The sequence below is a fragment of the Luteitalea sp. TBR-22 genome, from assembly GCF_016865485.1.
Taxonomy (GTDB): Bacteria; Acidobacteriota; Vicinamibacteria; order Vicinamibacterales; family Vicinamibacteraceae; genus Luteitalea.
Genome location: NZ_AP024452.1, coordinates 5,700,719 through 5,930,815, shown reverse-complemented (window position 1 = coordinate 5,930,815; position 230,097 = coordinate 5,700,719). Strand labels below are relative to the sequence as shown.

Genomic DNA, 230,097 nt, shown 5'->3' with positions numbered 1-230,097 from the left:
GACCCCGATCGCATGCGCCGCGCCGGAGGCTGCCGCGAACTCCGCCTCGAAGGCCTCGAGCTCGGGGCCCAGGATGAACCAGCCGCGGTCGATGACGCGGTTGACGGCGGCGCGCAGGGCGTCGGCGTCCTCGCCCGGGCGCAGCGACAGGAACGGGACGCGGACGTCGGGCGTGTGCATCAGAGGTAGCGGGGCAGGTGCTCGCGATAGAACGCGATCGTGCGCGTCAGGCCCTCGCGCAGCGTGACGGCCGGAGTCCAGCCGGTGGTGGTGCGGAAGCGGGTCGAGTCGGCGTAGAAGCTGCCGATGTCGATGGCCTTCTTCTCCGCGGGCCACTCGACGAAGCGGCGGCGCCCGGAATTGGCGACCTCGATCATCAGCTCGACCAGGTCCTTGTGCTTGATCGGCTCGGACCCGCCGACGTTGAACACCTGGCCGTTGCAGGTGTCCATCGCGCCGGCCCGCAGGAAGGCGTCGCACGCGTCGTCGACGTACACGAAGTCGCGCATCTGCATGCCGTCGCCGAAGATCTCGATTTCCTGGTCCTCGACGATGCGGCGGATGAACCAGCCGATGAAGCCCTGGCGGTTGTGCTTCACCAGCTGGCGCGGACCGTAGATGTTGGTCAGGCGCAGCGAGCAGGCGCGGACGCCGAACACGTTGTTGTAGACCAGGTGGTACTGCTCGCCGGCGGCCTTGTTGATGCCGTTGACGTCGGTCGGGCGCACCAGGTGGTTCTCGTCGACCGGGAGGTAGTCGGGCTTGCCGTAGATCTGGCGCGTGCCCGCGAACACGACCTTGACGCCGGGGTTGTTGCGGCGGCAGGCCTCGAGCACGGTCATCTGGCTGCGGCAGTTGATCTCGAGATCCGTGTACGGATCCCGCATCGAGTCGATGTGGCTGACCTGCCCGGCCAGGTTGAAGATCACCTCGCGCCCCTGCACGAGGTAGTTCATCGTCGTCTGCTGCCGGATGTCGGCGACGTTGACGCGGACGCGATCCTCGATGCCGCGGATGTTCTCGAGCGAACCGCCGTAGTCGGGAATCAGCGAGTCGACCAGCAGCACGTCGGCGCCGAGGTCGACGAGGGCGCGCGCCAGGTTGCTGCCGATGAAGCCGAGCCCGCCGGTGATCATCACGCGGCGGCCGCGGTACGACGCCTGATAGTCGGTCATGCCCGCGCCTGCGGAGCCGCCCGGTGCACCTTCTTGATGACCAGGTCGTGCCAGAGCCGCAGCACGTCGAGGCCGGTGCGGAAGATGCGGCGGAAGTTGAAGAACTGCGACTTGCCGTAGGCGCGGTGGTAGTGGTGCACGGGCACCTCCGCGATCCGGAAGCCGCCGTCGGTGATCTTCTTCATCATCTCGAGGCAGATGACGCCGCTGTCCTTGGTCAGCGTCACGGTGTCGAAGATGGAGCGGCGCATCAGCCGGAAGTCGCAGTCGACGTCGCGCACGCCCAGGCCGAACAGCGTCTTGACCGTGTGATGGTAGAGCCGGCCGATCACGATGCGGTGGAAGGGGTCCGATCGCGCGATCTTGTAGCCGTTCACCAGGTCCACGCCCGGCCCCATCCGCTCCCACAACAGGGCGACCTCCGACGGGTCGTACTGCGCGTCGCCGTCGGTGTAGAAGACGAACTCCTTGGTGGCCGCCTCGAACCCGCTGCGCAGGGCGCCGCCGTAGCCCCGGTTCTTCGGGTGGTGGACGATGCGCACCTGCGGGTACATCCGCGCCAGCTCGTCGAGGATCTGGGGCGTGCCGTCCTTGCTGCCGTCGTTGACGACGATCACCTCGTGGTCCGGCGTGAGCGCGCGCGCCGCCAGCAACGCCGACACCACCATGCTGGCGATGGTGCCGCTGTCGTTGTAGGCCGGGAAGAAGATGCTCAGGCCGGCAGGTGTTCTGGCAGGGGTCTCAGGCATACCCGAACAGGCAACACTAGCACACCTCAGCCACGCCGCCCGCGCCACGACGGGTGACGCAGGACCAGCCGCCAGGGCACGAACACCGACTCCAGGATGACGCCGCGCGACATCTTCGACTGCCCCTCGCGCCGCTCGACGTAGATGATCGGCACCTCGCCGATTCGTGCCCCCGTCCCCATCGCCTGGTAGAGCATCTCGACGAGGAACGCGTAGCCGTCGGACACGAAGGCCCGCAGCGGCAGCCGGGCCAGCGCCTCGCGCCGCCAGCACCGGTAGCCACTGGTGCAGTCGCACGCCGGCAGGGCCGTGATCGCCCGCACGTAGCGATTGGCGAAGGTACTGAGGATCAGCCGGCTCAGGGGCCAGTTCACCACGCTGACGCCGTACAGGTAGCGCGATCCGATCACCAGGTCGTGCGGTCCCGCCTCGATGGCCGCCACCAGGTCCGGCAGGTACTTCGGGTCGTGCGAGAAGTCGGCGTCCATCTGGCAGATCAGGTCGACCTCCATCGTGACCGCCTGCGACAGCGCATCGACGTAGGAGCGGCCGAGCCCGCGCTTGCCCGTCCGGTGCATCACGTGGACGCGCCCGGGGAACTCCGCGGCCAGGTCGTCGGCGATCCGTCCCGTGCCGTCGGGCGACGCGTCGTCCACCACGAGGATGGAGACGTGATCCCCCACCGCCAGCACCTCGCGGACGAGGATCGGCAGGTTGTCGCGCTCGTTGTAGGTCGGCGTGACGACGAGCACGCGAGGCAACGTGCTCATCCGCGCCCCTCGAAGCGGAGCGCCGAGATCTGTTCGGAGACCAGTCCGACCAGGAACACCAGCACCGAGAACATCAACAGCAGGACCGACCCGTTGGCGATGCGTCCGGAGGCGGCCACCGTCCACGCGCCGTAGAGCACGCCGAGCAGGAAGGCGCCGGCGCTGACCGGCAGGAAGATCCGCATGGGACTGTAGATCGTGACGATCTTCAGGATGATCAACAGGAACTTCGTGCCGTCGCGCGCCAGCCGGATCTTGGAGGTGCCCGTCCGCTGCCGCGCCTCGATCGGGTGGAAGCGGACGTTGTAGCCGGCCTTGATGCAGGCCAGCGTCGTGGTCGTCGGCGTCGAGAAGCCGTTCGGGATCAGGTGCAGGAACTCGCGCAGCACCGAGCGGCGTGCCCCCCGGAACCCCGACGTGAGGTCGGGGATCTCGCGCCCGGTCATGTACGCCGCAAACGCGTTCAGCAGCGAGTTGCCTGCCCGCCGCACGCCGGTCGCCTGCGTGTGCATGGCCCGCGCGCCGACCACCAGGTCGTACTCCCCCAGGTAGCCGACGATCGCCTGCGCGTCCTCGGGCTTGTGCTGGCCGTCGCCATCGATTACCAGCACGTACTCGCCGCTGGCCGCCCGCACGCCGGTCTTCACGGCGGCACCGTTGCCCTTGTTGTACGGGTGCCGAAGCACCGTCGCTCCGGCTTCCGCCGCGGCCGCCCCCGTGCCGTCGGTCGACCCATCGTCGATGAGCAGGACCTCGCGCCAGGGCGCGGCCGCGCGCAGCGCGCGGATCACGTCCCCGACGACGGGCCCCTCGTTGAAGGCGGGGATGAGGATGGAGACGCTGTCCGGGGCGGCCACGAGTGGTCAGGCGACGGGCGGTTCCTCGCGTCGCGCCAGGCCGGCGGTGAGCGCGGCGACGACTCCGTCCCAGGAGATCGCGCGGGTGCTATCGTACCCCGCCTCCCCGAGCGCAGCAGCCCGGCCGGGGTGTTGGGCAAGCTCGGCGAGGCAGGCGCCGACCGACGCCGCCTCCGGAGGGCACACGAGGCCGTTGACGCCGTGATCGACGAACTCGAGGACGCCACCGCTGTCGGTGGCCGTCACCACCGGCTTGCGCGCCTCGAAGGCTTCCAGCGTCACGTACCCGTAATCCTCGTCGAACGGGGCGAAGACCACCCCCCGCGCCCCCGCATACAGGTCGATCAACGTCCTCTCGTCAACCGCCCCGAGGAGGGCGACGCGATCCTGCAGGCCCAGCTGCTCGATTCGGGTCTCCAGGCCGTGACGGAACGTGCCTTCCCCCGCGATCAGGAGCCGCATCGGCGGCGGCACGTGCGCCATGGCCTCGATGGCCAGGTCGACGCGCTTGACGGTCTCGAGGCGCCCGACCGAAAGGAAATAGTCGCCATAAGGGCCCGAGCGCAACTTCGGGGCCAGCGGTGAGGGGTGGTACAGGGGCGTCGACGGCACCCCGTTGAAGCGGGTGAGCCGGTCAGAGGTCGTGCGCGAGATGGTGTAGACCGCCGCGCATTCGCCCAGCATCTCCCGGTCGAGGGCGCGAATACGCTCCCGGACCGCGGTGTCCTCTTCGCGGTGGTCGAAATCGGCGTACTCGGTGCCGCAGAGGTCGTAGGCCGCGCGGTACTGGTGCATCAGCCAGGTCACCTTGTGGGGGTGGCGGACGCAGTAGGTGGGGAACTTGGTGGGGATGACCAGGTCGATGGGCCGGCCGCAGCTCTCGCTCAGGTCCAACAGCCGCCAGGCGGCCGCGTGCGCCATCAACTCCTGCTTCGGGTACCACTTGAACGGCACGCTGACGCGCTCGACGAGGCAGCCGTGTCGCTCGAGCTGGGTGACCAGCTCACGCACCAGCGCCTCGGCCCCCCCGCGGACGAAGGGCACCTGCGCCTCGCAGACAAGCACCGTCGGGGCCAAGCGTCGAGCATCCTAACATGCGGCCTTCTGGCGAAGCGAAGGCGAAGTCCTTCGGGCTCAGAACTTTCCGTTGACACCCGTTTCGGCGATGCCTATTCTCGCCGTGGACCAAAGTGGACGAAAGTGGAGAGCTGTGGTGCTCCGCGGCCGCATTTCAACAAGGATTGATGACAAGGGGCGCCTCAAGGTGCCCAGCGCGTTCCGCGCGCACATCGAGCAGGAGTACGGGCCGGAGCTCTACCTGACCAGCCTGTCTCCCACTGGGGAATTCGTCCGCCTGTACCCCCTGAAGGTCTGGGAAGCGATCGAGGAGAAGCTCCGGTCGCTGCCACAACTCCATCCGGCCCGCAAATCCTTCGAAATGACCACTTCCTACTGGGGCCAGATGGCCGAATTCGACGCCCAGGGACGAGTGGTCCTCCCTCCCCCCCTCCGCGAAGCCGCCGGGGCGTCTGCCGATGTCGACGTCCTGGGCATGCAGACCTGCCTCGACATCTGGAACAGCGACCGCATCAGGTCCAGGGTCCTGTCCGACGGGCTCAATGACGCCCACCTCGCCGACCTCGCCGCCTTGGGGATCTGACCGCGTCATGCACGCCCCGGTACTCGTCGCGGAGGTCATCAGGCACCTGGCACCCGCACGCGGGGGCCTGTTCGTCGACTGCACCCTGGGTGCGGGCGGGCATACGCGCGCCCTGCTCGACGCCGGCGCCTCGCGGGTGCTCGCCTTCGATCGCGATCGCACGGCCTTTCCCCTGGCCTCGGCCGCCCTCGAGGGCTGCCTCGACCGCGTCGAGATGGTCCACGCCGACTATCGCAGACTCGGGGACGTGCTCGACGCCCGGGGTCTGACACACGTCGACGGCGGCATCCTGGCCGATCTCGGCGTCTCGTCCATGCAGTTGGACGACGCGGAGCGCGGGTTCAGCTTCCGGGCCGATGCGCCGCTGGACATGCGGATGGACCGCGACAGCGGCCCCACCGCGGCCACGCTCCTCCAGACGGTCGAGGAAACGGCGCTGGCCGACGTGATCTACCAGTACGGCGAGGAGCGCTTCTCGCGCCGCATCGCCCGCGCCATCGTCCGGGCCCGCGAGCTCGGTCCCCTCGAGACCACGGGACAGCTGGCGGCCATCGTCCGTCGCGCCGTGCCGACCAGGGGCTGGCAGCGGATCGATCCGGCGACGCGGACCTTCCAGGCCCTGCGTATCTGGGTCAACCGCGAGCTCGAGGGGCTGGATGTCTTCATCCGGCAGGCCGTGGCCCGGCTGGCTGCGGGCGCGCGCCTGGCGATCATCGCCTTCCACTCGCTCGAGGACCGGATCGTCAAGCACACGTTCCGGGCACTGGCGCAGGCGCCGGACCCGCTCGTCTCGCTCGTCACCCGGCGGCCGATCGAGGCCACCGAGGACGAAATCGCCCGCAACCCGCGCGCCCGGAGCGCCAAGCTGCGCGTCGCCGAAAGGCTGGCCTGACGTGGACAACGACTTCGTTCTCCGCAAGCAGGTACAGAACCACACGATCGTCCGCGAGGTGGACCACGCGCGGCAGCGCGACCTGGCCCGCACGGTGGTCGGCGGTGCCTGCGTGCTGGCTGCGGTCCTGTTCGCGGCGTGGCAGCACCTCGACGCGCGGCAGCTCTCGCGGCAACTGGTCGACCTGTCCCGCGAGCGCGCGACGCTGCTCGAGAAGCAGCGTCACCTCACCCTCGAGAAGGTCTCCCTCGAGCGGCCGTCCCGCATCGAGGCCATCGCGACGCGCCAGCTGCAGATGAAGGCGCCGACCCGCGAGACGTCCGCCGTGATCGAGCGGGTGGTGGCGACGCCGCCGCCGGCCAGCGCCGTGGTGGCCCAGCGGTGACCCTCCGTTCCCGCGACATCGCCGAGGCCAGCGCGGCCCTCAACAACCCGCGCCTGGTGCGCGCCGCCGTCCGCGCCGACGAGGCGGAGGCGGGCCAGCCTGCGCAGATCGACTGGCGCCTGACCGTGCGTCCGCGCCTGGCGTTCGCCGGCGCGTTGATGCTCTTCTGGGCCCTGGCAATCGTCGCCCGCCTCGCGTACCTGCAGGTGTACCAGCACAAGGCGCTGGTCGCGCGGGCCGAAAGCCAGCAGAGCCAGACGATCGAGCTGAACCCGCGGCGCGGCCGCATCCTCGACCGCTACGGACGTCTCCTGGCCTACAGCGTCGACGGCGACATGATCTACGCCGTCCCGAGCGACGTCGACGACCCGGCGGCGCTCGCCGCGAAGCTCTGCGCGGCCCTCGACGACTGCGACGCCGAGGAACGCGCGTCGCTGACGCAGCGACTCGACGCCCGGCGCGACAAGGCCCTCGTGCTCGGCACCCTCTCGGAGGCCGAAGCCGACGGCATCGCCTCGCTGGGCGAGCCCGGTCTGGTGGTCAACCGCGGCAAGGGTGGTCGCACCGGGACCCTCACGGTCAACACGGCGGAGGTCGAGGCCGGCCAGGCCGCGCGCCTCGCCCTGGCCGTGTGCGAAAAGCTGGTGACCTGCAGCGACGACACGCGCGAGACGATCGAGAAGCGCCTCGAGGGCAAGAAGTCCTTCGTGTACATCCGTCGTCGCGCCACGCCGGCCGAGGCCCAGCGCATCGCGGCCCTCAAGCTCGATGGCGTGGGCTTCATGAAGGAGAGCCGCCGCTACTACCCCAACCGCGAGCTCGCCTCCTCGCTCCTCGGCTTCGTCGACGCGAAGAACCACGGCGTCGGGGGCCTCGAGCTGGTGCACAACAAGGCAGTGTCGGGGACGGGCGGCACGCTGATCGTGCAGCACGACGCACAGCACAACGTGCTCTCGGCCGTCGTGCGGCAGGCGCCCACCGCCGGCATGAGCCTCGAGCTGACGATCGACGCGCGGTTGCAGTTCATCGCGGAGCGCGAGCTGCGCGCCGCCGTCGAGGCGCACGGCGCCGAGGGCGGCACCGTGGTGATGATGGACCCGAACACGGGCGAGATCCTCGCGCTCGTGAGCGAGCCGAACTTCAACCCGAACGACTCCAGCAAGGTGGACCGGCGCAACCGCGTCAATCGCGCCGTCGAGTCGATCTACGAGCCCGGCTCCACCTTCAAGACGATCACCGCGGCTGCCGCGCTCGAGGAAGGCGTCATCTCGCCCACCGACATCGTCGACGCGACGATGCCGTGCCGGTTCGGCAGCGCGAAGGCGATCACCGACGTGCACCAGGTCGGCGTCGTGCCGTTCGAGACCGTCTTCGCCAAGTCCAGCAACTGCGGCACCGCCCGCGTCGCGGTCCAGCGCCTCGGCACCGAGCGGATGATGCGGTACGTCAAGCGCTTCGGCTTCGGGACCCGCGCGACGCGCGACTTCCCGGCCGAGAGCGCCGGCATCACCAAGCGGCCGCAGGACGTGCGCGAGCACGACCTGGCGCGCATCGCGATCGGCTACACCGTGGCCGTGACCCCGCTGCAGATGGCGGCGGCGATGAGCGCCGTGGCCAACGGCGGCGAGCTGCTCAAGCCGCGCATCATCCGCGCGACGATCGAGGGCGGCGTGCGCACGGCGACGACCCGCGAGGTCGTGCGGCGCGCCATCAGCCCCCGCACCTCGGCGAGGCTGACCGCGATGATGGAGGCGGTCGTCGAGCAGGGCACCGCGAAGGCGGCGCGGATCGAGGGCTATACCCTCGCGGCCAAGACCGGGACGGCGCGCAAGCTCGGGCCGGATGGGCGCGGGTATCTGATGGAGTACATGGCGTCGACGGCCGGCTTCTTCCCGTCGCGCAACCCGGCAGTCGCGATGATCGTGGTCATCGACGCGCCGAAGAAGGGCAGCATCTACGGCGGCGCGGTCGCCGCGCCGGTCTTCCAGCGGATCGCCGACGCCACGCTGCGCCACCTGGCCATCCCGCCGACCATCAACCGTCAGCCGCCGCTGCTCATCGCCCGCAGCCAGGAAGGACCGCACCTGCAGCCGGCCGGCGTCGACGGTCGAGACGCGTCGCGCGTGACCATGACCGGCCGCTCCGTGCTGCCCGACCTCGCAGGGCAGAGCGCGCGAGCGGCGGTGCGGACGCTGATCGACCTGGGCTGGGAGCCGCGCCTGCGGGGCACCGGTGACTTCGTGGTGCGCCAGAGCGCGCCGGCCGGCACGCCCGTCGGCGAGGGCGGCGTGTGCCTGCTCGAGCTCGCCCGTTACCCGGCCGAGCCGGAGCCGGTGACGGAGGTCCAGCCCTGATGGCGCCGTGGACCCTCGAGGCGTTGCTGGCCGACGTCGTGCGGCTGACGCCGCTGCAGGTGCCCGATCTGGGCGCCTCGGCCGCGCAGGTCGTGACCGGCATCGCGTACGACTCGCGCGCCGTCGCGCCTGGCGCCCTGTTCGTGGCGTTGCGTGGCACGCAGCGCGACGGCACCGAGTACGCGGCGCAGGCGATCGCGCGCGGTGCGATCGCGATCGTGGCCGACAGGGCGGCGCCTGCGCCCGTGGACGTGCCGTGGGTCGTCGCCGAGCGGGGCCGCACCGCGCTCGCGGCGTGCGCGGCCACCTATCACCGGCACCCGAGCGACCACCTGCTGCTGGTGGGCGTCACCGGCACCAACGGCAAGACGACGTCGACGTACCTGCTCGAGGGCGTCTTCACGGCGGCCGGCTGGACGTCCGGCCGCATCGGCACGACCGGCACGCGCATCGGCGCCGAGGAGCGGCCGTCGGCGCGCACGACGCCAGAGGCGCCCGACCTGCAGGGCCTGCTGCGCGAGATGGTGGACGCCGGCTGCCGGGCGTGCGCGATGGAGGTCTCGTCGCACGCGCTCGACCTCGAGCGCGTCGCCTTCACGCGGTTCGGCGCGGCGATCTTCACCAACCTCACCCGCGATCATCTCGACTACCACGGCGACATGGAGGCGTACTTCCGGGCCAAGCGCCGCCTGTTCGAGATGCTGCCGCCCGAGGCGCCGGCCGCCATCAACCTCGACGACCCGCGTGGCGAGTCGCTCCTCGGCACAGTGCGGCGCCCGGTGACCTTCGCGCTGGCGCGCGAGGCCGACGTGATGCCGACCGCGCTGGCGCTGACGCTCGGGGGTATCGAGGCAACCCTGCGCACCCCGGCGGGCGAGTTGCGCCTGCGCACCCGTCTGCCGGGCCGTCCCAATGCCTACAACGCGCTCGGCGTCGTGGCGGCCTGCGTCGGGCTCGGCCTGCCGGTCGCCGACATCGAGCGGGGCCTGGCCGACATGCCGTCGGTGCCCGGCCGCTTCGAACTGGTGTCGTCGGCCCAGGACGAGGTCAGCGTCATCGTCGACTACGCGCACACCGACGACGCGCTCAAGAACCTGCTCGAGACGGCACGCGCGCTCGCGCCGCAGCGCATCGTCACCGTCTTCGGCTGCGGCGGCGATCGGGATCGGACCAAGCGGCCGCTGATGGGCGCGGTCGCCGCGCGGCTCAGCGACCTGGTGATCCTCACGTCCGACAACCCGCGGTCCGAGGATCCGGCGGCGATCATCGACGACATCAAGCGTGGGCTGGTGCAGCCCGAGCGGCCGGCTCGCCATGCAGGTCAGGCGGTGGCCGCGGTGCAGTCGACGCCCTGGCGGGCGATCGTCGACCGGGAGGAGGCGATCACGCGCGCCATCCTCGAGGCCAAGCCGGGCGACCTGGTGGTGATCGCCGGCAAGGGACACGAGTCCACCCAGACCATCGGCGATCGCGTGCTGCCGTTCGAGGACGGCAAGGTGGCGCGCGCGGCGCTCCGCCGGCGGGGGGGCGCGCGATGAGCGGGCAGTCCTTCACGCCGACGACGGGCGAGATGGCGCAGGCGTTCGGCGGGGCGCTGCGCGGCGACGCCGGCGTGGCGCTGCCGACCGTCTCGATCGACACGCGGACCGTCAAGGCGGGCGACCTGTTCGTCGCCATCAAGGGGCCGCGCTTCGACGGCCACGCCTTCGTCGGGGAAGCAATTGCCAGGGGCGCAGCCGCCGTGGTGGTGAGCGACGCGTCGGCGGTCGAGGGCGTCGCGGTGCCGGCCATCGTCGTCGACGACACGCTGCGCGGCCTGCAGGACGCGGCGCGCGTGATCCGTCGTCGTGCCGGCTCCACCGTGGTGGCGATCACCGGCAGCGCCGGCAAGACGACCACCAAGGAGATCACGGCGACGCTGCTGTCGCGGCGCTTCACCACGTTCCGCAACCGCGGCAACCTGAACAACCACATCGGCCTGCCGCTGTCGCTCTTCGAGCTCCACGACGCGCCGCAGTTCGCGGTGATGGAGCTCGGGATGAGCGGCTTCGGCGAGATCCGCCGCCTCGTCGAGATCTCGGAGCCGCAAGTCCGCGTGTGGACCAACGTCGGCGAGGCGCACCTCGGCTTCTTCACCAGCGTCGAGGACATCGCGGTCGCCAAGCAGGAGATCCTCGAGGGCGCCAGCGGGTCGGACGTGTTCGTGGCCAACGCCGGCGACCCGCGGGTGTCGGCGCGCATGGCCGGCTTCCCGGGCCGGGTGATCTCGTTCGGCGTCGACGTGCCCGCCGACGTGGCGGTGACCGACGTGCGGGCCCGCGGCTTCGACGGCAGCGCGGCGACGCTGTCGCTGCGCGGCGAGCGCCATCCGATCGAGACGCGGCTGATGGGCGCGGCCAACCTGGCCAACATCGCGGCTGGCGCGGCCGTGGCGCTCGGCGCCGGCCTGCCGGCCGCCGACATCGTCGCCGGCATCGCCGACCTCACGCCGGCGTCGCATCGCGGCGAGGTCGTGCGCGCGCCCGGCGGGTGGGTGGTCATCGACGACGCCTACAACTCCAGCCCCAGCGCGCTGACCACGGCCCTCCGGACGCTGGCGGCGACGCCGGGCCGCCACGTCGCCGTCCTCGGCGAGATGCTGGAACTCGGCGACTTCGCCGAGGGCTACCACGCGGCCTGCGGGCAGGTGGCGGCCGAGCTCGGACTCGCGGCCATCGTTGCCGTGGGCGGGGCGCCGGCGCGGGCGCTGGCCGACGCCGCGCGCGCGGCCGGGGCGCCGGTGGTGCACCACGTGGCCGACAGCACGGCTGCGGCCGACCTCGCGCGCACCCTCGTGCGCGAGGGCGACACGGTCCTGGTGAAGGGGTCACGCGGCATCCGCATGGAAGTCGTGGTCCAGGCCCTCGCGGGAGGCGGTCGCTGATGCTGTACCACCTCCTGTTCCGGTTCCACGAGACGTTCTCGATCCTCAACGTCACGCGGTACATCACGTTCCGCACGGCGGCGGCCAGCATCACGGCCCTGGTGATCAGCCTGGCGTTCGGCGGCCTGCTGATTCGCAAGCTGCGCGAGTTCCAGATCGGCCAGGTGATCCGCCACGAGGGCCCCGAGAGCCACCGGCCCAAGGCGGGCACGCCGACGATGGGCGGGCTGCTGATCCTGGCCGCGTCGATCGTCCCGACGCTGCTGTGGGCCGACCTCACCAACGCCTACATCTGGATCGCGGTGCTCGCGACGCTGGCCTTCGGCGGCATCGGGTTCGCCGACGACTACCTGAAGATCACGCGCCGCAACCACCACGGGCTGCTGCCCCGCTACAAGTCGGGCGGCCAGCTCGTCGTGGCGCTGCTGGTCGGGATCACGTTGATCGTGCTGGCCAACAAGGGCCTGTACAACACGCGCCTGATCTTCCCGTTCTTCAAGGACCTGATCCCCGACCTCGGGCTGCTCTACATCCCGTTTGCCGTGCTGGTCCTGGTGGGCTCGTCCAACGCGGTGAACCTCACCGACGGCCTCGACGGCCTCGCCATCAGCTGTTTTGCGGTCGCTGCGGCCACGTTCACCGCGCTGGCCTACGTCACCGGGCACCGCGTGCTCGCCGACTACCTGTTGCTGGTGCGCTTCGCGCCCGCCGCCGAGCTCACGGTGTTCTGCGGCGCGCTGGTCGGCGCCAGCCTGGGCTTCCTCTGGTTCAACTCGTACCCGGCCGAGATCTTCATGGGCGACGTAGGGTCGCTGGCGCTGGGCGGCGCGCTCGGCACGGTGGCGATCCTCATCAAGCAGGAGCTGCTGCTGGTCATCGTCGGCGGCGTGTTCGTGCTCGAGGCCGCGTCGGTCATCCTGCAGGTCGGCTCGTTCAAGCTGCGCGGCAAGCGCATCTTCCGGATGGCGCCGCTGCACCACCACTTCGAGCTCAGTGGCTGGAGCGAGCCGAAGGTCATCACCCGTTTCCTGATCATCGCGATCGTCTGCGCGTTGTTCAGCCTCACCACCCTCAAGCTCCGATGACGACGATGCCGTACGACGTCTCGGGGCGCCATGTGGCGGTGGTGGGCGGCGGGCGCAGCGGCCTGGCGGCCAGTCGCCTGGTCGTGCAGCGCGGCGGGCGCGTCACCCTGATCGACGCCAAGGACGCGCTTGCCGAGCGGGCCGAACTCGAGGCGCTCGGCGTGTCGCTGGCGCTGGGCGCGATGCCCGCCGACGTGCCGGTCGACGCGGCGCTGGTCGTGGTGAGTCCCGGCGTGCCGGCCGATGCGACGCCCCTCGAGGCGGCGCGGGCCCGCGGGGTGACCGTGATCGGCGAGCTCGAGTTCGCGGCGTCGTTCCTCGCCGGTCCGGTGATCGCGATCACCGGCTCCAAGGGCAAGAGCACGACGACGACGCTGGTCGGCCGGATGATCGAGGCCTCGGGCCAGAAGGTGCTCGTCGGCGGCAACATCGGCGTGCCGTTGTCGGCGCAGGTGGACGCCTCGACGCCCGACACCTGGCACGTCGTCGAGACGAGCAGCTTCCAGCTCGAGACGATCGTCCACTACCACCCGCACGTCGCGGCGTGGCTGAACTTCTCGCCCGACCACCTTGACCGGCATCGCACCGAGGCGGCCTACGAGCAGGCCAAGGCGCGGGTGTTCGAGAACCAGGGGCCGGAGGACTGGGCGGTGGTGCCGGCCAGCGACGCGCGCATCCGCGCGCACGCCGCGCGGCACGGCGCGCGTCTGGTCGCCTTCGGCGTCGACCTGTCGCAGGAGGACGGCGTCGGCCTGCAGGGCGACGTGATCGCGCGGCGCCGCGTCCGCGGCAGCCCCGAGCCGCTGGTGCCGGTGTCGGCGGTGCGCCTCACGGGGCGCCACATGCTCGGCAACGTGATGGCGGCCTGCGCGATGGCCGATCTCGCCGGCGTGTCAGGCGACGACATGGTACGGGCCGTCGAGGGGTTCACCGGCCTCGAGCACGCGCTCGAGTACGTGGCCACCATCGACGGCGCGCGGCTCTACAACGACTCGAAGGCCACCAACGTCGAGGCCGCCACCATGGCGATCGAGGCGTTCGACGTGCCGGTGACGGCGATCGTCGGTGGCGTGTACAAGGGCGGCGACTTCGCGCGCCTCGGCCCGCCCCTGCGGGCCCGTGGGGGCAGCGTCGTGGCGATTGGCGAGGCGGCGCCGCTCGTGGAGCAGGCCCTCGGGCCGCTGGTGCCGGTGACCCGCGCGTCGACGCTCGACGACGCGGTGTCGCAGGCGCTGGCGCAGCGGGCGTCGGGCGGCGTGGTGCTGCTGGCGCCGGCCTGCGCGAGTTTCGACATGTTCCGCGACTACGCCGATCGTGGTCGCGCATTCAAGGCCATCGTCGCCCGCCTCGCGGCGGCGCGCGGCGGCCAGGAGGTGCGGAACGGGTGAGTGGTGAGCAGTCATCAGCCGGCGTGACGCGGTCGGGAGCTGGCCGCTGGGAACGCAGGATGCCCCGTCTTGCGAGGTCTGTGTCCCGGCCCGTACGCCTGCTGATGACTGCTGACCGCTCACCATTCGTTCCGCACCCCATCGTTTCGGGCGCAGCGTGCTGCGCCTTTAGGGGGAGGGTGTCATGGCTCGCAAGCTGAAGTCGGACAAGTGGCTCTTCGGGGCCGCCTTCTTCCTCGTGTGCGTGAGCGTGGTGATGGTGTATTCGGCGCTGGCGGGCAAGGCCATGGACGCCACGTCGATCTCGATGCAGCTGATCGCCCGGCAGGCGACGTGGGTGGCGCTCGGGGCGTTCCTGATGGTCATCGTGATGCGGGTGCCCTATCACTCGTGGCAGCACCCCACCGTGATCAACACCGCCATGGGCGGCGTGTTCGCCGCGCTGTTCCTGCTCGCCGTGCTGAAGCTCGCCGGCGCCGGGCACAACGTCAAGGGGGCGGTCCGGTGGCTCGGGTTCGGCAGCGTCGGCATCCAGCCCTCCGAGTTCGCCAAGCTGGCGGTCATCCTCTTCGTGGCGCGCCTGCTCAGCGAGCGCATGGAGCGGATCAACGACGTGCGCAGCGTCCTCGTGCCCGTCGGCACGGTGCTGGCCACCATGGCGGCGCTGATCCTCTACCAGCCGGACCTCGGTACCACGGTGTCGATCGCGCTGATCGCGTTCTCGATGCTGTTTGCCGCCGGCCTCAGCCTCCAGTACATGGGCGGCGTGGCGATGATCGTCGCGCCCGCCCTGTACGTGCTGGTCTGGATGGTGCCGTTCCGTCGCGCGCGCGTCATGGCGTTCCTCGACCCGTGGGCCGACCCGCTCGGCAGCGGCTTCCAGATCATCCAGTCGCTGATCGCCGTCGGCACGGGCGGCTATACCGGGCGAGGCCTCATGGAGGGCCTGCAGAAGGTCCGCTTCCTGCCCGAGCCGCACACCGACTTCATCTACGCGGTCATCAGCGAGGAGCTGGGGATGGTCGGTTCGCTCGCCATCCTGTTGGCGCTGCTCGTCATCGGCTGGCGCGGCCTGCGCATCGCCGCCAACGCCCAGGACCGCTTCGGCACGTTCCTCGCCGTGGGACTCACCACGATGATGGCCGTCCAGGGGCTGATCAACATCAGCGTGGTGCTGGGGCTGCTGCCGACCAAGGGCCTGCCGCTCCCGTTCGTCAGTTCCGGCGGGTCGTCGATGCTGGTCAACCTGATCGGCCTCGGCATCCTGCTCAACGTGTCCCAGCACGCCTCGATCGATGCCTGAGGCGCCCCAGATGCAGACCCCGGGCACGCGGCCCCGCCACGTGGTGATCGCCGGCGGCGGCACCGGGGGACACCTGTACCCGGGCATCGCCGTGGCGCATGCGCTGCGCCGGCGCGACCCGCGCACGGTCGTGACCTTCGTCGGCACGGCGCGCGGCATCGAGGCACGCATCGTCCCGCAGGAGGGGTTCGACCTGGACGTGATCCGGAGCGCGGGCCTGAAGGGCAAGAGCGCCGGGGCCGTCGCCCGCGGCGTGGGCGTGCTGCCGCTCAGCGCGCTGGACGCCTGGCAGGTCATCTCGCGGCGTCGCCCGGATCTGGTGATCGGCGTCGGCGGCTACAGCTCCGGTCCCGTGGTGGCCCTCGCCGCGGCGCGCGGCATCCCGACGCTCCTGCTCGAGCAGAACGCGACTCCGGGCCTCACCAACCGGTGGCTGGCCCGTCTGGTGGACGCCGCCGGCGTCACCTACGAGTCGTCACTGCGGTTCTTCCACGGCCACGGGTTCGTGTCCGGCAACCCCGTGCGCGAGGCGTTCCTCGCGATCGGGCCGCGGCCGGCCACGGCGGTTGAACGGAGGGTGCTCGTCTTCGGAGGTTCCCAGGGTGCAAACGCGATCAATCAGGCGATGGTGGCGGCAGCGGCGCACGTTCGTGAACTGGCGGAGCAGGGTTGCAGCATCGTGCACCAGACGGGAGAGCGCGACCTCGAGGCGGTGAAGGCCGGGTACGCGGCTGCCGGCCTGACCGCCGACGTGCGGCCGTTCATCAGCGACATGCCACAGCAGATGGCCGCCGCCGACGTCGTGGTGTGCCGGGCCGGCGCCACCACGCTCGCCGAGCTCACGGCGGCCGGGCGGGTCGGGATCCTCATCCCGTTCCCGCAGGCCACCGACGATCACCAGCGGGCCAACGCGCGGACGCTCGAGGCAGCCGGCGCCGCCGTGATGCTCGACGAGGTCGGGCTCACCGGCGAACGGCTCGCCCAGGAGATCCGCGGGCTGCTGCTCGACGACGAGCGGCGGCAGGCGATGGCGACGCGGGCCCGCGGACTGGCGCGGCCCGACGCGGCCGACGTGATCGCGGCGAAGGCCGAGTCGCTCATGCAGGAGGGGCGCTGACATGTCGGGCCCCAGGCACGTGCACTTCGTCGGGATCGGCGGCATCGGCATGAGCGGCATCGCCGAGCTGCTGGTCAACCTCGGGTACGTGGTCAGCGGATCGGACGCGCGGTCCACCGACATCACGCGACGGCTCGCGTCGATGGGCGTGCGAGTGCACGAGGGACACGACGCCGCGCACGTCGGCGACGCCCACGTGGTGGTCGTCACGTCGGCGGCCCGGCAGGACAACCCCGAGATCGTCGAGGCACGGCGCCGCGGCGTGCCGGTCATCGCGCGGGCCGAGATGCTCGCCGAACTGATGCGCCTGCGCCGCATCGGCATCGCCATCGGCGGCGCGCACGGCAAGACGACGACCACGTCGATGGTGGCGCTCATGCTCGAGCGCGCCGGGCTCGACCCGACCGCGGTCATCGGCGGCCGGCTCAGCGCCTTCGGCAGCAACGCGCGCCTGGGGCAGGGCGACGTGATCGTCGCCGAGGCCGACGAGAGCGACGGCTCGTTCCTGAAGCTCTCGCCGGTGATCAGCGTGATCACCAACGTCGATCGCGAGCACCTCGATCACTACGGCACCTTCGAGCGGGCGCTCGACGCGTTCGTCGAGTTCGCCAACAAGGTGCCCTTCGACGGCGCGGTGGTCGTGTGCGCCGACGATCCCGTGCTGGCCGGCCTGCTCCCCCGCATGACGCGCACGGTGGTGACCTACGCCACCGACCACCAGGACGCGACGCTGGTGGCGCGCGACATCGAGAGCGGCAACGGGCAGTCGTCGTGCACCGTGTGGCGCCGTCCCTCCCGCGGCGACGCCGGCCAGGCGCACGAGTGCCTCGGGCGCCTGACGATCCACGTGCCCGGCCGGCACAACCTCCGCAACGCGTTGGCGGCGGTCGGCGTCGGGCTCGAGCTCGACGTGCCCTTCGACCGCATCGTCGCCGGCCTGGCGGAGTTCCGTGGCGCCGAGCGGCGGCTGCAGGTGGTCGGCGAGCGCGCCGGCGTCCTGGTGGTGGACGACTACGGTCATCACCCGACCGAGATCGCCGCCGTAGTCGCCGCGTGCCGCGAGGCCTGGAGCCGACGGCTGGTGCTGCTGTTCCAGCCGCACCGCTACACGCGCACCGCCGGTCTGATGGACGAGTTCGCCGACGTGCTCGCGCGCGCCGACCAGGTCTGCCTGCTGCCGATCTACGCCGCGAGCGAGGATCCGCTGCCGGGCATCTCCTCGGCCGCCCTCGCCGAGCGCATCACGGCCCGCCACGCCATGCCCGTCACGCTGATCGACGGCCTGGACGTCGCGCCCGACACCGTGGCGGCACTGGCCCGGCCCGGCGACCTGGTGGTGACGCTGGGCGCCGGATCGGTCGGCAGCCTCGGACCGCGCCTGCTGGACGCGCTCGGGGGAGGCGCCTGATGCCGCCGCGCACGCCCGTACGCGGCACCCGCCGGGTGCCCGGGACCGCGACCCGCGACCCGCGGTTGCTGCGTGCCCGTGACGGCGGCGCCCGCGGCGCGCAGGCCTGGCGCGCCCGTGCCTGGACCGTCGCGCGCATCGCCACGCTGGCCGTCGCGCTGGTCGGGTCGGGCTGGTACGTGCAGGACGTGATGACCAGCAGCGAGGCGTTCGCCGTGCAGCGACTGCACGTGATCGGCGTGTCGCGCCTGTCGCAGGGCGAGGTGCAGGGCCTGCTCGACGGACTGGTGGGGCGCAACATCGTCAGGACCAGCCTCGAGCCGTGGCGCCAGAAGCTGCTGGCCTCGCCGTGGGTGCGCGAGGCGAGCCTGCGCCGGGCGCTGCCGTCGACCATCGAGGTGCGCATCACCGAGCGCCTGCCGATGGCGGTGGCGCGGGCCGGCGACCTGCTGCTGTTGATCGACGAGCAGGGCGCGGTGGTCGACGAGTTCGGGCCCCGTTACGGGCGGCTGGACCTGCCGATCGTCGACGGCCTGATCGATCCGGCGGCGGCGCCCCAGACCCCGCCCGACGAGGCGCGCGTGGCGCTGGTCTCGTCGGTGCTCGTGTCGCTGCGCGACGCCAGCCTGCTCGGGCGGGTGTCGCAGATCGACGTCCGCAACCCGCGCAACGTCGTCGTCATGCTCTCGGGCGATGCCGCACAGCTGCAGGTCGGGCACGAGCGGTTCGCCGAGCGCGTGCAGGGCTACCTGGACATGCAGGAGCGGCTCGCCCGCATGGTCCAGCAGGTGGAATCGGTGGATTTGCGGTTCGACAACCGCGTGTACGTCCGCCCGCGCAAGGCGGGCGTGACCTTCGCGTCGATGCCACAGGTCCCCGACGGGGAAACCGTGGCGGAAGCGCTGGCGGAGCCAGAGGACGCTGATGAACAGCACTGAACTCATGAGGCAACCAGTGGGAGGGCACCGTGCCTCGGAATGAACGATACCTGGTCGGCCTCGACGTCGGGACGACCAAGGTCGCCGCGATCGTCGGCGAGGTCACCGACGACGGCGGGGTGGAGATCATCGGCATCGGCACCGCCGACGCGCGCGGCATCCGTCGCGGCGCGGTGGTGAACCTCGAGGAGGCCGTCGAGTCGATCAAGAAGGCGGTCGAGGAAGCCGAGCTCACGGCCGGCATCGAGATCGACTCGGCCTACCTGACGCTCTCGGGCGCGCACATCAAGGGCTTCAACAGCCGGGGCGTCGTCGCCGTCTCGGGCAAGACGCGCGAGATCACGCGCGAGGACGTCCGGCGCGCCATCGACGCCGCCAAGGCCTTCGCCCTGCCGAGCGGCCGCGAGATCCTGCACGTGCTGCCGCAGGACTTCGCCGTCGACGACGAGGAGGGCATCGCCGATCCCGTCGGGATGACCGGCTCGCGCCTCGACGTCAACGTCCACATCGTGACCGGCGGCGCGGCGTCGATGCAGAACCTGATCGCCTGCGTCAATCGCGCCGGCGTCAACGTCGTCGACACGGTGCTCGAGCAGATCGCGGCCGCCGAGGCCGTGCTCACGCCCGACGAGCGCGAGCTCGGCGTCGCCGTGGTCGACATCGGCGGCGGCACCACCGACTTCGCGATCTTCGAGCGCGGCAGCCTCTGGCACACGGGCGTCGTCGCGATCGGCGGCGACCACTTCACCAACGACATCGCCGTCGGGCTCCGCACGCCGGTGCCGGACGCCGAGAAGCTGAAGCGCCGCTGCGGCTGCGCGCTGAACTCGATGGTCGGCGAGGACGAGACGATGGAGGTGGCCAGCGTCGGTGGCCGTCGGCCGCGCGTCATGTCGCGCCGCATCCTGTCGCAGATCCTGCAGCCGCGCGCCGAGCAGGTGTTCCACATGCTGTGGGACGAAATCGACAAGGCCGGCTGCAGCAACTCGCTGCACTCGGGCATCGTGCTGACCGGCGGCGGCGCGGCCCTCGACGGCATGGCCGAGATCGCCGAGCAGATCTTCGACCTGCCGGTGCGCCGCGGCGTGCCGGCCGGAGCCGCCGGGCTCGGCGATCAGGCCAGCAGTCCGATCTATGCGACGGCCGTCGGCGCCGTCATGTACGCGAGCCGCAACCGGCCCACCGCGCCAGCCTCGTCGCCGATCGGCGTCCGACGGCTGCTCGAGGCCGTCAGCTCGCTGTTCAACAATTTCTTCATCGGGCGTTGAGACGTCGGTAACGGGAACGGGGACGGGGGAGAACGCATGTACATCAACGAACTTGACGGCACTGGCCGTCGACGCGGCGCCGGCAGCGCCGAGGATCAGGCACTGCGGCTGACGCTCGACACGGAGGTGCGCGCCGGCGCGCGGATCAAGGTGGTGGGCGTGGGCGGCGGCGGCAGCAACGCCGTCAACCGCATGGTGCGCTCCGGCGTCAGCGGCGTGGAGTTCATCGTCGCCAACACCGACCTGCAGGCACTGCAGCAGAGCCCCGCGTCGACCAAGATCCAGATCGGCGGGAAGCTGACCAAGGGCCTCGGCGCCGGCGCCGATCCCAACGTCGGCCGCAACGCCGCGCTCGAGGACACCGACCGCCTGATCGAGGTGCTCGACGGCGCCGACATGGTGTTTGTCACGACCGGCCTCGGCGGCGGCACCGGCACCGGGGCCGCGCCCGTCATCGCCAGCCTCGCCACCGAGCTCGGCGCGCTGACGATCGCGGTCGTCACCAAGCCCTTCAAGTTCGAGGGCAAGCGCCGGTCCGAGCAGGCCGAGCGCGGCCTGACCGACCTGCGCGAGTGCGTCGACACGGTGATCACCATCCCCAACGAGCGCCTGCTCGCGACGATCGACCGCCGCACGCCGCTGCCGGAAGCGTTCGCGGCCGCCGACGACATCCTGCGGCAGGCCATCCAGGGCATCTCGGACCTCATCCTCGTGCCCGGCCTGATCAACCTCGACTTCGCCGACGTGAAGACGATCATGTCGCACATGGGCCTGGCCATCATGGGCACCGGCGTCGCCGAGGGCGAGGACCGCGCCATGCAGGCCGCCAACCGCGCGATCTCCAGCCCGCTGCTCGAGGACGCGTCGGTCAAGGGCGCCCGCGGCGTGATCATCAACGTGACCGGCGGCACCGACATCTCGCTGACCGAGGTCGCCGAAGCCTCGGCCATCATCCAGGACGCCGCGCACGAGGATGCCAACATCATCTTCGGCGCCGTGGTCGACCCGACGATGGCCGGCACCATCAAGATCACGGTGATCGCCACCGGCTTCGACAAGCCCGGCACGTCGCAGCACACCCCGAGCCGCACCCCCGTCGGCCTGGCGGAGTACCAGACGCACGGGAACTGGACCCCGCCGGCGGCCACCGGCACCTCGGGCATCGCCTTCACCCCGGGGCGCCGCTCTCCGGTGGCGCCGCCCCCGATGCTGCTCGACGACGATCGGCACCTGGCCACCGGTACCGACGACGCCGCGCCTGTCGACTTCACGCCGTCGTTCCTGAACCGCGGGCACGACAGCTAGCACTCCAAGGCGTCCACCCGGGCGCCCGTCAGGGCCGGCGACCCCCGTCCGCCGGCCCCGTCGAACTTTCGTCCGTCCGGCGTCCGGCCCGTCGTCCGGGCGCCGGAACTCGTCAGCGCGACCCGCCTCGGCCGGCGGCCGCGTGCTAGATTGGGATGTTCCCCCCGTGCCCACGGACCCGTGTCGGGCTCCCCGGCCGGGCGGCATCCCCTCATGAAGGCGCAGGACCTCCGCGATCGTGCCCGGGCCACTCTGGCCCGCGAAGCTGGCGCACTCGTGAAACCGCACGGGCAGCGCCTCCGCGTCGCGCTCGCCTTCCCGAACACCTACAGCATCGGGATGTCGAACCTCGGCTTCCAGACCGTCTACCGTCTCTTCAACGAGATGGACGACGTGGTCTGCGAGCGGGTGTTCCTGCCGCCGCGGCAGGAACTGCAGGAGCAGCGCGCCGCCGGCCTCAAGCTCCTGACGATCGAGTCGCAGACCCCGGTCAAGGAGTTCGACGTCTTCGCGTTCTCGGTCTCCTTCGAATGGGACTACCCGAACGTGCTGACGATGCTGCGGCTGGCGGGGCTGCCCATCTACGCGTCGGAACGACAGCAGGGGCGCGACCCGCTGGTGGTGCTCGGCGGGGCGGTCACGTTCGTCAACCCCGAGCCCCTCGCGCTGTTTGCCGACGTCGTCGCCGCCGGCGAGGGCGAGGTGCTGGTGCCGACGCTCGTGCAGAAGATCCGCGAGGCCACCGGCCGCGCGTCGCTGCTCGAGTCGCTGGGCCACGAGCGGGGCTTCTACATCCCGTCGGCGTGGACCCCCGAGTACGCGCCCGACGGCACCCTGCGCGGCATGGTGGGCGATCCGGCACGCGGCGGCGCGGCACCGGTGCGGAAGGCGGCCGTCAAGGGCACCGACCTGCTCGATCCGCCCCACACGCAGGTGTTCACGCCCGACACCGAACTGGGATCGCGATTCCTCATCGAGGTGGTGCGCGGCTGCGCCAACCTGTGCCGGTTCTGCTGGGCAGGCTACAACTACCTGCCGGTGCGCGCGTTCGACACCGGCCGTATCCTCGCGCTGGCCGAGGCAGCCCGGCCCTACGCCAATCGCGTCGGCCTGGTGTCGATCGCCCTGTGCGACCACCCGGACATCGAGCTGATTCTCGAGCGGCTGGCCGGGATGGGGTACTCGATCAGCCCGGCGTCGCTGCGCCTCGACGACCTGAACGAACGCATCGTGCGTCGCCTGGTCGACAGTGGCGAGCGCGGCGTGACCATCGCGCCGGAGGCCGGATCGGACCGGCTGCGGCGGGTGATCAACAAGACGTTCACCAACGAGGAGATCCTCGACAAGGCCCAGCTGCTGTTTGCCAACGGCGTCGAGAACCTCAAGCTGTACTTCATGATCGGCCTGCCCACCGAGACCGACGAGGACCTGGTGGCGATGCGGGACCTGACCGCGCAACTGCGCGGCATCATGCTCGACCAGCAGCGCAGCCGCGGCCGCATCGGCCGGATCGTCGCCAGCGTGAACCCGCTGATCCCCAAGCCGGGCACGGCGTACCAGTGGCTGCCGATGGAGGATCCCGCCATCACCGACAGGAAGGCCAAGCGGCTGAAGAAGCTGGTGGCCGACCTCGACAACGTGTACTTCACGGTCAAGTCGGAGCGGCACTCGTACTACCAGGCACTGATGTCGCTCGGCGACCGGCGCGTCGCGCCGGTCATCGACATCGTGGAGCGCAACGGCGGCAACTGGCGCGAGGCCGTGGAGGCAGCGGGCGTCGACGCGGCCTTCTACATCTTCCGCGACCGCAGCCGTGACGCGTTCATGCCGTGGGACGTCATCGATGCCGGCATGAAGGACGCGTTCTTCCGCAGCGAGTTCGACAAGGGGATGCGCGGCGAATGGACGCTGCCCCCCAAGCGCCAGCAGGAGAACGCCAGGCTCCTGCCCGTGTTGCCCTGACACGAACCGCCCTGCCGTGGAGTCTCGCCGTCCCGCGGCCACCCTGCTGGCCTCGCTCGCCTGGTGTGCCGCGTGCATCGCCGCGATCGTCGTGGTCATGGGGCCGTTGTCGGTGCCCGCCATCCGTCTCTCCATCTCCGATCCCACCCGCCCGAGTGCGGTGGCGGCCCTGCTCCTGATTGCGGCCATCGCCCTGCGACGCAGCCTGGCCGGACTGCTCGACGACCTCTCCCGCAGCGTCGTCCCGTACGCTGCGACACTCGTGCTGGCCGGCGCGCTGATGGCCGCGCTCCTCGGTGTCAGGGGCGCCACCAACGTCGGCGGCGCCGACTCCGCCGGATACCTGCTGCAGGCGCGCCGCTGGCTGCACGGCCAGGTCAGGCAACCGCTGCCCCTCGTGGTGCCGGGCCTGCCGGGCGCGTGGCCGCAGAGCACGCTTGGCACGCGGCCCGATCCCCACGGCACCGGCACGGTGCCCACCTACCCACCGGGCCTGCCGTGGCTCGAAGCGCTGGCCCTCGCGGCCGGCGGCGAGGCGCTGGCCGTGCGCGGACTGCCGCTGGCGGCCGCCCTCGCCGCCCTGCTCGGCCTCTGGGCCCTCGCGCGCCCCCGCGTGGGGCCGGCAGGGGCGGCGTTCGCGGTGGTCACGCTCGCGTCCTTGCCGACCTTCCTCTACCAGGCACTGCAGCCGATGTCGGACGTGCCGGCGCTCGCGGGCTGGATCGTCGCGCTGGCGCTGGCCGGCCGTCGGTCAGGCGCGGCGCTGGCAGGCGCCAGCATCGCGACGCTGGTCACCATCCTCGTGCGGCCGAACCTCGCGCCCCTCGCCCTGCCGGTCGCCTGGCAGGCGTGGACCTCCTCCTCGCCCCGGCGGCCGGCCGCCCGCGCCCTGGCCATCGGCGCGTCGACCATCGCCGCCGTGGTCATCGTCGCGCTCGTGCAGTGGCGACTCTACGGGTCGCCGACGCAGTCGGGATACGGCAGTGCATCGGAGCTGTTCGCGCTCTCCAACGTCGCGTCGAACCTCCGCCTCTATCCCGGGTGGATCCTGGAGTCGTGCGGAGCAGCCACCGTACTCGCCCTGGTCGCCGGCCTCGCGTGGTGGAGCGTGCAGGCCGTGCGTCAGCCGCAGGCTCGTCCCCCGATCGCCATGGCCCTCCTCACGCTGGTGCTGTACCTCGTGTACGCGCCGTTCGACTCCTGGAGCTACCTGCGCTTCATCCTCGTGCCGCTCGCCATCCTGCCTGTCGGGGCGGGCGCACTGTTGGCCACGCGCGAGGACTGCCGCGCGCCGCGGTGGCGATTCCCCGTCTTCGCGGTGGCCGTGCTGGTCGTGGTGCTGCCCAACCTCGTGCAGGCCCGGAGACTGACCGTGTTCAGCGTGCGACAGCGCGAGTTCCGCTACCAGGCCGCCGGCGAGTTCGTCCGCTCGCAGTTGCCCGCGACGGCGATCGTCGTCGCCACGCAGCACAGCGCCTCGGCTGCCTACTACGGGCAACGCCCGGTGGTGCGCGCGGACCTGCTCACGCCCGATGCGTTTGCCGCGCTCGTGAACTGGGCCCGCGCCGCACGGCGACCGATCGCGTTCGTGCTCGACGAGGCCGAGCCGGCCATGCTGCGCCAGCGGTTCGGCGAGCAGGGCCCGGCGGCGCTCGACTGGCCGCCGAGGGCCGAGGTCGGGCGACCGGTGGCGACGCGCGTGTGGGTCGACGAGGACCGCGAGCCATATCGGGCCGGAGGCCGCGTGCGTACGACGAGGATCACCGGGCCCTGACGCTCCCGATCAGCGCGCCAGCGCGTTCTGCGACTCATGCTGCGTGTAAGCGGCCAGGATCTCCTCGCGCAGGCGGTCCTGCGAGTCGACATCGCCGATGGGCCGCAACAGCGAGAAGCTGCGTCGCTCGCCGTTGACCGAATAGGTCCGCGCCGGGAACGTCACGTTCCGCCGGCCGGAGGGCGACCGGCGCTCCCAGATGGCAAAGCCGATCAGCTTCAGGCCGACGAGCGGCCCGTCAGGGAAGTGGAGTTCGGCCTCGGCGAGCTTGCCGGCGGGGCTGGCCTGGTCGTTGGCGGCGACGATCTTGATGGTCATGGTGCGCTCCTCCGTATGGCGCCACCAGGGCCGGTGGCGGATTGGCGGACGGAGACCCGGCGTCGGCCGTCTGGCCGGAGTGGCGACATGGCGCCACATGATCGGGGTCCTCCGTCCACCCTCACCCGTTCCACGAACCGCGCCAACCGTCGCCCGTTCCCGGCCCATTCGCGTAAGTTCATGAATACCAGTCACTTGTGGCGACGGTCGCGCGACGCGCCCGGCCAGCGCTCGGCGTTCCCGCGCAGGTCGTGACAACCGCGGTTACCGGCGACGCCGCCACGCCGCGCCAGTTCTGGCCATTGGCGCGGACATCGCGGCGGTGGCCGCAGGTGACCGCAGTTGGCCGGGGGCAACCCGCGTTGCATGATGGAGTGATGCTCCCCGCGCCGATGCCGCCCTTCGAGTGGGTGGACACGCCATGGGGGACGGCGCTGCAGTGCGCTGCCCTCCGTCCGTACGCCCGCCACGTGTTCAGCGCGCGCGGCCTCGACGTGCCGCACGCCGATGCGGGCGAGGGATGGGGGCTGCTGGCCTCCTGGATCGGCGTGGCGACCGACGACGTCTGGAGACTCCGGCAGGTACATGGGGTGGAGGCGCACACCCATGGCGTGGCGCCGTGCGACGGCACCTGGCCGGCCGGCGACCTGCTGGCCACCGATCGCCATGACGTGGCCCTGGCGATCAGGACCGCCGACTGTGTGCCGCTGCTCTACGCCGACGCGCGCGGTGGGGCCGTGGCCGCCGTGCACGCCGGCTGGCGCGGCACGGTGGCCGGCGCCTCAGGCCGCATGGTCGAGATCATGCGGGCGCGATTCGGGACGGCTCCTGCCGATCTGGTCGTCGCGATCGGCCCGTGTGTGGGGCCCGACGCGTACGAGGTCGGTCAGGACGTGGTTGATGCCTTCGCCGCCACCTGGCCGGCCGAGGTGGCGCGAGGCACCTGGTGGCGTGCCGGAGCAACCGCAGGCAAGTACCTGCTCGACCTCTGGACGATCACCCGCGACCAGCTCGCACTGGCGGGCGTCGCGCCCGAGCGCATGCACCTTGCGGGGCTGTGCACGGTGACGCATCACGACGTGCTGCACTCCTATCGGGTCGATGGGGCAGCGGCCGGGCGCATGGTGGCGGCGATTCGGAGACGTTCGTAAACGCCGAACGCCGAACGCCGTTCGCTGTTCGGCGGTGGGCTCACTCCACGTCGAAGTCGAATCGCGGCGCGGCGGGACGCGCATGAGCGGGGCGTGGGGGGCGCGGGATGCTGATCGCGCGCGGGGCGAGCGGCTCCTCGGGCGCCGGCGCCTTCTTCAGTGGCGCCACTTCCTCCGCGACGGGCTTGCCCTCCACCATGTCCATCGCGCGGTTGGACAGCGCGTCGGCCACCTTGTTCTGCTCCCGCCGCACGTGCTCGAACGTCACCCGCCCGAGCCGGCCGATCAGCGCGCGCGCCTCGGCGTGCAGCACCTGCATCTGCGCGTGCTTCACCTTGTACTCGCCACGCATCTGCTTGATGACCAGCTCGGAGTCCATCTTCACGCGCACCTGGTCGTGGCCGTGTTCGACCGCCCACGTCAGCGCGGCGATCAGCCCCGAGTACTCGGCCACGTTGTTGGTTGCATGGCCCAGCGGCCCGACGAGCTCGGCAAGCGTCGCGCCCGCCTCATCGAGGATGTGCACTCCATAGCCTGCCGGCCCGGGATTGCCCCGCGCGCCCCCGTCCGTGTACGCCGTGATCATCGCGACGATCGTAGCCGATGCTCGCCCGTGGGTCGGCAGTGGGCATGCCGCAATCGACGCCACCGGCCCGGCTTTCCGGTACCCGGTACCCGGTACCCGGAACCCGGTGCCCGGCATCCGGCGCTCCGTGCCCGGTGCCCGGTAGCCGGTGCCCCGGTGCCCGGTGCCCGGTGCCCGGTGCCCGGTCAGTCCTTGTATGGATCCACCTCGTGGGCGCCGGCCATCACGACGATGAGGGGGCGGAGGGTATGGAGGACGCGGACGGTGCCGCGCTGGTGGGCGAGGACATCGGGCAGGCGGCGGTACACGTGCGGGCTCTCGTCGGTGCCCCCGCCACGCAGCACGACGCCCTTGCGCTCGACCCATTCGCGCATCATCTGCGGTGAGATGGCACCGGGCAGGCGGACACGTCCCGTGCGCCTGTCGACCTTGCCGGCCGCTTGCGTCCGCGACATCACCCGCCCGGCTCCGTGCACCGTCGAGAACAGCGCGCGGCGCTGCAGGTCGTGCACCTCCGGCGCCACGTGGCGCGCGGTGTCCACGCCTTCCACGATCACCGCGTCGTCTCCCATCGACCCGCCGACGAAGCCCCGCTGACCCGGGTAGGCCGGCGTGGCGCCCTTGCGCACCACGATCAGGTCGTCGCCCCAGTGCCGCTCCCGCCAGGCGAAGTTGTGGTGGTTGTGCACCAGGTCCTGCTCCCGCGCGCCGAGCAGCCCGACGACCTTTCGGGCGACCCATTCGCGCCCCGCGTACGCGTACCGCCCCGCGAGCGTCATCAACGCCCAGTAGTCGGCCCCGATGGACCTGTCGACGTCGAGCAGCACCTCACGCTCGGGGACGCGCGCGCCCCACCTGGCGCCCTGCGACAGCGCCAGGAACGCCGACGCGATCGTGTGACCGAAGCCCCGGCTGCCGAAGTGCACGCCGACCCAGAGCCGGTCGGCCTCGTCGGCGAAGACGTCGACGTAGTGGTTGCCGCTGCCCACCGTGCCGAGCTGCGAGCGGGCCTTGTCGCGCAGTGCCTGCCGCTGGCCGCGGGGCACCGCCTCCCACGCCGCGTCCTCGAACAGCGCGTCGTCGGTCGGGGCGTCGTCGGCGCGATTGCGCCGGCCGAGGCCGAAGCTCACCGTCGACGCGATGTCGTCGGCCAGGGTGGCCAGCGCCGCGTGCCGCTCGGCGGCCGTCGCGCCGAGGTCGTCGAGGTACGCGTCGGTCAGGATGGCGGCGTTGCCACAGGCGATGTCGAACCCGACGCCGACCACCGACACCTTGTTCCGGTAGGCGGCCACCCCACCGATCGGCATGACGTAACCGACGTGCCCGTCGGCCATCAGGGCGACGCGGTCGGCGCGCGAGGCCACGTCCCGCAACTGGCGCAGCGTGGCCTCGTCGTGCTCACCGAAGATCTGCATGGGATCAGGCTACACACTCGGAACACCGGACTCGCCGCGCGCCGTCAGGCGCCCATCGGCGGGTCTCGAACGCCGCACGCCGCACGCCGGGCGCCGACGCTCGACGGGTGAGCCGTTCAGGCGGGCGGGGCCGGGGGGGCGGCCGGCTTGACCGCGTACAGCAGGCGCGTGCAGTTCTCGCACTGCATGATCTGCTCGCCCTTGCGGACGGCCGATGCGAGCATGGGGCGGATCCTGACGTTGCAGGCGATGCAGAGGTCGCCTCTCAGTTCGCCGACCGCGCCGCGTGGATAACGCTTCGACACGCGGTCGTAGAGGGCGAGTGCTCCGGCGTCGATGGTGGGCCGGAGCGCGGTGATGCTGCCCTCGATGTTGGCCAGCTCGAGCTTGTGCCGCTGTGTCTCGTCGGCGAGGCTGGCCAGCGCCACCCCCGACGCGTCCTCGCGGCTGGCCAGCACCTGCCGGGCGTGCTCGGCTTGCGGAGTCAACTCGTCGAGCTCGAACAGCAGCGCGATGGTCTGGTCCTCGCGCGCCTTCAGGTCGGCCTCGGCGGTGGCGATTTCGTGCTGCGCGGCGTCGTACTCGCGCGAGTTGGTCACCGCCATCAACTGCTGCCGGTACTTGGTCAGCCGCTGCTGGATGGCGGCCACGTCGCGATCGCCGGTGCGGCGCTGCGCCTGGCGGTCGTCGATGGTGCGCGTGAGCGCCTCGAGGGCGGCCCGTGCTTCCAGGACCGGCACCTCGATGTCGCGGCGACGCTGGTCCACCATGTCGATGTCGGCGCGGAGCGCGGCGGCCTGCCGCTCGAGATCCTGGAGGCGGCGCAACTGGTCGAGGCTGGGATGCACGACAGGGACGGTATCACCGCCAGCGGGACGCGGGTACCGGTGCCGAGCCCACGGGCACGATCCTGCGCCCGGTTCCGAGGAGCAAGCTCTACCTTTTTGATGGCCTGACGATTATGCTGCCGGAGGGTGGCGGCGTGCGCGGGTTCACGGTCTGCCACAGGCCGACGCGTGATGCTCCCCCACGATGCGACGGACGTCGCCGACAAGGACGATACCGATCTGCTCGGGTTGCTGCAGTACGTTCCGGAACCTCACGCAGTGGTTTCGGCGCATGGGCGGATCCTTGCCTTGAACTCGGCGGCCCGGACCGAGTTCCCGCGACCGGCGGTGCTCGAGCAGGCCCTCGCCGGCGTGCCCATGGGGACGCACCATGTCGCGATCGTGGCGCGCGGCCCGGTGCGCCATGCCACGGTCACCCAGACGCCCGTGCGGCTGCCGGATGGCACGGCGGCGCGCCTCGTGCGGCTCCACGCGCCCCCGGCACCGGCCGAGGCACCCGCGGACCTGCTCGCCCAGCAATCGCTGCTCGACGCCCTGCCGGCGGAGGCCGTCATCCTGGACCCTGCCGGAGTGATCCAGGCCGCCAACGTCCGCTGGCGCATCGCTGCCCGCCAGCGCGGGCCGCTGCTGGCCGATGATGGGGTCGGCAGCCGGTACCTGGCCGCCTGCCGCAGCGTGATCGAATCGCGTGAGGGGCGCACCGCCGTCGAGGTCGCCACCGGCCTGCGCGACGTGTTGAGCCGTCGAGCCCTGGCCTTCGAACACACCTATCCGCACGTGGACCGCGATGGGGTGGCGCATTACCGCCTGATGGCGTCCGCCCTCGAGGAGACCCCCTGGACGCTGGTCACGCACACCAACGTGACCGAGGCCCACGAGGCCGCCGAGCGACAGCGCGAGCTCACCGCCCACTTCCGCGCCGTGTTCGACCATGCGATCGACGGCATCCTCATCGCCGACGACCAGGGGCGGTGCGTCGAGGCCAACAAGGCGGCCTCCGCCCTGCTCGGGCGCCCCGAGGAGGAGGTGCTGCGGCTGCACCTGCGCGAGGTGTTCCCGGACTTCGACACGGTGTGGCGCGACCTGCTTCGCCGCGGCGAGCAGCACGGCTCCCTGCGCATCGAGCGACCGGGCCGACCGCACGTGGACATCGACTTCTCGGCGCGGGCCGGGTTCTTCCCGGGGCGCCACCTGACGGTCCTGCGCGACGTGACGGCGGCCCGCCTCGTCGAGGAACAGTTGCGGCACGCGCAGAAGATGGAGGCCGTCGGGCAGCTGGCCAGCGGCATCGCCCACGACTTCAACAACCTGCTGACCGTCGTGATCGGCAACGTCTCGCACCTCGAGGACCTGCTGGCGGCCCCGTCAGGATCCGACGTGGTGCTGCCCGGGCTGCTCGCGGACGCGGCACGTCGGGACCTCGGCAAGGTGATGTGGTCGGCCGAGCGGGGCGCCGAACTGGTCAAGAAGCTGCTGGCATTCGGCCGCAAGCAGCGGTTCCAGCCCGCGCGCCTCTCGATCTCCGGGTTCGTGCGCGACCTGCATCAGGTGCTCCGACGGCTGGTGCCCGAGAACATCCGCGTGGAGGTCCTCGCCGAGGGCGACCTGGCCGTCATGGGTGACCTCGGGGCGCTCCACCAGGTCGTCTTCAACCTCACCACCAACGCCCGCGACGCCATCGGCAGACGCGACGGCGTCGTGCGCATCAGCGTGGCCTCGCTGGCCGGCGCCGATGTGGCGTGGCTGCCCGAGGCCGCCCAATCGCGGGCGTACGCGGCGCTGTCGTTCGAGGACAACGGGTGCGGCATGGACGCCGAAACCCTGAGGCGCATCGGCGAGCCGTTCTTCACCACCAAGGGCGTCGGGGAGGGCAGCGGGCTCGGCATGGCGATGGTCTACGGCCTGGTCCAGCAACATGGTGGGCACATGCACGTGGAAAGCCGCGTCGGCGAGGGGACGAGCGTCGTGGTGCTGCTCCCGCTCGTCGACGGGGCCACCGACGCCGAGCCGGCAGGCGCGCCGAAGTCGACTGTGGCCGCAGGGGGACGCGAGCAGGTGCTGGTGGTCGAGGACGAGCCCGCCGTCCGCGAGATCGCGGCGCGATCCCTCGAACTGGCGGGTTACCGCGTCCTCACGGCCGCCGACGGCGCCAGTGCGGCGGCCATCCTGGCCGAGCACGGCGACGCCATCGACCTGGTCGTGTCCGACCTGGTGATGCCGACCGGCGGCGGCGCGGCCGTGGTCGAGGCGGTGGCCCGCCTGGCGCCGCGTGCCCGTCTGCTGCTCACCTCGGGCTACCCGAGTCGTCCGTCGCAGGGCGTCAGTCCGGATCTGCCGGACGCGCCCCTGCTCCAGAAGCCCTGGACTCCCTCCCAACTCCAGATGACTGCACGGCGGATCCTCGATGAACGACGCGACTGATTTCCGTTCGACCGACATCGCCGGCGCCACGGACCGCATGCCTGTGTGCGCCGTCGGGGCGAGCGCCGGCGGCCTCGAGCCGCTCGAGCGGTTCTTCGCCCACGTCCATCCCCCCACCGGTATGGCGTTCCTGGTGGTGCAACACCTCTCGCCGGACCACAAGAGCCTCATGGCGGAGTTGCTGGCCCGTCATACGCGCTTGCGGGTGATCAGGGCCGCCGACGGCATGGCGCTCGAGCCCGACACGATCTACCTGAATCCCCCCAAGACCGACATGGTGCTCGAGGGGAACCGGCTGCGGCTCCACGAGCCGACGCTCAGCCCCGGCTCGCTGCACCTGCCCATCGACGTCTGCTTCCAGTCGCTCGCGGCCGCGCTTGGCGAACACGCCATCGGCGTCATCCTCTCGGGCTCCGGCAGCGACGGCACGCGGGGGGCACGGGCCATCAAGGAAAGCAACGGCCTGGTCCTGGTGCAGTCGCCCGACGAGGCGCAGTTCGACGGCATGCCGCAGTCGGCCGTGTCGACGGGCCTGGCCGACCAGGTGGCCGACGTCGCCGAGTTGCCCACCCTCGTCCAGCGGTACGCGGCGCTGCTCGCCAGGGCGACGAGCGCCTCACCGCAGCCGCGGACCGGGCTCGCGCCCGAGTCGCAGTACCAGCGCGTGCTCACGCTGCTCCGCGAGCGGCTCGGCGCCGACTTCTCCGGCTACAAGCCGCAGACGATGCTGCGCCGCATGGAGCGGCGCATGGGCTTGCTGCGCGGCCTCGACTGGGACCAGTACCTCGCCCTCCTCGAGGACTCGCCCACCGAGTTGCGGCAACTGCAGCGCGATCTCCTGATCGGCGTCACGCGCTTCATGCGCGACCCCGAAGCCTTCGCGGTCCTGCGCGACCGGGTCATCCCGGACCTGATGCGGCAGGCCGCCCGCGAGCGCGAGCTCCGCGTGTGGGTTCCTGCCTGCTCCACCGGCGAGGAGGCGTACTCCATCGCGATGCTGCTGCTGGAGCAACTGCCCAAGCAGGGGCCGGCGCCCCTGGTGAAGGTCTTCGCCACCGACATCGATCCCGACTCGGTCGAGTTCGCATCCAACGGGCTCTATCCGGAAAGCATCGCCGCCGACCTCGAGCCCGAGCGCCTGTCGCGGTTCTTCCTGCGCGACGGCGATCGCTTCCGCGCCGCGCGGGCCCTGCGCGAGCACGTCATCTTCGCCCGCCACAACCTGCTGCGGGATCCGCCGCTGACGCGCATGCACCTGGTGTCGTGCCGGAACATGCTGATCTACCTGCAGCCCGACGTGCAGCCGAGGGCAATCGCCCTGCTCGGCTACGCACTGCAGCCGCAGGGCATCCTCTTCCTCGGCCCGAGCGAGACGCTCGGTGGCCTGGCGCACCTGTTCGAGCCCGTCGACGCGCGTTGGCGGCTGTACCGCTCGCTGAGCCCGTCGCGGCAGCGGCTGCTCGAGGTCATGCCGATCGCCGGGCGGCGCATCACCCTGCCCGACGAGGGCAGCCGGCCGCGCGTCCGGGCCGGCCTGCACGATCCCGGCCTGCTGGAGCGCGTCTACCAGGAACTGGCCGACGTCCTGCAGTTGCGCTGCCTCGTGCTCGACGCCGACTTCAACCTGCTGCACACGTTCGGCGACGCCGGCGCTTTGCTCCAGGTGCCGCAGGGGCGCTCGACCCTCGAGATCGCCCGGTTGCTGCCGCGCCAGCTGGCCACGACCCTGCGCGCCGCGCTCGCGCGCACGATCAAGACCGGGATGGACGTCTCGTACGAGAACGTCGACCCCGGCGACGGCTCCACGCCGCTCCGCATCCAGGTGCGGCCGATCGATCTCGGCCCCGATCGCGGGCGCTGCTTCGTCGTGTTCTTCTCGCGCGGCACCAACCCGCTCGCCGACCTGCCGTCGGAGGCCATCCAGAGCGACAGCCGCGCCGAGTCGCGCATCGCCGTGCTCGAGCAGGAGCTCCAGTACTCGCGCGAGCACCTGCAGGCGACGATCGAGGAACTCGAGACCTCCAACGAGGAACTGCAGGCCACCAACGAGGAGCTGCTGGCCTCCAACGAGGAACTGCAGAGCACCAACGAGGAACTGCAGTCGGTCAACGAGGAACTGCACACCGTCAACGCCGAGTACCAGAACAAGATCGCCGAGCTGACCGGCCTCAACAACGACATCGACAACCTCCTCCGCACCAGCGGCGTCGGCGTCGTCTTCCTCGACCACGAGCTGCGGCTGCGCAAGTACACGACGGCCGCCACCCGCATCCTCAACCTGCTGCCGCACGACATCGGCCGGCCGATCGACCACGTCGTGCCGACCGCGCACGACATCGACCTGGTCGCGCCGGCCAGGCGGGTCCTCGGACACGGCGTGCCCGAGTCGATCGACGTCACGCTGCCGGACGGCTCCGAGGTCCTCGTGCGGGTGTTGCCGTACCTCGACGAGATGCAGCAGCGCAGCGGCCTCGTGGTGGTGATGCTGGAGGTCTCCGAACTGCGCGACCGGGAGCGGCAACTGCAGGCGATCATCGACGCCATCCCCGGCAACGTCGCGGTGCTCGGCCCCGACGGCGTCATCCTGCGGGCCAACCGCCACTGGGCCGAGTTCGCCTCGGCCAACCAGGCGCCCGCCGTCGTCGGCAGCGGCGTCGGGCTGAACTACCTCGAGGCGTGCCGCTCGCAGCCGGGCGATCCGATCGCGATCGCGGCGGCCGACGGGATCCGGGGCGTGCTGAGTCGGCAGCTCCCGGCGTTCGACCTCGAGTATCCCTGCCACGCTCCGCAGCAGCGCCGGTGGTACCGCATGGTGGTCTCGCCGCTGGCCACCGGTGGCGCCGTCGTGCAGCACTTCGACATCAGCCAACGGGTCCTCAGGGAGGAACACCTCAGGGACTGGGTCGCCGCGGTCCGGGCGCTCGACCTTCCGGGCCTGCGGGAGCGACTGCCGGCCGACGTGCCGCCCGCCTGAGGGAGGTTCACGGCCCTCCGGGCGGCCGGAGCGGCGACAATGGAGCCGTGCAGAACGGCGAGACGTCCGAACCGATCCTCGACCTGCTTGTCGTCGGCGCCGGCCCGGTGGGGCTGGCGTGCGCCATCGAGGCCCGGCGCCACGGCCTGCGGGCGCGCGTGCTCGACAAGGGCGCCCTGGTGAACTCCATCGTCGGCTACCCGGCGCGGATGGAGTTCTTCTCGACGCCGGACCTCATCGAGATCGGCGGCCACCCGTTCCCGGTGCAGGGATACAAGCCGACGCGCGAGGAGGGGCTCGAGTACTACCGGGGCGTGGCGGCGCGTGAAGGCCTCGACGTGCGGTTGTACGAGCGGGTGACCGCGCTGAAGGGCACGCGCGGCGATTTCCGCGTCGAGACCTCGCGCGCGACCCATCACGCCCGGCACGTCGTCCTGGCCACGGGCTTCTTCGACATCCCCAACCCGCTCGGCGTGCCCGGCGAGGACCTGCCCAAGGTCACCCACTACTACCGCGAGCCGTTCCCCTACGTGCAGCAGCGGGTCGCCGTCGTCGGTGCGCGCAACTCGGCGGCCAAGGCGGCACTCGACTGCTACCGCCACGGCGCCGAGGTGACGATGGTGGTGCGGGCGCCGGCGTTGTCGGAGACGGTCAAGTACTGGATCAGGCCCGACCTCGAGAACCGCATCAAGGAGGGAACCATCCGCGCGTACTTCTCGTCGACCATCGAGGTGATCCGCGAGGAGTCGCTCCTCCTGAGAACGCCGGAGGGCGCCGTGGAGATTCCCAACGACTTCGTGCTGGCAATGACCGGCTACCGTCCGGACTTCGCGTTCCTCGAGACGCTCGGCGTGACGTTCGCGGCCGACGAGTTCCGCACGCCGATCTTCGACGAGGCGACGTTCGAGACGGCGCGGGCCGGCCTGTTCGTGGCCGGCACCGTGTGCGGGGGCCTGAAGACCAACCGCTGGTTCATCGAGAACGGGCGCTTCCACGCGCAGCAGATCGTCAGGCACATCGCCGGGCAGCATCCGGAGGCGATCCGCTTCGGCGAGATGCACTGGAAGACGGAGGAGTGACGAGTGACGAGTGACGTTTGACGTTTGACGTCAAGCGACGCAAGGCTCGAGAGCCACCGGCCCCGGATCTGAATGCTTTCCGAGCCCTGAGCCCCTGAGCCCCTGAGCCGTAAGTCGTAAGCCGACAATGTTCTCCCGATCCGATCTCGTCCTTGACGCGCGCGCCCTCGGCATCAGGGAGGGCGACCTGCTGATGATCCATGCGTCTGTGCGTGCGGTGGGACCGGTCATCGGCGGCCCCGACCAGATTCACCTCGCGTTGAAGGATGCCGTGGGCGACGACGGATCGCTCTTCATGTACGCGTCGTGTCCGGCGTACTACGACGAGGTCGGGCGGGGCGACCACGCACCCGAGGTCGAGGCCCGATTGCTCGAGGCGTTGCCGGCCTTCGACCCGGCGACGGCCCGATCGGCGCGCGACAACGGCGCGCTGGTCGAGCTGCTGCGCACCTGGCCGGGCACGGTGGCCAACGACCACGTGGTGCGCTTCGTCTGCCGTGGCCCCCACGCGGCGCAGCTCTTCGCCCCACAGGCCTGGAACTACGCGTACGGGGACGACTCGCCGTTGGCCCGGTTCGCGGCCCTCGGCGGCCGCATCCTGCTGCTCGGCAGCGACCACGATCAGGTGACCTTCCTCCACCACGCCGAGCACCTCGTCGACGTGCCCGGCAAGCGGGTCGTCCGCTACGAAGTGCCCCGGCTGGTGGACGGGCAGCGGGTGTGGACGCCTTGCGAGGAGTTCGACACCTCCGAGCCGGCTCATCCCGCCTGGCCGGAGGACTTCTTCCGCCGCATCACGGACGCGTATCTGGCCAGGACGGGCAACGCCGGCGGCCGCATCGGCCTGGCCGACTGCTGGGTCATGGACGCCGAGCCCCTGAAGCGCTTCGCCCTCGAGGTGATGCGCGCCCTGGTCGAGGCCCCTGAGGACGCCGCCGCCCTGCTGGCCGGCGCCCGGCCCCGCTGACTGTCCCTCCCGCCTCCCCACTCCCGACTCCCGCCTCCCCACTCCCGACTCCCAACTCCCCACTCCCCACTCCCGACTCCCGCCGCCTTGCCGCCCGGGCCCGAAGCGGCTTACAGTCGCCACAGATCAGGATGTCCATCATGTCGATCACGCCCGTCCGCCGGGCGCGGTGGTTGGCGGCCTGCGTGCTGCTGGCCGCGGCCCCGCTCGCCGCCCAGCCGGCCTCCACCCCGCGACTCGAACTCCGCGCCGGTGACCGCATCGTCCTCGTCGGCAACACGCTGGCCGACCGGCAGCAGTACTTCAACAACTTCGAGACGCTGCTGCTCGCGCTGTATCCCCAGCTCGACCTGTCGATGCGCAACATGGGGCGGAGCGCCGACACGATCACGCTCCAGCCCCGACCGCTGAACTTCGGAGAGACGCCCACGCACCTGGCCCAGTACGAGGCCGACGTGGTGTTGCTGTTCTTCGGCGCCAACGAGTCGTTCGAGGGCGAGGCCGGCCTGCCGCAGTTCGAGAAGGACCTCGAGGACTACCTGCGCGGCCATCTCGCGAGGAAGTACAACGGCGTCGAGGCGCCGCGACTGGCGCTCGTGTCGCCGATCGCGCACGAGAAGCTCGAACGGCTCGTGCACGTGGACGTCGCCGGGCGCAACCGTGAACTCGCGCGCTACACCGACGCGATGCGACGGGTTGCGGCGAAGGTGGGCGTGCCGTTCGCCGACGTGTTCACGCCGATGCTGAAGGCGATGGGCGAGGCCAGGGCGCCGCTGACCATCAACGGCATGCACCTGAACGAGGAGGGCGACAAGGTGTTCGCCGTCGCGCTGCTGACGGCGCTCGGCCTCGCGCCGGAGCAGCTGCCGGCGTCGTCGAAGGGCTACACCGACCTGCGCGCGCTGATCAACGAGAAGAACCGCCTGTTCTTCCTCCGCTACCGGCCACTCAACGCCGAGTACGTCGTCGGGCGTCGCGTCGATCCCTTCGGGTCGGTGAGCTTCCCGCCGGAGATGAAGCGGCTCGACGAGTTGATCGCCCAGCAGGAGAAGAGGATCTGGAAGCAGGCGCGCTCGATCAAGCCGGCGACGCCGCCGCGCCCGACCGGGTCCGCCGTCTCGCCCGATCAGCAGGGGGCACAGCCGTGACCGCGATCGGGAGAGCACGAATGCGTGTCCCGTGTGTCGGTTCGCTTCTGCAACCGCGGGCCCTGGTGCTGCAGGCTGCAGGCTGCCTGCTCGCGTGGCTTGCGGGCGCGTCGGTGGCGCCCGCGCAGGTCGCCGATCGGCAGGAGCCCAATCGTGGCGCGGCGCTCGACCTGGCGTCGCAGGATCCGAAGGTGGCCCTCGAGCGCATCAAGGTCGCCGACGGCTATCAGGTGAACCTGTTTGCGTCCGAGGTCGAGTTCCCGGACCTCGCCAAGCCGCTGCAGATGACCTTCGACACCCGCGGCCGGTTGTGGGTGCTGACCTCGCCCACCTATCCGCACGCGCTGCCCGACGAGAAGCCGAACGACAAGCTGATCGTGCTCGAGGACACCAACCGCGATGGTCGCGCCGACCGGAGCACCGTCTTCGCCGACCAGCTGTACATCCCGACGGGGTTCGCGCTCGGCGACGGCGGCGTGTACATCGCGCAGCAGCCGAACCTGATGTTCCTCAAGGACACCAACGGGGACGGCAAGGCCGACGAGCGGCGCATCCTGCTGCACGGGTTCGGCACCGAGGACAGCCACCACTCGATTCACGCGTGGCAGTGGGGACCCGACGGCGCGCTGTACTTCCAGGAGGGCACGTTCCTGCACTCGCAGGTCGAGACGCCCTACGGTCCTCGCCGCATGGCGTACGCGGGGGTGTGGCGCTACGAGCCGCGGACCGAGAAGCTCGACGTGTTCGTGTCGTATCCCTTCGCCAACCCGTGGGGCCACGTCATCGACAAGTGGGGCCAGAACTTCATCTCCGACGCCTCCAACGGCTACAACTACTGGGGCACCCCGTTCTCGGGCCACGTCAACTACCCGCAGAAGCAGAAGCCGATGCAGGAGTGGACGCTGACGCGCGTGCGTCCGACCAGTGGCAGCGAGTTCGTCAGGAGCCGCCACTTCCCGGAGTCGGCGCAGGGCAACTTCCTCTACAACAACGTCATCGGGTTCCTCGGGATCAAGCAGTACAGGACCGTCGAGGAGGGGTCCGGCTTCGTCGGCGTCGAGGTCGAGCCGCTGCTCCAGTCCACCGACCCGAACTTCCGCCCGGTGGGCATGCAGTTCGGGCCCGACGGCGCGCTGTACGTGATCGACTGGTTCAACCCGCTGATCGGCCACATGCAGTACTCCATTCGCGACCCGCGGCGCGACAAGTCGCGCGGCCGGGTGTGGCGCATCACGGCGAAGGGCCGCCCGCTCCTGACGCCGCCGAAGATCGAGGGCGCGACGATTACCCAGCAACTCGATCTGCTGAAGGCCTACGAGGACCGCACCCGGTACCAGGCGCGACTCGCACTGCGCGAGCGCGATGCGGCGGAGCTGTTCCCGGCCGTGGAGCAGTGGATCGCCGGACTCGATCGCAACGACGCCGAGTACGAGCACCACCTGCTCGAGGCGCTGTGGGTGCACGAGCACCACGATCGCGTCAACCTGCCGCTGCTCGAGCAACTGCTCGGCGCGAAGGAGTTCCGGGCGCGTGCCGCGGCGGTCCGCGTGCTGCAGCACTGGTTCGATCGCGTGCCCGACGGCCTGGCGCTGCTGGCGGCCGCCGTCGACGATCCCGAGCCGCGCGTGCGCCTCGAGGCGGTGCGCGCCCTCAGCTTCGTGCCGACCGCCGAGTCGGCGAGCATCGCGCTGCGGGTGCTGCGTCACCCGATGGATTACTACCTGCACTACGTCCTCGACTCGACGATCACCACCCTCGAGCCCGCGTGGAAGCCGGTGCTGACCACGGGCGGGACGTTCGCGGAGGGGAACGCCCCCGGCCTCGCCTTCGTGCTCGACCGCCTGGCGCCGGCCGACCTCGTGCAGGTCAAGCGGAGCACGCCGGTGTACGAGGCCCTGCTGGCCCGCCCCGGCATCGCGGCGACCGCGCGACGGGAGGCCCTCGACGCGCTCGCGGCCCAGCACGGCACGACGCTGTTGCACGAGATCATCGCGGCCGTCGATCGCCTCGATGGCAAGCCCGGCAGCGGGTCGGCCGCGGCCGACCTCATGCAGGTGCTCGGCACGCTCTCTCCGGCGCAGCTTGCGCCCGAGCGGTCGGCCGTCGAGCGGCTGGCGCGCGAGGCCCGGACCGACAGCGTGCGCGAAGGGGCGTTCCTGGCCCTGATGCAGATCGACGGCAGTGCCGCAGCCTCTTGGGAACTCGCTGCCGCCTCGCCGCGCCTGCGCATCGACATGTTGCGTGGGGCCACGAAGCTGCCGGCCGGCCCGGCCCTCACCAGCCTGCAGGGCCTGCTGTTGCCGGCGCTGCGCACGGCGGCGACCGCCGGCGCACCGCGCCAGGTCGCCGCGCCGGTGACCGGTCGCTACGTGCGGCTGGTCCGTCCCGGGCGCGGGCAGGTGCTCAGCGTGACCGAGGTCGAGATCATGAGCCGCGGCGAGAACGTCGCGCGCAAGGGCACGGCCACCCAGTCGAGCGTGGTTGCCGGCGGCGCGACGGGCGGGCACGCGCCCCGCGCCATCGACGGCGGCGTCGACATGGCGGCGAGCGCCGGCAAGGACCCGCTCACCGGCACGCACGCGTTCACCAGCGCGGAGCAGGATCCGTGGTGGGAGGTCGACCTCGGCGCCGACCTGCCGCTCGACGAGGTCAGGCTGTGGCCCGCCGCCCAGGACACCCGATCGGGCCTCTACGTGGCGGTGCTGGACGCAAGTCGCAAGGTCGTGTTCATGCGCGACGGACTGCGCATCTCGAGGGCGCCAGAGACGGTGACGCTCGGCGGCGACCTGACCACGATGGTCAACGCGGCGGGCATCGCCGTGCTGCCGCAACTGAAGGGGCAGGAGGCGGAGGCCGTGAGCGTGCTGTCGGCCTTCATGCGCGACGCGACGCAGCGGCAGGCCGCGATGGCCGCGATTCGCCGCCTCCCCGCGACGGCGTGGCCGGCCAGCGAGGTGGCGCCCCTGGCCGACACCGTGCTCGCCCACGTGCGCGCGATCCCGCCGGCCGACCGCACCGGGCAGGCGTTCCTCGATGCGATGGGCTTCGGTCACGAACTCGCCCTGAAGCTCCCGGCCGACCAACGGCAGCGCTTCACCAGGGCGCTCGACGAACTCGTGGTCAGGATCATCCGGATCGAGGCCGTGGCCGCGCAGATGAAGTTCGACCTGTCGCGCATCACCGTCGTCGCCGGCGAGGAAGTCGTCATCGAGTTCGTCAACCGCGACGAGATGCCGCACAACTTCCTGGTCGCCAAGGAAGGGGCGCTCGAGACGGTGGGCCTGGCGGCCGAGGCGATGGTGTCCTCGCCGGACGCCTTCGGCAAGAGCTTCATCCCGAAGACGCCGGAAGTGCTGTTCGCCATCCGGCTCCTGCAGCCCGGCGAGACGCTGCAGGCGCGCTTCACCGCCCCGGCGCAGCCGGGCAACTACCCCTTCGTGTGCACGTTCCCGGGCCACTGGCGCACGATGAACGGCATCGTGCAGGTGGTGCGGGAGCCGTCCCAGGTGTCACCACAGTGAGGACCATGATCAGGCGGCAGTCGATGACGACGATGAGGCGGGCAGGTCGCCGGCAGGTGCTCCAGGCACTCGGCGTGGCTGGCGTGGCCGCAGGGCTGCTCACCGCGGGCGCCGGCGTGGCGCTGCGGGCGCAGGGGCGGGCGCCGCACGTCGTGTTCGTGACCGGAGACGACGAGTACCGGTCCGAGATCACCATGCCGATGATCGCGGCGATCCTCGAGAAGAAGCACGGCCTGCGGACCTCGGTCGCCTACGCCAGGCCGATCCCGCAGACCAAGGCCAACATCGAGGGCCTCGAGGCGCTCGAGAGCGCCGACCTCATGGTGATGTTCACGCGCTTCCGGGCGCTGCCCGACGACCAGCTCGCGCGGATCATGAAGTACGTGGACGCGGGCAAGCCGGTGGTCGGCCTGCGCACCAGCACGCACGCGTTCCTCTATCCCGAGGGCAGCCCCCACGCCGCGCTCAACGACGGCTTCGGGCGCGACGTGTTCGGGCAGAAGTGGATCACGCACCACGGCAACAAGTCGACGACCGCCGTCACCGTGAGCGCGGCACAGGCGCAGCACCCGATCCTGCGCGGCGTCGGCCCGTTCCCGGCGCGCTCGTGGCTCTATCACGTGGAGCCGCTGAACGGCCCGGCGACGATCCTGCTCGAGGGCGACAGCCTGAACTCTCAGCAGGCCATCAAGCCCGACAACAAGTACCCGACGCACCAGCCCGTCGCGTGGACGCGCGAGCACAAGGGCGGTCGCGTCTTCTTCACCACGCTGGGCCACCCGGCGGACTTCGAGCAGGAGTCGATGCGCCGCCTGGTGGTGAACGGCATCCTCTGGGCGCTCGGCCGCGACATCCCGAAGGGTGGCGCCGACGCGACGCCGGTCACCCCCTACGTCGCCCCCGAAAGCTTCGATCTGTCGAAGGTGCCGAAGGGTGAGTAACGTTTGACGTCTGACGTTTGACGTCAGACGTCAGACGTCAGACGTCAACCCCTGCCGGTACTTCTCGGCGTCCCAGTTGATCAGCTGATCGATCTGGGCGGCGTCGAGCTGGTTGAGCGCAGTGCCGGGCTCGACGCGGCGCAGGACGTCGGCAAGGCACCGGCCCATCGCTTCCGCGGCGGGCTTCGCATCGTCGCGCACCAGGACGCCGCCGCCGGGCACGGCGACGAGGGTGGCGTCGCTCGCCAGGTCGGTGGCGACACCCACTCCCAGGAACACCACATGGTCGGGATAGAGGACGTGCGCGCCGCCCATCGCCAGCGCGTGCTCGTCGGTCGCGAGCGCATGGGTGTCGTCGCTGACCGCCAGGCGGTAGCGCGTGCCTTCGCACATCGCTTCGAGCGCGTCGACGTCGGGCAGCGTGAGCTCTCGCGCGGGACGCTCCAGCGTGCCGACCACCCGTTCGAGCAGCGCCTCGGCGGCGCCCACCGAGTCGGCGGCCACGACCAGTCCATGGTTGCCGAGCACCAGCACGTCGACGCCCGGACGCAGGCGCGGCGCGATCGCGTCGGCAAGCGGCAGGCCCGGGCGCGCATACGGCACGAAGGCCCAGTCGAACCCGTCGAGGCGCGTCGCGAGCGCGGCTTCCGCGTCGGCGCGGATCGCCCAGGCAATCGTGTTCACGCAGTGCACGTGGACGACGACGCGCTGCGGCATGAGGGCGTGCACGCTGGTCTCGATGGAGGGCCGCAGGCCGGACGTGTTCAGGTCGGCGCGCACGAACGGCTGGCACGCGTCGGCCGCCGGATCGCGCTGCCGCAGCGCGTCTCGCAGGGCCGGGAGGTCGACCGGCACGAACACGTCGCGGCTGGCGGCGTCGCGCAGCCACGTGCCCGACGCCTTGATCCACAGCACGTCGCCGTCCTTCTGCGAGGTGTTGCCGCCGGCCGCCTGCACCAGCAGTGGGTCGGCGCCGACACGCGCCGAAAGGGTGCGCAACTGATCCAGGTTCACCATCGCAGTCGTTCCATCCAGTAATCGGGGCGTGGCTCCACGCGCTCGCCGTCGAGGCCCGCCGAGACCCCCGTCATCACCAGCATCGTGGCCAGGCCCGCGGCGCGCCCACCGGCGACGTCGTGCTCCGCGCTGTCGCCGATGCACAGCACGCGAGCGGCACCGCCGAGTTCCGAACAGGCGTTCAGGTAGATCTCGGGATAGGGCTTGCCCACCCACGTCACCTGACCGCCCATCTGTTCGTACAGTTCCGCGATCGCGCCTGCGCCGGGCTGCAGGCCCTCACGCGTGATGCGCCAGCGGTCGGGATTGCAGCAGATCGCCGGCGCGCGGACGCCGGCGAGACGGGCGCGATAGGCGTCGAGGGAGGTGCGCGGCGCGTCGGAACCCAGGAAGAGCAGCACGTCGGCCTCGCGCGGATCGTCGACCGTGGGCACGAGGTCGAAGCCGTAGTCCTCCCCAGGCGTGCCGACGATGAAGGCGTACGGGGCGCGGCCGGTCGTCTCGAAGCCGACCATCAGCGCGTGATACGCCAACTCGCCCGACGTGACGACGTCGGTGAACGTGTCGCGCGGGATACCCATCGCGAGCAGCCGTTCGCGGTTCGCGGCGGTGCGCTTGCCCGAGTTGGTGAGGATGGCGACGGGCGTGTCGGCGGCCTTCAGGCCCTCCAGCACCTCGAGCGCGCCCGGGTACAGGGCGCGGCCGTCGTGCAACACGCCGAACTGGTCGAGCAACACGCCATCGAACTGCGCCGCGATGGACGACAGGCGATCAACACGCATGGCCGATGCCCTGCCAGGCGAGCCTGGCGACGCCGACGGCGGCGTGCTCGCTGTCGACCGCCACCATGGGCACGCCGAGGTGCCGTGTCCTGATGCCCGTCCACGCGGCATTGCCCGCGCCGCCGCCCACCGTACGCATCGTCCGGAGCGGCGTCGAGCCGAGCGAGGCCAGCGCCTCGTAGCCTCGCGCCTCGATCGCCGCCATGCCCTCGAGCATCGCCTTCAGGAACGTCGCGTCGTCGGACGGTCGTGGCGACAGGCGCGGCGGCAGCGACGCGTCGTTGATGGGGAAGCGCTCGCCGGGGCGGCAGAGAGGGTAGTAGTCGAGGCCGGTGGGCGGATCGGGCGCCAGCAGCGCAGAGAGCTCCACGAGCCGCTCGCGGGTGAAGTGTGCGAGCAGCACGGCGCCGCCGCTGTTGGAGGCTCCCCCGGCGAGCCAGCGATCGCCGAGGCGATGGCTGTACACGCCCCGCGACGCATCGACCACGGGTCGGTCGGAGAGGAGCTTCAGCGTGAGCGTGGTGCCGAGCGAGGTGACGCCGTCGCCGGCGACCGACGCACCGCTGGCGAGGAACGCGGCGCAGCCGTCCGTCGTGCCGGTGACAATGACCACGTCGTCAGGAAAATCCAGTTGCGTCGCCAGGTCGGCGCGGACGTGGCCGACGGCTGTGCCGGCAGGGACGACCGCCGGCAACCGCGTCATGTCCAGGCCCGTGCCTGCGATCCAGTCGGGCCAGGCCCGGCGCACGGGGTCGTACCCGGTCTTGAGCGCGTTGTTCTCGTCGGTGAGACCGAGCCGACCGGTGAACTGCGCCGCGATCCAGTCGGCCTGGTGCAGCAGCCGCGCCTGGCGGTCGCCCCACGCGAGGGCTCGCGCCAGAGGCGACGCGCTGCTGCGCGCGGCCGTGTCGTCGGGAGCCACGGCGGCCACGGCCTCGACCGCGGCGCCCGGCGCCCGCTCGTCGTACATCGAGGCATCGTCCAGCGGCGTGCCATCGGCGGCGACGGGGAGGATGGTGCCCGACGTGCCGTCCACGGCGATCGCGCGCACGACGAGGCCGGACAGGTCGAGGCGCGCCAGGGCCTCGCGCGTCGCGGCCCACCACGTCGCCGGAGCCTGTCGGGAACGCCCGTCGGCCTGCGCGGGGGGCGGCATCGGCACGGCGGCCATCGCCCGCGCCTGCAGCGCGCGGTCCACGGCGGCGACGCGTACGCCCGACGTCCCCACGTCGATTCCGAGCACCACCTCACGCGACATGGCCTCAATCTTATCGATTGTGCGCATGCCGAGATGCCGGTTGCCCGCAGCACACGCGGACGGCAGGTGTCCGGACGTAGCCGTCGCGCCTGCGCGACGGTCAGGGGCACGTCAGTGAAGGACCCGAAGGCCGGTATGCTGTTCGTGTTCGCCGCGCCATGATCACCCTCGACGACATCCTCGCCGCGCGCCCACGCATCGCGCCCTACGTCCGACGGACTCCCCTCGAGCGCAGCCGCACGCTCAGCACCGAACTCGGGACGCACGTGTACCTGAAGTGCGAGCTCTTCCAGCGGACCGGATCGTTCAAGCCTCGCGGCGCCTTCAACCAGCTGCTCTCGCTGGCGCCGGACGAGCGGGCCGGCGGCGTGGTGGGCGTGAGCGGCGGCAACTACGCGCAGGCCCTTGCCGATGCCGGTCGCACCCTCGGCGCGCCGACGACGATCTGCATGCCCGACACGGCGCCACGGGCATCGGTCGAGGCCACACGGGCGTACGGGGCCACGGTGGAACTCTCGCCGACGTTCCCCGAGGTCTTCGCGCGCGCGGAGGCGTTGCGTGCCGCAGGCGCCCGGTTGCTGCACCCCTTCGACGACGCGCATCAGATGGCGGGTGTCGGCACGATCGGCCTCGAGATCCACGAAGCCGTCCCGCAGGTGACCGACGCGGTGATCAGCATCGGCGGAGGCGGGCTGATCACCGGCATCGCCGTCGCGCTCGAGGCGCTGGTGCCCGGGATTCGCGTGTGGGGCGTCGAGACCGAGGGCGCTCACGCGATGGGCGCCGCGCTCGCGGCCGGCCGCGTGGTGCCGTTCACGCCGACGTCGCTCGCGCGCACGCTCAGTGCCCCGTACGTGGCCGAGGATGCGCTCACGGTGATGCAGCGGCACGCGGAACGCCACGTGGTCGTGAGCGACCGCGAGGCCTTCGAGGCGGCGCGGTTCCTGCTCGAGCGAACAAAGCTGAACACCGAGCTCGCCGCGTCGTGCACCCTCGCCGCCGCACGGCGGATGCGCCACCGCTTCGGCCCGGACGACCACGTCGTCCTGGTCATCTGCGGTGGCAACGTGTCGCTGGACGACTGGATGACCTACGCGAGGACGTTCGCGGCCGCGGCGACGCCACGGTCGTAGGCGTCCGGCTTGCCGGACGCGCGATCCGAGAGACTCATCACTGACCGTCGCGCAAGCGCGACGGCTACACGCTCACGCGAGCACGGCGCGGACGTCTGTCACGGCTGGGCGCCGGTCGCGGCGGCCGCACGCGCCGGGCGCCCGGCGCGCGACGACGTCAGCGAGAGGTCGGCGCGTGCCCACGCCTTGTCGAAGCGCGCCTTCACGATCGCGGCCTGATCGTCCTTGCCTTGCGCGCGCAGGGCCTGGTGCAGCCCGAACAGCGCCCAGCCGCTGTCGCGGTTCCGCTTCAGGTCCTCCCAGTAGACGGTCTCGGCCTCGCTGGCGCGACCGGCCTCGAGCAGCACGGCGCCGAGCGCGAGTCGCGGCGGCGAGTGCCACTCGGCAGGCTCGGTGTACACGAGCGCGTCCTCGAGCCTGACGGCGTGTTCGAGGCGTGCGATGGCCGTCGGGTAGTCGCCGCGTGCGGCGGCAATCTCGCCACCGAGCATCGCGGGCGCAATCGACAGGATCGTGCGCCCGGTGTTGGGCGAGAACAGCGGCTGGTCGAGGCCCTTGTCCGGCAACAGGGCCTCGAGCATGCGCAGTTCGCGCTCCGCGGCGTCGGTCTGGCCGGTCGCGACGAGCGCCTGCCCGCGACCGTAGTGCCATGCGCCGCGCAGGAACGCGTTGGTCGCGGGCGGCGCGGGCTCGGCGAGCATGTCCGCCCAGCGGCCGAACCGGAGGTGCGCCCAGTAGGGGACCACTCGGAAGCCGGCCAGCATCGGCATCCCGGCCAACTGCGCGTCGTCGATGCGTGCGGCCACCTTGCGGGCGGCCTCGATGGCCACCCGACTCTGGCCATCTGCCGCGGCCGCGAACCAGAGGAAGTGCACGTTGTGGGGGTAATACCCCATGGGATAGAGCCCCTGGGCGCGACACTGCGTGATGTAGTCCTCGTCGGCGGCGATGGCGAGGCGGTTGCTCTCCATCGCGTCGGCGTAGCGCCCCACACGCTGGTAGATGTGCGAGGCCATGTGCACCATGTGGCCGGCGGCCGGCATCAGGGTCAGCAGGACGTCGGCGGCGCGCTCGGCGCGCTCGGGCGTGGCGGTCGGCTCGATCAGGTGGATGTACATGTGCAACGCGCCCGGATGCTTCGGGTGCGCGCGCATCACGCGCTCGGTCAGCGCGACGATCTCCGCGGTGCCCTCGTGCGGGCGTCCATCGGGCATCCAGTAGCCCCACGGGCGCAGGTCCATCATCGACTCGACATACAGCATGGCGATGTCGGGGTCGGCAGGGAAGCGCCGCTGCACCTGCCGCATCGCGTCGGCGTACGCCCGGTCGTTGGCAACGCGGTGATCCGGCGTCCCCGAGTAGCGGGCCGCGAGGGCATCGATCAGCGCGCGTTCACGCGGCGTCGCGCGACCCTTGCGTGCCTGGGCCTCCCTGACGAGTTCGAGGGCGTGCGGCTCGTCGTTGGGCTCCATCAGCGCGTTGATGTTGGGGCCGAGCACCAGCGCCTGGCCCCAGTAGGCCATCGCGAGGCCCGGGTCGAGGCGCGCGGCTTCACGGAACGCGCGTCGGGCTTCCGCATGATTGAACGCATAGGCCAGCCTCAGGCCCTGATCGAAGAAGCGCTGTGCGCTCGGGCGCGTGGTGCTCACCGGGAAGGTGTGCGTGCCGAGCTTCTGCAGGCGCGGCGCGATCTCGCCGTTCGGACCTGGCTGCGCCGCCGTGGTCGCTGGCGCCTCATAGTGCTTGTGCGAGCCGCTGGTCGGCTGGGCATCGGCCTGGGCGCCCGCCCGGGTTGCCGGCACGGTCGACAGCAGCGTCAGCGAGACGACGATCCGGGCGCTGGTGCGCATGGGAACACTCCTTTCGTTCGCTCACGGCACACCGCAGCCAACCCGCATCGAGGTGCGCGGCGCGGTGACGCGCATGGGCCAGCCGAGCATCGCACGGCGCCGGTGTCGAGCCAACTCAGCAGCAACGCGAAATCGCGACAGGCAGACGGGCGGCGGGATCGGCCCACGGGGCAGCCGTCCGGCGACTCAGGGATTGGGCGAAACCGCGCGCTCCGTGGCGACGTCCCAGCCTGACCACCCGCCAGTATGGCCGTGCAGCGTCAGCAGGATCTCCCGACGGCGTGCGCCGCCGCTTCCTGCCGCGCCAGGCGCCGATCCCATGAGCACCAGGCGGTCACCGACCTGCCAGCGATTCTGGAGTTCGTCGATCGGCAGCAGGACCCGCCACCGTTCGTGGTAGTCGGCCGTCGTGCGGGCGATCCCCAACTGCCCCTGCTCATCGAGGCGCGTGCGGAACAGCACGAGCACTCCCTGGTCGGCGAAACGAAGCGGCTCGCGCGGCGCGGGGCGTGCGCTCACGCCACGCCATTGCCATTCGGGCTCGCCAGCGGCTCGCGGGCCCTTGAGCATGCGGCCCTGCAGGTAGTCGCCGGTCCCGGGCAGTCGCTCGAGGCGCTGGAGCCGCGGCTCGGGGGCGGCGCGACGTGCGGGCGTGCGGCCGAGGGACGTGGCCAGCCAGAAGCCGCGACGGGCCAGGCGCCCCTCGTCGACAATCCACTCGGAGCCGGCGAAGTTGTCGCCATTGGCGTCGTCCTCGGCGTCGCGCGCCTCACGCTCGCTGAGCAGGCCCACCCAGCGGCCGCCGGCGACGGTGTGACGCACGCCGAAGTCCGCGGTCGTGTACGCGCCGCCCCAATACGTGTGGCTCATCGACGCGGCGCGGTCGAAGGCACGCTCCTGGCCCGCCGGCACCGTCCAGGGTTCGGCGCGGAAGTCGGGCAGCGTGAGGCGTACGCGACGGCCGTCGACGAGCGTGACGACCATCCCGCCGAACCACGCGACCTCGTCGAGGCTGGTGGGAAACAGGCCGGTCAGCGACGGATTGGCCGCCTCGAGGCGCGCGCGATCCGCCCGCACGCTGGCGTCATCGGCCGACAGCGCCAGCAACTGGTCGTGCGCCCAGACCCAGACCACGTCGCGTTCCTGTCCCAGCAGGCGGACGGGGCCGGCGTTCACCACGCGTCGATCGTTGCTGCGCTCGATGACGAGTGCCAGTTCCTTGATCCAGGTGCGCTGTGTCGTCTCCGGCGCGTGGGCCTGCACTCGCAGGTGGTATCGGGTCTCGAGGATCCAGGTCCGGCTTCGCGGGAGCCGATAGGACCGCGTCTCCACCTGCCGCGTCGCGAGCCACAACTGCGCACCGCGCCCGCTCTCGATCAGCGCGGGCGGCCCCTGGCGCTCCGGGGACTCGAACGTCACCTGGCCGCGCGACACCAGCCAGCCGACGCCGGCGAGCGCCAGCACCGTCATCACCGCCCCCACGCCCCACGCGATCGATCGCGTCATCGGCGCCCCTCGCGAGTGCCGGAGCGCGTGCGCGGCGGCACCGCTGGCCGTGGCGTCACTTCCGCATCGCCAGCCACCACGTCATCGTCGACGTGACCAGGTCGGCGGCGTCCTGCTGCACGAAGTGGCTCGCGCCGGGCACCGTGACCAGCGTCAGGTCCTGCTCTACCCAGTCCCACGTGCCCGAGAGGCCGTTGGCGTGCAGCGCGCGATCGCCGAGGCCGTGGAACATCAACACGGGAGCCTTCACCTTCGGGAGGTCGGACATCGGCGGCAGGTCCGGTCCCGAGGCCTTCGGGTAGTTGGCCTTGTAGTAGTTGAGCATCGCGTCGAAGTCCGACCGCTCGAATGCCTCGACGTAGCGCCTGCGTGCGGCGACGTCCTTCACCCATCCCGAGAGGGTCTGCGGCGTCATCGGCTGGCCGAAGAAGACCGCGGGATCGGCAGGCGTGCCGCGCTGGAACGTGCGGGCGTACTCGCTGTTCCTGATCTGCTCCTGGTTGGTCTGCAACTCGCGGACGAGGCCGCGCGGATGCGGCAGGTTCAGGACGATCAGCCGCTCGGTCATCGCCGGCTGCGTCATCGCGAACTGCCATGCCACCATCCCTCCCCAGTCGTGCCCGACGATGGTCGCCTTGTCGCGCCCGAGGTGCCGGATCACGGCCGCGACGTCGCCCACCAGCAGGCGCATGTCGTACGCCTCCACGCCCTTCGGCTTGTCGCTCAGGTTGTAGCCGCGTTGGTCGATCGCGACGACCTGGAACGATGCCGACAGAGCGGCCATCTGGTGGCGCCACGAGTACCAGAAGTCCGGGAAGCCGTGAATCATCACGACCAGCGGCCCCTTGCCCAGGGACGCGTAGTGGATCTTCACGCCCGCGTCGGAGACCGCGTAGCCGTGCTCGACGCGATCGAAGACGTCCTTCTGCTGGGCGCGCAGGGCCGTCGCCGACAGCAGGGTGAGTGCGAGCGCCAGGCTCGCCGCCGATCTCGGCATGGTCGTGTCTCCTCGGGAGTCGTATGATACCGGCTCCACCATCGAAGGACAGGAGGTGCCGATGCGATTGCTCTTCGGAGTGCTCGTCGCTGTCGCAGTCATCGCTGCCCCGTCGGCACAGTCGCCCGACGACGTGCTCTCCGACACGCGGCTGTCGGTGCACACGCTGGTGCGCGAGGACATGTTCGCGGGCTGGCGGAGCGACAACATGCCGCGCCTCGAGCGGGCCGAGCGGAACGTCGAGGTGCTGCTGAAGCAACGACCTGAGGAACGGCCCAACCTGCTCGCGTGGAAGTCGGGGGCAGCCGTGTATCGAGCCGTGCTCGCGCACGAGGCGGGGCAACCTGACGCGTTCGCTCGCTACTACGCCGCAGCGCTCGCCGGCTTCGAGGAGGCCGGCAGGGCGACGTCCGGCAACGGCGGCGTCAAGGCCATCACCGGGGGGACGATGGCGCTGTTTGCCGATCGGCTGCCGGAGGACAAGCGGGCTGCTGCCTGGCAACTGGCCTACGACAACTACTCGCGGCTCTGGACGGAACAGGAAGCCGACATGGAAAAGCTCCCGGTGCATCACCGGGGAGAGGTCCTGTCGGGCGTGACGCAGTCGGCGCAGCGCACCGGGCGCACCGAGGACGCCGCACGATACCTCGACAAGATGCTCACGCTGCTGGCCGACACCCCGTACGCGTCGCTCGCGCAACAGTGGAAGGCCAATCCCTCGATCGCGGCGACGACCAACCTGACGTGCCGGAACTGCCACACGCCCGGTCGCCTCGAGAACCGCATCGCCGCCCTGAAGGAGAAGGCGCCGGCGTAGGGAATGCGATTGGACGTGCCGGCGGCGTGCCCGGGTACGGCAGTCAGGTCACCGTTGATGGTTGCCGCCACCCGCGAGAAAAGAGCCCGGCGCATGGCCGGGCTCCTGGGGCTTGCGTGACGAGCTCAGGCCGCGCTGCGGTTCCGGCGCCGCAGGAGGCCTGTCACGCCCAGCCCGAGCAGCGCAAGGATCCCGGGTTCGGGGACAGGGGGGACGACGACAGGATCATAGGTGTACGTGAAGGCCCCGGACAGCGTCACACTGATCTCCGGATCTGGAGTGAAGATGCAGAGTTCGGGCTGACCTATGAAACTGCACTCGCCGATGTCCGACGGCAGACTCATCACCCCAATCATGGCCCCGATGCCGAATGGAAAGTCGACGAACTCGCTGAACTCGACCGGCGCGATGGAGCCGCTTGCCATCGCAGTCGCGTCGTACGGCACGGTCAAACGTTCGCCGGGTTGCAGCGTCGTCTCAGGAATGTCGATCTCATCGAAGTCATCGAGGTACAGACGGTAGTCGTCGAACAGCTGTATGTTGATGACCCCCGTCCCGGCGGTCCGAGTTCCCGGTACGCCGCCCAGGTTCAAGAAGACAAAAGAGCCGGAGTACCTCGCAGACATCGAGAATGTGATTCCGGTCAGCGTGCCGAGGCTGGAATCGAACGGCTGACACTCGGCGAAGGGCTCGGCGATACCCGTCGCCGTGTCTGAGGCCGGACCACAATTGCCGACGATCGTGGCGGCTGACGCTGAATCCGCGAACTGCCCGGCCAGCAGCCCCACGACTACCAGTCCCAGAACCTGAAATTTCATCTCGCTCCCTTGTCGTTTTCGTGACGCTGCGTGATCGAATGACCGGACATCTGCCACTCGTCCCCTTCGTAGCGGTAAGGAATCTGCAACGAATCCAACGATGGCTGCAATCAGCGTTCCGAGAACGGCTCAGTTCGGCGCATGTCGACAACACCTTCATCTGCCGCACTTAGCGCGAATCGAGAGGTCGCCTCGAGGCCCTCGCCACGCCAGAAGTCAGCTTGGTTCCGATCTTCTGTCTGCCAATCGTGGCCGTCCCACCTGCCAGACGGCAGCGCCCTCGACGAGGGAAGCGTGGCGTACGTGCGAGGATTCGAGCCCGCAGGCGAGGTCCGCAGGACCGGAGCCGGAGGGCCTGAAGCCCGGTGGGCCCACTCGACGAGGGAAGGGGCGTGAAGGCCAGGATTCGAGCCCGCAGGCGAGGTCCGCAGGACCGGAGCCGGAGGGCCTGAAGCCCGGTGGGCCCACTCGACGAGGGAAGGGGCGTGAAGGCCAGGATTCGAGCCCGCAGGCGAGGTCCACAGGACCGGAGCCGGAGGGCCTGAAGCCCGGTGGGCCCCCTCGACGAGGGAAGGGGCGTGAAGGCCAGGATTCGAGCCCGCAGGCGAGGTCCGCAGGACCGGAGCCGGAGGGCCTGAAGCCCGGTGGGCCCACTCGACGAGGGAAGGGGCGTGAAGGCCAGGATTCGAGCCCGCAGGCGAGGTCCGCAGGACCGGAGCCGGAGGGCCTGAAGCCCGGTGGGCCCACTCGACGAGCGAAGCGAGGAGAAGTGGGCCCACCAGGATTCGAACCTGGGACGGGCCGGTTATGAGCCGGCGGCTCTGACCGCTGAGCTATGGGCCCCCTCGGTGCGCCACGTGCCCGGAGCGAACCGGACGGCGGCTCCGCGATTGTGCCAGAAAACGCCAGTTCCTCCCTGCGGCCCTCACGCGACACCCGAGCCACGCCAAGGGACCCGACCTCATCAGCACGCGTCAGTCATCATGTGGAGCATGGTGCCAAGGTGAACCCACATCGGCGCGCGCGCCGGGCCGCGAGGCGTGTCGGCCTGCTCGGCGCGGTCGCGCTCGTGGCGTGCGGAGCCTGCTCGGGCGGCTCGTCGCCGGCGATCCTGCCCACCCTGCCGTCGGGTCTCCAGACCGGCCTGCAGCCAGGCGCTTACACCCTGGAAGTGTCGGGCGAGGACGCGGTCGGCGGCGACCCGCAGTTGCCCGGCTGCAGTCCCCCGGGCCAGCCGCCGGCGGGCAAGCGGATCACCATCGCAGGCACCGTGTCGCGCGACGGCGAGGATTGGGTGTTCAGGAGCGACCGTCCCGGCACCGACCTCGTCCTGCGCTTGCGCGTCGCGACGCGTTCCTTCAGCTCGGAGCTCTTCGCCGTCGAGGGCTCGCTGCGTGGCAGCGCGCCCGACGACGGTGCCGCGCGTGCCGCAAGTGGGCTGGCCATCAGTGCGGGCGCGGCCGGGGAGGGTGGAGCCGCGAGCGTTGACGGCGAGATCAGGCTGACTGGCGCGTTCGTGAATGCGCTGGCGCAAGGTCGCGTGACCTTCAGCGACGCCGCCGGTGCTCGCGCCACGTGCAACCGCGTCGCCGTCTCGATGCAACCGGGCCGCCCGCGCTAGCCGCGCGTCAGTGCCCGGCGTCCGCCATTCGCTGCAGGGCGTAGACGCCGGTGCCCAGCATCACGGCCGTGCCGTCGGCCACCAGCGCGCGGTTGCCGAGGCCGGCGTCCTGCCGCGACAGGCCGGCGACGCGGGCGAGTTCGCCGCGGACGGTCATGCCGGCGCCGTCGAGGAAGGCCCGGGCCACCTCGCGGAGCGCCGCCTCGCGCGACATGCGGCTGCGGGCGAGCGCCGGGAAGCGCCCCACCGCGAGCGTCCAGATGTAGGTGAACCGCGGCTCGTACAGCACCTCGCTCGGCACCACGAGCATCGCCGCCTGCAGCGCGTCCATCGCCGCGGCGAAGCGCTTGCCGTCGCGCACGCCCGACTCCTCGCGCAGGTCGGCCGTGGCCATCTCCCACTCGGCCCGCAACACGCGGAGCACGGCGCGCGCGTCGCCCCCGAGCAGGCGCGTTTCGTCGGCCTTCCTGACGCCCCACAGCGCGTGGAACGCGGGCACGAGCCGCGGCGCCACGAACATCGCGCGTCCTCGCCCGAGCTTCGCGTAATAGGCCTGTCCGCGGCGGAGGACCTCGTCCTTGAGGCGCCAGGCGAGGGAGGCCTCGGCGTCGTGCTGGACGTTGCGGGGGAGGACCGCGTCGCGTCGGCCGCAGACGGCGACGTACAGGGACGGCCCGGGGCGGCGCGCGTCGGTCAGGCACGCAGCGAATCCCGCCCGCTCGACGAAGCGCTCCGCCTCGCCCGGCGTGCCGACGCGGCGCGACTCCTCGCGGCACCACTGCCGGTCCCGGTGTGCCTCCACGTGCTCGGGCAGCGGTGTCCGGGCAGCCATGCGCGTCGGTGCTCGGTGATCGGCCGCTACTTGGTGGCCTGCTGCAGCTTCGTCGCCACGGCCTGCACCTCGTCCATCACGCGCAGCAGGTTGCCGCTCCACAGCTTCGCGATCTGTTCCTCGGTGTAGCCGCGGCGCACCAGTTCCAGCGTGACGTTGAACGTCTCCTCGGCGCCGTTCCAGCCGTCGACGCCGCCGCCGCCGTCGAAGTCCGACGAGATGCCGACGTGATCGATGCCGATCTTCTTCACCAGGTAGTCGATGTGGTCGACGAAGTCGGCGACCGTCGCGCGCGGCTGCGGGAACTTCCTGTTCACCTCGGCCATCCGCGCCCGGAACTGCGCGAACTGCTCGTCGGTCCAGGCACTCACGCCACCGGCCGGCATCCCCTTGCGGGCCTCCGCGACGGCGGCGGCGCGCTCGGGCGAGTCGGCCGGCTTGATCTTCACGTAGCCGTCGAAGGCCACCGCCTGCACCACGCCGCCGTTCTTCCGGATCGCCTCGAGCTGCTCATCGTCGAGATTACGCGAGTGATCGGCGAGGGCGCGCGCCCCCGAGTGGGAGGCGATCACCGGCGCCTTCGACAGCGCGATGGCCTGCAGGTTGGCCTGCTTCGAGGGGTGCGACAGGTCGATCATGATGCCGACGCGATTGAGCTCGGCGACCGCCTGCTTGCCGAGGTCGCTGAGCCCGTTGTGCTTCCAGCCCTCGCGTTCGCCGGTGTTGGAGTCGGCGAACTGGCTGTGGCCGTTGTGCGCGAGCGACATGTAGCGCGCGCCGCGCTTCTGGAAGTCGGCGATGCGCGACAGGTCGGTACCGAGCGAGTACGCGTTCTCGACCCCGATGAGCGCCACCTTGCGTCCAGACGCGGCGATCGACCGCACCTCGGCAGATGTCGTCGCCAGCCCGATGCGTTTGGGCGCGATCACCTCGGTGAGCCGGTGGATGGCGTCGAACTTGGCGATCGCATCGGCGTAGGCCTTGTCGTACCCGGCCTGCGTGAGGGGCCCCTGGCCGACATAGACGATGAAGAACGCCGCGTCGAGGCCGCCCTTCTCCATCTTCGGCAGGTTCACCTGCGTGTCGAGCGCGGTGGAGTAGTCCCTGGGGCCCGCGACGAAATTGCGCGGGTTGATATCGACGTGCGTGTCGAGCGTGATGACCCGCTCGTGGATCGCGCGGGCCTTCGCGACGACCGCCGCATCGGGCGCCTGCGCGGCAGCGAAGGTCGGGATCGCGAGGAGCAGCAGCAGGGCGAAGGTGGAGGCGGCAAAGCGCGTCAGGGCCGGCATGCCGACGATTCTGCCAGATTGCCCCTCAGAACTTCTGCGGCCGCAGCACCTCGACCTCGGTCATGAACAGCACCATCGCGTAGTTGTCGTAATAACTCGTCCGCACGTGCGCCGCGATCGTCTCGGCGGTGGCGCGGTCGCAGACGACCTCCATGCGGATGTTGCGGCTCTCCTCCCATCCGGCCCCGCGGTACCCACGGCTGCCCTTGCCCCGCACGTCGGCGACCGTGTACCCGTGGGCGCCGAGGCGCTCCACGTCCTCGGCGAGCGCGGCCTCCAGCGCCGCTTCCGTCACGATCGTCAGCAGGGTGCGCCTGGAGTGGGTCATGGCCGGGCCAGCGCCGCCAGCGACGTCGCCTTGATCGCCAGCGCGTGATAGAGGCGGATGCCGATGAGGATGTTGAAGGGGAAGGTCACGCCCAGCGACGCGGCGAGCGACAGCGTGGGGTTGGCCTCCGGTACGGCGACGCGCATGGCCGCCGGTACGGCGATGTAGGACGCGCTCGCGGCCAGGGTGGCCAGCATGGCCGTGCCGCCGAGCGACAGGCCGAGCGCGAGCCCGACTGCCGTGCCGACCACCGACGAGAAGAGGGGCATCGCGATGGCGAACACCAGCAGGAACGGACCGTGCTGGCGGAGGGCGCCGATCTGGGTCGACGTCACCAGGCCCATCTCCAGCAGGAACAGCGCCAGGAAGCCCTTGAACAGGTCGAAGAAGAGCGGCGTGACCGGCGCGAGCGCCTCGGCGCCGCTCGCCCAGCCGATGGCCAGGCCGCCCGCGAGCAGCACGATGCCCTTGCCGAGGAGCACCTCGCGCGCCAGCGTACCCAGCGCCGGCGTCCGGGCGAGCCCCCTGGCCAGCAGGATGCCGACGACGATGGCCGGCACTTCCATGATCGCCAGCAGGAACGACATGTGCGGCTCGAAGGCGACCTGGCGACGCGTGAAGTACGCCACGGCCACGGCGTACGTGCCGACGCTCACCGAGCCGTAGTGCGCGGCAATGGCGGCGGCGTCGGCGCGCCCGAGCCTCCCGAGCGTGCGCAGGACCTGGAACCCGATGATGGGCAACAGCATGGCCATCGCAATCACCACGCAGGCCTGCCCCGCGAGCATCGCCAGTGACTGGTGCGCGATCTCGACGCCCCCCTTCAGCCCGATGGACAGCAACAGGAGCATGCTGACCAGGTCGTAGGCGGCTGCCGGCAGGCGCAACTCGGAGCGCAGCAGACCCGCCGCCAGGCCGAAGAGGAAGAAGAGGAGGACGGGATCCATGTCGGTGGCGCCAGCATTGTGCACCGTCGAGCGGATCGACAGAAGCAGAAAGGGCGCCTCCGGCGAGGCGCCCTATGCCTTCAGCCTTCCGGCATTCGGCATCGCCGCATCACGGCGTGCTCAGGAGCGTCCCTCGAGGAACGCCTTCAGCTTGCGGCTGCGCGACGGGTGGCGCAGCTTGCGCAGCGCCTTGGCCTCGATCTGCCGGATGCGCTCGCGGGTGACCGCGAAGTTCTGGCCGACCTCCTCGAGCGTGTGCTCGCTGCCGTCGCCGACGCCGAAGCGCATCTTGATCACGCGCTCCTCGCGTGGCGTCAGCGTCTTCAGCACGTCATCGGTCTGTTCCTTGAGGTTCAGGTTGATGACGGCCTCGGCAGGCGACACGATGTTGCGGTCCTCGATGAAGTCACCGAGGTGCGAGTCCTCTTCCTCGCCGATCGGAGTCTCGAGCGAGATGGGCTCCTGCGCGATCTTGAGGACCTTGCGGACCTTCGCGACGGGGATGTCCATCCGCTGCGCGATCTCCTCGGAGGTCGGCTCGCGCCCGAGTTCCTGCACCAGGGCACGCGAGGTGCGGATCAGCTTGTTGATCGTCTCGATCATGTGCACCGGGATGCGGATGGTGCGCGCCTGATCGGCGATCGCGCGGGTGATGGCCTGCCGGATCCACCACGTCGCGTAGGTCGAGAACTTGTAGCCGCGGCGGTACTCGAACTTGTCCACGGCCTTCATCAGGCCGATGTTGCCTTCCTGGATCAGGTCGAGGAACTGCAGCCCGCGGTTGGTGTACTTCTTGGCGATCGACACCACGAGGCGCAGGTTGGCCTCGACCAGTTCCTTCTTGGCCTGCTCGGCCTGCACCTCGCCGCGGTAGATCGTCTCGAGCGTGTGGCGCAGCCGCTCCGGCGTCTCCTCGAGGTCGGCCGACATCTGCTGCACGGCGGCGCGCAGGTCCTTCTGGCGCTTGAGGAGGTTCTTCTTCTCCTCTTCCTTCAGCTTCACCTTCCGGCCCTTGGCCGTCGGGTTGACCTGCCGCTCGATGTGGTCGGCCTCGCGCTGCACCTTCTGCACCGCCTCGACCTGCTCCTTGATCTCCTCGATCAGGCGGCGCTTGACGGCCTCGGTGAACTCGATCCGGCGGATGCACTTGGAGATCGCGACGCGCTTGCGGAGCATCGACCAGCGCGCCTTGCGCCACTTGCCGAGTTCCGCCTTCGTCTTGCCCTTCTTGATCGCGACGAACTTCTGTTCGGCGGCCTTGAAGGCCAGCATCGCCTTCTTGACCGACTCGATCTGCTTGAGGACCTCGCGGGCCCGCTCCTCGAGGCGATCCTCGGTGACTTCTTCGTCGGTGAAGATGGCGATCTCGCGGATGGTGCGCTTGCCTTCCTTCAGCTGCTCGCCCATCTCCAGGATCTTCTTGGCGACGGTCGGCGTGCGCGAAATCGACTTGATCACCGCCAGCTTGCCGCGCTCGATGCGCTTGGCGATCTCCACCTCGCCCTCGCGGGTGAGCAGCGGCACGGTGCCCATCTCGCGCAGGTACATGCGGACGGGGTCGTTGGTCTTGTCGAGTGCCCCCGGCGTGAGGTCGAGTTCCGGCTCCTCGCCCGTGTCCGGGCGGTCGAGCATCTTGTCCTCGCGGTACTTCTGCTCGGACTCGACCACCTCGATGCCGGCGTTGCCGAAGGTGCTGAACAGGTCCTCGAGTTCCTCGGCCGACGAGGTGATGTCGGCAGGAAGTACCTCACTGACCTCGTCGTACAGGAGATAGCCCTTCTCCTTCCCGATCGCGATCAGGTGACGTACTTCGTCGTACTTGTCTTCGATGGACACGTCGGCTTGGCCTCCTCGGCCCGCGCGAGGAGAGGGCGGGCGATCCTCGATTATCCCCTCAGCGACGCGATCCGTTCCAGCAGCGCCTTTTTTTGCAGCCACAGCGCCATGATTCGCTGCGTGTTCGCCGCGCCTCCGGCCTCCTGCAGCTGGTCGATCTCCCGCTGCACGCTGGCTCGCTCCCGCTCCAGCCGCATCGCGCTTATCTCCCGTACGCACGACTCGGGCGTCGCCACGACGCCCGCGCTCATCGTCAACCCGGTGACCCACCGGCGCTCCTCTTCTGTGAGACCTGCCAGCACCTGCCCGGGCAACTGTTCCGGGTCCGGCACGTCCAGTGTCAGCACCAGGCGCAACAGGCGCGCGGTGCGCAACGGCTCGAGGTCTGCCTCCTCGAGCGCATCCATCGCGAGCAATGCCTCGCGCGGCGTGGTCATCACGCCGACGATCAGCTCGCGTTCCGCCCGGGTCACCCCGGGCATCGACGCACGGCGGGCCGTGTCGGGCAGGGTCTCCTGCCTGGTCACGGCTGCCTTGCGAATCTCCTGCCGAATCGTCTCCTCGCCCACCTGCGCGCGGTGCGCGAGCCGATCCGCGAACTGGTCCCGGGCCATCGCCTCGGGGATGCGCGCGGCCACGCCGAGCATCTCGTTCAGGAACGCGACCCGGCCGGTCGGATCCTTCACGTTGTGGCGGGCCGCCGCCCGGTCGAGCACGAAGTCCAGGTACGGCCGGGCCTCCTCGACCTTCTGCCGGTAGGCGTCGCCGCCGTACCGCCGAACGAACGTATCGGGATCCTCGCCCTCCGGCAGCAGGGCCACGCTCACCTGGAAGCCCTCGGCCACCAGCAGATCCCCCGACTTGGCCGCCGCGTTCTGGCCGGCCCCGTCGGCATCGAAACTCAACACCACCTTCGACGCGAACCGCCGCAACGTCTGCGCCTGCGCCTGGGTGAGGGCCGTCCCGCTCGAGGCCACCACGTGCGTCACCCCGCCCTGCCACGCCTGGATGACGTCGAAGTACCCCTCCATCATTACGACGCTGCCAACCTTCCTGATGGCGTGCTTGCTCAGGTGGAGGCCGTACAGCACCCGTCCCTTGGTATAGAGCGGGGTCTCCGGCGAGTTCAGGTACTTGGGCACCTGATCGTCGGCCATCGCCCGTCCGCCGAACGCCACGACCGACCCGCCCTCCCTATGGATAGGGAACAAAAGGCGTTGCCGGAACCGATCCACCACCGACCCGTCGTCGCGCTGCACTGCCAGGCCGCCCCGCACCAGCAGGGCCGGCGAGAACCCCTGCTTCCGGAGATGACGGACCAGCAGGTCCCGTGACGCGGGGGCGTACCCGATCCCAAACGTCTCCACGGCCTCCGACCGGACATCCCGCCGCTTCAGCAGGTCGCGTGCCGCCGCGCCCGATGCTCCCTGCAACTGCTCGGCATAGAAGGCCCGCGCCAGCTCGTGGGCCTTCAGCAACGCCTCGCGCTCGACCTCCTCCGCGTGCGCCTCAGGTGAGGAGGGCGCCTCCGGCAGCGTGATCCCGCAGCGGCTCGCCACCCGCTTGACCGCGTCCTGGAACCCCACGCCCTCCTGGAGCTCCACGAACTTGAAGACGTCGCCGCCCTGTCCACAGCCGAAGCAGTGGAAGAACCCCTTGTCGCGGTTCACCGTGAATGACGGCGTCCGCTCCCCGTGAAACGGGCACAAGCCCTTGTAAGTGGCGCCCGCCCGCTTCAGCGGGACGTACTCCTGCACCACCTGCACGATGTCCGCCGCGTGCCGGATCTGGTCGATGAGCTCGCGCGGATAGCGCACCGGCCCCCTACTCCCTCAACTCCACGAGCGTCACGGCGCTGCCGCCCATGTCGTTGGGCGCCGGCGCCGCACGCAGCACCAGCGGGTGCGTGTTGAGGTACCCGCTGAGCGCCTGCCGGAGCTTCCCCGTGCCGTGGCCATGAATCACTCGCACCGTCCGCAGTTCCTGCATCGCGGCCTGGTCGAGGAACTTGTCGGCGCGGTCGATGGCCTCGTCGACCGTGCACCCGATGACGTTCAGGTCGCCGCCGCTGCCGACCGACCCACTGCGCTCGGCCAGCGTCACCCGCACCGCCGGCGCCGCCTGCGTCCCGGCTCCCCCGATCTTGCGCAGTTCGGTGGTCCTGACGCGCATGCGCTTGCCGTTGACGTCGACGTCGGCGTCCTTGCCCGACAGCGCCCGGACCACGCCCTGCAGACGCAACGAACCCACCTCGACCCGGTCCCCCACGCCCAGCGGCCCGGTGGCCTCCGGCGGCGGGGGCATGACCGGGGCGGACGGGGCCACGGCGCCGCCCTCGCGCACGCGGTCGGCAACGGCGTCCAGCGCGCCACGAGCCGACACGCGCAGGTCGCCCACCACGCCGGTCGGCAGGGCGGCAATCTGCTTCTGCTGCTTCTTCTCGAGCGCGGCGGCCTGCTGCCGCAGATCCGTGACGATGCGGTCGACCTCGGCGCGGGCGTCGCGGAGCTGTTCGTTGAGGCGCTGTTCGAGCTTGCGCGTGAACTGCGCCTCGCGCTCGCGCAGCTGCTCCTCCCGCAGCCGCAGCTGCCGCTCGGCGGTCTCGGCCTGCAGGCGCGCCTGCGCGGTGAGCCGACGTTCGTGATCGAGCGATTGCAGCTCCCGATCGAGCTTGGCCATCTGCTCCGAGACGCGCTTCTCGGTGTCGCTGCGCCACGCCGCCGCGGCGTCGAGCACAGGGCGGGGCAGGCCCAGGCGCGCGGCGATCTCGAAGGCGAGGCTGCCGCCCGGCGACCCGTAGATCAGGCGGTACGTCGGTGCGAACGTGCCCGGCTCGAAGCCGAAGGCCGCACACGTCACGCCCTCGGTGCTGGTCGCGTACGTCTTGATCGTCTCGTAGTGCGTCGTCGCGACGACCACCGCGCCGCGCTTGCGGAAGTGGTCGATGATCGCCACGCCGAGGGCGCCGCCCTCGATGGGGTCGGTGCCGTTGCCCACCTCGTCGAGGAGGACCAGCGCCGGCAGGGTCAGCGCCTTGTCCATGGCGACGATGCTGGTCATGTGCCACGAGAAGGTGCTGAGGTTGGCCGCGATCGACTGCTCGTCGCCGATGTCGGCAAACACGCTGCGGAAGACCGGCAGGCGCGAGCCGGCCTCGGCCGGCACGAAGAGCCCGGCCTGCGCCATGAGCACCAGCAGGCCCGCGGTCTTGAGGGCGACCGTCTTGCCGCCGGTGTTGGGGCCGGTGACCACCAGCGCCCGGGCTGGCGGGATGACCAGCAGGTCGCTGGCGACGGGTTCGACCTCACGAGCGACGCGGCCCTCGGACTCGGGCAACCGGCGGGCGACGGCAGGAATCAGGAGCGGGTGCCGCGCGTGGCGCAGTTCGAGCCGGCCGTCGTGCGAGAGCGCCGGCCGGACGCCGTTGAACGACATCGAGCAGCGCGCGCGGGCCTGGATGACGTCCAGCTCCGTGGCGGCCTCGACCGTCTGCTGCAGGTCGGCAGCCCTGGCGCGATAGCCGTCGGTCAGGGCCAGCAGGATGCGGCGGACTTCCTCGGCCTCCTGCTCCTCGAGGGCGACGATGTCGTTGTTCACCTCGACGGTGCTGAGCGGCTCGAGGTAGAGGCTGGCGCCGCTGGCCGAGGCGCCGTGGACCAGGCCGGGGATGGCGCCGCGATGCTCGGCGCGCACGACGAGCACGTAGCGGCCGTTCCGCTCGGTCACCACCTGTTCCTGCAGGTACTTCACCGTGTCGCGGCCGCGCAGGTACGACTCGAGGGTGCCGCGCAGGCGTTGGCGTTGCCGTCGGAGCTTGTCGCGGATGCCCGCCAGGGCGGGGCTGGCCTCGTCGACCACCTCGCCGTGCTGGCTGATCGCCTTGCGAACGCGGGCATTCTCGTCGGCGAAGCGCTCGGCGCGGCGAGCGACGGCGGCCAGCGCGGGCAGGCGGGTCGCGGCGCGCTCGACGAGCGCGACGGTGCGATCGACCGAATCGAAGAAGTCGGCCAGCGCCAGCAGTCGCAGGGGCTCCAGGGGACGTCCCTGCAGGGCCAGGCCGTCGAGCGCGGCGGCCACGGCTTCGCCACCGCGGAGCGGGAGGGCCTGATGGTCCTGGAGCAGCAGGAGCGCTTCGCCGGTCAGATCGAGGGCGCCGGCCACCCGCACCGGATCGGTCGATGGGACCAGTCTGTCGAGGCGCTGCGCCCCGAGCGGCGTCACGGCATACGAGCGCACCACGGCCGCGATCTGGTCGAACTCGAGCGCGCGGAGCGTGGGGGCGTGCATGGCAGTGGGGTCGCCTGCGCGTGAAGGTGCGCGGACGAACCTCCTAGTCTACCACTGGCGTGGCCTTCTCCGATCCATGTATTGGTTTGACCACGTTCGGCCCGACAGGGTACCCTGTGGTCTTCGTGTGTCTGGGCACGAACCGTAGAGACAGCTGCCGTCTATGACCCTATCGGAACTCGCCATCCTTGCGGCGTACTTCTTCGTCCTGAGCATCCTGGCGTTCTACGGCTGGCACCGGTACGTGATGGTGTACTGGTACAAGCGCTACGCCGATCACGTGCCCGGGCCGCGGCCGCAACTCGATCCGCTGCCGGTCGTCACCATCCAGCTGCCCATCTTCAACGAGATGTACGTGGTGGACCGCCTCGTGGACGCGGTGTGCCGCCTGGACTACCCCAAGGAGCTGATGGAGATCCAGGTCCTCGACGACTCCACGGACGAAACCGTGGACGTCGCGGCCCTCGCGGTCCGTCGCTGGCAGAAGCAGGGCTTCAACATCACCTACCTGCACCGCACCGACCGCACCGGCTTCAAGGCCGGGGCGCTCGAGGCGGGCATGAACGTCGCCGAGGGCCGCTACATCGCCATCTTCGACGCCGACTTCGTGCCGCCGGCCGACTTCCTGCGCCGGGCGCTGCCGCAGTTCGGCGACCCGCAGGTCGGCATGGTGCAGGCGCGCTGGGGTCACATCAACGCCGACTACTCGACGCTCACGAAGATCCAGTCGATCATGCTCGACGGCCACTTCGTGCTCGAGCACGGCAGCCGCAATCGCGCCGGGTGTTTCTTCAACTTCAACGGCACGGCGGGGATCTGGCGTCGCGATGCGATCGAGCAGTCGGGCGGCTGGCAGCACGACACGCTCACCGAGGACCTCGACCTGAGCTACCGCGCCCAGCTCAAGGGCTGGCGCTTCGTGTTCATGGAGGACGTCATCACGCCGGCCGAGCTGCCGGTGGAGATGAACAGCTTCAAGTCGCAGCAGTTCCGCTGGGCCAAGGGCTCGGTGCAGACCGCCCTCAAGCTGCTGCCGCAGATCCTCAGCGCCGACCTGCCGTTCCGGGTCAAGGCCGAGGCCTTCTTCCACCTCACCGCCAACTTCAACTACCTGTTGATGGTGGTGCTCTGCGTGCTGATGTTCCCGTCCATGTACGTCCGCTACAACATGGGCTGGTCGGAGATGCTGCTGATCGACATCCCGCTGTTCTTCGCGGCGACGTTCTCGGTGGTCAACTTCTACGCCTTCTGCCAGAAGCAGGCCTACCCGCAGGACTGGAAGACCCGCCTGAAGTACCTGCCGCTGCTGATGGCCGTCGGCATCGGCCTGTCGATCAACAACACCCGGGCGGTGCTCGAGGCGATCTTCGGCAAGCAGAGCGAGTTCGTCCGCACGCCCAAGCACGGCGTCGAGCGCACCGGCGACGACTGGGTGCACAAGAAGTACCACCAGCTGATGCTGTGGCAGCCGCTGGCCGAGGTCGCGCTCGGCCTGTACTTCACGGGCACGGTGTTCTACGCCCTGGCCAACGGCATCTACGGCACGCTGCCGTTCCTCGTGCTGTTCCAGGTCGGCTTCCTGTACCCGGGCCTCATGTCGCTGCTGCAGCAGTTCGGCGGCGAGCAGGCAGAGCTGAGCACGCAGGTCGCGGGCGAGTAGCGCGAGGGACGAGTACGCCAGTCACCAGGGCTGCGAGGGACAAGGCCCAAGCAGGCCAGGGGACGAGGGAGCAGGAGGATCGAGGGAGCGGCGCCGGGGGACCGGGCCGCTCCCTTTTTGTCGTGCGTCGGCGCAGGCCGGGTCCGTGGTCCTATTCGAAGCGCTTGCCCGTGGCGGTCGAGCACCCGGTCCGGTAGAGCGTCCCGTCGGTGCGGTAGAACGCGTTGCGCCCCGATGAGGCCAGCGTGTCGCGGTCGATCAGCTCGACCGACTGGGTCACCACCTGCCAGCCGGCTTCCTGAAAGCCGGGCACGGTCGTGAAGTTGATCAGGGCGGTGAACCGCTGGGTGAAGGTCTGTCCGGCGTCGTGCCGCCACGTGCCGTGTCCGGGACTGCGCTGCCCGGGGGCGAAGCCCGTGCCGCCCGCCGTTTCACTCAGCGACCCTCCTGCGTGGAACGTCACGAGGGCCTGCACCGGCGACACGCCCGGAATGGGCGCGCCCGTCGCGCAGATGGTCGGGACCACCTGCACGTACCAGGTGCCTTCCACGCCGCGCCCTTCCGAACCACTGGGCTGGGCCGCCGCGGCCGCCGCCATGGCGAAGCCGAGCAGCACTACCACGCCGAACGTGCGAGTCACCGAGATACCTGAGGTCATGCGAGTGTCTCCTGGTTGAGGGGCCGTGTCGGCCGCGAACCCAACGTCCGCAGCGTCGAGCGCCACTGTGGGCGCGCCGCGCGCGGCTGGCCATGGAGCGCGTCTGGATAACGCCTGTTCTTTTCCTGTACCGCCAACTGGCGGCACCCATTGGGTTGTGACATCGTTGTGCGACCACCCAGACCATGTCCGCCCGTGTGCCGAGGCTGACGCTTCGTATCCGCGATGTCGTGCTGGACCTCGGCGCCTTCGAACTGCGGCGAGACGGTCGCACTGTGCGTCTCGAACGCCAGCCGATGGACCTGCTGATCCTCCTGGTGGAGCGACGCGGAGAACTCGTCAGGCGCGACGAGATCGTCGACGCCCTGTGGGGCAAGGACGTCTTCGTCGACGTCGAGACCGGCGTGCACACCGCGATCCGGAAGATTCGCCAGGCCTTGCGGGACTCGCCCGAGGCCCCGACGTTCATCGAGACGGTGCCTGGTCGGGGCTATCGCTTCGTGGCCCCGGTGGAGGTCATCGACCCGCCCACCGACCCAACGGCGCCGGCCATGCCGACGCCCATCACACCGGCAGTCGCGCCTCTGGTCAGCACCAGCGAGGCCATGGCTGAATCCGGTTCGCACGCCGGGCAAGAACCGGACGCACCACCCCGGCGCCCTGGTCGTCCACGGTCGGGTCGCCCCGCGATGGCAGTGGCTGTCGTGATCGCAGCGGCTGCGATCCTCGGCATCGCCGGCTGGTCGACCTGGCGGCCGACGAGCGGGCCGCCTGCCAGGCCGCTGACGATCGCGGTCCTGCCGTTCGAGGCGATCGGCGCCGACCCGTCGGTCGCCATCTTCGCGGACGGACTCACCGAGGACACGATCGTCTCGCTGGGGCGAGTCGATCCGGCGCGCGTGTCGGTGATCGGGCGCACGTCGATGTTCATCTACCGCGGCACGCCCAAGTCGGTCTCCGAGATCGGGCGCGAACTTGGCGCGGACTACCTCGTCGAGGGATCGTTGCGCAGCGAGGCCGGCAGCGTGCGTGTCACGTGGCGGCTGATTCGGGTGGCCGACCAGCGCCAGGTCTGGTCCGACTCGATGGACCGCGAGCGCAACAGCACCCTCGGCGTCCAGCAGGAACTGAGTCGCCACATCGCTGAGCAGGTCCGGGCGACACTGTCGCCAGCGCGCAGCCTGGCACTCGACCAGTTCCACAGTCGCAACCAGGAGGCCTTCGTTCAATTCCTTCGCGGTCGCGCGTCTTTCAACCTCCGCACGCCCGCGGCGATGCGCGACGCGGTGACGGCATTCCAGGCGGCCACGGCAGCCGATCCCGGATACGCACTGGCATGGGCGGGGCTGGCTGTGGCCTACACCGGTCGCACCATCAACAGTGACGCCGACCCCCGCCAGATGCTGCCGCCGGCGAGCGAGGCAGCCACGCGTGCGATCAGCGCCGATTCCGACTTGCCCGAGGCCCAGACGGCGGTGGCTTTCGTCTACTGGCTGCTCGACTGGCAGTGGCCCGCCGCCGAGGCCATGTTCCGGCGCGCCCTGACTCTCGACCCGAGCTATGGGCTCGGGCGGCAGACCCTCGGCCACCTGCTGTCGCAAATGGGGCGGCACGCGGAGGGCCTCGCGCAACTGCAGCGGGCGCGCGAGCTGGATCCCCTCGATCCGGTCGCCGTCGCCCTGTCGTCCCAGGTCGCCTATCAGGCGCGTGACCATCGCGCGGCTCTCGCGTACGCGCAACGAGCCATCGAGCTCAATCCCCGGTTCTGGTTTGGCTACCACATGCTGGCACAGGCGCAGCAGGCGCTCGGGCTCACTGAGGCCTCGCTCCTCGCCTCGTCACGCGCCATGGCCCTGTCGGGCGACAACAGCAAGCCCGTGTCCCTGCACGGCTACACGCTCGCAAAGGCAGGGCGGACCACAGAGGCGCGGGCCGTGCTCTCTTCGCTCGAGGCTCGCTCCCGCGAGCAGTACGTGCCGCCGTACGCGATGGCCCTCATCCACGCCGGCCTCGACGAGCGGGCGTCGGCGATCGATTGGCTGGAGCGGGCCTACGCCGTGCGCGACGTGCACCTCATCTACCTGCCGGTCGATCCGAAGTGGGACCCCTACCGCGCCGACCCGGGATTCATGGCGATTCTTGCCCGATGCGGCTTTCGCAGCCGGTAGTGCAAGGGACGAGTACGCCAGTCACCAGGGCTGCGAGGCACGAGGGACAAGGACTGACGCAGCTCGAGGGACAAGGGATCAGGAAGGATCGCGGGAGCGGCGCCGGAGGACCGGGCCGCTCCCTTCTTCGTTCAGGCGGCCAGCAAGCCGAGCTCCGCACGCAGGCAGCGGGCGAGTAGCGCGAGGCACGAGGGAACGCGGGCCGCAGTCGGCCCGCGCCGAGCGCGGCATGATACGTAAGACGCCGGCAGTAAGTTCCGGCACATCGCGAGAAATCGACACGGCGCCCGGATTCGAGCGCCGTGTCGTCGTTTGGTGTCACGTTTCGCGCGCAGGACTCCACTCAGGTTGCGTGACCGCGAGTCTTCCGGTCGCCCTTCATAACCCGTCAAGGAGTCAGGTCATGCGCGTCATTCGTCAGCTCGTCTTCACGCTTCTCGCGGTCGCCATTGGCGCGTCCGCGTCGGCCGCCCCGTTCGTTGTCGGCACCACCAGCAACGCCGGACGCTGGGTGTCCGATTCGGTCTACTCGAGCCTTCGTGGCGCCCTCCTCGACCCGCAGCGCTTCGGCCCCGGGGGAGTTGTCGACCGGCCCGTGCAGTTTGCCGCACCCGGCGGGCCGATCACCGGGCAGTACCTCGCCGGTGTCGATACGTTTTTCCTCAACGAGCCCTACGAGGCGCTCAGCACAGCCGAGATCGACGCCCTGAAGGCCTTCGTCCTCAGCGGACGTTCGCTGCTGATGGTCAGCGAGAGCGAGGGCAACGCCGCCATCGACGCGGTCCTGCAGGCCCTCGACGGCAGCTCCATCGGCGGCTTCCACGGCACGACCGGCAGCGACGTCTACGCGCTGGGTGGCAGCTCCGCCCTGCTGGCCGGCCCCTTCGGCAACCTCGCGGGCCAGGCGCTCGGCGGTTCGCCCGGCGCGGGCATCACGCTCGGCAGCCGCTCGACCGCCGTCGCCACGTACGGCAGCCACGTCCTCGTGTCGGAGATGGCCCCGGGAGCCCTCGCGCCGAACTCCGGGCGCGTGCTCGTGCTCGGCGACGTGCTGTTCATGAACTACTTCTGGCCCGGCGGCGGCATCGCGCCCGATCCCGACAACGCCATCCTGGCGCTCAACTACTTCGCCGCCGCGGCCAACACGTCGCCGTCGACCGACCCCGGCCACGACGTCCCCGAGCCGGTGACGGTGCTGCTGCTCGGCGTTGCCGGACTGGCCGCGGCGCGACGGGCCCGGCACGCCCGCTGAACCGTCACCACTTGAGGCGAGCGGCGGCGGGCGCGCCTGGCGCCTTCCGCCGCTTTGCCTTTGTCAGTATGCTGAGCGCCATGAGCACTGCGGCCAAAGGGGGCCTCGAAGACGTCGTCGCGACTTCCTCGTCGATCTGCTTCATCGACGGCGAGCGCGGCGTGCTGTCGTACTGCGGGTACGACATCCACGATCTCGCCCAGTCGGCGACCTTCGAGGAGGTCTGCTACCTCCTGTGGCACCGGCGCCTCCCGAACCGGGCAGAGCTCGGCGACCTCCACTCGCAGCTGGCCTCGGCCCGGGCCCTGCCGGAGGGCGTCCTGCGCCTGATGCGCAGTCTGCCGCCGGGCGACGGCATGGACGCCCTGCGCACGCTGACGTCGGCGTTGTCGCACTACGACCCGGATGCGGGCGACAACAGCCCGGCGGCCAATTACCGCAAGGCCGTCCGCCTGACCGCGCAGATGGGCACGCTCGTGGCGACCTACGGGCGCATGCTGCAGGGCGGCGGCGTGATCGCGCCCGATCCGGCGCTCAGCCAGGCCGCCAACTTCCTCTACATGCTGCAGGGGAAGCGCCCGGACCCGACCTCGGTGCGGGCCTTCGACATCGGCCTGATCCTGCACGCCGACCACGAGCTGAACGCGTCGACGTTCGCGGCGCGCGTCTGCGCGGCGACGCTGAGCGACGTCCATTCGGCCATCGTCGCCGGCATCGGCACGCTCAAGGGGCCGCTGCACGGCGGCGCCAACGCCGAGGTCATGAAGATGCTGCTCGACCTCGGCGAAGACGCGACCGACGAGCGCGCCGAGGCCTTCGTGCGCGCCAAGCTCGCGCGCAAGGAGAAGATCTCGGGCTTCGGCCACCGCGTGTACCGCACCGAGGACCCGCGCGCCACGCACCTGCGCCGGATGTCCAAGGAACTCGGCGAGCGTGCGGGTCACCCGCGCTGGTTCCAGATCTCGCAGCGCATCGAGCAGGTCGTCACGGGCGAGAAGAAGCTGTTTCCGAACGTCGACTTCTACTCGGCCTCGACGTACTACACGATGGGCATCCCCATCGACCTGTACACGCCGATCTTCGCCGTCAGCCGCGTGTCGGGCTGGACGGCGCACGTGCTCGAGCAGCTCTCGAACAACCGGCTCATCCGCCCGAGAGCCGATTACACCGGCCCGACGTACCCGCAGCGGTTCGTGCCACGGGATCAGCGGTAGGGGGAGCCTGACGGCCTTCCACCTTCGCGCTCCGCGCTTCGGCGGACAGGTCGGCCTTGGGCCTTCGCTCGTCCGCATGCCCGCGGGGTGGTTTTGAGGTCAGGCAGTTCGTGTGCGCCGGCATTCATGTCGACGCTCAGGCGCGCGAAGAACGGACGCTCCGCGCAGGGCCAGCGCAGAGCCCCAAGTGCCCAGCCTCTCGTATGACGGCGAAGTCCAACCTCCGCGGTAGCATCATGGGCCTGCATGGACGGGTGCCTGTACCTGTGACGCTGCCGGGCCGGTTGCGAGGCGACGCATCGTGGACGGCGTGGCTAGCTGTTGGTTGCGTGTGCGTATGCGTGCTGGTACTGGCATGGTGTGTGGCTACCACGCCAGCGGCTGTGCCGTTCGGCGATGTCGCGGTGATCGAGATGACGACCCGCGCGGCCCTGAGGAGGGCCGTGCTCGTGGGGCCGTACTCGCAGTACGGCTGGCATCACCCTGGACCGCTGCAGTACTACCTGCACGCGCCTGTCTATTTCGTCGCCGGTTCGACCACCTTCAGTCTCACGCTGGCCGCTCTGTGGGTGAACGGGCTTGCCCTCGCCGCCCTGTGGCGAGGACTGGCCGCAGTGCCGCGCCTGTCGGCTCTCGCCATCGCCGCAGCCGTGTCGGCGTACGTCTGGCGCGCGGGCGACCTCGCCGGCAGTGCCTGGAATGCCCACGTCATCGTGATTCCCCTGATGACCGCCGTGGTGCTGTGCGCATCGGGCAGTCTGGGCAGGCCACTGGCGCTGGCGGGGGGCGTGGTCGCGGCATCGCTCGCCATGCAGTCCAGCGTGTCGGTCGGGATCACCGCCGTGGTCGTCGTTGCCCTGACGGGCGGACTTGCGCTCCGGACGCTCGCGCCGAACCCTGCTGCGCTCCGCGCGACGCTGATGGCAACTGGTGTCGGCGTGCTGCTCTGGTTGCCCCCCGTCTTCGAGCAACTGACCGGGCAGCCGGGTAACGTCACGCGCATCTGGTCGTTCTTCGCCACGGCTGCGCGTCCCACTCACTCCTTGTTCGAGTCGCTGCTGATCTGGAGTGATGCGCTGACGAGCGCATGGCGGCCGGGGTTCACGCTGGCATGGGGTGGCGCCTACACGCCGCGCGGGACCTGGACCCTGGCCGCGGTTGCCGTGCTGCTAGTGAGTGCCACCGCCTTCCTGGCGGTCCGACGGAAGTGCGATCCAGGGCTCTCACGAGTGTCGGCAGTCGCCGCGCTCGGCGCCCTTGTCGCAATGTGGTCGGTGACGCGGATCGTCGGGCGCGTGGGCAGTTATCAGGTGTTCTGGATGTCGGGCATCGGGGCTCTTCTCGCGGGCTGCCTCGCCGCGCATGTCCTGAGCGCGGTCGCGCGCGGTCCAGCCATTGTCAGGTTCACGACTACCGCACTGCGAGCAGTGATCGTGGTCGCGCTCGCGGCGGCCTCAGCGGGGGTGGTCTGGCGTGCCCGGGAGTACGCCCTGAACCAGGTGGCGCAGCGCGCGACTCGGTACGTCGTGGCCATCGAGACGACGCGCCATCTCGCAACCATCGGCGCGAAGCGACCACGCTTCCATTTCAGCCCCCTCATCTGGACCCACGGCGCTGGCATTGCCCTGCACGCCTACCGTGAAGGGTTCGAGGTCACGGTGGACGACCCGTGGATTCCAGTATTCGGTAGCTACTTCGCGCCCCGTGGCCGGGAAGACGTGGTCCTGGAGGTCGCCACGCGCTGCGGCGCCAGCGGCCGCGTGGCGGCACGCGGCGACGGCCTCTGCGTCTACGAGGTCGGGAAGCCTCGATGAGGGCCGAATGGCCCAACACGCCTACCTCTCGCGGGCGCTACCGCCAGTACGGCCAAGCCCAGACTAAACGCTGAGCCGACCCTACCAATCCAGCCCCCCAACGCCGAATCCCCAACCCACTGGGACGAAGGCCCAGGGCCCATAGCCGAAGGTCGGGGCCGACCTCTCCACCGAAGCGCGAAGCGCGAGGTGGAATGACCCAGCCCTGGGCTTGTTCCCCACGCTGATTCTGGTCATACTCCCGGTATGAACGGGGCGGAGAAGATTGCGGTCAGTCTGCCGCGCGGGCTGGCCGAACGGGCGCGGCAGGCGGTGCGGCAGGGGCGCGCCGCGAGCGTCAGCGCCTACGTGGCGTCGGCCCTCGAACAGAAGATGGACCTCGATGAACTCGCGGTGCTGCTCGACGACATGCTCGCCGAGACAGGCGGGCCGATGACGCCAGCGGAGCGGCGCGAGGCCGACAAGGTGCTCGGCGGGCGGCCGGGCGCCAGGCGGCGGACGTAGCGATGGCCGGCCTCACGCTCGACTCGGGAGCCCTGATCGCCTTCGAGCGCAACCATCGCCCGCTCATCCTGCTGCTGGCGCGCAATCACGAACTCGGACGGTCACTGGCGATTCCTGCCGGGGTCGTGGGGCAGGTCTGGCGGGACGGCCGTCGACAGGCGCGGCTGTCGCGCCTGCTTCGGATGGCCGAGGTGGAAGTCGTTGCCCTGGACGATCGGCGCGCCCGTGACGCCGGGCAACTGTGCGGCGTCGCGGGAACGGCCGACGTCATAGATGCGTCGGTCGTCCTGTGTGCCCGCGCCCGCGGTCACCACGTCGTCACGTCGGACCCTGACGACCTGCGGCAGCTCGATCAGGCGGTGCCTCTCATCCTGGCCTGAGCTGGTCGGCGCCTCGAGGCGCCTCGGGGCGACACCCGTCCCACCCAGCGCCCAGCCCCAGCCCGTTGGTACGAAGGCCCATGGCCCAAGGCCGAGGGCGAGCGTGCGAGGCCGGATCCACCGAGCGCGCTATAATGAAGGGCTTTTCATGGATCCGCGCTTCGTCCGCAATTTCTCCATCATCGCGCACATCGACCACGGCAAGTCGACGCTGGCCGACCGCTTCCTCGAGCTCACGGGCGCCCTGCAGGCCCGCGAGATGGAGGCGCAGGTGCTCGACAGCATGGACCTCGAGCGTGAGCGCGGCATCACCATCAAGGCGCACTCGGTCCGCCTCGACTACAAGGCGCTCGACGGCCAGCAGTACGTCCTGAACCTGATCGACACGCCGGGCCACGTCGACTTCTCGTACGAGGTCACCCGGTCGCTGTCGGCCTGCGAGGGCGCGCTGCTCCTGGTGGATGCGTCGCAGGGCGTACAGGCCCAGACGCTGGCCAACGCCTACCTGGCGGCCAACAACAACCTCGAGATCATCCCGGTCATCAACAAGATCGACCTGCCCGGGGCGATGCCCGACGAGGCCAAGCGGCAGGTCGAGGAGATCATCGGGCTCGACGCCGACGGAGCGATCCTCGCCAGCGCCAAGGAAGGCATCGGCGTCCGCGACATCCTCGAGGCGGTCGTCGAGCGCGTGCCGCCGCCGTCCGGATCGGCCGACGCGCCGCTCAAGGCCCTCATCTACGACTCCTGGTACGACGCCTACCGCGGCGTCATCGTGCAGATCCGCGTCATCGACGGCACCATCCGCGCCGGCATGAAGGTGACGATGATGATCAACGGCCAGTCGTACGACATCGACCAGGTCGGGATCTTCTCGCCCAAGCCGCAGCCGGTCGAGAGCCTCGGCGTCGGCGAGGTCGGCTTCGTCATCGCCAACATCAAGCGCCTCGGCGACGCGCAGATCGGCGACACGATCACCGAGGCGGCGCGCCCGACCGCCGAGCCCTTCCCGGGCTTCCAGGAGATGAAGCCGATGGTGTTCGCGGGGCTCTACCCCGTCGAAGGCCATCAGTACCCGGAACTGCGCGACGCGCTCGAGAAGCTCAAGTTGAACGACGCGGCGTTCGCGTTCGAGCCCGAGACGTCGGCGGCGCTCGGCTTCGGCTTCCGCTGCGGCTTCCTCGGCCTGCTGCACATGGAGATCGTGCAGGAGCGGCTCGAGCGCGAGTTCGACGTCGACCTGGTGACGACGGCCCCTGGCGTGCTCTACCGGGTGACGACGACCGACGGCGAGACGCACGAGGTCGACAACCCCTCGAAGCTGCCCGACGCCGGCCGTATCTCGCGCCTCGAGGAGCCGATCATCACCGCGACGATCCTGACGCCGTCCGAGTACGTGGGCGGCATCCTGCAGTTGTGCCAGGAGAAGCGCGGGCAGCAGAAGAACATCGAGTACATGACGTCGGGCCGCGTCGTCATCACCTACGAGCTGCCGTTCAACGAGGTCGTGCTCGACTTCTACGACCGGCTGAAGACGGTGTCGCGCGGCTACGCGTCGCTCGACTACCACGTCACCGGCTACTGGGACTCGCCGCTCGTGAAGCTCGACATCCTGGTGAACGGCGAGGCGGTGGACGCGCTGTCGATCATCGTGCACCGCGACACTGCGTACCAGCGCGGCCGCCTGCTGGCCTCGAAGATGCGCGAGCTGATCCCGCGCCAGATGTTCGAGGTGGCGATCCAGGCCGCGATCGGCGGGCGCATCATCGCCCGCGAGAGCGTCAAGGCGATCCGCAAGAACGTGCTGGCCAAGTGCTACGGCGGCGACATCAGCCGCAAGCGCAAGCTCCTCGAGAAGCAGAAGGAAGGCAAGAAGCGGATGAAGCGCGTCGGCCGCGTCGAGATCCCGCAGGAGGCGTTCCTCGCCGTGCTGAAGGTGGGTACCGACGAATGAGCACGCCTGTCGCCCCGGTTGGCGCCCCGCCCAAGGGGACCGCCCGCGAGTACTTCGAGTCGATCGTCGTCGCCGTGATCCTGGCGCTCTTCGTGCGCACCTGGTGCTTCCAGGCCTTCAAGATCCCGACCGGCTCGATGGAGAACAACCTGCTGATCGGCGATCACCTCGTCGTCAACAAGTTCCTCTTCGCGCCTGCGGGCGTCGAGAAGTCCGTGCTGCCCATCCGGCAGTACCGACGCGGCGACGTCGTCGTGTTCAAGTCGCCCGAGGATCCCGAGCGCGACTTCATCAAGCGCGTGATCGGCCTGCCCGGCGAGACCCTCGAACTCCGGCACAAGAAGGTGTACGTCAACGGCACTGCGCTCGACGAGCCGTACGTGCACTACCTCCTCCCGCCGCGTCCCGACGGGGAGATGACCGCCTTCGACAAGCGCGAGACCTACGGACCGGTGACCGTGCCCGAGGGGCACCTGTTCGTGATGGGCGACAACCGCGACAACTCGCAGGACAGCCGCTACTGGGGCTTCCTGCCGCAGGCCTACGTGAAGGGCCGCGCCGTGGCGGTCTACTGGTCGTTCGAGAGCGACGCCGCCGACTACGAGCGCCCCGGCATGGAGCAGCTCTTCTCGGGCCTGACCGGGTTCTTCACCAAGACCCGGTGGAACCGGTTGGGGAAGCAGATCCAGTAATTCGAAATTTGAAAGTTGAAATTCCGGGCGGCTCGGCCTGAGGGCCTTCGCTCGCGCGCAGCATCCCGAGGCGCGTGGCCGAAGGCCCGCGCCGCGAGAATTTCAAATCTCGAATTTCAAATTTCCTAGAAGCCGTTGAAGCGTTCCGGCCGCCCCTCGACGTCGATGATGAAGTCGTAGGGATAGTAACGGCGCGGGATGTACTCGAGCTGCGCCGTCCAGGCGGTGGAGACGAGCACGCGGTCCCCCTGGCGGGAGACCGCGATGTCGTCGGCGACGATGGGCACCTGGTTCTCGTCGGCGAGTTCCGCGATGCGCGCCCTGAGCTGATCGTTGGTCCGGCGCCCCGGGTAGCTCGCCACTTCGACGACCGCGTCCTTGAACTGCAGGTAGTGCCAGAACTCCGGCACGATGCGCACGGCCGCGTGCAGCAGCAGTCCCAGGATGACGAGGCGCACGAGGGTACGGACCATGGCGCGCCCCCGGTGTCAGCCCCGCATGGCGGTCTCGCCGCCCTGCTGCTGTGCGCGCGGCGTGTTCTCCGCGCTGCCTTCGCCGTGCCGCGGACGCAGCATGCGTACCTTGTCGTCGCGCGCGTCCTGCGTGCGCACGAACTCCAGGGCGTAGGTGAGCGAGGCGATCGACTGCTCGAGGGTGCCCTCGACGTCGCGCTTGCGCAGCCGCATCTCCGACACCGCGTGCTCGAGCTCGTCGAGCCGGGCGTTGGTCTTCTGCAGCAGGACGTCGACGCGCGCCTGCGCCTCCTTGACCATCGCGTCCGACCGCATCTGGGCCTCGTTGAACGTCGCATCGGCGCGCAACTGCGCGTCGGTGAGCAACGTGCGCGAGCGGCTCTCGGCGTCGGCCAGCATCGCCTGGGCGCGCGTCGAGGCGTCGCGCACCGTCGCCTCCGCTTTGGCGTCGGCCTCGCGGAGCGTCGCGGCGGCGCGCATCTCGGCGTCGGTGGTGAGGCTCATGCTGCGCGTCTGCGCCGTCGAGACCAGGGCCTGCGCCTTGGACTCCGCGTCGCCCAGCTGGGTCGTCGACCGGAGCTCGGCGTCCTTGAGCATCGCCTGTGACCGCGTCTCGGCGTCGCGCAGGAGCACTTCCGCTTCCTTGCCGGCGTTCTCGCGGATCTGGTCGGCGACCTTCTGCGCCGTGAGGAGGGTGTTGCGCAGGTTCTCCTCGCGGTCGCGGTGCTCCCCGAGCTGGGTCTTGGCCTCGGCCAGTTCCTGCCGAAGGCGATCGAGCTCGCGCAGGGCCGCCTCGTAGTCGTCGGCGGCGTCGGCCAGCAGCGTGCGCACTTCGTCGCGGTCGTAACCCCGAAGGGACGAGGAGAGATGCGTCTGGCGCAAATCGAGAGGCGTGACTTTCATGAGCCGGAACTCCTGCGATTCAGCGTGGATTGAGGAAGCACATACCGTACCACGCCAGAAGTATCAGCATTTCCGCCGGCAAACTGTAGGTCTGTCGTCGGAAACGGTCCGCGCGGTGACGATTCTCCGACGTGGAATGACGGAGTTGGGGCAGGGTCGTGCGGAGTCCACAGCGTCGGCCAAGGCCGACGCCTACACCTGCCAAGCCGACGCCTACACCTGCCAAGCCGACGCCTACACCTGCCAAGGCCGACGCCTGCACCTGCCAAGGCCGGCCTACACCTGCCACTGCGCCGCCGTCGCCGGTCCCGGGCGTAGCCGTCGCCCTTGGGCGACGGTCTCCGGACGGTCACCGCGCGCCGAAAATGGCCGACCCGACGCGGACGATGGTGGCGCCTTCCTCGATGGCCACCTCGAAATCGTGCGACATCCCCATGGAGAGCTCGCGCAATTGCGCCTCGGGCACGCCTTCGGCCAGCAGCGTGTCGCGCAGGGTCCGGAGGCGACGGAACCACGGGCGCACCTGCTCGACGTCGTCGGCAAACGGCGGCAGCAGCATCAGGCCATCCACCCGCACTCCGGGGAGTTCGGCGGCCCGGGCGAGCAGGGGGCGCAGCAGGGCCTCGTCGAGCCCGGACTTGGTGGCCTCGTGCGCCAGGTCGACCTGGATCAGGACCGAGAGCGGGCGGCGCCCCTGCGCGGCGGCGCGTGAGAGCCGTTCGAGCAGGTCGATGCTGTCCACCGACTCCACCGAGGCGAACACGCCCGGCACCTTGTTGGCCTTGTTGGACTGCAGGTGGCCGATCAGGTGCCACCGGAGGGGGAGGTCGGCGGTGGCGGCCTGCTTGGCTAGGCCCTCCTGGACCCGGTTCTCACCGAAATCCAGCTGCCCGGCGGCATGGGCGGCTCGCACCGCCTCGGGGCCGAACGTCTTGCTGACGGCGACGAGGCGGACGGCCTCGGGAGACCGTCCGCTGCGGATCGCGGCGCTGGCGACGCGTTGCCGGATGGCGGCCAGCCGCCCGGCAATCCCGGTATCCAGCGCGTCCGCCATCACTCCTTCGGCTTCAGCTGGTCGACGATGCCCTTGGCCTGGGCGGCCATGGGGCCGTTGGGGGCGAGCTTCAGGTAGTTCTCGAAGTACTTCAGGGCCTCCGGCATGTTGCCGCCGTTGAGGTTGGACATGCCGACCCAGTAGTTGGCCTCGGCGTAGTTCGGATCGGCCTTCACGGCTGCCTCGAACTGGGCCTTGGCCTCGGCAATCTTGCCGGCGTTCCACAGGATCACGCCCTGGTTGTAGCTGTCCTGCGCCGAGCCGCCGCCACCGGCCGCGCCGAGCGCCGCCGCCTTGGTGGCCATGGCCGCGGCTTCCTCGCGCTTGCCCTGGCTGTTGTACAGGTCGGCCAGCACGGTCACCGGCTTCGGGTCGTCGGGCTTGAGCTCGGCGGCCTTCTTGAAGGCGGCCTCGGCCTTGTCGAGTTCCTTCTTCTCGTAGTGCGCCGAGCCGACGTTCATGTAGCAGGCGTAGCAGTCGGCCTGCATCTTGATGGCCTCGTTGAACTTCGCGATCGCCTCGTCGTGCTTCTTGGCGCCGAGCGCCGTCACGCCCTCGTCGAACGTCTTGCGGAAGGCGGTCTCCTCGGCCGACATGCCCTTGGAGGCCGGCTTGAGCGTGAAGCTCATCTCCTGCGCGTTGCCGACCGGGACCTGGATCTGGTCGGCCGCCTGGCCGGCATCGGCCTTCACGACGACGTAGTAGGGACCGGGCTGCAGGCCGACCTGCGTGAACTCGCCACGCTTGTTGGTCTTGACCTCACGGACCTGGGCGGTGCCGCCCTTGAACTCGATCGTCACCACGGCCTTGTCGACCGGCTGACCCTTGCCGTCGACCACCTTGCCCCTGATGGCGCCGGTGGTCTGGGCAGCGGCGGGAGTTCCCGCCAGGACGAATGCGACCGCGATCGTGGCCGCCGCCACGAGGCGCGCGCCGAACCTGAGTGCAGACATGTGTTCCTCCGGGACGACCGAGCGTCCGACCTTGCAGTGTATCGCCATCAGCGCCCTCGGCCTACAGGGGCGGCGGGCGCCGGCAGGCCGGGGCACCGGTCCCGCGCGTCCTCCCCTTCTGACGATGGGGCGGGGTGGCGGCCGGATGCAGTAGGCTGGCAGCCGTTCGGTCAAGCCCGACCGGGGAATCTCGCCGATGCGCCCCAACCTCCTCGTCCCGCCCGTCCTCGTCGTCCTGCTGCTGGCCGCCAGCGCCTGCCGGGAGGCGACGACCACGCCCTCGTCCGCCGGTGCCGGAGACGCCAGGACGCCGACCCAGCGCGAGCTGGCCGCCCTGCTCGACGCCGAGTGGGAGTGGCGGCTGCGGGAGAACCCGCAGTTTGCCACCACGGTCGGCGACCACCGGTTCGACGGCCAGCTCTCGAAGGAGTCCATCGCCGACGAGCAGCGCCGCGCCCAGGACACCCAACGGTTCCTCGACGCCGCCAGCAAGCTCGATGGCGCGTCGTTGCCTGACGCCGACCGCATCACGCTCGACATGTTCCGGGGCGAACTCGAGGACCGGCTGGCGGCCTTCCGTTTCCGCGAGTACCTGCTGCCGATCAACGCCGACTCGGGGTTCCACTCCGGTTTCGCGCTGATGCCGCAGACGCTGCGCCTCCGGGACGCGCCGGACTACGACAACTACCTGGCACGCTTGCGCGCATTTCCGCGCTACGTGGACGAGCACATCGGGCGCATGCGCGAAGGCCTGAAGGCGGGCATCACGGTGCCGAGGGTCGCGCTGGCCGGCGCCGACGCGGCGGTCGGTCCGCTCATGCCGGCCGATCCGACTGCCAGTCCGCTGTATTCGCCATTCAAGAGGCTCCCGGCCACGCTGCCGGCTGCCGAGCGCGCGCGCATCGAGGCAGCAGGCAGGGCGGCCATCGCGGAGGCGGTGACGCCGGCCTATGCGCGCTTCCGAGACTTCCTGGCCAGGGAATACATCCCCGGCGCGAGGGAGACGCTCGGGGCCAGCGCCCTGCCCGACGGCGCGGCGTTCTATCAGCTCCTCGTCAAGCGCTTCACCACGCTGCCGCTCACGCCCGACCAGGTGCACGAGACCGGGCTGCGCGAAGTGGCGCGCATCCGGGCCGAGATGGAGCAGGTGATGCGCAAGACGGGCTTCACCGGCGACTTCGCGGCGTTCCTGACGATGCTGCGCACCGATCCGCGCTTCTACCCGAAGACCGGCGAGCAGTTGCTCAAGGAAGGCGCGTACATCGCCAAGCGCATGGACGCGAAGCTCCCCTCGCTGTTCGGCCGCCTGCCGCGGCAACCCTACGGCGTCGCGCCCGTGCCCGACTACCTGGCGCCGAAGTACACCGCGGGCCGCTACAACGGCAACCCGCCCGACGGCACCGAGCCTGGCTACTACTGGCTCAACACGCATGCGCTCGAGACGCGGCCGCTCTACAACCTCGAGGCGCTCACGCTCCACGAGGCCGTGCCTGGGCATCACCTGCAGATCGCGTTGGCCAACGAGGCGCAGGGCGTGCCCGACTTCCGTCGCTACTCCTACATCTCCGCGTTCGGCGAGGGGTGGGGTCTGTACTCGGAGTGGCTCGGCGTCGAGGCAGGCTTCTACACCGATCCGTACAGCGACTTCGGGCGACTGACGTACGCGATGTGGCGTGCCGCGCGTCTCGTGGTGGACACGGGCCTGCACATGAAGGGCTGGACACGGCAGCAGGCGATCGACTACCTGGCGAGCAACACCGCGCTGTCGCTGCACGAGTGCACGACGGAGACCGACCGCTACATCAGCTGGCCGGGGCAGGCGCTGTCGTACAAGATCGGCGAGCTGAAGATCCGCCAACTGCGCGCGAAGGCCGAGCAGGTGCTCGGCCCGAAGTTCGACGTGCGCCGGTTCCACGACGCCGTCCTTGCCAACGGCTCCGTGCCGCTGCCGGTGCTCGAGCAGCAGATCGACGCGTTCATCAGGCGCGAGTCGGCGCGCTGACGCGCATCTCCCGGTCGGCCTTCGTCATTCGGCCTTGGGCCTTCGTGGCCCGACGGCCCACGCGCGTCGACCTGAAGGTCGACGCCCACGACTGTCGGGTCTCGTCGTTCGGACACTGCGGTCCACCTGGAACAGGCGCGCGCTCCGCGTCAGCGCCTACCCGAAGTGCCTGACGGCTGGCCACAACTCGCGCAGCGGACGCGTCGGCCGTCGGCACACGTAGATCGGCAAGCCCTGCTCGTACGGCATGCACAGCGTGCACGTCGTGCGCCCGACGACCCGCACGTCGGTAAACACCTGGCGATGGTCGTCGGCCTCGCCGCCGACGACGATCAGCGGGCCGCCCGTGTCGGCGCCGGGACCCCAGTGCCAGTAGGCGTTGTGCCCGGAGATGACCGGCGGCAGCCCGCGTGACGGGCCGTAGTACTCGAGCGCGCCCGCCTCGCCGTAGTTCTGCGTGAAGATCTTCGCGGCGGCGCGTTCGGCTGGCGAGAGCGTCGCCACCGCCCGCGCGACGTCGTCGGCCAGCGTCTCCCAGCCGAACATGTCGGCGTAGTGCTGCGGCAGCACGCCCTTGCGGTGGCGCTCGCCGGACTCGACGGAGATGCCCAGCCGCGCCAGGTGCACCTGCAATCGCTCCGGCGAGAGCACCGGCAGCGTGACCGGCACGAGCAGCACGCCGAGGAGGATCACGGGAGACTGCGCGAGCCGTCCCCACCAGAAACGCCACGGCGCCCAGCGCTCGAGGGCCACCGCACCTCCGGCGAGCAGCACCGGATACGCGGGCATCACGTAGTACGGCTTGGACCGCTGCGCAATGAAGACCCCCACGACGAACAGCCAGGCGACCGCGTGGCTGCGCCAGGGGGCGCGGGGCCTGACGAGCCCCGCGAACGCCGCGATCACCACGACGGTCCCGACGGGGCCGAGCAGGCTCACCTGCTCGAGGAGGAAGGCCCCCGGAGAAAGCACCGTGATCTTGTCGCGCTGCGCGTTGCGGACGAACTCGGCAGTTGGCCAGCCATTCGCGTGCTGCCACCACACGTGCGGGAGGAAGAGCAGCACGGCGAGCCCCACGGAGGCCCAGGCCCAGGGCGAGCGCAGGTGGCGCCGAGCCGGCGTGAGGACCATGCCGACGACCAGGGCTGCGCCCCACACGAGCCCCGACACCTTGGTGAGCGCGGCCAGGCCGATCACCAACCCGAACAGCAGCCAGGCACGTCGCGGATCAGGGGGCGCGGCGGGGAGTGCCCGCTCTCCGGACGCTGCCGTCGCGGAGTCGCGATCCGACGTGGCGTCCGACAGCAGCAGCGCCGCGGCGCTCCACAGGAGTACCTCCGGCGCGTTCATGGACAGGTAATGGAACGTGTACAGGTAATAGGGGCTCAGCGCGAAGGCCAGCCACGCCACCGTCACGGCAACGCCGCCGCCGCCCATCCGCCTGACCAGGCCGGCGACCACCGCGAGGACGCCGACCAGCAGCAGCAGCATCGGCAGGCGCAGCGCGTAGACGCTGGTGCCGAGCGTGTGTGTCGTGAGCCAGGCGATCCCGGCGACCAGCGGCGGGTGATCGACGTAGCCCCACGCAAGGTGGCGGGCGTTGGCAAGGTAGTAGAACTCGTCGCGGAAGATGCCGTAGCGGCCGAGCGTCAGCAGGTGGGCGAGCAGGAGCGTCGCCGCGACGAGCAGGGCCGACATCGGCAGGCGGCGGCGCGACGGGCCGGGACTGGACATGCGCGTCAGGCTAACAGGTAGGGCGCGATCTCCGACCGCGCCGTTCAACCAGCGGCCATGCCGAAGGGCGCGGTGCGGGCACCGTGCCCTACCCCTGGAAGAACTTCACGACCTCTTCCGGGCGACGCGTGACCGGCGCGGGCGGCAGCGCGTTCAGGAAGCGTCGCCCATAGCCCATCGACTGCAGGCGCGGATCGAGCAACGCGATCACGCCGCGATCCTGGCGATGCCGGATGAGTCGCCCGACGCCCTGCAGCAGCGTGAGGATCGCGAGCGGCACCTGGAAGCCGGCAAACGCGTCGATGCCGCGCCGCTGCAGCGCCTCGATGCGCGCGGCCACGACCGGATCGCCCGGCGAGGCGAACGGGATGCGGTCGATGATCACGCAACTGAGGGCCTCGCCGACCACGTCGACGCCCTGCCAGAAGCTCGACGTGCCGAACAGGACCGCGTTCGACGTCTTCCGGAACTGGTCGATCAGTACCCCGCGCGGCATCGTCCCCTGCACCAGCATGGGGTACGGCAGGCGCGTGGACAGGCGCGCGTGCGCGTCGCGCAGCGCCGCGTAACTCGTGAACAGGAGGAACGCGCGCCCCTCGCTGGCGGTGAGCAGTCGCTCGGCTTCGGCGGCGAAGGCCTCGGCGTACTCGCGCGTCCGCGGGTCGGGCATGCGGCGCGGCAGGTAGACGAGGGCCTGCGTGCGGTAGTCGAACTCGGAGGGCACGCGCACCTCGAGCGCCTCGCCGATGCCGAGGCGGGCCCGCGCATAGGCGAACGATCCGCCGATCGAGAGCGTCGCGGAGGTCAGCACCAGCGACGGCAGCCTGTCGATCAACACGTCGCGGATGATGTGCGACACGTCGATGGGCGCGGCGCGCAGCGCGACCTGCCGCCCCCGGAGCTCGAGGAAATACACGTACTCCTCGGCTTCAGCGCGCAGCAGGAAACGCAGGTCGTCACGAACCTCGCCAGCCCGCTTGGCCAGTGCCCGCAGGTCCTCGGGCGCGTCCTTCAGCAGCGCGAGGGCTTCCTCGAGGGCCGAGAGCGCGCCGAGCAGTTCGAGGCCGCTCTCGCCCGCTGCCTCGGCGAGCGCCTCGCCGGTCACCCGCAGTCGCTCGTCGAACAGCGTCGCGCCAGGCTCCGGCGCGCCGCCCTGGCGGACGCCCGGCCGGCGCGTCTGGAGGTCGAGGAAGAACGCCCGCGAGGCGGTCGCCAGGCGCTCGATGGCGCGCGCCACCGCCTCGGCCTCCTGCGCCGGCACGAACAGCGGCGACGTGCGGATGGCGGCCGCGTCGGTGAACAGCTGCTCGACGCGGTAGTTGCTCACCGCGACGCCGAAATACTGGGTCGCGACGTCCTCGAGCTGGTGTGCCTCGTCGACGATGCCGACCTGGCATTCGGGGATGACGGCCCCGAACGTGTGGCGGCGCACCGCCGCGTCGGCGCACAGCAGGTGGTGGTTGACGATCACCACGTCGGCGTCGGCGGCCTCCTGGCGCATCCGCGTCACGAAGCAGTCGGTGTAGCGCGGGCACTCGCTGCCCAGGCAGTTGTCGGTCGTCGCGGCGATGCCGTGCCAGAACGGCAGTTCCTCGGGCAGGTCCGACAGCTCCGCGCGGTCGCCGGTCTGCGTCCGCGGCGCCCAGTGCTCGATCAGCGCCATGGCGACGCGCGTCTCGTCGTCGCGCGGCCGATCGTCGGTCAGCGCCTGCTCGAACCGGTGCAGGCACAGGTAGTTGCCCCGCCCCTTCATGCAGGTGGCGCGGAACGGCCCGAGCGCCTTCTGCAGCAGCGGGATGTCCTTGTCGATCAGCTGCTGCTGGAGGTTGCGCGTCCCGGTCGAGACGAGCACCTTGCGGCCCGACAGGATGGCGGGGACGAGGTACGCGAGGGTCTTGCCGGTGCCGGTGCCGGCCTCGGCGAGCAGCACGCCGCCGTCGCCGACGACGCGCGCCACCGCCTCGGCCATCTGTTGCTGGCTCTCGCGCGGCTCGAAGCCGTCGAGCACGGTCGCGAGCGCGCCCCCGGGGCCGAGGGCGCGCCGCACGCCGTCGATCAGGCTGGGGGCGGGTAGAGCGGGAACTCCCGGCACAGCTCTTCCACTTCCAGCTTGATCTTGGCCAGGGCAGTCTCGTTCTCGGGCACCTGCAGCGCCGCCGAGATGAGGTCGGCGATGCGGTCCATCTCGGGCTCGGTCATCCCGCGCGTGGTGACGGCCGGCGTGCCGATGCGGATGCCGGAGGCCACCATGGGCGGGTTCTTGTCGAACGGGATGGCGTTCTTGTTGACGGTGATCCCGGCCCGGCCGAGCGCGGCTTCCGCCTGCTTGCCGGTGAGTTCCTTCGAGAACACGTCGACGAGCATCAGGTGGTTGTCGGTGCCGCCGCTCACGAGGCGGAAACCCTCGTCGCGGAGCGACTGCGCGAGGCGCTTGGCGTTGCTGGCCACCTGCGCCTGGTAGGCGCGGAAGCTCATCTCCATCGCTTCGCGGAAGCACACGGCCTTGGCGGCGATGATGTGCATCAGCGGGCCGCCCTGCACGCCGGGGAACACCGAGCGATCGATGTCCTTGGCGTACTCCTGCTTGCACAGGATCAGGCCACCGCGGGGGCCGCGCAGCGTCTTGTGCGTGGTCGTCGTGACGTAGTCGCTGTGCGGCACCGGGCTCGGATGCACGCCGCCGGCCACCAGGCCCGCGATGTGCGCCATGTCGGTGAGCATCCGCGCCCCGACGGCCCTGGCCACCTTCGAGATCCGTTCGAAGTCGATGATGCGCGGGTACGCGCTCGCCCCGACGACGATCAGCTTCGGCTTGTGCTCGTGGGCGAGTCGCTCGACTTCCTCGTAGTCGAGGCGCTCGTCGTCCTCACGCACGCCGTACGGGACGATGTTGTACAGCTTGCCCGAGAAGTTCAGCGGGTGGCCGTGCGTCAGGTGCCCGCCGTGCGCCAGGTTCATGCCGAGGATGGTGTCGCCCGGCGCGAGGAACGACAGCATCACGGCCATGTTGGCCTGCGCGCCCGAGTGTGGCTGCACGTTGGCGTGCTCGGCCTGGAACAGGTCCTTGGCGCGCTGGATGGCCAGCGACTCGGCGACGTCGACGAACTCGCAGCCGCCGTAGTACCGCTTGCCCGGGTACCCCTCGGCGTACTTGTTGGTCATCACCGAGCCGGCGGCCGCCATCACCGCCGTGCTCGCGAAGTTCTCCGACGCGATCAGCTCGAGCCCGAGGTTCTGCCGGGTGGTCTCGTTGGCGATCGCCTCGGCGATGTCGGGGTCGACCTGGGCCAGCGGGCGCAGGTGGAGGGGCGTGAGGTGATACATGCGTGTGAACCTGACGGCCTAGCAATGACGGTCGTTGTCGAGCGCCGTGATCTTGTCCAGGCGGCGCTGGTGGCGCCCGCCCGCGAAGGAAGTGTCGAGGAAGATCGCCACGATCTGCAGCGCCATCTCGGGCGAAGTGACCCGCGCCCCCAGCGCCAGGACGTTGGCGTCGTTGTGCTCGCGCGCCAATCGCGCGCTCTCGAGGTCGACGACGGGCGCGGCACGCACGCCCGCGATCTTGTTGGCCGCGATCGCCATCCCGAGGCCGGTGCCGCAGGCCAGGATGCCGAGGTCGGCCTCGCCCGACGCCACGGCGCGACCGACCTTCGCCGCGTAGTCCGGATAGTCGACCGAGGCTTCGCCCACCGTGCCGAAGTCGTGGACGTCGATGCCGCGTGACTGCAGCAGCGAGTGCACCGCTTCCTTGAGGTGGACGCCTGCATGATCCGCGCCCAGCGCCACGCGCATAGGGCCGAATTGTACTATACGGATCCCGCCCATTCCGGCCGGTTCACCCCTCCCATGTCCTCCGCACCCTCGCCCCGTTCGAACCTCGCCGTCCTCTCCCGCAAGGGGGCAGACCGCGTGCGCGCGGGCCACCCCTGGATCTACCGCTCCGACGTCACCGACCTGCAAGCCGAGCCGGGCGCCGTCGTCGAGGTCCGTGACGGTCGAGGCGCGCCCCTCGGCCGCGCGCTGTCGTCGAGCGAGTCGCAGATCACGCTGCGGATGCTCACCCGCGACGCGACGCCCGTGGACCGGGCGTTCTGGCGCGGCCGCCTTGCCGCGGCGATTGCGGTCCGCGAGCGGCTCGCGATCGACGCCACGGCCATGCGACTCGTGCACGGCGAGGCCGACCTCCTCCCGTCGCTGATCGTCGACCGCTACGACGACGTGCTGGTCGCGCAGACGCTGTCGCAAGGCACCGACGCCCACCGCGACCTCATCGTCGAGCTGCTGGTCGAGCTGCTGCAGCCCCGCGGCGTGCTGCTGCGCAACGACCCGAAGGTGCGCACCCTCGAGGGACTGCCGCAGGAGGTCACGCTGGCCTACGGCGAGGTGCCGCCACAGGTGGAGGTGCGCGAGGGGCCGGTGCGGTACCTGGTCGACCCCTGGCACGGCCAGAAGACCGGCCTGTTCCTCGACCAGAGCGAGAACCACGCGGTGGCGGCCGGCTACGCCCGCGGCCGTGCGCTCGATGCCTTCAGCTACCACGGGGGCTTCGCGCTGCGGATGGCGCCGCATGTGGAGCACGTGCTGGCGCTCGACGCCTCGGCCGACGCCGTCGCGGCGATCGCCGCCAACGCGTCGCGGCAGGGCCTCGGCAACGTCGAGGCGCGCGAGGCCAACGTCTTCGACGCGCTGCGCGAGTTCGAGCGCGGCGACGAGCGGTTCGACACGATCGTGCTCGACCCGCCGGCCTTCGCCAAGCACAAGGGCGCGATCCCCAAGGCGGTCAGCGGCTACAAGGACATCAACCTGCGCGCGCTGCGGCTGCTGAAGCCGGGCGGTCACCTGATCACGTGCACCTGCTCGGCGCACGTCGACGAGGGCATGTTCGGCAGCATCATCCTCTCGGCGGCCACCGACGCGCAGATTCCGGTCGTGGTGGTGGAGAAGCGGATGCAGGCCCGCGATCATCCCGTGCTGCTCGGCGTGCCGGAGACGTACTACCTGAAGTGCTTCGTGCTGCGCCGCGCGGGGTAGGCAGCCATAGAGGTAGGGCGGGGTGTCCCACCCCGCCGTTGGTTGGACGGCGCGGTCGGAGACCGCGCCCTACCTGTGTCCCTTGGTCCGGTGCGTCGGCGTGGCCGTCCAGGGGTCCTCGGGCCAGGGGTGCTTCGGGTAGCGGCCCCGCAGTTCCTTGCGCACTTCGGCGTAGGTGGTCGTCCAGAAGCTGCGGAGATCGCGGGTGGACTGCACCGGCCGCCCGTTGGGCGCCAGCAGCTCGAAGAGCACGGGCTCCCGACGAGGTCCGAGGCGCGGGGTCTCCGCCAGTCCGAACAGTTCCTGCAGCTTGACGGCGGCGCGCACGCTGCCGTCGTCGGTGTAGGTCAGCGCCGCCGTGCGACCGCTCGGCAACGGAAGCCGCGCCGGCGCTTCGGTCAGCAGGCGCTGGCGCGTGCCCCACGGTAGCGCGGCTTCGATGTCGATGGCCGCCAGCGTGTCGACGCTGGCGGCGGCTTCGCGCACCAGCGCCGGCAGGTCCACGTCGATCCCGCAGAAGGCGAGTCGCGCGAGCAGCTGCGTGTCGGCCTCCGATCGCGGCCTGTCGAACCAGGCCGCGGCAAGTACGCCGTGGTCGTCAGGGCCAGGGCCTTCCTGACGTTCCGACAGGGTGAGCGCGTGATATCGGCGCCGCACCACGACGCGCAGGCGACCCTGCTCGTCGACGCGCGGCTCGCGCGTCGTGCCGGTCGGCGTGAGCCAGTCCTTCTCGACGGCACTCGCGAGCGACACCTGCGCGTCGCGGCCTTCTACCGTCCGCACCTCGAGGGCCACGAGGTGAAGGGCCTCGCGCACGCCGCTGGCCGCAGACAACCGCGCTCCGGTGCCGGTAGCCAGCAGCAGCGCCTCGCCGTTCGGCACGCGGCGCTGGGCGACCCGGTCCGGAAAACCCGCGAGCACCGCCCGCCCGAGCACGTCCTCGGCGATCGGACCCGCCTGCCGAGCGTGACTCGGCGCCTCGTCGGCGGCGGCGCGGCCGATGGCACTGGCCGCCCGCGCCAGGTGCGGCAAGGCGCGCGCGCCCGGCAGCAGCGACAGCAGGTCCGAGGAGGTCGTCCGACCGTCCGGCGTCGGCAGGCGCCCCTCGCCGAGCAGGGCCGCCGCCAGGCAGGCGTCCGGGTGCGCGTCCGCGGCGAGCACGAGCCGCGCGAGCCGGGGCGGGAGCGGCATCCTCGCCATTCGCCGTCCCAGGGCGGTCACGCTGCCGCCAGCCGCCGCGCCGAGTCGTTCGAGGAGCACGATCGCGTCGCGCTGGCGGTGGGCGGGCGGCGCGTCGAACCACTCGAAGTCGTCGAGGCGCCCGCCCCACGCGAGGATGGCCAGGAGCACGGGCGCCAGATCGATGCGCGTGATGTCGGGGTCGCGGAACGGGCGCAGGCGATCGCGCTCGTCCCACAGGCGGACCGCCACGCCGGGGCCGAGGCGCGCGGCCCGGCCGGCTCGCTGGTCGGCCGCATCGCGCGTGACCCGCTCGGACTGCAGCGTGTCGATGCCGCGCGCGGCGTCGTAGCGCGCCACCTTCTGCCATCCCGTGTCGACGACGGCGCGGACTCCGGGGACGGTGACCGAGGTCTCGGCGATGTTGGTGGCGAGCACCACCCGCCGTTCCCGACCCGGCAGCAGGACCGCGTCCTGCGCGTCCGGTGGCAACGCCCCGTGCAGCGGCAGCACCTGCACGCCGCGGCTCGTGGCCAGGCGCGTCAGTGCCCGCTGCGCATCGTCGATCTCGCGCGCGCCCGGCAGGAAGCACAGCACGTTGCCCTCCTGCTGCAGCAGCAGGTCGTCGACGACGGCGGACAGCGGCCGGTCGGGGGCGTAGGTCACGGCGAGCGGGTGGGCATCGCCCGGCACCTCGATGACGGGGCAGTCTGCGAGGTAGGCCGAGACCGGCCCGGCATCGAGCGTCGCCGACATCACGAGCACGCGCAGGTCGTCGCGCGCCAGCCAGGCCTGCTTGACCAGCGCCAGGCCGAGGTCGGCGTGCACGCTGCGCTCGTGGAACTCGTCGAGGACGACGGTGCGAATGCCGTCGAGCAGGGGATCCTGCTGCAGGCGGGCGGTGAGGATGCCCTCGGTGGCGAACAACACCCGTGTGTCGCGGCTGAAGCGCGGCTCGAACCGCACGTGCCAGCCGACCTCGCGGCCCAGCGTCCAGCCCTGCTCCTCGGCGACCCGCCGCGCCAGGGCGCGCGCCGCCGCCCGGCGGGGCTGCAGCACGAGCACCTGCCCGTCACCGGCCAGCGCCGGCGGCACGCGGGTCGTCTTGCCCGCGCCGGGCGTCGCGACCAGCACGGCGGCGCGATGCGCCCGCAACGCCTCGCGCACCGCGTCGAGGTGCGCATCGATGGGCAGGGGCGGCAGCGGACTCACCCACGCATTATCCGCATCCGGCCGAGCCTGTCGTGTGCCGCCATGTTGCCGCCGTGTGCAAGGCCTGGGACATTCCCGGCATCGCGGCATCGCGGCATCGCGGCATTGACGCTATGATGGCCAACAGTCCGCCAGGGGTATCCCGCGAGGGATTGAGATCACACCCTTGGAACCTGTTCCGCCTTCGCGCCTCCCACGACGCGCCCTGGCGGACCCGCCGCCGCGTCACGGACGCGACGGTGGGCCGGTTGATACCGGTGGAGGGAGCGCGGGCGCGCGACGCGCGCGTCTCCCTTCGCCATTCGCAGGAGCACGACGTGTCGAAGACCCCCGCGGCCACCACTCCGCTGCTGACGTACGAAGAGGCGTTCCCAGGCTCGCGCAAGGTGTACCTGGAGGGCGAGCTCGGCACGCGCGTGCCGATGCGCGAGATCGTGCTGTCGGGTGGCAACGCGCCGGTGCGCGTGTACGACACGAGCGGCCCGCAGGGCATCGACGTGCGCGAGGGCCTGCCGCGGCTGCGGCAGCCGTGGATCGAGCAGCGCGGCGACACGGTCGAGGAGCCGCGTTTCCTGCGTCTCGACTCGTGGAAGCGCGAGATGCCGCCGGCGCTGGCCGCGCGGACGCGGACGCGGCGTCGCGCCTCCGGCAGCCAGGCCATCACGCAGCTGGCGTACGCCCGCCGCGGCGAGGTCACGCCGGAGATGGCCTACATCGCCACCCGCGAGAGCCTGACGCCCGAGTTCGTGCGCGAGGAAGTGGCGCGCGGCCGCGCCATCATCCCGGCCAACGTCAACCACCCCGAGCTCGAGCCGATGATCATCGGCCGCAACTTCCTCGTGAAGATCAACGCCAACATCGGCAACTCCGCCGTGTCGTCGTCGATCGAGGAGGAGGTCGACAAGCTGCGCTGGTCGACGCTCTGGGGCGCCGACACCGTGATGGACCTGTCGACCGGCAAGGACATCCACGAGACGCGCGAGTGGATCCTGCGCAACAGCGCGGTGCCGATCGGCACCGTGCCGATCTACCAGGCGCTCGAGAAGGTCGGCGGCCGTCCCGAGGAACTCACCTGGGAGCTGTATCGCGACACGCTCATCGAGCAGGCCGAGCAGGGGGTGGACTACTTCACCGTCCACGCCGGCGTGCTGCTGCGCTACATCCCGATGACGGCGCGACGGGTCACCGGCATCGTGTCGCGTGGCGGCTCGATCCTCGCCAAGTGGTGCCTCGCGCACCACAAGGAGAACTTCCTCTACACGCACTTCCGCGAGATCTGCGAGATCATGCGCGCCTACGACGTCTCGTTCTCGCTCGGCGACGGCCTGCGTCCGGGCTCGATCGCCGACGCCAACGACGCCGCGCAGTTCGGCGAGCTGCAGACGCAGGGCGAGCTCACCAGGATCGCGTGGGAGTACGACGTGCAGGTGATGAACGAGGGCCCCGGCCACGTGCCCATGCACCTGATCAAGGAGAACATGGAGAAGCAGCTCGAGTGGTGCGCCGAGGCGCCCTTCTACACGCTCGGGCCGCTCACCACCGACATCGCGCCGGGCTACGACCACATCACGTCGGCGATCGGCGCCGCGATGATCGGCTGGTACGGCACGGCGATGCTCTGCTACGTGACGCCGAAGGAGCACCTCGGCCTGCCCAACCGCGACGACGTCAAGGCCGGCGTGATCGCGTACAAGATCGCGGCCCACGCCGCCGACCTCGCCAAGGGCCACCCGCAGGCGCGCGTGTGGGACGACGCGCTGTCCAGGGCGCGCTTCGAGTTCCGCTGGAACGACCAGTTCAACCTCGCGCTCGACCCGGTGACGGCGCGCGCCTACCACGACGAGACGCTGCCGGCCGAGGGCGCCAAGGTCGCGCACTTCTGCTCGATGTGCGGGCCGAAATTCTGCTCGATGGAGATCACGCAGCAGGTGCGCGACTACGCGGCGGCCAAGGGGCTCGAGGAGGCGCAGGCTCTCGAGGCGGGCCTGCAGGAGAAGGCCGCCGACTTCAAGCATGTCGGCGAGATTTACGTGAAGCAGGGGTAAGCCGGCTCAAGGCATCAGGCTCAAGGCTCAGAACAATCGTTCAGGAGGGTGCTCTCTGAGCCCTGAGCCCTGAGCCCTGAGCCGATGGCCGGAGGCGCCGTCCTACCTGTTGGCCGCGGTGACGGGGACGATCTGGATGACCGTCGGGTACCGGCTCGGGTTGGCGCCGGGCGTCGGCACGAGGTAGCCCTTGCCGCCGCCGGACGTGTAGTCCTTGATCGTCACGCCCGGGGGGAACGCCATCGTCTCCTCCCGGAACTTGCCGACCTCGAACATGTGGACCGGCGGCACGTCGTACACCAGGTCGCCCTTGTCCTTCAGTTGGGTGCGGTAGTACATCACCAGCTCGCCGAAGGTCGCCGTCGATCCGAACAGGTAGTACCGCTGCCCCTGGCCGGCGTCGTAGGAGCGCAGGAACTTCGCCCCCGGATAGATGGGCAGCCCCAGCTGAGCCTCGGTAGGGGCGGGTTCGCTCCCCGCGGCGTTGGCCGACAGGGTCTGGACCTGCCGCGGGGCGGCCGTCGCGGGCGTCGACGTGCCGGGTGCGGCGGCGGTGGTGGTCGGCGTGGGCGCGGCAGTGGTCGGGGCCGGTCGGGTCGCAGGCGCCTGCGGCCCGGGGGGCGCGGAGGTCGCTCCCGTGCCGCGGGTGGACGGCGGCGGGGGCGGCGGCGTCTGGGGGCGCGGCTGGCCGGCGACCGCGGCGGCGCCCAGCAGCGTGAGACAAACGGTCAGCTCGATCACGCGCGTCATGCGTCTTATTGTACGGAGAGGGCGTGTCGCGCCCTAGACTGAGGCCAACGAATGTCCAGTTCCTTGAAGACTGCCGCGTTGCTGGGCCTGCTCAGCGCGCTTTTCCTGTACCTCGGCCAGCTCATGGGCGGGCAGAGCGGGCTGATCATCGCCTTCCTGTTCGCCATGGTCATGAACTTCGGGTCGTACTGGTTCTCCGACCGCATCGTCCTGGCCATGCACCAGGCCAAGGAGGTGGGGCCCGGCCACCCGTTGCACCAACTGACGGCGGAACTGGCGCAGCGCGCGCAGCTGCCGATGCCCCGCGTCTACGTCATCCCCGACCAGTCGCCCAACGCCTTCGCGACGGGACGCAACCCGCAGCACGCAGCCGTGGCGGCCACCGAAGGCATCATGCGCGTGCTCAGCCGCGACGAGCTCGCGGGGGTGATGGCGCACGAGCTCGCGCACGTCAAGCACCGCGACATCCTGATCAGCTCGGTTGCCGCGACAATCGCCGCCGCGATCATGATGGTGGCGCGCATGGCGCAGTTTGCCAGCATGTTCGGCGGGCACTCGCGGTCCGACGATGGAGAGGGCAACAGCCCGATCGCGTTGCTGGTCGGCATCTTCGTGGCGCCGATCGCGGCGATGCTGATCCAGACGGCGATCTCGCGGTCGCGCGAGTTCGCGGCCGACGCCGGCGGCGCCGCCATCGCCGGGTCGCCGGTGGGGCTGGCCAGCGCGTTGCGCAAGATCGAGGCCTACAGCCAGCGGGTGCCGATGGACTCCAACCCGGCCATGGCGCACATGTACATCATGAAGCCGTTCAGCGTGCGCGGGCTGTTCTCGCTGTTCAGTACCCACCCGCCGACCGAGCAGCGGATCAACGCCCTCATGGGAAGAAACCTGTAAATTTCAGGAATTCCAGGAATTGCACCACCATCGCGAACGGCATGGAAGGCGTGCCGGCACGGACGGTTCTGCGGTTGGCTGGTGGTGCGCTTCGGCTGTCTGAGACGCGGTGAACTTCTGAAATGCTGAACTTCTGAATTCGTCACAGTTCATCGGCAATCCAGTCCGTTTGCCGCCGCACGTCCTCGCCGGGCGTGCGGCGGTTCGCGTATCGGGCCCGCAGCGCCGCGAGCACGCCCTTGACCTGCGCGGCATACGACGGGTCGGGGTACTTGCGCACGTAGAGCCGTCCGTACTTCTCGAGCAGGTGCGGAGCCTCCGCTTCCAGGAACTGCAGGAAGTGGTCTCGGCTGCCGTCCTCGAGGTACAGCACGTTGCCGCCGAGCAGCGGCACGTCCAGATCCGCCATCGCGCGCAGGGTCGCCTCGATGCGCGACGGATGCGTGGTGAACCCGGGCACCAGCGGGCTCATGAGCACCCCGGCCCTGACTCCCGCGTCGAGCAGTCGCCGCACCGCCCGCAGGCGCTGCATCGGCGGCGCCGTGCCCGGCTCGAGCCGCTCCCAGGCATCGTCGACCGTGGGGACGCTCACGTACACGGTGGCCAGACCGCGAGCCGAGAGGCGAGCCAGGATGTCGGCGTCGCGCACGACCAGCGGTCCCTTGGTGACCAGGCCGATGGGGGTGTCGGCGCGGTCGAGGTGTTCGAGGCACGCGCGCGTGAGCCGGTAGCGGCCCTCGATGGGTTGGTACGGGTCGGTGGCCGTCCCGACCGCCACGAGCTCGGGGCGCCACGACGGGCGCGCCAGTTCGCGGGCGAGCACGTCGGCGACGTTGCGCTTCACGAAGATGTACGAGGAGAACTGGTCGCCGGCCCCCATCTCCAGCTGCGTCTGGTAGCGCCGGGCGAAGCAGTACTGGCACGCGTGCGTGCATCCGCGATAGGGGTTCAGGGTCCAGCGGAAAGGCATGCCCTTCGTGCGGTTCAGCGCCGAGCGGCACACCACCTCCTGGTAGCGCGCGTCGTCGGCGCGTCGTTGGGCGGCGGTCAGCGCCTCCACGCCGTGTGCTTTCACGAGGTCGGCCACGCCGCGCGTGGTGAGTGCCCGCTCGAAGAGGGCGAGTTGGGTGTCCATGGGTTTCGCTTTTTCTTCGATTGTGGGCGGTCTGCCGCGACAGGTCAAGCCGGGGCGATTGGCGGGCTCGACGTTTCGGGTAGACTTGACGGGTCATGCCCATCAACACCATGCAGTTCCGCGCGTTCGTCGCCGCGGCCGCCGTCCTGTGTGCCGGTGCCGCGTATGCGCAGGCGCCCACGGCCAACGACCTCGTCGGCACGTGGAACCTCACGTTGACTTCGCCCCAGGGCACCCACCCGATGACGATGGACGTCAAGGAGGACGCCGGCAAGCTGGTGGCCACCGCGACCGGCCTGCCGCTGGTGGGAACGCCGACCATCGCCCCGACCGACTCCGGCGTGAAGATCTCGTTCGCCATCGATTACCAGGGGCAGCCCATCGACATCGTCATGACCGGCAAGGTCACGGGCGCCGAGATCAAGGGCGCCGTCGACTACGCGGGCGGCGCGGCCTCGGGTGACTTCAGCGGCACGCGCGCCGGTGCGGCCGCCAGCGCCAGCACCAGCGCCGCCGCCGGCGTGGCGGGCGTGTGGGACATCACCGGCGACGGGGGCGGCGGTTGGTCGCTGAACCTGAAGCAGGAAGGCTCGGCCGTGACCGGGTTCCTCAAGAGCCCCGACGGCATGGAACTGCCAGTCAAGGGCAGCCTGGAGGGCAACGCGCTCTCGCTGAACGTCAGCTCCGATGCCGCGTCGGGCACGGTGAAGGCGACCCTCGAGGACGGCAAGCTGGTCAAGGGCAACTACGACATCGCGGGCAACGCGGGGTCGTGGTCGGCGACGCGCAAGTCCTGAGCGCGTGCCTGCCCCGTCGCGCCAGGCCGCCGTCGCGGTTGCACCCGCTGGGTCGCCCCGGCTCCTGTTCATCGACGCCCTGCGGGGCTTCGACATGTTCTGGATCACCGGCGGCGACCTCCTGTGCCGCGCGTTGGCGGCATGGCTGGGCTGGCATTGGCTCGACTACCACTTCGAGCATCGCCCGTGGGAAGGGTTCGTCTTCTACGACCTGATCTTCCCGCTCTTCGTCTTCATCGTCGGCATCGTCCTGCCGATGTCCCTCAGGCGCTACGAGGGCAACCCGTCGGCCGCCTACCCGCGCATCCTGCGCCGGTTCGTGCTCCTGATGGTCCTCGGCTGGATCAACTGGGGGCTGCTGCAGTTCGATTTCGCCGAGATGCGCTGGCCGGGCGTGCTGCAGCGCATCGCCATCTGCTACCTGTTTGCCGCCCTCGCGGTGTTGCACCTCAAGGCCCGCGGGCAGGCGATCCTCGCGGCCGGCCTGCTGCTCGGGTACTGGGCGCTGCTCGCGTTCGTGCCGGCGCCCGGCTTCCGCGCCTACGACCTCTCTCCCGAGGGCAACCTCGTGGGCTACGTGGATCGCCTCCTGATCCCCGGCAAGTTCTGCTGCTATCCGTACGGCGACAACGAGGGCCTGCTCTCGAACATCCCGGCAATCAGCACGTGCCTCTTGGGAGTGCTCACGGGGTGGTGGCTGACGCAGGCGCGGCCGGCGATGGCCAAGGTGCGCGGGTTGGTGCTCGCCGGCATCGCGAGCCTGGTCGTCGGGCTGGCGTGGTCGACGGTGTTCCCGATCATCAAGAACCTCTGGACCGGCTCGTACGTGATGATCGCGGCCGGCTGGAGCCTGCTGCTCGTGGCGCTGTTCTACTGGCTGATCGACATCCACGGGGCGCGACGCTGGGCGTACTTCTTCGTGGTGATCGGGATGAACGCGATCACCATCTATGTCGCCCAGGAGTTCATCAACTTCCCGGACATCTCGAAGTTCTTCCTCGGGGGCGTCGCGTCGCTGGTGGGCGGTGCGGGGCCGGTGCTACTGGCCCTCGGCGCCGTGGCCGCGCGCTGGATCTTCCTGGACTACCTGTACAAGAACGGCACGTTCCTGAAGGTCTAGGGAATTTCAGAATTTCAGGAATCTCGGAATTGCATCAGCGCCACAGCGCCTCGAAGGTTGGTGCCGGTGACGAAATCCTGAAATTCTGAAACTCTGAAATTCTGAAATTCTGCAGTTACCTGTCGCCGACCAACCGTCGCTGCTCGTCGAGCAGGTCGTCGAGGGTGCGCTCCAGCGGGATCACCGGCGTCCAGCCGGTGGCGGCCGTGAGCCGCCCGTGATCACCCACGAGCACCGGGACGTCGACGGGCCGCAGCCTCGCGGGATCGACCTCGACCTCGATCGGCACCGTCGAGTGCGCGCGCAGCATGTCGAGCAGCGCGCCGATGCCGATCGCCTCGCCGCGGCACACGTTGTAGATGCCGCCGCGTTCGCCGCGCTGCACCAGCAGGCGATAGGCGCGCACCGTGTCGCGCACGTCGCAGAGGTCGCGGCGTGGCGTCAGGTTGCCGACGCGCATCGGTCCGGGATCGAGGCCCGCCTCGATGCGGGCGATCTGGCGCGCGAAGGCCGGCGCGAAGAACCCGGGATCCTGGCCGGTGCCGATGTGGTTGAAGGGGCGCACCACGACCACGTCGAGCCCATCGTCGCGCGCGGCATCCAGCGCCACCATCTCCTGCGCGAGCTTGCTGACGCCATACGGCGTGGCCGGGGCGAGGCGATCGTCCTCGCGCAGCGGCGATGGCGAGGCGGCGTAGATGGCCGCCGACGTGGTGACCAGCACGCGCGCGGCGGGCGCGTGCCTGGCGACCGCGCCGAGGAGCACGTGCGTCACGCGCACGTTGAGGTCCAGCGTCACGTCGGACTGCGTCCACGCCGCGCCCTGGTTGGCGGCGCCGGCCAGGTGGTAGATCGCGGTCGGACGGAGGGCCGCGATCGCCTCGTCAACGGCACGCGCGTCGGTGAGGTCCACGGCGGCCCAGGTGAGGCCGGGGCCGAGTGCCAGCGACGTCGCCGACGGCGGCACGCCCGGACGGTACCACCCCACCACCGGGCCGTCGGCCAGCAGCAGCGGGATCAGGTGTCCGCCGGCGAACCCGGCAGCGCCAGTGACCAGGACCGGGCCGCGCACGTCAGAACGACCGGCTGCCGAAGCTGCCCGTGCGCCCGGTGTTGCCGCCGAACGCGCCGAGGAAGTTCGAGAACGTGCCGAGGCCCGCCAGGGTGAACCCGATGTTGAAGCGACGGTCCTGCGGCACGGCGAACGTTGAATACTGCGGGAAGTTGTACTGCTGGAACTCGACCACCACGCCGCAGCACTGGGCGTTGTAGTAGCCCACGATGCGCTGGTCCATCATCACCGACCGGCCGATGTCGTAGTAGAACGCGTAGGTTCCGCCGAACCGGTTCGCGCGCGTCTTGAACGTCGTGCTGGCGTTGAAGAACTTGTCGGGCCGATCCGGGAAGAACGAGAACTTGCGCTGGCTCCAGCCGCCGCTCACGTCCAGCCACTCCCTCAGCCCGTACTGGCCGTTGAGGCGGATGCTCTGGAACTCGCCGGCGCGATCGTCCCAGTCCAGACGCGTCGTGACGTTGGTGCGCGGGTTGGGCGAGAACTGCGCGCTGAAGTTGATCGGCGAGAAGTTGCTCGGCAACCGGCCGAAGTAGTTCAGCGGGTACGCGCCGAAGTCGTACAGGCTGGCCCGCGGGTCGCTGTAGTAGCTCTGCGTGATGCCGAGCGTCAGGAAGTCGCGGGTCCGCGCCGCCGACTCGCCAGACCGGCGCTTGGCGGTGAACCGGTTGACCAGGCCGTAGGCGATGCGGGTGGTGCCGCCGTAGGTGAAGTCGTAGCCCTCGAGCTTGACGATGCGGTCGAAGTCGTCGAACGCGGTGAGGCGCTGCAGCGTGAAGATCGGCTCGATCGTGTGCTTGTACTTCTCGGCGTAGCCGTTGTCGGGCGTGTCCCACACCTTGGTGAACTTCGGCCCGACGATGTCGGTGCGCAGGTCGAAGTAGCTGCGGGTGATCGGCACCTCGGCCTGCACGTCGCGGTTGTTGGCGTCCTTGACGTAGCTCTCGCTCCACCGCGTGTAGTGGTACGCCACCGACGAGTTGAACGTGAGGAACGGCCACTTGTTGAACGGGACCCGCAGCGTCGGCGTGACGTCGAACCGCTGCAGCGACTGGTCGAACTCGCGGTTGGTGTCCGTGTCGACGCGGGCCAGCGCCACCCACTCCGAGCCCAGCGCGTAGTAGAAGGGCGTCTCGCCGATGCGGCTCTGCGCCAGGTTGTACGAGAGGCGCGGCGTGCCGCCCTGCAGGCTCGACGAGGTCTCCGAGTAGAACAGCTCGGTCGTGTCGTAGGTGGCGCTCAGGCTCTGGCGGCCCCAGGTGCCCGACAGGTTGCCGCGCATGCTGCGGGTGCGCGACGACCAGTCGTACGGGTTCTGGTTGAACGTCGCCCGCGTGACGATGCTCGAGAAGTAGTCGATGTTGCCGCGGGCCCGCAGGTTGAACGGGAGCACCTGCGCCACGTTGGCGCGGATCTCGTAGTTGGTGGCGGCCGGCGTCGTCACCGGGCCGGTCGAGGTGTCGTAGCTCGCTTCCTTCTCCTTGAGGTAGTAGGTGGTGAAGGAGCCCTGCGAGCCGGTGCCTGCGACGTAGCGATACTCCGCGCCGACCCCCTGGCCGCGCTTGGTGAACCAGTCGTGGTAGATGGTCGCGTCCTGGCTGCGGTTGATCGCCCAGAAGAACGCGTTGCTGATGCTCTGCCCGCGCACCGTCGACGATCCGTAGGTCGGCAGGAGGAAGCCGGTCGCCCGATCGTCGCTCTGGATCGGGTAGTACATGACCGGCAGGTAGAACATCGGCACGCCCTTCACCTTGAGGGTGGTGTTGGTCAGCACCGCGTACTCGTCGAGTTCCACCAGCGCGGTGCTCGACACGAGCTCCCACCGCGGCGTCGGCTGCACGCAGCTGGTGAAGCCACCGTGCGTGATCTTGTAGCGCTTGGGCCCGACCTTCTCGATCTTCTCGCCGTAGAACAGCGCGTCGGGCTCCTGCGTGCCGAAGAAGCTCTTGTCGACCTTCTCGCCGAGGTAGGTCGAGCCCGTTGCGTTGTGGAAGATGCCGATCTTGGTGTCGAGGCTGTACTCGAGCTTGTCGGCCGCGATGCGCGTCTGCGGCGACGTGTAGACGACGTTGCCGGTCGCCACCATCACGCGCGTGCCCGTGTCGTAGTCGACCTGATCGGCGTAGAACTTCTGGTTGCCCTGCTCCATCTCCACCTGGCCCTCGAGGTGGTAGGTGTTGCCGCTGATCTCGATCTTCAGCTGCTTGGTCACCTTGAAGCCCGGCACCTGCTGCGCGCGTCCCGCTGCCGGCAGCAGCGTCGTCAGGGCGAACAGGAGCGCGAGGACACGGAGCGTGTTGGTCGAGTGCACGGGCTGGTGATGGGGGGCGAGCGTGGCGACCCGCAGAATATCACGCAGGTTGCGACGGCCCGCCCTGCCGCGCGAGCCACTCACGCGCCGCGCCGACGAGGAACAGCGAGCCGGCGACGACCACCCGCGCATGCCGCTCGGCGGCCGCGGCCATCGCCTCGGCCGGCGAGGGCGCGACCGTCACGGCGAGGGCGGGCGCGAGCGCCGCGATGCGCTCGGAGAGCTCCGCCGCGGGGAGCGCGCGAGCGAAAGGCACGGCGGTCGCGATCACGGCGTCGGCAAGCGGCAGCAGCGGGCGGAGCAGGCCCTCGACGTCCTTGTCGCGCATGCACGCGGTGACCAGCGTCGCGGGGGCGAAGCCGGCGCTGCGCCACCAGGTGGCCAGGGCCTCGGCGCCGGCGGGATTGTGTGCCCCGTCGAGCACGACGGTCGAGCCTCCGGGCATCACCTGCCGTTCGAGGCGTCCCGGCCAGCGGGCGTCGGCCAGGCCCGTCACGATCGCCTCGGCGCCGCCGCCGATGCCGGCGGCTTCGAGTGCCTCGAGCAGGCGCACGGCGACCAGCGCGTTGGCCGCCTGGTGACGGCCGCGCAAGGCGAGCCGGACGCGCCGATAGCGGCGCCTGGGCGTGTCGATGGCCACCACGCAGTCGCCGTCGTCCTCCTCCACCTCCAGACGCGCCTGCTCGCCGGCGCGGATCAGCGTCGCCGCACGTGCCGCGCACGTCTCGGCGATCACGGTCGCGGGCTCGTCCTCGGTGACTCCACTCACCACCGTGGCGCCCGGCATGATCACGCCGGCCTTCTCGGCGGCGATGAGCGCCAGCGTGTTGCCGAGTTGCGCCATGTGGTCCATGCCGATCGAGGTGATCGCGGCCCACGGCGCCTCCACCACGTTGGTGGCGTCGTGCCGGCCGCCGAGGCCCACTTCCACGACGGCGACCCGCACCCCGGCCGCACGGAAGATCACGAACGCCGCGGCCGTGGTCAGCTCGAAGTACGTGGCCGGGCCCGGCAGGGCGCCTGCCGCCAGGAGCCGCTCCTCGGCCTCGAACACGGCTGCCAGCGCCGCGTCGAGCGCCTCGTCGTCGACATCCCGGTCGTCGATGGCGAAGCGTTCGGTGAGGTGGGTGAGGTGCGGTGACGTGTACCGACCGGTGCGCAACCCCGCGGCGCGCAGGGCGCGCGCGACCATCGCGGTGACCGAGCCCTTGCCGTTGGTGCCCGCGACGATGATGGGGAGGAAGCTGCGCTCGGGGTGGTCGAGGGCGCCGATCAGCGCCCGCATGGTGTCGAGCCCGAGCTTGATGCCGAAGAACTCGCGGGTGGCGAGGCGCTGCTGCGGCGTCATGCCGGCGTGTGCATGAACCTCAGCGCGGCGGCGATGGCGCCCTTCAGCTTGCGGCGGTCGACGATCATGTCGACCATGCCGTGCTCGACGAGGAACTCGGCGCGCTGGAAGCCTTCGGGAAGCTTCTGGCGGATCGTCTGCTCGATGACGCGGGGGCCGGCAAACCCGATGAGCGCCTTGGGCTCGGCGATGTTGAGGTCGCCCAGCATCGCGAAGCTCGCGGTGACGCCGCCGGTGGTGGGATCGGTGAGCACCGAGAGGTAGGGCAGGCCGGCGCGATCGAGGCGCGCGAGCGCGGCGCTGACCTTGGCCATCTGCATCAGGGAGAGCGTGCCCTCCATCATGCGCGCCCCGCCCGAGCACGACACCACCACGACGGGGCGTCGGTGCTGCAGGCCGCGCTCGATGGCGCGCGTGATCTTCTCGCCGACCACGACGCCCATGCTGCCGCCGATGAAGGAGTACTCCATCGCCGCGACCTCGGTCTCGATGCCCTCGATCGTCCCGGTGCCGCAGATGATGGCGTCCTTGAGACCGCTGGCTTCCTGCGCCGTGCGGAGGCGCTGCGAGTACGGCTTGGTGTCGATGAACGCGAGCGGGTCGGTGGAGGCGAGGTCGCGGTCGTGCTCGACCCAGGGCCCGTCGAACAGCATCGCCAGGCGGTCGGCGGCGCCGAGCCGGAAGTGGTGGGCGCACTTCGGGCAGACCTGCAGGTTGTCGTCGAGGTCCTTCTTGTACAGGGCCTGCCCGCAGTCGGGGCACTTGACCCACACACCCTCGGGGATGCGGCTGGTCTTCTGTGCCGGGGCGATGGGCTTCGGGACGCGCTTGAACCAGGCCATGAGGGGCGCCTGCCGTGCAGGCGAAGGGACTAGGGTATCACCGCTGACGTGGCACGTAGTACTGGGTGCCCTGCTGCATGTGCTCGACCTGCCGGAGCAGGTCCTCGACGTCCTCGTCCTGCCAGTCGAGGTCGAGCGAGGAGGTCTCGACCACGAGCAGCGGGGCGCTGGTGTAGTGGAAGAAGAAGTGGTTGAACGCGTCGTTCAGCTCGCCGATGTCCTCCTCGTCGCCGCGGCGCGCGGCGGCGCGCCGGTCGCGCTCGCGGAGCCGCTTGCGCAGCCGGTCGGTCGGGCACTGGAGGTACACGACCACGTCGGGAGTGGGGAGGTCGCGCGCCAGGAGTTCGTACAGGCGCTGGTAGATGAACAGCTCGTTGTCGTCGAGGGTGAGGTAGGCGAAGATCCGGTCCTTGTCGAACAGGTAGTCGCACACCGTGACCTGTGCGAACAGGTCGCCCTGCCTGAGCGTTTCCTGCTGGCGATGCCTGGCCAGCAGATGGAAGAGCTGGGCCTGGAAGGCCGCCCCGGTGGTTCGCGCCTTCCGATCGGCGGCAAACGGATTCTCGACGTCGTCGAGGACGAGGCTGGCGTCGAGGCGCTGGCCGAGCCGTTCCGCGAGCACTGCCTTGCCGACGCCGGGAGGGCCCTCGATGGCGAGGTAGCGCGCGTCCACGATGGCGCGCAGTATAGCGACGGGCTTCGAGGGGCGTCCAGTCGCGCGTGCTAGCATGCGCCCGAGTGATGACGCGTCGCCTGTTGCCCCTCATCGGACTGGCGCTGGTCACCGCCTGTGCGTCGGCGCCGCCGCCGCCCCCGCCGGTCGTGGCCCCGCCCTACGAAGCCAAGATCGCGAGCATCCACCGCCTCGAGGACCATCGGGTGCTGGAAGATGCGCGTTCGCGCGCCGTGCCCGCGCCGCCGCCCGTGATCGACACGCGGGGTCGCGTGGTCGCCACGCCGCCCCCGCCGCCGGCGCTCGACCTGATCAGCCTGCTCGGCGACACGGACGCGCGCGTCCGTCGTCGCGCCGCGCTGGCGGTCGGCCGCGTCGGCCTGCCCGCTGGAGTGGCGCCGCTCGTCGCCCGCCTGCAGGACAGCGATGCCGAGGTGCGCGCGATGGCCGCGTTTGCGCTCGGCCTGTTGGGTGAGGCGAGTGCCGCCGAGCCGCTCACGGCTGCGCTTGGTGACCCGAACCCCCTCGTGAAGGGCCGTGCCGCGCAGGCACTCGGCCTGCTCGGGGCGGAGAAGGCCGGCGCGGCCGCCGCGTCGATCGCGCAGATGGTGCGAGGACTCGTCGAGGCCGGCGCGATCGCGACGCCGCCCGGCGACGAGGCGGCCAGCGGCAGTGCCGACGCCGAGGCGGTCCGGCGCGGCCTGGCGGCGCTGGCGGCCCTCAAGTCCTACGACGGTCTGGCCACCGCCGTCCTCGATGCTGCAGGGCGTCCGCGCAGCGCCTGGTGGCCGATCGCTGCCGCGTTGTCGCGGGTCGGCGACGATCGCGCCGTCCCGGCGTTGCTCGAACTCGTCTCCTCGCCCTCACCCTTCACGGCCGGCTATGCAGTGCGCGGCCTCGGTGAGCGCCGTGCGACGGCGGCCGTGCCGACGCTGTTGCCACTGCTCGAGCCGACGCGCCAGGTGCACCCGCAGGTGCGCGTGTCGGCGGTGCGCGCCGCCGGGCAGATCAAGGACGCTCGGGCCACGCCCGCGCTGCTCGGGCTGTTGCGCCAGAAGGGCGTGCCGCAGGGCCTCGAACTCGAGATCCTCGCGGCGCTGTCGCAGATCGGCGCACGGGAGGCCGAACCGGATCTGGTGGATCGGCTGACGTCGCGATCGCCGCTGCTGCGGGCCGCGGCGCTGCGGACGCTGGCGCGCGTCGACTCCCTCACCTTCACGACGGTGCTGTCGGGGCTCGATCCCGACGGCGACTGGCGGGTCCGGGCGGCGATGGCCGACGCGCTGACGACGCTGTCGCCGGAGAACGCGACGCCCATGCTCGAGCGCCTGATGGCCGACAAGGACGCGCGAGTCCTGCCGTCGGCGCTGCGGGCCTGGGGCACGCTGAAGCTGCCCGGCCTGGAGAAACACCTCGTCGCGGCGCTGGCCCGCGAGGACGTCGCGATCCGGGCCGAGGCCGCCTCGATTGCGGCGCAGCAGAAGATCGCGGCGCTCAAGGAGCCGCTGCTCGCCGCGTGGGAGCGTTCGCGCGGCGACACGGCCGACGACGCACGGTGGGCGACGTTGCTGGCAGTGGCAGCGATCGATCCGGCGGCGGCCACCGGTCCGATGACCGAGACGCTGGCCGACCGCGACTGGGCGATGCGCCTGCGTGCCGCGCGCTGGCTGGTGGCGCGTGACGCGTCGAGCGATGCCCTCACCCGCATCCGCCCGGCGCCGGTGACCGTGGCGGCGGAGCTGTACGAGGCGGCGCGGCTGGTCTCGCCCCCGTACTCCCCGCAGGTGTACCTGGAGACGGCCAAGGGCACCGTGCAAATCGAGCTCGCGGTGCTCGACGCGCCGCTGACGGCGGAGAACTTCGTCACCCTGGCGCGGCGCGGCTACTTCGACGGGTTGCAGTTGCACCGCGTGGTGCCGGCCTTCGTGGTGCAGGACGGCGATCCGCGCGGCGACGGCACCGGCGGTCCGGGCTACAGCATCCGCGACGAGCTGAACGATCGCCCGTACCTGCGGGGCACGGTGGGCATGGCGCTGTCGGGCCCGGACACGGGCGGCAGCCAGTGGTTCATCACGCACGCGCCGCAGCCGCACCTCGAGGGACGCTACACGGTCTTCGGGCAGGTGGTGAAGGGGATGGAAGTGGTCGACCAGCTCGAGGTGGGCGACACGATCACGCGGGTGCGGGTGTGGGACGGCGTGACCGCACCTCAGTAATTTGAAATTCGAAATTTGAAATTGTTCGGCGGCCGCCTGTCGGCCTTGCCGCTCGAGACATCCCGAGAGGCGGCGGCGCAGCCGCGCCTCCGCAATTCCAAATTTCCAATTTCAAATTGCCTGCAAACAGTAAAGGGGCGCGGAATGCCGCGCCCCTTGCGGTGTGTGTGACCGGGCGACACCGCCTACCGCTCCTTTGGCCGCTTGCTTCGCGGCCGGCCTCCTGGGTGCCGGCGTCTACCCCCTTTCCAGGTGGTCTACTCGGCCCGGCCGCTCGCAGGCTCGCGCGTGCGCTCGCAACGCTGCGTCCCGCGCCCACGACCCGTGAGTGGCGGGACAGGACAGCCGTTCGTTGCGGCCGGAAATGGCCGGCGGCCGCCGATCGAGCCTGGCAGCCGCCGCATGTCCAACTGACGGACACCACCCGGAGGCGGCGTCCGTTTTGCGGCCTGGCGACGAAGCGCCGTTGCCGCGACCGCTACTAGCGCTTCTTCGCGGCCTTCTTCGCGGCCGGCTTCTTGGCTGCTGCCGGCTTCTTGGCCGCGGCCTTCTTGGCTGCCTTCTTCGCCATTCTTCCTCCTCTGGCTGGCGGTGCTCGCCCCGTGAGCCGTCATTGGCCCATCACTACAGGTGGATTGAGCTACCCTGCCTCACACAAGATGTAGATTATGGATGAGAAAATTGCCTTGTCAAGCACAAAGAAACCGTGCTTGTCAAAATTTTCCACCCGCCTCGACGACCCCTTGGAAGAGCCGGCTAGCGCAAAGTCCAGGGCTTGTCAAACTTGACAAATCAAACCGGACACTTACCTGCGGAGGGCGCCGGCGCGCCAGGTTTCCCCACGGTCTTTGCAGGGGCTTCCGCGCCGGGGACGTCGATACCGGTAAGCAACACGCGACCCGATCAGCGGCCCGTCGCGTCGGCGCGCGCCGACGCATCCGCGGGCGCGTCGGGGACGCGATGACGGGCGCGACGGTCGTCGTTCTCGGGGAGAGGCCCTAGAAAAAATTCGTCGGCGCCGCAGGGGCGCCGACCGGTGGCCGCGCCGGCGCGCGGGAACTCAGAAGGCCGAGACGCGCAGCTGCTGCTTCTCGGCGTGACGCTCGAGCGCGAGCTGCACCAGGCGATCGACGAGCTCGGCGTAGGCCAGTCCCGTCGCCGCCCACAACTTGCCGTACATGCTGATCGTGGTGAAGCCCGGCATCGTGTTGATCTCGTTGACGTACACCGCGCCCGAGGCGCCGTCGACGAGGAAGTCGACGCGGCTCAGCCCGGCGCCGTCGATGGCACGGAACGCCTCGATCGCCAGCGCCTGCAGGCGCGAGCCCAGTTCGGCCGGCAGGTCGGCCGGGATCGCCAGGCGACTGGCGCCATCGAGGTACTTGGCCTCGTAGTCGTAGAACTCGCGCGACGGCACGATCTCGCCGGGCACCGAGGCGAGCGGCTCGTCGTTGCCGAGCACCGCCACCTCGATCTCGCGTGCGTTGGGCACGGCCACCTCCACCACCACCTTGCGGTCGTAGTCGGCGGCCAGCTTCAGCGCCTCCACCAGTTCGTCGCGGGTCCGTGCCTTCGAGATGCCGACGCTCGATCCCAGGTTGGCGGGCTTGACGAAGAGCGGCAGCGGGTGGCGCGACAGCAGCCCGTCGGCCATCGCCTCGGGGTCGGCCAGCACCTGGCGGCGCAGCAGGACCTCGTAGGCGCACTGCGGCAGGCCGCGCGCGCCGAAGACCGTCTTCATCAGCGCCTTGTCCATGCCGACCGCCGAGGCCAGCACGCCGCACCCGACGTAGGGCACGTTGGCGAGCTCGAGCAGGCCCTGCACCGTGCCGTCCTCGCCGTGCGGGCCGTGCAGCACCGGGAAGATGACGTCCAGGCCGACGCCGTGCACCAGCGCCCGCGCCTCGTCCTCGCCCCGGTGGGCGGTCCTGTCGATGGCCAGGATCGTCTCCTCGCTCGGGCGCGGCAGCAGGTGGACCTCGCGACCGGCCCGCACCGCCTTGACCTCGATGCGCGTCTGCTCGATCACCTCCGAGGCCGAAGCCGCCGTCGGCGGCTTGTCGGCCAGCGACCACCGCCCGTCGCGATCGATGCGGATCGGCACCGGCTCGTAGCGGGTCCGATCGAGGTTGGCCATGACGGCGGCAGCCGAGGCGACCGACACTTCGTGCTCGCCCGAGCGGCCACCATAAATGACGCCCACGCGCAGTTTCTTCAAGGGTCTCCTGGAGTACGGGAGGCGGCCGGGAGGGCCGGATGGATGCCGTAGTATAGCCGAATGCCCGGGGCCTTCGCGTTCACGCTGACGGGCCGGGACGGGCAGGCGCGCACCGGGCGCCTGCAGACGCCGCACGGCGTCGTCGAGACCCCGGCGTTCATGCCGGTCGGCACCCGCGGGGCGGTGCGCGGGGTGACGCAGCGGGCCCTCGAGGACGCCGGCGCCTCGATCGTCCTCGCCAACACCTATCACTTGTACCTGCGGCCCGGCGACGACCTGATTGCCGAGCGCGGCGGCCTGCACCGGTTCATCGGCTGGCCCGGCCCGATCCTGACCGACAGCGGCGGCTACCAGATCTTCAGCCTCGGCCCGCTGGTGAAGATCACCGAGGAGGGCGCCCGCTTCCAGTCACACCTGGATGGGTCCCGCCACGAGCTGACGCCGGAGAAGGTGGTCGACATCCAGGCGCAGCTCGGCCCCGACATCGCCATGGTGCTCGACGAGTGCCTCGCCGCCCCGGCCAGCGAGGCGGCCTCGGCGGCCTCGCTCGACCTCACTCTCCGTTGGGCGCGGCGGGCACGCGATCGCTTCCTGCAACTGCAGGCCGGGCCGGTCGCCGGCGTGACCGTGTCCAACCCGGGCCAGGCGCAGTTCGGGATCGTGCAGGGCGGCGTGTATCCCCACCTGCGCGCCAGGAGCGCCGAGGCGCTCCAGCAGATCGGCTTCGAGTCCTATGCGATCGGCGGCCTGAGCGTCGGCGAGTCGGTGGAGACGATGTACGAGGTGGTGGGGTACACGACGCCGCTGCTGCCGGAGGACCGCCCGCGCTACCTGATGGGCACCGGCATGCCCGACGACCTGGTGGAGTGCGTCGCGCGCGGCATCGACATGTTCGACTGCGTGCTGCCCACCCGCAACGCCCGCAACGGGCAGGTCTTCACGCCCGACGGACCGCTGAACCTGCGCAACGCGCGCTTCGCGCGCGACGAACGCCCCATCGACGCGCAGTGTCCCTGCGACACCTGCCGCCGTCATTCGCGCGCCTACCTGCGTCACCTGTTCCACAACAAGGAGATGAACGCCGGCACCCTGGCGAGCATCCATAATCTCGTCTTTTACCTTGACACCCTCCGGAGGATCCGACAGGCTATCGGTTTCGGGTTGTTCGAGCAGTTTCGACAGGAGTTCCACCGCCGTTTCTCCCGGACCGCCCCGAGTTCCTGATGCCCTCCCCGAGCCTGTTCGCCCGTTCGCTGGTCGCCCTGTCGGCGCCGGCCGATCCCAACGCCAGCCCGTGGCTGTCGTTGCTGCCCTTCGTCATCATCCTGGGCATCTTCTACGTGATGGTCCTGCTGCCGATGAAGAAGCGGCAGCAGAAGGTCGCCGACTTCCAGTCGGGGCTGAAGGTGGGCGACAAGGTCATCACCACCGGCGGCATCTACGGCACCATCACCCGCCTCGGCGAGCAGCACGTGCAACTGCAGATCGCGCCCCAGGTCCGCATCGACGTCGCCCGTGCGGCCGTCGGCGGCCTGCAGGGCCAGGACCCCGTCGTCCCCGACCAGGGCGTCGCGTAATCCCTCATGACAAGCAACCTTCGCTGGAAAGTGATCGCCATCCTCGTGGTGGTCGCACTGGCCGTCGCGGCCTTCTATCCGCCCAAGGACAAGGTGAAGCTCGGCCTCGACCTCAAGGGCGGCGTCCACCTCGTGCTCCGCGTCCAGACCGACGATGCGCTGAAGCTCGAGACGGAGACCAGCGCCGAGCGGCTGCGCGACGAGCTGTCGCGGCAGGGCGTCTCGATCGGCGCCGTCACGCCACAGGACGTGCGGTCGTTCCGCGTCGACGGCGTGCCTGGTGACCGCGACGCCGACTTCCGCCGCATCGCCGACGAGTGGGTGGGCCAGGTGTTCGACCGCGCCTCGGGCGTCGGCGGCTCCTACACCTTCACGCTGAAGTCGGCCCAGATCACCCGCTTGCGACAGGAAGCGGTGGCCCAGGCGCTGCAGACCATCGAGCGGCGCGTCAACGAACTCGGCGTTGCCGAGCCGATCGTCGCGCCGCACGGCGATGGCGACCAGATCCTCGTCCAGATGCCCGGCGTGACCGACGTCGCCCGTGCCAAGGAGATCATCCGGTCGACCGCGCTGCTCGAGCTGAAGATCGTCGAGGACGGTCCGGCCCCGACGCGCGAGGCGCTGCTCGCGGCCCGCGGCGGCCAGGTGCCGCCCGACCTCGAGATCGTGCCCGGCGCCGCCGAGGCCGGCAACGCCCAGGGGACCGGGCCGGTCTACTACCTCGTCAAGCGGGTAGCGGGCATCACCGGCCGCGACCTGCGCAATGCCCGTCCCTCGCTCGACGAGAACAACCAGCCCGCCGTCGGCTTCTCGCTCAACCAGCAGGGCGCCGACAAGTTCAGCCAGCTCACCGCCCAGAACATCGGCCGCCAGCTGGCGATCATCCTCGACGGGCGGGTGCAGAGCGCGCCGACCATCGAGGGGCGCATCTACGACCAGGGACGCATCTCGGGCAGCTTCACGCAGCAGGAAGTGCAGGATCTGTCGCTGACGCTCCGCTCCGGTGCGCTGCCGGCCAGCCTCACCTACCTCGAGGAGCGCACGGTGGGCCCGTCGCTCGGCGCCGACTCCATCCGCGCCGGCGTCATGGCCTCGCTCATCGGGCTGGGGTTCGTGACGCTGTTCATGCTGGCGTACTACAAGCTCACGGGCTTCAACGCCCTGCTCTCGATCAGCCTCAACCTGCTCATCCTGCTCGGCTTCATGGCCTACATCGGCGCCGTCATGACGCTGCCGGGCATCGCCGGCTTCATCCTGACGATCGGCATGGGCGTGGACTCCAACGTGCTCATCTTCGAGCGCATCAAGGAGGAGATGGGGTCGGGCAAGTCGGCGCGCGCCGCGGTGGCCGCCGGCTTCGACCGCGTGTTCCTCACCATTCTCGACACGCACGTCGCGTCGCTCATCTCGGCGGCGTTCCTGTTCCAGTTCGGCACCGGCCCGATTCGCGGCTTTGCCACCACCCTGTTCTTCGGCTTGCTGTCCAACGTGTTCACGGCCGTGTTCGTGTCGCGCACGCTGTTCGAACTCATCCTGTCGCGTCGCCCGCAGGCCGCGAAGTTGAGCATCTGAGGGCGCCATGGACCTGTTCTCGAACGCCAATTACAACTTCACCAAGTGGCGCTGGCACGCGATCGCCTTCTCGGCGCTGATCGTGGTGCTCGGTCTGGTGCAGATCGCCCGCAACGGCCTGCCGCTCGGCATCGACTTCTCCGGCGGCACGATCGTCGTGCTCAAGTTCCAGCAGCCGACCTCCGAGGAGGTGGTGCGCAAGGCGCTCGACCGCATCCCCGGCGAGAAGGTGGTGCAGCAGTATGGCGCGGCCAGCGCCAACGAGGTGCTGATCCGTCTGCCGCAGGCGCAGGCCACCGAGCAGGGCACCAGCCTCGAGCAGGGCGCCCGCCAGGTGGTCGACGCGGTGCGCGCGGCCAACATCGGCGCCTTCGAGCCGATCAGCACCGAGATCGTCGGGCCGGTCATCGGCAAGGACCTGCAGCGCAAGGGCGTCTACGCGACCCTGGCGAGCATCCTCGGCATCACGCTCTACATCGCCTTCCGCTTCCGCCTGTCCTTCGCGGTCGGCGCCATCGCCGCCACCCTGCACGACGTGATCGTCACGCTCGCGGTGCTGACGTTCTTCGGCTACGAGCTGTCGTTGAACATCATCGCGGCGATCCTCACGATCACCGGCTACTCGGTCAACGACACCATCGTCATCTTCGACCGCGTCCGCGAGAACTTCCGCACCATGCGCGGCGCCTCGCTGGAGTCGCAGGTCAACACGGCGGTCAACCAGACGCTGAGCCGCACGATCATCACGGCCGGCACGACGTTCCTCTCCGTGCTCGCGTTGTACATCTTCGGCGGCGAGGTGCTCGAGGGCTTCGCGTTCACCATGCTGGTGGGCATCATCAGCGGCACCTACTCGACGGTGTTCATCGCATCGGCGATCGCGATCATGCTCAGCAAGAACGAGACGACGCCCGTCGCCCCGGCGGCGCCGGCACGCGCGGCCGGCGACCGTCCGCGCCGCCGCGAACGTCGTAACGCCTGACGTCGGCCGCACGGCGGCCACTCGCCGTGCACCTCCATGCGCGCCGCGGTCCCGATCGCGGCGCGCGTGCCTTTTCGGGAGCATCCGCTGGTGTGGAGCTACCTGCGCCGCCGGTTCGTGGCGGGCTTCTTCGTCACCGTGCCGCTGGCGCTCAGCCTGGCGGCGCTGGTGTGGATCTTCGGCGTCGCCGATGCGCTCACCTCGCCGTTGGTGGAGCGCGCGTTCGGCAGGCGAGTACCGGGGCTCGGCATCGCCGCCACGGCGGTGGGCATCCTCGTGGTGGGGTTCTTCGCCGCCAACGTCGTCGGGCGGCGCCTGTTGCAGCGGGCCGAGTACTACCTCATGCTCGTGCCGCTCTTCCGGTCCATCTACGCGCCGGTCAAGCAACTGGTGTGGGCGTTCAATCCGCAGAACGACTCGGGCTTCAAGCGCGTGGTCCTGGTGGAGGAGCCGCAGCGCGGCATGGTGCTGGGTTTTCTCACGCGCGAGCTGACGGTGCCCGACGAGGCGGGGCAGCCGGAGGCGTGGGTGGCGGTGTACGTGCCGACCAATCACCTGTACTTGGGCGACATCCTGCTCTACCGGCGTGCCCGCGTCCGGTTTCCCGACCTGTCTGTGGAGGAAGGCGTGCGGGTGTTCCTCACCGGCGGCATGGCGTTGCCCCCCGCCATCACGGCGCCGCGAACGGACCAGGGCGAGGCGCGACGGCCGCCGTCCGGCCTGGCGTGACGCGCCGATCAACGGCCGGGTTTTGACATGCGCGCGGCGGCGCGCATACGATCGGCGATCTGCGACCTCAGGCGGGGCGCGCGTCGGGAAACCTGTCGTGTGACGGGGTGGTGACCACGCGCGTGGCATGCCGATGGATGGGGCGGGGCGCGGCGGGAAAAATATTCGGCGCGACCATGTGCCGAATCCCGAAAACCGGTGTCAAAGAGGACATCGGAGTTCGTTGACACTGTTTTTTTGCTGTCGCTATAATCGCCGCCTCACGACGGAAGCTTTAGCGTCAGGGTCGGTAGGAGGACAGGCCAGTGCCGAAAGACATGTTCGGGGACGTGGTCGATCCGTCCATCAAGGTCGGGTCGCAGAAGTGGTACACGGTCCCCGTTTCGATCCTTGTGCACCTGGCCATCGTCGGGGCGATCGTCATCGTCCCCTTGATGGCCATGGACGCGTTGCCCGAGACGCCGAGCATGATGGCGTTCGTGGGCGCGCCGCCGCCGCCCCCGCCGCCTCCGCCGCCGCCGCCGCCGCCCCCTGCGGCGGCCGCGCCGACGCCGACGCCGACGCCGGTGACCAACCCGAACGCCGCGCCGATCGAGCCGCCGAAGGAAATCAAGCCCGAGGCTCCGGCCCCGCCTGCCGCCAATGTCGGCGTGGGCGTGCCCGGTGGTGTCGAGGGTGGCATCCCCGGTGGAGCGCTCGGTGGCGTGGTCGGTGGTCTGCCGTCAGCGCCGCCTCCGCCGCCGCCGCCCCCGGCGCCGACGCAGCCGGTGCGCGTGGGTGGCAACATCGCCCCGCCGAAGAAGACCCGCGACGTCAAGCCGGTCTATCCGCAGATTGCGCAGTCGGCGCGCGTGGCCGGTGTGGTCATCATCGAGGCCACGATCGGTCCGAATGGCAAGGTGCAGAACGCGCGCGTGCTCCGCAGCATCCCGCTGCTGGATCAGGCCGCCCTCGACGCCGTGAAGCAGTGGGAGTACACCCCCACGCTGCTGAACGGCGTGCCGGTGCCGGTCATCATGACCGTCACTGTGAACTTTACGTTGCAGTAGGTCCCTGGGTTCCCGCGCCCTCGGTGCCGAGGGCGCGGAGCCTGTCACGTCAACAACGATCGGTCGCACTTAAACACGTACGAACGATGGGCGTGCTCCCGGAGCGGGAGCGTCCCAGGAGTCATCCCCGGAGGGGTGGAGCGCAATGGGTGATCTGAATCTGATTCACATGTGGCAGCAGATGGGCTTCGTTGCCAAGCTGGTGGCCTACATCCTCTTCTTCATGTCCTTCTGGTCGGTGGGCGTGTTCGTGGAGCGGTGGTACACCTTCTCGCAGGCGCGCAAGCAGTCGAAGCTCTACGCGCCGCAGGTGGCCAAGCACCTCAAGGAGGGCCGCCTCAAGGACGCGATCGCGCTCTCGCAGTCGAAGAACTTCCGCTACAGCCACCTCGCGAAGGTCGTGCTCGCGGGGCTGCAGGAGTACCAGTTCCAGAGCGAGAGCGGCCAGGCGCTCAACCGCGACGACCTGCTGGACACGGTCCGTCGCGCCATCCAGCGCGCCACGGCGCTCACCAGCAACGACCTGAAGAAGGGCGTCTCCTCGCTGGCGACCATCGGCTCGACGGCCCCGTTCGTCGGTCTGCTCGGCACGGTCGTCGGCGTCATCTCGGCGTTCCAGGGCATCGCGGCCACGGGCTCGGGCGGTATCGGGTCGGTGTCGGCCGGTATTTCGGAAGCGCTCGTCGAGACGGCACTCGGCCTCGTCGTGGCCATCCCGGCGGTGTGGTTCTACAACTACCTGACGGGCCGCCTCGAGTACTTCAACGTCGAGATGGACAACAGCTCGTCGGAGATGGTCGACTACTTCGTCAAGAAGAGCAATTAAGGACGAACTGGTTCTGACGGGGACCACGCCTCGCGGCGCGGTCCCCTCCCGAGGAGAGTTCCCATGGCAATGTCAATGGGGGGCGGGAAGGGCGGCATCAAGGCCGACATCAACGTCACCCCCCTCGTGGACATCATGCTGGTGCTGCTCATCATCATGATGCTCATCGCGCCCCTGTTGCAGAAGGGCGTGAACGTGCAGCTGCCGTACGCGGACAACACGTCTGAGAAGCCTGACACCCAGGAACAGACGGTTGTCCACGTCGACGCGCAGAAGAATCTGTACGTCAACAACATCCAGGTGTCGGAGTCCGAGGCCGTCGACCGCATCAAGTTCGCCCTCGAAGAGAAGGCGGAGCGCATCGTCTACCTCAAGGGCGACACCGACGCCCCCTACGCCGCCATCATGTCGATGATGGACAAGCTGCGCGAGGCCGGCATCGAGAACGTGGCCCTCATCACCGAGAGCAAGAAGAAGCCCGGAGAAGGGGGAGGCGACTAGCCATGTCCGCCCACAGGCACCTTGGCGCCGAAACGGTCCAGAAGGGAGAGCTCCCGCAGACCAGTTCGGACATGAACGTGACGCCGCTGATCGACGTGCTGCTCGTGCTGCTCGTCATCTTCATGGCGGCGCTCCCGATGACCCAGAAGGGAACCGACATCAACCTGCCGCTCGAGACCAAGAGCGCCGAATCGGCCGCCGACAACACGCAGATCGTGTTGACGATGAACGCCGATCGCAGCATGTCGATCAACAACCAGGACGTCCAGATCGGCGACCTCCAGAGCCGACTCGCCGAGATCTTCGAGTCGCGCAAGGAGAAGACGATGTTCATCCTGGGCGCCCCGACGCTGCCGTACGGCAACGTCGTGCAGGCCATCGACGCGGCGCGCGGTGCCGGCGTCGACAAGGTCGGCATCGTCACCGAGGGCATGCGCGGCAAGTAGTCCGACACGCTCGCTCACACACGACAACGCCGGCGCTCCCCAACAGGGCGCCGGCGTTGTCGCGTTCGCTCACTGGCCATGCCGCCGCGATGCTGCGATGCCGGAATGTCGTACTGGGCGCCGGTCTCCGAGCATCGCCGCGCGCGACGTAGCGCTGGTCCGGCAACGAAGGCCGACGGCCGCATGACGAAGGCCGATGACCAAGGCCGAATGACGAAGGCCCCACTGAGACGAAGGCCGACTGCTGCCATGATTGACGCGCTCCTGTTCGACCTCGGCAACGTCCTGATCCGCTGGGATCCCCGCAACCACTACCGCGACCGCTTCGCCAGCGAGGACGAGATGGAGGCATTCCTCGCCGAGGTCGCGCCGGGCAGCTGGAACCACGAGATGGATCTCGGCAAGCCGTTCGCCCAGGCCATCGAGGAGCGCACGCGCCTCTATCCCCAGCACGCGGCCCTGCTGGCCGAGTGGCAGAGCGAGTGGCCGCGGATGCTCGGCGGCGCCATCGACGAGAGCGTCGCGATGCTGCAGGAACTGCGCGAGGGCGGCTACCGCCTCGCGGCGCTGACCAACTGGTCGGCCGAGACGTACCCGAAGGCGCAGGCGCACTTCCCGTTCCTCGACTGGTTCGAGGACGTGGTGATCTCCGGCGTCGAGCGGCTCGCCAAGCCCGACCCGGCCATGTTCGCGCTCGCGCTGCAGCGCACCGGCTTCGATCCGACACGCACCGTCTTCATCGACGACAGCCTGCCCAACGTCGAGGCCGGCCGCGCCGCCGGCATGCACGCCATCCGGTTCACGGATCCGCGCCAGTGCCGGGCCGACCTGCGCGCGCTCGGCGTCAGGCTCGACGCCTGACACTCAGCCGTCGGGTGAACGGCACGATGCGGCGCGCGGCTCGGGCCGGCGTCTGCCTTGCATCGATCAGGGACCATACGCGGGAACGGTTCACCCGCTGATGAGGAGGATCCCTGATGAGCGGCACGTTGGCGCAACTGTACGAGACCATCGACGACATCGAGATTGCGATGATGACGACGCGTCGGCCCGACGGACATCTGCGGTCGCGGGCGATGGCGACGCAGAAGCCGGCGCCTGGCGCGGACCTGTGGTTCGTGACGTGCGACGGCACCTCGAAGCTCGACGAGATCGCGCACGACCCGCACGTCAACCTCGCGTATTACCGCGACGGCAACCGCGAGTGGGTGTCGGTGTCGGGTATCGCGACGATCAGTCGCGATCGCGCGAAGGTGCACGAGCTGTATGCGTCCGATTGGAAGGCCTGGTTCCCCGACGAGGGCGATCCCCGTCACGGCACGCCCGACGACCCGCGCATGGTCCTCATCGCCGTCCAGGTGCACGCGGCCGAGTTCCTCGAGATCGACAAGCCGCGCCCGGTCCTGCTCTACGAGTTCGTCAAGGGCTGGCTGACCGGCACTGAGCCGGAGTTCGGCGAGATGCATTCGCTCGCGTCACCACATCGGCCGGCCGGCGCCTGATCGTTTCCGTCGCGCCGTCGTGCGTGCGGGCCGCCTCGAGGCGAGCCCGCGCCACACCGCGACTGCCACTGCCCCTGTGTCAGGTTTCACGGCCGACATGAATGTCGGCCGCTACGCCCCCGGGGACCAGCCGCTGGCCCCTGGCGACGTGGTCCAGGCTAGAAGTCGAACTTCACGGCGAACTGCATGCTGCGGTTGTCCACCACCGTCGAGGTGATGCGGCCGACCGTTGGTGAGCCGATCGACGCGTTCGGGAAGCCGAAGCCGGGGTTGTTGAACAGGTTGAACGCCTCGACGCGAACCTGCGCATTGGTGCGTCCGCCGAAGAGGAACACCCGCTTGGTCAACGACAGGTCGACGTTCAGGTGCCCGGGCGAGTACAACACGCCGCGGCCGACGTCGCCGTAGGTGTTGGGTGCTGGCGCAACGAAGTCGGCAGGATTGAACCACAGGTCGACCGTCGGGTCGTCGAGCTTGCCCGAGCCGACGCGGTTCGGCCAGCTCGGCGCGCCGTTGTTGACCCCGACGGCGAGGTTCACGTTGAACGGCCGCCCGGTCGTGGCCGTGACGATCGTGCTCGCCTGCCAGCCGCCGACGATCGCGCTGAGCAGCCCGCCCTGATTGAGCCAGGGGCGATTCGGCCCCCACGGCAGCTCGTACACCGAGCTGATCACCGCGCGATGCCGCACGTCGAACCCGGACGGCCCCTTGCCGGCATTCAGGTTGGTGACCGTCTGCGGACCGCCGGTCTGGCCGCCACCGCTCGCCGCCGAGCCGCCGTAGTCGAGCGACTTGCCCCACGTGTACGAGAACAGCAACTGGAAGCCGTTGGCGTAGCGCTGGTTCACGCGCGTCTGGAGGCCGTGGTACGTGGACCGGTTGCGCGGGTCGCACTGAATCAGGTTGTTCATGTTCGACAGCGGCTGGATCAGGCGCCGCGACGGCTGCGACCCGGTCCCCGGCTGCACCTCGTTCGGGTTGTAGCAGAAGAGCAGGTGGGTGCCCTTGCTCCCGATGTAGCCGACTTCGGCGACGACCGGCCCGAACAGCTGCCGCTCGACGCCGAGGTGCCACTGCTGCGCATACGGTGTCTCGTTCTCGAACGAGTGGCCGAGCACGCGCGGGTTGGCCGCGTTCAGCTCGGCGGTGGTCAGCGGCTTCAGTTGCACGACCGCGGGGAACGGGTCGGCAATCGTCCGCACGTTGGCGAAGTTGGTGGGGTTGACCTCAGGATTGACGTTCTGCGAGATGGTGTAGGGCACCTGCTGCCCGAGCAGGTTCGACGCCGACGCCGCGATGGGGAAGTAGGTGATGCCGTACCCGGTCCGCAGGATGGTGCGGCCGTCCCCGGTGACCAGGTACGTCACGCCGAGGCGCGGCGCGACGTTCTTCTTCTGCGTCTTCAGGTTCACCGTGTCGCTCGCGCCGTTCTCGCCGGCGTAGATGAGGCGCAGGTCGGTCGGGTCGAAGTTGACGAGCCGGTTCTGCTCCTCGGTCGGCGCCGTGAACACCTCGTATCGCACGCCGGCGTTGACGGTCATCCGGTTGCTCACCTTGAAATCGTCCTGCACGAACGCGCCGTGCTCCTGCGTGCGCATGTCGTAAGGCTCGAGCAGGAACCCGCGAGCCGCGCCGGTCATGTATCCGGTGAGCAGGGTGGCCAGGCCGGTGCCGCCGGCGTTGGTCACCGGGTTGTTGGTGAAGTTCCGGTTGAAGGTGAGCGTGCCACGCGTGTCGGTGTTGGTGAACGGCGAGACGAAGCGATCGACCAGTCGGTAGCCGAATTTCAGCGAGTGCCGGCCCTTGACCCAGTTGAGGCTGTCCTCGATCTGCCAGTGCGTCTGCTTGGGATTGACCGGCAGGAAGGCGGGACCGCCGCTGAGGCCGGTGAAGTCCTGGATGTTGATGTTCGGCAACCCGGTCGCGAACTCGGTGATGTTGATGCCGCGGATGCCCAGCGAGGTCGCCGACTGCCGGCCGAAGTCGGACTGGAACGTGAAGGGGACGGTCCGCGCGAAGCCGCCGCGAAGCTCGTTGACCAGCGTGTTGGTGATCACGCGCGTGTAGTTGATCCCGGCGCCCTGCGTCTTCAACCGCGTGTTCTGGATGCCTGCCACGTACGGCCCGAGATCGAACCGCGCCGCTGCCTCGGCGGGGGTCTCGAGGCAGCAGGCTGCCTGCCCCTGCGGCGCGTCGAGCTTGAAACTGCCCCAGTTGTACCGGAAGAAGATCGAGTCGCGTTCGCCGAACCGGTGGTCGACGCGGAACGAGATGTTGTCGTCCTCGGAGACCCGGTTGGCCGTCGTGACGTAGTTGTTGAAGTTGCCCGGCTGGTTGGGCAGCGGGTAGATGCTCGCCACGTTCAGGCCCACCGGGTTCAGGCGGTCGGCAGGGATGACGTTGCCGGGGAACGGGTCGCGCAGGAACTGCGGATTGGTGGCGCTCACCGGCCGCGACGAGTCGAACGCGGGGTTGAGCCGCGTGGTGAGCGGGTCGTAGATCGGGATCAGGTTGCCCGACGCGTCGCGGAAGTTCGAGAAGTTGCCGACCCGCGTCTCGGCGGTGGGCACGGTGTTCACGAACGCCAGGCCCCGCGTCTCGCGCAGCGCCGCGTAGTCGAAGAAGAAGAACGTGCGGTTGCGGAACACCGGCCCGCCGATGGCGCCGCCGAACTGGTTGCGATCGAGCGGCGGCTTGGGCGCCGGCGCCTTGGCAGCGAAGAAGTTGCGCGCGTCGAACTTCTCGTCGCGGTAGAACTCGAACACCGTGCCGTGGAACTGGTTGCTGCCCGACTTGGTCGACACCGACACCACGCCAGCGCCGCGGCCGAATTCGGCCGAGAACACGCCGGTCAGCACCTTGAACTCGCGCACCGATTCCACCGACGGCGTGATGATGACGGTGTTGAACGTGTACTCGTTGTTGTCGATGCCGTCGATGAGCCAGCCGTTGGTGTTGGCCTGGTGGCCGAGGGCGTTGAAGTTCGAGGCACCACGCGGGTTGAAGGTGCTCGCGCCCGACAGGTTCTCGCCCGCCTGTCCCGGCGTGACGCCCGGCACCAGGTAGACGAGCGCCGCGAAGTTGCGCGCGTTCAACGGCAGCTCGCGGATCGCCTTCTCCTCGACCGCCGCCCCGACCTCGGACGACTCGGTTCTCAGCAGCGGCGCACTCGCCACCACGATCGTGGTCTCCTCGAGCGTCCCGACCTCGAGCTGCGCGTCGACGCGGGCGCGCTGGTTGACCTCGAGCGCGATGCCGGCGCGGGACCATTTCTTGAAGCCCTGCATCTCGACTTCGACGGTGTAGGTCCCGGGGTTCAGGAACGGGGCCGTGTAGGAGCCGGTCTCGTCGGTGGTGAACGTCGTGCGCGTGCCGCGCCGCTCGTCGACGATGATGACGATGGCACCAGGGACGACGCCACCGCTGTCGGTGACGGTGCCGAGCAGCGTCCCGGTGGTGACCTGCGCGTGGGCGGGACGACCACCGACGATGGCCCACAGCAGGACCATGGTGGTGGCGAGACGGATCGCGAGCGACATCGTGGCCTCCGAAGGACGAAGCACGATCACGCGCGTCAGCGGTGACTGGTGGGAGGCCCAGCTCAGCCACTCACACGCTCGGCGGCCTCGCGCGCGGTGTGCGCGACGGGCCGCAACCGGTTCAGGGTCCGCAGAGAATGCGACGGAAGTCGATCCGTGTCAACACGGTCATCGAGGATCGGTAAGCGTACTGAAACTCATCAATTGGCTGCGTCGTGCGGTGTTGGTCGCGCTCGGGCACGCTCAATCGGTCTTCCTCGCCAGTAACGATCCGAAGCGCTGGTGGATGGCCAGCGCCGGGTCGAGCGGCACCTCGACGGGCGTGACGTCGGCGGGGATCGCGATCGTCGGCACGGCGCGCGGCGCGCGGCCCGCGAACTGTGGCAGCCAGTCGCGCTGCGCCTCCAGCATCGCCGTGGCCATCTCGCGGATCTCCTTCAGCGTGCACACCGCGGCCGTGAGGGGATCGAGGGCGAGCGCGTGCACCACGTGTTCCGGATCTCCGGAGAGTGCGGCCTCCGCCGTCAGCTGCTGCACGATCACGTTGGTGGCGCACGCCGCGGCGCACTGCGGGGGCAGCGCTCCGACGCGCACGGGGTGCAGTCCCGTGTCGTCGGCGTAGGTCGGCACCTCCACGCAGGCATCGACCGGGAGGTTGTCGATGTACCCGCGGTTGTACACGTTGCCCATGAACCGGAAGGGCCGCCCGGTGACGACGGCTTCCATGATCCACGAGCAGTACTCGACGCTGCGGCGGTCGCAGGCGGTGTCCTCGAACTCCAGCGGGTCGACGCGCGCGTATTTGTCGGCCATCGCCTTGCCCCACTTGTAGTAGGCGCCGCTCTCGCCGCCGAACGCCGGCTCGTCGCAGTACAGCGCCAGCGCGTCGGCGCGCTTCCGGAACCACGGCACGTACTCGCTGAGGTGGCCGGTGGACTCGGTCATGAAGTAGCCGAAGTGCCGGAAGACCTCGCCGCGCACCTTCTCGTTCTTGTAGTACTCGGGGCGTTCGAACTTCTCGCGCAGTTCCGGATACAGGTCGCGCCCGCGGTGCTCGAGGCGGAGGAACCAGTCCATGTGGTTGATGCCGCCGCACGACCACGTGATCTCGTCCTTGTCGGCGATGCCGCAGTAGCCCGCGATCAGGTCGAGCGTCGTCTGCACGCCGTGGCACAGGCCGACGAAGGGCACCCGGGTCACGCGCCCGAGTGCCAGGCCGTTGGCGGCCATCGGGTTGGCGTACTGCAGCATGATCGCGCCTGGCCGCGCGAGGTCCTCCATGTCGCGGGCGATCCCGGCGAGCACCGGGATGTGGCGGAGGCCGCGGAACACGCCACCGGGCCCCAGCGTGTCGCCGATGCACTGGTCCACGCCGTACCGGAGCGGCACCTCGTAGTCCACCGCGTAGGCGTCGAAGCCGCCGACGGCGATCATCACCACCACGAAGTCGGCGTCGCGGATCGCCTCGCGCCGGTCGGTGGTGGCCGCCACGGTCGCGGTCAGCCCGTTGTCGCGGATCATCCGGCCGATGAACGCCTCCATCCGCCGCAGCTTCGTCTCTGTCGGCGACATGAGCACGATCTCGCTGTCGCGCAGCGCCGGCGTTGCGAGGATGTCGGCCGTGAGGGTCTTGCAGAACACCACGGATCCGGCGCCGATCATCGCGATCCTCGGCCGGCGTGGCGTGCGGCGAGCGGGCGCGTCCTGCGTCATGCGCGGAGCATATAACGTCTGACGTTTGACGTTTGACGTTTGACGCCTGACCATTGGCCCGTGCGGCTGGGGCACGCTACGACGGTCGCCCAAGGGCGACGGCTATTCCAAGGTTGGCGTGCGTCCGCTGTGCGATGTGGGCCGACCTGGCGCGACATTTCGGCATCGCGGCATCGCGGCATTCCAGCGCAGTCCCCAAACAGCAAGGGCCGTCGCCCCGAGTCGGAGCGACGGCCCTTGGTTGCTGCGAGGCTGCGCGAGCTCAGAAGCGGTACATCAGCATGATCTGGAACCGGTACGTATCGCTCAGGTTGGCGGTCGGTTCGAGCGTGCGCGTCATCAGCTCGTTGTTGATCGCGCGGAGGCGGTACTGCGCCCGGCCCTGCGCGTCGACCGCGCCGCCCTGCGCGGCGGTCGGCACGATGAGCGGCTGCGTGTTGATCAGGCGCTGCCCGACGCCCCAGTCCTCGTTCAGGAGGTTGCCGAAGTTCAGGATGTCGGCGCGCACCTGGAAGCCGTGGCGACGGCCCTTGATGTTGACGAAGAAGTCCTGCTGCACGCTGAAGTCGAGGCGGTGGACCAGCGGCAGGAACACCGCGCCACGCTCGGCGTACTCGCCACGCCGGCCGTTGAGGTACTCGTCCTGCGAGATGTAGGCGTCCCAGGCCGCCGCCTGCTGCGCTGCCGTGAACAGGACGCCGCCGGCGGTGTAGGGCTGGAAGTTCATCTCCGAGACGTCGCGCGGCACGTAGATCAGGTCGTTGCTGACGCCGCCATCGCCGTTGAGGTCGCCGGCGAACGTGTAGGTGGTGGCGCCGTTGGTGCGCGACTCCCAGAATGCCGAGAACGTCGTGCCGCCGAACTTGAACCACTCCTTCGTCCACGAGCCGGTCAGGAAGAAGCGGTGGCCCGGCGAGCCGGCCGCGTAGCCGAGGCCCGGGTTGTTCGGGTCACCCGCGTGCGCGTTGCCGTTCCACGACCCGAAGGCGATGGAGCCCGGGTCCACGGTGTTCTTCGCCTCGCCGTAGGCGTAGGCGCCCTTGAGGAAGCCACCCGTGAAGTTCTTGGCGAGCGTCGTCGCGAAGTTCCAGGAGTCGCCGACGTTCTGGTTCTTCAGGACGACCGCGTTGGACACGTTGGAGTAGATGCGGTTGCTGGTCCAGCGCGGGCGTGCATCGGCGCCGGTGAAGGCGGCCTGCGCGGCAGGCAGGTTGGCGTTGATGTAGTAGATGCCGTTGACGTCGCTGTTGTAGATGTACTCGACCGTGCCGATCATCCCCCACCACAGGCGCTGGTCGACGGCGACGTTGGTGCGCCAGAGCTGCGGGAACTTGAAGTCGGGGTCGGTCAGCGCGAGTTCGTAGCTGCCGGCCGGCGCGCCGGTCACGTTGGTCGGCTTGTACGCGTCGGGATTGGGGTTGAACGGCCGGTTGGTGACGTTGTTGAGTTCCTCGAAGCCCGTCAGCACGCCAGTGTTGCCGATCTGGTTCGAGATCCACACGTAGGCGGGGCGTCCGGTGAAGATGCCCGTGCCGCCGCGGACCTGCGTGTTGCGGTTCTTGTCGACGCCCCAGTTGAAGCCGACGCGCGGCGACCACAGGATCTTCGGATCCGGCAGCTTGGCCGTCTGGTACTGCACCGGCTGCCCGTTCTCGTCGCGGAAGACGAGCGCATCGGCGTTGGCGTTCTGGTAGCCCGTGTCGCCGAACCGCGGCACGTCGAGGCGGATGCCGGCGGTGATCTTCACGTTGTCGCGCACCGCCCACTCGTCCTGTGCGTAGGCGCCCGTGTACCACACCTCGAGCGGCTGCACCGGCTTGGTCTGGCCGGGGATGTTGCTCCAGCGGACCTGGAAGCGGCGCAGGTTGACCGGCGACGTCGTGCGGTTCGGGTTGGCGAGGTAGTCGCGCGCATCGAGGTAGAAGTCGGCGAGCGAGTTGTAGGAGTAGACGCTCTGCGAGCCGGGGAAGAACACGTTCTCCGACTCGTAGCGCTCGGCGGTGCCACCGAAGGTCAGCGTGTGGTTGCGCGCGAACTTGGTGAAGCTGTCCTGCACCTGGAACGTCTTGTAGCGCAGCTCGTTGTTGGGCGTGAACGGCTCGAAGCCGAACGACGTGTACGTCGTGCCGGCGTCGAGGATGTCGACGAACGGGAACAGCTTGCCGTCGCCGCGCACCGATCGGCTCTCGTCCTGGTAGGTGTAGCCGACGATCAACGAGTTGGCCATCGTGTTGCCGAAGGTCGCGTTCCACTCACCGACGCCGGACCGGATGTTCTCCTTGATCTGGTAGTTGGAGTTGGCGAAGTTCAGCGCGTCCTGGCGGTTCTGGCGGTTGCCGAAGCCGAGCGACGCCGAGTTGGAGGCGAGCACGTCGGTGATCGAGTCGAGGTGCGTGTAGCGGAACGTGATCTTGTTGCTGGCGTTGGCGTTGTAGTCGCCCTTGATCAGGTAGCGACGGGCCGGCGTCTCGAAGTCGTAGCCCTCGTAGCCGCCGGTCTGGTAGCCGAAGTTGTTGCCGAGGAACGCGCTCAGGTTGTCGAGGTCGGACTTGAGCACGCGCGTGATGCCGCCGCCGGCTGCCTCGCCGCCGTTGTTGGCGCGCCAGGTCGTCCCGGGCTGCGTCAGCGACTCGTCCTCGACGTTGAAGAAGAAGAACGCCTTGTTCTTCCAGATCGGGCCCGACACCCAGCCGCCGGTGTTGGCGAACTCGAACGTGCCGACGTTGACGACGTTGTTGCCGGCCTGGGTGCCGACCATGCTGTCGTCACGGAACTGGCGGTACAGCGAGCCATGGAACTGGTTGCCGCCGCTGCGCGTGACGGTGTTGACGCCGGCGCCGACGAAGTTGCCCTGGCGCACGTCGAACGGCGCCACGTTCACCTGGATCTGCTCGACCGCCTGCGGCGAGATCGGCGCCACGCCCGTGCGGTCGCCCGGCGCGCCGCCGAGGCCGAACGAGTTGTTGAAATAGGAGCCGTCGACCGTGATGTTGTTCAGGCGGTTGTCCTGCCCGACGAACGACGTGCCGCTGGCCTGTGGCGTGAGGCGCGTGAAGTTCTCGAGGCGGTTGCTGACGTTGGGCAGCGTCTGGATCATGTCGCGGCTGACCGTGGTGGCCGCGCCGGTGCGCTGCGTGCTGAACACCGTGTCGGTCGACGCGGTCACCGTGACCGACTCTTCGACGGCGATCGCCTTGACCTCGATGTTCACGTCGGTGGTCACGCCGAGGTTCACGGTGACGTTCTCGTTCGTGTACGGCTCGAACGCGTTGCCGCCGCCCACGTAGGTCACCGTGACCACGTACGGACCGCCGACGCGCATGTTCGGCAGGAAGTACCGGCCGTCCTCGCGCGTCGTGGTCTCGTAGTTGGTGCCCGAAGGCGTGTGGATGGCGATCACGCTCGCGCCAGCCACTGGCGCACCCGACGCATTGGTGACCACTCCCCCCAACGACCCCGTCGTCACGCCCTGCGCGGTTGCCTCGCGCGCGGCGCCGACCAGTGCCAGCACGGTCGCCACAGCCAGCACGGACCCCCGCCACCACGAGTTGCGCATGCCGCGCATTCGCTGAAACGCACTCACCATGAATCTCTCCTACGTGTCCGCCGGACCCTGGGCGGTGGCGGACTGACCTGCGGAAGGAACTCCCGGCCCTGGGCTGGCCGGTACGTCGACACGCCCCGATGAACGGGCGGAAACTAGACCGCCCGACAGGCTACCAGCGCGATGTTACGCCGGCGTAAACAGATGAGGCGCCGAGGGCGCGCGGAAGGGGTCCGCAGGCGCCGCGGGAGGACGGAGAGGGGGTGGGGCGAACAAAAAACGGGAGGTGACGCGCGTGGCGCCACCCCCCGTCGGGTGTCCTGGGTCGCGGACCCGGCTACTCTGACTTCTTGGCCGCCTTGGCCTTGGCGGCCGCCTCGGCGGCGTCGGCCTCGCCCTGCAGGCGGTTGCGGGTGGCGATCGCCTTGTCACGCAGCGCGTTGGCTTCCTTGAGCAGCTCCTGCTGCCGGGCCGGCGCCTTCTCGATCAGCGCCTGCTGGCGGAGCAGCAGGTTCTTCATGACCATGGCGTCCACGTAGTCGTCCTTGATCTCGATCGACTTGTTGGAGGCCTCGAGGCCGCGCTTGATGTAGTCGGCCTTGGTCGCCGGGCTCAGGGTGTAGTCCTTGCGGACCTTTTCCTCGAAGTAGCCCGCCACCGTGTGGTAGGCCTCGGGGTTGTTCGGCTCGAGCTGGATGCGGGTCTGGAACGCTTCCATGGTCTTGTCGAAATTGCCCTGACGGTTGTAGAAGCCGGCCAGCTGCAGCTGCACGTCGACGTTCTGCGGCGCCACTTCCTTGGCGCGCGTCAGCATCTGCTCGGCCTCCTCGGTGCGCCCGGCGTCCTCGTACAGCTTGGCGAGGCCGAAGTAGTTGTTCACGTCCTTCGGGTCGAGCGCCACGATCTGCTTGCCGACTTCCTCGGCCTGATCCGGCTTGTTCAGCTTTTCCGGGCCGTACAGCCCGACGAGGTATTCGAGCGCGCGCTTCTTGAAGATCGCGCCCTGGCCCTCGCGCGAGCTGGGGTCGATCGCCTCGAACGCCTGCTTGTAGTACTTCTCGGCCTCGGTCAGGTGCGCGTCGTTCTCGGGCTGACCCTTGCGGGAGAACTTGTACGCGTTGTCGTGGGCGTTGGCCAGGTAGAAATAGGCGTACGGCCGGTACTCGAAGTCGTACTCGACCGCCTGAGAGAACTCCGCGATGGCCTCGCGATAGTTCTGTTGCTGGTAGGCGTTGATGCCGTCCTTGAACGACATCTGGGCCGCCACCTTGCCGCAGGCCGTCAGCGACACGCTGAGACCTGCAATGGCCACGAGCCGGACAATGGTCAACCGCGTCGACATTGCATCTACTCCTTGCGCCCGCTCACGAGCGGGCTCTCGCGGACCCGGAACCCCGGTCAGCCCTGTGCGTCAAGCATGAGGACGGGAATCGGCCGCGAGTACACCCGGCCAGGGTCGATTCCAGGCGGAAAAATCATGGCGAGTATAAAGACCGCCTCTGCAACGGTCAAGGCGGAGCGTGGGCTATGATTCACCCGAGCGACAGCCACGTAACGGTCGTTAGACACCGCCCCCCATGATTCGGTTCGAGGACCTGGTCGACAAGGTCCGCCGCTACAGCCCCGACGCCGACCTCGAGCTGCTCCGGCGGGCGTACGTGTTCTCCGCCCGGGAGCACAAGGGGCAGGTCCGCCACTCCGGCGAACCGTACCTCGTGCACCCCCTCGAGGTGGCCAACCTGCTGGCCGACATGCGCCTCGATGCGGTGGCCGTGGCCGCCGGCCTGCTCCACGACGTCGTCGAGGACACCCTCACGTCGATCGAGCGGGTCGCCGAGCTGTTCGGCCCCGAGGTCGCTCACGTCGTCGAGGGGGTCACCAAGCTCTCCAGCATCCCCTTCTCCTCCAAGGAGGCCCAGCAGGCCGAGAACTTCCGCCGGATGTTCCTGGCCATGGTCGACGACATCCGCGTCATCCTGGTCAAGCTGGCCGACCGCCTCCACAACATGCGGACCCTCGGCCACGTCCCAGACGAGAAGCGCGAGCGCATCGCCAGGGAGACCCTGGACATCTACGCCCCGATCGCCAACCGGCTCGGCATGAGCAAGGTCAAGAACGAGCTCGAGGAGCTCTCGTTCAAGGCCCTCGAGCCGCGGGCGTACGAGGAGCTGCGCGACAAGGTCGAACAGCGCCGGCGCACCACGCAGGGCCTGATCGAGGAACTGCGGAGCACGATTCAGGCCAAGCTCACCGAGGCCCAGGTGCCGGTCGTGTCCATCGACGGCCGCATCAAGCGCCTCTACAGCATCTACCTGAAGCTGCGCCGCCAACGCATCGATCTGGACCAGGTGTACGACCTGGTGGCCCTCCGCGTCGTCGTCACCAGCGTCAAGGACTGCTACGCGGTGCTCGGGATCGTCCACCAGACCTGGCAGCCCGTGCCCGAGCGCATCAAGGACTTCATCGCGATGCCCCGGCCCAACGGCTACCAGTCGCTGCACACGTCGGTGATCAGCGATCGCGGCCTGCCGTTCGAGATCCAGATTCGCACCGAGGAGATGCACCGCGTCGCCGAGGAGGGCATCGCCGCCCACTGGAAGTACAAGGAGGGCCGCGTCGGCGCCCAGCGCGACGAGCAGTACTTCAAGTGGCTGCGCCAGCTCCTCGAGTGGCAGCAGGACGTGCGCGATCCGCACGAGTTCATCACCAGCCTGAAGATCGAGCTCTATCCGGAGGAGATCTACTGCTTCACGCCCGGCGGGGAGCTGAAGGAGCTGCCACGCGAGGCGACGATCGTCGACTTCGCCTACGCCGTGCACACCGACGTCGGGCACCAGTGCGTCGGCGGCCGCGTGAACGGCAAGATGGTGCCGCTCCGCCACCTCCTCAAGAACGGCGACATCGTCGAGATCCTCACGCAGGGCGGCCACAAGCCGAGCCGAGACTGGCTGACCTTCGTCAAGACTTCGCGCGCCAAGAACAAGATCCGGCACTTCATCCAGCTCGAGGAGAAGACGCGGTCGGTCGAGCTCGGCAAGAAGCTGTTCGAGAAGGAAGCCCGGCGCTACGACATCAACCCGAAGAACATCCCCAACGACGCCTGGCAGCGCGTGTCCAGCGACTCGGGGATGCAGAAGGTGGACGATCTGCTGGCCGCCGTCGGATGGGGCAAGCTGACCGCCCGGCTCCTCCTGTCCAAGCTGGTCCCGCTCGAGGACCTGCAGGAGAAGCCGCCCGAGACCGGCCTGCTCGCCACCGTCAAGAAGGTCCTGCGTCCGCGGGCCGGCGAGGACAAGATCCGCGTGCGCGGCGCCGACGACCTGCTGGTCTTCCGCGCCAAGTGCTGCAACCCGATCAAGGGCGAGAAGATCGTCGGCTACATCACCCGCGGCAAGGGCGTGTCGGTGCACTCGGCGTCGTGCCGCAACGTGACCAACCTGATGTACGACCCGGAGCGCCGCATCGACGTCGAGTGGGACACCGGCGACGACCCGAGCGCGCCCTACACGGTGCGGCTCGGCATCCAGGTGGAGGATCGCAAGGGCATGCTGGCCGCGATCAGCAGCCAGGTGTCGGCCATCAACACCAACATCCGGACGATGGAGGCCACCACCGCGCAGGAGCAGGGCTTCATCGACATGACCGTCGAGATCCAGGACGTGAAGCACCTCGACAAGGTGATTCGCGCCGTGAAGGGCATTCCGGGAGTGCTCGCCGTCGACAGGACGGGCGGGGGGCGGACCGAGGAGAGAGCCTCGTAATTGGGAATTTGAGATTTGAAATTGATCGGCGGCCGGCCTCGGCCTTGCCGCTCGAAGCATCCCGAAGGGCTGCGGCGAAGCCGCGCCCGCGAGAATTTCAAATTTCCAATTTCAAATTACGGGAGCAGGGCGACCACTTCGATCTCCACGCGCACGTCACGCGGGAGGCGCGAGACCTGCACGGTGGAGCGGGCCGGCGCCGGCGACTCGAACGCGGTCGCGTAGACCTCGTTCATCGCCGCGAAGTCGGCCATGTCGACCAGGAAGACCGTGGTCTTGACCACGGCGTCCATGGACACGCCCGCTGCCGACAGCACGCCGGCGATGTTGTCGAGGACGCGGCGCGTCTGCGCGCGCACGTCGCCCGCCACCACCTCGCCCGACGACGGATCGAGAGGGATCTGTCCCGACAGGAACAGGAACTGGCCGGCCCTGATGGCCTGGGAGTACGGACCGATGGCCTGCGGGGCGTCCGGCGAGGAGACCGACGCGCGCGTGGCCATGTCTAGGCGGCCTTGGTCACCTTGCCCGAACGGATGCAGCGCGTGCACACCTTCAGCCGCTTCGCCGCCCCGTTCACCAGCGCCCGCACCGTCTGCAGGTTCGCGTTGAACCGGCGCGACGTGACGTTGTGCGCGTGGCTGATGTTGTTGCCGAACGTGGGACCCTTGCCGCAGACTTCGCAACGATTTGCCATGACTCAGTGCTGACGCGCCGCCTCGGGCTGGAGTGACCAGGACCCCTCGCATGAGGGGCCGCCGGGCGCGCGAACCACCGAGTGTACCACAGCCTCGACGAGACGGCGGGCCTTCGTCATGCGGCCCTCCGCCTTCGAAACTGCGGCGAACCGACAGGCGACGGCCGCAGGCCGATGGCCGACCGATCAGGGCACGATGATCCGCGGTCCGTCGTCGGGACCGGTCAGTCCCTCGAGGGGCGCCAGGACCGGATCGGCGGAAGGGGAGAGCGGGGCGCCGGTCTGCGCGTCGGCAAGGCGCGGCTTCAGCACACGGCCGAGGAAGTCCAGGTACGCGTCCGGCGCGGGTTCGCCCTGCCGACGGAACTGCTTCACTTCTGCCTCCACCCGCCGCATCGCCAGCGCCGTCGCCACGTCGAGCCGCTTCACGCCGGCCGCGGCGGCCTCGGCCAGCGGCGCCGACATCGCCCGCGCCAGGCGCGCCGCCACCGGCCCTTCGGGCTGGTGCTCGTACAGCACGCCCCTCTGGGCGGTCTCGGCGGTCGCCGCCAGTGCGGCTGCCGCTTCCTGCAGGTCGCTGTCGAGCGGTGGCGGCTCGGCACCCTTCCGGTGCGCGACGACGGCCGACAGACAGGCCATCAGTACCTCGTAGCCGCTGTCGTCCAGCCCGCGCAGGAGCGGCACCACCATCCCGGCGTCCGATTCCTGCTGGCGGATTCGCGCCGCGTGGGGATGGGCGTTGGACGACCGCAGCCAGCCGCAGTCGGGCGGGCAGGCGATCTCCACGAGGCGCTTCGACCCGCAGCACGTGGGACAGATGGAGTGCCCCAGGGCCGGACATCCTCGCTTTGCCTTGCCGCGCCCACAGGAGGGACATGCCGCCATGGCCCCGAGCCTTCCACAGTGGGGCTGCCTCGTCAACGGCGGCCGGACTCCCGACAGAGGCGCCGTGGCCACAGCAGACGCGCCGTACCCCGCGATCGCCATGTCGGCAGCGTTTTCGGCGTGCCCCTGCCGGGGGCTGGCAGTCGTCGCCCGCGTGTGCCAGCCGGGGTTGACGGGTACGGTCTTTGCTGCAGAATGTCGCGCAACACATCCATCGGCGGGCGCCAGCTCGCAGGCCCGCCAGCCGGGAGGGTCTGCGCCATGTCGGTGATTGCACGCGCATCGCTCGTGGAGTACTTCAAGGATCAGGTGGAGGGCGCCCTCGCCCAGCAGCAGGTGCCGGCCAGCGGCGACACCGCCCACTACGTCGTCCAACTCCTCGTCGACACCCTGCGTCACGACTCGTCCAGTCGAGCCGTTGCCCTGCTCGATGGCCGCCCCCTTGCGCTGCGGCTCGCCGACGCCATGGACGAGCGGTGTCCGGCCCCGGGGCGCGCCCTTCGCGACGTGGCCGACGCGGCCCTGCTGCTTGGCGGCTACTTCGCCCCGCATGCGTCGGACCGGGCCCTGCCCCCCACCTACTATCGACAGGTGGGCGGGTTTGCCTACGGCGCGCTGGGACGGGAGTCGGTCGTGCTCGGCCCCATCTTCCGGGATCTGGCCGAACGGTTCAGCCAGTACGCCGATGCCCTCGGCGAAGTCGGCAGGCGCGCCGAGATGCAGACCCCCGCCGGGCTCGTCCGCGCCCTCGAACTCTGGTCGCGGTCACGCGACCGCGTGACCGAGCGGCTGCTCGTCGAACGAGGGGTGGTCCTGCCGCGCCGTCGACGCGCCAGCGTGCAGTAAGGCCACGCAGACGTCGGGATGCGCCACCGGGCCACCCGCCCCAGGGCCGGGTGGGGCAGGGCTGCGGCCTGTCGTTCAGCGCAGAACCATCTCGGACGCCGGGGCGTCTAACTCGCTGTACTGCCGAGACCGCGCTCCGGCCCTGTCGTCGATGTGCGGAGGCAAATCGCCTTGTATCAATCGCTTGCGGCGGGGGCGGGGCCTGGAGGGGTCTCGTCGAGAGTCGTCTCCTCCCCTACCGACGCGACGTAGCATTTGCGGCCGACATGGCCGTGGCACGAGGCGTGCTTAGTCAATCGGCACTTGAGACGAACCGAAAGGAGCGTGGACAGGCCATGAAGTCGACCCGAACGTCCACTCGCACCATCAATACAGACCGTCACGCAGAGCTTCGCCGCATTCTCGAGCACCGCAGGCTCGAGCTCGGCAGGGAGCTGCGCCGCCACATCCACGACGTCAGGGCCATCGGCCCCACCGACCAGGCGCAAGGGGTCGTGGATGCCGAAGAGGCCTCGGTGTCCGACATCCAGGAGGACATCGAGATCGCCCTCCTCCAGATGAAGACCGAGACCCTCAATCGCGTCAACGAGGCGATTGGACGGCTCGAGGCGGGCAGCTACGGTTTCTGCTACGAATGCGGGGACGAGATCTCCGAGGCGCGCCTGCGCGCGCTGCCCTTCGCGCTCCGCTGCAAGGATTGCGAAGAGGAACGTGAGCAGGCCGAGGCGCGCGACAAGTTCTTCGCCCGCCGCGGCACCGCCGCCGCCATCATGGACATCGCGAGCTGATCGCGAACACCACTGCCTGAAGACGACGAGCCGCTGCAGTCATCTGCAGCGGCTCGTTGTCTTTTATCGGCAGTCGGCAGTCGGCAGTCGGCAGTCGGCAGTCGGCAGTCGGCAGTGTCCTGAGCCCTGAGCCCCTACAGCCACTGCAGCGCGGCGACGGTCTTCATGTCGGTGATCTCGCCAGCGGCGACGGCCGCCCGCAACTCATCCAGCGTGAAGACCCGCGGCTCGATGTGCTCGTCGTCATCCTGGGCCGCTGCCTCGTCGGGCACGTAGAGCCCGGTCAGCTTGTAGAAGTGCATCACCTCGGTCGTGTATCCCGGCGACGGATACAGCGACGCGATGCGCACCGCCTGCCTGGCCTTCTGGCCGATCTCCTCGTGACACTCCCTGAGGGCGGCCTCGTCGGGCGCTTCGTCCGGGTCCAGGCTGCCGGCCGGCAGCTCCCACACGTGCTGGCCTATCGCGTGGCGATACTGCCTGATCAGGATCAGGGAGGTCTCGTCGGGCATCGGGATCAACACCACCGAGCCGCGGTGCCGCACGATGTCCATGGTGGTCTCGACGCCATGCGGCAGGCGCACGCGATCCTTGGTGACGGTGAAGACGCGCCCGGTGTATTCGAGCGAAGAGGACAGTTCAGTCATGGATCTCGTGGCGCGACCAGCCTCGCGCATTCGCGGCCCGGTGCCCGGTGCCCGGTCCCCAGTTCCCGGTCATCATGGATTCTGCAGCGTCTTGTACCCGAACTTCGCCACCGCGGCATCGAGTTGCTCGAGCACCAGCGTGAGGTCCTCGGCAAGGGGCGCCTCGAACTCCATGCGGCGCCGCTCGGTCGGGTGCGTGAAGACCAACCGCTCGGCGTGCAGGAACGGCCGCTGCAGCGACGACAGCGCCTTGAGGTGCGGCGCGATGCGGCGAGGGATCCCGCCGTAGGTCGCATCGCCGCACACCGGGTGGCCGATCGAGCTGAGGTGCACGCGGATCTGGTGCGTGCGGCCCGTGTGGATGGCCACCCGAATCAAGGACACGCCGGGCAGGTGGAGCGCCCACGTGACGCGCGTGACCGCGGCGCGCGAACGCCGGGCGCGCGTCGTCATCTTCTGTCGATCGTTGGGGTCGCGGCCGATGGGCGCCTCGATGCGCCGGCCGTTGTGCACCAGCCCCCACACCAGGGCGACGTACTCCTTCTCGACCTCGCGGTCGTGGAACTGCCGCGCCAGCTCCTGGTGCGCCTGGTCGGTCTTGGCGACGACCATGACGCCGGACGTCCCCTTGTCGAGCCGGTGCACGATGCCGGGACGCGCGCCGCCAGCCACGCCGCTGAGTTCCTGCGCGTGGTGCAGCAAGGCATTCACGAGCGTGCCGCTGGCATGTCCGGCGGCCGGGTGGACCACCATGCCCGCCGGTTTGTTGACCACGATCACGTGGTCGTCCTCGAACAGGATGTCGAGCGGGATGTCCTCCGCCACGGCATCGGACGGCGCGGCATCGGGCACCTGCACCACGAGGGTGGTGCCGGCAGCCAGCACCTCACTGGACTTGGCGAGCACCCGATCGCCGATCCGCACCTGTCCGTCCTTGATCAGACGCTGCACCTGCGAGCGGGAGAGACCCGGGAGCAGGGCAGCGAGCGCCTGGTCGGCGCGCTGGCCGGCCTCGTCCTCGCCGATCACGAGCGTCACGGGGTCGCCTTCACCCGCCTCGACGGCCTCGTCCTCGAACTCCTCGTCGTGCATGGCGGTCAGGCCCGGGCCGCGCGGGCGCGCGGCGCAGCGGGTTTGGCGTCGGCCGGCGCGCGCGAGAGCCAGTACAACATCACCAGGCTCAGCGGCACGATCAGCAACGAGATGAACTGCGACGTGGACAGGCCGTCCACCACCATGCCGCGCGGGTCGCCGCGGAAGAACTCGATCACGAACCGCGACAGGCCGTACACCAGCATGTACCCCCAGAAGGTCCGCCCGTGGAAGGGACGGCCCTTGTTCTCGAGGCCCAGAATCAGGGCCAGGATGATGGCCTCGGCGCCTGCCTCGTACAGTTGCGTGGGGTGCAACGGCACGCCGAGCGGCGTACCGACGTTCTCCAGCGCCAGCGGGTTGGTGAAGGTGACCGCCCATGGCACGGTGGTCTCGTGCCCGTAACAGCACCCGGCGAGGAAGCAGCCCATCCTGCCGACGACGTGGCCGAATGCGATGCCCGGGGCGATGACATCGGCGATGCGCCAGGTGGGCAACTGGTGCTTGCGCACGTACCACAGGCCGACGAGCACCGCGAGGATGAGCCCGCCATAGAAGACGCCGCCCGACCGCGCGAGCGACAGCAGGTCGGCCGGTTCACGCAGGAAGTGGTCGGCATCGACCAGCACCAGCAGCAGCTTGGCGCCGACCAGCGCGCTCACGATGATGTAGATGCCGAGGTCCATCACGCGCGCCGGGTCGAGCCCGCGGGCCTTGGCGCGGATCAGCGACAGCTGCAGCCCGCCGAGGTAGGCCGCTGCCAGCAGCACGCCGTACGAGTAGACGGTCAGTGGCCCCAGATCAAGCAGCTTCGGGAACATGGCGCCTCGAGAAGAGCGTGTCGGCGGCGAACAGGACGGCACCGATCGTGATGGCGGCGTCGGCGACGTTGAAGGCCCAGAAATGCCATGCCCCCGCGTAGACGTCGACGAAATCGATCACGTAGCCGAGGGTGACGCGATCGATCAGGTTGCCGACGGCGCCGGCGACGATCAGCACGAACCCGTAGCGAGCCGGCCAGGCGTCCCCTGCGAACTTCTGCGCGTACCAGAGGATGCCAATCAACGCGACGAGCGCCAGCCCGGCGACGATCAGTGGCTTGTACGCGAAGTCACTCGCGTTCAGCATGCCGAATGCCGCGCCGGTGTTGCGGACGTACGTGAGGTTCAGCACCCCGGGGATCACCGTGACCGTGGCGTGCAGCGGGATGCGCTGCAGCACCAGCAGCTTGGTCAACTGGTCCGCGACCACGAGCAACGCGGTGAGCCAGATCTCGGGCCGCGCCCAGGCGGGCCGGGCGCGCGTACCCCGAGCGGAGCCGACGGAGGCAGCCGGCCCTGCCTGGGCCCGCGCCGACCCCGCCGGGGTGCGGTCGCTCATGCGGGCACGACTCCGGCCAGGCCGAGCGCCTCGGCGCACCGGCCGCAGAGGCCTTCCGTGTCGGCGGTCGTGCTGACGGCCGGCACGTAGCGCCAGCACCGCTGGCACTTCTCGCCACCGACGCGCGACACCGACACCACCAACGAATCCGGCGCCTGGCCGGCCGGCGCCGTCGTCACGGTGGCCTCGCTGACGATGCAGAAGGCGGCGACCTCGTCGGGCGTGAGCCCGGCGAGCGCGTCCGCGAAGCGGCCGGTGCCCGACAGGGTGATGGCGGCCTCGAGCGACGTGCCGATCACCTTGGCCTGCCGCTGCTCCTCGAGCTTCGCGTTCACCACGTCGCGCAACTCGAGGCGGGTCGCGTACCGCGCCACCAGCGCCTCGTCGCGCCAGGCGTCGACGCCCTCCGGGAACAGCGCGACGTGCACCGAGGCCTCGCGCGACCCTCCACCTTCGCCAAGGCTACGGTGGACAGGGGGCAGCACGCGCCACAGTTCGTCGGCGGTCACCGGCAGGATCGGCGCGAGCAGCCGCGCCAGGCCGTCGGCCATCAGGTACATCGCCGTCTGCGCCGAGCGTCGCGCCTTCGAGGCGGCGCCGAACGTGTACAGCCGGTCCTTGGACACGTCGAAGTAGAAGGCGCTCAGGTCGACCACGGTCAGCCGGTTCACCTCGTGGAAGATCGTCTGGAAGTCGAACCGTTCGTACGCCGCCCGCATCTTCGTCGCCGCGTCGGCGTAGCGCGCCAGCGCGTAGCGGTCGACCTCGAGCATCTCCGCGTGGGGCACCAGGTCGGTGGCCGGATCGAAGTCGTACATGTTGGCCGCGAGGTACCGCACCGTGTTGCGGATCTTGCGGTAGGCCTCCACGGTGCGCGCCAGGATCTGCTTGCCGAGGCGCACTTCCTCCGTGTAGTCGACCATCGCGACCCACAGCCGGAGCACCTCGGCGCCGCTCTGCTCGATGACCTGCTGCGGGACGACGTTGTTGCCCCGCGACTTGGACATCTTCCGGCCCTCTTCGTCGACGACGAAGCCGTGCGTGATCACTGACCGATAGGGCGCCTGCCCGCGCGTGCCGAGGGCGACCAGCAGCGAGCTGTGGAACCAGCCGCGGTACTGGTCGCTGCCCTCGAGGTACATGTCGGCGGGCCACTGCAGCTCGGGGCGCACCGCGAGCACGCCCTCGTGGCTGGTGCCCGAGTCGAACCACACGTCGAGGATGTCGCGCTCGCGCTCGAACTCGGTGCCGCCGCAGTGCGCACACGTCAAGCCAGCCGGCAGGAACTCCTCGATGGGCCGCTCGTACCACGCGTCGGCGCCGTGCTCGAGGAACACCGCCGCGGCGCGATCGGTGAGCTCGGTCGTGAGCACCGACTCGCGGCACGTGGTGCACGTGACCGCGGGGATCGGCACGCCCCAGGCGCGCTGGCGCGAGATGCACCAGTCGGGGCGGTTGGCGAGCATGTTGTGGATGCGCTCCTCGCCCCAGGCCGGCAGCCACTCGACGCCCTTGATGGCCTCGAGCGCCTTCTCCCGGTACCCGTCGTGGTCCATCTCGATGAACCACTGCGGCGTCGCCAGGAAGATCAGCGGCTTGTGGCAGCGCCAGCAGTGCGGGTAGCTGTGCTCGTACTTCTCGGTGAACCACAGCGCACCGCGTTCACGCAGCGCCTCGACCACCTTCGGGTTGGCGTCCCACACCTTCACGCCCGCGAACAGCTCCACGTCGGCGAGGAACTCGCCCGAGGGGCCGATCGGCGCGTATGTGTCGAGGCCGTAGCGCTGCCCGGTGTTGAAGTCGTCGGCGCCATGGCCCGGCGCCGTGTGCACCGCGCCCGTGCCCTGCTCGAGCGTCACGTAGTCGGCCAGCACGCCGAGCGACTCGCGGTCGTACAGCGGGTGCCGGAAGCGGATGCGATCGAAGACCTCGCCCTTCATCCGCGCGACCGGCGTTCCCGGCGTGCGCCCGGCCTTGGCAAACGTCGCCTCGGCCAGCGCCTCGGCCACGACGACCAGGCGGCCGTCGACGTCGTACGCGGCGTAGTCGAAGCCGGGCTGGAACGCGATCCCGAGGTTCGACGGGATGGTCCATGGGGTCGTCGTCCAGATCAGCACCGACACGTCGCGACCGGCGAGCGCCGGCACGCGCGCGGCGAGCGCGTCGGCGTCACGCGCGTCGAGCTTGAACTCGACGTAGATCGACGGCGACGTGTGCTGCTCGTACTCGACCTCGGCCTCGGCCAGCGCCGTGCGGTCGGAGATGCACCAGTAGACCGGCTTCTTGCCCTTGTAGACGAGGCCTTCCTCGACGCACCGGCCGAGGGCGCGGACGATCGCCGCCTGGTACTCGTACTGCATCGTCAGGTACGGGTGGTCCCAGTCGCCGAACACGGCGAGGCGCCTGAAGTCGGCGCACTGCTCCTTGACGTGCCGCTCGGCATACGCCCGGCACGCGCGTCGGATGTCGGCCAGGCTCATGTCGCGCTTCTTCGCGCCGAGCTCCTTGTCGACCTGCAACTCGATCGGCAGGCCGTGGCAGTCCCAACCCGGCACGTACGGCGCGTCGAAGCCGGCCATCGACTTCGACTTGACGACGAAGTCCTTCAGGATCTTGTTGAGGGCGTGGCCGATGTGGATCTGTCCGTTGGCGTACGGCGGGCCGTCGTGCAGGACGTACTTCGGCCGCCCGGCGCGGGCCTGCGCAATCTGCCCGTACAGGTCCATCGCCTCCCAGCGGGCAATCGCCGCAGGTTCTGCGACCTGCAGGTTGGCCTTCATCGGGAAGTCGGTACGGGGCAGGTTGACGGAGTTTTTCCAGTCGGCCATGAACTGTTCATTGTAGCCGGCAGTCGGCAGTCGGCAGTCAGTCGTGTCCTGCCCTGCGCGCGACCCTCCGACGCGGTTCGCGGAGTCCCGGCGGGCGACAGCCGGCGTGCTCGAGTGGGACTGCCCACCGCCGACTGCCGACTGCCGGCTAGAATCCCCCCATGTCCAGCTGCCTGTTCTGTCGCATCTCGGCCGGCGAGATTCCGGCGAAGGTGATCTACCAGGACGCCGACCTCGTGGCGTTCGAGGACATCAACCCGCAGGCGCCGCTGCACTGCCTCGTCATCCCGCGGCGGCACATCGCCACCCTGAACGACCTGACGCCGGAGGATGCGGTGCTGGTCGGGCAGATGCAGTACCGCGCCGCCCAGATCGCGCGCGAGCGCGGCTACGCCGATGGCGGCTTCCGGACGGTGGTCAACTGCAATCCGGACGCCGGCCAGACGGTGTTCCACATCCACCTGCACCTGCTGGCCGGCCGACGGCTGGGGTGGCCGCCGGGCTGATCACGGCAATTTGAAATTCGAAATTCGAAATTCTCGTGGGGCGCGGCTTCGCCGGCGCCCCTCGGGAAGCCTCGAGCGGCACGGCCGCCAGGCCGGCCGCCAATCAATTTCAAATTCCAAATGTCAGATTGCGCGCGAAGCGACCAGGGTGCGCGCGATGCCCTGCAGGTCGTGCTTGATGTCCACCACCTGCAGGCCCGCGTCGGTTGCCGCCGCGCAGACGACGTCTTCCTGGCCGTAGCCGAACTCCATCACGAACAGGCCACCAGGCCTGAGGCGGGGAGCGGCCTCCGCCATGAGCCGCCGGGGAATCTCCATCCCGTCGTCGCCGCCGAAGAGCGCGACGTGCGGCTCGTGATCGCGGACGGTGGGGTGGACCCCGGCCGCGTCGCGCAGCGGGACGTAGGGCGGGTTGGACACGATCGCGTCGAACAGGCCCATGGTCGGGGCCAGCAGGTCGCCCTGCAGGAACGTCACACGCTCGCGCACCCCGAGCGCCTCGGCGTTACGTTGCGCCACGCGCAGGGCGTCGCCCGACACGTCCACGGCCTCGACGTGCCAGGCCGGACGCTCGGCGGCCAGCGTCACCGCGATGGCGCCGCTGCCGGTCCCCACGTCCACCACCCGCACGAACGCATCGGCGGGCAAGGCGGCCAGGACGGCGTCGACGGCCAGTTCCGTCTCGGGACGGGGAATCAGCACCGCCGGCGAGACGCGGAAGGGGCGGCCGTAGAACTCGCGGCTCCCGACGATGTAGGCGACCGGTTCGTTGAGGCTGCGCCGGGTGATCAGGCGGTCGTAGGCCTCGAGGAAGGCGTCCGACACCGCCTCGTCGGGACGGGTGATGAGCGCCGTGCGGTCCCAGCCGAGCAGGTGCAACGCGAGGACCTCGGCATCGATGCGGGCGTGGGCCTCGTCGAAGCCGACGCCGAGCAGGCGCTGCCGCGCCCGGCCGACCGCGTCACGGAGCGTGGCGCCGCTCAGGCGTCCACCGCTTCCGTCCGGCTCGCGTCCTTGAGCAGCTCCGATCGGTAGAACGTCGTCACCTGGTCGATGAGCTCGGAGAGGTCGCCGTCCATGGCGGCCGACAGCTGGTGGGTCGTGAAGTTGATGCGGTGGTCGGTGATGCGGCTCTGGGGGAAGTTGTAGGTCCGGATCTTCTCCGAGCGCTCGCCGGTGCCCACCTGGCTCTTGCGGTCCTTGGCGATGGCGTCCTGCTGCTTGCGCATCTCCATCTCGTACAGGCGCGACCGCAGCACCTTCATCGCCTTCGCCTTGTTCTTGATCTGCGACTTCTCGTCCTGCTGCGACACCACGACGCCGGTGGGGATGTGCGTGATGCGCACCGCGGAGTAGGTCGTGTTCACCGACTGTCCGCCCGGGCCGCTCGAGCAGAACGTGTCGATGCGCAGGTCCTTGTCGTGGATCACGACGTCGACGTCCTCGGCCTCGGGTAGCACCGCCACGGTCGCCGTCGACGTGTGGATGCGGCCCGCCGCTTCGGTCGCCGGCACGCGCTGGACGCGATGGACCCCGCTCTCGTACTTGAGGTGGCTGTAGACCTGCTTGCCCTCGATGGTGGCGATGCCTTCCTTCATGCCGCCGGCATCGGCCTCGCTGGTCGACATCACCTCGAACTTCCAGCCCTGCCGCTCGGCGAACCGCGCGTACATGCGGAACAGTTCGGCGGCAAACAACGCCGCCTCCTCGCCGCCCGTGCCGGCCCGCACTTCGAGGACGACGTTCTTGGCGTCGTTGGGATCCTTCGGGATGAGCAGGAACTTGACGTGCTCGAGCAGCTTGCCGTGCTGGGGCTCGAGGTCGGCGAGTTCTTCTTTGGCCAAGGCCGCCATGTCCGCATCGCCACCGGAGGCGAGTTCGCGGGCCTGCGCCAACTGCTCCTCCAGCGACTTGAGGGAGCGGTACGCGTCCACCAACTCCTGCAGTTCCGACAGGGTCTTGGTGTGCGTCCGGTACGCCTGCGCGTCGGCCTGCACCGCCGGGTCGGCGATCAGGCCCATCAGGTAGTTGTATTGCGCCTCGACGGACGCGAGCTTGTCCAACATAAGAAAGGCTCAGGGCTCAAGGCTCAGGGCTGAGGGCTCCCGGCACAGGGCTTGGAACAGACGGCTCAAGGCCCAGGGCTCAGAGCATGCTGCGGCTTGCCCCCAACCCCCAGCCCCAACTACCCCCCGCTCACAGGGGGCAGGAACGCAATCTCGTCGCCGTCGTTCACCGGCGTCGTCATCCGCGCGTACTGCGCGTTGACGGCGCATGACAGGCTGCCGGCGTACGGCTCGAGGGCCGGCCACTCGGCCACGAGTGCCTGCCACACGTCGGCCACCGTGGGCGCCGCGGGGCGGGCCAGTTCCTCGGCGCCCGCTATCTCGCGCAAGCGCGCGAACAGGCGCACCGTCACGCCCACGCCCGCCTCCACGCTTCGGCCAGCGGCTCCGGGTCGTCGGGGTGCACCGTTGCACCCTCGACCCACGAGGCGCCGTCCATCAGGTGCTCCCGCTTCCAGACCGGCGCGATCTGCTTCACCCGCTCGATGGCGAAGCGCGACGCGGCATACGCCTCGGCCCGGTGCGCCGCCACGGCCGCGATGACGATCGACGGCTCGCCGACCTCCAGCGTGCCCACCCGGTGGTGCAGGCAGATCTCCACGCCCGGGATGCGGTCGGCCGCCTCGCGGGCGATCCGCTCGAACGAGGCAACCGCCAGCGGCTCGTAGGCCTCGTAGGTCAGGGCGCGGACGTCCTGTCCCTGGTGCCGGCCTCGTACCACGCCCACGAACAGGATGAGTGCGCCGGGGCCCTCGGCATCGGCCTCGCGTGCCCGGTCGGCGTGGCGGACTTGCGCCAGCGCCGAGATCCCGGCGACGTCGAGCGGTGCGCTGGTGATCGCGAAGGGCAGCAACATCTCAGTATACGACCCTGGCAATTTGAAATTTGAAATTCGGAATTCCCGCGGCGCGGGCCTTTGGCCCCGCGCCCTCGGGACGCCACGCACGAGCGAAGGCCGGAAGGCCGAGCCGCCGGAATTTCAAATTTTCAAATCTCAAATTGCCCGGTTCCAGAAGTGCGCCACCGGTCCCGCGCCGTGGCCGATGCCGGGGGCGTGGCGGATCGCGCCATCCAGATAGGCTCGCGACCGCCGGAACGCATCGGGCAGTGAATGCCCCAGCGCCAGGTGCGCGGCGATGGCCGCCGCGAAGGTACACCCGGTGCCGTGGGTGTGGCGGGTGGCGTGGCGGGGGCCGCGGACTTCGTGGAAGTCGGTCCCGTCGAACAGCACATCGACAACGTCTGGCGTCTCGAGGTGCCCGCCCTTGACGATCACGGCGGCCGGTCCCATGTCATGGAGCCGGCGGGCCGCGTCCCGTGCGTCGGCCGGGGTCCGGACGGGGTGGCCGGTGAGCACTTCGGCCTCGGGGCCGTTCGGCGTCACCACCGCCGCCAGCGGCAGCAGGTGCCTCACCAACCCCTGCACCGCGTCGTCGCTCAACAATCGGTCGCGGCTCTTGGCGACCATCACCGGGTCGACGACCAGGGGAATTGCCGGCCAGTCACGGAGGGTCGCAGCGACGGTCTCGACGACGTCATGGGTGCCGAGCATTCCGGTCTTGATCGCGCCTGCGCCGATATCCTCAATTACTGCAAGTATTTGCGCAGATACCATGGAAGGCGACAGGATCTCGACGGCGCGCACGCCCCTGGTGTTCTGGGCCGTGATGGCCGTGAGGGCGGACGTGCCGAAGACGCCCAGCGCCTCGAACGTCTTGATGTCGGCCTGGATGCCGGCGCCCCCGCCGGAGTCGCTGCCCGCGATTGTCAGTGCCGTGACCATGCCGTAAGATCCCCACCCATGTACGCAGCCAGCCGGATGCCACTCGGCTTCCTTGCCGGAACCACTCTCTTCGACGTTCTCTCCGACCGCAGCTCCTCGCGTCTCCTGCGTGGGGCCGTCGTCGTCGCTGCCACGGCCGCCACGGCCATGGCGGCGCAGTTCAGCATACCGTTCGACCCGATTCCCTTCACGCTGCAGCCCATGGTGGTCCTGCTGGCCGCGGCGGCGTTGGGGTCGCGCCTCGGCGCGTATGCGCAGGTGCTCTACCTGATCGCCGGTGTGGCGGGCCTGCCCGTGTTCGCCGCGTCGCCGACCCTGCCGGCCGGGTTCGCCCGCCTGCTCGGGCCGACGGGCGGGTTCCTGCTCGCCTATCCCGCCGCGGCCTGGCTCACCGGGATGCTCGCGGAGCGCCGCTTCGACCGCCGCTACTTCACCTCGTTCCTGGCGATGCTCGCCGGCCTCGTGGTGGTGTACGCGGGTGGCGTCGCCGGCCTGTCGGCCACCCTGGGCGTCGACGCCGCGACGTCGGCGGCGACACCGTTTGCGATCGCCGACCTGCTGAAGCTGGTGCTGGCCGCCGGCGTGCTCCCGTCGGTGTGGCAACTGGTCGCCCGTACGCGCTAGACGGCAGGCGCCTTTCGTCCCTTGCAAGGGCGTTCTTCCCCGGGAGGACGCCCTTTTTGCGTGTGGCGGCCACGGCCGTCCCTCCAGCCCGGCCATTGGTCACATCCGAACGCGCGCGCCTGTCCAGCCGTAGTGTGATCTGGTGCTGATGGCGCGCCCGACCCTGACCGCCATCGTTGGAGGACGCATGTTCACACGTCTGCTGGCCACGGCCAGCCTGGCCCTGACGGCGACGATGGTCGCGGCGGCCGCGACGCCGGCGCTGGCGCAGCCGGCCGCGTCGTCGACGTACAACGTCCCGGTCACCTACTACACGCTGCCCAATGGCCTGAAGGTGGTGCTCTCGCGCGACACCACGGCTCCGACCGTGGTCGTCGCCGTGTACTACCGCATCGGCTTCCGCGTGGAGCCGAAGGACCGCACCGGGTTCGCGCACCTGTTCGAGCACATGATGTTCCAGGGCTCGGCCAACCTCGGGAAGATGGAGTTCATCCGCCTCGTGCAGCGCAGCGGGGGAATCCTGAACGGGTCCACCCGCTTCGACTTCACGAACTACTTCGAGGTGCTGCCGGCCCATGCGCTCGAGACGGCGCTGTGGGCCGAGGCCGACCGGATGCGTGGTCTCGACATCACTCAGGACAACCTCACCAACCAGCAGGGCGTGGTCAGCAACGAGGTGAAGGTCAACGTGCTGAACCAGCCCTATGGCGGGTTCCCGTGGCTCGACCTGCCGCAGTACGCCAACACCAACTGGTACAACGCCCACAACTTCTATGGCGACCTGAAGGATCTCGAGGCGGCCACGCTGAAGGACGTGCAGGACTTCTTCCGCACCTACTACGCGCCGGCCAATGCCGTCCTGGTGGTCTACGGCGACTTCGAGGAGTCGAAGGCGCGGGCGCTGATCGACACGCACTTCGGCCCGATCACGGGGCCGAAGCCGTCGGCGCAGCCCGACCTGACCGAGCCGCGCCAGCGCGCGGAGAAGCGCTTCACCAAGAAGGACGCCCTGGCGCGCAAGCCCGCGCTGGCCTTCGGCTACCACATGCCGGCGCGCAACACGCCCGAGTTCTACGCGATGGGCCTGCTCGACCAGATCCTGCTGCAGGGCGAGGACAGCCTGCTGCACCAGGAACTCGTCAAGAAGAAGGGCTACGCCGGCAGCATCGACGGCGGCATCAACCTGCTCGGCAACATGTTCAACTACGCCGGCCCGATGCTCTGGCTGGGCTCCTTGATCCATGAGCCGACCCACAAGGCCGACGAGATCCTCGAGAGTCTCGACGCCGCGATCGCCCGCCTCCAGGACAAGCCCCTGGATCAGGCCACCGTCGATCGCGCGCTCGTCAAGCTGCGGTCGTCGCTGTACGACTCGCTGACGGAGCTGAACGGCTTCGGCGCGGCGGACCTGCTCGCCTCGTTCGCGCTCTTCGACGATGATCCGGCGCGGATCAACGGCCTCGAAGCGGAGTTCCGGAAGGTCACACCGGCCCTGCTGCAGAAGACCGCGCGGGAGTACCTGCGCCGCACCAATCGCACCGTGCTCCTCGTGGAGCCGGGCCAGGCGGCCGCGGCCGCCCAGGAGTGAACGCCATGCGGATGCCGACGATCGTCCTCGCGCCCGCCGCGCTCCTGCTCGTGTCGAGCGTGGCCCTCGCCCAGCCCCAGTCACGGCAGGCGCCGCCCGCCGCCGGGGCGCCCCGGCCCTTCACCGTGCCTGCCGCCGAGACGTTCTCGTTGCCCAACGGCCTCGGCGTCACGCTGGTGCCCTATGGCACGGTGCCCAAGGCGACCATCCACCTGAGCGTCGACGTCGGCAACGCCGACGAGGGGCCGCAGCAGGTCTGGCTCGCCGACCTCACCGGGCAGCTGATGAAGGAAGGCACCACCACCCAGTCGGCCGCCGCGATCGCCGAGCGCCTTGCACGGATGGGTGGCGGACTGACGGTGGGCGTGGGACTCGATGCGACCACCGTGCGCACCGACGTGCTGTCCGAGTTCGTGGCCGACGCCCTGCCGGTGATCGCCGACGTGGTGCAGCACCCGGCGCTGCCGGCTGCGGAGCTGCCCCGCCTGAAGGCCGACCTGCGACGCAATCTCGCGCTGCAGAAGTCGCAGCCCCAGGCACAGGCCTTCGAGGCGTTCTCCCGCGTCATGTACGGCGATCATCCCTACGGGCGGATCTTCCCGACCGAGGCGATGCTCGAGGGCTACGGTCACGGCGACGTGACGGCCTTCCACGCCGCGCACTTCGGCGCCTCGCGGGCGCACCTGTACGTGGTCGGGCGCTTCGACGCGGCCGCCGTGCGCGCCGCCGTCCGGGCCAGCTTTGCCTCGTGGGCGGCCGGGACCGCGCCGCGCCGCACGGTCGCGACGCCCGTCGTCACGCGCTCGCTGACGGTGATCGACAGGCCGAAGGCGGCGCAGTCCACGCTGTACCTTGGCCTTCCCGTGGTCGACCCGTCACATCCCGACTACATGGCGCTGCGGGTGATGAACGCGCTGCTCGGCGGGTCCTTCGCCTCGCGCGTGACCACCAACATCCGCGAGCAGAAGGGCTACACGTACTCCCCGAACAGCTCGCTCACGCCTCGCCAGAAGGTCGCGCACTGGGCGCAGGTCGCCGACGTCACCACGGCGGTGACCGGCGCGTCGATGAAGGAGATCTTCTTCGAGATCGATCGCCTGCGTACCGAGGCGCCGCCGGTGGCCGAACTCGACGGCATCAAGGCCTATCTGTCCGGGGTGTTCGTGCTCCAGAACTCCTCGCGCAGCGGCATCATCAACCAGCTGCTGTTCCAGCGGCAGCACGGGCTGCCCGAGGACTACCTGCGCACCTACGTCCAGCAGCTGCAGGCGGTGACGCCCGACGACATCCGCCGCGTCACCGAGAAGTATCTCGATCCGGCGAAGATGACGATGGTGGTGGTCGGCGACCAGGCGGTGGTGAAGGAGCAACTGCAGCCGTACGAGGCGCACTGACGCTCGTGGGCGCGGTCTCCTTCCTCCCGTAACCGAGCTCGGCGCCGCCCGAGATCACGTGGTCCACGCCTGTCGTGTACGTGGCCTCGGCAGCCAGGAACACGCAGAGGCGGCCGACCTCGTCGATCGTGCCGAGCCTGCCGATCCACTGCGCCTGCGCGCCGTCGCGGCGCACGGCCTCCGGATCGGCGGCCCGCTCGGCAAAGGACTGCCAGAGGGGCGTGTCGATGTTGCCGGGCGACACGCAGTTGACCCGCACGCCGTGGCGCGCCTCGTCGATCGCCAGCGCCCTGGTCATCGCGGCGATGGCGCCCTTGGTCGTGACGTAGTCGACGGCGTGGGCCTGGCCGAGTGAGCCCACCAGGCTGCCCATGTTGATGATGCAGCCACGCGTCGCCCGCAGGTGGGGGAGCGCGGCGCGGCAAGCGACGAACTGGCTCACCAGGTTCAGGGCCAGCAGCTCGCGGAACGCGGCCGGTGTGATGTCGTCGATGGCCAGGTGCGGCGGGTGGGTCCCGGCGTTGTTCACCAGGCAGTCGAGCCGGCCCTCGCGAGCCACCACGTCCGCGATCAGCGCGCCGACCTCCTCGTCGCTGCGCACGTCGAGGCGTGCGAAGGTCGCGGCCCCTCCCAGCGAACGCGCCAGTGCCTCGCCCGTCGGGGCGTCGATGTCGGCGATGGTCACCCGGGATCCCGCCTCGACGAAGGCGCGCACCACGCCCTCGCCGATGCCCCTGGAGCCGCCCGTCACGATCACGACGCGGTCACCGTATCGCGCCATGGGTCAGCGAATGCCCGTGGGGCGGGTGCCTGGCGCGTACTGGCAATCCGGGCGGGTCGGATCGTTCGGGGCGTCGAGGGGATGCGGCCGGACGATCGGCGGACCGCCAGGCACGGCCACGGCCAGGCGCTTGTTCACGAAGAGGACCTCGATGGCCCACGACGGGAACGGCGCCAGGTCGTCGCGACAGCCGTAGTTGTTCACGTGGTGATGGGCGACGTGGAACACGTCCCTCAGCTTGGACACCACCAGCCACTTCGTCCAGAGGTCGGGGCCGTTCAGGTGCAGCTCGATCGTCAACTGGTCGATCTGCTCGAGCACCTCGCGCGGCGCCGCGAGCAGGCTGGCCCACTCGGCGCCCTCGACGTCCATCTTCATCACCAGGCGCTTGCCCGGGTCGCCGTTGCGGGTCACCTGCGCGGCGACCGCGTCGAAGGGACGGCCCGACGGGTCCACCGACGCCTCGCCGGCGACGCACTCCCCGTGGAAGCGGGTGTCGCCGCCCTCGCACGACGGCCGGCGCGGATCGAAGCAGTCGTACTGGTGCACGGGGATGCCGAACCGCTTGCTCATCTGGCAGCCCCAGCCGTCGTAGCCGGAGATGCCGTACGAGTAACCGGCTGCCGGGGCCAGCAGGTTGCCGCACATCAGGTACCCGCCGTCGTGGGCCTCGCCGAAGCGTTCCAGCGTGCAGTTGGCCAGCCGCACGGGCTGCACCGCGTCGTAAAGGCGCTGCCGGAGTTCGTCGAGCGGCGCTCCCCGGCGTGCGATCGGCGGACGGGGCGGGACAGGCCGCCTGGAGACCAGGGCCAGGCCGCCGCCGGCCACCAGGAGGGCGGCCAGGGCGCTCGCCAGGCGAAGTGTCGAGGTGGACATGCGCGGCTAGGGTAGCCCGGCGGCGCGTGCGAGTGAAACGCCCGCCTCAGCGCGTGAAGATCAACAGGTACTGGAACTGCAGGAACTGCTCCTGGCGCATCAGGCGAAATCCTGCTGCCTCCGCGGCGCGGATCACCTGTCCGGGCTGGATGCGCTCCTCGCGGGAGGGGCCCGGGCCACCGCCCTCGGTGCGGTACTCGATGATGCCCAGGCGGCCGCCGGGCTTGAGCGCCGCCCGCACGTTGGTGAGGAGTGAGCGCGTGTCCTCCACCTCGTGGAACGTGTCCACCATCAACGCGGCGTCCAGCCGCCCCACCGGCAGCGCCGGGTGGTCGGCCTCGCCGAGCACGGCCGACACGTTGTGGAGGCCCTCGCGGTCGACGCGCCGCTGGATGGCCTCGATCATCTGCGGCTGGATGTCCTCGGCGTACACCACGCCGTTGGGGCCGACCCGCTTGGCCAGGCGGACGGTGAACCAGCCTCCGCCCGCTCCCAGGTCGGCCACCACCGAGCCGTCGCCGATGCCGAGCGCGTCCATCACCTGGTCAGGCTTCTGCCATGCCTCGCGGTCGGGGCCCTCGAGCATGCCGAGGTCCTGCGGCTGGAACAGGCGGCCGTGACCGCGTTGCTGCGATGGCGTCGCCACCTGCCGGGTCCCCTCGGGTCTGGCCGGAGGCGGCAAGGCGGGCGGTGGGAGCGGCGGCGCCCCAGCACTGGCGGTCGGCGTCGACCCGCGCGGCGCGACCATCAGCCCTTGCGGCCGCACCGGCGTCTGTTCACGTGGTGCCTGCGCCGACGCCGCGGACGCCGCGCAGAGCAGCGCGGCCGACATGGCGCTCGACACCAGGCCCGACAGGCGCTCGATCCCCATCATTCCCATGTAGACGGCCGACCTAGCGCGGTGGTCCGGTCACGCGCATCTCGACGACCAGCGGCGCCTCGAGACGGGTGGTGACCGGCGTGCCCGCCGGCAGTCGGACTTCTTCGCCCTTGGTGGCGAGCACGACGCCCGTGCCGCCCGCGCCGCCGACGGCGGCACCGATCCCGGCGCCCTTGCGGCCGCCGATGATGCCGCCGATGACCGCGCCGGCGCCGGCGCCGATGCCGATGTTGCGGGCGTCCTTGGCCTTGGTGCCCCGCGCCTCCCGCCGAAGCGGCTCGGCGTCGAGGTCGTAGGAACGCTCGCCCACCGTGATGGTGCGGAAGCGCACCGTGAGGGACGCGCGGCCCTTCACCTTGGCGCTGCCCTGCACGTAGGTGACTTCGCCGCCGACCCGGGAGCCTTCAGGGATGACGGTGGCGCCTTCCAAACGCACGGGCGCCGTGACGCGGGCGCTGACGCGGTCTTCCACCGCGCTGCCGTCCGAGCTGACGTCGGTGAGCAATGCCAGTTGCAGGGGCGTGCCCGCGGGGATGGTGATCTCGCGCGGCGGCGCCGGACGGACCGGCGCCGCGGGAGCGGTGGGCGCCCGCGGGGCGGCAGGGGCGGCGGCAGGTGGCGCGGTTGCCCCGCTCGGTGGCGCGGTTGGCGCAGGGGCCTGCGCGGCGACCGGAGCGGCCTCGGGCGCTGCAGGCGTGGCCGGCGTGCCGGTGAGCGGCGCCTGCGGTGCGGGTGCCGCGGCGGGGGGAGCGGCCGGTGCGGCGCCCGGCGCGGGCGCCGCCGGGGCTGGGGCGGGCGCGGCCGGCGCCGGCGCGTTGCCCCCGTCCGATGCGGGGCGGTTGCAGGCCAGCATCGCCAACAGGCAGCTGGCCACGGCAATCAGGCGTCGGTCGAAGCGCGGCATGGGGCGGTCCTCCTCAAACGATCGCTGCGGCTACCGGCGTACGACCAGCAGGCGCAACTCGGTCATGTCCTCGATGGCGTATCGCGGGCCTTCACGACCCAGTCCCGAGTCCTTCACGCCGCCATACGGCATGTGGTCGATGCGCCAGGTCGGTACGTCGTTGACCAGCACGCCGCCGACCTCGAGCGTGTCGAACGCCTTCAGCGCGACGTCGAGCTTCGTCGTGAACACACCGGCCTGCAGCCCGAACGCCGAGTCGTTGACGGCTGCGAGTCCCTCGTCCACGCTCGCCACCCGCTCGACCACGACCACCGGGGCGAAGGCCTCATCGGCGCACACGCGGGCGGTGCGGGCCACGCCTGTGAGGACAGTCGGCGCGAAGATCCGGTCGGATCGGCGTGCCCCGCCGCAGAGCACGGTGGCGCCCGCGGCAACGGCTTCCTGCGTCCATTGCTCGATTCGTGCCACGTCGCCGGGGGTGATCAGCGGCCCGACGTGGGTGCGCTCGTCCATCGGGTCGCCGACGACCAGCGCCTCGACGCGCGGAAGGAAGGCCGCCATGAAGGCATCCCAGGCGGCGTCGTGGACGTAGACGCGCTGCACCGAGATGCAACTCTGCCCGGCGGCGCTGAACCCGCCCGTCGCAATCCGCTCGGCCGCGGCGGCCAGGTCGGCGCCCTCGTCGATCACCACGGCGGCGTTTCCGCCGAGTTCCAGCACCACCTTCTTCTTGCCGGCGCGGGCCTTCATCGCCCAGCCGACGTCTGCCGAGCCGGTGAAGGTGAGCAGGCGATACCGGTCGTCGGTGACCAGCAGGTCGCCGGTCTCCCGCGTCATCGGCAGCACGCTGAGTGCGCCGGGCGGCAGGCCGGCCTCGTGCATCAGGTCGGCCAGGGCGAGCGCCGACAGCGGCGTCCGGCTGGCGGGCTTGAGGACGATGGGATTGCCTGCCGCCAGGGCCGGCGCCAGCTTGTGCGCGACGAGGTTGAGCGGGAAGTTGAACGGCGAGATGCCGGCCACCGGCCCGATCGGCACGCGCTTGTACAGGGCCGTCCTCGCCTCACCGTGCGGCGCGAGGTCCATCGGGATGACCTCGCCGCTGCCGGCCAGGCGGCGTGCCTCCTCGGCCGCGACCTCGAAGGTCATCGCCGCGCGGTCGACCTCGGTGCGCGCATCGCGCAGCGGCTTGCCTGCTTCCGAGACGATCTGGGTGGCCAGGGCCTCCTTCTGCTCACGCAGCGCGTGGCTCACCTGTCGCAGGATGCGGGCCCGTTCGTGCACCGGCAGGGCGGCGATTCGCGGCGCCGCCTCGACGCAGGCGCGCGTCGCCTCCTCGTACTCGTCGGGACCGGCGGCCGAGACGTGAGCCACGAGGGAGCCGTCATACGGAGAGCGGACCTCGACGGTGCCGGCGGTCTCGCGGGCCTGGCCGGCCAGGAACAGCGGGCGGAGAGGGGCGGTCATGACGGTTGGACGCGGCGGTGGCCGCGCGTGGCCCGGCCGTCCGGGCGGTTGCCCGCGGCTCGAACCGGTCGCTATACTGCCATGAGGTACCCAGGAGTCTTCACACCCATGATCAACGTCACCCCCGTCGCGGCCGAAAAGATCAGCGAACTGCTCGCCGAGGAAGGCAAGCCGCAGGCCGGCCTGCGTGTCTTCGTGCAGGGCGGCGGCTGTTCGGGCTTCCAGTACGGCCTCATGATCGAGGACACCGCCCCGACGGCCGACGTCGACAAGGTCGTCGAGTCCAACGGCGTGCGCCTGTTCGTCGATCCCATCAGCGTGCGCTACCTCAAGGGCGCCGAGGTGGATTTCGTCGACAACCTGTCGGGCGGCGGGTTCACCATCAAGAATCCCAACGCCAAGTCGACCTGCGGATGCGGGTCGTCGTTCTCGGTCTAGCGCCGCGCCCGCGCCGCGGTCCCGTCCCGTCGGGACCGCCGCGCTCGCCGGTCCGCCGCCGAGCCCTGCTCCCTCCGGACTCGCGGGGCAGCTCACCATGCCAGAGAAGTCACCGGCAGCCTTCATCGACAGCCTGCGCCCGGCGGGCAGCAAGCGGTCGAGCAAGCGCGACCGTATCGTCGACGTGTTCCTCCGCCAGGAGGGGCACCTCACGGCCGATGACCTCGTCGACCTGATCCGCAAGGAAGACACCCGGATCAGCCGCGCCACCGTCTACCGCACGCTGGCGTGGATGGAGGCGGCAGGGATCGCGCGCAAGGTCGACTTCGGCGAGGGACGTTTCCGGTACGAGCACAGCTACCGGCATCCGCGCCACTTCCACCTGATCTGCAAGTCCTGCAACCAGTCGACCGAGTTCCTGAGCTCGGACATCGAGCAGCTGCTCGAGGAAGTGGCCGAGGCCCGTTCCTTCACCGTCTCCCACGCCGTGGTGCAGTTGTACGGCACGTGCGAGGCCTGCAAGACCGGGCGCCCCGCGGCCCGGCAGGCCTCCACCGAGGCGCTGTTCGCGCGCGATGCCCTGCGCATCGCCATCGCCACCGAGCGCTCGGGCCGCGAGTTCTACACCCGCGCGGCCGCGATCACCCGCGACGCGCGGGCCCGCGCCATCTTCGAACGGCTGTCGACCGACGAGGACGACCACCTCGAGCGGCTCGAGCGTCGGTACACCCAGTTGCTGGAGGCCGAGCCTGACCTCGAGCAGCAGCCGCCGTTCCTGTTCTTCAAGGGCGCGGCCAACGGGCTGTTCTCGGCCGGCGTCGACGCGCTGCGGAGCGTGACCAGCGACAAGGACGCCCTGATGCTCGGCATCAAGTGCGAGCGCGGGTCGCACCGGTTCTTCAAGCGCTACGGCGAGAAGTTCGAGGACTCCGAAGGCAAGCGCATCTTCCTCGAGTTCGCCGACGAGGAACGCGAGCACCTCGAGCTGCTGATCCGCGAGTACCGCAACCTGACGCGCCGCGACCGGGGCCGTCCCGAGGCCACGACGTGAGCGAAGTCCCGGTGGTGCAGTGCACCGGCGTCATCAAGGACTACCGCGGCCTCCGTCCCCTTCGCCTCCTCGATCTCGTCCTGCACGCAGGCGACCGTGTCGTCGTCAGTGGCCTCGACGTCGTCGCTGCGGAAGTGGTCACCAACCTCGTGAACGGATTCGCCCTCCCGGATCAGGGCGAGGTGCGGGTCTTCGGGCGTCCGACGACGGCGATCACCGATGCCGACACGTGGCTCGCCTCGCTCGATCCGTTCGGGGTGGTGACGGCGCGCGCCCTTCTGCTCGACGCGTTCACGGTGCGAGACAACGTGGCGTTGTCGCTGACGGCGCTCGTCGATCCGGTGGACGACGAGCTGGTGCCCAAGGTGGACGCGATCGCGCGGGAGGCCGGGATCGACGAGGCGTGGATCGCGCGGCCGCTGCACGAGGCGCCGGTGCCGGTGCGGATGCGCGTGCACCTGGCGCGCGCCATCGCGCTCGATCCGTCGCTGCTGCTCATGGAGCACCCGACGGCCGCCCTCGAGGCGCCCGACCGTGCCGCCTTTGCCGATGACGTGGCGCGGGTGGCGTCGGCGCGGGCCCTCACCGTGCTCGCGGTGAGCCAGGACCGGGAGTTCGCGCGGCGTGTCGCGACGCGTCACCTGCAGCTGCACCCCGGGACCGGCGCGCTCACGCCGATCGGGTGAGGCGCGCCCGTGCCTGTACACTGACGGACGAGCTCACCTGATGCCCACGCTACTCCTGTTCGACATCGACGGCACGCTCATCACGACCGGTGGGTCGGGGTATCGATCCATGAAGCGCGCCGTGGAAGTGACCATGGGCGTCGACCACGCGCTGGAGGGCATTCCGGTGGCGGGGCGGACCGACAGCATCATCCTGCGCGACGCGGTCCGTGCCATCGACGGCTCGGAGATCACGCCCGACCTGCAGGCGCGCATCCGTGACAACTACTGCGTCATCCTGCGCGAGGAACTCGAGCGGGTGGGCGGTGGCCCCGGCGTGCTGCCCGGCGTGCGCCAGCTCATCGCGACGCTGGAAGGCGATCCGTCCTGGCATATCGCGTTGCTGACCGGCAATTTCTCCGTGTCGGCAGAGATAAAGCTCGGCTATTTCGACCTCTGGAAGCACTTCCCATGGGGCGCGTGGGGCGAGGACGCGGTGCATCGCAACGACCTGCTGCCGGTCGCGCTGCAGAGGTACCAGGCACGCACGGGTGAGACGATCGACCCGCGCGACGTCGTGATCATCGGCGACACGCCGAACGACGTCGAGGTGGCGAGGGTGGGAGGCGCGCGCTCGGTGTGCGTCGCCACGGGGCAGTTCGATCGCGAGGCGCTCACGGCTGCCGGGGCCGACGTCGTGTTCCACGATCTCAGCGACGTGGAAGAGGTGGTGCGGGTGTTCAGGGGCGCGTAACCAGGGACAAGGGGCACACAGAGTTCACCTGGAAGCCAACGGGGCCCGGTGGCCCTCCCGGTCTTCAAAACCGGTGGTGTCCCGCCATGCGGGATGGCTGGGTTCGACTCCCAGGGGCTTCCGCCATTCGACTCGAGGGCGCGCCAGCTCCGCTGACGCGCGCTCTCGCTCATGGCGGCGCGCCGACCAAAAGAAGAGGGCCGGCCATCCCCGTGTGGGGGAAGGCCGGCCCTCTCAGTTCAGGCGAGACGTCTCGGCGCGTCAGGCGTCGAGCAGGCGTACGTCGCCAGCGCGGGGCCCCTTGCCGGAGTCCTCGGCGTTGAACTCGACGCGCTGACCCTCGCGCAGCAGTTCGAACACGGCGCCGCGAACGGCGCTGCGATGGAAGAAGTGTTCAACGCCCGTTTCATCGCGAATGAAGCCGAAGCCTTTGTCGATGAGCAGGCGAGCAATGGTTCCCGACGGCATACCGTGACCTCCGATGTCCCGCCCGTCACGTCGTGTGCAGGGCGGCCCCGCAAGGGCGATGGGCGCCGCATGCGAGGATTGGCTTGCCGGGAGACTGGCGCGTCCCGTACGCACCATGGCCGATTTCCCCCGGCGTGTCTGAGGCAGCAGATGCAGGCAGCGGTGGCACTTCCCTGTCGGGCCCCATGGCGACCCGCCCGCACGAGGGTCTTCACCCTCTGACAGCCTTGACGATATGAGTAGGACGCAAAAGGTGCAAGCGCAGTTCCCGGCTATGCCAGGAATCGTTCTGGCGGGAGGCCGTTCCTTACGGATGGGTCAGCCCAAGGCACTGCTGCCGTGGACGCGGTCAGGGGTGACGCTCGGGGCACACGTGATCGAGACGTTACGCGACGCCGGGCTCGCGCCGCTGGCGATCGTGACGGGCGCCCACCACGACCGAATCGCCCCGGTCTTCGCTGGCACTGACGTCCTCGTTCTGTACAACGCGCGCCATGAGGAGGGCCAGCTTGCGTCACTGCAGGCAGGCTTGCGGTGGGCGTTCTCCGAGCACGCCGTCGACTGGGCGACGGTGACGCTGGTCGATGTGCCGGCGGTGCGCCCCGACACGGTGCGCCTGTTGGCCGGACGTGCCGCGTCGAGCGATTCGCTGGTGATCCGGCCGGAAATCCACGGAAAGCACGGCCATCCCGTGATCTGGCGGCGCGCCGCCGCGGCGATGCTCGACACGGCCGACCCGACTGTCGGAGGTCGCGCCCTCGTGCGGGCACTGGCTGCGAAGGGGCACGTGCTCGACGTGCCTGTCGACGACCCCGGTGTGCTGACCGACGTCGACACGCCCGAAGAGTACGAAGCACTACGAGGAAAGCAGAGGTTGTGATCTCTTGGTAGAAGGTATACGTGAGCGCGAGTAAAAGTATCTGTTGCGCGCCAGAAGTCGCGCCAGGGCGCGATGTCGATCTGCCGGCAGGCGCCTCGCCATCGACGCATCGGGCCTGACCGGTCCGACCCGTCGGTCAGACGTTACGTGTCGCCAGCACCTCGCGAGCCGGGGCGCGATTGCCGTTGCAGCTGATCCGTCGAGGGGCGTCGACGATCCGCAAGGCGAATCCGAGGCGCCCGTACAACTCGAGGATGCGCGGGGTCGCCTGGTTGGCCAGGATGACCGGCCCACGGTGCGCGGCGAGAAACTCGGCCGTTCGAACCTGATCGTCCCAGGTGAAGCCGCGCGATGCGTACTGCCGGAACTCCACGTCGTAGGGTGGGTCGGCGTACACGAAGTCGTCAGGCCGCAGCGGGATCTCGTCGAACTCCTGCGTGGTGAAGGTCCACGGGCCGAGGACCTCACGGTAGGCGTCGAGGTCGGTCAGGTACGGAATCGACCGGTAGCGACCGAACGGCACGTTGTACCGGTTGCGCCGGTTGAACCGACACAGCCCGTTGTAGCCGGTCCGGTTCAGGAAGTAGAACAGCGAGGCCGCCTCGTGCGACTCGCTCCCGCCGTCGGCCAGCAGCGCGTTGAACCGCGCGCGGTGCGCGTAGTAGAGCTCCCGGTCGTTGTCGAGGCGCACGGTGATGCGCAGGCCTCGCTGCACCCACTTGTAGAAGTTGATCAAGTGCGGGTTGAGGTCGTTCAGCAGGGCCTGCCCCGGGCGCAGTCCCAGGGGTACGGCCAGCCCACCGCAGAAGGGCTCCACCAGGCGACGATGGCGATGCGGCGCCCACAACGGTTGCAGGAGCGGCAACTGCCAGCGCTTGCCACCGGCCCACTTCAGGGGCGGCGGGAGCGTCGCCACGGTGGTCGGCGGCTCGGCGATGGGGACGGGCACTGCGCCATCCTACAGGGTTCCCACGTGTGCACGACTCCTTCCGGCGCGGGCGGAACGCTCCCCGACCGTCGCCCAAGGGCGACGGCTGCCTGGCAAGGGCCGCCCCGACCCTGACCGCGGCGCCAGCCCCCGGCCCCCGGCCCCCGCACCGTTCTGCGCTAGTCTGGTGCTTCGTATGACCGAGCCTGAAGACTTCCATCCGGAAGACGATTTCGCCGCATTGTTCGAGGCGTCGCAGCGCGCCAGCCGCTTCACCAAGGGCCAGGCGATCGAGGGAACCGTCGTCGGCATCGGCGATGAAGTGGCCCTGATCGACGTCGGCGGCAAGAGCGAAGCCGTCGTGCCGACGGCTGAACTGAAGGACGACCAGGGCACGCTGGAGGTCGCCGTCGGCGACCGCATCCAGGCCGTCGTGATCGATACCGCGGGCGGGATCACGCTCTCCCGCAAGCTGGCGCGCAAGGCGGCCACCGACAAGGAGCTGGCCGAGGCCTGGCACGCGCGCCTGCCCGTCGAGGGCACCGTGCAGGGCGTCATCAAGGGCGGCTACGAGGTCAAGGTCGCCCGCAGTCGCGCGTTCTGCCCGTTCTCGCAGATCGACGTGATCCGCACCGAGAACCCCGAGGTCCACGTCGGGCGCGCCTACGTCTTCCGCATCACCGAGTTCCGCGACGAAGGTCGCAGCATCGTCGTGTCTCGTCGGGCGATCCTCGAGGAGGAACAGGCGGCGCGCGCCGAGGAGGTGCGCAAGACGATCGTGCCCGGCGCCGTGCTCGGCGGACGCGTCGCGTCGGTGCGCGATTTCGGGGCCTTCGTGGATCTCGGCGGCGGGGTGCAGGGCCTGCTGCACGTGTCGGAGATGGGGTGGTCGCGCATCGCCGACGCGTCGCAGGCCGGCCTGAAGGCCGGCGACGACATCACGGTGAAGGTGCTCCGCGTCGACGAGACCTCCGGCAAGATCTCGCTCGGACTCAAGCAGTTGCTGGAGGACCCCTGGGTGAAGGCCGGCGAGTCGTTCGCGGTCGGCCAGGTGGTGCCCGGACGCATCACGCGCCTGGCCGAGTTCGGCGCCTTCGTCGAGATTGCCCCTGGCATCGAGGCGCTCGCGCACGCGTCGACGTTTCCGCCGGGCCAGCGCGGCGCCTGGAGACGCACGGTGCAGGCCGGACAGGCCGGCCATTTCCAGGTGCTCACCGTCGAGCCCGACAAGAAGCGCATCGGCGTGACGCTCGTCGCCGAAGGCACGACGACCGCCAGCCTGGCGGCCGATGCCGCCGATGATGCGGCGGCGCTCGCTCGGGCCACGGCCGCCCCGTCGGGCGGGCTGGGCTCGCTCGCCGACAAGCTGCGCGACGCGTTGAAGGGCCGCTAACGGGCCGACGCGCGGAACGGCGCCATGTCGTTCCAGATCTGGGTGAGGCGTGGCGCGTCGAGCGTCACGACCTCACGCTTGTCGGGCGCCTTCTCCGACCACACCTCGATCGTCACGCTCCCGCAGTGCGGGCCGATCGCATCGGGCGTGAAGACGTACATCCCCTCGCGGATCGCCTCGGTCTCCGACGTCCGGCGCTCGACGACGAACGGGTGCACCGGCACCAGTTCCTTCGCGCCGCACAGCACGCGCATCCGCGCGAAGCCAGGGGCGAAGTGCGTGAGGGGAGGCAACGCGATGCCCTGCGTCATCGCCGCGCCCCTGGCCACCTTGAGCCACAGGCTCTCGACCTGCCGCGGCGTGGCCCGCACGAGGAGCACCGAAGGGTAGTTGGCCACGTAGGCCGACCACTGCCCGAAGTCGAAGGAGCCCTGCGCGCCGGCGTGCGCCGCAAGCGGCGTCACCACCGACACGTCGAAGCCGGCCGTCGACACCTGGTACGGCGCCAGGCCGCCGCGCTTCTTCTCGATGGCCTGCTTGAGGTCGGCCTCGGTGACGTAGGCGTCCGGCTCGACGGGCAGGAGCGTCGGCGCAGTCTCCACGGTGGCCGTCCTCGCCGACGCCACCGCCTCGCACACCGCTGCCCTCGACACGATCGGGGTCTCGATGTGCGCGTCGTCGCCGCCACCCTCGGCCAGCGAGGTGAGGCCGATGAGCACGCCGCCGGCGGAGAACACCGGCCCGCCGACGCTGCCCAGCGAGTAGTCGAACTCGGCCAGCAGCGGCCCCGTCTTCACGCGTCGCACGGTGCCCGTCGCCGTGTTGGGCTGGCCGCGCAGCGGCAGGCTCAGCGCCGACACGCGATCGCCGCGTTCGAGTGTCGCCGGCGGTCCGTCGCAGCCCAGGGCGAGCTCGGGCCGATCCTTCAGCACGCCCGGGGCGACCGCGAGGATCGCGACCTCGCGCCCCGGATCGGTGGCGACGACGCGCGCCGACACCTTCTCCGAGGCCGACACCTGCACCTGGGCGGTCGTGTCGGTGCCGACCACACGCTGCGCCGTGGCGACCAGGCCCGGGCCGACGATGACGGCCGAGGCATGGCGGGTCGGCGTCCAGACGCGCACGACGGTGTCCTGCCATCGCAGCAGCAGGTCCCAGGCGTCGAGCACCCGATTGGCGCCTGCTTCGGTGGTGTCGGGGGCACGTTCCCCGACCTCGGCGTTGGCGCTCGTCAGGACGAGCACCGTGTCCTGACCCGCGGTGATCGTCACCTCCTGCCGCCACTCGTAGGTGCGGCCGGAGAATGCGATGGGCTCTTCGGATTCAACCGTGTAGGTGCCGGCGGGGAGCGTGACCTTGCCGGTCCCGTCGGCGCCCGTCAGGAAGCGCCATGGTGCGCGGCTCGGCGGGGTGTCGCTCACCAGCAGGGCGTGCCGGCGGACGGGCGTGGTGGCGCCCTCGCTGCCGATCGTCACCGTGACGCGCAGGACACCGCTCGCCGTCGCTGCCGTTTGCGTGCGTCCGTGCGCAGGCGTCGCGGCGCCCGCGACCACCAGGCCCACCAGCAAGCCGCCGACGCGCCGCAGCCACCCCATGAGGCGAGTCTACCCTCGGGCGCCGCACGCCGCCGACAGGCTACGGGCGGCCTGCCGGGGGCGCGGCTGACGCCTTTGGCGGGCGGGCGGCGCGCCGCACGACGGACTCCAGGTCGAACAGGGCGCGCGGGCCCAGCGCCGTGAACCTGGCCACGAGCGCGTCGCGGCGCTTCAGCAGCGCGTCGATCTCCCAGCCCGTGAGGTACGCCCCGAGTGCCTCCTGCAGCGATGCCCTGGTGAGGGTCTGCAGCCGCTCGAAGACCTTGCGGTCGCAGTGCAGCAGGGCGCGCGGGTTCCTGAGGGTCGCGTTGGTCCGGAACGACCGTGAGTGATCGATGAGCCAGAGGCGCCATCGCGTGTCGATCAGCATGTTGCCCTGGTTGCGGTCGACGTTCGCGATCAGCTCGTCGAAGACCAGCATCATCCACTGCTGGGCATTCCACGCGACGATGTTCGGTGGCGGGCGGTGGTCCTTCCGCCGCTGCATCTCGTCCATCAGCACGTCGTCGACCCACCAGGTGTATGCCGCCGCGTCGCCGCGGAATCTTCGCTCGACCGACGGCGGCACCATCGGCAAGGCGATCATCGCGCCGAGTCTGGCGGCGGCGACGTTGTAGCCCCAGTAGTCGCGGAACTGCAGCTCGAACCCGTGTGCGAGTCGCACGTTGGAGCGCGACTCGTTCACCGCCTGGATGCTCACGTCGTGGGTGCGCGTACCGTCGCTCATCGTGGCCTGCTGCGTGCCGGTGATGCCCTTGCGGACGCCGCGGACCTTGACCATGTCGGCCTCGCGGAGGAACTGCTCCTGCTCCTGGCGCGTCGGCGGCGCCGGGGCGGCCGCACCGGCGGTCGCCGGCTCGCGCACCGGCGGCGGTGGGGCCTCGGCCCACGGCGCAGGCGCAGCGGCCGCCAGGGCCATCACGAGAATCAAACGATGCATGCGTGTCCCCCGTGGCGTCGGAACACCCGCTCGAGTCCGGCGATGCCGGCGTGGTCGCGCGTCCCGACGTCGTCCGGCAACGTATCACTCGACCGCGTCCACATGGACCGCGCCCGCCGCGCCTCCGTCGACGCGTGCAGGAGCTCCTCGCCGGGTTCCTACTTCTTCGGCGACACCTTCACCTCGTTGAGGCGGACCGGCTCGCTGGACCAGTTCTCGAGCTCGATCTTCTGGTTCTTCTTGTCGAAGGTGATCCTGGTGGCCACCGACGCCTTGCCGGTGCCCTCGCCGCGCGCATTCACGCGCAGCTCCATCAGGGTGAACGGGTAGTCGACCGTGCGCGGCTGGTTGCGGGCCTCGCGGAACCCGATGTAGCGGTCGGTGATCACGATGATGCGGCGGCCGCCGTCTTCCAGTGGCGTCTGGAAGGCGTAGCGGATGTCGTGGCCGAGTCGCAGCTGCGAGGGGTCGGGGCCCATCAGCGACGGCAGGCGGAACCGGCCCTTGACGGGCAGCTTCTGCAGTTCGCGAAGCGCGGCGTCGGGGCCCTTCTGGATCATCGTGTCGATCAGGCGCGCTCGTTCGGCGGCCGTCGACCAGTTGGTGATCTGCATGTCGACCATCGCGGATGCGCCTGTGGCGGTGGTGCCCAGGCTGATCGCGAACGCCGAGATCTGGAGCTGCTCGGCGTTCTGCGCGAGGACGGTCGGAGCGAAGTTGGCCAGCGCGGCCAGCGCGGCCAGGGCGAGCGAGCAAGCAGTACGCATGGTGTCGTCCTTTGGCGACTCGGGCCTCAGCGGCCCCAGTGGAAGGTCCCGGCGAAGACGGGACCGTAGTGGGTGACCTCGTAGGTGGTCGGCACCGCGATCCCGCCGGCGGTGGCCAGGCCGCGCCCGTTCTCGACACAGGCAGGCGCGTTGACCCGTCAGCTCCAGCTGACGCGACGAGTGCCGGCCATGACGTCGCGCATGGCGTCGATCAGGGCGCCGACACCGGCGCTCTTGACGACATACGCGTCGGCGCCACGGCGCAACGCCTCGGCCACGGTGTCGCGGTCCTCGTCGATCGTGAAGAAGACCAGCCGCACGCCCGGCAGCCGCGCCTTCACCTGCGAGGCGGCGTCGAGGCCGTTGAGCCCCGGCATCGCGATGTCGGCGACGATCAGGTCCGGGTGGTGCTCGAGCGCCGCGCGCAGCAGGCCGTGGCCGTCGTGCGCCGTGGCGACCACGTCGTAGGCCGGCGCCAGCAGCGCGCGGAGCGACTCGACGAGCTGCGGATGGTCGTCGGCCACGACGACGCGGAACGGTGGCGCGGGCATGGTGGGCAGCGTAGGGCGGCGGCATCCGCGCCTGAACTGTAAGAACTGACAGGGCGACGTGCGCCCGGGACGTCTCGCGTCGGGCCGCGGTGGCGGTCGGCGGGTGGTTCAGGCCCGGGAGCCCGGGGTCACGAGGCCGAGGGCGACCGCGTGCTGGATGAGGGCGGCGGTCGTCTTGACGCCAAGCTGCTCCATCATCGAGTACTTGTGGAACGCGATGGTGCGTGGCGTCAGGTCGAGCACCGCTGCGGCCTCCTTCATCGACCGCCCCTCGGCCAGCAGTTGCAGGACCTCGCGCTGGCGCACGGTGAGCGTCGACCGCACGGCCTTCTGGGCCCGCTCGATGAACACGCCGGCCGGCTCCTCGGTGATGGCCGGCGTGATGTAGGGCCGTCCGTCGAGCACCTGCCCGATGGCCTCGAAGAGCTCCGAGACCGGCGCCGACTTCACCACGTACGCGTCGGCGCCGCGCCTGATCGCCTCGGCGGCGACGTCCTGGTCGAGGGTCATCGTCAGGAAGAGCAGGCGCACCCGCGGGAGCTTCTGGCGGAGGCGGGTCGCGGCATCCAGCCCGTTGAGGCCCGGCATGGCGATGTCGGACACGATGATGTCCGGCTGCATCTCCTCGGCCGCCTTCAGGAGCGCGTGCCCGTCTGTGACGCTGCCCACCACCTCGTAATGCTGCGACAATAGCACGCGCAACGATTCGGCCAGGATCGGATGGTCGTCGGCCAGGAGGATCCGGAACCTACGTGGACGCATGCGTGGCCACCTCCGGGCTGCCGTCCGCGTCGTCGTGGCGCAGGGCGAGTGGCACCCGCGCCTCCACGCGGGTCCCCTCGCCGGGCGCCGAGTGGATGGCGAGCGTGCCGCCGAGCGACCGGACCCGCTCGCGCATGCTCACCAGTCCGAGGCCGCCGGCGCGCTGGGCCTGCCCGACGTCGAACCCGTGCCCGTCGTCGCGCACGACCAGGCACAACTGGCCGGCCTGCTGCGAGAGCACGACGTCGACGCTGGTGGCGCCGCTGTGGCGCGTCGCATTGCGGGTGGTCTCCTGCAGGATGCGATACAGGCACAGCGCCGTGTCGGGCGCGACCTCGGCCGGCACGCCGGTCGTGCTGACCTCGATCAGGCGTCCCCCCTCGGCGCCGATGTCGCGGCACCAGGCGCGAGCGGCCGTCGCCAGGCCGAGCTGATCGAGCTTGGCCGGGTGCAGGCGGTGCGACAGCGTGTGGACCTCGGTGGCGATGCCCCGGATGTCGGTGGCCAGGCGCGCCACCTGCTCGTCGCGTGTCGCCTCGTCGGAGCTGCGGCGGAGCAGCTCGAGCTGCAGCGACATCACGCCGAGGCGCTGCGACAGGTCGTCGTGCAGCTCGCGCGCGATGCGGCTGCGCTCCTCTTCCTGCGCGTGGATCAAGCGTCCGCTGAGGCGCTGCGCCTCGGAGGCGACGTCGCGCATGCGCGCTTCGCTCTGGCGCAAGGACGCCTCGCTGTCCTGTAGCGCGCGCGTCAACCGCGACGCCCGCAGCACGTCGTCGCTCAACTCGAATCCCATCGCCATCAGGACCGGGAGGAAGAAGGGCGCCGACATCAACGGGTTGCGCATCACGCCACCGAAGTTGAGGGCGGCCTCGCCCGCGGCAAACACCACGAAGGTCGTCAGCGTGCCGCCGATGAGGAGCGCCCGCCGGCGCAGGCGGGCATCGCCGGACCGCCACAGCGGCCGGGCCGCGTCGAGCACGAAGAGCGTGAGCATCGCGAACCCGGCCTGGCCGACCCAGTGCCAGGGGCTGGTCGGCCCCGTGACCAGCGCCGCGTCGGCGCCCAGGAAGCGCACCCGCTCGATGGCATCGATGCGCTCGTAGTCGCCGTAGGGGCTCGAGCCGAGCACCACCAGCGTCGCGAGGTTGCTCACCCACGCCACGTGCGCGAGCCAGGGACGGGCGGTGCGGAAGAGATCGCTGACGAACAGGATGATGCCGACCACCATCACGAAGATCGGGACGTGCACCAGCCGCAGCGCCATGCCGAATCGGTCGGCCGTGGCGGCGTGCATCATGCGGAGCTCGGACAGCGCGAAGCCCGCGACGCCGACCGCGACGATGGCGAAGCCGAGGTGACTGAGGCGGTCCCGCTCGCCGAACCAGATGCGCAGGTGCACCAGCGCCAGCGTGAGGCACGCCGAAGCCGTCGCCCACAGCAGCACATCGACTGGACTCATCAGTTCGGCGGCAGTGTAGCACCGGGGGAGGAACATAACGGTTGACGGGTGACGTTTGACGTTCAACGCCGAACGCCGAACGCCGAACGCCGAAGGGCCGATCGCGATCGGCGACGTGTCACTCTCGCGTGCGGTCGTACAGGGCGGCCGGTCCGAGCGCCTCGACGTGCGCGATCAGCGCATCGCGCCGGGCCATCAGGGCGTCCCGCTCCATCCCGGTCAGCACGTCGCCCAGCTCCGCGTCCACCGCCTCGCGGGTCAGCGCCTTCATGGCCGCGAGCAGCGCCCTGTCGCACCGACGGATCGTGGCGGGGGTGCGCAGGCCGGTGTTCAGCCTGAACGCCCGCGAGTGATCGATGAGCCACAGCTTCCAGTGCCGGTCGATCAGCAGGTTCCCCTGGTTGCGGTCCGTGTTGGCGATCAGCTCGTCGAACACCCGCTGGACGTGGATCTGGGCGTTCCAGTCCGCCCCGTCTGGCGGCGCCACCTGCCGGGCCTGCCGCGTCCGCTCGTCCATCAGCACCTCGTCGACCCACCAGGTGAACGCCGCTGGCTCGCCCCGGAAGCGGCGGGCGACCGAGACCGGCACGTTGTCGAGCGCCAGCCGCACGGCCAGCCGGTACGCCGCGACGTTGTAGCCCCAGTAGTCACGGAAGTTCAGCTCGATGCGCGAGGCCGACTGGAACCGTGGCAGCGCCTGGTCGATCAGCTGGATGCTGGCGTCGTGGGTCACCGTGTCGTCCTGCAGCGTGGCACGCCGGGTGCCGGTCACGCCGACCTTGACGCCGCGGACCTCGGCGATCCGCGCCGTGCGCAGGAAGGCTTCGCGTGACGCGGGATCGGTGGGCGTGGCGGCGTCGCGCGGCCCCGCGCCCGTGGCGACCACCGTGGCGCTGGCTCCGGGGCCCGGGGCCGGCGCGAGGGCGGTGGCGCCACGCCCGTCCGGCGGCACCGGCTGGGCGGCCGCGGCGACGGTGACGATGAGGGCGAGGCCGGTCAGGAGCAGGTCGCGGCCGAGCGGGCGTCCGGTGGCGAGGGGAGTCATGTCCCTGTACGCGGCAGATGACCGGGAAGCAGCTCACCGTGGATCAGTCGACCCGATGAGGGACAATCGCCGGGTGCTGTCGCCCGACATGGTCCGTGTCCTGATTGCCGCACTCGGTGGCGCGGCGATTGGTGTCGAGCGGCAGTGGTCGGGGCATGCCGAGGGGCCGCAGGCGCATTTCGGCGGCATCCGGACCTTCACGCTGCTCGGCCTGGTGGCCGGCCTGGCCGGCTGGTTGTGGTCGGGCGGCGCCACCTGGCCTGCCGCGCTGCTCCTGGCCGGCGCGGTGGCGCTCATCGTCGCCGGATACGTGCGGGCGAGTGCTGCCGATGTCGACGGCACGACGGAGGTCGCGGCGCTCGTCGCGATCACGGCCGGGGTGCTCGCGGGGCTCGGGCAGGTGCAGGTGGCCAGCGCGATCGTCGCGATCGCCTGCCTGCTGCTGGTCGAGAAGCGACGGCTCCACGGGTGGGTGCGGCGCATCGCCGACATGGACCTGCGGGCGGCGGCGCGGTTCGCGGTGATGGCCCTCGTGGTGCTGCCGCTGCTGCCGGAGGGGCCGTTCGGGCCGTTCGGCGGCGTGCGCCCGCGCGAGGTGTGGGCCCTCGTCCTGTTCTTCTCGGGACTGAGCTTCCTCGGCCACCTCCTGCGAAAGGCGGTCGGGACGGGGCAGGGCTACCTGATTGGCGGGGTCGCCGGCGGCCTGCTGTCGTCGACCAACGTGACCTGGACGTACGCCCGGCTCAGTACGTCCACGCCGGGCCTGGCCAGGCCGCTGGCCTTCGGCGCGATCGCTGCCAACGCCGTGCTCTATCCGCGCGTGCTCGCCGCAACGGCGGTGCTGAATGCGGCGCTCGTCCCGGTGCTCGTGCCCTACCTGGCGCCGGCCGCCGTCGTGGCCCTCCTAGCGAGCGCCGTCGGTGCGTGGCAGGCGCGCCGGCACGCGGGCGACCCCGCGCCTGCCGGCGACGACAACCCGCTGCAGCTCTGGGCGGCGCTGCAGATGGCGGTGCTGTTCCAGGTGGTGCTGATGCTCGTGCACGTGGCCCGCGTCTCGCAGGGGGCGACCGGCGTGTACACCAGCGCAGCCGTGCTCGGATTGACCGACGTCGACGCGCTGACGCTCTCGATGGCCCGCGACGTCGCCCGCGCGCTGTCGCTCGAGACCGCGGCGCGGGCGATTGCCATCGGCGTGCTCGCCAACACCCTGCTGAAGGCGGCGCTCGCCGTCGTCTTCGGACGCGCCTCGTTCCGCCTGCTCGTCGGCGGCGTCCTGATGGCGATGGCCGTCGCCACCGCTGCGGCGATCGCCTGGTGAGCGGCGCGCGACCAGCGGTGTACGCTACTCGCCTCACATGCGCATCCTCCTCTCCGGGATCCTTCTGGCGGCTCTCGCCTCGCTCACCGTGGCGGGGCAGGAGGCGAACAACTCGCACCTGGTCGTCTACCGCGGCGAGCGGGGGCCTGGCCTCGGCAAGCACATCGTCTGGCTGGCCGGCGACCACGAGTACCGCAGTGAGGAATCGCTGCCGGCACTGGCCAGGATCCTCGCCAGGCATTACGGGTTCACCTGCAGCGTCTTGTTCACCACGAACCCATCGACCGGCTTCATCGAGCCCGGCAGCTCGCACATCGCGGGGCTCGAGGCGCTGGACACGGCCGACCTGATGGTGGTCTCCCTGCGGTTCCAGGACTTCCCCGACGCCCAGATGCAGCACGTCGTCGACTACCTGCAGCGTGGCGGCCCCGTGGTTGGGTACCGCACGGCCACGCACGCCTTCCAGATCAAGCGGCCCGACGCGAAGTTCAGGGCGTACACGTGGAACAACCCGTCTGCCGACTTCGCGGGCGGGTTCGGGCGGCAGGTGCTCGGTGAGACGTGGGTGTCCCACTACGGGAAGAATCACGCGCAGAGCTCGAGGCTCGTGCTCGAGCCCGGCGAGGCGTCGCACCCGATCCTGCGTGGCGTCTCCGACGTGTGGGTGCAGTCGGGCGGGTACACGGCCGACCCGATCGCCGGCAGTCATGTCCTCGCACGCGGGCGCATCCTCGACGGCATGACGCCCGACGCGTCACCGGCGGCCGACAAGAAGGAGATGCCGGTCGCGTGGTACCGGACCTACGCGCTCGCCGGGGGGAAGCCGGGCCGCGTGTTCACCACCACCCACGGCGCGTCGGAAGATCTGCTGAACACAGGCTTCAGGCGCATGGCCGTCAACGCCACGCTGTGGGCCGTCGGGCTCGAGGCCGCCATCCGCCCTGACGGCCCGATCGCGTTCGTCGGGCCGTTCACGCCCACGACGTTCGCGTTCGACGGGTTCGTGAAGGGCATCAAGCCCGCCGACATGGCGGGCTGGGACAGCCCGATCCCGGCCCGCCCCTGACCGTCGGCACGTCCTGGTCACGCATGAGGCTGTGCGCTTTGGGCGTCACTCACCGTTGATGGTGGGGGGCGGGAAGGAGACCCGTCACCACAGACCTGGAGTGACGCGTTGCGGAAATGGCTGAGGATTGTGGGAATCGTCGTGGGCATCCTCGTGGCCCTCGGCGTGGGTGTCCTGACGTGGGCGTACCTGACCGCCTCCAACTACTACGAGCACACGTGGACCACGCACGACGCGACCTTCGCCATCCCGTTCCCGCTCTCGGCGGCTGACGCGTCGACGCTGGCGCCGGGGGCCGATCCGGCAGTCGAGGCGCTCGCGCGGGCGGTCGGACGCGGCAAACACCTGGTGGAGACGCGGTACAGCTGCAACTCGTGTCACGGACGGGACCTCGGGGGCAGCACCGTGATCTCCAGTCCCTTCATCGGCGTATGGGCCGCGCCGAACCTGACGACCGGGCCGGGCAGCGTCACGCAGGGATTCACCGCGCTCGACTGGGATCGCGCGGTGCGACACGGGATTCGCCACTCCGGCAAGACCTCGTCGATGCCGGTCACCGAGTTCCGCGCCATGTCGGACCACGAGTTGTCCGACATCGTGGCGTACATCCGCAGCCTGCCGCCGGTGGACCGCCAGATGCCACCGGTACGACTCGGGCCATTGTTCTCGTTCCTGCTGGCGACCGATCGCGATGCGACCCTGGTGACCTACACCATCGACCACCAGGCGTCGCATGCCGCCGAGCCACCGCCCTTGGCTGCCTCGAAGGAGCTTGGCCAGCACATCGCCCAGGTGTGCACGGGCTGCCATGGTCCCCGCTTCTCGGGCGGGGCCATCGCCGGCGACCCCGGCATGCCGGTCGTGGCCAACCTCACGATGCACGAGACCGGCCTGAAGGGCTGGACGGAGGCCGATTTCCTGCGGGCCATGCAGCAGGGCCGCCGCAAGGACGGCACCGAGATCAAGCCGCAGATGCCGTGGCGGCAACTCGGCCAGATGGGCGAGACCGAACTGAAGGCCGTGTGGGCCTTCCTGCAGACACTCCCTCCGGTCGAGAAGGGGAACCATTGAGGGTGCCGCAGGGTCAACGTGGCAGGGCCAGATCGACGCGCTGCGGAAGCTTCACGTTGGTCTTGAACGGGTGCTCGGTCCGGCCACCTGCGCCCCACCCCCAGAGGGTCCCGTCGGTGCGCACGGCGAACGAGTTGTTGCCGGCGGCCAGCACGCGGACGACGCCGGTGATCTTCGGCGTGACCGGCGTCAGCTGGAAATCGCCAGACACCCCCGCGCCGATCTGGCCCCAGTCGGTGTTCCCCCAGCCGCGGAGCGTGCCGTCCTTCAGGAGCGCGAGCGCGTGGCGGCCGGTGAGGCCGACCGACAGCGCCACCACGTTGGACACGCCGGGCACGCGACGGGGCGTCAGTTCGTAGCCGTAGCCGACGCCCGGCGGGTCCGTCCGGTCGCCGTTGCCGAAGAGCCCCTGGACGTTGGCGCCCCACACCCACACCGTGCCGTCTCGCCTGACGGCCATCGACACGCCGGTGCCGGTGGCCACCGCCGTCACGTCGCCGAGGCCGGGGACCTCGCCGACCGCATCGATGGCGATCTCCTGACGCGGCTCGCGTCCGAGCGCACCGGAGGCGTTCGATCCCCACGCCAGCACGCGTCCGTCCTTGCCAAGCGCCACCGCATGCGATCCGTGCGTCGCCACCTGGACCACGTCGGTGGCCCCCGGCACCCGCACCGGGGTGCTCGCGCTCGGCGCAGGGGGATCGGCGTGCGTCTTGCGTCCGCGCCCGTCACCGATGAGGCCGTTGGCCCGCGATCCCCACGCCGAGACCGTACCGTTGGCGTGCAGGGCGAGCGCGTTCGCGCCTCCCGCGACGATGGCGATGACCTCGGTGAGCGCGCCGACCCGCGTCGGGGCAGGTTGTCCGTTCTCCCACGGCTTCGAGGCGTCGAGCCCGCGTATGGTGCCGTTGCCGAGTTCGCCGTTGGCCCCGGCGCCCCACGCGACAACGATGCCGCTCGCGAGGACGGCGTACGACGTGTCGCTGGCGGTGGCGATGTCGATGGCGCGCTCCGGCAGGGCGATCGCCACCGGGAGACCATAGCCGGGTCCGAGGCGCGTGGTGCCGCCAGTCGGGCCGAGTTGTCCCTTGCGGAAGTCGCCCCAGCCGAACACGCGGCCGTCGCCGTCGAGCAGCAGCTTGTGGTCATCGCCGACGATCTTGACGACCACCAACGGCTGGTCCTGCGCGGCCCGCAGTGACGGGCGCGCGGCTGCCGTGACCAGGACACACAGCGCCGCGAGGACGGCAAAGCGAATGCGCATGATTCCACTAGACTACCCGCGCATGCGTCACCTCGCCTTCCGTTCGCTGGTCATCGTCGCCCTGGCCCTGTCGGGTCGCGGGGGCGCGGTCCCGGCCGCGCAGTCGCCCGGCAGCTGGGTCATCACCGGCGCGCAGATCGCCGATGGGACGGGAGGACCGCTGCGCGCGGCCAGCGTGCGCGTCGTCGGCGACACCATCGTGAGCGTTGGCGATGCGGCGCCGCAGGCCGGCGATCAGGTCGTCGACGGACGAGGCCTCGTGCTCGCGCCCGGCTTCATCGACGTCCACAACCACTCGACCGACGGCCTGGCCGGCGATCGCGCGGCGGCCACCCAGGTGGCGCAGGGCATCACGACGGTGATCGTCGGCCCCGATGGATCGTCGCCCCCCGACATCGGTGCCTACCTCGCGGCGCGTCGCGCCGCGCCGGCAACGGTCAACGTCGGCACCATGGTCGGCCACGCCACCGTGCGCACCCAGGTGATGGGCGACGACTACCGGCGCGTCGCGCGCCCCGACGAAGTGGCGCGGATGGCCGCCCTCGTCGATGCCGGGATGAAGGCCGGCGCCCTCGGGCTGTCATCCGGACTCGAGTACGTGATCGGCAGCTATGCGGCGACTGACGAGCTCGTCGAACTCGCCAGGGTGGCGGCGCGGCACCACGGCGTATACATCTCCCACATCCGCGACGAGGCCGACGCGGTGATGGCCGCGGTGAAGGAGACGATCGCCATCGGCGAGCGCGCCGGGATCCCGGCGCAGATCACGCACATCAAGCTGGGCACCGTCGGTGTGTGGGGCAAGGCCGCCGAGGTCGTCGCGCTGGTCGAGGCGGCGCGCGCCCGGGGCGTGGACGTGACGGCGGACGCGTACCCGTACCTCGCCTGGCAGTCGAACCTCAAGGTGCTCGTGCCCAACAAGCAGTACAAGGACCCGGCCAGCGTCAAGGAAGCGCTCGACGACGTGGGCGGCGGCAGGAACATCCAGTTCACGCGGCTGACGCGCTACCCGCAGTACCAGGGCAAGCGGCTCAGCGAGGCTGCGGCGGCGGAAGGGATCAGCGAGGTCGACTTCTTCATCCGCATCGCCGACGACGAGGTGGGCATCATCGGGCACACGATGGCCGAGCCGGACCTGAAGGCGTTCTATCAGCAGCCCTGGGTGATGGTGGCCAGCGACGGCGGCGTGAACAACAACCACCCGCGGGGCGCCGGGACGTTTCCGCGCGTGCTTGGGCGCCTCGTGCGCGAGCAGGGCTGGCTGACACTTCCCGAGGCGATCCGCAAGATGACGTCGTTCCCTGCCGACCGCCTCGGCCTGGCCGACCGCGGCCGGATCGCGCCCGGCAAGAAGGCCGACCTCGTGCTCTTCGACGCGGCGACGATCGCGGATCGATCGACGTTCGAGTCGCCGCGCGACCTGCCCACAGGCGTCCGCGCGGTGTGGGTGAACGGGACGCCCGTCTGGCAGGACGGGCAGGTCACGGCGGCGCGCCCGGGACGGGGGCTCGCGCGATGACCGCCCGGGCCGGCGCGGCGTTGGTGGCGGTGCTGACGTCGGCCGGTTGTGTCGTGTCGCCGAGGGCGCCCGATGGCCTCGCCCCCGACCCGGCGGGCCAGGCGTATGCCCGGCTCGCGCCGGCGCAACGGCGGCTGGTCGATGCGATGGCGGCCGAGGCGTGCGGCGCCGCGGGGTGCACGCCGGCGGCCCATTACGCCTCGTGGCCGGTGTCGCGCCAGACGACGTTCGAGGCGGCGACCCACGGCCTGATCAGGACGCGGCTGACCGGTGAGGACGGACGCGACCTCGGCCCGGCCATCGACCTCGTCGCGCGCGTCGAGCGGGTGGCCGGCGAGGAGAAGGGCCGGCGGGGCGACGAGCAGTTCCGGCTCTACGTGGCGCTCGCGCCCGACGCGATCGGCACCATCGCCGCGTCGCGCGAGTTCTTCCGCGACAAGGACAACGCGGTCTTCCACAAGGGGTACCCGATCAATTACCGGTTGCGCGGCCGGTTCCCCAGCGTCCAGGTGTCGGCCACCGAGGCCGGCGACCGCGCCGACATCGACGTCGACTACCTGTCCCCCAGGGTGCCCCAGGGGCTGTTCAACGGTCACCTCACCGCCGCCAACTCCGACGTCCGCGTGCGCGGCAACGACCGCCGGCACGCGCGCCGCTGGGACGGCCTCATCGTGTGGTGGAAGGCCCTGCTTGAGGGGCTCGCGCCGCAGGTCCCCGACCGCGTCGCGGCGCAGGCCGAACCTGCCACCCTGCCGTCTTCGCGAGCCACGGACTTTGCCGACGTCGCCGACGCCTCGGCCGAGTTCCTGTCGGACTGGCTGGTGCGCCGGCGTATCGAGGACGCGCTGGCCTTCCTGTCGCCGGCGGCGGTCAGCTGCGCCAACCTCGACGAGGACGCGGAGAACGAGCAGGGCTCGTCGTCCGACACGCGGCGCTGGTTCGCCGAGGTGATGCGCGAGGCGGCGGAGGGCCGGCGACCGTCGCGCCTCTCGGCGGTCATCGGTCCGGTCGAGTCGTGGGATCCCGACTGGGTGGTGCGCTCGCACGCCTACGAAGGCGCGTACACGCTGGTCACGCTGCCGCCCGGTGAGGCCCGCGCCTTCGTGTGCTCGGCCGACGCCGCGCCGCTGCCCGGCGACGCCTACGCGCAGGTGCTGTTCCAGTTCCGTCCGCGCGACGGCCGGACCGGCGCGGCGCTCGCCCTCCTGTGGGCCCACCAGCAGGACGCGTGGCGGATCCTGTCGGTCGACGTGCTCGACCCCTGAGCGAGTACCATCTCTGACGTCTAACGTCTAACGTCTAACGTCTGACGGTTGACGGTTGACGGTTGACGTTTGAGGTTCAACGCGACAGGTCGCCTGCAGGCTGCAGGCTGCAGCCACTGCCTACCGGTAGCCTGCAGGCTGTAGGCTGCCGCCGAACTTGCCCCTCCCGACTCCCGACTCCCGACTCCCGACTCCCGACTCCCGACTCCCGATTCCCGACTCCCGGAGGAGATGCTGTGATCGTCCCGCGTACGTCCCGCACCGAGATCATGTCGAAGTTGCGCGCCAAGGTGGCCAAGCGACTGCCCATCCACATCGCCAGCGCCGGCAGCGGCCTGGTGGCCAAGCTGCTCGAGGCGGCGGGCGTCGACTGCATCAACACGTTCTCGGGCGCCCGGTTGCGCGCCAACGGCATGGGCACGATGTCGATGCTCTGGCCGATCCTCGACTCGAACCGGCAGACGCTTGACTACACGCGCGAGGACATCATGCCGGCGATCAAGGGCGATGCCTTCATCTGCGCGTGCCTGAACGCCAACGATCCGCTCAAGGACATGCGGATGGTGCTCGACGACTGCCTGCGCATGGGCGTGCACTCGGTGTCCAACATCGGCCCGTCGATCTCGTACGTGGACAAGGACAGCGAGATCCGGCGCGTGCTCACGAGCGCCGGCATCACGCTGCAGAACGAGATCGACCTGCTGAAGCTCGGGCGCGAGATGGACATGGTGACCATCGGCCTGGCCTTCGACGAGGAGGACAGCATCCGGCTGGTCGAGGAGGCGCAGCCCGACATCTTCTGCTTCCACGCCGGCACCACCAAGGGCGGCCTGCGCGGCTACGATTCGGGCGAGACGATCGAGGAGACGGCGCGCCGCACCGAGGAGGCCAACCAGAAGCTGCGCAAGATCAAGCCCGACATCCTCCTCGTGGCGCACGGAGCGGCGATGGAGACCCCGGCCGACGCGCAGTACATCCTCGATCACACCTCGTGCGAGGGCTTCTGGACCGGTTCCTCCACCGAGCGCCTGCCGATCGAGAAGGCCGTGTCTGCCGCCGCGAAGGAGTTCCAGTCGCTGCGCTTCCCGGACAACAGGTAGCGGAGGACGCGCCATGCCGAAGAAGGTCATCGCCGTCCTCGCGACGCTCGACACCAAGGGCCAGGAAGCGGAGTTCCTCCGCGAGCAGCTCGCAGCGCTGGGCAGCCGTGCGCTGCTGGTGGACATCGGCGTCATGAACGCGCCGGCCACCAGGGCCGACCTCTCGCGCGCGCAGGTCGCCAGGGCGGGCGGCACGCCGCTGGCGACCCTGCAGTCGGGCAAGTCGCGCGAGGCCGCGCAACCCGTGATGGCGGCCGGCGCCACGGCGCTGCTGCTGAAGCGGATCGCGAAAGGCGAGGTGCATGGCGTGATCGGCCTCGGCGGCCTGCAGGGCACCTCCGCCTGCACCGCCGTGATGCGCGCCCTGCCCTACGGCCTGCCCAAGGTCATGGTGTCGACCGTCGCCTCCGGCGACACGTCCTCGTACGTCGGCATCTCCGACATCACGATGATGTTCTCGGTGGGCGACATCCTCGGCCTGAACGTGTTCATGCGCAAGGTGCTCGCCAATGCGGCTGGCGCGGCGCACGGCATGGCGCAGGTGAAGGTCGGCCTGAAGACGGCGCGGGCCAGGGGCGCGAAGCCGCTCATCGGCATCTCCAACCTCGGCGTGCTCACGCGCGGCACGATGCTGGCGATCGAGCTCTTCCGCAAGCGCGGGTACGAGTCGATCGTGTTCCACGCGGTCGGCACCGGCGGGCGCGCGATGGAGCTGATGATGAAGCAGGGCATCATCGGCGCCGTGTTCGACTACGCGATGGGCGAGATCAGCGACGAGCTGTTCCACGGCCTGCGCGCCGGCGGCAAGGAGCGCCTGTCGGTGGCAGGCCCGTTGGGCCTCCCGCAGGTGCTGTGCCCGGGTGGCTCGGAACACCTCGGCATCCTGGTCTCGACGCCGCACCAGTTGCCCGAGCGCTGGAAGGACCACGCGCACGTGTGGCACAACGAGGTGGTGCTCGCGCCGCGCCTGAACGTCAAGGAGCTCCGGATGGTCGCCAGGGAGATCGGCAAGCGGCTGCAGGGCACCACCGGCAATGCGGTGCTGATGATTCCGAAGCTCGGCACTGGCAGCTACGCGATGCCGGGCGGCCCCCTCAACGATCCGAAGGGCGACGCGGCATACTTCACGGCGCTGAAGGCCGCGCTGCCCGCGTCGATCGAGGTGATCGAACGCGACCTGCACGCCGAGGATCCTGCCTTCGTCGAAGAAGCGGTGGACCGCCTGATTGCGCTCATCGAGGCGCAGCGCAGCCGCACGCGATCCGGCCGTCGCTGATCGCGGCCTCGCCTGACATCTGGCTGTCAGATACACACTTCTGATAGCGTCCCCCGGGCGGCCGGCTCCATGTGCCCCCGGGGCCGCCGCCTGTGCCGGCGCCTGCCATCGCGCGGAGCACGCTCGGTCGCCACCCTCCCGGCGAGTAACAAGGGCGCTCGAGAGGAGTCGTGCGTGTTGTCACGCGAGGAGATGTCGAGGTTTGCCCGGGATGGCTTCCTCGTGGTGCCCGAGGCGCTCGGCGCCGCCGCGATCGAGGAGGTCCGGGCCCTGCTCGATCCCCTGTTCACCCGCTTCCGGCATCTGCCGACCGACGTGCGCCGCGACCTCGCCGCCGCCGGCCCGACCAACGGGGCCGCCCCGCGCAGCGCCGAGATCGAGCGGCCCAGCCGCCTCGACCCGAGGCTTCGCGCCACGGAGGCGTTTCGCCGGTGCCGTGAAATGGCCGAGGCGCTCGGTGGCCGCGCGGTCGGCTATTCGTTCGATCACGCCATCTACAAGGCGCCCTTCAACGACGCCGAGACGCCGTGGCATCAGGACCACGCGTACAACGGCCATCGCCGCCTGCTGCGCACGTTCCACTTCTGGATTCCGCTGCAGCCGGTCACGGTGGAAAGCGGGTGCATGCAGTTCATCCCCGGAAGCCAGTCGGCGGGCCTCCTCGAGCACGGGCGCCGTGGGGACGGCCACGTCCGGGCGGTGGAGGACGCCGAGAGCTCGCGGGCCGTGGTCTGCCCGCTGCCGCTCGGAGGCCTGACCGTGCATCACCCGCTGACGCTCCACTACACCGGGCCCAATCGCACCGGCGACGTGCGGCGCGCGTGGATCGTCCACTTCGGCCCGTGGGGCCGCCTCGCGAAGTGGCACCCGTCCATCGTCGTCGAGAAGGTGGCGCGGCTTGCAACGGGGTTGCGATGACCGGCAACGGCCCCGTGCCTTCGCCCGGCGGCGTCCCGACCGATACCGACCGGGCGCGTCGATCCGATCGCCGGCTCGCCTACGTGTCGTGGGCGCCGCACTGCAGCCGCTCCGACCACACCGCCCGGGAGCTCGGTGGCCGGTCCTTCATGGTGTATGCGGGCTGGCTCGGCAGCCACCCGGCGACGGTCCTGCTGAAGTACGCGGTGCAGGCGCTGCTCACGGCCCGCCTGCTGCATCGCGAGCGCCCGGACACGGTGTGCGTGATGTCGCCACCGGTCTTCGCGGCGCTGCCGGCGCTGGCCTACGCCCGGTGGCACGGCGCGCAGGTCGTCGTCGATGCGCACACCTGCGCGTTCGTGCTGCCCCGATGGCGGCGGCTGCAGTGGCTGCAGCGCCATGTGTGCCGGCGCGCCACGACCACCCTGGTCACCAACGAACACCTGGCCGGCATGATCCGCGGCTGGGGCGCGCACGCGACCATCGTTCCCGACGTGCCCGTCGTGTTCCACGCGCCCACGCCGCACCTGCGCGAGGCGGCGTTCAGCGTGACGGTGGTGTGCTCCTTCGACGCCGATGAACCCGTCGAGGCGATCTTCGCGGCTGCCGGACGTCTTCCGGACGTCCGCTTCCACGTCACCGGCGACTCGTCCTCGCTGCCTGCCGCGATGCGCGCTCGCGTGCCGGCCAACGTGTCGCTGACCGGCTTCCTTCCCGAGCCGGCATATGCCGGCATGGTGGTCGGCGCCGACGCCGTGCTCGACCTGACCACGCACGACCACACCATGCTGCGGGGCGCGTACGAGGCGATCTACCAGGGAGTGCCCGTCGTCGTGTCCGACTGGCCGATCCTGCGCGAGGCGTTTCCCGAGGGCGCGGTGCACGTCGCCAACGAACCCGAGGCAATCGCGGCGGGCATCGCCCGCCTCCGCCGCGACCATGCGCGCCTCCGTGCGGAGGCGCAGCATCTCGCCGGCGTGAAGCGCAGGCGATGGGCCGGCGTCCGCGAGGGCCTCCTGGCGCGACTCGACGTGGAGCGTCAGCGGAACGCGTTCAGCGTCACTTCGGCGTAGGGCATGTGCGACGTGTCGGCGCGGCCGCTGACGCTCCGGGTGAACCCACCCGGGCGGAACACCGCGTACCCGAGGTTGAGGCCGACGCGCGCCGTGACGGGAAATCGCACCCGGACGTCGAACTCGTTGCCCATGTGGGTGCCGCTGCGGCCGGTCGGATCGCGCAGGCCGGCGACGTTCCAGCGATCGGTCGCGCTGGCCAGCCAGTAGGCGCTCAGGCCGGTGTCGATGCGGAGCGACGGCGTCGGCGTGATCTCCAGCCGGGCCTTCTGGGCCTGGATGTTCTCCCACTGGATGTAGTCACTGGCCGAGAACGGGCGGGCGAAGCCGAACAGCCGCTCGAAGCGGTTGCTGGACAGGTCGCCGGGGCTCCTGTCGCCAGACGCGTACGTGTAGTTGGCGCTGAACCGCGGCTTCCAGGCGTGTCGCGGCGAGTACCCGCCCTCGACCACGAAGGCCGACGCGCGATTGCGACGCGGCCGGTCGTCGCCGAACTGGCCGGCGACGTCGACGTCCCAGTCCAGCCCGCTCCTGCCGATCAGCCCGTAGCTGCGCAGGCCGATGGTCGGCACGTCGCGGTCGATGCGGGAGCCCGGCCTCGTCACGTCCTGCGACAGGTGGAGGTAGTAGGGCTGCAGGATCGCCACGCGAGACCACCGCCGGAGCTCCAGGAGGGCGCCAGCCAGCCACTGCGTCTCGTCGGGGTCGTCGAGGCCGGACATGAGTCGCCGGACCGGCCGAACGGCCAGCAGGTCGAGTTGCCAGGCGGCCGACGACTTGCCGACCGTGGCGCGCAGGCCGTCGAAGGTGTTCGACGTGTTGCGCCACTCGTTGCGCGCGAGCAAGCGTCTGTCGAGATACTCGAAGGCCTGTCGCCCGGCCTTGATGCTCACCGGGCGTCCCTTGCCCGCGCCGCTGGCGAAGTACAGCTCGGCATAGGCCTGGATGGGCTCGACCAGGTTCACCTCGCGCTCGTCGGGGGCGAACTGCCCACCGCTGCGCCGCGAGTCCACCAGTTCCATGGCGAACCGCAGCGGTCCGAGGCCCTTCTTGACGCCGAGATAGAGCCGCGTGCGCCAGAGCACCACGTCGTCGACCGACGAGACGGGCCGTCGGTAGTCGTCGACGCGATGCTCGTATCGCGACCGCAACTCGAGGCCGATGTCGAGCCAATCGAGGCCCTCGAAACCGGGCACGCCGGTCTTGTCGGCGGGACGCACGTACCGCGGCGGTTCGGGCTCAGGCCGCAGACCGTATCCTCGCTGCTCGACCACGAACGTGGCTGGTGCAGGGGCAGGCGTCACCGGGGCGGGCGTCGCCGTCTGCGCCGTCGGCCGCGCGCCGGCCGCGCCGATGACGATCGACGTGCAGAGCAAGGCGAGGCATGGGGAGAATCGGCGCGGCATGGAAGGGTGGATCGGGCGCGACGGGAGGCCGTGCTCCCAAGGATATCGGCCGTGCCGTCTCGTCGCTGTACGCGAACTCCGTCATGGGCCATTGACGGGGTAGACTCCGCGGATGGCCGATATTCGAGCGCAGATGGGATGGGTGGTCGCGTGCTGCGTGGTCACCAGCGCCCTCACGCTCGCGCAACCGGCGCCTCGCTCGCCGCGCGCGGCGCCGTTCGTGGCGCCCGCGGCGAACGAGCGGGTGGCCACGGCGCCTCGAACGGCCACGGTCCAGGCCGGGTGGGGGAAGAAGTTCGCCGCCGAGAACACCCGCCCCACGGTCACCATCGCCAATCCGTACATGGATCCGGCCAAACCCTTGTTCGCCAGGGCGGAGAGCCTGCGTTGTGCGGCCGACGGCAGCGTCGTCGTGAGCGGCCGCGCCGGATTCGATGCCGAAGCGCGAGCGGTTGCCACGGGGTTCTGGCGGATTGCCGTCGATGGCGCGGTGACGCCGCTGCACGTCCGCTCCACGGCGGCAAGCGGTCGGCGGAGTTGTGGCGTGGCCTTCGACGAGTCGTCCTCGGCGCCCACCAGGTTCGGCCTCGGCGCTGACGGACGCATCCTGTTCGCGGGTCGGGGCTCGATCCAGTCCATCGCCCCGACTGGCCTGGTCTCGCGCGTTGCGGGATCGGCAGGCGACTGCTCCAACCAGGGCACCGTCGGCTCGGGTGACGGCGCCGCGACCGCCGCACTCTTCGACGAGGCGGATCGCCCGGTGGAAGATCCCGACGGCAACCTCTGGCTCGCCGACCAGCGGGGATGCGCGCTTCGCCGCATCTCGAAGGACGGCCAGGTCACCACCGTCCTCGGCGCGGACGTGCTGTGCAACGAGGCGACGCTGCCCGAGAACCGGCCCCTCGTGTCCAACCTCGAATGGGATGCCGCGCACGGCGAACTGGTCGCGGCCGGCGCCTTCACCGTCGCGCGTCCGGTCCACGACCTCTACACGCTCGTGTGGCGCATCAGGCCGGACGGCACCTATCGACGCGTGCTGTTTGCCAAGAAGGCGAGTCGGGTGAGCCCGGCGAAGGCACACCTCGATGGCGTGCGCGCGATGGCCGTGGACGCGAAGGGACGCATCCACATCATCAGCGACCTGCTGCTGTTCGAGCAGCGCGGTTGGGACGCCCTGCAACTGATGCGCGTGGACGAGGTCAACGCGACGGTCGTTCCGATCACGGGCACGCGGATTCCGAAGAGCACGTGGCTGGCCGACCATCCGATGGACGGCCCCTCGTCGCTGGCGTACTTCCAGCAGTCGCGCGATCTCTGCTTCTCGCCCGACGGGACCGCCTACGTCAACGACGACATCCTCGTCCGGCGGATCGATGCCAGCGGGCAGGTCACGACCTGGGCCTTCTGAACGCGTCCGCGCCTCACGTCACCGCAGGCGCGTGCCCAGGTTGTTCGAACCTGCCGCCCACGTCACGCCACCGGCGTTCTCGTAGATCGCGCGCTCGACGACGATCTGCGCCGGGGTGGCGCCCAGGCTCTCGACGATGGCGCCGAACCGCCGGTTGGCCGCTGCCGGCACCTCGCTGGCCACGGCGACGTTGGTCCGCGAGTTCGCCTTGACCGGCCGCGTGAACACGCTCGTGCTCCCGTCCTCGTACACCAGGGTCACCAGCACCGTCCCGTCGGTGTTGGACGTGTTGGCGATCAGGATGTAGGTCTCGCTGGCACGCGTGCCGCCCACCTCGCCCCCCGCGAGGGCCCACTTGGTGCCCGACCGCAGCGCGCCCGAGGACACGTGGCCCTCGAACCACCGCGAGCCGTCGCCTGGCCACCACATCGCGCGTTCGGCCACGAACACCGCGCCGTCCACGCCGGTGAAGGTCGCCGACACGGCGGTGTCGGCCAGCGGCAGCCCGGGCCGGCCGGCGAACTCCTCGTAGTCGGCCCAGACGTTGAAGCGGCTGAAGGCGGGCACCGTGTACGTCTTGGTGAGCACCGTGCCGTCGGGCAACAGGTAGCGACCGTCGATCGTGATCGCCGACGCCGTGGTGTTCGCGATCAGGTAGAAGAGGTCGAAGTAGGGCCCGGTGGCGCCCTCGGCGAAGAACCACTGATTGGCCGGGCCGGGGACGGCCGCGGCCTCGTGGCCGGCCGCGAACATCTGGCCTGGCCCGTCGCGGTACATCGCCCGCTCGACGATGATCGGCAGCCCGGCGGTGAAGACGGCCGACATCTCGGCGCTCGCCAGGCCCGCATCCTCGACGTTGACCCAGATGTTCTGGCGCGAGCGCGCCGGTACGGGGTAGGTCTTGGTGATCGGCGAGCGCGGTGCGGGGAGCAGGTAGGTCACCTGCACGTCGGTCGGCACGTCGTTGGGGTTCTGGAGCAGATAGAACAACTGGAACCCGCCGGTCGTCGCGCCCTCGGCCAGGTACCACTGCGTGCGTGGCTCGGCGATGCTCGCCTCGGCGTGGCTGCCGTAGCCGGTTGCGTTCCAGCGCATGGTGCGGTCGGCGACGATCGGCTGATCGGAGGACACGACGGTGGAGAATTCGGCCGCTGCGAGTCCCGGGATGGTCTTCGGATTGACGGTCGTCCGCAGGAGTCCCCCGAGCGGCACGTCGCGCGTGACCACCTGCCCGGTGCCGGTCTGGAACGTGAGGCGTGCCGTCGTCGCGACGCCGCTGGCGTTCAGCAGGGCGATCGACGTGTCGAAGAACGAGCCGGTCGCGCCCTCGGCGAAGTAGCGCGTGTAGGCGCCCGACGAGGCGACGAACGGCACGGGTGTGGTGCCGCACGCGGCCGTGGTCAGCGTCACCGAGGCCGGCTCGAACGTGAAGCCGGGACGGCTCGGCGTGAGCGTCACCGACTGGCCGGGCGTCACGTCGGTGAACGTGTAGCGGCCGCTCGCGTCGGTGAGCGTGGTCACGGTCGATCCGTTCGACAGCGCCACGGTGATGCCGCCGAGCTCGCCGTCCTGTCGGTCGCGCACCAGGCCCGAGATGGCGGGCGCGCACGTGGCGGTGAAGTCGGCGGTGCGGTCGCCGGCGACGTCGGTCAGCGATGCCGAGGCCGGGCTGAACGTGTATCCGGTGGCGCTCGGGGTCACCGTCACCGTGCCGCCGACGGGGATGTTCCCGAACACGTAGCTGCCGTCGGCCGCCGAGATCGTCGTGTCGGAGGCGCTGCCGGAGAGCGCCAACGCGACGCCGGGCACCCCGCCGCCGCCCGGGCCACTGACCGTGCCGGTCAGCGTCGGCAGCGCGGGCGCGCTGGTGATCACCGTCGATTGCGTCGCCGTGTCGTTGCCGGCGACCGGATCGGCCTGGCTCGCGGTGACGGTCGCGCTCACCGACGCGACGCGCGCGCCGCCGTAGGTCACCGCCACCGTGCGGGTGGCGGTGGCACCGGCAGCGATCGAGCCGAGGTCGAAGGTGATCGCCCCGCCCACGGGCGTCAGGCCGCCCTGCGCCACGAGCGTCGAGGCCCCGTCGGGCACCGGCACGCGCAAGGCGACGCCGGTGGCCGCGGCCGGCCCCAGGTTGGCCACCGTGAAGGCATACACGACTGGCTTGCCGACCAGCCCGGGATCGGGGGCATCGGCAATCGACAGCGACAGGTCGGCGAGTTCCGGGGCGGGTGCGAAGACGTTGATCCCGGTCGTGGCCGGCGTCACGAGCAGGTTGGTCGCCTCGCTGAAGAACGAGGTGTGCCCGGAGGCCAGCAGGGTCGAGGAGCCGCTCGCCGCGTCGGCCGTCGAGGGGGCGCCGATCGGCACCACGCTCTTGACGCTCACCGTACCCGCGACGCGGTCGCGCACGAACACGTCGTCTGCCGCGTTGGTGTCGGCGACCACCGAGAAGTGGACGTAGTTGGTGGCGCGCGAGCGCCAGGCGACGTAGCGTCCGTCGGCGCTGACGCCCTCGAGCGTCGCCGGCTGGTTGCCGCCCGACGGGACCGAGTGGTCGCGCGTCAGCCACTCGGCCGGTCCGGCGAGCGCCGAGCCGCTCATCGGCCTGGCGAACACGTCGGTCAGGCCGGCCGTGTCGTCGAACGCGTTGAGGAGATCGGTGGCGAGGCTCTCGAAGGCCACCACCGACCCGCCCCGGCTGATCACCGGATGGAGTGAATCGCCGTTGCCGCCGAGCCCGGCGGGCGTGAGGCTGACCAGCGTGGTCGGGCCGGTGGCGGTGCGGATGTCGCGCACGTAGACGTTACGGCGGCCGTTGGTGGCCTGCGCGGTCAGGTCGCCCTGCGTGGTCGACGCCGCGAAGGCGGCGAAGGCGCCGTCGGCGGTGAGCGAGAAGCTCGGCACGCCGGGCGAGTCGTCGGCGTGGACGGTCACGCCCGTGACGAAGTTCGCCTCGCCGGTGCGGGCCGACACGAGCGTCGTGGTGTTGCTGGCCCAGCGGTAGACGTACAGGTTGCGGGCGGCCTGGCCGTTCGGGACGAGCTCGGCGAAGGCGGCCGCGAAGAGGAGCACCGTGCCGTCGGCGCTGAACACGCCCGGATGCTCGCTGGTGGTCGTCGGGACTCCGGCCGGCGAGCCACGATTCGGATCGGTGTGATGGCGGCTCACCAGGCGCGTCACCCCGGCCTGCATGTCGCGGACGTAGAGGTCGGGCAACTCGCCGTTGGCGTCGATGAAGTTGGCCACCAGCTGCCGGAGGCTCCCGGTGCCCCGGCTCGAGAACGCCACGAAGCGGCCGTTCTCGCTCATCACCATCTCCTTGACCCCGCCGGCGTGGAACGGCTGCACGGCGACGTCCACCAGCGCGAGGGTGCGCGTCTGCCGGTCGAAGATCCAGCCGGAGTTCTCGTCGGCGGGGTAGGACCAGGTGCCCGACTGGAGGTTGGTCGCGTTGCTCCTGAACGCGACGTACCGCCCGTCCGGGGTGATCTGCACGTCAGGCAGGCAGGCGCCGTCGCTCGTCGTACCCGGGTCGGTCGCCGAGAGGGTGATCACTTCGGTCGCGTTGGCGACCATGTCCCGCACGTACACGTTGCGGGTCGCCACCGAGCCCGGCGGGACGTTCTTGCCCGGCACGAGGTCGGCCGGCGGAGCCGCCGAGCAGAACGCCACGTAGCGGCCGTCGGCGGAGACGGCGACGCGCTGGCCCCGCAGGGCCGTGACCGAGTCGGGCGCCTGGGCCTTCACGGTCACCAGGCGCAGGGTCTGGCCTTCGGAGGCGCGGGGGGCGAGCATGCCGGCCAGCGTGCCGAGGGCGAGCAGGCCGGGAAGCGTCCGTCGGGCAGTGAAGCGGGCCACGTCCCTACGGTATGCGAAGTCGGCGCCTGCCTTCGTGCGGCGCTCGTCCCATGGCCAGGCCCCCAAGGCTCTTTCCTGTCAAAAATGGGGCGTCGGCGTAATTTTTTCCCTATAATTCCCGGGTCACACGGGGTGACCACGCGACGGAAAGACGGATGATGAGGAGCGGAATGCACGGACGGTTCGGGATGGCGGGCGCAGCGGGCAGCCTGTGTGTGGCCCTCGGGGTGCTGGCGGTGGGGTGCGGAGGCAGCACGGAGACGCGCACGGTGAGCGTGACGTCGCCGACGCCCACGACGACCACGACGACGGCGACGGTCACCGCCGTGCGGGTGACGGGGCCCTCCGAGATCACCACGGCCGGCGGCACGGCTCAGTTCACCGCCACCGTCACCCTGTCGACGGGCGCCACCGAGGACCGCACCAGCTCGGCGCAGTGGTCGTCCGAGAACTCGGCCGCCGCCACGATCTCGAACGGTGGGATGGTGACCGCCGTCGCCGACGGCAGCACCAACATCGTTGCCAGCTTCGGCGCGGTGCGGGGCTCGACAGGCCTGATGATCAGGCTGCCCAAGCGCACGGCCGATCCGCCTGCCGGCCAGCGTCTCCCGCTGCCGGATGTCCGGGCGTTCATCCAGCAGAAGAACGCGGAGCGCCCCGAGTTGATGGCGCAGTCGTGCCCGGGCGGCGTGAAGTACCGCAACAACCCCTGGCTCGACTACATCGTCGACGAGCTGCGCAAGGTGGACACGCGCTGGGGGTACAACGCCAAGCCGACGCGCGGTCCGTCCGACAATGGCGGCCTGCCGGTGATCGCGGCAGGCGACGAGATCGCGTACCACTACGGTCCCGGCCCCGATCAGGGCTCGCCTGACGTGCACCTGGTCGACATCCTCGCAGGCCACTGCGGCACGCCGTCGCTGACGTGGCGCGTGTTCACCGGCGAGGAGCCGGGGATCTGGACGGGCGTTGGCCGCTTCTGATCGACGCGATCTGCCGTTCCCGATCCGCAACGCGCAGGGCGAGCGTCTCGACGTGGCGTACCAGCCCGCGGCAGGCGCCGCGGGCGACGCCCCGCCGCGGGCCGTCGTGGTCATCGGCCACGGCGTGACGTCGCACTGGGATCGGCCATGGCAGACCGAGCTCGCCGAGGCGCTCGCCGGGGCAGGGCTTGCGTCCGTGCTCGTGTCGTTCGCGGGCAACGGCAGGTCCGAGGGACGCTTCGAGGACGTGACGCCCACCAAGGAAGCCGCCGACCTCGGCAGCGTGCTCGACGCCCTGCAGGCGTGGGGCGTCGAGCGCCTCGCCTACGCCGGCCACAGCATGGGCGGTGCGGTGGGGGTGTTGCGGGCGGCCAGCGATGATCGTCTCGCGGCGCTGGTCTCGCTGGCCGGCATGTTCCACGTGCGCGACTTCATGCAGCGCACGTTCGGCCACCTCGTCCCGGGAGAGGGCCTCATGCTCGACAAGCCCGGCTGCATCTGGAATCGCACGCTGCAGGCCGACGCCGAGCGGATCGGGTCGTTGCACGCGCAAGCCGCCGCCGTGCGCATCCCGTGGCTGCTGGTGCACGGGGAGGCCGACGAACTCGTGCCCTTCGTCGATGCGATCGACGCGCGCGCCGCCGCTGGTGGCCGCCCGGATCTGGTCGCGCTGCCCGGCGTCGATCACCGCTTCACGGACGCCATTGCCGACATGTGCGCGGCCGTGGTCCCCTGGCTGTCGGCGCGCCTGCCGACGGTCGTCGGCTAGGGGCGACCGCCTGCGGCACGCAAGGGCTGGTGCGGCATCCCGACCCGGCCCGCCCGCGCGTGTTGTCCGGGGGCGCCGTTGCCCTGAGAATGGCGCCATGATGCACCGGCTGCGCCTGGCGGCTCTCGGGGTGTGCCTCGCGCTCGCTTCCGCCCACCTGCGAGGCGACGCGCCCGCCCGCGCCGCCGAGTCCGTCGAGGACGAGGCGCTTCGTCACTTCCAGGCCATCCTGCGCCTCGACACGCAGAATCCCCCGGGCAACGAAGTCCGCGTCGTCGAGTACCTCAAGGGCGTGCTCGAGGGCGAGGGCATTCCTGTCGAGATACTCGCGCGCGATCCGGCGCGGCCCAACCTCGTGGCGCGGCTGAAGGGCAACGGCGCGAAGCGCCCGCTGCTGGTCATGGGCCACACCGACACGGTCACGGTCGACGCCTCCAAGTGGACGCACGGGCCGTTCTCGGCCACCCGCGACGGCGGCCACGTGTACGGACGCGGGTCACTCGACGACAAGCCGAGCGTCGTCGCCGGGCTGATGACCATGCTGCGCCTGAAGCGCGAGGGGGTGCGGCTCGAACGCGACGTCATCTTCCTGGCCGAGGCCAGCGAGGAAGGCAACGGGCCGTTCGGCATCAACCACATGGTCGCCAACCACTGGCCGACGATCGATGCCGAGTACTGCCTTGCCGAGGGTGGCAGCGTGGTGCGCACCGGCGGCGTCGCCCGGTACGCGACCATCACCACCACGGAGAAGATCCCGTACACGGTGCGGATCGTCGCGCGGGGCGTCGCCGGCCACGGCTCGGTCCCGCTCCAGACCAACCCGATCCTGCACCTGTCGCAGGCAATCGCGCGCATCGGCGCCTGGCGCGCGCCCCTCCGGCTCAACGAGACGACGCGCGCGTACTTCGCGGGCCTGTCGCGCCTCGTTGCACCGGACGAGGCGGTGCGGTACGCCGCCGTCGCCGAGGGGCGCGATCTCGAGGCCGCCTACGATCGTTTCGCGGTCGATGCGCCGCAACTGGCGACGCTGCTGCGCACCAGCGTGTCGCCCAACATCGTCAAGGGCGGCTACCTGCGCAACGTGATTCCGTCGGAGGCCGAGGCGACGCTCGACATCCGCGCCCTGCCCGACGAGGACATCACCACCTTCCTGCGGCAGTTGCGGGAGGTGATCGCCGACCCCGCGGTGGAGGTGGTGCCGCCCGACACGACGGCGACGCGACCCGCGGCGCCACCGTCGCGGCTGGACACCGAGGCATGGCGCGTGCTCGTGGACGTGCACACCCGCGCGTACGGCGTGCCGGTGCTGCCGGTGATGATGGCCGGCGCGACCGACTCGGCGCAGGTGCGGGCGCGTGGCGTCCAGTGCTACGGCATCGGCCCGATGATCGACCGCGAGGACGTGCAGCTCGGCTTCGGCGCGCACAGCGACCAGGAGCGCATCCTCGAGGCCGCCTTCCAGCAGTTCGTCCGTGTCCACTGGGACAGCGTGCGTGCCCTCGCCGGCGCCCGGTGAACGCGGGAGGCAGACCCGCCTCCTCGCCCTCCTCGCCTACGCGGCCTTCATCGGCTACCAGTCGCTCGCCGCGGGCGGCACGTGGGCCTGCGGCGGCGACGTGCTCGAAGTCCCGAAGCGCATCCCGCGCGGCGACCTGCTCGTGAACGTGGTGGCCTACGTGCCGCTCGGCGCCCTCTGCGTCGTGGCGGCGTGGCCGGCGCGGCGACGTGCGTCGCGGATCGCCCTGGCCGCGCTCGTCAGCGCGCTGGCCGTGTCCCTCTTCTCGCTGACGATGGAACTCGTGCAGGCCTGCGAGCCGCGCCGCGTGTCGTCGGCCATCGACTGGCTGGCCAATTCCACCGGCGGCGGCGTGGGGGTCGCGGTCGGCGTCCTGGTCATGGTGCTCCGGTGGCCGCGCGCCCTGCCCAGCCTGGCCCTCGACGATCTCCGGCTGCGCGCCTGCACGCTCGCCGTCGCGCTGCTCTGGATCGGCTCGGAGACGATGCCCTGGGTGTTCTCGCTGGACCTCGGGCAGGCGCGGTCCCACCTGCGCTTCCTCGTGCATGCCGATCCGCTCGACGGCCTCGATCCCTGGCGCCTGGCGCGACACGCCGGCGCGTGGCTGGCCATCGCCGCCTCCTGCCGGCTCGTGGTGCGCAGCGCGGCTGGTGGCGCTGCGAGCCTGGTGTTGTTGGCGGCTGCCTCGGTGCTCCTCCAACTGCTCGTGTTCGCACGGGTGCCCTTGTCGTACGCCGAGCTGTTCGGCATGACGGCCGCCCTGATCGCGGCCATCGCCGGCATGGCTGCACTTCGGGCCGGTCGCGAGTCGCGCAATGCCCGGGTGTGGCCGGTCGTGCTGCTTGTTGGCGTCGTCATGGTGATGGCGGCGTACGAACTGCACCCTGAGTCGGGCCACCGCGCCGCTCGCGGCTTCGGATGGTGGCCGCGCGTCGGCTTCGGCCGCCAGATCGGCGCACTGGAGTTCGCCTGGCTGTTCGGCTGGGCCGGGTTGTCGGCCGTCGCCGCTGCGGAGTGGGCGCGGCGTGCGTCCATGCCGGCGTGGCCGCAGGCGTGGCCTGCCGCGCTCGTCGCCCTGGTGTTCGCGCTCGAACTGGCGCAGGCGTTCGTGCCGGGCCGGAGCGGCGACACGTCGGCGGTCCTCTTCACGGCGTTCGCGGTGATTGCGACGCGCGCGGCGCTGCGCGACATCGCCTAGCAGGGTCGCTGGAAGCCAGGCCGTCCCATTCAGGACGGACGACGGGGAATGTCGATGGGGCCGGTCGCGGCGGCCGTTGTCATCAGTGTTCCGGCGCCGGGGCGCGCAGCACCGTGGCGGGGATGGCGGTCTCGATCCGCGGGCGTTCCGGGCTGTTGGCGAGCGCCCACAGGCTCGCGAAGACCGTGCGCGTCACCGCTTCCATCTTGGCCGGGTCGAGATACTTCGCCTCGTCGGCAGGCAGGTGGTACCGCGGATGCGAACCCGTGGTGAACCCGATGGTGAGGATGCCGCGTTCGAGGTACGGTCCGGCGTCGGTGCGCGGGTAGAAGAACTCGCTCTCGGGCCGGTCATCGCGCCGGTTGAAGGTCATCTTCAGGTACCCCGCGTTGACGCGCTGCAACAGGGCATCGGTGCTCGGGCTCAGCGCGCCGGGTCCGATCAGGAACACCTCGTGCGGGCCGGTGGCGTCCACCGAGTTGGCGTCGGCGCGTCCGGGTGCCCGAGTGGCGCCGATCATGTCGACGTTGACATGCGCGACGATGCGGTCGAGCGGCACGGGCGGCTGGTGCACGAACCGTCGCGTGCCCCAGAGGCCGCGTTCCTCGCCACTGTCCCAGAGCAGGACGATCGTGCGTCGCGGGCGCGGCCCCTTCATCAGGTGCTCGGCAATCGCGAGCAGGCCGGCGCTCCCGGTGGCATTGTCGTCGGCGGCGTTGTAGATCGGGTCCCCGTCGATGGTCCGGGTGCCGACGGCGCCATCGAGATGCGCCGCGATCGTGATCACCTGGTCCTTGAGGACCGGGTCGCTGCCCTCGATGCGGGCCACGAGGTTGTACGGGTGCTCCGAGGCCACCCCCACCAGCGGCACGTGGACGGCGATGCGCTTGCGGAGGCGGAATGCGCGCGGGTAGTCACCAGCCTCGCCTCGGGCCAGCAGCGTGGCGCCATCGATGGCCTCGCCTGCCATCAGCGCATCGATTGCGGGGCGCCCGAGCAGCAGCGAGGTCACCGGCACGGCCGCGTACGCCGACGGCACCGCCGGCACGAGCTCCCGGCGCACCACGTTGGCGCCGCGCATCGCGGCCCAGTCGGCCTTCGGGTCCGACGGCGTCAGCAACAGCACGCCGAGCGCGCCTCGCGCCTTCGCCTCCGCGAACACCGACGACGCGCCGACGGCAACGCGGCCGATCTGCGTGATGGGTGCGTCCTTCGGCATCGCGCGGGGTCCGTGGGCGAGCACGAGGGCGTCGCGCACGTCCACGTCCTTCCACGGGTCGATGCCGCGCGACGGCGCCCGCCATCCGTGGCCGACGTAGACGACGGGCAGGTGCCCCTTGATCGGCCCGGCAAACGATCGCAGGACGAAGTCGTTGCCGAACACGAAGGGACGGCCGCCGATGGTCACTGTCGCGTTCGTTCCCGCGTGGAGTTCCTGCAACTCGTAATGCTGTCGATAGGTGCCCTCGTCGCCGGCGGGCGTCAGGCCCGCCGCCCGCAGGCGCCCTTCGATGTCCGCGGCGGCCGCATCGAAGCCCGGCGATCCCGTGTCGCGCCCGCGAAGGGCATCCGAGGCGAGGAACTCGAGGTCGCGCGCCAGCGAGGCCGCGGTGATGCCGTCGGCCGCAGCCCGCACCGCGTCGGGAAGGGGAACGTCCTGCGCGATGAGGCCGGGTGACAGGGCGAGGGACAGGACCGCCGTCCAGCGGGCGACGCGCAGGGAGGTCGAGCTCGGCATGGTGACAAGGGTAACGCTGACGTCTGACGTCTGACGTTTGACGTGTCACGGCTGCGGCGTCCTGGCGGTTGGCGATCAGCGCGCCGGGGCAACCAGGCGCGCGTAGGCGTCGGCGTACCGCTTGCCGAGCTCCTGCAACGAGGCGCGGTCGAAGTGGATGCGGTCGCCGCCGTGCACCAGGCCGTCGCTGGCGACGAACGCGGTATGGGCGACCCTGGCGGGCAGCGATCGGTGCGCCGCGTCGACGATGCGGCGGGCATCGTCCCAGGGGACATCCGGGTACTGGCCCAACTGACCGACGATGAAGGGCACCTCCGGCGCGCGCAGCGTGGTGCGGAAGCGCGCGATCAGCGCGTGCAGTTTTGCCTCGTAGGCCGGCGCGAGCTCCGGTGTCGCGTCCGATTCACCCTGGTGCCACAGGATGGCCTTCAGCGTGCCGCTCGGGAGCGCCGCGGTGGCGCGCGCGATGGCGTCGTCCCAGGGATGGCTCTTCGTGGCGTCGTCGAACGCGCCCGGCTGCCAGAGGTCGATGCGCGTGCCGCCGACGGCCGTCGGGATGAGGCCGATGGTGACCCCGGGGTTGGCCTCGAGCACGCGCAGGGCGAAGGGGCGCCCGAGCCCCACGCCGGCGACCGGCTTGTCGAAGTGCATCGGGTCGACCGCCGGCACCCACGTGCGCCCGCGATCGAACATGAGGATGCCCGGACTCGGCACGGTGTCGCTGGCCTCGACCTTGCCGCGCCCGGCCATGTTCGACTGCCCGGCGAGCAGGAACAGGTGGAACGCCTCGCGTGCCGGTGGTGGCGGTGCCGGCGCCTGGCCAGCGATGGACATGGCGAGGCCCGACAGGGCCAGCAGCGTGAGCAGCGATTGGCGCATCGGGGGAAGTATCGCCGACCTGCCCCGCGTCGAGGCTCGACGGCGGCGGCGAGTGGCCCCGGCCCGGCCGGGTCCTTCCTGTAGACTTCGCGACATGCGCATGCCTGTCGCCGTCACGATGGCTGCCGTCCTGTCGATGGGCGCGGCCGCTCCCCAGGACGAGCCGTTCGTCCCGCTGTTCGACGGACGGACCCTGTCGGGGTGGGTGAACATCAACTGCGCCCCCGACACCTTCTCGGTGCGCGACGGGGTCATCGCCGTCACCGGCGTGCCGATCTGCGAGATCCGCACCGAGCGGATGTACGAGAACTTCGTGCTCGAGCTCGAGTACCTCCACGAACAGCCGATGGGCAACGCCGGCGTCTTCGTGTGGGCCGACGCGCTGCCGGCGCGCGGCCAGCCCTTCCTGCGCGCCATCGAGGTGCAGGTGCTCGACGGGCGCAACTCCGACACCTACACCAGTCACGGCGACGTCTTCGCGATCCACGGCGCCGTCCTCACGCCAGACCGGCCGCACCCCAAGGGCGCGATGCGCAGCCTGCCCAGCGAGCGCCGCGCCAAGGGGCCGGGCGAGTGGAACCACTACCGGATCACGGCGCGCAACGGAACGCTCAAGCTCGCCGTCAACGGCAAGGAGGTGTCGGGTGGCTACGACATCTCGCCGCGCAAGGGCTACATCGCGCTGGAGTCGGAGGGCGCGCCCGTGCGTTTCCGCAACATCCGCATCCGCGAGCTGCCGCCCTCCGGCACGATCACCCCCGCGCAGGTGGCCACCGAGTTCCAGGGGCATCGCGCCCTCTACGACGGCAAGACCCTGTCTGGCTGGATTGTGCCGGCCGACCGTGCGCTGTACTGGAAGGCGAAGGACTGGACGTTGAGCCACGAGGCCGACCCCACAGGCCGCCCGCTGCCCCTGCTCTCTGCCGAAACCTTCGGCGACGTCGAGGTGATCGCCGACTGGCGGTGGGTGGACGAGGACGAGCCCGCCGCGCTGCAACCGGGGCCGGCGCCCACCGCGCGCATGCTCCCGGGCGTCCGGGCCATCGTCGTGCCGCGCCAGGACGGCGCGGCGCAGAAGCCCGGGCAGTGGAATCGCCTCGTGCAGCGGGTGCAGGGCACGCGCCTGACCGCGCACCTCAACGGGCAGGCGCTCGTCGACAATGCGCCGCAGGAGGCACTGCCCGCGCAGGGGCGCATCGCAATCGTGCCGGCCGGCCGCCGGGTGGAGTTCGCCAACGTCTTCGTGAAACGCCTGCCCTGAGGATCGCGTCCCAGAGGCGGGCGCCACATCGTGCGCCGCTCGGAGGACCTCGACATGCGCACCATCCTGACCGCCCTGCTGATTGCCGCCCTTACCACCGTGCTCGGCGCCGAGTCGCCAGCGGCCGGGGCCTGGAAGTTCACCATGAACAGCCCGATGGGGACCGTCGAGGCCAAGGTGGATCTCAAGGTCGAGGGCGAGACGCTGAAGGGCAGTTTCGACCTCGGGGGCGGCCGTGTGTGGCCCATCGAGTCCGGCACCATCAAGGGCGATGCGATTGCTTTCGTGATCACGCGCGAGCGTCCCTCGGGCGGCACGATGGCGTACGAGATGAAGGGCACGGTCAAGGGCGAGGCGATCACCGGCGACGCCACGGCCATGGGCAACACGGTCGAATGGTCGATGGTCCGCCCGAAGTAGCGTCGCACCGGCCGATCATGGTGGCCGAGGTCCTCGGCCACCTGCGGCCCGAGCCAGGCGCCTTCGTGGTCGACTGCACCATCGGCGGCGGTGGCCACGCGCGCGAGATCCTCGCGCGCCTGACTCCGGGGGGCCACCTGCTCGGGCTCGACGTCGATGCGATCGAGCTGCCCCGCACCGAGGCACGACTGCGTGCCGAGGGGCACGGCCCCGACATCCTCACCCTGCAGCACGCGAGTTTCCGCCACCTCCCTGACGTGCTGGCCGAGGCCGGCCACGGGCGAGCCGATGCCATCCTCGTTGACCTCGGCGTGTCGGGCATGCAGCACGACACCGCAGCGCGCGGGTTCAGTTACAAGCTTCCGGGGCCGCTCGACCTGCGGCTCGACCCGACGACCGGCGCGCCGGCCGCCGATCTCCTCGCGCACCTCGAGGCGCCCGCGCTCGCCGATGTGCTCACGCGCTTTGCCGACGAGCCCCACGCCGCCGTGATCGCGGAGCGGCTCACGGCCACCCGGCCGGACACGACCCACGCACTCGAGCGCCAGGTCCGCCAGGCGCTGGCGGCCGTCCTGCCCGCATTGCCCAAAGCCGAGATCAAGATGTCGGTGCGCCGCACCTTCCAGGCGCTGCGCATCATGGTCAACGACGAGCTCGGCGCGCTCGACGACTTGCTGGCAGCCTTGCCGCGGTGTCTCGCGCCGGGCGGGCGCGTCGTGGTGCTCACGTTCCACTCGGGCGAGGATCGCCGCGTGAAGCAGGCGTTCCGCGAGGGGCACCGCCGCGGCACCTATGCACGCGTCGCACGCACCGTGGTCCGCTCGGCCCGGGCCGAGACGTTCGCCAACCGGCGCGCCGCGTCGGCCAAGCTGCGGTGGGCCATCAGGGGGCGCGAAGCCTAGGGTCGGGGATCGGGGATCGGGTTAGTGCCGCGTCGTCGGCGCGTTGGCCGGTACCGACGGTGCGATGTCGGGCCGGTACTCGAACACGTGCACGAGCGCGGGTCCGTTCAACGCCGCGCCCTCGGTGCCAAGCGACCGGTACCGCGACACGAACTCCGGCAGCGCCGGCAGCGGCACGCAACTTCGCAGGAGATCCGGGCAGACCACCCGGATCGTCGTGGGATCGTCCTGCGCGGCGGCGAACGACCGTGCCGTCGCGAGATCGGGGAAGTCCCACGAGTGCTGCACCTCCCTGGCGCCGCGGCGTCGCCGGAACCGCACCACGCGCACCGGCGTCACGTCGGTCACGGCTCGGGCCCCGTGCAGGTACAGCCGCATCGCCATCGCCTGGTGGTACTCGGGCGCGCACCACAGGTCCGTCCGCATGCCGTTGCGCCGATCGACGAAGGACTCGCAGCGCGGCGTGCCATCGCCACCGGCGGTCCGCTCGATCGCCGAGAAGAATCCCGGCAACCGGCGCTCGCCCGGAAGCCGCACCTGCAGCTGGGCGTCGACGATCACGTACCGGGCGCCAAGGCGATCGAGCACGTGGCGTGCCTCCGCGACATCGGTGGCCACGAGGAAGCGCGCCACGTCCTGCATCGCGGTCTGCCGCGGGTTGGTCACCGGCACCCGGCGGGCGATGCGCGTGATCCAGTAGCCGGAGTCCCACCAGGCCAGCACGCCGTACGCCGAGGGCCTGTCGACGTGGCTGGCCAGGTATGCCGCGGGGTCGCCGAACGGCTCCGGCGTGTTGCCCTGCATCCAGGTGAGGGCATCGACCCAGTTCCTGTCGGGCCAGGCCACCGACGAGCGCATGGCCAGTAACTCCGGCGCACCGGGCCCGACGATGGCGGCGACCGCGATGGCCGCACCGGCGAGGCGCAGCGATGGCCGGCGCGCGGTCGTCGCGAGCAGGCGCTCGAGGGCGACGCCCGAGAGCAACGCGACGTTCACCCCGAGGTAGTACGTGAAGCGCACCTGGCCCACGGTTGCGCCAAGGGCCACGACCGTCCACAGCGCGAACAGGCCGCGGGCAGCGCCGGTGGCCGGTGATGCGGCGCCGGCCAGCACGCCGGCGCCGAGCGCCGCCAGCACGGTGCCGATGCCGAACTCCCGCCACAGGGGCACAGGTTTCATCAGGCGCGGTGATGCCAGCAGCGGTCGCGCCTCGGTCACCACCGTGTCGGTGCGGAACGGCGACACCCGGGCGACGTCGCCGCGCAGCGATCCGAGGCTGTCGCCCATGGCCAGCGCCGCGACGCCGATCGCGAGCAGCGCCGCCCCGCCGAGCGCCGCCAGCAACCGGCCGCGGCTCCAGCCGCGTCGGCTGGCCTGCGCGGCTGCCGCGCGCAGTGCCACGAGCACGAGCAGGCCGCCGGCGATCGCGCCGAGCTGGTAGGCGAAGTGCGGCCGCGTTCGCGCCCACGGCAGCACCATCACGCCGGCGACGCCCAGCATCGGCGTGACGACGGTCGTGATGTCGTCCAGGCCCGCGCTTCGCCAGATGCGCGCCGCCATCGCCAGGATCGCCCATGCGACGACGAGCACCACGATGAACACGCCGCCGCCCCAGGTCAGCAGGTAGAACCCGAGGGCTCCGCCCGCGAGGAATGCGTCGCGTCGGCGGTGCGTCGAGTCCACCAGGCCCCTCACCAGGAACAGCAGGGCCGTCGTGCTGAACAGCGTCTCCGCGCAGTGGTGGTCGGTGAAGCCGAGCAGCGACCGCTGCAGCGTCTGTCCCGGCATCGCGGCAAACAGCAGCCCCGCCCACAGGCCGGCCCGCATCGAGAACAGCCGTGCGCCGAGGCCGACGACGGGGACCACCGTCAGCGCGCCGATCACGGGTGGCACCACCGCGCCGACCACATCGGTCAAGCGCGCCGTGGGCGCGCCGAGCCCCAGGATCCACGCCGGCAGCGCCACCAGCCAGTCGAACATCGGGCCGGCATTGACCGGCTCGCCTCCCGGGTGGACCAGGTAGGCGTCATGCCAGATGCGCCACGGGAAGTCGTGCAGCAGCGCGTCCACGAGCCGCATGTGGTACCAGGCGTCCGACTCGAGGAACGAGACGTGGTCCTCGCCGAAGACCGCCAGCCAGGGTGGCAGCAGCCTGATGAGGAACGCCACGATCACGAGGGCCAGGGTCCAGGCCGGCGCATGCGCGACCTGCGGCGCCTCTGGCGTTGGCGCGTCCGGCATCGCTGCCGGATCGGGCGTGGTCACGGGACCTCCATGAAGTAGAGCGCCGTCGCCGAGAAGAGGCACGCGAGCAGGTACAGGACGATCACCGTCTGCGTCGGCGGCAGCCCGGCCTTGCGCAGGCGGTGGTGCAGGTGGTCGCTGTCGGGCCGGACGACGCGACCGAGCGCGCGCAGGCGGCTCCGCATGCCTGGCGCCGAATCGCGCTGCCCGAGCACGACGCGGCGCAGGATCGCCAGTCCGGTGTCGGCAATCGGCAGCGCGAAGATCAGCAGCGGGACGCCGGCAGCCAGGGTGGTCGCGCCCTTCTGCTGCCCGGTGATGGCGGTGACCGACAGCAGGAAGCCGGCCAGCAGGCTGCCCGCGTCGCCGAGGAAGATGCGGGCCGGATGCAGGTTGTAGGCGAGGAAGCCGACCGTCGCGCCGACCAGGGCGACCAGGAGTCGCGCGCCGACGTGCTCGCCGCGCGCGATCAGCACGGTGGCGCAGGTCGCGCCGGCGATCGTCACCAGGCCGCCGGCCAGCCCGTCGAGTCCGTCGAGCAGGTTGAATGCGTTGGTGATGCCGACGATCCAGCACGCGGTCAGCAGGGGCCCCGCGGCGCCGAGGTCGTACGTGGTGCCCAGCACGGTGACGCGCGTGATCCCGATGCCCGCACCGACGACGATGGCCGCCGCCGCGACCTGCGCGACCAGCTTGAGGGCGGGAGAGAGCGGGTCGATGTCGTCCCACAGGCCGACCGCGAAGATCAGCAGGGCGCCGCTGATCGTCGGCAGGAGGCCCTCGAGGCCCGCCGTGCCGATGCCGGCGTGCGCGTCGAACATCACGCACGCCCCGAGCGCGGCAGCCAGGCCGAGCGCCACGCCGACGCCGCCGACGCGCGGCACGGGCGAGGCGTGAAGCTTGCGGCCGCCGGGGCGGTCGAGGATGTCGACGCGCACGGCGGTGCGTTCCACCAGCGGCGTGATCGCCGCCGACACCGCCAGCGCGACGAGGAACGCGAGGAGGTAGGTGGTCACCATCGGCCGGCCATCCACGACTCGCAGTGCCGCACGACCTCGGCCGCCGCGCCTGGCCGCGCCAGCGCGCGCGCCGCCTCCGACATGGCCTGCCATCGGGTCGGCGACGCGATGAGTTCGGCGAAGGCACCCGCGAGCGCCTCGCGCGACCACGCGGTTTCCCGCGCCCACAACGCCGCCGCGTGAGCCGCATGGGCCTCGGCGTTGCGCGCCTGGTGATCCTCGGCTGCGTCGGCCAGCGGCACGATCAGCGCCGGCAGGCCGGCGAGCGCGAGCTCGGCGAGGGTGACCGCGCCGCCACGCGTGACCACCACGTCGGCCTCGCCCAGCGCGCCCGCCACGTCGGCCAGGAACGGCTCGATGGTCGCCTCGACGCCTGCCTGGGCATACGCGGCCGCGAGCCGGGCCGCGTCGAGCGAACCCGCCTGGTGACGCACCCGCAGCCGCGGACCGGCCCGTGCCTGGACCGCCGCGAGGAACGACGGCATCTCCTCGCCGAGAAAGTGCTCGCCTCGCGACGCTCCCATCACGAGCACGCGCACCTCGCCGGCGGGCGCCACACGCCCGGCCGCGAGTCGCGCCGCCAGCGACGGACTGACGGGCGTGCCCGTGACGATCGCCCGGTCGGCGCCGAAGTACGCGCGCGGTGCCTCCGCGCTGACGAAGGCCCGCTGCACCCAGCGGCGCAGCAGGCGGTTGGCCAGGCCGGGCACGGCATTGGGCTCGATGAGGGCCGTGGGCAGGCCCAGGCTGCGCGCCGCGAGCAGGACGGGACCCGAACCGTACCCGCCCGTGCCGATCACCAGCCGCGAACCATGCGCCCTCAGCCGGGCGCGCGCCCGAGGGACGCCGCGCGCCACGCGCGCCAGGGCGGCGACGCGACCGGGCAGTCCGACGCGCGCCAGCGCCGAGGCCGGCACCATCTCGACGGCGTGACCAGCCTGCGCGGCCAGGCCGGCGGCCGGGCCGCCGGGCGACGCGAAGATGCGGACGTCGATGGGCGCGATCGCGGTCCACGCCTCGGCGACCGCGAGCGCCGGCATCACGTGTCCTGCGGTGTCGCCGACGGCGAACGCGATGCGCCGGATGGTGGTCACGATGGTGGTGCGTGGTAGCCTACCACGCCGCCAGATAGGACACCGGATGCCTACGCGTGCGGCGCGCCCGCCATGCCCACGCCCCAGGCACGCGCCCACCCGCGCGCCATCGTCGTCGTCCTCGGGGACATCGGGCGCAGTCCGCGCATGCTGAACCACGCGCTGTCGCTTGTCGCGCATGGGTGGCACGTCGATCTGGTCGGCTACGCATCGTCTACCCTGCCGGCCGAGGCTCGGGTGCCCGCGCTGGTGGTGTGCGCCCTCGACGACGACGAACGAGCGCCGCGTCCCGCGTCGCGCCTCGGGTGGGCGTTGCGGGCCGGTTGGCGCGGCGTGGGGCTCACCGGTCGCCTGCTCCGTGTGCTGCTGTCGGGGCGTGCCCCCGATGTCGTCCTCGTGCAGAACCCGCCGGGCATCCCGACGCTTCCCGTCGCGTGGCTCGCGGCGCGGCTGCGCGGCAGCCGCCTCGTGATCGACTGGCACAACTTCACGGCCTCGATGCTGGCGCTGCGGCTGGGGCCGCGACATCCGCTGATCAGGGCGGCGGCAACCGTCGAGCGCTGGGCAGGGCGGCGTGCCGATCACAACTTCTTCGTGTCGGAGGCCATGGCGCGGCACGTCGGCGCTGAGTGGAGCCTCTCGGGCTCGGTGTTCCGGGACAGGCCGCGCCAGGTGTTCCGCGCACCCGATCCGGAGCGGCGCGCGCACATGCGTGCGCGTCTCTTCGAGGCCGCGGGGGTGGCCCAAGCCGATGGAGCGTGGCGGCTGGTCGTCAGTCCCACGAGTTGGACGGCCGACGAGGACTTCGGGATGCTCCTCGAGGCGGCGCAGTCGCTCGACGCCGAGTGGCGCGCCGGCATCCGCGGGTTGGCCGTCGTCGCGACCGGTACGGGGCCCTTGCGTGCGGCGTTCGAGGCGCGCGTCGCCGCGCTCGGCCTGTCACGCGTGCGGCTCGCCACGGCCTGGCTCGAGGCCGACGACTACCCGTCAGCGGTGGGATCGGCCGACGCCGGCCTGAGCCTGCACGACTCCACGTCGAAGCTCGACCTTCCCATGAAGGTGATGGATCTCTTCGGTGCGGGCGTGCCCGTCGTGGCACTCGATTACGGGGCGTGCCTGGCCGAACTCGTGCAGCCCGGCGTCAACGGCCTGACGTTCACCGACGTTCCGTCGTTGGTGGCCGCCTTGCGCGTGGTGCGCGATGCCGACCAGACCACCCTCGACGCCCTGGGCGCCGGGGCACGTGCCGCTGGCGCGCTGCGCTGGCACGAGACCTGGCCACACGAGGTGCTGCCGCACCTCGGCCCTGGTCCTACTGCCCCTGCGTGAACGCGCGCGTTGCCGCGTCGAGGAAGGCCTGCCGCCAGGCCTCGAGGTCCTTCACCGGCACGCGGCTCTCGCGGCTCACGGCCTCGATCGACTCGCCCTTGAGGAGGCGCAGCACCAGATCCCTGCGTGCCTCCGGCCCGAGTTGCGCCGTGACCTTCGCGGCGTCCTCGCGCTGGGCGCGCGCCCGTCGCATCGCGCGCACGGCGAGGTCGCGCAGGTGCACCACGAAGGTGACCGTGGCCGCATCGGGCGGCTCGGCCGCGGCACGGTCGGTGACAATCGCGCCGACGGAACGGTTCTCGATGACCAGCGGCAGCACGAGCACCGTCTGCGCCCCCAGGAGCGCAAGCAGGCGCGCTTCGTCGGCCCCCGGATTGCGTGCCAGTGACGCGAACAGGTCGAGTCGCCGCAGGATCGCCCCGCCCACGGCGAGGCCTTGCGGTCCGAGCGTCACCGGGAAGCGCAGCCGCTTGACGAACGCCTCGACGCTCTCGCCGAGGCCGAAGCGACCCACCAGCTCGGTCCGCGTGTCGTTCAGCAGGCAGAAGGCGGCGTGCGAGAACGGCCCGGCGCGGACGATCGCCTCGAGCACCGTGAGCAGGATCTCGTTGACCTCGAAGTGCCCGTCGCTGGTGACCGCCAACTCCAGTTCGCCGATCAGCTGCTGGCGGGCCACGGGCGAGTCCGGGCCGTGCGCGATCTCGACCTCGGGCGTGTCGAGTGGCGCGTCGGTCCGGTCGGGGTCGGCCGCCGTGTCGGCGGGCGTCAGGCTCGCCATCGCCGCGTCCACCTGTCGGCTCAACCTGAGGTCGGTCGTCGAGAGGCCCAGGCTCGCGAACATCTCGTTGGTCTCGGCGCAGCCCTCGCGGAGGATCCCCTGCAGCGTGTCGGCGGTCAGGTCGAGGCCGTGTCCGTATCGCTGCAGGATCAACGTCAGCGTCTGCGGCGACTCGGTGGGCACCTGCCTGTACACGGCATTGGTGAGGTCGTGGCCGAAGCCGACCAGCCGTTCGATGTCGGTCGTCGGACCGCCGGGCGCCGGCGCGCCACCGAAGCCACCGAGGCCCCAGTGCCGACAGGCGGCCTCGCCGAGGTCCTCGAAGCGGAAGTGCAACACCGCCAGTGCGGCCGCACCGAGCGTCGTTCGATGCTGCTTGAGGTGGGCGAGCACCGCCGCGTAGTCCTCGGGGGAGTGACAGGCCAGCAGCACCTCGCCGACGTTGCGGAACATCGCCGCCAGGTGCGCCTGCTCCGGCTTCGGCATGCCCACGTGCTCGGCGGCCAGGCGCGCGTGGCTGGCGGTGAGCATCGACAGCGCCATCAACTGCTTCAGCGCCGGCGCCTTGCGCGCGTAGTGCTCGAGCAGCACGAGGCTGCCCGCCAGGTCGCGCACTGCCTCCACCCCGAGCACGACCATGGCCTGGGTGACCGACAGGATGTGCCGCCCTGACCGGTTGTAGTGGAAGGAGTTGACCGTCCTGAGGACCTTCAGGGTCAGGCTGTAGTCGCCCAGCACGACGTTGGCCAGGGCCTGCATCGGCGTCTCCTCCTTGCGGAGGACGTCGATCACCTCGTGGAGCCGTTCCGTGAACGCAGGGAAGTCGCCCGCCGCGACGATGCGCTCGAGGTAGTGCTGGACGCGCTCTTCGCGACTGCGAGGGTCGTTCATGCCTGTGTGCGGATGCGTGCAGCGTGCCACCACGGCACGGGAGGCACGCCTCACGGTATGGGGCAGCGGACGACGCCGAGCTTACGCATGAGCTCGCTCGCGCACAAGGGGACGCCGCCCCGGGGGCGAAGCGGGGGCCGATCGGGGCGCCCTGGCCACCATGACCTCAGTGGACTTCACGACCGCCAGCGCCTCGTCTCCCCGCCGCAGCCCGAGGGCCCGCACCGCATCGGCGGTGATGATCGCCGTGAGGGGTTGTCCCGCGACGCGCAGGCGCACCTGTGCCAGCAACCCGTCCACGCGCACCTCCTCGATCACGCCGCGCAAGCGATTGCGCGCACTCAAGCCGCCCAGCCCATCGTCATCGCGAGGCCCCGCAGCGACCTTCGACAGCGACGGACGCTGCGCGAGAAGGCGTTCGAGCTCCGCCTCGGCGATGCGGTGATGACCACCGCTGGTCCGCATCGTCCTGACATGACCGGCGTGAATCCACCGCTTCAGCGTGGAGTACGCCACCCCAAGTCGAGCTGCCGCTGCCCGCGCAGAAAGTTGACTCATGTCGAGCACTGTACTGCACTGATTCGATTCAAGTCGATTTGATCGATGGTCAGTGGCCGTCCTAGCATCCCGGTCGTGCCGGCCTCGACGATCGGACGCATGTTGACCGCGGTGGGGGCGCTGCTGATGGCCGCCGCGACGGCGGCAGCGCAGGTCGGCACGGGTGGGCTCGCCGGTCTCGTGGTGGACGAGCAGGGCGCCCGCGTGGCGCAGGCCAAGGTCGTTGCGACCGAGGCTGCCGGTTGGCAGCGCGTGACGCGCGCCGATGAGGAGGGCGCGTGGGTGATCACGGGGTTGTCGCCGGGCATCTATGCCGTTCGCGTCGCCGTGGCGGGACTTGCCGCGTCGTCGTCGGTGGCGGTCGTGGTCGGCGAGACGCGACGCGTGGATCTCGTCGCCCGCCCCGCCGCGGTGGCCGACGTCGTCACGGTGACCAGCGCCCCGCCTCTCCTGCGTGACACGCCGGGGCTCGGGCACGTCGTTGACCGGACGACGGCCACGGCGCTGCCGCTCAACGGCCGATCCTTCCTTTCGCTCGTGGCCCTCGCGCCAGGCGTCGCCCTGCCACCGGGGGCGGCGCTCCCGCGCATCAACGGCGGCCGCCCTCGCACCAACGAGTACCTGTTCGACGGCATCTCCGTGTTGCAGCCGGAGCCCGGGCAGGTGGCGTACCTGCCCAACATCGATGCGATCGAGGAATTTCGCGTCGAGACCAACAGCCCGCCCGCCGAGTTCGGCCGCTTCAATGGCGGCGTCGTGAACCTCACCACCCGGGCCGGCGGCGCTGACTGGCGCGGCAGCCTCTTCGACTTCGCGCGCCATGAGGCGCTCAACGCCCGCAACGCCTTCGCGCCCCGGAGCGGGGCGCGGCCGCGGTTCCGGCGGCAGCAGTTCGGTGGCGTGCTCGGCGGGCCCGTCTCGGCCGGTCGCACCTTCGTCTTCGCGGACTACGAAGGGCTGCGCCAGACGATCGGACGCACCGCCGTGTCCACGGTTCCGACGGCGTTGCAGCGCTCGGGTGTCTTCACCGAGCCCGTGGCCGGCCGCGTGGCGGCCATCTTCGATCCTGCGACGGCCACGATCGTCGATGGCGACACGGTGCGGCAGCCGTTCGTCGGCAATGCGATTCCGGAGCCGCGCATCGATCCCGTCGCGCGCAGGCTCCTGGAGCGGTTTCCACTGCCCACTTCCCCCGGCACGGCCAACAACTACCGCCGAACCGCCGACGAGCGCACCGACAGCGACCTCGCGGGCCTGCGCGTCGACCAGCGACTGGGCGTGCGTGGCGACCGTGCCTTCGTGCGGCTCGTCCGCTTCGACGAACGGATCGCCCCCGTGAGTCCCCTCCCTGACGGCAGCGGGCTGGCGACCGGGACGCTCGGCCCGCAGCACACGCGGGTCCGGGCCTTCGCCTCGGCGTGGCAGGCCTTGCTCTCCCCGCGCGTGCTGCACGAACTCCGCATCGGCGACACGCGGCGTGCCGTGGAGCGTCGCGCCGTCGCGCTGGGGGCGACCGCCGGCGAGGCACTGGGCCTGCCCGGGTTGCCCGCGCTGGCGTTTGCCGACACCGTGCCGTCGATCGCCATTGCGGGGTACCAGGCGCTCGGCTCGCCGCCGGGCACGGCGACGGATTTCGAAACCGGTGTCACGCACCTGGTCGACACGCTCACCTGGACCAGTCGTGCCCACACGTTCAAGGCAGGCGCCGACCTGCGGTGGAGTCGCCTCGACGTGGTTCAGCCCGCCTCGCCGACGGGGGCGTTCACCTTCACGAGCCTGTTCACCGATCAGCCGGGCCTGGCCGGCACGGGAGCTCCGCTGGCGAGCTTCCTGCTCGGGCAGGTCCAGCAGTTCTCGATCGACCTGCAGCGAAGGCCGATTCGCAACCGCGCCCATGTGCAGGAGTACTTCGTCCAGGACGACTGGCGGCCCTCGTCGAAGCTCACGATCAGCGCGGGGGTGCGCTACACGCTCAACTTCCCGTCGGTCGAACGCGACGACCAGGCCGCCGTGTTCGATCTGGCGAGCGAGCGCCTCGTGTACCTGGGGCGTGACGGCGAGCCCCGCGCGGCGCGTCGGCTGCACCACCTGAACCTCGGTCCCCGGCTCGGGTTCTCCTGGCGGCTGGACGATCGGACGGCCGTGCGCGCCGGCTACGGCCTCGTGTGGATCGAGCAGGCCGGGATCACCACGCCGTTCACCACGCCCGCCTTCCCGTTCGTGCAGACGGTGTCGCAGCGGACCCTCGACGGCCTGGCTCCCGCCTTCACGCTCGCCGACGGCCCGACCATCGTGCCCGTCGGCCCGACGCCGGATGCCGGCCTCGGGCAAGGGGTGTTCGCGGTCGATCGCGATCTGGGGTCCGGATACGTCCAGCAGTGGCAGGCGTCGATGCAGCGCGCGATCGGCCAGCACTGGTCGGTGGAGGTGGCCTACGTCGGCTCGCACATCACGCGGGTGGGGCTGCCCGACTCGAACCTGAATCAGCTGACCGCGGAGCAACTGGCGATCGGCCCGCCGCTGCTGACCCGCGTCGCCAACCCCTGGTTCGGCGAGATTCCGCGGTCCTCGTCGCTCGGCGATCCGTCCCTCCCCGTCGCGCAACTCCTGAAGCCATACCCGCGCTTCACGACGGTGAGTCTCTACCGGAACAACGTCGGCTCCACCAGGTACTGGGGCGCCACGGCGAGGGTCGAGCGCCGCTTCTCGCGGGGCGTCACCGGACACCTGGCCTACACGCGCTCGCGGCTCGTCGACGATGCCTCGTCGGTGTTCGACGCCTCGGTGCTCACCGGGCCGATCGCCAACGCTCCGGTGGCCGATGCGTACGATCGCCGCCGCGAGCGGGACGTCTCGACGGGCGACATTCCCCACGTGCTCACGGGCGCGGTGGTGTGGGAGGTGCCGGTCGGCGCGGGACGGCGATGGCAGCCCGGCGGATGGGTCGGCGCCCTGGCGCGCGACTGGTCGCTGTCGGCAACCGCGCAGGCGCAGTCGGGCACGCCGGTGCCGGTCACGCAGGCCACCAACTTCAATGCATTCGCCGGTTTCGGGACGCAGCGGCCGAACCTCCTGAGGGATCCCTCGTCAGCCGCCGCGCAGCGCACCACGGCACGCTGGTTCGACACGTCGGCCTTCGCCGTGGCGCCGCAGTTCACACTGGGGTCGGCGTCGCGCAATCCGGTGCGCGGGCCCGGGTACCGCGCCCTGAACGTCGCGCTGGCGCGCACCGTGGCGCTGGGCGGGCTGCGCGCGATCGAGATTCGTGCCGAGGTGTTCAACGCGACCAACACGCCGCCGCTGGGGCTTCCCAATGGCGTGTTCGGCACGCCAGCGTTCGGGACCATCACGTCGGCCGGCGACCCGCGCGTCATCCAGCTGGCCGTGAAGCTCCGGTTCTGACGGCGGCCAGGCAGGAATATTCCCCACGGGCCGGGGAATTCCGGGCCTGCCCATGTCCCGACGGGGCGCGACGAGTCGATCTCGTGGCCAAACCCTTACGACCCGGCCGTGGCACGGCCCGTGCTGTGGCCACCCTCACTGCGGATTCGTGCGTCTCCGGCGCCCCCTGGCGCCCCAGGAGGGTCCATGAACAGGCCACCCACGATCTGGGAACACGCCGAGTTGCTCGGGCACTCGCGGCGGGACTTCCTGAGGTTCTGCTCCTGGCTGGCCGCCTACGCAGGGCTCGAGGCCACGCAGGTGCCCGCAGTGGTGCATGCGCTCGAGACCCGGCCGCGCATCCCCGTCCTCTGGTTCCACTTCCAGGAGTGCACCTGCTGCAGCGAGTCCTTCCTGCGCTCGTCGCACCCGATCGTCGCCGACGTCATCCTCGACCGGATCTCGCTGGACTACACCGAGACGCTGCAGGCGGCCGCCGGCCACCAGGCGCACGCGGCGCTGCAGGACACCATGACCAGGCGCCGCGGCGAGTACCTGATGCTCGTCGAGGGCTCCATTCCGACCGCTGAGGACGGTGTCTACTGCTGCATCGGCGGGCGCACGGCGCTCGACATCGCGACGGAAGCCGCAGCGGGCGCCAAGGCCGTCGTCGCGTGGGGCAGCTGCGCCTCCAACGGCTGCATCCAGGCCGCCAGGCCCAATCCCACCAGCGCGACACCCATCCACAAGCTGATCTCCGGCGTGCCCATCATCAAGGTGCCAGGCTGCCCGCCGATCGGCGAGGTGATGGCCGCGACCATCGTCCACCTGCTGACATTCGGCACCATCCCGCAACTCGATCGCGTCGGTCGCCCGATGGCGTTCTACTCGCGCCGTGTGCATGACACGTGCTATCGCCGCCCCAACTACGACGCCGGCCTCTTCGTGGAGTCGTGGGACGACGAGAACGCGCGCAAGGGGTACTGCCTCTACAAGATGGGCTGCCGCGGGCCGCTCACCTACAACGCCTGCGCGGTCACCCAGTGGAACGGCGGCACCAGCTTCCCGATCAGGTCGGGCCACGGCTGCATCGGCTGCAGTGAAGAGAACTTCTGGGACAACGGGCCGTTCTACAGCCGCCTCACCAACCTCCCGGGGCTGCCCATCGAGGCGACCGCCGATCGCGTCGGGACGATCGCCGCAGTGGCGACCGCGGCCGGCATCGGCGCCCACGCCGTGCTCACGGGCATCCGCAAGGGCCAGGTGATCGCCACCGAGGAGAAGGAAGCCAAGGCCGGTCTCGCGTTGATCGAGGCCGAGGAGGCGGAGGCCGACGCCGCCAGGACCGCGAAGCAGGACGCGCAGGAGCGCTGACCCATGGCCAACCGCATCGTCATCGATCCCGTGACGCGCATCGAGGGGCACCTCCGGCTCGAGGTGGAGGTGCAGGACGGCAAGGTGGTCGACGCCTACAGCTCCGGCACGATGGTGCGCGGCTTCGAGCGCATCCTCAAGGGCCGTGATCCGCGCGACGCGTGGGCGTTCACCGAGCGGACCTGCGGCGTGTGCACCACGGTGCACGCGCTGGCGTCGGTGCGGTCGGTGGAGGACGCGCTCGGCATCACGGTGCCTGCCAACGCCGAGTTGATTCGCAACCTGATGTTCTGCGCGCAGTACCTGCAGGACCACGTGGTGCACTTCTACCACCTGCACGCGCTCGACTGGGTGGACGTGGTGAGTGCGCTGTCGGCCGATCCGAAGAAGACCGCGGAGCTGGCGCAGTCGATCTCGTCGTGGCCGAAGTCGTCGCCGGGCTACTTCTCCGACCTGCAGAAGCGGCTCAAGACGTTCGTCGACAGCGGGCAGCTCGGGATCTTCGCCAACGCCTACTGGGGCCATCCGGCGTACAAGCTGCCGGCCGAGGCCAACCTGATGGGGGTGGCGCACTACCTCGAGGCGCTCGAGTGGCAGAAGGAGATCGTCAAGGTCCACGCGATCTTCGGCGGCAAGAACCCGCATCCCAACTACCTCGTGGGCGGCGTGCCGTGCTCGCTCAACGTCAACGAGGCCAACAGCATCAACGCCGAGCGCCTCGGGCTGGTCGGCCAGCTGTTCGAGCAGGCGCAGCAGTTCGTCGAGCAGGTCTACCTGCCCGACCTGATGGCCATCGCGCCGTTCTACAAGGACTGGGGCGCGATCGGCGGCGGGCTGAGCAACTACATGTCGTACGGCGACCTGCCCGTGAAGGGGTACGGCGACGTCGCCTCGTTCAAGTTCCCGCGCGGCGTGATCCTCGACCGCAACCTCGCCGAGGTGCACCCGATCGACGGCAAGGATCCGATGCAGGTGCAGGAGTACGTGTCGCACTCCTGGTACGAGTACACGGGCGGGGATGCCACGGGCCTGCACCCGTGGGAGGGCGAGACGACGCTCAAGTACTCGGGGCCGAAGCCGCCGTACGAGCACCTCGACGTCGAGCAGAAGTACTCGTGGCTCAAGACGCCGCGCTGGAAGGGCCATCCGATGGAGGTCGGCCCCCTGGCGCGGCTGCTGGTGGCCTATGCCGCCGGGCGGACCGACGTCAAGGACGCCGTCGACGCGACGCTGAAGGCGCTCGACGTGCCCGTGACGGCGTTGTTCTCGACGCTCGGCCGCACGGCGGCGCGTGGGCTCGAGACCAGGCTCGTGGCCGGCTGGGCCCTCGAGTTCTACGGGCAACTGCTCGCCAACATCAAGGCCGGCGACACCAGGACCGCCAACACGGAGCGCTGGGATCCGGCGACGTGGCCCGCCGAGGCGAAGGGCGTCGGCCTCACCGAGGCGCCGCGCGGCGCGCTCGCCCACTGGATCGTCATCAAGGACGCGAAGATCGACAACTACCAGCTGGTGGTGCCGAGCACCTGGAACGCGTCGCCGCGCGACGCCAACGGGCAGCTGTCGGCGTACGAGTCGGCGCTGATCGGCACGCCGGTGGCCAATGCCGAGCAGCCGGTCGAAGTGCTGCGCACCGTGCACTCGTTCGACCCCTGCCTCGCGTGCGCGGTGCACCTGCACGACGAGCACGGCAGCCACGTGCACCGGGTGGACGCCTTCTGAGGAGCGGCCCATGCCATCGCCTCACATCTTCCGTCGTGTCTACCTCTGGGAGTGGCCGGTCCGCTTCTACCACTGGATGACCGCCGGCTGCGTCGTCGTGCTGTCGGTGACCGGCGTGCTGATCGGGGATCCGCCGGCGCTGCTCGCCTCGGGAGAGGCGTGGAACCAGTACTGGTTCGGCACCGTGCGCCTGGTGCACTTCACCACGGCGTACGTGTTCACCTTCGTGTTCCTGCTCCGCATGTACTGGATGCTGGTCGGCAACCGCTTCGCGCACTGGCGTGCCTTCATCCCGGTGGGCCGGATGCGCGAGCACCTCGGCGACCTGTGGCAGGTGTTCCGCGTCGACGTGCTGCAGCTGCAGAAGCAGCCGCTGGACACCCTGGGCCACAACCCGGCGGCCGGCACGGCGTACCTGGCGGTGTTCGTGATCAGCCTGTTCCAGATCGTGACCGGATTCGCGCTCTACGCACCGATGAGCGGCGCGTGGTTCCCGCGCCTGTTCGCCTGGGCGACGTCGCTGTTGGGCGGTGACGGCGGCCTTCGCCTCTGGCACCACGTCGGCATGTGGGCCATCCTGCTGTTTGCCATCGTCCACGTGTACCTCGTCGTGTTCCACGACGTCGTCGAGTCGCGCGGGGAGATGTCGTCGATGGTCGGCGGCTCGCGCTTCGTCGTCGACGAGGCGCCGGGAGAGCCCGGCCGGTGAGCCAGCGACTCGTGCTCGGCATCGGCAACCTGCTGATGGGCGACGAAGGCGTCGGCGTCCACGCGATCGAGACGCTCGCCGCCGAGGCCTGGCCTGCGGACGTCGCGCTGCTCGACGGCGGCACCGGCGGCTTCCACCTGCTCGAGGTGCTGCACACCCACGGCGAGATCGTGATGATCGACGCGACGATGGACGGGCAGGAGCCGGGGACGGTGACCGTGCTCCGTCCGACGTACGCGTCGGACTTCCCGCGGTCCCTCTCGGCGCACGACATCGGGCTGCGCGACATGGTGGAGGCCACGCAGCTCACGCGGGCGCTGCCGACGATTACACTGATCACGGTGTCCATCGCGTCCGTGCAGCCCATGGAGCTCGCCTTGTCGCCCGCAGTGGCCGCGGCCCTGCCCGACGTGCGGCGCCAGGTGCGCGCGGCGCTGTCGCCGCAGGGGGCGCTCACCGGCGCGCCCGCGGCCTGAGGTCCTCCGCATGTGTCTCGCCGTTCCCGGCCGCCTGCTCGACATCGAGGGCGATGACCCGCTCCTGCGATCGGGCCGCGTCGACTTCTCCGGCATCGTCAAGCAGGTCAACCTGGCGTACGTGCCCGAGGCCGTCGTCGGCGACTACGTGATGGTGCACGTCGGGTTCGCCATCGCGAAGGTGGACGAGGACGAGGCGACGCGGGTCCTGGCCTACCTCTCCGAGATGGGAGACCTCGCCGATCTCGACGAGGCCGACGCCCCGCGCACGACCTCCTGAGCGGTATCCTCACCGGCATGCGACTGTCGTCCATGCCTCGCCGCGCCGCCCTTGCGGGGGCTGCCGGCCTCCTCGTCGCGGGCCTGCTCGCCTCCGCCCCGCCCGCGATCGCGCAGGCGCCGACGCCCACCCTCGTGCCGCGCGCGGCCGGCCACGTCGACGTCGTGCCGCCGGCGGCACCGCTCGTCGTGCGCTACACCCTCGACGGGTCCGACCCCACCCACGACGCGGGCGCCTGGCTCGGGCCGGTGCAGGTGCCCGCCGGGTACGTGCTGAAGGCGCGCCTGTTCAAGCCGGGCGGGTCGCCCGTCGGCGAGATCGTGACGCACGAGGTGCCGCTGCCCGCGGGCGCGACGCGCACGCCGTCCACGCTCGTGCCGGTGACCCAGAACCGCGACTGGCGCACTTACGACTGGGTGGATCGCCACGCGGCGGCCGCCGCGCTCATGAGGGAGCGTCGACCCGAGATCGTGCTGATCGGCGACTCGATCACGCACTTCTGGGCCGGCGATCCGTTCGATCAGCGCCGCGCCGGCGCCGACTCCTGGGAGCGCCTGTTCGCCGGCCGGTCCGTCGTGAACCTCGGCTATGGCTGGGACCGCACCGAGAACGTGCTGTGGCGGTTGGCCAACGGCGAGTTCGAGGGGGCGACGCCGCAGGTGGCGGTCGTGATGATCGGCACCAACAACGTCGGGCGCAACACGCCTGACGAGATCGCGACCGGCGTCGAGCGGATCTGCGCCACGGTTCACGAGGCGTCGCCGTCGACGCGCATCCTGCTGCTCGCGATCTTCCCGCGCGGAGAGAAGCCCAATCCGGCGCGCGACGCAGTGGCCGAGATCAACGCGCGCCTCGCGAAGCTCGAAGGCCGTCACGGCATCACCTACCTCGACATCGGGCAGGTGTTCCTGAGCCCCGATGGCACGATTGCCAAGGACGTGATGGGCGACTTCCTGCACCCCACGGCGAGGGGCTACCGGTTGTGGGCCGACGCGATGGCGCCGACGCTGGAGCGCCTGCTCGGCGCGCAGAGGTAAAGCCGCGTGCGCGCCGTCCTTGCCCTGTTGCTCGCGGCCACGCTCAGCGCGTGGGCCGCGCCGTCATCACCCCGCCGCCACCTCGTGGTGGTCGTCGATGGCCTCAGGCCCGACTACGTGACGCCGGAGCTGATGCCGCACCTGGTCGCGCTCGGGGCGCGCGGCGTGGTGTTCACGCGGCACCACGCCGTGTACCCGAGCGTCACCCGTGTCAACGCCTCGTCCTTCTCGACGGGTGCGTACCCGGAAGGCCACGGGCTGCTCGGCAACAGCGTCTTCTTCCCGCGCGTCGATTCGGCGCGATTCCTCGACACGGCCGATCGCGACGCCCTGCTGCGCATCGAGGCGGCGGAGGGGCGCCTGCTCACCGCGCCGACGCTTGGCGAGGTACTGCAGGGGGTCGGCAAGCGGATGCTGGTGGTCGGCTCGGGATCGGCAGGCGCGGCCTGGTTGAACAACCACACCGTGGCTGGCGGCGCCATGCTGCACGCCGAGTTCGTCGTCCCCGCATCGCTGCGTCCCGCCGTCGAGGCCCTGGGGCCGCTGCCGGGCAAGGCGGCGCCGGCGCACGAGCGTGACCGCTACGCCGTCGATGCGTTCCTGAAGGTCGGCGTGCCGCGCGTCGACCCGACGGTCACCGTGCTGTGGCTGGGCGCGCTCGACGCGACCGCCCACGCGAAAGGCGTCGGGACGGCGGAGACGCGCGAGGTGCTGCGGCACGTGGACGCGCAGATCGCGCGCCTGCAGGAGGGCCTGGCCGCGGCCGGCCTGCTCGACGCCTACGACATCTGGGTGACCTCCGACCACGGCTTCTCCACGCACACCGGCGGGCCCGACATCGCGGCGCTGCTGCGTCCGTTCGCCGGCACGCTGCCCGACGGCTCGCCACGCGTGGTGCACTCCGGCGGCGCCATCCACGTGCGCGACGCCGACCCTGTCGTCATCGCCGGCATCGTCGCGGCGCTGCAGCGCACGCCCGGCGTGGGCGCAATCTTCACGAAGTCGCCGAAGGCCGGCGCGCTCGACGGCCATGTTGCGGGCACGCTCTCGTTCGAGGCGATCCGCTGGCAGCACGACAGATCTGCCCAGATCCTGTTCTCGCCGGACTGGACCGACGAGCCGAACGCCGCAGGCATGCGTGGGACGGTCGCGGCTGGCGGCACTGCCGGGCACGGCAGCGCCAGTCCCTGGGACATCCACAACACCCTGATCGCTGCCGGTCCCGACATCAGGAAGGGCGCGCGGATCGACCTGCCGAGCGCCAACGTCGACCTCGCGCCGACGATGCTGCGGCTCCTGGGACTGTCGGCGCCCTCGACGATGCAGGGACGCGTGCTGGCCGAGGGACTCGCAGGCCAGCCGATGCCGGCCGGCGATGCGGCGCGCTCGCACGAACACACCGCGCGCACGCCCTCGGGGGACTATGCGGTCACCGCGCAGTTCTCCAGCGTGCGCGTCGGCGGGCGGGAGTATCGCTACTTCGACGGCGCGCGCGTCACTCGTCGCTGAGCGTCAGGCGGACTTCGAGCCGGCCGCTCACCGACAGCCGCGCGGTGGGACGCCTCGCCTTACCGCCTTGCGAGCAGTTCGCGCTCGACGTCACGCGGGATCGCCCACTTCGCGTTCGCCTGGCGCTCGGCCGGCAGGCCCCTGAACCAGGCGAGCGTGTCGCGGACGGTGTCGCCGATCGGGCGGTGGCGAAGGCCCGCGTCGAACGCGCGCGTGGTCGCGACGGTCGTGTGCCCGAGGTCCTTGCCGCGCGCGAGGATCCACGGCACGACGCCGTCGATGCCCCGGGCGGCGAGCACCGCCTCGTCGCCGAACCACGTCAGGTGGGGTGACACGTCGAGCGCGGCGCACGCCTCCCGCAGGAAGCGCTCCATCGTCATCGGTGCACCCGGCCCGATGGCGTTGAAGATGCCCGACGCGCCCGATTCGACGAGCGTCAGCATGAACGCCGCGAGATCGCGGACGTCGATGAACTGGCCCGGGTCGGTGGGCGCGCCAGGCACGAGCACGTCGCCGCCCTCGGCAAGGCGCACGGGCCAGTACGTGAAGCGATCGGTGGGATCGCCTGGCCCGGCGATGTAGGTCGGGCGCACGATCGCGCCGCGGTCGCCGAAGGCCTTCACGACGATCGCCTCGCACGTCGCCTTGCGTGTCCCGAATGTCTCCGAGCCGTCCTTCGGGTCCGCCGCTTCCGTGTGCACCGGGTCGGCCTCGACCAACCCGCGACGCAGGTACGGGTAGTACACGCCCGTCGACGAGGTGAACAGGTAGCGACCGGACGTGGAGAGTCGCGCGGTCGATTGGCGCACCCAGTCGGGATTGGTCGCCGAGTCGTCGATGACCGCATCCCACTTCCGGCCGTCGAGCGCCTCCAGCTTGCCGTCGCGATCCCCGACGAGGCGCTCGACGCCAGCGGGCAGGTCGGCCTGTCGCCGCCCGCGCGTGAAGATCGACACGCGATGCCCGCGCTCGACGGCCATCCGCACCAGGTGCGGCCCGATGAAGCCGGTGCCGCCGAGCACGAGCACCGTCATGGGCGCGGCCGAGCCGCTGACGCGCGACGTGGCGACAGCAGCCAATGTCGCGGCGCCTATGAGGAAGTCGCGGCGTGTACGCCCCGGAGATGGCCGATGGATGTGGTCCACGCCAGCAGGGTAGGCGCGTCGGCGCCCGAATGCCAGCGGCCCGGCCCGCAACGGGCTAGCATACGAGGCGTGGTTGGTCGACTCGTCCGAATCCTGACGGTGCTCCTGCTGGTGAGCGCTGCCCGCCCCGCCGTGGCCCAGACCGTGCCGATCCCGGTGAAGGTGGTCGTGGTCGCGATGTTCGAGCTGGGTGAGGACAGCGGCGACCGGGCCGGGGAGTTCCAGCACTGGGTCGAGCGCCGGCGGCTCGATCGCGTGCTGCCGTTCCCGCAGGGCTACAGCGACCTGCGGATGAACGACGAGGGCGTGCTCGGCGTGGTCACCGGGGTCGGCACGGTGCGCGCCGCGGCCACCATCATGGCGCTCGGCATGGATCCGCGTTTCGATCTCTCGCGGGCGTACTGGGTGATCGCGGGGATCGCCGGCATCGACGCGGAGGACGCGTCGCTCGGCTCGGTCGCGTGGGCCGAGTGGATCGTCGACGGCGACCTGAAGCACGAGATCGATGCCCGCGAGATCCCGTCCGACTGGCCGACCGGCATGGTGCCCCTGCGCAAGTCGGTGCCGTACGAATCACCGCGGGAACGCGGCGACACCGCGCAGGTGTTCCGGCTGGACGCCGGCCTCACCGAATGGGCCTGGCAGCTCACGCGCGACGTGCCGCTCACCGAGTCGCCGGAGATGCGTGAGGAGCGCGCTCGTTACCCCGAGGGCGTCGCCAGGCGTCCGCCGTTCGTGCTGAAGGGCGACAACCTGTCGTCGAGCACGTTCTGGATCGGCGCCAGGCTCACCGACTGGGCCAACGCCTGGGTCCGGTACCACACCGACGGGCAGGGCAACTTCGTGACATCCGCCATGGAGGACAGTGGCACGTTGCAGTCGATCACCTGGCTGGCCAGGGCGGGCAAGGCCGACGTGCGTCGCGTCCTCGTGCTGCGTGCCGGCAGCGACCACGACCTGCCGCCGCCGGGCCGATCGGCGGCCGAGGCGCTCGCCCGCACGAAGATCGGCCAGTACGCGGCGTACGGTCCGGCGATCGAGAACGCGTACCGCGTCGGCGCGGCCGTCGTGGACGCCCTGCTCGCCGGGTGGTCCACCTACCGCGACACGCCGCCCGCCGCAACGCGTCGCCCGTAGTCACCATGCGTCTCCACCCTCGTCACGCGATCTCCGACACCCAGTCTGTCGGCGTCTCCTGGCAGGACGAGTGACATCTGGATGAGAACGCGGGAGCCGTGAGCCGGGCGCAGGCGGCTGCCAGAGCCCCCGCACGTTTGACTTTTGAACCGGTCCTGCGCAGAGTGGCCCTTCGATGAGACTCGCGAAGCTGTTCCCGGTCCTTGCCCTGCTCGTCGTCGCGGCGCCTTCGCTCGCACGCGCCCAGGGCCTGTCGCTCCGGTACGGGGTGGCCACCTTCGGCGACGTCGAGCCGCTCCGCGACGCCACGACGCTCGGCGCGTGTGGCTACGACTACATCGAGCCGGGGCTGGCCAAGACGCTCGCGCTGCCCGAGGCCGACCGGCAGGAGCAGCTGCGCAAGATGGCGGCGGCCAGGCTCCGGGTCGAGACGATGAACTGGTTCCTGCCCGGCGCCGACATCAAGCTCACCGGGCCGGCCGTCGACCAGGTGAAGGTGAGGGACTTCCTCGAGCGCTCGCTCGAACTCGCGCAGCGGCTCGGCGCCCGGGTCATCGTGTTCGGGAGCCCCGGCGCGCGTTCGTTCCCCGAAGGATTCCCGCGCGAGCAGGCCTGGGATCAGCTGAAGACCTTCCTGCGCACCGCGGCCGGCATCATCGAGTCGCACAACTACGGGATGGTGATCGGCATCGAGCACCTCCGCAAGCCCGAGAGCAACATCATCAACACCGTTGCCGAGGCTGCCAGGCTGGCCCGCGAGGTGAATCACCCGAAGGTGAAGATCATCGTCGACTTCTATCACCTGACGTTCGAGAACGAGGATCCCGACGTCATCCTCGGGGCCAGGGACCTGATCGTCCATCTGCAGATCGCCGACCCCGCCAGGCGCGGGTTCCCGATGCAGGACACCGGTGAGCCGCGCTACCGCCGGTTTTTCGACAACCTGGCAAAGATCGGCTACAAGGGCCGCCTGAGCATCGAGGCGAACTCCTCCGACGTCGCCGGCGACTGCGGGCCCGCGCTCAAGTTCCTGAAGGAGATGGCCGCCTCCGCGAAGTAGCGCAGCGCGACCGCCCGGCGTGTCGCGCCTAGCTCTCCCAGTGGCGGCGGGCGACCTGCGCCCAGTACGTCACCGCCTCGTCCTGCCATCGCACGAGGCGCAGCCCGCCGTCCTGGGACACGACGAGCACGAGGGCCTCGTGAACCGCCTGGCAGAGCCGATAGGCGGCCCGGTGGCGCGTGCCGACGCGGTCGGCGCGGACCCACTGGCGAGAGGTGCCTGCCAGGTCCAGCGCATGGGCGACTCGCTGCACCGACTGCAGGTGCCCGCCGATCTCGGCGCCGAAGCCGACGATGTCGAGGGCGTCGGTGAGCACGACCGCGCCGTCCACCTGTGAGAGTCCGGAGACCAGTTGCGAGAGCTCGAGCAGCGCGAGGTCCTGATCGCGGAAGGCCCCGGCGCGGCCGGCCAGGAAGGTGCGCCATGCCGGGCACGGAGGCTCGCCGGCCCTTGCGGCGATGTCGCGCATGATGCCGGCGGCGATCGTCAGGGCCCGCCGCCCGCCGTGATCCTCGGCGAACCGGTACTTGGTGCGCAGCGAGCCGTCGACGGTCAGCGCGGCCATCCGATGCGCCGGGATGACGACGAGCGTGCCACCGTGGCGTCCCTCACGCATGATGGCGACGGCGCGGCGGAGCACATGCCCGGCGAGTCCGGATGCGAACTCACCGGCGTCGTGCGAGGCGCTGGCCGGACTGGCCGCCGCGAGTGCCCCGGCAAGCCCCCCGAAACTCGCCAGGAGCACGGGACTCTCGAGGGCGTCTACCTCCGAGGTGCCGAGCCGGCCGTGCCCGAGCTCGGCCAGCGTCGTGCCGCCGAGCGTGACCACGAGGTGCCCCGGGCTGGCGACCGAGACGAGGAGCAGCGAACCCACCTGGTCGGCGTCGGCGAGCCACTGCACGCCGGCGTGCAGCAGGCCCCACACCTGGACGCCCTTGCTCGACAGACGGACGCCGATGAGCGCCCGTGCCGCGTCGGCGGCCGGGGCGAGCCGGCGGAGTTCCTGGGCGTCGAGCCAGCGCCTGCGGGCGAAGACCAGCCGGTGCAGCCCGTCGGGTGGGCCGGCGTTCTCGGGGAACTGCGCGGCGCTGCCGACGACCAGGCGGAAGGTGACGCCACGCCCTTCCTCGCGCAACAGGCTCGCCTGGTAACAGACCGACAGCAACGACTCGAGCGCGGCCAGGTGCGGCACCGGTGGGGCCTGGCCGCTGGCGCGGCGCTGGCGCCAGGCGACGCGCACCAACCGCGCGAGGTCACGGGGATAGGCGTGCGTCGGGTTGCCGGGCGCCTCGCGCGCTGCGCGGACCGTGGTCATGTCCGGCGCGCGGGTATCGGCCGTCGGCACCGACCGTCGACGGCTGGCTTCGAGCGCGATGCCCCGTCGCGTGGCGTCGAGCTCGGCGTTGGTCATCTTGCAAGGGTACCGGCGCCCGGCAGCCACAGGCTGTCCGTAACTGCACACGGAGCGCTGATCCGCGGCGCGCCTAGTCGCGCAGCACCACGCTCAGCAGCGAGTTGTTGACCTTCAGGACGCCGTTGTATTCGATGAACCCGAGCTTGCGGAACTTGTTCATGAAGAAGTTCACGCGCGAGCGCGTCGTGCCCACCATCTCGGCCAACGTCTCCTGTGAGACCTTCGGCAGCACCCGGTGCGTGGCTTCGGGTTCGCCATACCGCGCCAGCAGGAGCAGTGTGCGCGCCAGGCGCTTCTCGCTCGAGTTGAAGAGCTGGTCGACGAGGTCGGCCTCGATCCGGATGTTGCGTGTCAGCATGTGCAGGAGGAAGCGGCTGGCGAAATCCGGGTCGTCGCGCAAGTGCCGAGCCATCTCGGCCCGATCGACGACCGTGATGGTGCAGTCGGAGATGGTCGCCGCGGTCGCCATGCGCAGGCGCTGGCCGGCCAGGCAGCCTTCGCCGAAGAAGTAGCCGGCGCCGAGGAGCGCGATGACCGCTTCCTTGCCGGCCTGCGACAGGACCGAGATGCGGACCGTCCCCTGTTCGACGTACATCACGCTACTGGCCGGATCGCCCTGCGCGAAGAGCGTGATCCCGGGCGGATGCTCGACACGGGCGACCTCCATCCCGGCCCAGTCGATGGTCGGCACGACCTGCACCCGCCCGGATTCCTTCGGGGCGGACGTCGCGCCGTGATTGCGGCCTGAACGGCGTTCCTGCGTCGGCATGGTGTAGCGCCTCCGCGGTAAGCGTGTCACGGCCGATGGGCTCCGCCAAGGACTCGCCGCATTCTGGTGGAGGACGGCCCGCCATTGCGGCCCTCGTGCCGGGCGGTCAACCGCCGGCTGCCGGTCCCGGCGCGGCCGTGGTCATGGCGGCGTTGGCGAGGTCGATCGAGAACGTGCAGCCGACGCCGGGTGTGTTGCGCACGGTGATGTCGCCGCCGTGGACCCTGACCGCCTTCCGGGCGATGGAGAGGCCCAATCCCAGCCCGGAACTGTCGGCGGCCCGGCGCTGCCCGAAGGGCTGGAACACGTCGCCGAGGCTGCCGACGATGCCGCCGCACTGATCCTGCACCTCGATCACGACCCGTCCGCCGCGCAGATGCGCGCGCATCACCACGTGCCCGCCGCGCTGCGTGTACTTGAAGGCGTTGCTCAGCAGGTTGGTCACCGCGGAGGCGAGCAACTGGGGATCGACCCGGACCGCGAGGTCGCCGTCCACCGGGTCCAGGGTGAAGTGCAGGCCCTGTTCCTCGGCGCGCAGGCGAGCCGCTGCGCCGAACTCGTCGAGCGCCACCGACACCAGCAACACCTCCGGTTGCGGGTGGCCGGCCGCGGCGCGGATGTCGGCAAGGGCGCTGTCGATCAGGTCACGCAGCCCGGCGAGACTGCGACTGAGCACGGCGCCGGTGCTGCCGTTCAACCCGACCGTCCCGCGCTGCACGACGGCGAGCGCGAGCGTGGCGGTGTTGAGCATGTTGCGCATCTCGTGCGCGAACTCGCCCAGGCGCAGGAACTCGTCGGCCGTGCGCTCCTCGTCGGTGACGCGCACGTGCTCGGTGACGGCCGTGGCGATCGAGACGTCGAGGCACCAGTTGAGGGTGTTGAACTCCGCGGTCGTCAGCGGTGCGTCGAGCTCGTCGGCCAGTTCGGTGATGGCCTGGCACACGTTGCCGTAGTCGTGCACCACGTCCGAGATGGTGTAGCCGATGCCGAGCAGGTCGCGCCCGTGTTGCGCGGCGGCGGTCGCCAGTCCGGCGTGCGCGGCGGTGTCATCGTCATCGGCTCGCGGCAACCGGAGCATCTCGGACAGCTGCGCCAGGAAGGCCGGGACGCCTGGGGCAGGATCGGCGGGGGCGGCGTGCGATCGGCTCGCGTCCGCCCTGGACCTCGCGCGCGCGACGATGGCGTCGTGGTGGTCCTCGAGGAACTCGTAGAGCACTTGGCGTCTCCTTGGCTGTGTGGCGCGGCACGCCTCCATCCACCGCGCGCCACCAGCGCGGCCGCTCGCGACTCCAGCGGCGGACCGCCGCGCGGGCGTGGGGATCGGGAGGGAGGTCGCACGCAGGCGGTCGCTGCGTGATCGACACCCGGACTATGACGGAGACGCCCGGCTGGCGCTGTTCGAAATTGCACCACCGGGGGCGCGTGCAGGCGACCAGGCACATCGCGATGTGGTTGCCATCGGTTGCGATGAGACGTCGACGGGAGCGCTCAGCGCCCGTGGAAACACCTCGGCGTGTCGACGTGACATCCGGCGGTCGAGGAACGGAGATCCAGCCCGAAGACGTCCGACGCCAGCCTCGTCGCGCCCGTGCCGTGAATGGCCGTCATCGCGTGCCGGCGCGCGGCGACGCTGATCGCCACTGCCAGGGGCGCACGCGTGATCACGGTTCGCCGGACGATCGACGTGTCGGTGCGCAGGGTGTGTGCTCATCGCCGTGTCCGAGTGTCGGCGCGGCGGTGATCGCGGCGGTGTGATTCGAACAGTAACGGTGTCAGCGTGGTCGGGGATTGAACGGAGAAGCCGGGGCGCTTGAACGAATCGGCCGGACTGCCCGGGCCGACGCTGGCGGCGCGCCGGCTGGTAGAATGGCGGCCTGCCCTACGAACCGAACGAGGCGCCGTATCGCTGGTTGAGCGTTCCCCGCTGGTACTTGTGGGAGGGTGGCTTCCTGCTCACGGCCAGAGCGCGAGGGATCGTGCCCGCGCACGCGCATCACGCGATCCAGATCGTGATCGCCCTCGACGGCACCGCGGCGATCTGCGGCAGCGACAGGCAGTGGCATGAGGCCCAGGGCCTCGTCGTTCGGCCCGACGCCGAACACTCCTTCGACTGCAACGGCGCCCTCGGGGTGATGCTGTTCGTGGATCCCGAGTCCACTGAAGGCGCCTGGTTGTCGACGTCGCTTCGCCAGGACATCACGATCGTCGCTGGCACCCGGCTGGACGCGATGGTGCCGGAGCTTCGTACGTTCGCAGAACGACCCGACGAGTTCCCCGACGTCGCGGCGCTCATCCGGCGGTGCATACACGGCTTGAGACCCGGACTGGCGCCGGCTCGCCGGCTGGATGCGCGCGTGACGACGGTGATCGACGTCATTCGGGCGTCCGACGACCTCAGGATGTCGCTCGAACAGGCGGCCGACAAGGCCTGCCTTTCGTCGACGCGTTTCGCGCACCTGTTCAAGGAGCAGGTCGGCCTCCCGTTCAGCCGGTACATGCTGTGGCGCAAGCTGACGCGAGCCATGGTCGCCGTCGCCTCCGAAAGGACGATTGCGGCGGCGGCACACGCCCCCGACTTCGCAGATGCTGCGCACCTGACGCGGACGTTCTACCAGATGGTCGGCATGGCGCCCTCGGTGTTGATGCGTGGCGACTTCATCGAGATCCCCTCACCGTTCGCCACGTTGTCGGGGGATGTCGCCCGGCCCGTGGCGCCGCGATCGGCCGGATAGCCGATTCGTTCAACGACAACAGCCGCTGCGTCCAATCCGCGCTGCCGCTCCGGGTGGGACACTCCATTTCGTCGTTGACATGGCGTCAACATCGAAAAGGAGCTCGTCATGACCATTCAATCGAACGTCTGTGGATGCCGTACCTGCGTGGGAGCCCGGTGCACCTGCGGCTGTCGGAGTGTCGCGCCGGCTCCCGCCACCGCGTGCGCGTGCGGCGAGGTGTGCAACTGCGGGCCGACGTGCACCTGCGAAGGGTGCCAGCACGCGAACGTGCCGAAGGTGGCGAGCCGCTGATGCACTCGCCCTGAAGCCGGACCCGCCGCAGCATCCGGCGACGCCGTTCGGTGCGCTGATGGTGGCCGGCTTCACCGCCACCACGGTCGGATATGGGGGAGGCGCATGGTACCTGGCGCACGCCATGGTTGACGCCGCTCGCTGGTGATCGAGGAGTCCTTCATGCTGCCATACGTTGTCGGAATCGGGCTCTCGCTCGGCGTGGCCGTGTTTGCGAGGTGGGTGGGACTCGATCGCGATCGAGCGTTCTATCCAATCGTCCTGATCGTCATTGCGTCGTACTACGTGCTCTTCGCGGCGATGGTCGGCTCGGTCGAAGGCGCGCTCCTCGAATCGATCGTCATGGCTCCCTTCGTGATCGCGGCCGTTGTCGGATTCAAGGGAAGCCAGTGGGTCATCGTGGCCGGGCTGGCAGCACACGGCCTGCAGGACGCCGTTCACGGCCACATCATCGCGAACGCGGGTGTGCCGGCGTGGTGGCCTGCGTGGTGCCTCGCCTACGACGTCGGAGCTGCGGGCGCGCTCGCCTGGCTCCTGACGCGTCCGCAGGTGAATGTCGCGGGAGCCGCAGCGTGAACGTCCATCTCCGAGAGACCTGCTACCAGCTGAGGGGCGAGCGAGCTCCCTGGCCTCGACCTGACGATCGAGGGCTCCGCGACGATGGACCCGAGCAACGAGCGTTCGAATCGGGTCGGACTGTGGCCGAGGCGACTTGACGGTTCCAGAACAGCGACGTCGCCATCCTCCATGCTGCGCTGAGCCGAGTCGAACCGAACCGCCTCAGCGAGGCGTGCCGCGGCGCAGACCTGCGGGTGCGGGCTTCACTGGCACATCGCCGGCGGTTCCGAACAGCGTTCTTTCTCGAGGGAATGACGGTCGACGGCCGCGACTTCGTCGGACCCGCCGGACCGACCAGAGCGGCGTCTCAGGCGAGCGACGTTGCCATCCCCAGCGATGCCTGAGCGGAATCGACCGGACCAGAGGCTCTGTCTTTCTGCCCTCAGCGAAGCTTGTCCCCGACCTCCACCAGTGCCTCCCCTTGGCGCAGCATCGTGGGAACTATCGGCCATGCCGGCGCCAGGCCCGCGCGCTGATGGGCGAGATCGCGGACGTTGGTGCAGTCGACCCCCGGGTGCTCGCGGGCCCACAGCCGTCGCCCGGCCCATCCCATCGTCGTGGCGTGACGTGACGGACTGGCCCGACAACCAGCTCCCACCCGCGCTCGGCTCGTGGCGAACCGCAGGCAGGCGGTGACGTAGATGCCAGGGCGGCGGCGCAGCTTCTGCGAACCATCGACCTGATCAGTCAACCAACGCGACTGCGCCTGTCGACAGCGGCCCTGCATGGTTGTGGAGGGGGACCGGGGCCTGCCATCCGAAGCTCGTTCGGTGACAGCGTGGGGCCCACCGTCGCGCCTTTGGCGCTATGGTGGGCATCCTTCGCCTGGATCAAGAGCGAAGGATGGTGGACCTGAACAGCGCCAGTTGGAACCGAGTCCGGAGTTGGCTTCATAGTCTCCAACAGATGCGACGTGCAGCCTGACCTCAGAAGTGAGATGGTGCCGACGCTGAGCGGACGTCCCCGCCAGCAGGGTTGGTGGCTGGAGCGCAACCGCCATGTCCTCGGCAGGTTCCGGATGGAATTGCTTCTCCACGCGGCTATGGCGAACCGCATCAGTCCGGCCGCGCGCGTGCCTCGCAAGACTACCGAAGTGACGACCGCGATTGAGGCGGACACAGATCAATTGCGGCCGCGGCACGGAGCTCGTCCCTAACGGACATCTGGCCCCTGCTATCAGCAAGGAAACGCGCTTTGCTTCCGGGCCACATCGGCCCGCAACTACGTCGTGCCCGACCATCGCAGGTTTCAGGTCGGCACGTCGCACTCCGCTCCTACGGTTCTGTGCATCGCTCTGAAAGTGCCCGCCGCCGCAGAGACTGCATGACCGTGAGGGAGGGCGAGCGTGGGAGCAACCCTGCGGAGCCAACCTGCCCTGCAAGTGACCGGCATCGGAAAGAGTCACGCGAGGTCGGCGTCGTCCGCCGCCCAAAGCTGCTGCACCCAACAAGAACTAGACAGGAGCGGACCTGCCTCGGGCCGCGAGCGGCGCCGAGTGTCACTTGTGCCCGCGCGGACAGCAACGGACGCGAAGGCTGCACCTACAAGTTCCCATGAATGTGGAAGAATACGTGCGGCCGTGGCAAAACATACGACGAAACAGCGCCCCATTCGGCGCAAGAAGCGACACTCATCCTCGTTCGATGCACGTGCATCGAACGCTGGAGATCGCTACCACCTTGCCTATGCCGCGCGACGCGCACTCGAGATGCTCCATCCGTCGTCGCATCTCAAGTCTATCGCCATCGAGGGCGTGGCACCGGCCGACCAAAGCTTGCAGCGCGACGAGCGCACGTTTCTTGCCGCCGACCTGACCGAGTACTACGGAGGAACAGACGCTCACTCGGCCGAAGCGATCGTGCTGGTGCAAGTCAAGTACAGCCCTTTGCGTCCTTCGACCCCTTGGACGCTGTCTCGCCTCGTGTCAGAAGACCACGCTGGGGGAAGAGCGAAGGCCCGATCGTCGGTCTTTCGGAAGCTCGCAGACATGTTCGATGCGATGGCACCCGGAGGCGCGGCTGGCACACCGGGAGTGACTCTTCGATTGCTCACGAATCAGCCGCTCAGTAGTGGGCTCCGAGCAGAGCTTCAAGCTATTCGTCTCGCGTTCAGTCAGTCTCCACGAGCGGCTGGTCGCCGCGCGTCCCAATTGCCAGCAAAACCGCGGAGCACAGCGGTTCGACTGCAGAAGGCATCTGGCTTGAGTTGGCCGCGCTTTCGGCAGCTCATGGCGTGTTGGGACTTGCACTCGTTCGATCAGGCCATGCTCGCGGCTGAGGAATCGCAGATTTTCTCGGGAATCGCCGGGGCGTTTCCCGACGCTTCGATTCGCGTTGAAGCTCTGCTCTCGCATCTCCAAACGGCCTCGACGCCAGGCCGCAGAGTCGATATCAGCCGTTCGGACGTCTTGGCGTTCTTGCGACTTCGCGAAGACGAGCTGTTTCCGGCGCCTCCCGTTCTTCCGGATGACGGCAACTTGTTTTCAACGGTTGCGAGTCGAGAGCTAAGACGGACGCTCGAAGGTGTGGACGGGATCGTCGTCGTTCATGGCCGCGCGGGTGTGGGCAAGACTAGTGCGCTGCAAGTTGCCCTCCGTGAGCATGGCGCTGCCGTTGTCTTCGATTGCTATGCAGGTGGCGCAGGCTTGCGGCCGGGGCATGAGAGATTCGGGTACACCGTCTGCCTCGTGCAATTGATCAACGAGCTTGAGCGTCGATTTCGAACTAGCATTCTTGCGACTACACAACTTAGCTATCGCCCACTACTGAGGCGCTTTGAAGAGGCTGTTCGCGCTGCAGCGTCTGTCGCGAGTTCTGAAGGCAAGCGGTTGGTGGTCGCGATCGATGCGGTTGATAACGCAATCGAACAGAGACGCCGAAGCATCTCAAATGACGATCCGTTCTTACCACTGCTCTGGGAAGTCGTTTGGCCAAAGAACTGTGCGATCGCGTTGTCCTTTCGGACTGAGAATGAGGGCGACGTAGTCCCTCCCGGCGTATCGCCGGCTAAGCGGGTTGAGGTGCTCGGTTTCAGTGAGCCCGAGCTGTCTAAGCTCGCTACGACTCGATCCGCCGTAATCCCCTCAGGTGACATTGCCTTTCTGCACCAGCGCACGCGAGGGAATCCACGCGTCGCTGCAAAGGTCCTCGACGAACTTGCCGAAGCCCCGAACGTCTCAGCTCGCCAGCTGATCGAATCAACCGCACGTGCCACCGCATTCGATTACTACGAGCAGGAGCTCGGCCGGAGACTCGCGGCCGCAGATCTTCGGGCTGCTCTGGCGGTGCTATACGAGTTGCGCCAGCCTCCAGCGCTGGACACACTGGCGGCGGCCCTCGGACGGGCGGAGGCTGATCTACGACGAGGGTTGGGAGCTCTTAGCTTCGGCGTTCATGTGACTGACGTCGACACAGTCCGATGGAACGACCAGGACTTCCTCGATTGGGTCGGGGAGCGGCTGAAAGGGGAGCGCACGACCGCCCAGCAGCGCATTGCCGACTATTGCATCGGGCGATTTGCTGTCGACGCGTACGCGCGCTGGAATCTCTCGTACCACTTTCTCGCAGCTGGTCGGCACGACGAGCTTCTTCAGTGGTGGAGTACGCCTGGTCGTATCGAAGCCCAGAAGCTCGCCGCGCAGCCGCACGAGGAACGGGTTCTGGAGGATATCCGTGCCGTCATCACCGCGGCGGTCAGACTTGGGCGCGATGAGGATGCGATCCTGTGGCTCTTCAGGGCGGCTGCTTTGGCCGGTGGGAGAGATGCCTTCAGTGATGCGCTTTCTAGCAACGTGGAAGTGGCCGTGGACGCGGATCTTGTTGGACTACTCGATGACGAAGTCACGGCGGGGGCAACGCGGCCTGCTGCCGGACGAGGCGGTTCCCCACATCGGCGACGGACGGGGCGCCGCGCGAATGCTGACGAGGACTTTCGCCTCGCGTCAGCGCTGGCGCGTCGCCCGGAACGACGGGAAGATGCCGCACGCCTGTTTCATCGTGCGGCAGCTGTGAAGCAGGAAGAGTACGCTGCCCATCCTCAATCTGGCGGGCGGTTGTATATGGATGTGTGGGCGGCAGTAGCTCGCTATCACGTGCGTGTGAATGGTTTGGAACGCGCTTTGCGTTGGGCAACGCGCTCCTCCTCCAGGCCATGGTCGTGGCAAATGGCGGCGGTGGCTGCTGCCGATTGGCGGGCTGGCCAAGTCAGCGACCCATTCGGAATCATCAATGTCGCCCGGATCAATGGACCGGCGAAGTGTGGCGCGCTGCTGGGCGTTCTCTCTGCGCGCCCTGCCGATAGCCCGGCGGGCAGTGGCCTTAGCGACCTGAAGTCCGCCTGGGTCCGGCGCTCGGTTAGGACTATTAAGAGACAGCTGGGCAGAAGTCCAGCGCTTCGTACTGAGTTCAGCGGCGGACACACACTACCGCATTCCAACGTTCTCGCGTCTGCCTTTCTCGATGCGGTTGAGCAGTTGACAGCTGCCAACCTGATGGTCGACGCGCGGTCACTTCTGCAGGTGTGGGCGCCACCAAAGCCGTTGGATTGGCTTCCAAGCATCGTCGAGCCCTACCTGCGATGGCATGCGCTCAGTGAGGCCCTCGGTGTCACGAAGTTCGATCCCGATGCGAACGAGCACCCGCCTAGGGGGGCCGTCGCCAGCGAGAAGAAGCCGGATGACTCCGAGCATCAGCGGCTGCGTCGCGAGATGAAGGCGTTGTATCCAGCGCTTCGTGCGCGGGCTCTCGCCTGGGCCGGCGCGAGAGACGCAACGGCGGCCATTCGCGCTGCATTGTCCCAGGAACACCACGTAGATCAGGCCTACGTGATTTCTCAGTCAACGACTGCAGCTCGCCTCCTGGAAGGTGTGATCGCGTTGCAGAAGCGCGACGACAAGCTTGTCCAAGAGATCTTGGACGCTCTAGAGCGCGGCAGGCGAGGACGGCGCGATGATCTCGACGTCCTCATGCCAGAGGTGCTCTCTCAAGACTCCAGGTACCTCGGTGTCGCCGACCGGCTCGTACGTGAAGAGCTGGCTCGCTGCAGGCCGCCATCCGTCCCTGGACCCGAAGCCGTCGGACGGCTCTTGGCCCTTTACAAGCCAGCCCGTCGGATTGACCAAGAACTTGCCCGACAGGTTATTGAGCAAGCACGTGATGTGGCCGGAGAAGTAGACAGTCTGGCCCCTGACCGTGCAGCGGCACTTGAGCGGATTACGGCTGCGGCATGCTCGTTGTCCGATTCGGGACCAGACGCGACGCTGCTGGATCGAATCTGCGCACTGACAGGGTATTGGCTCGGGATATCGCAGGAGGGCGTCTCCGTCCACTGGGCGATCGAACGTCTGGCGGGGCGGGATCCGGTCGCGGCAGTCGAAAGAGCCTCCATTCTCGATCGTGACGGACTGTACCCCATCTCCCGGGCATCGATGGCGATCGTTTCGGGAGCATTGAGCACAGGGGTGGGCAGTCGTGGCGAACTCTGGCCGCTGCTAGAGATTGGCGCTGAGACGCGTGAGTTTCCCAAGGTAGCCAAGAATGTCATCGAAGGTCTATTCGGGGAGCGCAATGGAGTCGCCGGTGTTGCGCTCAGATCCGTGTCGAGGCTCATTCGCATCAGAGCGGCAGAAGGCCGCTCGGACGGCCTCCGTGAACTCATAGAGTGTGCGTCCTGGGTGGAAGCACTCGGTGAGACTGGCGAAGCCAACGGTCTGAGGGCGATAGCTGATGCAATCGGTGCCGACATCGATACGACGCAATCGCGGCAGGATGGGCCATCGTGGCCAGGCGAGAATGAGAACGCGGAACCCGAGATCGTCTCCAGAGTGCTGTCCCTGAACAGACACTCTGCAAGGCGGGCGCTCGAGGTTCTCGAAGCAGCAACGTCGGAGGAGTTGGCGTCAATCGCTACGGCGCAGTTTGGAAGGCTCGTCGCTACGCTCGCGCGCGACCTCCCTATAGGCGATCGACGTCGAGTTGCCCAGGTGATCGAGCGATGGGCCGGCACGGGGGCGTACCGCATCGACGAAGCCGTCGTCCTGCTCAATGCGCTAGTCGAGCAGGCCTCTGACTCAGTTGTTCCTGAGGACGTGAGGCTGGACGTTGCAAATGCGCTGGCTCACCTGCTGAACCCAGATGTCATCGAGCGCGCCTCCTTCGACTGGGAGCCTCGCCTCTCTGCAGCGATCTTTTCCGGTAGCTGGGCGTCGCAGGAGGAACGAAGACGGACCCTGATGGAGAAGGTCGCGGTAAGTTTGACGGACTTGCCAGCGGGCTCTCTGTTTCGGGTATTCGCGCGTGTTGCGTCGCTCCTGGATCCTTCAGCCGCAGTCAGGACCGTCGAGAGTGTGGTGCAGGAGACCATGAACTCTGCGCCGTATCAGTATCGTGCCGTGCCTGTTGGCGTAGCGCCACAACGGACGACTGCGGTACTTCTTGCCCGATGTCTCTCTCATCCGAGTTTGAGCGCTCGGTGGGCCGCCTTGTACGGTGTCGTCAGCGGGCTCTGTGACTCTCAGGGGGTTCTCGGATCCTCTGAGAGCGCCGAGGGCCAGCGTGCTGGGGGCGTCACGTTGCTTGAGGGCTTGATGCGCGAGTTCGACGACGAATCTCAGCCGATGTGGGCCGCGGCTCGGGAGTGGCTGGCGTTTGCATTGCTCCACGTGGCTGGTCGCAGTCCTAAGATGCTGAAGCCATTCGCAGATAGCCTGCTCCGGCACGCTCTGTCAGCCGACTTTCCTCACGTGAAGATTCGAGCGCACCTGTCTGGGGCGATTAGAGCCGCCAATGCAGCTGCCGCCCTGGAGCTGTCTCCAGACACGCTACGCGCGCTGGAAGCAATCAATCGTCCTCAGGGTGAAGTTCATAAGGATGCCGCGTTCGTCGCCGCGCCGCTACTGGCGCGAGGGCTACTTGAGAGCGATGGCATCGAGATCGACGACTGGGACACAAAGAGGTACTGGTATCAGCCGATGATGGAGAGCTTCCCGGTTGAACCAAGAGAGCTTGCAGAGTCTGTTCAGTTGGCGGCCAAGAAGTGGTCGGCGCGAGTGGGCGTGACTAAACTAGGGGCTGATACGCAGCGCGCGAACATGCGCGACCGGTACGAATGGTCGGATATCGACAATCGGCAAGGGCAAGAACCACGGGTCGAGCTCTTGGAGATGCATGGAGCGCGTCAGGCCCTCTTCCTCCTTGCTGGTGACCTAATCGATCAAATTCCGGTCCGCAGCGGGGATTGGTTTGACCGCTGGCCATCTTTCATGAGATATCGCGCGCGGGGTGCAGATCCTGAGCTTACGGGCCGCTGGGTCGATGCTCCGCCGGCGGTGCCGGATAACTATGGCATCGTACGTGAGCCGATCGTAGAGTGGTGCAAGAACCGCAAGGAGGAAGCATACCTGCGAGAACTCACTGCCGGTGTCCCGAAGGGGTGGTTCGTACTCAGCGGCAGCCGTCAGGCATCGGAATGGAATTGGAGCTACTCCTATACCGTTGACGCCGCCTTAGTGGACGCCCGCACGGCGTGTTCGCTGGTACGCCTTCTCGAGGATCCAGATCAAGATGCTCATGGATATCTGCCGTTCTGGGAGCCTCACTACGATTGCACTGTATTGGAGGCTTATGAGGCATGTTGTACAGGCTCTGACCTGGCGCATGTGAAAGGTGAACACGCAGGCCGCAACGGGCGGTTTCGTCTGTTCACCACAGACATCGGATTCAGTCAGGAGCTGCCGTTACACAGCAGTGACTCCAGCTGGCCCGGGACAAGTCGGCGCTACATCCTGCCTTCGCCGAGAATCGCGGATACTCTTGGCTGGCGCCGCGCATTCGGGCAGCCGTCATGGCGGGACTCGTCGGGCGCCGAGGTGGCGAAGTACGAGACGTGGCACGTTGAACGAAGAGGTAGGTCGGCAAGCGGACAGCGACTGATCATTCGAGCGGACCAAGTTGGGGAAACGCTGCTCGCTGGCGGCAGCGATGGCCCGCTTGATCTCATCGTTCAGGTTCGGCTCAGGCGCGAGGAGAGACGTGGCAGTGATCGAGTCGGCCAATTGGACATGGGGTCAGGCCGGGTGTTCCTCTGGAGTCAGATCTCCAACGGGATCGTGTAGCGATGAAGATTCATCTCCCGATGTCATATGGAGTCGGTTTGTTGGGACGGGCACTCTAGGATGGGTCGCCGAGTGGAGGTGTCGCAACAAGCGGAAGACGACTTGCTTCGCCAGAAGGCGAAGGAGCTAGCGCAAATCTTCAAGAAACCGATCGCGGCGGACCGCGGGCGCGCCGAGCGTCCAGGGTTCCTTGAGCGTTGGATGGCGGCGTATCTTGCCGAGCTGCTTGAGAGAGAGAGGAGGACCACCGGCGCATCGCGCACCGCTGTTCGTGCCGAGATTGCAGAACTGGTTCCGGCCCTATGGGAACTTCAGCTTGCGCGAGACGCGCTCCACGTTCGTGCGCAGGTGGACTGGTGGGAGAGACGCGTTCAAGAGATTGACGACGAGACGGCAGCTCTTTTGCGGCCGCTCCTTGAAAACCCGCAGAACATCAATGGCATTTCTCTGGAACTGTCTGACGCGGTTCTTGGCTGGCT

The 230,097-nt window shown here is 70.1% G+C and carries 186 protein-coding genes and 2 tRNA genes (2 of these 188 only partly in view); 100 read left to right on the top strand and 88 right to left on the bottom strand.

Features of this window, described 5'->3' with window-relative positions; translation table 11 throughout:
• The 6 genes in view from TBR22_RS24415 to TBR22_RS24390 are tightly spaced (at most 26 nt apart) and all read right to left on the bottom strand, a layout consistent with a single transcriptional unit that may run on beyond the window.
• Nucleotides 1-180 carry the beginning of a DegT/DnrJ/EryC1/StrS aminotransferase family protein gene (locus tag TBR22_RS24415; protein ID WP_239490451.1) on the bottom strand. The gene continues 927 nt to the left of window position 1, outside the view, so only the first 180 of its 1,107 coding nucleotides appear in the window; its start codon is at nucleotides 178-180; its stop codon lies beyond the left edge, outside the window.
• The gene (locus tag TBR22_RS24410) at nucleotides 180-1,175 is read right to left on the bottom strand and encodes an NAD(P)-dependent oxidoreductase (RefSeq protein WP_239490450.1); all 996 of its coding nucleotides are present in this window, start codon (nucleotides 1,173-1,175) and stop codon (nucleotides 180-182) included. The genes TBR22_RS24415 and TBR22_RS24410 overlap by 1 nt, the downstream gene beginning before the upstream one ends.
• On the bottom strand, nucleotides 1,172-1,924 hold the full coding sequence (locus TBR22_RS24405) for a glycosyltransferase family 2 protein (RefSeq protein WP_239490449.1): 753 nt from the start codon (nucleotides 1,922-1,924) through the stop codon (nucleotides 1,172-1,174). Before TBR22_RS24405 ends, TBR22_RS24410 begins: the two co-directional genes overlap by 4 nt.
• 26 nt (nucleotides 1,925-1,950) lie before the next feature.
• Nucleotides 1,951-2,694: a polyprenol monophosphomannose synthase gene (locus tag TBR22_RS24400; protein WP_239490448.1), complete on the bottom strand. Its 744-nt coding sequence runs from the start codon at nucleotides 2,692-2,694 to the stop codon at nucleotides 1,951-1,953.
• On the bottom strand, nucleotides 2,691-3,551 hold the full coding sequence (locus tag TBR22_RS24395; RefSeq protein WP_239490447.1) for a glycosyltransferase family 2 protein: 861 nt from the start codon (nucleotides 3,549-3,551) through the stop codon (nucleotides 2,691-2,693). Before TBR22_RS24395 ends, TBR22_RS24400 begins: the two co-directional genes overlap by 4 nt.
• Nucleotides 3,552-3,557: 6 nt before the next feature.
• Entirely contained in the window at nucleotides 3,558-4,595 is a 1,038-nt protein-coding gene (locus TBR22_RS24390) for a glycosyltransferase family 4 protein (RefSeq protein WP_239490446.1), read from the bottom strand.
• Between the two features lie 169 nt (nucleotides 4,596-4,764).
• Between TBR22_RS24390 and TBR22_RS24385 the strand changes: the two genes are divergently transcribed.
• From TBR22_RS24385 to TBR22_RS24310, 16 genes are all read left to right on the top strand, one after another.
• Nucleotides 4,765-5,211 carry a division/cell wall cluster transcriptional repressor MraZ gene (locus TBR22_RS24385; protein ID WP_239490445.1) on the top strand — a complete coding sequence of 149 codons (447 nt, stop codon included), beginning with the start codon at nucleotides 4,765-4,767 and terminating at the stop codon, nucleotides 5,209-5,211.
• A 7-nt stretch (nucleotides 5,212-5,218) separates the two neighbouring features.
• Nucleotides 5,219-6,103: a 16S rRNA (cytosine(1402)-N(4))-methyltransferase RsmH gene (rsmH, locus tag TBR22_RS24380; protein WP_239490444.1), complete on the top strand. Its 885-nt coding sequence runs from the start codon at nucleotides 5,219-5,221 to the stop codon at nucleotides 6,101-6,103.
• A 1-nt stretch (nucleotide 6,104) separates the two neighbouring features.
• A complete protein-coding gene (gene ftsL / locus TBR22_RS24375; RefSeq protein ID WP_239490443.1) occupies nucleotides 6,105-6,488 on the top strand; it encodes a cell division protein FtsL in 384 nt (127 codons plus the stop codon).
• Entirely contained in the window at nucleotides 6,485-8,842 is a 2,358-nt protein-coding gene (locus tag TBR22_RS24370) for a penicillin-binding protein (RefSeq protein WP_239490442.1), read from the top strand. Before ftsL ends, TBR22_RS24370 begins: the two co-directional genes overlap by 4 nt.
• A complete protein-coding gene (locus TBR22_RS24365) occupies nucleotides 8,842-10,380 on the top strand; it encodes a UDP-N-acetylmuramoyl-L-alanyl-D-glutamate--2,6-diaminopimelate ligase (RefSeq protein ID WP_239490441.1) in 1,539 nt (512 codons plus the stop codon). Before TBR22_RS24370 ends, TBR22_RS24365 begins: the two co-directional genes overlap by 1 nt.
• Complete coding sequence (murF, locus tag TBR22_RS24360; protein ID WP_239490440.1) at nucleotides 10,377-11,765, top strand: UDP-N-acetylmuramoyl-tripeptide--D-alanyl-D-alanine ligase; 1,389 nt, start codon at nucleotides 10,377-10,379, stop codon at nucleotides 11,763-11,765. Before TBR22_RS24365 ends, murF begins: the two co-directional genes overlap by 4 nt.
• Nucleotides 11,765-12,850: a phospho-N-acetylmuramoyl-pentapeptide-transferase gene (mraY, locus tag TBR22_RS24355; protein WP_239490439.1), complete on the top strand. Its 1,086-nt coding sequence runs from the start codon at nucleotides 11,765-11,767 to the stop codon at nucleotides 12,848-12,850. Before murF ends, mraY begins: the two co-directional genes overlap by 1 nt.
• The gene (gene murD, locus TBR22_RS24350) at nucleotides 12,847-14,238 is read left to right on the top strand and encodes a UDP-N-acetylmuramoyl-L-alanine--D-glutamate ligase (protein WP_239490438.1); all 1,392 of its coding nucleotides are present in this window, start codon (nucleotides 12,847-12,849) and stop codon (nucleotides 14,236-14,238) included. The genes mraY and murD overlap by 4 nt, the downstream gene beginning before the upstream one ends.
• A gap of 184 nt (nucleotides 14,239-14,422) precedes the next feature.
• Nucleotides 14,423-15,541, top strand: coding sequence for a putative lipid II flippase FtsW (gene ftsW / locus TBR22_RS24345; RefSeq protein WP_239490437.1), 1,119 nt, complete (start codon nucleotides 14,423-14,425; stop codon nucleotides 15,539-15,541).
• Nucleotides 15,534-16,658: an undecaprenyldiphospho-muramoylpentapeptide beta-N-acetylglucosaminyltransferase gene (murG, locus tag TBR22_RS24340; protein WP_239490436.1), complete on the top strand. Its 1,125-nt coding sequence runs from the start codon at nucleotides 15,534-15,536 to the stop codon at nucleotides 16,656-16,658. Before ftsW ends, murG begins: the two co-directional genes overlap by 8 nt.
• A gap of 1 nt (nucleotide 16,659) precedes the next feature.
• A complete protein-coding gene (murC, locus tag TBR22_RS24335; protein ID WP_239490435.1) occupies nucleotides 16,660-18,066 on the top strand; it encodes a UDP-N-acetylmuramate--L-alanine ligase in 1,407 nt (468 codons plus the stop codon).
• Complete coding sequence (locus TBR22_RS24330; protein WP_239490434.1) at nucleotides 18,066-19,004, top strand: cell division protein FtsQ/DivIB; 939 nt, start codon at nucleotides 18,066-18,068, stop codon at nucleotides 19,002-19,004. The genes murC and TBR22_RS24330 overlap by 1 nt, the downstream gene beginning before the upstream one ends.
• Nucleotides 19,005-19,033: 29 nt before the next feature.
• Nucleotides 19,034-20,272, top strand: coding sequence for a cell division protein FtsA (ftsA, locus tag TBR22_RS24325; RefSeq protein WP_239490433.1), 1,239 nt, complete (start codon nucleotides 19,034-19,036; stop codon nucleotides 20,270-20,272).
• 36 nt (nucleotides 20,273-20,308) lie between these two features.
• Complete coding sequence (gene ftsZ / locus TBR22_RS24320) at nucleotides 20,309-21,577, top strand: cell division protein FtsZ (RefSeq protein WP_239490432.1); 1,269 nt, start codon at nucleotides 20,309-20,311, stop codon at nucleotides 21,575-21,577.
• A gap of 213 nt (nucleotides 21,578-21,790) precedes the next feature.
• Nucleotides 21,791-23,539: a radical SAM protein gene (locus TBR22_RS24315; protein ID WP_239490431.1), complete on the top strand. Its 1,749-nt coding sequence runs from the start codon at nucleotides 21,791-21,793 to the stop codon at nucleotides 23,537-23,539.
• Nucleotides 23,540-23,555: 16 nt separating this feature from the next.
• Nucleotides 23,556-25,313: a hypothetical protein gene (locus TBR22_RS24310; RefSeq protein WP_239490430.1), complete on the top strand. Its 1,758-nt coding sequence runs from the start codon at nucleotides 23,556-23,558 to the stop codon at nucleotides 25,311-25,313.
• A gap of 9 nt (nucleotides 25,314-25,322) precedes the next feature.
• On the opposite strand, the gene TBR22_RS24305 is transcribed toward TBR22_RS24310, so the two are convergent.
• A complete protein-coding gene (locus TBR22_RS24305) occupies nucleotides 25,323-25,631 on the bottom strand; it encodes a hypothetical protein (RefSeq protein ID WP_239490429.1) in 309 nt (102 codons plus the stop codon).
• Between the two features lie 377 nt (nucleotides 25,632-26,008).
• Here TBR22_RS24305 and pgeF point away from each other — a divergent pair, with 377 nt between their 5' ends.
• Nucleotides 26,009-26,782: a peptidoglycan editing factor PgeF gene (gene pgeF / locus TBR22_RS24300; RefSeq protein ID WP_239490428.1), complete on the top strand. Its 774-nt coding sequence runs from the start codon at nucleotides 26,009-26,011 to the stop codon at nucleotides 26,780-26,782.
• 40 nt (nucleotides 26,783-26,822) lie between these two features.
• On the opposite strand, the gene TBR22_RS24295 is transcribed toward pgeF, so the two are convergent.
• The 3 genes from TBR22_RS24295 to TBR22_RS24285 all read right to left on the bottom strand — a co-directional run bounded on the left by TBR22_RS24295 (nucleotide 26,823) and on the right by TBR22_RS24285 (nucleotide 29,631).
• The gene (locus tag TBR22_RS24295; protein ID WP_239490427.1) at nucleotides 26,823-27,308 is read right to left on the bottom strand and encodes a reverse transcriptase-like protein; all 486 of its coding nucleotides are present in this window, start codon (nucleotides 27,306-27,308) and stop codon (nucleotides 26,823-26,825) included.
• Nucleotides 27,309-27,553: 245 nt separating this feature from the next.
• The gene (locus TBR22_RS24290) at nucleotides 27,554-28,783 is read right to left on the bottom strand and encodes an RtcB family protein (RefSeq protein WP_239490426.1); all 1,230 of its coding nucleotides are present in this window, start codon (nucleotides 28,781-28,783) and stop codon (nucleotides 27,554-27,556) included.
• Between the two features lie 116 nt (nucleotides 28,784-28,899).
• The gene (locus TBR22_RS24285; protein ID WP_239490425.1) at nucleotides 28,900-29,631 is read right to left on the bottom strand and encodes a zinc ribbon domain-containing protein; all 732 of its coding nucleotides are present in this window, start codon (nucleotides 29,629-29,631) and stop codon (nucleotides 28,900-28,902) included.
• Nucleotides 29,632-29,802: 171 nt separating this feature from the next.
• Between TBR22_RS24285 and TBR22_RS24280 the strand changes: the two genes are divergently transcribed.
• From TBR22_RS24280 to TBR22_RS24250, 7 genes are all read left to right on the top strand, one after another.
• Nucleotides 29,803-32,052, top strand: coding sequence for an ATP-binding protein (locus TBR22_RS24280; RefSeq protein WP_239490424.1), 2,250 nt, complete (start codon nucleotides 29,803-29,805; stop codon nucleotides 32,050-32,052).
• Complete coding sequence (locus TBR22_RS24275) at nucleotides 32,036-35,026, top strand: chemotaxis protein CheB (protein ID WP_239490423.1); 2,991 nt, start codon at nucleotides 32,036-32,038, stop codon at nucleotides 35,024-35,026. Before TBR22_RS24280 ends, TBR22_RS24275 begins: the two co-directional genes overlap by 17 nt.
• A 74-nt stretch (nucleotides 35,027-35,100) precedes the next feature.
• Complete coding sequence (locus TBR22_RS24270; RefSeq protein WP_370651555.1) at nucleotides 35,101-36,105, top strand: YpdA family putative bacillithiol disulfide reductase; 1,005 nt, start codon at nucleotides 35,101-35,103, stop codon at nucleotides 36,103-36,105.
• A 127-nt stretch (nucleotides 36,106-36,232) separates the two neighbouring features.
• On the top strand, nucleotides 36,233-37,072 hold the full coding sequence (locus tag TBR22_RS24265) for an aminoglycoside N(3)-acetyltransferase (RefSeq protein WP_239490421.1): 840 nt from the start codon (nucleotides 36,233-36,235) through the stop codon (nucleotides 37,070-37,072).
• Between the two features lie 140 nt (nucleotides 37,073-37,212).
• Nucleotides 37,213-38,220 (top strand): SGNH/GDSL hydrolase family protein, encoded by a 1,008-nt coding sequence (locus TBR22_RS24260; protein ID WP_239490420.1) that lies wholly within the window; start codon nucleotides 37,213-37,215, stop codon nucleotides 38,218-38,220.
• Between the two features lie 20 nt (nucleotides 38,221-38,240).
• Nucleotides 38,241-41,741, top strand: coding sequence for a PVC-type heme-binding CxxCH protein (locus TBR22_RS24255; RefSeq protein WP_239490419.1), 3,501 nt, complete (start codon nucleotides 38,241-38,243; stop codon nucleotides 41,739-41,741).
• 23 nt (nucleotides 41,742-41,764) lie between these two features.
• Entirely contained in the window at nucleotides 41,765-42,682 is a 918-nt protein-coding gene (locus TBR22_RS24250) for a ThuA domain-containing protein (protein WP_239490418.1), read from the top strand.
• A gap of 30 nt (nucleotides 42,683-42,712) precedes the next feature.
• On the opposite strand, the gene TBR22_RS24245 is transcribed toward TBR22_RS24250, so the two are convergent.
• Genes TBR22_RS24245 through TBR22_RS24235 form a run of 3 tightly spaced genes read right to left on the bottom strand, consistent with a single transcriptional unit; the run spans nucleotide 42,713 to nucleotide 45,766 of the window.
• Nucleotides 42,713-43,699 (bottom strand): class II aldolase/adducin family protein, encoded by a 987-nt coding sequence (locus TBR22_RS24245; protein ID WP_239490417.1) that lies wholly within the window; start codon nucleotides 43,697-43,699, stop codon nucleotides 42,713-42,715.
• Nucleotides 43,693-44,481 (bottom strand): TIGR01459 family HAD-type hydrolase, encoded by a 789-nt coding sequence (locus tag TBR22_RS24240; protein WP_239490416.1) that lies wholly within the window; start codon nucleotides 44,479-44,481, stop codon nucleotides 43,693-43,695. The genes TBR22_RS24245 and TBR22_RS24240 overlap by 7 nt, the downstream gene beginning before the upstream one ends.
• Entirely contained in the window at nucleotides 44,471-45,766 is a 1,296-nt protein-coding gene (locus tag TBR22_RS24235; protein ID WP_239490415.1) for an FGGY-family carbohydrate kinase, read from the bottom strand. The genes TBR22_RS24240 and TBR22_RS24235 overlap by 11 nt, the downstream gene beginning before the upstream one ends.
• 131 nt (nucleotides 45,767-45,897) lie before the next feature.
• Between TBR22_RS24235 and TBR22_RS24230 the strand changes: the two genes are divergently transcribed.
• Nucleotides 45,898-46,872, top strand: coding sequence for a threonine/serine dehydratase (locus TBR22_RS24230; RefSeq protein ID WP_239490414.1), 975 nt, complete (start codon nucleotides 45,898-45,900; stop codon nucleotides 46,870-46,872).
• Nucleotides 46,873-46,970: 98 nt separating this feature from the next.
• On the opposite strand, the gene TBR22_RS24225 is transcribed toward TBR22_RS24230, so the two are convergent.
• From TBR22_RS24225 to TBR22_RS24215, 3 genes are all read right to left on the bottom strand, one after another.
• Nucleotides 46,971-48,722 carry a hypothetical protein gene (locus tag TBR22_RS24225; protein ID WP_239490413.1) on the bottom strand — a complete coding sequence of 584 codons (1,752 nt, stop codon included), beginning with the start codon at nucleotides 48,720-48,722 and terminating at the stop codon, nucleotides 46,971-46,973.
• 186 nt (nucleotides 48,723-48,908) lie between these two features.
• Nucleotides 48,909-50,228: a PA2928 family protein gene (locus tag TBR22_RS24220; protein WP_239490412.1), complete on the bottom strand. Its 1,320-nt coding sequence runs from the start codon at nucleotides 50,226-50,228 to the stop codon at nucleotides 48,909-48,911.
• Nucleotides 50,229-50,283: 55 nt separating this feature from the next.
• Complete coding sequence (locus tag TBR22_RS24215; protein ID WP_239490411.1) at nucleotides 50,284-51,225, bottom strand: alpha/beta fold hydrolase; 942 nt, start codon at nucleotides 51,223-51,225, stop codon at nucleotides 50,284-50,286.
• Nucleotides 51,226-51,286: 61 nt separating this feature from the next.
• On the opposite strand from TBR22_RS24215, the gene TBR22_RS24210 reads away from it, so the two are divergent.
• Nucleotides 51,287-52,042 carry a hypothetical protein gene (locus TBR22_RS24210; protein ID WP_239490410.1) on the top strand — a complete coding sequence of 252 codons (756 nt, stop codon included), beginning with the start codon at nucleotides 51,287-51,289 and terminating at the stop codon, nucleotides 52,040-52,042.
• A gap of 125 nt (nucleotides 52,043-52,167) precedes the next feature.
• Here the strand turns inward: TBR22_RS24210 and TBR22_RS24205 are convergent, their stop codons facing one another.
• Together TBR22_RS24205 and TBR22_RS24200 are read right to left on the bottom strand one after the other, a co-directional pair.
• Nucleotides 52,168-52,860, bottom strand: coding sequence for a choice-of-anchor E domain-containing protein (locus TBR22_RS24205; protein WP_239490409.1), 693 nt, complete (start codon nucleotides 52,858-52,860; stop codon nucleotides 52,168-52,170).
• A 770-nt stretch (nucleotides 52,861-53,630) separates the two neighbouring features.
• Nucleotides 53,631-53,703, bottom strand: a tRNA-Ile gene (locus TBR22_RS24200).
• A 160-nt stretch (nucleotides 53,704-53,863) separates the two neighbouring features.
• Here TBR22_RS24200 and TBR22_RS24195 point away from each other — a divergent pair.
• Nucleotides 53,864-54,481, top strand: a complete 618-nt coding sequence (locus TBR22_RS24195) for a hypothetical protein (protein WP_239490408.1) — start codon at nucleotides 53,864-53,866, stop codon at nucleotides 54,479-54,481.
• Nucleotides 54,482-54,488: 7 nt separating this feature from the next.
• Here TBR22_RS24195 and TBR22_RS24190 read toward each other — a convergent pair whose 3' ends face one another.
• From TBR22_RS24190 to TBR22_RS24160, 7 genes are all read right to left on the bottom strand, one after another.
• Nucleotides 54,489-55,313: a hypothetical protein gene (locus TBR22_RS24190; protein WP_239490407.1), complete on the bottom strand. Its 825-nt coding sequence runs from the start codon at nucleotides 55,311-55,313 to the stop codon at nucleotides 54,489-54,491.
• Nucleotides 55,314-55,339: 26 nt separating this feature from the next.
• Nucleotides 55,340-56,605: a dipeptidase gene (locus TBR22_RS24185; protein WP_239490406.1), complete on the bottom strand. Its 1,266-nt coding sequence runs from the start codon at nucleotides 56,603-56,605 to the stop codon at nucleotides 55,340-55,342.
• A 25-nt stretch (nucleotides 56,606-56,630) separates the two neighbouring features.
• A complete protein-coding gene (locus TBR22_RS24180; protein ID WP_239490405.1) occupies nucleotides 56,631-56,933 on the bottom strand; it encodes a hypothetical protein in 303 nt (100 codons plus the stop codon).
• Nucleotides 56,930-57,880, bottom strand: a complete 951-nt coding sequence (locus tag TBR22_RS24175; RefSeq protein WP_239490404.1) for a sodium-dependent bicarbonate transport family permease — start codon at nucleotides 57,878-57,880, stop codon at nucleotides 56,930-56,932. Before TBR22_RS24175 ends, TBR22_RS24180 begins: the two co-directional genes overlap by 4 nt.
• 120 nt (nucleotides 57,881-58,000) lie before the next feature.
• A complete protein-coding gene (rpoD, locus tag TBR22_RS24170) occupies nucleotides 58,001-59,716 on the bottom strand; it encodes an RNA polymerase sigma factor RpoD (protein ID WP_239490403.1) in 1,716 nt (571 codons plus the stop codon).
• A 50-nt stretch (nucleotides 59,717-59,766) separates the two neighbouring features.
• Nucleotides 59,767-61,533, bottom strand: a complete 1,767-nt coding sequence (dnaG, locus tag TBR22_RS24165; protein ID WP_239490402.1) for a DNA primase — start codon at nucleotides 61,531-61,533, stop codon at nucleotides 59,767-59,769.
• Between the two features lie 7 nt (nucleotides 61,534-61,540).
• Nucleotides 61,541-64,003: an endonuclease MutS2 gene (locus tag TBR22_RS24160; protein ID WP_239490401.1), complete on the bottom strand. Its 2,463-nt coding sequence runs from the start codon at nucleotides 64,001-64,003 to the stop codon at nucleotides 61,541-61,543.
• 163 nt (nucleotides 64,004-64,166) lie between these two features.
• Between TBR22_RS24160 and TBR22_RS24155 the strand changes: the two genes are divergently transcribed.
• Nucleotides 64,167-65,663 carry a cellulose synthase family protein gene (locus tag TBR22_RS24155; RefSeq protein WP_239490400.1) on the top strand — a complete coding sequence of 499 codons (1,497 nt, stop codon included), beginning with the start codon at nucleotides 64,167-64,169 and terminating at the stop codon, nucleotides 65,661-65,663.
• A gap of 151 nt (nucleotides 65,664-65,814) precedes the next feature.
• Here TBR22_RS24155 and TBR22_RS24150 read toward each other — a convergent pair whose 3' ends face one another.
• Nucleotides 65,815-66,321, bottom strand: a complete 507-nt coding sequence (locus TBR22_RS24150; protein WP_239490399.1) for a hypothetical protein — start codon at nucleotides 66,319-66,321, stop codon at nucleotides 65,815-65,817.
• Between the two features lie 185 nt (nucleotides 66,322-66,506).
• On the opposite strand from TBR22_RS24150, the gene TBR22_RS24145 reads away from it, so the two are divergent.
• The 8 genes from TBR22_RS24145 (at nucleotide 66,507) to lepB (ending at nucleotide 76,299) form a co-directional block, all read left to right on the top strand.
• Entirely contained in the window at nucleotides 66,507-68,489 is a 1,983-nt protein-coding gene (locus tag TBR22_RS24145; RefSeq protein ID WP_239490398.1) for a winged helix-turn-helix domain-containing protein, read from the top strand.
• Nucleotides 68,490-68,892: 403 nt separating this feature from the next.
• Nucleotides 68,893-69,741: a PEP-CTERM sorting domain-containing protein gene (locus TBR22_RS24140; protein WP_239490397.1), complete on the top strand. Its 849-nt coding sequence runs from the start codon at nucleotides 68,893-68,895 to the stop codon at nucleotides 69,739-69,741.
• An 80-nt stretch (nucleotides 69,742-69,821) separates the two neighbouring features.
• Nucleotides 69,822-70,955 (top strand): citrate synthase, encoded by a 1,134-nt coding sequence (locus tag TBR22_RS24135; RefSeq protein WP_239490396.1) that lies wholly within the window; start codon nucleotides 69,822-69,824, stop codon nucleotides 70,953-70,955.
• Nucleotides 70,956-71,158: 203 nt separating this feature from the next.
• Nucleotides 71,159-72,769, top strand: coding sequence for a hypothetical protein (locus TBR22_RS24130; RefSeq protein WP_239490395.1), 1,611 nt, complete (start codon nucleotides 71,159-71,161; stop codon nucleotides 72,767-72,769).
• Nucleotides 72,770-73,015: 246 nt separating this feature from the next.
• Nucleotides 73,016-73,273 (top strand): hypothetical protein, encoded by a 258-nt coding sequence (locus TBR22_RS24125; RefSeq protein WP_239490394.1) that lies wholly within the window; start codon nucleotides 73,016-73,018, stop codon nucleotides 73,271-73,273.
• 2 nt (nucleotides 73,274-73,275) lie between these two features.
• Complete coding sequence (locus TBR22_RS24120) at nucleotides 73,276-73,653, top strand: PIN domain-containing protein (protein ID WP_239490393.1); 378 nt, start codon at nucleotides 73,276-73,278, stop codon at nucleotides 73,651-73,653.
• 148 nt (nucleotides 73,654-73,801) lie between these two features.
• Complete coding sequence (gene lepA, locus TBR22_RS24115) at nucleotides 73,802-75,607, top strand: translation elongation factor 4 (RefSeq protein WP_239490392.1); 1,806 nt, start codon at nucleotides 73,802-73,804, stop codon at nucleotides 75,605-75,607.
• Nucleotides 75,604-76,299: a signal peptidase I gene (gene lepB, locus TBR22_RS24110; protein ID WP_239490391.1), complete on the top strand. Its 696-nt coding sequence runs from the start codon at nucleotides 75,604-75,606 to the stop codon at nucleotides 76,297-76,299. The genes lepA and lepB overlap by 4 nt, the downstream gene beginning before the upstream one ends.
• A gap of 125 nt (nucleotides 76,300-76,424) precedes the next feature.
• On the opposite strand, the gene TBR22_RS24105 is transcribed toward lepB, so the two are convergent.
• The 4 genes from TBR22_RS24105 to TBR22_RS24090 all read right to left on the bottom strand — a co-directional run bounded on the left by TBR22_RS24105 (nucleotide 76,425) and on the right by TBR22_RS24090 (nucleotide 79,682).
• Nucleotides 76,425-76,772: a hypothetical protein gene (locus tag TBR22_RS24105; protein WP_239490390.1), complete on the bottom strand. Its 348-nt coding sequence runs from the start codon at nucleotides 76,770-76,772 to the stop codon at nucleotides 76,425-76,427.
• A gap of 15 nt (nucleotides 76,773-76,787) precedes the next feature.
• A complete protein-coding gene (locus TBR22_RS24100; protein ID WP_239490389.1) occupies nucleotides 76,788-77,675 on the bottom strand; it encodes a DivIVA domain-containing protein in 888 nt (295 codons plus the stop codon).
• 349 nt (nucleotides 77,676-78,024) lie between these two features.
• A complete protein-coding gene (locus tag TBR22_RS24095) occupies nucleotides 78,025-78,729 on the bottom strand; it encodes a YggS family pyridoxal phosphate-dependent enzyme (RefSeq protein ID WP_239490388.1) in 705 nt (234 codons plus the stop codon).
• Entirely contained in the window at nucleotides 78,729-79,682 is a 954-nt protein-coding gene (locus tag TBR22_RS24090; RefSeq protein ID WP_239490387.1) for a tetratricopeptide repeat protein, read from the bottom strand. Before TBR22_RS24090 ends, TBR22_RS24095 begins: the two co-directional genes overlap by 1 nt.
• 196 nt (nucleotides 79,683-79,878) lie before the next feature.
• On the opposite strand from TBR22_RS24090, the gene TBR22_RS24085 reads away from it, so the two are divergent.
• Nucleotides 79,879-81,684: a DUF885 family protein gene (locus tag TBR22_RS24085; RefSeq protein WP_239490386.1), complete on the top strand. Its 1,806-nt coding sequence runs from the start codon at nucleotides 79,879-79,881 to the stop codon at nucleotides 81,682-81,684.
• A 156-nt stretch (nucleotides 81,685-81,840) separates the two neighbouring features.
• Here TBR22_RS24085 and TBR22_RS24080 read toward each other — a convergent pair whose 3' ends face one another.
• The 4 genes from TBR22_RS24080 to rpiB form a co-directional block, all read right to left on the bottom strand.
• The gene (locus TBR22_RS24080) at nucleotides 81,841-83,418 is read right to left on the bottom strand and encodes a glycosyltransferase family 39 protein (RefSeq protein WP_239490385.1); all 1,578 of its coding nucleotides are present in this window, start codon (nucleotides 83,416-83,418) and stop codon (nucleotides 81,841-81,843) included.
• An 88-nt stretch (nucleotides 83,419-83,506) separates the two neighbouring features.
• Nucleotides 83,507-85,465: an ATP-dependent DNA helicase gene (locus TBR22_RS24075; protein WP_239490384.1), complete on the bottom strand. Its 1,959-nt coding sequence runs from the start codon at nucleotides 85,463-85,465 to the stop codon at nucleotides 83,507-83,509.
• An 8-nt stretch (nucleotides 85,466-85,473) separates the two neighbouring features.
• Nucleotides 85,474-86,742 (bottom strand): serine hydroxymethyltransferase, encoded by a 1,269-nt coding sequence (glyA, locus tag TBR22_RS24070; RefSeq protein ID WP_239490383.1) that lies wholly within the window; start codon nucleotides 86,740-86,742, stop codon nucleotides 85,474-85,476.
• 18 nt (nucleotides 86,743-86,760) lie between these two features.
• Nucleotides 86,761-87,210, bottom strand: a complete 450-nt coding sequence (gene rpiB, locus TBR22_RS24065; RefSeq protein ID WP_239490382.1) for a ribose 5-phosphate isomerase B — start codon at nucleotides 87,208-87,210, stop codon at nucleotides 86,761-86,763.
• A 54-nt stretch (nucleotides 87,211-87,264) separates the two neighbouring features.
• Here rpiB and TBR22_RS24060 point away from each other — a divergent pair, with 54 nt between their 5' ends.
• A complete protein-coding gene (locus tag TBR22_RS24060; RefSeq protein ID WP_239490381.1) occupies nucleotides 87,265-88,449 on the top strand; it encodes a class I SAM-dependent rRNA methyltransferase in 1,185 nt (394 codons plus the stop codon).
• A gap of 69 nt (nucleotides 88,450-88,518) precedes the next feature.
• Here the strand turns inward: TBR22_RS24060 and TBR22_RS24055 are convergent, their stop codons facing one another.
• On the bottom strand, nucleotides 88,519-90,840 hold the full coding sequence (locus TBR22_RS24055; protein WP_239490380.1) for an ATP-dependent RNA helicase: 2,322 nt from the start codon (nucleotides 90,838-90,840) through the stop codon (nucleotides 88,519-88,521).
• A gap of 317 nt (nucleotides 90,841-91,157) precedes the next feature.
• Between TBR22_RS24055 and thiC the strand changes: the two genes are divergently transcribed.
• Complete coding sequence (gene thiC / locus TBR22_RS24050) at nucleotides 91,158-92,885, top strand: phosphomethylpyrimidine synthase ThiC (RefSeq protein WP_305068754.1); 1,728 nt, start codon at nucleotides 91,158-91,160, stop codon at nucleotides 92,883-92,885.
• Nucleotides 92,886-92,987: 102 nt separating this feature from the next.
• Here thiC and TBR22_RS24045 read toward each other — a convergent pair whose 3' ends face one another.
• Nucleotides 92,988-93,635, bottom strand: a complete 648-nt coding sequence (locus tag TBR22_RS24045; protein ID WP_239490379.1) for a hypothetical protein — start codon at nucleotides 93,633-93,635, stop codon at nucleotides 92,988-92,990.
• Between the two features lie 51 nt (nucleotides 93,636-93,686).
• Between TBR22_RS24045 and TBR22_RS24040 the strand changes: the two genes are divergently transcribed.
• On the top strand, nucleotides 93,687-94,529 hold the full coding sequence (locus TBR22_RS24040; RefSeq protein ID WP_239490378.1) for a zinc metalloprotease HtpX: 843 nt from the start codon (nucleotides 93,687-93,689) through the stop codon (nucleotides 94,527-94,529).
• Between the two features lie 142 nt (nucleotides 94,530-94,671).
• On the opposite strand, the gene TBR22_RS24035 is transcribed toward TBR22_RS24040, so the two are convergent.
• Nucleotides 94,672-95,664 (bottom strand): radical SAM protein, encoded by a 993-nt coding sequence (locus tag TBR22_RS24035; protein WP_239490377.1) that lies wholly within the window; start codon nucleotides 95,662-95,664, stop codon nucleotides 94,672-94,674.
• Nucleotides 95,665-95,759: 95 nt separating this feature from the next.
• On the opposite strand from TBR22_RS24035, the gene TBR22_RS24030 reads away from it, so the two are divergent.
• Complete coding sequence (locus TBR22_RS24030) at nucleotides 95,760-96,461, top strand: hypothetical protein (protein ID WP_239490376.1); 702 nt, start codon at nucleotides 95,760-95,762, stop codon at nucleotides 96,459-96,461.
• A gap of 4 nt (nucleotides 96,462-96,465) precedes the next feature.
• Nucleotides 96,466-97,581, top strand: a complete 1,116-nt coding sequence (locus tag TBR22_RS24025; RefSeq protein ID WP_239490375.1) for an acyltransferase family protein — start codon at nucleotides 96,466-96,468, stop codon at nucleotides 97,579-97,581.
• A 115-nt stretch (nucleotides 97,582-97,696) separates the two neighbouring features.
• Here the strand turns inward: TBR22_RS24025 and TBR22_RS24020 are convergent, their stop codons facing one another.
• From TBR22_RS24020 to TBR22_RS24000, 5 genes are read right to left on the bottom strand one after another with little or no spacing between them, the layout of a single operon-like run.
• Nucleotides 97,697-98,653 (bottom strand): NAD-dependent epimerase/dehydratase family protein, encoded by a 957-nt coding sequence (locus tag TBR22_RS24020; RefSeq protein WP_239490374.1) that lies wholly within the window; start codon nucleotides 98,651-98,653, stop codon nucleotides 97,697-97,699.
• A gap of 1 nt (nucleotide 98,654) precedes the next feature.
• Entirely contained in the window at nucleotides 98,655-100,964 is a 2,310-nt protein-coding gene (locus TBR22_RS24015; protein ID WP_239490373.1) for an LPS-assembly protein LptD, read from the bottom strand.
• Nucleotides 100,965-101,004: 40 nt separating this feature from the next.
• The gene (locus tag TBR22_RS24010) at nucleotides 101,005-102,312 is read right to left on the bottom strand and encodes a folylpolyglutamate synthase/dihydrofolate synthase family protein (protein ID WP_239490372.1); all 1,308 of its coding nucleotides are present in this window, start codon (nucleotides 102,310-102,312) and stop codon (nucleotides 101,005-101,007) included.
• On the bottom strand, nucleotides 102,309-103,154 hold the full coding sequence (gene accD / locus TBR22_RS24005) for an acetyl-CoA carboxylase, carboxyltransferase subunit beta (protein ID WP_239490371.1): 846 nt from the start codon (nucleotides 103,152-103,154) through the stop codon (nucleotides 102,309-102,311). The genes TBR22_RS24010 and accD overlap by 4 nt, the downstream gene beginning before the upstream one ends.
• 37 nt (nucleotides 103,155-103,191) lie before the next feature.
• Nucleotides 103,192-103,827 (bottom strand): deoxynucleoside kinase, encoded by a 636-nt coding sequence (locus tag TBR22_RS24000; RefSeq protein WP_239490370.1) that lies wholly within the window; start codon nucleotides 103,825-103,827, stop codon nucleotides 103,192-103,194.
• A 68-nt stretch (nucleotides 103,828-103,895) separates the two neighbouring features.
• On the opposite strand from TBR22_RS24000, the gene TBR22_RS23995 reads away from it, so the two are divergent.
• Nucleotides 103,896-106,043 carry a HEAT repeat domain-containing protein gene (locus TBR22_RS23995; protein ID WP_239490369.1) on the top strand — a complete coding sequence of 716 codons (2,148 nt, stop codon included), beginning with the start codon at nucleotides 103,896-103,898 and terminating at the stop codon, nucleotides 106,041-106,043.
• A 1,060-nt stretch (nucleotides 106,044-107,103) separates the two neighbouring features.
• Here TBR22_RS23995 and TBR22_RS23990 read toward each other — a convergent pair.
• Nucleotides 107,104-108,261: a D-alanine--D-alanine ligase family protein gene (locus TBR22_RS23990; protein WP_239490368.1), complete on the bottom strand. Its 1,158-nt coding sequence runs from the start codon at nucleotides 108,259-108,261 to the stop codon at nucleotides 107,104-107,106.
• 60 nt (nucleotides 108,262-108,321) lie between these two features.
• On the opposite strand from TBR22_RS23990, the gene tgt reads away from it, so the two are divergent.
• The 11 genes from tgt to TBR22_RS23935 all read left to right on the top strand — a co-directional run bounded on the left by tgt (nucleotide 108,322) and on the right by TBR22_RS23935 (nucleotide 117,445).
• Nucleotides 108,322-109,485: a tRNA guanosine(34) transglycosylase Tgt gene (gene tgt, locus TBR22_RS23985; protein WP_239490367.1), complete on the top strand. Its 1,164-nt coding sequence runs from the start codon at nucleotides 108,322-108,324 to the stop codon at nucleotides 109,483-109,485.
• Nucleotides 109,485-109,838 (top strand): preprotein translocase subunit YajC, encoded by a 354-nt coding sequence (gene yajC, locus TBR22_RS23980; RefSeq protein ID WP_239490366.1) that lies wholly within the window; start codon nucleotides 109,485-109,487, stop codon nucleotides 109,836-109,838. The genes tgt and yajC overlap by 1 nt, the downstream gene beginning before the upstream one ends.
• 6 nt (nucleotides 109,839-109,844) lie before the next feature.
• On the top strand, nucleotides 109,845-111,410 hold the full coding sequence (secD, locus tag TBR22_RS23975; protein WP_239490365.1) for a protein translocase subunit SecD: 1,566 nt from the start codon (nucleotides 109,845-109,847) through the stop codon (nucleotides 111,408-111,410).
• A 7-nt stretch (nucleotides 111,411-111,417) separates the two neighbouring features.
• Nucleotides 111,418-112,392 (top strand): protein translocase subunit SecF, encoded by a 975-nt coding sequence (gene secF / locus TBR22_RS23970; protein WP_239490364.1) that lies wholly within the window; start codon nucleotides 111,418-111,420, stop codon nucleotides 112,390-112,392.
• A gap of 36 nt (nucleotides 112,393-112,428) precedes the next feature.
• On the top strand, nucleotides 112,429-113,121 hold the full coding sequence (locus TBR22_RS23965; RefSeq protein WP_239490363.1) for a DUF502 domain-containing protein: 693 nt from the start codon (nucleotides 112,429-112,431) through the stop codon (nucleotides 113,119-113,121).
• Between the two features lie 305 nt (nucleotides 113,122-113,426).
• Nucleotides 113,427-114,170 carry an energy transducer TonB gene (locus TBR22_RS23960; RefSeq protein ID WP_239490362.1) on the top strand — a complete coding sequence of 248 codons (744 nt, stop codon included), beginning with the start codon at nucleotides 113,427-113,429 and terminating at the stop codon, nucleotides 114,168-114,170.
• Between the two features lie 145 nt (nucleotides 114,171-114,315).
• The gene (locus tag TBR22_RS23955) at nucleotides 114,316-114,996 is read left to right on the top strand and encodes a MotA/TolQ/ExbB proton channel family protein (RefSeq protein WP_239490361.1); all 681 of its coding nucleotides are present in this window, start codon (nucleotides 114,316-114,318) and stop codon (nucleotides 114,994-114,996) included.
• A gap of 63 nt (nucleotides 114,997-115,059) precedes the next feature.
• Nucleotides 115,060-115,497: a biopolymer transporter ExbD gene (locus TBR22_RS23950; protein ID WP_239490360.1), complete on the top strand. Its 438-nt coding sequence runs from the start codon at nucleotides 115,060-115,062 to the stop codon at nucleotides 115,495-115,497.
• A 2-nt stretch (nucleotides 115,498-115,499) separates the two neighbouring features.
• Nucleotides 115,500-115,943 carry a biopolymer transporter ExbD gene (locus tag TBR22_RS23945; protein WP_239490359.1) on the top strand — a complete coding sequence of 148 codons (444 nt, stop codon included), beginning with the start codon at nucleotides 115,500-115,502 and terminating at the stop codon, nucleotides 115,941-115,943.
• Between the two features lie 249 nt (nucleotides 115,944-116,192).
• The gene (locus TBR22_RS23940; RefSeq protein WP_239490358.1) at nucleotides 116,193-116,804 is read left to right on the top strand and encodes an HAD family hydrolase; all 612 of its coding nucleotides are present in this window, start codon (nucleotides 116,193-116,195) and stop codon (nucleotides 116,802-116,804) included.
• A 116-nt stretch (nucleotides 116,805-116,920) separates the two neighbouring features.
• Nucleotides 116,921-117,445, top strand: a complete 525-nt coding sequence (locus tag TBR22_RS23935; RefSeq protein ID WP_239490357.1) for a pyridoxamine 5'-phosphate oxidase family protein — start codon at nucleotides 116,921-116,923, stop codon at nucleotides 117,443-117,445.
• 158 nt (nucleotides 117,446-117,603) lie between these two features.
• On the opposite strand, the gene TBR22_RS23930 is transcribed toward TBR22_RS23935, so the two are convergent.
• From TBR22_RS23930 to TBR22_RS23915, 4 genes are all read right to left on the bottom strand, one after another.
• Nucleotides 117,604-120,984: a TonB-dependent receptor domain-containing protein gene (locus tag TBR22_RS23930; protein WP_239490356.1), complete on the bottom strand. Its 3,381-nt coding sequence runs from the start codon at nucleotides 120,982-120,984 to the stop codon at nucleotides 117,604-117,606.
• A gap of 243 nt (nucleotides 120,985-121,227) precedes the next feature.
• On the bottom strand, nucleotides 121,228-122,697 hold the full coding sequence (melA, locus tag TBR22_RS23925; RefSeq protein WP_239490355.1) for an alpha-galactosidase: 1,470 nt from the start codon (nucleotides 122,695-122,697) through the stop codon (nucleotides 121,228-121,230).
• Nucleotides 122,698-122,959: 262 nt separating this feature from the next.
• On the bottom strand, nucleotides 122,960-126,283 hold the full coding sequence (locus TBR22_RS23920; protein ID WP_239490354.1) for a TonB-dependent receptor: 3,324 nt from the start codon (nucleotides 126,281-126,283) through the stop codon (nucleotides 122,960-122,962).
• 295 nt (nucleotides 126,284-126,578) lie between these two features.
• A complete protein-coding gene (locus tag TBR22_RS23915) occupies nucleotides 126,579-127,583 on the bottom strand; it encodes a lipopolysaccharide assembly protein LapB (RefSeq protein ID WP_239490353.1) in 1,005 nt (334 codons plus the stop codon).
• 235 nt (nucleotides 127,584-127,818) lie between these two features.
• Between TBR22_RS23915 and TBR22_RS23910 the strand changes: the two genes are divergently transcribed.
• Nucleotides 127,819-130,002 carry a bifunctional (p)ppGpp synthetase/guanosine-3',5'-bis(diphosphate) 3'-pyrophosphohydrolase gene (locus TBR22_RS23910; RefSeq protein WP_239490352.1) on the top strand — a complete coding sequence of 728 codons (2,184 nt, stop codon included), beginning with the start codon at nucleotides 127,819-127,821 and terminating at the stop codon, nucleotides 130,000-130,002.
• A 116-nt stretch (nucleotides 130,003-130,118) separates the two neighbouring features.
• Here TBR22_RS23910 and TBR22_RS23905 read toward each other — a convergent pair whose 3' ends face one another.
• The 3 genes from TBR22_RS23905 to TBR22_RS23895 all read right to left on the bottom strand — a co-directional run bounded on the left by TBR22_RS23905 (nucleotide 130,119) and on the right by TBR22_RS23895 (nucleotide 131,485).
• Entirely contained in the window at nucleotides 130,119-130,505 is a 387-nt protein-coding gene (locus TBR22_RS23905) for a RidA family protein (protein ID WP_239490351.1), read from the bottom strand.
• A 2-nt stretch (nucleotides 130,506-130,507) separates the two neighbouring features.
• A complete protein-coding gene (gene rpmB, locus TBR22_RS23900; RefSeq protein ID WP_239490350.1) occupies nucleotides 130,508-130,699 on the bottom strand; it encodes a 50S ribosomal protein L28 in 192 nt (63 codons plus the stop codon).
• Nucleotides 130,700-130,885: 186 nt separating this feature from the next.
• Nucleotides 130,886-131,485, bottom strand: coding sequence for a hypothetical protein (locus tag TBR22_RS23895; RefSeq protein WP_239490349.1), 600 nt, complete (start codon nucleotides 131,483-131,485; stop codon nucleotides 130,886-130,888).
• A gap of 360 nt (nucleotides 131,486-131,845) precedes the next feature.
• Between TBR22_RS23895 and TBR22_RS23890 the strand changes: the two genes are divergently transcribed.
• Together TBR22_RS23890 and TBR22_RS23885 are read left to right on the top strand one after the other, a co-directional pair.
• Entirely contained in the window at nucleotides 131,846-132,430 is a 585-nt protein-coding gene (locus tag TBR22_RS23890) for a hypothetical protein (protein ID WP_239490348.1), read from the top strand.
• A gap of 266 nt (nucleotides 132,431-132,696) precedes the next feature.
• Nucleotides 132,697-133,218, top strand: coding sequence for a TraR/DksA C4-type zinc finger protein (locus TBR22_RS23885; protein WP_239490347.1), 522 nt, complete (start codon nucleotides 132,697-132,699; stop codon nucleotides 133,216-133,218).
• 134 nt (nucleotides 133,219-133,352) lie between these two features.
• Here TBR22_RS23885 and TBR22_RS23880 read toward each other — a convergent pair whose 3' ends face one another.
• The 5 genes from TBR22_RS23880 to ileS all read right to left on the bottom strand — a co-directional run bounded on the left by TBR22_RS23880 (nucleotide 133,353) and on the right by ileS (nucleotide 139,165).
• Nucleotides 133,353-133,865, bottom strand: coding sequence for an NUDIX hydrolase (locus TBR22_RS23880; RefSeq protein ID WP_239490346.1), 513 nt, complete (start codon nucleotides 133,863-133,865; stop codon nucleotides 133,353-133,355).
• A gap of 72 nt (nucleotides 133,866-133,937) precedes the next feature.
• A complete protein-coding gene (locus TBR22_RS23875; RefSeq protein ID WP_239490345.1) occupies nucleotides 133,938-134,957 on the bottom strand; it encodes an RluA family pseudouridine synthase in 1,020 nt (339 codons plus the stop codon).
• 5 nt (nucleotides 134,958-134,962) lie between these two features.
• Nucleotides 134,963-135,778 (bottom strand): prolipoprotein diacylglyceryl transferase, encoded by an 816-nt coding sequence (gene lgt, locus TBR22_RS23870; RefSeq protein WP_239490344.1) that lies wholly within the window; start codon nucleotides 135,776-135,778, stop codon nucleotides 134,963-134,965.
• A complete protein-coding gene (gene lspA / locus TBR22_RS23865) occupies nucleotides 135,759-136,337 on the bottom strand; it encodes a signal peptidase II (RefSeq protein ID WP_239490343.1) in 579 nt (192 codons plus the stop codon). The genes lgt and lspA overlap by 20 nt, the downstream gene beginning before the upstream one ends.
• The gene (gene ileS, locus TBR22_RS23860) at nucleotides 136,334-139,165 is read right to left on the bottom strand and encodes an isoleucine--tRNA ligase (RefSeq protein WP_239490342.1); all 2,832 of its coding nucleotides are present in this window, start codon (nucleotides 139,163-139,165) and stop codon (nucleotides 136,334-136,336) included. Before ileS ends, lspA begins: the two co-directional genes overlap by 4 nt.
• A gap of 161 nt (nucleotides 139,166-139,326) precedes the next feature.
• Between ileS and TBR22_RS23855 the strand changes: the two genes are divergently transcribed.
• The gene (locus tag TBR22_RS23855) at nucleotides 139,327-139,671 is read left to right on the top strand and encodes a histidine triad nucleotide-binding protein (protein WP_239490341.1); all 345 of its coding nucleotides are present in this window, start codon (nucleotides 139,327-139,329) and stop codon (nucleotides 139,669-139,671) included.
• A 123-nt stretch (nucleotides 139,672-139,794) separates the two neighbouring features.
• Here the strand turns inward: TBR22_RS23855 and prmC are convergent, their stop codons facing one another.
• The 5 genes from prmC to thiD form a co-directional block, all read right to left on the bottom strand.
• The gene (gene prmC, locus TBR22_RS23850; protein WP_255665389.1) at nucleotides 139,795-140,655 is read right to left on the bottom strand and encodes a peptide chain release factor N(5)-glutamine methyltransferase; all 861 of its coding nucleotides are present in this window, start codon (nucleotides 140,653-140,655) and stop codon (nucleotides 139,795-139,797) included.
• Nucleotides 140,652-141,737 carry a peptide chain release factor 1 gene (gene prfA / locus TBR22_RS23845; protein ID WP_239490340.1) on the bottom strand — a complete coding sequence of 362 codons (1,086 nt, stop codon included), beginning with the start codon at nucleotides 141,735-141,737 and terminating at the stop codon, nucleotides 140,652-140,654. Before prfA ends, prmC begins: the two co-directional genes overlap by 4 nt.
• 119 nt (nucleotides 141,738-141,856) lie before the next feature.
• Nucleotides 141,857-142,090 (bottom strand): MoaD/ThiS family protein, encoded by a 234-nt coding sequence (locus TBR22_RS23840; RefSeq protein WP_239490339.1) that lies wholly within the window; start codon nucleotides 142,088-142,090, stop codon nucleotides 141,857-141,859.
• On the bottom strand, nucleotides 142,087-142,593 hold the full coding sequence (locus TBR22_RS23835) for a molybdenum cofactor biosynthesis protein MoaE (RefSeq protein ID WP_239490338.1): 507 nt from the start codon (nucleotides 142,591-142,593) through the stop codon (nucleotides 142,087-142,089). Before TBR22_RS23835 ends, TBR22_RS23840 begins: the two co-directional genes overlap by 4 nt.
• A 138-nt stretch (nucleotides 142,594-142,731) precedes the next feature.
• Entirely contained in the window at nucleotides 142,732-143,520 is a 789-nt protein-coding gene (gene thiD, locus TBR22_RS23830; protein ID WP_239490337.1) for a bifunctional hydroxymethylpyrimidine kinase/phosphomethylpyrimidine kinase, read from the bottom strand.
• An 18-nt stretch (nucleotides 143,521-143,538) separates the two neighbouring features.
• Here thiD and TBR22_RS23825 point away from each other — a divergent pair, with 18 nt between their 5' ends.
• The 3 genes from TBR22_RS23825 to TBR22_RS23815 all read left to right on the top strand — a co-directional run bounded on the left by TBR22_RS23825 (nucleotide 143,539) and on the right by TBR22_RS23815 (nucleotide 147,126).
• Nucleotides 143,539-144,144 (top strand): biotin transporter BioY, encoded by a 606-nt coding sequence (locus tag TBR22_RS23825; protein WP_239490336.1) that lies wholly within the window; start codon nucleotides 143,539-143,541, stop codon nucleotides 144,142-144,144.
• Nucleotides 144,145-144,331: 187 nt separating this feature from the next.
• Nucleotides 144,332-145,732 carry a pitrilysin family protein gene (locus TBR22_RS23820; RefSeq protein WP_239490335.1) on the top strand — a complete coding sequence of 467 codons (1,401 nt, stop codon included), beginning with the start codon at nucleotides 144,332-144,334 and terminating at the stop codon, nucleotides 145,730-145,732.
• Between the two features lie 5 nt (nucleotides 145,733-145,737).
• On the top strand, nucleotides 145,738-147,126 hold the full coding sequence (locus TBR22_RS23815) for a pitrilysin family protein (protein ID WP_239490334.1): 1,389 nt from the start codon (nucleotides 145,738-145,740) through the stop codon (nucleotides 147,124-147,126).
• On the opposite strand, the gene TBR22_RS23810 is transcribed toward TBR22_RS23815, so the two are convergent.
• The 5 genes from TBR22_RS23810 to TBR22_RS23790 are packed head-to-tail and all read right to left on the bottom strand — an operon-like array spanning nucleotide 147,029 to nucleotide 152,031.
• Complete coding sequence (locus TBR22_RS23810; RefSeq protein ID WP_239490333.1) at nucleotides 147,029-147,907, bottom strand: SDR family oxidoreductase; 879 nt, start codon at nucleotides 147,905-147,907, stop codon at nucleotides 147,029-147,031. The two genes, TBR22_RS23815 and TBR22_RS23810, sit on opposite strands and share 98 nt — an antisense overlap.
• A gap of 3 nt (nucleotides 147,908-147,910) precedes the next feature.
• On the bottom strand, nucleotides 147,911-148,783 hold the full coding sequence (locus TBR22_RS23805; RefSeq protein WP_239490332.1) for a hypothetical protein: 873 nt from the start codon (nucleotides 148,781-148,783) through the stop codon (nucleotides 147,911-147,913).
• A gap of 46 nt (nucleotides 148,784-148,829) precedes the next feature.
• Nucleotides 148,830-149,654, bottom strand: a complete 825-nt coding sequence (locus TBR22_RS23800) for a class I SAM-dependent methyltransferase (RefSeq protein ID WP_239490331.1) — start codon at nucleotides 149,652-149,654, stop codon at nucleotides 148,830-148,832.
• Nucleotides 149,655-149,676: 22 nt separating this feature from the next.
• Nucleotides 149,677-150,567, bottom strand: coding sequence for a hypothetical protein (locus TBR22_RS23795; protein ID WP_239490330.1), 891 nt, complete (start codon nucleotides 150,565-150,567; stop codon nucleotides 149,677-149,679).
• Nucleotides 150,568-150,597: 30 nt separating this feature from the next.
• Nucleotides 150,598-152,031: an aldehyde dehydrogenase family protein gene (locus TBR22_RS23790; protein WP_239490329.1), complete on the bottom strand. Its 1,434-nt coding sequence runs from the start codon at nucleotides 152,029-152,031 to the stop codon at nucleotides 150,598-150,600.
• Nucleotides 152,032-152,112: 81 nt separating this feature from the next.
• Here TBR22_RS23790 and erpA point away from each other — a divergent pair, with 81 nt between their 5' ends.
• The 5 genes from erpA (at nucleotide 152,113) to TBR22_RS23765 (ending at nucleotide 155,065) form a co-directional block, all read left to right on the top strand.
• Entirely contained in the window at nucleotides 152,113-152,469 is a 357-nt protein-coding gene (erpA, locus tag TBR22_RS23785) for an iron-sulfur cluster insertion protein ErpA (RefSeq protein ID WP_370651375.1), read from the top strand.
• Nucleotides 152,470-152,566: 97 nt separating this feature from the next.
• Nucleotides 152,567-153,520: a transcriptional repressor gene (locus TBR22_RS23780; protein ID WP_239490327.1), complete on the top strand. Its 954-nt coding sequence runs from the start codon at nucleotides 152,567-152,569 to the stop codon at nucleotides 153,518-153,520.
• Nucleotides 153,517-154,206: a hypothetical protein gene (locus tag TBR22_RS23775; RefSeq protein WP_239490326.1), complete on the top strand. Its 690-nt coding sequence runs from the start codon at nucleotides 153,517-153,519 to the stop codon at nucleotides 154,204-154,206. Before TBR22_RS23780 ends, TBR22_RS23775 begins: the two co-directional genes overlap by 4 nt.
• Before the next feature lie 40 nt (nucleotides 154,207-154,246).
• Nucleotides 154,247-154,939, top strand: a complete 693-nt coding sequence (locus TBR22_RS23770; protein WP_239490325.1) for a haloacid dehalogenase-like hydrolase — start codon at nucleotides 154,247-154,249, stop codon at nucleotides 154,937-154,939.
• 30 nt (nucleotides 154,940-154,969) lie between these two features.
• A tRNA-Sec gene (locus TBR22_RS23765) sits at nucleotides 154,970-155,065 on the top strand.
• 135 nt (nucleotides 155,066-155,200) lie between these two features.
• Here TBR22_RS23765 and TBR22_RS23760 read toward each other — a convergent pair.
• Nucleotides 155,201-155,407, bottom strand: coding sequence for a cold-shock protein (locus TBR22_RS23760; protein ID WP_110173977.1), 207 nt, complete (start codon nucleotides 155,405-155,407; stop codon nucleotides 155,201-155,203).
• A gap of 253 nt (nucleotides 155,408-155,660) precedes the next feature.
• Between TBR22_RS23760 and TBR22_RS23755 the strand changes: the two genes are divergently transcribed.
• Entirely contained in the window at nucleotides 155,661-156,287 is a 627-nt protein-coding gene (locus tag TBR22_RS23755; protein ID WP_239490324.1) for an NTP transferase domain-containing protein, read from the top strand.
• A gap of 136 nt (nucleotides 156,288-156,423) precedes the next feature.
• Here the strand turns inward: TBR22_RS23755 and TBR22_RS23750 are convergent, their stop codons facing one another.
• Nucleotides 156,424-157,236, bottom strand: a complete 813-nt coding sequence (locus tag TBR22_RS23750) for a Dam family site-specific DNA-(adenine-N6)-methyltransferase (protein WP_239490323.1) — start codon at nucleotides 157,234-157,236, stop codon at nucleotides 156,424-156,426.
• A gap of 175 nt (nucleotides 157,237-157,411) precedes the next feature.
• On the opposite strand from TBR22_RS23750, the gene TBR22_RS23745 reads away from it, so the two are divergent.
• Nucleotides 157,412-158,608 carry a 30S ribosomal protein S1 gene (locus tag TBR22_RS23745; RefSeq protein ID WP_239493521.1) on the top strand — a complete coding sequence of 399 codons (1,197 nt, stop codon included), beginning with the start codon at nucleotides 157,412-157,414 and terminating at the stop codon, nucleotides 158,606-158,608.
• Here TBR22_RS23745 and TBR22_RS23740 read toward each other — a convergent pair.
• The 7 genes from TBR22_RS23740 to TBR22_RS23710 all read right to left on the bottom strand — a co-directional run bounded on the left by TBR22_RS23740 (nucleotide 158,605) and on the right by TBR22_RS23710 (nucleotide 165,727).
• Entirely contained in the window at nucleotides 158,605-160,203 is a 1,599-nt protein-coding gene (locus TBR22_RS23740; protein ID WP_239490322.1) for a serine protease, read from the bottom strand. The genes TBR22_RS23745 and TBR22_RS23740 overlap by 4 nt on opposite strands.
• A 40-nt stretch (nucleotides 160,204-160,243) precedes the next feature.
• Complete coding sequence (locus tag TBR22_RS23735) at nucleotides 160,244-161,143, bottom strand: hypothetical protein (RefSeq protein ID WP_239490321.1); 900 nt, start codon at nucleotides 161,141-161,143, stop codon at nucleotides 160,244-160,246.
• A gap of 158 nt (nucleotides 161,144-161,301) precedes the next feature.
• A complete protein-coding gene (locus tag TBR22_RS23730) occupies nucleotides 161,302-161,910 on the bottom strand; it encodes a hypothetical protein (protein WP_239490320.1) in 609 nt (202 codons plus the stop codon).
• A 158-nt stretch (nucleotides 161,911-162,068) separates the two neighbouring features.
• A complete protein-coding gene (locus tag TBR22_RS23725; RefSeq protein WP_239490319.1) occupies nucleotides 162,069-162,461 on the bottom strand; it encodes a response regulator transcription factor in 393 nt (130 codons plus the stop codon).
• 108 nt (nucleotides 162,462-162,569) lie between these two features.
• Nucleotides 162,570-163,223, bottom strand: a complete 654-nt coding sequence (locus TBR22_RS23720) for a response regulator transcription factor (protein ID WP_239490318.1) — start codon at nucleotides 163,221-163,223, stop codon at nucleotides 162,570-162,572.
• Nucleotides 163,210-164,682 carry a sensor histidine kinase gene (locus tag TBR22_RS23715; protein ID WP_239490317.1) on the bottom strand — a complete coding sequence of 491 codons (1,473 nt, stop codon included), beginning with the start codon at nucleotides 164,680-164,682 and terminating at the stop codon, nucleotides 163,210-163,212. The genes TBR22_RS23720 and TBR22_RS23715 overlap by 14 nt, the downstream gene beginning before the upstream one ends.
• A gap of 118 nt (nucleotides 164,683-164,800) precedes the next feature.
• Nucleotides 164,801-165,727 (bottom strand): hypothetical protein, encoded by a 927-nt coding sequence (locus TBR22_RS23710; protein ID WP_239490316.1) that lies wholly within the window; start codon nucleotides 165,725-165,727, stop codon nucleotides 164,801-164,803.
• Between the two features lie 55 nt (nucleotides 165,728-165,782).
• Here TBR22_RS23710 and TBR22_RS23705 point away from each other — a divergent pair, with 55 nt between their 5' ends.
• The 3 genes from TBR22_RS23705 (at nucleotide 165,783) to TBR22_RS23695 (ending at nucleotide 169,182) form a co-directional block, all read left to right on the top strand.
• Nucleotides 165,783-167,045, top strand: coding sequence for a DUF4010 domain-containing protein (locus TBR22_RS23705; RefSeq protein ID WP_239490315.1), 1,263 nt, complete (start codon nucleotides 165,783-165,785; stop codon nucleotides 167,043-167,045).
• A 37-nt stretch (nucleotides 167,046-167,082) separates the two neighbouring features.
• Nucleotides 167,083-168,111, top strand: a complete 1,029-nt coding sequence (locus TBR22_RS23700; protein ID WP_239490314.1) for a ThuA domain-containing protein — start codon at nucleotides 167,083-167,085, stop codon at nucleotides 168,109-168,111.
• 141 nt (nucleotides 168,112-168,252) lie between these two features.
• Nucleotides 168,253-169,182 (top strand): cytochrome c, encoded by a 930-nt coding sequence (locus TBR22_RS23695; protein WP_239490313.1) that lies wholly within the window; start codon nucleotides 168,253-168,255, stop codon nucleotides 169,180-169,182.
• 13 nt (nucleotides 169,183-169,195) lie between these two features.
• Here TBR22_RS23695 and TBR22_RS23690 read toward each other — a convergent pair whose 3' ends face one another.
• A complete protein-coding gene (locus TBR22_RS23690) occupies nucleotides 169,196-170,446 on the bottom strand; it encodes a hypothetical protein (protein ID WP_239490312.1) in 1,251 nt (416 codons plus the stop codon).
• On the opposite strand from TBR22_RS23690, the gene TBR22_RS23685 reads away from it, so the two are divergent.
• The 6 genes from TBR22_RS23685 (at nucleotide 170,445) to TBR22_RS23660 (ending at nucleotide 177,597) form a co-directional block, all read left to right on the top strand.
• Nucleotides 170,445-171,965 carry an amidohydrolase family protein gene (locus tag TBR22_RS23685; RefSeq protein ID WP_239490311.1) on the top strand — a complete coding sequence of 507 codons (1,521 nt, stop codon included), beginning with the start codon at nucleotides 170,445-170,447 and terminating at the stop codon, nucleotides 171,963-171,965. The genes TBR22_RS23690 and TBR22_RS23685 overlap by 2 nt on opposite strands.
• The gene (locus TBR22_RS23680; protein WP_239490310.1) at nucleotides 171,962-173,230 is read left to right on the top strand and encodes a hypothetical protein; all 1,269 of its coding nucleotides are present in this window, start codon (nucleotides 171,962-171,964) and stop codon (nucleotides 173,228-173,230) included. The genes TBR22_RS23685 and TBR22_RS23680 overlap by 4 nt, the downstream gene beginning before the upstream one ends.
• A 236-nt stretch (nucleotides 173,231-173,466) precedes the next feature.
• A complete protein-coding gene (locus TBR22_RS23675; protein ID WP_239490309.1) occupies nucleotides 173,467-174,330 on the top strand; it encodes a phosphoenolpyruvate hydrolase family protein in 864 nt (287 codons plus the stop codon).
• Nucleotides 174,331-174,343: 13 nt separating this feature from the next.
• Nucleotides 174,344-175,606, top strand: coding sequence for a Tm-1-like ATP-binding domain-containing protein (locus TBR22_RS23670; RefSeq protein WP_239490308.1), 1,263 nt, complete (start codon nucleotides 174,344-174,346; stop codon nucleotides 175,604-175,606).
• A 174-nt stretch (nucleotides 175,607-175,780) separates the two neighbouring features.
• Complete coding sequence (locus tag TBR22_RS23665) at nucleotides 175,781-176,524, top strand: phytanoyl-CoA dioxygenase family protein (RefSeq protein WP_239490307.1); 744 nt, start codon at nucleotides 175,781-175,783, stop codon at nucleotides 176,522-176,524.
• The gene (locus tag TBR22_RS23660) at nucleotides 176,521-177,597 is read left to right on the top strand and encodes a glycosyltransferase (protein ID WP_239490306.1); all 1,077 of its coding nucleotides are present in this window, start codon (nucleotides 176,521-176,523) and stop codon (nucleotides 177,595-177,597) included. The genes TBR22_RS23665 and TBR22_RS23660 overlap by 4 nt, the downstream gene beginning before the upstream one ends.
• On the opposite strand, the gene TBR22_RS23655 is transcribed toward TBR22_RS23660, so the two are convergent.
• Complete coding sequence (locus tag TBR22_RS23655) at nucleotides 177,564-179,003, bottom strand: alginate export family protein (RefSeq protein WP_239490305.1); 1,440 nt, start codon at nucleotides 179,001-179,003, stop codon at nucleotides 177,564-177,566. The two genes, TBR22_RS23660 and TBR22_RS23655, sit on opposite strands and share 34 nt — an antisense overlap.
• 112 nt (nucleotides 179,004-179,115) lie before the next feature.
• On the opposite strand from TBR22_RS23655, the gene TBR22_RS23650 reads away from it, so the two are divergent.
• Complete coding sequence (locus TBR22_RS23650) at nucleotides 179,116-180,411, top strand: hypothetical protein (RefSeq protein WP_239490304.1); 1,296 nt, start codon at nucleotides 179,116-179,118, stop codon at nucleotides 180,409-180,411.
• Between the two features lie 18 nt (nucleotides 180,412-180,429).
• On the opposite strand, the gene TBR22_RS23645 is transcribed toward TBR22_RS23650, so the two are convergent.
• A complete protein-coding gene (locus tag TBR22_RS23645; protein ID WP_239490303.1) occupies nucleotides 180,430-184,272 on the bottom strand; it encodes a carboxypeptidase regulatory-like domain-containing protein in 3,843 nt (1,280 codons plus the stop codon).
• Between the two features lie 170 nt (nucleotides 184,273-184,442).
• On the opposite strand from TBR22_RS23645, the gene TBR22_RS23640 reads away from it, so the two are divergent.
• From TBR22_RS23640 to TBR22_RS23625, 4 genes are all read left to right on the top strand, one after another.
• A complete protein-coding gene (locus TBR22_RS23640) occupies nucleotides 184,443-185,255 on the top strand; it encodes an Ig-like domain-containing protein (protein ID WP_239490302.1) in 813 nt (270 codons plus the stop codon).
• On the top strand, nucleotides 185,242-186,024 hold the full coding sequence (locus tag TBR22_RS23635) for a S9 family peptidase (RefSeq protein ID WP_239490301.1): 783 nt from the start codon (nucleotides 185,242-185,244) through the stop codon (nucleotides 186,022-186,024). Before TBR22_RS23640 ends, TBR22_RS23635 begins: the two co-directional genes overlap by 14 nt.
• Nucleotides 186,025-186,121: 97 nt before the next feature.
• Nucleotides 186,122-187,540 carry a M20/M25/M40 family metallo-hydrolase gene (locus TBR22_RS23630; RefSeq protein ID WP_239490300.1) on the top strand — a complete coding sequence of 473 codons (1,419 nt, stop codon included), beginning with the start codon at nucleotides 186,122-186,124 and terminating at the stop codon, nucleotides 187,538-187,540.
• Nucleotides 187,497-188,738, top strand: a complete 1,242-nt coding sequence (locus TBR22_RS23625; protein ID WP_239490299.1) for a VanZ family protein — start codon at nucleotides 187,497-187,499, stop codon at nucleotides 188,736-188,738. Before TBR22_RS23630 ends, TBR22_RS23625 begins: the two co-directional genes overlap by 44 nt.
• 82 nt (nucleotides 188,739-188,820) lie before the next feature.
• On the opposite strand, the gene TBR22_RS23620 is transcribed toward TBR22_RS23625, so the two are convergent.
• Nucleotides 188,821-190,476: a M28 family peptidase gene (locus TBR22_RS23620; RefSeq protein ID WP_239490298.1), complete on the bottom strand. Its 1,656-nt coding sequence runs from the start codon at nucleotides 190,474-190,476 to the stop codon at nucleotides 188,821-188,823.
• A gap of 75 nt (nucleotides 190,477-190,551) precedes the next feature.
• Complete coding sequence (locus tag TBR22_RS23615; RefSeq protein ID WP_239490297.1) at nucleotides 190,552-191,355, bottom strand: sialate O-acetylesterase; 804 nt, start codon at nucleotides 191,353-191,355, stop codon at nucleotides 190,552-190,554.
• A 94-nt stretch (nucleotides 191,356-191,449) separates the two neighbouring features.
• Between TBR22_RS23615 and TBR22_RS23610 the strand changes: the two genes are divergently transcribed.
• Genes TBR22_RS23610 through rsmH (TBR22_RS23600) form a run of 3 tightly spaced genes read left to right on the top strand, consistent with a single transcriptional unit; the run spans nucleotide 191,450 to nucleotide 193,938 of the window.
• Nucleotides 191,450-192,616 carry a DUF1080 domain-containing protein gene (locus tag TBR22_RS23610; protein ID WP_239490296.1) on the top strand — a complete coding sequence of 389 codons (1,167 nt, stop codon included), beginning with the start codon at nucleotides 191,450-191,452 and terminating at the stop codon, nucleotides 192,614-192,616.
• Nucleotides 192,617-192,670: 54 nt separating this feature from the next.
• On the top strand, nucleotides 192,671-193,036 hold the full coding sequence (locus tag TBR22_RS23605; RefSeq protein ID WP_239490295.1) for a hypothetical protein: 366 nt from the start codon (nucleotides 192,671-192,673) through the stop codon (nucleotides 193,034-193,036).
• Between the two features lie 17 nt (nucleotides 193,037-193,053).
• Nucleotides 193,054-193,938: a 16S rRNA (cytosine(1402)-N(4))-methyltransferase RsmH gene (gene rsmH, locus TBR22_RS23600; protein WP_239490294.1), complete on the top strand. Its 885-nt coding sequence runs from the start codon at nucleotides 193,054-193,056 to the stop codon at nucleotides 193,936-193,938.
• Between the two features lie 21 nt (nucleotides 193,939-193,959).
• On the opposite strand, the gene TBR22_RS23595 is transcribed toward rsmH (TBR22_RS23600), so the two are convergent.
• The 3 genes from TBR22_RS23595 to TBR22_RS23585 are packed head-to-tail and all read right to left on the bottom strand — an operon-like array spanning nucleotide 193,960 to nucleotide 198,295.
• Complete coding sequence (locus tag TBR22_RS23595; protein ID WP_239490293.1) at nucleotides 193,960-196,203, bottom strand: STT3 domain-containing protein; 2,244 nt, start codon at nucleotides 196,201-196,203, stop codon at nucleotides 193,960-193,962.
• On the bottom strand, nucleotides 196,200-197,201 hold the full coding sequence (locus tag TBR22_RS23590; protein ID WP_239490292.1) for a glycosyltransferase family 4 protein: 1,002 nt from the start codon (nucleotides 197,199-197,201) through the stop codon (nucleotides 196,200-196,202). Before TBR22_RS23590 ends, TBR22_RS23595 begins: the two co-directional genes overlap by 4 nt.
• Nucleotides 197,195-198,295, bottom strand: a complete 1,101-nt coding sequence (locus TBR22_RS23585; protein WP_239490291.1) for a glycosyltransferase — start codon at nucleotides 198,293-198,295, stop codon at nucleotides 197,195-197,197. The genes TBR22_RS23590 and TBR22_RS23585 overlap by 7 nt, the downstream gene beginning before the upstream one ends.
• 72 nt (nucleotides 198,296-198,367) lie before the next feature.
• Here TBR22_RS23585 and TBR22_RS23580 point away from each other — a divergent pair, with 72 nt between their 5' ends.
• Nucleotides 198,368-199,624: a glycosyltransferase gene (locus TBR22_RS23580; protein WP_239490290.1), complete on the top strand. Its 1,257-nt coding sequence runs from the start codon at nucleotides 198,368-198,370 to the stop codon at nucleotides 199,622-199,624.
• On the opposite strand, the gene TBR22_RS23575 is transcribed toward TBR22_RS23580, so the two are convergent.
• Both TBR22_RS23575 and TBR22_RS23570 read right to left on the bottom strand, forming a co-directional pair.
• Nucleotides 199,608-201,293: an HDOD domain-containing protein gene (locus TBR22_RS23575; RefSeq protein WP_239490289.1), complete on the bottom strand. Its 1,686-nt coding sequence runs from the start codon at nucleotides 201,291-201,293 to the stop codon at nucleotides 199,608-199,610. The two genes, TBR22_RS23580 and TBR22_RS23575, sit on opposite strands and share 17 nt — an antisense overlap.
• A gap of 81 nt (nucleotides 201,294-201,374) precedes the next feature.
• A complete protein-coding gene (locus tag TBR22_RS23570; RefSeq protein ID WP_239490288.1) occupies nucleotides 201,375-201,851 on the bottom strand; it encodes a molybdopterin-binding protein in 477 nt (158 codons plus the stop codon).
• Between the two features lie 99 nt (nucleotides 201,852-201,950).
• Between TBR22_RS23570 and TBR22_RS23565 the strand changes: the two genes are divergently transcribed.
• The 8 genes from TBR22_RS23565 to TBR22_RS23530 all read left to right on the top strand — a co-directional run bounded on the left by TBR22_RS23565 (nucleotide 201,951) and on the right by TBR22_RS23530 (nucleotide 212,339).
• Nucleotides 201,951-205,253, top strand: a complete 3,303-nt coding sequence (locus tag TBR22_RS23565) for a TonB-dependent receptor (protein WP_239490287.1) — start codon at nucleotides 201,951-201,953, stop codon at nucleotides 205,251-205,253.
• A 186-nt stretch (nucleotides 205,254-205,439) separates the two neighbouring features.
• Nucleotides 205,440-206,606, top strand: a complete 1,167-nt coding sequence (locus TBR22_RS23560) for a hydrogenase small subunit (RefSeq protein ID WP_239490286.1) — start codon at nucleotides 205,440-205,442, stop codon at nucleotides 206,604-206,606.
• A gap of 3 nt (nucleotides 206,607-206,609) precedes the next feature.
• Nucleotides 206,610-208,328 carry a nickel-dependent hydrogenase large subunit gene (locus TBR22_RS23555; RefSeq protein ID WP_239490285.1) on the top strand — a complete coding sequence of 573 codons (1,719 nt, stop codon included), beginning with the start codon at nucleotides 206,610-206,612 and terminating at the stop codon, nucleotides 208,326-208,328.
• Between the two features lie 10 nt (nucleotides 208,329-208,338).
• Nucleotides 208,339-209,037: a Ni/Fe-hydrogenase, b-type cytochrome subunit gene (gene cybH / locus TBR22_RS23550; protein ID WP_239490284.1), complete on the top strand. Its 699-nt coding sequence runs from the start codon at nucleotides 208,339-208,341 to the stop codon at nucleotides 209,035-209,037.
• A complete protein-coding gene (locus TBR22_RS23545; protein WP_239490283.1) occupies nucleotides 209,034-209,513 on the top strand; it encodes a hydrogenase maturation protease in 480 nt (159 codons plus the stop codon). The genes cybH and TBR22_RS23545 overlap by 4 nt, the downstream gene beginning before the upstream one ends.
• Before the next feature lie 10 nt (nucleotides 209,514-209,523).
• Nucleotides 209,524-209,793, top strand: a complete 270-nt coding sequence (locus TBR22_RS23540; protein WP_239490282.1) for a HypC/HybG/HupF family hydrogenase formation chaperone — start codon at nucleotides 209,524-209,526, stop codon at nucleotides 209,791-209,793.
• Between the two features lie 32 nt (nucleotides 209,794-209,825).
• The gene (locus tag TBR22_RS23535) at nucleotides 209,826-210,830 is read left to right on the top strand and encodes a GDSL-type esterase/lipase family protein (RefSeq protein WP_239490281.1); all 1,005 of its coding nucleotides are present in this window, start codon (nucleotides 209,826-209,828) and stop codon (nucleotides 210,828-210,830) included.
• A gap of 6 nt (nucleotides 210,831-210,836) precedes the next feature.
• Entirely contained in the window at nucleotides 210,837-212,339 is a 1,503-nt protein-coding gene (locus TBR22_RS23530) for an alkaline phosphatase family protein (RefSeq protein ID WP_239490280.1), read from the top strand.
• 59 nt (nucleotides 212,340-212,398) lie between these two features.
• Here the strand turns inward: TBR22_RS23530 and TBR22_RS23525 are convergent, their stop codons facing one another.
• Nucleotides 212,399-213,418 carry an NAD-dependent epimerase/dehydratase family protein gene (locus tag TBR22_RS23525; RefSeq protein WP_239490279.1) on the bottom strand — a complete coding sequence of 340 codons (1,020 nt, stop codon included), beginning with the start codon at nucleotides 213,416-213,418 and terminating at the stop codon, nucleotides 212,399-212,401.
• A 135-nt stretch (nucleotides 213,419-213,553) separates the two neighbouring features.
• Between TBR22_RS23525 and TBR22_RS23520 the strand changes: the two genes are divergently transcribed.
• A complete protein-coding gene (locus TBR22_RS23520; RefSeq protein WP_239490278.1) occupies nucleotides 213,554-214,621 on the top strand; it encodes a purine nucleoside permease in 1,068 nt (355 codons plus the stop codon).
• Nucleotides 214,622-214,796: 175 nt separating this feature from the next.
• Nucleotides 214,797-215,681 carry a sugar phosphate isomerase/epimerase gene (locus TBR22_RS23515; protein ID WP_239490277.1) on the top strand — a complete coding sequence of 295 codons (885 nt, stop codon included), beginning with the start codon at nucleotides 214,797-214,799 and terminating at the stop codon, nucleotides 215,679-215,681.
• Nucleotides 215,682-215,709: 28 nt separating this feature from the next.
• Here the strand turns inward: TBR22_RS23515 and TBR22_RS23510 are convergent, their stop codons facing one another.
• The 3 genes from TBR22_RS23510 to TBR22_RS23500 form a co-directional block, all read right to left on the bottom strand.
• Nucleotides 215,710-217,092, bottom strand: a complete 1,383-nt coding sequence (locus TBR22_RS23510) for a putative sensor domain DACNV-containing protein (protein ID WP_239490276.1) — start codon at nucleotides 217,090-217,092, stop codon at nucleotides 215,710-215,712.
• A gap of 73 nt (nucleotides 217,093-217,165) precedes the next feature.
• Complete coding sequence (locus TBR22_RS23505; protein WP_239490275.1) at nucleotides 217,166-217,864, bottom strand: Crp/Fnr family transcriptional regulator; 699 nt, start codon at nucleotides 217,862-217,864, stop codon at nucleotides 217,166-217,168.
• A 106-nt stretch (nucleotides 217,865-217,970) separates the two neighbouring features.
• Complete coding sequence (locus TBR22_RS23500; protein ID WP_239490274.1) at nucleotides 217,971-219,080, bottom strand: sensor histidine kinase KdpD; 1,110 nt, start codon at nucleotides 219,078-219,080, stop codon at nucleotides 217,971-217,973.
• A 760-nt stretch (nucleotides 219,081-219,840) separates the two neighbouring features.
• On the opposite strand from TBR22_RS23500, the gene TBR22_RS23495 reads away from it, so the two are divergent.
• From TBR22_RS23495 to TBR22_RS23480, 4 genes are all read left to right on the top strand, one after another.
• The gene (locus TBR22_RS23495; protein ID WP_239490273.1) at nucleotides 219,841-220,596 is read left to right on the top strand and encodes a helix-turn-helix domain-containing protein; all 756 of its coding nucleotides are present in this window, start codon (nucleotides 219,841-219,843) and stop codon (nucleotides 220,594-220,596) included.
• Nucleotides 220,597-221,052: 456 nt separating this feature from the next.
• A complete protein-coding gene (locus TBR22_RS23490; protein ID WP_239490272.1) occupies nucleotides 221,053-221,466 on the top strand; it encodes a hypothetical protein in 414 nt (137 codons plus the stop codon).
• A gap of 1,621 nt (nucleotides 221,467-223,087) precedes the next feature.
• Nucleotides 223,088-229,618 carry a hypothetical protein gene (locus TBR22_RS23485; protein ID WP_239490271.1) on the top strand — a complete coding sequence of 2,177 codons (6,531 nt, stop codon included), beginning with the start codon at nucleotides 223,088-223,090 and terminating at the stop codon, nucleotides 229,616-229,618.
• 72 nt (nucleotides 229,619-229,690) lie between these two features.
• On the top strand, nucleotides 229,691-230,097 hold the 5' portion of the coding sequence (locus TBR22_RS23480) for a hypothetical protein (RefSeq protein ID WP_239490270.1). 367 nt of this gene lie beyond the right edge of the window; the window shows 407 of its 774 coding nt (coding positions 1-407); it begins with the start codon at nucleotides 229,691-229,693; the stop codon falls past the right edge of the window.

What these genes read in the sequence shown, in the direction of transcription:
- TBR22_RS24410 (WP_239490450.1), bottom strand. Translation starts at nt 1,175, where the DNA reads ATGACCGACTATCAGGCGTCGTACCGCGGCCGCCGCGTGATGATCACC.
- TBR22_RS24405 (WP_239490449.1), bottom strand. Translation starts at nt 1,924, where the DNA reads ATGCCTGAGACCCCTGCCAGAACACCTGCCGGCCTGAGCATCTTCTTC.
- TBR22_RS24400 (WP_239490448.1), bottom strand. Translation starts at nt 2,694, where the DNA reads ATGAGCACGTTGCCTCGCGTGCTCGTCGTCACGCCGACCTACAACGAG.
- rsmH (WP_239490444.1), top strand. Translation starts at nt 5,219, where the DNA reads ATGCACGCCCCGGTACTCGTCGCGGAGGTCATCAGGCACCTGGCACCC.
- TBR22_RS24365 (WP_239490441.1), top strand. Translation starts at nt 8,842, where the DNA reads ATGGCGCCGTGGACCCTCGAGGCGTTGCTGGCCGACGTCGTGCGGCTG.
- murF (WP_239490440.1), top strand. Translation starts at nt 10,377, where the DNA reads ATGAGCGGGCAGTCCTTCACGCCGACGACGGGCGAGATGGCGCAGGCG.
- mraY (WP_239490439.1), top strand. Translation starts at nt 11,765, where the DNA reads ATGCTGTACCACCTCCTGTTCCGGTTCCACGAGACGTTCTCGATCCTC.
- murD (WP_239490438.1), top strand. Translation starts at nt 12,847, where the DNA reads ATGACGACGATGCCGTACGACGTCTCGGGGCGCCATGTGGCGGTGGTG.
- ftsW (WP_239490437.1), top strand. Translation starts at nt 14,423, where the DNA reads ATGGCTCGCAAGCTGAAGTCGGACAAGTGGCTCTTCGGGGCCGCCTTC.
- murG (WP_239490436.1), top strand. Translation starts at nt 15,534, where the DNA reads ATGCCTGAGGCGCCCCAGATGCAGACCCCGGGCACGCGGCCCCGCCAC.
- murC (WP_239490435.1), top strand. Translation starts at nt 16,660, where the DNA reads ATGTCGGGCCCCAGGCACGTGCACTTCGTCGGGATCGGCGGCATCGGC.
- TBR22_RS24330 (WP_239490434.1), top strand. Translation starts at nt 18,066, where the DNA reads ATGCCGCCGCGCACGCCCGTACGCGGCACCCGCCGGGTGCCCGGGACC.
- ftsZ (WP_239490432.1), top strand. Translation starts at nt 20,309, where the DNA reads ATGTACATCAACGAACTTGACGGCACTGGCCGTCGACGCGGCGCCGGC.
- TBR22_RS24315 (WP_239490431.1), top strand. Translation starts at nt 21,791, where the DNA reads ATGAAGGCGCAGGACCTCCGCGATCGTGCCCGGGCCACTCTGGCCCGC.
- TBR22_RS24305 (WP_239490429.1), bottom strand. Translation starts at nt 25,631, where the DNA reads ATGACCATCAAGATCGTCGCCGCCAACGACCAGGCCAGCCCCGCCGGC.
- pgeF (WP_239490428.1), top strand. Translation starts at nt 26,009, where the DNA reads ATGCTCCCCGCGCCGATGCCGCCCTTCGAGTGGGTGGACACGCCATGG.
- TBR22_RS24290 (WP_239490426.1), bottom strand. Translation starts at nt 28,783, where the DNA reads ATGCAGATCTTCGGTGAGCACGACGAGGCCACGCTGCGCCAGTTGCGG.
- TBR22_RS24280 (WP_239490424.1), top strand. Translation starts at nt 29,803, where the DNA reads ATGCTCCCCCACGATGCGACGGACGTCGCCGACAAGGACGATACCGAT.
- TBR22_RS24275 (WP_239490423.1), top strand. Translation starts at nt 32,036, where the DNA reads ATGAACGACGCGACTGATTTCCGTTCGACCGACATCGCCGGCGCCACG.
- TBR22_RS24265 (WP_239490421.1), top strand. Translation starts at nt 36,233, where the DNA reads ATGTTCTCCCGATCCGATCTCGTCCTTGACGCGCGCGCCCTCGGCATC.
- TBR22_RS24260 (WP_239490420.1), top strand. Translation starts at nt 37,213, where the DNA reads ATGTCGATCACGCCCGTCCGCCGGGCGCGGTGGTTGGCGGCCTGCGTG.
- TBR22_RS24255 (WP_239490419.1), top strand. Translation starts at nt 38,241, where the DNA reads ATGCGTGTCCCGTGTGTCGGTTCGCTTCTGCAACCGCGGGCCCTGGTG.
- TBR22_RS24250 (WP_239490418.1), top strand. Translation starts at nt 41,765, where the DNA reads ATGACGACGATGAGGCGGGCAGGTCGCCGGCAGGTGCTCCAGGCACTC.
- TBR22_RS24245 (WP_239490417.1), bottom strand. Translation starts at nt 43,699, where the DNA reads ATGGTGAACCTGGATCAGTTGCGCACCCTTTCGGCGCGTGTCGGCGCC.
- TBR22_RS24240 (WP_239490416.1), bottom strand. Translation starts at nt 44,481, where the DNA reads ATGCGTGTTGATCGCCTGTCGTCCATCGCGGCGCAGTTCGATGGCGTG.
- TBR22_RS24235 (WP_239490415.1), bottom strand. Translation starts at nt 45,766, where the DNA reads ATGCGCACAATCGATAAGATTGAGGCCATGTCGCGTGAGGTGGTGCTC.
- TBR22_RS24230 (WP_239490414.1), top strand. Translation starts at nt 45,898, where the DNA reads ATGATCACCCTCGACGACATCCTCGCCGCGCGCCCACGCATCGCGCCC.
- TBR22_RS24225 (WP_239490413.1), bottom strand. Translation starts at nt 48,722, where the DNA reads ATGCGCACCAGCGCCCGGATCGTCGTCTCGCTGACGCTGCTGTCGACC.
- TBR22_RS24220 (WP_239490412.1), bottom strand. Translation starts at nt 50,228, where the DNA reads ATGACGCGATCGATCGCGTGGGGCGTGGGGGCGGTGATGACGGTGCTG.
- TBR22_RS24215 (WP_239490411.1), bottom strand. Translation starts at nt 51,225, where the DNA reads ATGCCGAGATCGGCGGCGAGCCTGGCGCTCGCACTCACCCTGCTGTCG.
- TBR22_RS24210 (WP_239490410.1), top strand. Translation starts at nt 51,287, where the DNA reads ATGCGATTGCTCTTCGGAGTGCTCGTCGCTGTCGCAGTCATCGCTGCC.
- TBR22_RS24205 (WP_239490409.1), bottom strand. Translation starts at nt 52,860, where the DNA reads ATGAAATTTCAGGTTCTGGGACTGGTAGTCGTGGGGCTGCTGGCCGGG.
- TBR22_RS24190 (WP_239490407.1), bottom strand. Translation starts at nt 55,313, where the DNA reads ATGGCTGCCCGGACACCGCTGCCCGAGCACGTGGAGGCACACCGGGAC.
- TBR22_RS24185 (WP_239490406.1), bottom strand. Translation starts at nt 56,605, where the DNA reads ATGCCGGCCCTGACGCGCTTTGCCGCCTCCACCTTCGCCCTGCTGCTG.
- TBR22_RS24180 (WP_239490405.1), bottom strand. Translation starts at nt 56,933, where the DNA reads ATGACCCACTCCAGGCGCACCCTGCTGACGATCGTGACGGAAGCGGCG.
- TBR22_RS24175 (WP_239490404.1), bottom strand. Translation starts at nt 57,880, where the DNA reads ATGGATCCCGTCCTCCTCTTCTTCCTCTTCGGCCTGGCGGCGGGTCTG.
- TBR22_RS24160 (WP_239490401.1), bottom strand. Translation starts at nt 64,003, where the DNA reads ATGCACGCCCCCACGCTCCGCGCGCTCGAGTTCGACCAGATCGCGGCC.
- TBR22_RS24155 (WP_239490400.1), top strand. Translation starts at nt 64,167, where the DNA reads ATGACCCTATCGGAACTCGCCATCCTTGCGGCGTACTTCTTCGTCCTG.
- TBR22_RS24150 (WP_239490399.1), bottom strand. Translation starts at nt 66,321, where the DNA reads ATGACCTCAGGTATCTCGGTGACTCGCACGTTCGGCGTGGTAGTGCTG.
- TBR22_RS24145 (WP_239490398.1), top strand. Translation starts at nt 66,507, where the DNA reads ATGTCCGCCCGTGTGCCGAGGCTGACGCTTCGTATCCGCGATGTCGTG.
- TBR22_RS24140 (WP_239490397.1), top strand. Translation starts at nt 68,893, where the DNA reads ATGCGCGTCATTCGTCAGCTCGTCTTCACGCTTCTCGCGGTCGCCATT.
- TBR22_RS24135 (WP_239490396.1), top strand. Translation starts at nt 69,822, where the DNA reads ATGAGCACTGCGGCCAAAGGGGGCCTCGAAGACGTCGTCGCGACTTCC.
- TBR22_RS24130 (WP_239490395.1), top strand. Translation starts at nt 71,159, where the DNA reads ATGACGGCGAAGTCCAACCTCCGCGGTAGCATCATGGGCCTGCATGGA.
- TBR22_RS24125 (WP_239490394.1), top strand. Translation starts at nt 73,016, where the DNA reads ATGAACGGGGCGGAGAAGATTGCGGTCAGTCTGCCGCGCGGGCTGGCC.
- TBR22_RS24120 (WP_239490393.1), top strand. Translation starts at nt 73,276, where the DNA reads ATGGCCGGCCTCACGCTCGACTCGGGAGCCCTGATCGCCTTCGAGCGC.
- lepA (WP_239490392.1), top strand. Translation starts at nt 73,802, where the DNA reads ATGGATCCGCGCTTCGTCCGCAATTTCTCCATCATCGCGCACATCGAC.
- lepB (WP_239490391.1), top strand. Translation starts at nt 75,604, where the DNA reads ATGAGCACGCCTGTCGCCCCGGTTGGCGCCCCGCCCAAGGGGACCGCC.
- TBR22_RS24105 (WP_239490390.1), bottom strand. Translation starts at nt 76,772, where the DNA reads ATGGTCCGTACCCTCGTGCGCCTCGTCATCCTGGGACTGCTGCTGCAC.
- TBR22_RS24100 (WP_239490389.1), bottom strand. Translation starts at nt 77,675, where the DNA reads ATGAAAGTCACGCCTCTCGATTTGCGCCAGACGCATCTCTCCTCGTCC.
- TBR22_RS24095 (WP_239490388.1), bottom strand. Translation starts at nt 78,729, where the DNA reads ATGGCGGACGCGCTGGATACCGGGATTGCCGGGCGGCTGGCCGCCATC.
- TBR22_RS24090 (WP_239490387.1), bottom strand. Translation starts at nt 79,682, where the DNA reads ATGTCTGCACTCAGGTTCGGCGCGCGCCTCGTGGCGGCGGCCACGATC.
- TBR22_RS24085 (WP_239490386.1), top strand. Translation starts at nt 79,879, where the DNA reads ATGCGCCCCAACCTCCTCGTCCCGCCCGTCCTCGTCGTCCTGCTGCTG.
- TBR22_RS24080 (WP_239490385.1), bottom strand. Translation starts at nt 83,418, where the DNA reads ATGTCCAGTCCCGGCCCGTCGCGCCGCCGCCTGCCGATGTCGGCCCTG.
- glyA (WP_239490383.1), bottom strand. Translation starts at nt 86,742, where the DNA reads ATGTATCACCTCACGCCCCTCCACCTGCGCCCGCTGGCCCAGGTCGAC.
- rpiB (WP_239490382.1), bottom strand. Translation starts at nt 87,210, where the DNA reads ATGCGCGTGGCGCTGGGCGCGGATCATGCAGGCGTCCACCTCAAGGAA.
- TBR22_RS24060 (WP_239490381.1), top strand. Translation starts at nt 87,265, where the DNA reads ATGTCCTCCGCACCCTCGCCCCGTTCGAACCTCGCCGTCCTCTCCCGC.
- TBR22_RS24045 (WP_239490379.1), bottom strand. Translation starts at nt 93,635, where the DNA reads ATGACGCGCGTGATCGAGCTGACCGTTTGTCTCACGCTGCTGGGCGCC.
- TBR22_RS24040 (WP_239490378.1), top strand. Translation starts at nt 93,687, where the DNA reads ATGTCCAGTTCCTTGAAGACTGCCGCGTTGCTGGGCCTGCTCAGCGCG.
- TBR22_RS24035 (WP_239490377.1), bottom strand. Translation starts at nt 95,664, where the DNA reads ATGGACACCCAACTCGCCCTCTTCGAGCGGGCACTCACCACGCGCGGC.
- TBR22_RS24030 (WP_239490376.1), top strand. Translation starts at nt 95,760, where the DNA reads ATGCCCATCAACACCATGCAGTTCCGCGCGTTCGTCGCCGCGGCCGCC.
- TBR22_RS24010 (WP_239490372.1), bottom strand. Translation starts at nt 102,312, where the DNA reads ATGACGCCGCAGCAGCGCCTCGCCACCCGCGAGTTCTTCGGCATCAAG.
- accD (WP_239490371.1), bottom strand. Translation starts at nt 103,154, where the DNA reads ATGGCCTGGTTCAAGCGCGTCCCGAAGCCCATCGCCCCGGCACAGAAG.
- TBR22_RS23995 (WP_239490369.1), top strand. Translation starts at nt 103,896, where the DNA reads ATGACGCGTCGCCTGTTGCCCCTCATCGGACTGGCGCTGGTCACCGCC.
- tgt (WP_239490367.1), top strand. Translation starts at nt 108,322, where the DNA reads ATGCCCGGGGCCTTCGCGTTCACGCTGACGGGCCGGGACGGGCAGGCG.
- yajC (WP_239490366.1), top strand. Translation starts at nt 109,485, where the DNA reads ATGCCCTCCCCGAGCCTGTTCGCCCGTTCGCTGGTCGCCCTGTCGGCG.
- secD (WP_239490365.1), top strand. Translation starts at nt 109,845, where the DNA reads ATGACAAGCAACCTTCGCTGGAAAGTGATCGCCATCCTCGTGGTGGTC.
- secF (WP_239490364.1), top strand. Translation starts at nt 111,418, where the DNA reads ATGGACCTGTTCTCGAACGCCAATTACAACTTCACCAAGTGGCGCTGG.
- TBR22_RS23965 (WP_239490363.1), top strand. Translation starts at nt 112,429, where the DNA reads ATGCGCGCCGCGGTCCCGATCGCGGCGCGCGTGCCTTTTCGGGAGCAT.
- TBR22_RS23955 (WP_239490361.1), top strand. Translation starts at nt 114,316, where the DNA reads ATGGGTGATCTGAATCTGATTCACATGTGGCAGCAGATGGGCTTCGTT.
- TBR22_RS23950 (WP_239490360.1), top strand. Translation starts at nt 115,060, where the DNA reads ATGGCAATGTCAATGGGGGGCGGGAAGGGCGGCATCAAGGCCGACATC.
- TBR22_RS23945 (WP_239490359.1), top strand. Translation starts at nt 115,500, where the DNA reads ATGTCCGCCCACAGGCACCTTGGCGCCGAAACGGTCCAGAAGGGAGAG.
- TBR22_RS23940 (WP_239490358.1), top strand. Translation starts at nt 116,193, where the DNA reads ATGATTGACGCGCTCCTGTTCGACCTCGGCAACGTCCTGATCCGCTGG.
- TBR22_RS23935 (WP_239490357.1), top strand. Translation starts at nt 116,921, where the DNA reads ATGAGCGGCACGTTGGCGCAACTGTACGAGACCATCGACGACATCGAG.
- TBR22_RS23930 (WP_239490356.1), bottom strand. Translation starts at nt 120,984, where the DNA reads ATGTCGCTCGCGATCCGTCTCGCCACCACCATGGTCCTGCTGTGGGCC.
- melA (WP_239490355.1), bottom strand. Translation starts at nt 122,697, where the DNA reads ATGACGCAGGACGCGCCCGCTCGCCGCACGCCACGCCGGCCGAGGATC.
- TBR22_RS23920 (WP_239490354.1), bottom strand. Translation starts at nt 126,283, where the DNA reads ATGGTGAGTGCGTTTCAGCGAATGCGCGGCATGCGCAACTCGTGGTGG.
- TBR22_RS23915 (WP_239490353.1), bottom strand. Translation starts at nt 127,583, where the DNA reads ATGTCGACGCGGTTGACCATTGTCCGGCTCGTGGCCATTGCAGGTCTC.
- TBR22_RS23910 (WP_239490352.1), top strand. Translation starts at nt 127,819, where the DNA reads ATGATTCGGTTCGAGGACCTGGTCGACAAGGTCCGCCGCTACAGCCCC.
- TBR22_RS23905 (WP_239490351.1), bottom strand. Translation starts at nt 130,505, where the DNA reads ATGGCCACGCGCGCGTCGGTCTCCTCGCCGGACGCCCCGCAGGCCATC.
- rpmB (WP_239490350.1), bottom strand. Translation starts at nt 130,699, where the DNA reads ATGGCAAATCGTTGCGAAGTCTGCGGCAAGGGTCCCACGTTCGGCAAC.
- TBR22_RS23890 (WP_239490348.1), top strand. Translation starts at nt 131,846, where the DNA reads ATGTCGGTGATTGCACGCGCATCGCTCGTGGAGTACTTCAAGGATCAG.
- TBR22_RS23885 (WP_239490347.1), top strand. Translation starts at nt 132,697, where the DNA reads ATGGCCGTGGCACGAGGCGTGCTTAGTCAATCGGCACTTGAGACGAAC.
- TBR22_RS23880 (WP_239490346.1), bottom strand. Translation starts at nt 133,865, where the DNA reads ATGACTGAACTGTCCTCTTCGCTCGAATACACCGGGCGCGTCTTCACC.
- TBR22_RS23875 (WP_239490345.1), bottom strand. Translation starts at nt 134,957, where the DNA reads ATGCACGACGAGGAGTTCGAGGACGAGGCCGTCGAGGCGGGTGAAGGC.
- lgt (WP_239490344.1), bottom strand. Translation starts at nt 135,778, where the DNA reads ATGTTCCCGAAGCTGCTTGATCTGGGGCCACTGACCGTCTACTCGTAC.
- lspA (WP_239490343.1), bottom strand. Translation starts at nt 136,337, where the DNA reads ATGAGCGACCGCACCCCGGCGGGGTCGGCGCGGGCCCAGGCAGGGCCG.
- ileS (WP_239490342.1), bottom strand. Translation starts at nt 139,165, where the DNA reads ATGGCCGACTGGAAAAACTCCGTCAACCTGCCCCGTACCGACTTCCCG.
- TBR22_RS23855 (WP_239490341.1), top strand. Translation starts at nt 139,327, where the DNA reads ATGTCCAGCTGCCTGTTCTGTCGCATCTCGGCCGGCGAGATTCCGGCG.
- prfA (WP_239490340.1), bottom strand. Translation starts at nt 141,737, where the DNA reads ATGTTGGACAAGCTCGCGTCCGTCGAGGCGCAATACAACTACCTGATG.
- TBR22_RS23835 (WP_239490338.1), bottom strand. Translation starts at nt 142,593, where the DNA reads ATGTTGCTGCCCTTCGCGATCACCAGCGCACCGCTCGACGTCGCCGGG.
- thiD (WP_239490337.1), bottom strand. Translation starts at nt 143,520, where the DNA reads ATGGTCACGGCACTGACAATCGCGGGCAGCGACTCCGGCGGGGGCGCC.
- TBR22_RS23825 (WP_239490336.1), top strand. Translation starts at nt 143,539, where the DNA reads ATGTACGCAGCCAGCCGGATGCCACTCGGCTTCCTTGCCGGAACCACT.
- TBR22_RS23820 (WP_239490335.1), top strand. Translation starts at nt 144,332, where the DNA reads ATGTTCACACGTCTGCTGGCCACGGCCAGCCTGGCCCTGACGGCGACG.
- TBR22_RS23815 (WP_239490334.1), top strand. Translation starts at nt 145,738, where the DNA reads ATGCGGATGCCGACGATCGTCCTCGCGCCCGCCGCGCTCCTGCTCGTG.
- TBR22_RS23810 (WP_239490333.1), bottom strand. Translation starts at nt 147,907, where the DNA reads ATGGCGCGATACGGTGACCGCGTCGTGATCGTGACGGGCGGCTCCAGG.
- TBR22_RS23805 (WP_239490332.1), bottom strand. Translation starts at nt 148,783, where the DNA reads ATGTCCACCTCGACACTTCGCCTGGCGAGCGCCCTGGCCGCCCTCCTG.
- TBR22_RS23800 (WP_239490331.1), bottom strand. Translation starts at nt 149,654, where the DNA reads ATGGGGATCGAGCGCCTGTCGGGCCTGGTGTCGAGCGCCATGTCGGCC.
- TBR22_RS23795 (WP_239490330.1), bottom strand. Translation starts at nt 150,567, where the DNA reads ATGCCGCGCTTCGACCGACGCCTGATTGCCGTGGCCAGCTGCCTGTTG.
- TBR22_RS23790 (WP_239490329.1), bottom strand. Translation starts at nt 152,031, where the DNA reads ATGACCGCCCCTCTCCGCCCGCTGTTCCTGGCCGGCCAGGCCCGCGAG.
- erpA (WP_370651375.1), top strand. Translation starts at nt 152,113, where the DNA reads ATGAGGTACCCAGGAGTCTTCACACCCATGATCAACGTCACCCCCGTC.
- TBR22_RS23780 (WP_239490327.1), top strand. Translation starts at nt 152,567, where the DNA reads ATGCCAGAGAAGTCACCGGCAGCCTTCATCGACAGCCTGCGCCCGGCG.
- TBR22_RS23770 (WP_239490325.1), top strand. Translation starts at nt 154,247, where the DNA reads ATGCCCACGCTACTCCTGTTCGACATCGACGGCACGCTCATCACGACC.
- TBR22_RS23760 (WP_110173977.1), bottom strand. Translation starts at nt 155,407, where the DNA reads ATGCCGTCGGGAACCATTGCTCGCCTGCTCATCGACAAAGGCTTCGGC.
- TBR22_RS23745 (WP_239493521.1), top strand. Translation starts at nt 157,412, where the DNA reads ATGACCGAGCCTGAAGACTTCCATCCGGAAGACGATTTCGCCGCATTG.
- TBR22_RS23740 (WP_239490322.1), bottom strand. Translation starts at nt 160,203, where the DNA reads ATGGGGTGGCTGCGGCGCGTCGGCGGCTTGCTGGTGGGCCTGGTGGTC.
- TBR22_RS23735 (WP_239490321.1), bottom strand. Translation starts at nt 161,143, where the DNA reads ATGCATCGTTTGATTCTCGTGATGGCCCTGGCGGCCGCTGCGCCTGCG.
- TBR22_RS23730 (WP_239490320.1), bottom strand. Translation starts at nt 161,910, where the DNA reads ATGCGTACTGCTTGCTCGCTCGCCCTGGCCGCGCTGGCCGCGCTGGCC.
- TBR22_RS23725 (WP_239490319.1), bottom strand. Translation starts at nt 162,461, where the DNA reads ATGCCCGCGCCACCGTTCCGCGTCGTCGTGGCCGACGACCATCCGCAG.
- TBR22_RS23720 (WP_239490318.1), bottom strand. Translation starts at nt 163,223, where the DNA reads ATGCGTCCACGTAGGTTCCGGATCCTCCTGGCCGACGACCATCCGATC.
- TBR22_RS23715 (WP_239490317.1), bottom strand. Translation starts at nt 164,682, where the DNA reads ATGAGTCCAGTCGATGTGCTGCTGTGGGCGACGGCTTCGGCGTGCCTC.
- TBR22_RS23710 (WP_239490316.1), bottom strand. Translation starts at nt 165,727, where the DNA reads ATGACTCCCCTCGCCACCGGACGCCCGCTCGGCCGCGACCTGCTCCTG.
- TBR22_RS23705 (WP_239490315.1), top strand. Translation starts at nt 165,783, where the DNA reads ATGAGGGACAATCGCCGGGTGCTGTCGCCCGACATGGTCCGTGTCCTG.
- TBR22_RS23700 (WP_239490314.1), top strand. Translation starts at nt 167,083, where the DNA reads ATGCGCATCCTCCTCTCCGGGATCCTTCTGGCGGCTCTCGCCTCGCTC.
- TBR22_RS23685 (WP_239490311.1), top strand. Translation starts at nt 170,445, where the DNA reads ATGATTCCACTAGACTACCCGCGCATGCGTCACCTCGCCTTCCGTTCG.
- TBR22_RS23690 (WP_239490312.1), bottom strand. Translation starts at nt 170,446, where the DNA reads ATGCGCATTCGCTTTGCCGTCCTCGCGGCGCTGTGTGTCCTGGTCACG.
- TBR22_RS23680 (WP_239490310.1), top strand. Translation starts at nt 171,962, where the DNA reads ATGACCGCCCGGGCCGGCGCGGCGTTGGTGGCGGTGCTGACGTCGGCC.
- TBR22_RS23670 (WP_239490308.1), top strand. Translation starts at nt 174,344, where the DNA reads ATGCCGAAGAAGGTCATCGCCGTCCTCGCGACGCTCGACACCAAGGGC.
- TBR22_RS23660 (WP_239490306.1), top strand. Translation starts at nt 176,521, where the DNA reads ATGACCGGCAACGGCCCCGTGCCTTCGCCCGGCGGCGTCCCGACCGAT.
- TBR22_RS23655 (WP_239490305.1), bottom strand. Translation starts at nt 179,003, where the DNA reads ATGCCGCGCCGATTCTCCCCATGCCTCGCCTTGCTCTGCACGTCGATC.
- TBR22_RS23650 (WP_239490304.1), top strand. Translation starts at nt 179,116, where the DNA reads ATGGCCGATATTCGAGCGCAGATGGGATGGGTGGTCGCGTGCTGCGTG.
- TBR22_RS23640 (WP_239490302.1), top strand. Translation starts at nt 184,443, where the DNA reads ATGCACGGACGGTTCGGGATGGCGGGCGCAGCGGGCAGCCTGTGTGTG.
- TBR22_RS23630 (WP_239490300.1), top strand. Translation starts at nt 186,122, where the DNA reads ATGATGCACCGGCTGCGCCTGGCGGCTCTCGGGGTGTGCCTCGCGCTC.
- TBR22_RS23620 (WP_239490298.1), bottom strand. Translation starts at nt 190,476, where the DNA reads ATGCCGAGCTCGACCTCCCTGCGCGTCGCCCGCTGGACGGCGGTCCTG.
- TBR22_RS23615 (WP_239490297.1), bottom strand. Translation starts at nt 191,355, where the DNA reads ATGCGCCAATCGCTGCTCACGCTGCTGGCCCTGTCGGGCCTCGCCATG.
- TBR22_RS23610 (WP_239490296.1), top strand. Translation starts at nt 191,450, where the DNA reads ATGCGCATGCCTGTCGCCGTCACGATGGCTGCCGTCCTGTCGATGGGC.
- TBR22_RS23605 (WP_239490295.1), top strand. Translation starts at nt 192,671, where the DNA reads ATGCGCACCATCCTGACCGCCCTGCTGATTGCCGCCCTTACCACCGTG.
- rsmH (WP_239490294.1), top strand. Translation starts at nt 193,054, where the DNA reads ATGGTGGCCGAGGTCCTCGGCCACCTGCGGCCCGAGCCAGGCGCCTTC.
- TBR22_RS23590 (WP_239490292.1), bottom strand. Translation starts at nt 197,201, where the DNA reads ATGGTGACCACCTACCTCCTCGCGTTCCTCGTCGCGCTGGCGGTGTCG.
- TBR22_RS23580 (WP_239490290.1), top strand. Translation starts at nt 198,368, where the DNA reads ATGCCCACGCCCCAGGCACGCGCCCACCCGCGCGCCATCGTCGTCGTC.
- TBR22_RS23575 (WP_239490289.1), bottom strand. Translation starts at nt 201,293, where the DNA reads ATGAACGACCCTCGCAGTCGCGAAGAGCGCGTCCAGCACTACCTCGAG.
- TBR22_RS23570 (WP_239490288.1), bottom strand. Translation starts at nt 201,851, where the DNA reads ATGAGTCAACTTTCTGCGCGGGCAGCGGCAGCTCGACTTGGGGTGGCG.
- TBR22_RS23565 (WP_239490287.1), top strand. Translation starts at nt 201,951, where the DNA reads ATGTTGACCGCGGTGGGGGCGCTGCTGATGGCCGCCGCGACGGCGGCA.
- TBR22_RS23560 (WP_239490286.1), top strand. Translation starts at nt 205,440, where the DNA reads ATGAACAGGCCACCCACGATCTGGGAACACGCCGAGTTGCTCGGGCAC.
- TBR22_RS23555 (WP_239490285.1), top strand. Translation starts at nt 206,610, where the DNA reads ATGGCCAACCGCATCGTCATCGATCCCGTGACGCGCATCGAGGGGCAC.
- cybH (WP_239490284.1), top strand. Translation starts at nt 208,339, where the DNA reads ATGCCATCGCCTCACATCTTCCGTCGTGTCTACCTCTGGGAGTGGCCG.
- TBR22_RS23540 (WP_239490282.1), top strand. Translation starts at nt 209,524, where the DNA reads ATGTGTCTCGCCGTTCCCGGCCGCCTGCTCGACATCGAGGGCGATGAC.
- TBR22_RS23535 (WP_239490281.1), top strand. Translation starts at nt 209,826, where the DNA reads ATGCCTCGCCGCGCCGCCCTTGCGGGGGCTGCCGGCCTCCTCGTCGCG.
- TBR22_RS23515 (WP_239490277.1), top strand. Translation starts at nt 214,797, where the DNA reads ATGAGACTCGCGAAGCTGTTCCCGGTCCTTGCCCTGCTCGTCGTCGCG.
- TBR22_RS23510 (WP_239490276.1), bottom strand. Translation starts at nt 217,092, where the DNA reads ATGACCAACGCCGAGCTCGACGCCACGCGACGGGGCATCGCGCTCGAA.
- TBR22_RS23505 (WP_239490275.1), bottom strand. Translation starts at nt 217,864, where the DNA reads ATGCCGACGCAGGAACGCCGTTCAGGCCGCAATCACGGCGCGACGTCC.
- TBR22_RS23490 (WP_239490272.1), top strand. Translation starts at nt 221,053, where the DNA reads ATGCTGCCATACGTTGTCGGAATCGGGCTCTCGCTCGGCGTGGCCGTG.